The organism is Micromonospora sp. FIMYZ51, from assembly GCF_038246755.1.
GTDB lineage: Bacteria > Actinomycetota > Actinomycetes > Mycobacteriales > Micromonosporaceae > Micromonospora.
Genome location: NZ_CP134706.1, coordinates 6,563,392 through 6,794,077 on the forward strand (window position 1 = coordinate 6,563,392; position 230,686 = coordinate 6,794,077).

Below are 230,686 nucleotides of genomic sequence, written 5' to 3' on the forward strand. Positions count from 1 at the left end.
AGTCCCCGGATCCGACGGTCGGCGAAGAGTTGCCGGTTGACCCGCATCGTCTCGCGGACCGCTCCGGTCCGGGCCGGCCCGTCCGGCGCCGAGATCGAGTGCGACCGGGCGGGACGGCGGGCCAGGCCGACCCGCACCATCAGCGCGGACAGACCGCAGGTCGCTGCGGTGAGCCAGAGCGCACCGTACGGTCCGACCAGGCCGAGCATCAGGCCACCGAGAGCGAACCCGGCCACCTGGGTACCGCCGGCCGCCACGCTGAACAACGAACGTCCCAGCACGTACGCGTCGCCGCGCAGCAGTTCCGGCAGCAGCGCGTTCCGGGCGGCGCTGCTGACCGGGCCGAACAGTGCCACCACCGCGACCAGACCGAGCATCGCCGAGGGGGAAAGCAGCCCGGTGGCGAGTACCGCGACCATGGCCAGTCGCAGCAGGTCGTAGCCGACGATCAGTCCGCGCGCCGGCCACCGGTCGGCCAGCGCCAACAGGAACAGCCCGCCCAGTGCGTGCGGCAGGAACCCGGTCACGTACGCCAGGGCGGCCAGTAGGCCGGAACCGGTGCGTTCGTAGACGAGCACGGAGAGGGCGAGCATCTTCACCGTCTCGCCGATCATGAAGACGCCGAAGCTGGCGAAGACCACCCGGAACTCGGCGACGGCGAAGACGTCCCGGAAGGTGGCCGGCCGGTCCGGCGTCCTCGGGGCTGCCGTCGTACTGCTGCTGTTCACGCTGGCCAGCGTGCCGGTGCAGTCCGGACCGCACTATGCTTTCGCTGCTGAGCGAAAGGTCGAGTGATGCAGATCGAGGTCACCCCGGCCGACCTGGCGGCCAGCCGGTTCGCCATCTCGCCGCTGGGCGAGGCGGTCTGGGCGCTTCGGCTGCACACCGGGCAGCACGCCGTGCCCGGGCTGATGCCCTGGGTGGCGCGGACCCGACAAGCGTTCGACCGGTTGCGTCGGGAACTGCCGGCAGTGGGGGCGCTGATCGCGCTGCTACGCCGCGGCGGATACAACGCCGACTTCATCCAGCCACCGCCGGACGGCACCGGCCGGGATTTCGCCGACGAACTCGCGGTGGTCCGCGCCACTCCGCTTGCGCAGGCCCGCGACGAACTGGCCCGCAACCTCACGGGACTTCGAACCCCACCGGCGTACGCCCGCCAGATCTACGACGCCCCGGACGTGGTGGACCAGATCGCCGATGCCATCGAGGCGTCCTGGACACACCTGGTCGAACCGGACTGGCCCCGGTTGCGGGCGGTACTTGAGCGGGATCTGGTGCGCCGCGCCGGCCGGCTCCTCGCGTACGGCTGGGGGGCCGCCATCGCGGACCTGGACCCGCGACTGCGCTGGGTGTCCAGCGGCGGCCTCGGCGCGATCGAGGTGGCCGATCGGGATTCCCGCAGCTACTCGCTCGACGGCAGCGGCCTGCTGTTCATCCCCACCGTCTTCGGCATGATGATCAATTACGTCCAACCGCCCTGGCCGTACGCGATCGTCTACCCGGCCTCCGGGGTGGCCGAGCTGCTCGGCCCGCCGGATCCGGCCCGGCCCGACGACGCGCTGGACCGGCTGGTCGGGCGCTCCCGGGCGGCGGTGCTGCGGGCGCTCGCGCTGCCCGCCACCACCAGTCAGCTCGTCGCCCAACTCGGGCTGAGCCTGGGCGGTGTCGGCGACCACCTGTCGGTGCTGCGGGACGCGGGCCTGGTCAGCCGGGTCCGTTCCGGTCGGGCCGTGCACTACCGGCGTACCCCGCTGGGCGACGCCCTCGCCGCCGACTAGACGCCGCCGAAGTTAAAAGGGGGCCCTTCCTATACACCAGGCGTTAAGAAGGGGCCCTTCCTTCAACCAAGGCGGAGCGGAGGAGGGGGAGGACGCGGTAGGGGATCTGCTCGGCCAGGGCGATGATGGTGGAGGCGCGGCTGATTCCCTCGTACGCCACGATCTGGTCGATCACCCGTTGCAGGTCGGCGTTCGAGCGGGCCACGATCCGGCAGAGCAGGTCGCTGGAGCCGGTGATCGTGTGCGCCTCCAGCACCTCCGGGATTCCCGCCAGGTGACTGGTGACCGGATCGTGCCCATGCCGCTGGCTGATCTCCAGGGTGACGAAGCTGGTCACCGCGAAGCCGATCGCCCTCGGCGCGACCGTGGGCCCGAAACCGCCGATCACGCCCCGGTCGACCAGCTTGTCCAGCCGCGCCTGCACGGTGCCCCGGGCCACGCCGAGCCGGCGGGAACACTCCAGCACGCCGATCCGGGGTTCCTCGGTGAGCAGTTCGATCAGGGAGACGTCCAGCGCGTCTAGCTGTGCAGCTTGACCAGCGTTCATGGCACATGACCCTACTTCCTGCACAACCTGACCAGCTAGAAAGGTGACAGTTGCCTAGTGAACCGGCGCGCGGTGATAGTCCGGGGAAGAGCACAGCGTCGGCCCCCGAGGCCGGCCGGTACGCAAGGGAGACCACAATGACCCAGGCGATCGACCGACCCCAGTCGACCGAGGAGATCGACGTCGATGCCCTCGTCGGCGCCGTCGACCACGACATCGCCCGCGACCCGTTCCCGGTCAAGGGCCTCGACCACGTGCACTTCCTGGTAGGCAACGCCAAGCAGGCGGCGCACTACTACTCCACCGCGTTCGGCATGACCTGTGTGGCGTACCGGGGCCCGGAGCAGGGCTACCGCGACCACGCCCAGTACGTGCTGACAAGCGGCTCGGCCCGGTTCGTGCTGACCGGCGCGGTACGCCCCGACGCCGAGGGCACCGAGCACGTGGCGAAGCACAGCGACGGGGTCTCCGACATCGCGCTGGAGGTGCCGGACGTGGACGCCGCGTACGCGCACGCCACCGCGCAGGGTGCGACCGGCCTGGTGGAGCCGCACGACGTCAGCGACGAGCACGGCACCGTCCGGATGGCGGCCATCGCCGCGTACGGCGACACCCGGCACACCCTGGTCGACCGGTCCCGCTACACCGGCCCGTTCCTGCCCGGCTTCGTCGCGCGCGGGCCGATCGTGGACCGGCAGCCGATGATCGACGCCGGCATCCAGCCGAAGCGCTTCTTCCAGGCGGTCGACCACGTCGTCGGCAACGTGGAACTGGGCCGGATGGACGAGTGGGTCGAGTTCTACAAGCGGGTCATGGGCTTCACCAACATGGCGGAGTTCGTCGGCGACGACATCGCCACCGACTACTCGGCGCTGATGAGCAAGGTCGTCGCGAACGGCACCCGCAAGGTGAAGTTCCCGCTCAACGAGCCGGCGATCGCCCGCAAGAAGTCGCAGATCGACGAGTATCTGGAGTTCTACCAGGGCCCGGGCGCCCAGCACATCGCGGTCGCCACAAACGACATCCTGGCCAGCGTGGACGCGATGCGGGCCGCCGGTGTCGACTTCCTGGACACCCCGGACTCGTACTACGACGACCCGGAGCTGCGCGCCCGCATCGGCGAGGTACGCGTACCGATCGAGGAGCTGAAGGCCCGCAAGATCCTGGTCGACCGGGACGAGGACGGCTACCTGTTGCAGATCTTCACCAAGCCGGTGCAGGACCGCCCGACCGTCTTCTTCGAGCTGATCGAGCGGCACGGCTCGCTCGGTTTCGGCAAGGGCAACTTCAAGGCCCTCTTCGAGGCGATCGAGCGGGAGCAGGAGAAGCGCGGCAACCTGTAAAACTGTCCAGCGTGACCCATTCGCTGTCGTACCCGACGCCGCCGGTCGGTGGGCCGCCGCCCGCCACCGGCGGCGCCGGGTTGCGCATCGGTCCGCAGGCTGCGACAGCACCGTACGCCCTGGCTGCGGTGCCGCCAGGTCGAGTTCCCCGGAACGGTCGTCGTTAAGGTGTCGAGGTGAGCGAGCACAGCGAGGCACCGACGTGAGCGTGGCACCCGGTTGGTATGTCGATCCCGCCGACCCGCAGACCCGGAGGTACTGGGACGGCGAGGGTTGGATCGGCGCACCCATTCCGGTCGATGCCACCCCGCCCGCAGGCCCACCCGAGCCCGAACCCGAACCCGAACCGGAGCCGGCGACACCGGCGACCGAGCCCACCGGCCCGCCGGCCGAACGGCACCCCGGGGCGACTCCGTCGTCCGGTCCGCCCGCTGGCTGGCCGCAGGGCGTACCACCCGGTCAGCCGACCGGTGCCCCGGGAGCCCCGCCGAGCTGGGTGCACCCGCCGACCTGGCCCGGGCAACCGCCGGAGATCCGGCCGCACGGGCTGCCGCTGGCCTCGTTCGGTGCCCGGCTGACCGCCCGGCTGATCGACTTCGGCATCGTCTTCGCGCTCAACGCGCTGGTGAACGGCTGGTTCTTCTGGCGCTACCTCGCGGAGCTCTCCCCCGTCGTCGACGAGTTCTGGCGGCGGGTACAGGCCCAGGACCGGACGACCGAGCCGTTTCCGGCCGCAGGTGAGCAGGCCGGCTCGCTGCTCGTGGTGATCCTGCTGATCGCCACCTCGCTCTGGCTGGCGTACGAGGTGCCGGCGATGGCGGCCAACGGACAGACCTTCGGCAAGCGGGTGGCCGGCATCAAGGTGCTGCCCGTGGAGGCGGACGCGCCGCTCGGCTTCGGCCGGGCGCTGCGCCGGTGGAACACTCTCGGCCTGCCCACCCTGCTCTGGTACTGCTGTGGCCTCGGCCTGCTGCTCCAGCTGATCGACGCGCTCTCCCCCCTCTTCGACCACCCGCTGCGGCAGGCGCTGCACGACAAGCGTGCGCAGACCGTGGTGGTGAAGGTTCCCCGCACCCCCGCCGACCGCGCCAATCCCCCGGGAGACACCCCATGACCGACACCGGACGCCACCGGACAACCCCGCGGCTGACCCGCGCCGACCTGGATGCGCTGCCCAACTACGTACCCGGCCGCAGTCCCGCCGACCTGGCCCGCGAGCTGGGCCTGCCCGAGGCGATCAAGCTGGCCAGCAACGAGGTCCCGTACGGCCCACTGCCCGGCGTGGTCGAGGCGGTCGCCGAGGCCGTCGCCGGGGTGCATCGCTACCCGGACATGGGCGTGGTGGCGCTCCGCCAGGCGCTGGCCGAGCGGTACGAGGTGGACCCGGACCGGATCGCCACCGGCTGCGGCTCGGTGGCGTTGGCCGAGCACCTGGTCCGGGCGACCTGCCTGCCCGGCGACGAGTTGCTCTACTCGTGGCGCTCGTTCGAGGCGTACCCGATCATCGCGGCGACCAGCGGCGCGACCAGCGTGCGGGTGCCCAACGACGCCGGGCACGGGCACGACCTGGCGGCGATGGCGGCGGCCGTGACCGACCGGACCCGGATGATCCTGGTCTGCAACCCCAACAACCCGACCGGCACCGCGGTACGCCGGGCCGAGCTGGACCGCTTCCTCGACGCGGTACCGGACGACGTGCTCGTGGTCATCGACGAGGCGTACCGGGAGTTCGTCACCGACCCCGAGGTGCCCGACGGGCTCGGCTACGCCGACCGGCCCAACGTGGCGGTGCTGCGTACCCTCTCCAAGGCTTGGGGCCTGGCCGGCCTGCGGATCGGCTTCCTGGTCGCCCAGCCGGAGGTGGCCGCCGCGGTCCGCAAGGTCGTCACCCCCTTCTCCACCAGCCTGGCCGCGCAGGCGGGGGCGCTGGCCGCCCTCGACCAGGCCGACGAGGTGCGGCGGCGCTGCGACCTGGTGGTGGCCGAGCGGGACCGGATCACCGAGGCGCTGCGGAAGCTGGTGCCGGACGTGCCGACCAGCCAGGCCAACTTTGTCTGGCTGCCGCTCGGCGACCGGGCGGTGGAGTTCGGCAAGGCGTGCGAGTCGCGCGGGGTGATCGTCCGGCCGTTCGCTGGCGACGGGGTCCGGGTCACCATCGGCACCCCGGCCGAGAACGACACCTTCCTCGCGGCAGCCGAGTCGGCCCTGGCCTGACTGGGCGGTGACCCGTCCGTTCCGGCGGGCGGGCACCGGCCCACGTCCCGACCGGCGCGCGATCAGGTCGCGGCGATGATCAGTGGCTCGGAGGTGAAGTAGTAGCGCTGCTCGTCCCCGTCGGGGTCGACGGGACGACGCAGCCGCTCCACGACCACGTACCCGTCGGCCGCGTACGCCAGGCCCGGGGTCCATCCCGTGCCGTCGGAGCCGACGTTGAGCACGAACCGGGACAGCTGCCCGCCGGTCGACGGATCCACCGTGACCAGTTCGTTCTCCTCGGTCAGCAGGTGCACCCGCCCGGTCTGCACGGCGACCAGCCGGCCCAGCCCCACGGCGACCCGCCAGCGCTCGACGCCATCCGGGACCGCGCGGCCGACCAGCTCTCCGTCCGCCAAGGTCACCGCCATCCGGCCGACCAGTTCGGTACCGGTCGCGGCCAGTGCCGGCACCAGGACCGGGTCACCGGTGCCGAGCAGCCAACTTCGGGCGGTCGCGTCCCCCGGTCCGGCGGTCCGCAGCGCGGCACAGCCGGCACCGTCCGAGGTGCAGCCGAAGAGCGTGGCGGTGAGGTCGGCACCGGCGTCCGGCGGACGCCAGCGGCCGGTCACCTCACCGGTCGCCAGGTCGCGGAATTCCACCGTCGGCGGCCCGGCGCAGTCGTCGACGGTCAACAACTGGCCGCTGGTGCTGGGGCCGACCGGTTCCCGACAGCCCGCATCCACCTCGGCCCGCCACAGCGGCGTGCCACCGGCCAGGTCGACCGCCGCGACCTGGCCCGCCCCGGAACTCACCAGCACGTCGCGGCCGTCGCCGCTGCGGCCCAGCGAGAATCCGCGCGGCTGCCAGACGGTGGTCGTACCGGTGCGCCGGCCCGACCGCTCCTGGTCCGGTTCCGGCCCGTCGGCCCGCCACGCGACCTGCCCGGTACGCGCATCGAGCGCCACCAGCCGCCCGTCCGACCATCGACTCACCACGGTCGTCCCGCTGGCCACCACCGCGTCAAGCGTCGCCGGCCAACGCCGATACGACCAGTACGGGGTGCGTCGGTGCCGTTCGTCGGCCGGCTGGTCGGCGTAGACCTGTCGCTGTGCGGCGTACACCCGCAGCCGACCGTCGACGATCAGCGGCGTGACCGGCAGCCGGCCCACCACGCCGGCCTCGGGGGTGGGCAGCGTCGGGTAGGCGGCCCGGGCGGTGGTGACCACCTCGGCCGGGGCCAGCACGCGGTACGCGATGATCGCGGTCGCCGCGGCGACGCCCACCGCCACCACCGCCGCCACGATCCGACGCCCGCCCGTCGCCAACCTCATGCCGCACCTCCCCGCCCGGCACCCTACCCAGCGGCCGACACCGGCCGGGGACGAGCCTGCGCCCCGGGCCGACACCGGCCCGGGGGGCGGGACTGCGCAGGCGGGCCGATCAGGCGGGCTGCTCAGGCGGTCCGGAGCGGGACTGCTCAGGCGGGCTGCTCAGGCGGCTCGGTGGCGATCGGCGGCGGCGGCCAGGGCGGCGATGTCCTGCCGCAACACCTTCTCGGCGGCACCTGCGGCCAGGCCGCCGAGCAGCAACGCGACCGCCCGACCGGCCGGCGCGGCGGGCCGGGCCTGCACCGTCACGGTCACCGCCGCGTACCGGCGGCGACGGCGGCGTACGTCCCGCAGCGTCCAGGTGATCCGGTAGTCGACGCCGTCGCCGGGCGAGCCGAGCACCAGCCGCCTGGGTGGCTCGGCCGCCAACACGACGAACTCCTCGGCCAGCGGGCTGCCGTCCGGGCGGATTCGCGTCTCGCGCCAGGCGGTGCCCGGCCCGAACCGCCCGGGTGTCAGCACCTCGACCGGCACGTCGGGCGGGAAGCGCCGGGGCAGGTCGGTGAGCAGGCGCCACAGGTCGGCCGTGGGCGCCGGGACCAATCTGTTGACCGCAACCGTCGACATGCCACCTCCCGTGACGTCGACGGTACGCCCGGTCAATGCGGTCCGGGGTCCCCGGGACAGATATTCCACCCCCGGAGACCCCTGTCCCTCAGCGGGTGAAACGGCCCGTCCGGATCGCGTCGACGAACGCGCTCCAGCCGGGCGGGCTGACCGTCAGCACCGGGCCGCTCTGGTCCTTGGAGTCGCGGATGCCCACCACGCCGTGAGCTCGGGCCAGGTTGTCGGCCACCTCCACGCAGAGACCCTGGTCATTGGAGCGACTGCTGGTACGCCAGACCGCGCCCACGAAATCGTGCATCGTGTCATCTCCCTCGGCTTCGACATGTCGCCAGACCGGGACCGGGCCGACCGAGACGGGGGGCGCGGTCGGCCCGGCGCGGCGTGGCGACGGAATTCCGAGGCGATCAACGAGGTTGGTGACGGAGTGTCATCGCACAGCCGGTGCGATAGCGGCCACCTGTCGGAAAGGGGTCAGCGGGCCGGCTGTACCGTGCCCGTCACCTCGCCCAACGCGATGACGCTGCCGTCCGGCCCGGGGGCGGTGGCGGTGATCGTCACAGTGTCACCGTCGGCGAGGAAGGTGCGTTCCGCTCCGGCCACCGTGACCGGCTCGGCGCCACCCCAGGTGAGTTCCAGGAACGAGCCGACCTGGTCGCGCCGGGGGCCGGAAACCGTGCCGGAGGCGTACAGGTCGCCGGTGCGCAGCGAGGCACCGTTGACGGTCAGGTGGGCCAGTTGCTGGGCCGGCGTCCAGTACATCCCGGCGAACGGGGGCTCGCTGACCGGCTCGCCGTTCCAGCTCACCGTCAGCCGCAGGTCCAGCCCGAGGTGGGGTTCGTCGCGCAGGTACTCGGCCACCGGCGGGTCCTGCTCGGGCGCGGGCACGAAGGCGTGCCGGAGCGCGTCCAGCGGGGTCACCCAGGCGGCCACCGAGGTGGCGAACGACTTGCCCAGGAAGGGCCCGAGGGGTTGGTACTCCCAGGCCTGAATGTCCCGGGCCGACCAGTCGTTCACCAGCACCACGCCGAAGACGTGGTCGGTGAAGTCGGCAGCGGCGACCCGACGGCCGAGCGGGCTCGGTACGCCGACCACGAAGCCGACCTCGGCCTCGATGTCGAGCCGCGCCGAAGGACCGAAGGTCGGCCCCTCGCGGCCGGGTCGCTGCCCCTGCGGGCGGACCACCGGGGTGCCGGAGACCACCACCGTGCCGGCCCGGCCGTGGTAGCCGATCGGCAGGTGCTTCCAGTTGGGCAGCAGCGGCGGCTGGCCGGGCCGGAAGATCTGCCCCACGTTCGAGGCGTGCTGTTCCGAGGAGTAGAAGTCGACGTAGTCGGCGACCTCGAAGGGCAACTCCATCCGCACCTCGGTCAACGGCACCAGCAGCGGTTCCACCGCCGCCCGGTGGGCCGGGTCGGTGAGCAGCTCGGTGATCCGCTGTCGCACCGCCGTCCACTGCGGTCGTCCCAGTGCCAGGAACGCGTTGAGCGTCGGTCGGCCAAACGCTCCGCCCGCCAGCACCAGGTCGGCCGCCTCCGCACCGGCCAGGTCGAACACCAGATCCCCGATGCGTACGCCGATCCGTGGCTCGGCGGAGCCGGTGCGGAACACCCCGTACGGCAGGTGCTGCACGCCGTAACCCGAACCCTGCACACCCGTCACCCAGCTCATGCTCTGTCGCTCCCGTTCGTGAGGTGGTCGTCGTCGGAGTTCACCAGGCCCAGCCGGATCAGGTCGGCCAGGGGTTCCGCGATGCTGCACGAGCCGAAGCCCACCCAGAGCGGGCGTGCCGCGTGCCGACGACCATCGGTCCACTGGACCAACGGTCGTTCGTCGCGGACGGTGAGCAACTCGGCGATGGTGTCCACTCCGGCCCCCTCGGCGGCGGCCAACGTCGCGGCGAGCACGTTGCCGAAGCCGTGGTGGGTGAAGCCCGTCTCCGGGTCGACGTGCCGCACCGCGTGGTGCAGTCCGGCGGTCAGCTTGAACGGCACCTCCCGGTCCCGGCACGCCCTGATCACCGCGGCCAGCTCGGCCGGGCTGGGAAAGAGCTCGGCGGCCAGCCCACCGGTGCGGAACTTGGCGGCGATCGGCAGCCCTCGGCTCCGCGCCTCGGCGAGGGCGTCCAGCGCGCCCGTCAGCCCGAAGGTGAGCGGGATCTCCGCATACACCGGCACGGTCTCCAGCCGCTGGGTGAGCTTGACCAGCTCGGTCAGGCCCGGCTGGGGGTCCTCGCCCCGCTTGGCCACCGGTGCCTCGATCTGCCGGACGCTCACCCCGAGTGGAGGCAGGAAGGAGAGCGCGAAGGGCAGCTGGTCGAGACCCGTGTCGCCGATCAGCCCGATGGCGAGGCCCTCAGCGGGGTCGATCAGGCCGTCCAGTTCGCCTGCGGTGACCGCCGTGGCGGGCAGCAGCAGTGGGCCGACGAGGTCGGCGTACCAGGCCGCCCGGTGTTGCCGGTGGGCGATCACGGCGGCGGGCACCGAGGCGCTGCCCGGCGGGAAGACGGCGGCGTCGTCGACCAGACCGGCGACGAGTGCGGGCAGCTGCGTTGACACGAGACAAGAATGTACGGGACGCTGTGATAAGCGGACAACAGCGTCCGATAATCGGACGCCACAGGCTCGGTGACCGGAGGCGACATGCCGTACTACCGCAGCGTCGGCGAGGTGCCACGCAAGCGCCACACCCAGTTCCGGCAGCCCGACGGCAGCCTCTACACCGAGGAGTTGATGGGCCAGGAGGGCTTCTCCTCCGACTCGTCGCTGCTGTACCACCGGTACGCCCCGACGGCCATCGTCGCCGCCGAGGAGTTCACCCCGCCCGCCGTCACCCGGGTGCCCAACCTGCCGCTCAAGCCCCGACACCTGCGTACCCACAAGCTCGACGGCACCGGCGCCGACCCGATCCTCGGTCGGCGGTACCTGCTCGCCAACGACGACGTACGAATCGCGTACGTGCAGGCCGACCGGCCCTCCCCGCTGTTCCGGGACGCCACCGGCGACCAGTGTCTCTACGTCGAGGCCGGCACGCTGCGGGTCGAGTCGTCCTTCGGCGTGCTTGACGCGGTGGCCGGCGACTACGTGATCATTCCCACCTCGACGGTGCACCGCCTGGTGCCCACCGGCGACTCGCCGACCCGACTGCTCGCCATCGAGGCTTCCGGGCACATCGGCCCGCCCAAGCGCTACCTCTCGGTACGCGGCCAGTTCCTGGAGCACTCGCCGTACTGCGAGCGCGATGTCCGGGGACCGGACACCCCGCTGCTTGTCGACGGCACCGACGTCGAGGTGCTGGTCCGCCACCGACGAGGCTGGACCCGCCACGTCTACGCCAACCACCCGTTCGACGTGGTCGGCTGGGACGGCCACCTCTACCCCTGGGCCTTCTCCATCCACGACTTCGAGCCGATCACCGGCCGGATCCACCAGCCGCCACCGGTGCACCAGACGTTCCAGGGTCCGAACTTCGTGATCTGCTCGTTCGTGCCCCGCAAGGTCGACTACCACCCGGACGCCATCCCGGTGCCCTACCACCACCACAACGTCGACTCCGACGAGATGCTCTTCTACACCGGCGGCAACTACGAGGCCCGGCGAGGCTCCGGCATCGAGCAGGGTTCCATCTCGCTGCACCCGTCCGGTTTCACGCACGGCCCGCAGCCCGGCGCGGCGGAACGCTCCATCGGCGTGGACTTCTTCGACGAACTGGCGGTCATGGTCGACACCTTCCGCCCGCTCGACCTATGCGACGCCGCCCCCGACTGCGAGGACCCCGCCTACGCCTGGACCTGGGCCCGCCGGTGAAAGGAAGGGCCCCCTATTAACGCCTGCGGTAGAGGAAGGGCCCCCTTTTAACACCGCGCCGAGCACACACACCGCCCGAGCGCGCACACCGCCCGAGCACACACACCGCCCGAGCACACACGCAGCCGAGGGCGCAGGCGGCCCGAGCGGGCACGCCAGGGCGGGCACGCCAGGCAGGCGCCCGGGGCGGACTCGGTCGGGGCTCAGGCCACTGGACGGGAGATGATCGCGAGCTGAGCGGCGACGCCGACTCCGATTGCCAGGATCAGCGGCCACGGCGTGCCGAAGAGGGCGTAGAACAGGATCAGCGCGGGTGCCGCACAGGCGGCGTAGACGGCCAGGGCGAGCGTGCGGTCGGTACGCCGCAGCACCGGCAGGACCGTCCGGGTCAGGCCGGGCAGCCGCGACGCCTGCCGCCAGACCACGATCCCGCCGCCAAGGGCAGCCAGCAGGGCGATGAAGCGGGAGAACCCGGGTCCGGTGGCGGCCGTGCAGGCCACCAGGACCGCCGACACCACCGACCAGCCGGTACCCCAGACCACCAGCTGCCGCAGTGCGGCCGGTACGGCCCGATCCGTCACCGGCCCCATGCCGGGGTGCCCGGGCTCGAACGGCCCAGCACCGGTCCCACCGGCCCCATACGGCCCACCACCGGTCCCACCACCCGCCCCATACGGCCCACCACCGGTCCCACCCGTGCCGTACGGCCCAGCGCCGGTCCCACCCGCTCCGTACGGCCCAGCGCCGGTCCCGCCGACGCCGTACGGACCGGCCGCACTTGAAGAATCCCGATCCGCGCTCCGCTCGGGTCCGGTCCGACCCTCGTCGACCGGGCGGTCTCCGGCCGGCCAGGCCGGCGGCTCCGAACCAGCACCCCCCGGCCCGGACACACCGTCCCGGGGCACACCCGACCCCGACCCGTCATCCCGGGACACACTCGGCCCGGGTACGCCGCCTTGCGAGGAGCCGGGCCATGGCGAATCCGGTCGGGGTTCGTCGAGCGGGCGTCTGTCGTCCTCCGGTCGGCTCGGGTCCTCCGGGCGACCCGGTTCGTTCCGCGTCGTGTCGCGACTGCTCGGGTCGGCCGACGGCATGCTCGTCACCGCCGCTTCCGCCAGTTGCTCCAGCGTCGCGCTCCACCGGCGTTGCTCCAGTCGCAGCACCCCGACGTCGTCGGTCGCCTCGGCCAGGCGCGGATCCAACCGCAGCGCCTCCCGGTAGGCCCGTTCAGCCAGGTCGAACATCCGCATGTTGGCCGCGACCAGACCGAGCACCAGGTGCGCCTGCGGCTCTTCGGGGGCCAACTCCACCCCGTGCCAGGCCGCGTTCAGCGCCGGCTGCCCGTTGCGCGAGCCGGCCAGGATCGCCGCCGCGCTGCGCTGGGCGTACGCGTCCTGCGGCCCCAACGCCAGAATCTCGTCGGCGGTGCGGGCGGCCTCGGCGTACCGTTCCAGGTCGCCCAGGGCCAGGCCACGGACGACGAGCGGGGGTACCCGGCCCGGCCCGGCGGCGACGGCGGACTCGGCTACGGCCAGCGCTTCGGCGGGCCGGCCGGCGGCCAGGTGTACCCGGGCCAGCATGATCAGCGTGTCGACGGCGGCCGGGTCGAGGGCGAGGGCGAAGCCGAGTTCGGTTGCCGCCTCGTCGTAGCGACCCAGCTCGGCGAGGAGCGTGGCGCGCTGGAGGTAGCCGTCGGCGGCGGACGGGTCAGCGGGAACGTCGGCGGGCATCGCGCGAGCCTAGGCGCTCGGCTGCTCGTACACCAGCGCCACCGCGATCCCGGCGAGCCCCTCACCCCGACCGGTGAAGCCCAGGCCGTCGGTGGTGGCGGCGGATACGGTGACCGGCGCGCCGACCGCGGCGGAGAGCACCCGCTGGGCCTCCTCGCGTCGTGGGCCGATCTTGGGCCGTACGCCGACGACCTGCACCGACACGTTGCCGATGGCGAAACCGGCGGCGCGCACCCGGCGCGCGGACTCGGTCAGCAGCGCCTGACCGCTCGCCCCGGACCACTCGGGTTTGTCGACCCCGAAGTTGGCGCCGAGGTCACCGAGACCGGCGGCGGAGAGCAGCGCGTTGCAGGCGGCATGGGCGGCCACGTCGGCGTCGGAGTGCCCGGCCAGACCGTCCTGGCCCGGCCAGTGCAGCCCGGCCACCCAGCACGGCCGCCCGGTCTCGAAGGCGTGCACGTCGGTGCCGATGGCCACCCGAGGAACGATCATGAACCGAGGGTACGCGTCATCGGCCGGTCGCCAGCAAGTGCTCGGCCAGGGCCAGGTCGAAGGGCCGGGTGATCTTCAAGGCGTGGTCCGAGCCGGGTACGCAGAACACCGGTACGCCCTGCTTCTCCACCAACCCGGCGTCGTCGGTGAGCGCGGAGCCGGCGGCGGCGTGCGCAGCGGCGAGCACCGATCGGCGGAAGCCCTGCGGGGTCTGTACGGCTCGCAGGGCGGAGCGGTCGACCGTGCCGAGCACCGTCCCGCCCGCGTCGACTTCCTTGATCGTGTCCACCACCGGCAGGACGGGGATGACCGCGTCGTGACCCGCCCGGACCGCGGCGGCCACCGACTCCACGAGCTCCGGTGGGGTGAGCGCGCGGGCCGCGTCGTGCACCAGCACGATGTCGGGTCCCGCCGGCACGGTGGCGAGCGCCGCAGCGACCGAGTCCTGCCGGTCCGCCCCACCGGGCACCACGGTGACCGGGGCGATCGGGGCAAGCAGGTGATGCACGGCGGAAACCTCCCCGACCGGTGCGGCCACCACGATGGTGTGCACCGACTCGGCGGCGGCCAGCCGGCGGACCGCGTGCACCAGGAGCGGTTCTCCGGCCAGCAGACGGAGGGCCTTCGGCCGGCCCGGACCGAGGCGTACCCCGGCGCCGGCCGCAGGCACGAGGACCGCGACGTCACCGCGCGGATTGAGCTGCGCGGTCACGTCGCGGTCCTCGATGGTTTCTTCGCTACGAATTGGGTACGACGATGCTCTGCGAACTAGGCCTCGGTGAGCACCTTGTCGAGCAGCGTCTCCGCCTCGTCCTTGGTGCTCTTCTCCGCAAGCGCGACCTCGCCGACGAGAATGTCGCGGGCCTTGGCGAGCATGCGCTTCTCGCCCGCGGAAAGCCCCCGCTCCCGCTCCCGGCGCCACAGGTCGCGGACGACCTCGGCCACCTTCAGCGGGTTACCGGAGGCCAGCTTCTCCAGATTCGCCTTGTAACGCCGCGACCAGTTGGTCGGCTCCTCGGTGTGCGGAGCCCGGAGAACGTCGAAGACCTTGCCCAGGCCCTCTTCACCAACCACCTCGCGCACACCCACGATCTCGGCGTTCTCGGCTGGTACCCGGACCGTCAGGTCACCCTGCGCGACCCTCAGGACGAGGTACTGCTTGGGCTCGCCCTTAATGACCCGAGTCTCGATTGCCTCGATGAGTGCGGCCCCGTGGTGGGGGTAAACAACGGTCTCGCCGACACTGAAAACCATAGGTTCGAAACCCCTTTCGCTGTGTCTAGGGTAACACGCTCAGGCACCGATGTCTCATCACTGTCCTGACCGTTGGCGCAGCTCAGGGGCCCTGTGAGAGGTATTTCTTCGGCTTGACAGCCAGCCAAGTCGATGATTCGAACACTCTCCGTAACCTCGGGATGACCCGCTGGTGCGGTCCACGGAGAAGCCGAGATCAGCTGGGCGATCAGGGGCCACGCACCCACTCCATGGTATCTCGCCGTACCCGAGTGTGGGCAGCGGTAGCGGTACCGGGCGAGGTGCGGGACGCTGGAGGGTGCGGGGCTGTCCGCGCCCGCGAGGTTCCAGGGGGTCGTGATGGGCAAGGCTGACGCCGACGGTCCCGGGCTGCCGGACCTGCCTCCCGAGTGGGGCCGGGTGGTCGTACCGGACGACGCCTCCGCGCTGGCCGACGAGGCCGAGTTGATCCGTCGCGAGTTGCGCCGCGCCGCCGCCGGGCGATCCCGCCGCTGGCGACCGCCCGGCGTACCCGTGCTCGTGTTGCTGATCGCGGTGGTCACCACCGTCGCCGGTCTACTCACCGTCAGCTGGCCCCGGTCCAGCCGATCCCCGGGACCGGTCGTCGCCGACAGCCCGGAACCGACCCCCGCACAGTTGACCGGTCGTGCGCTACCCGCCCTCGACCTGGTCGACGCCGGGCAGTCCCCGGTGCCGCTACGCGGCCTGCTGCCGGCGGTGGTGCTGCTGGTGGAGGGCTGCCCCTGCCCGGACCTGGTCACCGAGACCGCGCTGGCCGCGCCCGAGGGGGTGAACGTGGTCACCGTCGGCGCCGGCAGCCCGCGCGCGGCACCCGCCGGGGTCCCGGTCCGCGCCCTGGCCGACCCGGCCGGCGGCCTACGCGACTTCCTGCACGCACCGGCCCACCCGGGCAGCGTCACCGCCCTGCTCGCCGATCGCACCGGCCGGGTCGTCCTGGTGGTACCCGAGGTCGGCTCGGTCTCCGACTACCACGCCGAGCTGATCCGGTTGGCCGGTTGAGGGCGCTCACCAGCGCGTCAGCCGGGCCACCAGCTCCACCGGGGCCGCCCCGGCGGGCGAAAAGGACACCCCGGCCGTCCCGCCGGTTCCGGTGATCTCCACCGTCGCCACCGCCCCGTCGCAGCCGATGGTCATCGGGTCCGCCGCCCGGGCACCGGCGGCCATCACCAGCAACTCGCCCGGCCCGGTGCAGCTGAAACGCAGCAGCCGTGACTCACCGCGCGCGAGCGGTGCCTGCCGGAGGAGCGCTTCCCCCGGGCGCAGCGTCGCACGCTCGACCCACACCACGTTCCTGTCGCTGGCGCCGCGCCCACCCGGATAGCCGTAGCCCGGGTCGACGGGTATGCGCCCGGTGTCCCGGTCCAACCGCAGCTCCGAACCCGCCCCTTCGGCCTGCCAGCCGGCGTCTCCCGACGGGTCCACCGCGACCACGGCACCCGTGGCCGGGTCCACCCGCCACACCCCGGTGAGCCGCGACGATCCGTCCGCCCCGATCGCGGTCACCGCCCACCGCCCCGGCGGCGGCTCGGTGGGCGACGCCGCCCGCCACCACCAGCCCGCGAGGAGCAGTACCGCCGCGCCGACGGCGGCGAGCAGAACGCCCCGCAACCGATCCGAGTCATCGACGTCCATAAAATTAAGCGTATAGCGGTCGGCCGGTCATGGCTGACGTTCCAGCAGCGCAGCGTAGAGGGTCAGCCCTGGTCCGAAGGCCAGCATCACCACCCGTCGGGCCGACGGCGCGGCCCGGATCAGCCGGTCGAGGATCAACAGCACCGTCGGAGATGAGCAGTTCCCGTGCTCGTCCAGGGTCTGCCTCGACGCGGCCAGCGCCGTCGGCGCCAGGTTCAACTCGCGTTCCACCACGTTGAGAATGCGCGGACCACCGGGATGCACGGCCCAGCCGTCCACCCCGGACACCTCGGAGCCGTGCCGGGCCAGCAGGTCGTGCACCAGCCCCTGAACGTGGGCCGACAACACCTGCGGCACCTTCGGCGACAGTCCCATCCGGAATCCGGTGTCGGTCACGTCCCAGGTCATGTGATCGGCGGTGGAGGTGTCGGTCACCGAGGTGACCTCCCGCAGCGCGTACCCCGGACCGCCCGGAACCACCACGGCGGCGACCGCGGCGTCCGAGAAGAGCGCGTGGGAGACGATCTGCTGGGTGTCCACCCGCGCCGAGGACGGCTGGAGATGCAGGCTGGTCAACTCCGCGCAGAGCAGCAACGCCGGGCGCCCCCGCGCCGTGACGAAGTCACCGACCGCGCCCAACCCCGGCAGGGCCGCGTAGCAGCCCATGTGGCCGACGAACATCCGCTGGGTCGACGGGGCCATGCCCAGGTCCCGGGCGAGCAGGATGTCCAGCCCGGGGGTGGCGTAACCGGTGCAGGAACAGACGACGAAGAGCCCGATGTCACCGGCGGCCAGACCGGCTGCGGTCAGCGCCCGACCCACGGCCTCCTTGCCCAACGGCAACGCCTCGACCTGGTAACGGCGCATCCGCCGTTCGGTCGGCCAGTCGGAGACATCTTCGAGCAACGGGTTGACCGCCGACTGTCGCCGACTCACCCCGGAGTGCGCGAAAATCCGCTGGGCGAGGCTCCGGGTGGCGCCGGAGTAGTGCCGGGAGAAGAACTTCTCCCACAGTTCCTGCTGGTCGGCGGCGGGCGGTAGCGCCGCGCCCACGCCCGCGATCACCGGTATGGACACGGTCCCACCTTCCTCTCGCTCGGACTCCTCACGCTCACCAACGAGGGGCTGATCCGTCGCGGTCCGGGTCGCCACCGAGCGCGGCGATCCCGAGCCAGTCGGCGCAGACGTCGGAGGTGGCCGGATGCAGCGATCCGCACCGGGCGTCCCGGTAGAGACGCTCCAGCGGGTGACCACGCCGAGTCGCGGAGGTGCCGGCCGCCTCCAGCATGGACGCGGCCACCTCCGCGGCGGTCGTGCCGGCCAGCAGCTTGGCCCGCCACACCCACCGGTTGGTCTCCGGGTCACCCGGGGCCTCGTCCACCCGGCGAGCCGCCTCGGCCACCGTCAACTGCGCCGCCGCCACCGCGGCGTCGGCCCGGCCGAGCCGGGCACGGACCGCCGGTAGCTCGGCGAGGTTGCGCGCGTTGAGGTGCTCCGCCGCCGCGTCGATCGAGGCTCGGGCCACCCCCACGTAGACCGCGGCGTAGCTGGCCACCAGCCAGTGCGGCATCAGCTGGGCCACCACCAGAGCCAGCCCCTCCACCCCACCGAGCAGCCGGTCGGCCGGCACCGTGACGTCCAGGTGCAGGTCGTGCGAGGCGGTGGCGCGCATGCCGAGCGAATCCCAGGTCGGCTCGACGGTGAGGCCGTCGCCCGCCGGGACCAGAAACTGCGAGACCACCGACGGGTCGTCCGCGCTACGGGCGGCCACCAGGTATCCGTCCGCGTGGCCGGCACCGGAGCAGAAGGTCTTGCTGCCCTTGATCCGCCAGCCGCCCTCGACCGGCTGGTACACCGTGGCGAGCTGAGAGAGCCGGGCGCCGGCACCGCGCTCACTCATCGCGACGGCGTACCAGGCCCCCTCGGCCGCCGCGCGCAGCAGCCGGTCGCGGGCGGCCAGCGCCTCATCCGGTACGCCGAGCGCCTCGGCCAGTTCCTCGGTGACCGCGCCGAGCGCGCCGGTGACCGAGGCGTGCATGTTGAACACCAGCGCGGTCGCGCCGTTGCCCCGGGCCAGCTCGGTGGCGACGGCCGCGTACTCGGCGAACGTGGCGCCGGCACCGCCCAACTCGGCGGGCACCATCAGCCCGAACAGTCCGGCGGCGCGCAGGTCGGCGAAATCGTCGACCGGGAACGAGCCGTCCCGGTCGTGCTCAGTGGCCCGGGCCGCCAGCCGGGGCGCCAATCTGCGGGCGGCCTCCGGCGTCGGCCGGTGCACGATCCGCTCGTCCTGCTCGCTCATCCGAACCCCCTCGTCGCCCTCTCCATACCCCCGCCGGGATCCGCTATCCGCCGCGTACCCCCCGGCCCTGGTAGAGCACGGCGGTCGACCAGGTGGGCACGATGCGCGGCGTCCCGCCACCGGGCGTCCGTGCGCCGCCGACCCGGCGGAGCAGCCAGCGCAGCAGCCCCGGTACGCCGGGTCGCACACCGCGCACCCGCAGGTCCACCCCGTGCCGGGCGCACTCGACCACCAACTCCCGGTCGTCCACGAAGAACCGTGGATCATGGATGCCCCGCGGCACGGTGGGTAGCCGCTCGGCGATCTCGACCGCGATCAGCCGGCTCAGTGCGGTGTCGTTGAGGGTGTCCACCACCAACAGTCCACCAGGGCGCAGCAACCGGCACGCCTCGGCCACTGCGGCACGCCAGTCCGGGACGTGTTCCAGCAGCTCACCGGCGGCCACCACGTCGGCGCAGGCGTCGGCAAGCGGCACCGCGGTAGCGTCGCCGTTGACCACCGTGACGCCGTGCTCGGCGGCCTGGGCCAGCGCCGACCTGGTCAGGTCCACGCCCACATGCCGGTAGCCCTTGCCGGCCAGGTGCGGGGCGAGCAGTCCGGCGCCACAACCGAGGTCGACCAGGAGCGCGTCGGGCCGCGTCGCCGGCGGCACCATCGCCGCCCGCGCCTCGGCCAACCAGTGCAGCATGGCGAAGGCACCGTCCGGCCGCCACCATTCGCCGGCCAGTTCGTCGTACTGGCGCGGATCGTTGCGAGACAGACGGAGACCGGCATCACGCATGGCTCCGAGCGTGGCACGACTCCCCGGTAACGACCAGACTTCCGTTATGTCGTCGACGGTGTTAGGGCTGGTCAGGGCAAGCCATCCGGAGCCGACCGCGGCCGTCACCGTGGTCGCCGCCCTGCTCGCGGCCGGAGTCGGGCACTCGAACGGCGGCCTCGCCGTGGTGGCGCTCACCGTGGCGGCCAGCCAGTTCGCGGTCGGCTGGACAAATGATCTGCTCGACGCCGACCGGGACGCCATGGTGGGGCGTACCGACAAGCCGGTGGCCGCCGGCGCGGTCGGCCGGCGCACCGTGGCGGTGGCGGCGGTACTTGCCGCCGCGGCCACCGTGACCCTGGCGCTGACCACGAATCCGGTCGCGGCGCTCTGGGCCGTTACCGGCCTGCTCTCGGCTCTGCTCTACGACTGGCCGCTCAAGTCGACACCGATCTCGGTGCTGCCGTACGCGATCTCCTTCGGTGCGCTGCCCGCCTTCGTGGTGTCGGCGCTGCCCGGCGCACCGCCGCCACCGGCGTGGCTGGTCGCCGCCGCCGCCCTGCTGGGCGCGGGCGCGCACTTCGCAAACGTCCTGCCCGATCTCGCCGACGACGCGCGGACCGGCGTGCACGGGCTGCCACATCGACTGGGCCCGACCGGCAGCCGGCTCGCCGCGACCGGGCTGCTGATCGCGGCGACGGTCACGCTGGTGCTCGGGCCACCGGGCCCGCCGTCAGGCGTCGGGCTCGCGGTGGCCGGGACCGCCGTCGTGATCTTGGCGCTGGCCTGGCGGTCCGGCCGGCGAGCCGACCGGGCCGGCAGCCGACCGGTGACCGCGTTCCGGGCGGCGATGCTGGTGGCCATGATCGATGTCGTCCTGCTGGTGGCGAGCGGTCGACTGGTCTGAGGCTAACCCCGTCAGGTAGCTGCGCAGGGTCGGCGTGCGGGCCACGATCAGCGCCAACTACCCTGGAGCCCGGTCTGCGCGGGTATGGCCAGCGGGTCCGGCGGCGTAGCCGGGCGTGATCGTGACGAGGAGGACCGACGTGACGCGCTCGATCAGGGGTTCCCGGCGGGCTGCCGTGCTGCTGCCCGGGATCGCGACGGCAGCCGCGCTGTTGCTGCTGTCCGGGTGCGGCGCCGGCCAGATCTCCGAGACGGCGAACAAGGTGCCGTCCGCCCAGGGCATCGACCTCCAGGCCGACGCGGGCGCGTACGGCGTGCGGGGTGTGCTGGTCTCCTACCCCGGCGTCGAGGGTTACCGGGCCGGCGACAACGCGGTGCTCAACGCCCTCTTCTACAACGACACCCAGAACCCGGTCACGGTCACCGTCAGCTCGACGGACGCCCGCGAGGTGGTGATCACCACGGTGAGCGCCGCGAACAGCCCGTCGCCCACCGCATCCCCGACGCCTACCGATTCGCCGTCGCCCGAGGGCACGCCCGGGGCGGGCGAGTCGCCCTCGCCCGAGGGCTCGCCGTCACCGACGGAGTCGCCCGAGACCACCCCGACCGAAGCCGCCGCCGAGCCGGCCCGGATCGAGATCCCGCCGCTGAGCTACGTGCAGCTGAACGCCGAGGGTGAGCGGGTGCTCCAGCTCGTCGGGCTGAACTCGGCCCTGCTGCCGGGGCAGAACGTCACGCTGGCCTTCGACTTCGGCGGTGGCGACACGATCACCACTCCGGCACCGATCGCCGTGCCGCTCTCCCCGGCCCCGCCACCGTCGCCGATCATCGAGCGACACACGGAGTACGAGGGTGAAGGCGGCCACTGAGCCAGCTCTCCCGCAGTCTTTCGGCGGCGCCGCCGGCGTGGTGAACCAGGCCGGCGGCGCCGTCGTCGTACCCGGGGGTTAGCGTCCCTCGGGTGAGCATCTCCCGATCGACCCCGGCCCGGGGCGCAGGCGCCGGACGTGGCCGGGCCGCCGCCCGCGAGCCCCGGCCCGCGTACGAGTGCGACGCCTGCGGCCACCAGCCCCCGAAGTGGGTGGGGCGCTGCCCCGAGTGCGGCGAGTGGGGCTCAGTGGTCGAATGCACCGTCACCGGCCCCACCGTCTCCGGCCGGGTGGTGAGTTCCCGGATGCCCGCCGAGCCGGCCCGGCCGATCGCCACCATCAGCGCGGCACCGGCCCGAGCCCGGCCCACCGGGGTCAGCGAGCTGGACCGGGTGCTCGGCGGCGGGCTGGTGCCCGGGGCGGTGGTCCTGCTCGCCGGTGAGCCCGGGGTCGGCAAGTCCACCCTGCTGCTCGACGTCGCCCAGCAGTGGGCCGCCGGGGCGGGCAGCCCTTCGCTCGTGGTCAGCGGCGAGGAATCGGTCAGCCAGGTGCGGCTGCGCGCCGAGCGCATGGGCACTCTGCACGAGCAGCTCTACCTGGCCGCCGAGAGCGACCTCGCGGCGGTCCTCGGCCACCTCGACGCGGTCAAGCCCGGCCTGTTGGTGCTCGACTCGGTGCAGACCATCTCCACCACCGGCACCGAAGGGGTGCCGGGCGGGGTGACCCAGGTCCGGGCGGTCACCGCCGCGCTCGTCGCGGTGGCCAAGGAGCGCGGAATCGCCACCGTGCTGGTCGGCCACGTCACCAAGGACGGCCAGGTGGCCGGCCCCCGGGTGCTTGAGCACCTGGTCGACGTGGTGCTGCACTTCGAGGGCGACAAGCATTCCTCGCTGCGGCTGGTACGCGGGGTCAAGAACCGGTTCGGCGCCGCCGACGAGGTGGGCTGCTTCGAGATGCACGAGGGTGGCATCAGCAGCCTCGCCGACCCGTCCGGCCTGTTCCTCACCCGCTACTCCGAGCCGGTGCCGGGCACCTGCGTGACAGTGGCGATGGAGGGGCGTCGGGCACTGGTGACCGAGGTGCAGGCGCTGATCGGTGCCACCGTGGCCGGCTCGCCCCGGCGTACCGTCTCCGGGCTGGACTCCGCCCGGCTGGCGATGGTGCTTGCGGTGCTGCAACGCCGGACCGAACGGCTCACCCTGCACGACCGGGAGGTCTTCGCGGCCACCGTCGGCGGCATCCGGGTGGTCGAGCCGGCTGCCGACCTCGCCGTCGCCCTCGCCGTCGCTTCCGGTGGCCTGAACCTGGCGATCGCGCCCCACCTGGTGGCGATCGGCGAGGTCGGCCTGACCGGCGAGGTACGCCGGGTGGGCGCGGTGCCCCGCCGGCTCTCCGAAGCGGCCCGGCTCGGCTTCCGGCTGGCCCTGGTGCCGCCCGGCTGCGGTCCGGCGAGCACCGGTGCCGGACCCGAGCAGCTTAGGGTGATCGAGGTCAACGACGTTCGTTCGGCATTGCAGGCCGTGGCCCGGGCGTCGGCGGAGTGAACGGGAAGGAAAGCCACGTCTCGGGTGATCCGCCCGACACCGGCCGAGGGGTGGGATCGTGACACATCACAGTAACCGCGACAGCACCCAACGCAGGGCAGTCCGTAGACTGTGCCCGTGCCAGTCGATCGCGATACCACCAAGCCTGCCGGCGCGACGCCCCACGCCCGCACCGCTGCCGTGGGCTCGCCCGCCCGTCCGATCAGCATCAGCGTGACCGGCGGCGGCAGCGTCGGCGACCCGCTGCGTGCCAATCTGGCGCTGATGGCACCCGGCACCGCACTGCGCGACGGTCTGGAGCGCATCCTGCGCGGCCGGACGGGTGCGCTTATCGTCCTCGGTTACGACAAGGTCGTCGAAGGGCTGTGCACCGGCGGTTTCCCGCTGGACGTCGAGTTCTCCTCCACCCGGATCCGCGAGCTGTGCAAGATGGACGGCGCAGTGGTGCTCTCCAGCGACGGCACTCGGATCGTCCGCGCGGCGGTGCACCTGATGCCCGATCCGACCATTCCGACCGAGGAGTCGGGCACCCGGCACCGCACCGCGGAGCGGGTCGCCCGGCAGACCGGCTACCCGGTGATCTCGGTAAGCCAGTCGATGCGGATCATCAGCCTCTACGTCAACGGCCAGCGGCACGTGCTGGACGACTCGGCGGCCATCCTGTCCCGGGCCAACCAGGCACTGGCCACCCTGGAGCGTTACAAGCTCCGGCTCGACGAGGTCTCCGGCACGCTCTCCGCACTGGAGATCGAGGATTTGGTCACCGTACGCGACGCGGTGGCAGTGGTGCAGCGGCTGGAGATGGTCCGCCGGATCGCCGACGAGATCGCCGGCTACGTGGTGGAGTTGGGCACCGACGGCCGGCTGCTCGCCCTGCAACTGGACGAGCTGATGGCCGGGGTGGACGCCGACCGCACCCTGGTCATCCGGGACTACCTGCCCACCGGGCGCAAGTCACGCACGCTTGACGAGGCCCTGGTCGAGCTGGATCTGCTCAGCGCCACCGAGCTGATCGACCTGGTCTCGGTGGCCAAGGCGATCGGCTACCCGGCCGCCTCGGACGCCCTGGACGCGGCGGTCAGCCCGCGCGGGTTCCGGCTGCTGGCCAAGGTGCCCCGGCTGCCGGTGTCCGTGGTGGACCGGCTGGTGATGCACTTCGGCAGCCTCCAGCGCCTGCTCGGCGCCACGGTCGAGGACCTACAGACGGTCGATGGGGTCGGCGACGCGCGGGCCCGGGGCGTACGCGAGGGCCTGTCCCGGCTCGCCGAGGCATCAATCCTCGAACGGTACGTCTGACCCCGCGCGCTCAGTCGGTGAGGACGAGCTTCACCGGCTGGCTCCGCTTGGTGCCCACCCGGGCGAATACCTCGTACGTCCCGGCCGGCGGGGTGGGCCCGTTCGCCACTCCGTCGACGCACCGACTGCTGTCCTTGCCGTTCCAATCCACCCGGTAGGAGCGTTCGAAGCCGGAGGTGAACGACTGCACGTCCGAGCCGGCGGCGGTGCCGCAGGTGTCCGACGACCAGATCACCTCGGCGCCGGACTTGATGTACAGCTCCTGCGCGGTCGCGCCGACATCCCGGCTGCACGTCCGCTCGGACCGGTTGCGGACCTTCAGGTGCAGGTCGACGGCGGCACCACGGACGACCTGTGCGGGCAGGGCCACGGCGGTCACCGAGAGTTCGGCGTCCGTGCAGGCACCGTCGTCGACCACCGGCCGTGCCGGTGCCTCGTTGCCGGCGTTCGGCTCGGTGGTGAGACCCGTCGACGGCGTGGCGCCCGAGCCGGTTGCGCCGTCGGGACCGGTCCCGCCGTCAGGACTGGTCCCGCCGTCGGGGCCGGCTCCGGCGTCACCCGACGGGGGCGTACCGGTCTGCGGGGTCAGCACCGACCCGGAGGGCTCCGGGGTGCCGGATGACACGCCCGGATCGGGCTGGCCGTTGCCGGTCGCGTCGTTGCCGCTGCGCGGCCCGTTGCACGAGTAGACCAGAACGACCAGGAAAAGCAGGACCGCACCGAGCACAACGGCGCGACGCCGCCAGTACACGGCGGGAGGCAGGGGGCCGACCGTCAGACGCATGATGCCCCCACGGTAGCGGCGGCGGGTGCGACGGACGGTAGCGACGCGCCGGAGCGTCCGGGAGCCATCGGAGTAGATCCTCCATTCTCGACAGTCCGCACCGACCGCACGCAGCGACGCCCGCTCGGACAGTTACCGACGGTGCCGGCACGACCGGCTCAGAGATAGACCTTGCGCTGGTAGATCGCGTGCGCACCGGCCACCCGGTCCAGGAAGAGCAGACCGGCGCAGTGGTCGATCTCGTGTTGCAGGGCACGGGCCTCGAAACCATCCGTCACCAGGCGCACGGGCTCGCCGCTGCCGGGCAACACGCCCTCGACCACAAGTCGACTGGCGCGCTTGACGTCACCGGTCAGGTCCGGCACCGACATGCACCCCTCTCGGCCCGTCTTCCACCGGGTCGCCTCGACCACGCGGGCATTGCAGAGCGCGAACGTGCCGTGCACGGTCACCGCCTTGGCGTGCCCGGTCACGTTTACCGCGAACACCTGCGCGCCGACGCCCACCTGCGGGGCGGCCAGGCCGACGCAACCCGGTGACACCCGCATCGTGGCGATCAGGTCGGCCGCCAGTTGCACCGTCTCGGCGGCGGTCGGGTCGACCTCGACACCGGCTCGGCTGAGTACGGCCTGCGGGGCGGAAACCACCGGAAGCACCCGACCGGCGCCCAACGTCTCCGGTGTCCAGTCGCCGAGGCCCGGGTACGTCTCCGGCTGTGGGTCCAGGTCAGACCCGTCCCGGTGCCCGGTCACAGCAGATCCGGTTCGGCCGGCCGGAGGGTCACCTCGACGCCCAACTCGGCAGCGGTGTCGGCCAGCCGGCCGGCGAGCGCGGTGGCCGCACCGGGCGGCAGATCGACCTCGGCGACCACCACGTAGAGCGAGCCGGCCAGCCGGGTGCTCAGGTCGGTGACGTTGCCACCGGCATCGGTAAGCACCCGCGTCATCGCCGCCACGATGCCCATCCGGTCCGCGCCGTGCACCGCCATCACGTACGGCTCGCCGGCCGGTGCCGTTTCGCCGTCGTGCGTCACGCCGCGTACCGTCGCCACCAGGTGGCTGTCGGCGGCGAGTGGCGCCAACGCGGCCTCGACCTCGGCGGCGGCCGGGCCGACGCAGATCAGGGTCATCGCGAAGTGCCCCCGCAGCCGGGTCATCGTGCTGTCGGTGAGGTTGGCCCCGAGCCGGGCGAGCACCTCGGCGACGTCGGCCACGATGCCGGGCCGATCCCGGCCGATGACGGTGATCGCAAGCTCGTTCATCCGGGCATTCTCCCTGATCCGCGTAGGCCGATGACGGCGGCCCGACCGTACCGTCCACGCAACGGGACCGCGGCGCGTGACATCATCGGCGGCGCGATGACAGAACCGACATTCGCCGGACGAGTGAGCCGGTGGTACGAGCAGAACGCCCGGGACCTGCCGTGGCGCCGGCCCGGCGTGACCGCGTGGGCGATCCTGGTCAGCGAGGTCATGCTCCAACAGACTCCGGTGGCCCGGGTGGTGCCCGCCTGGCATGCCTGGCTGGACCGCTGGCCGAAGCCGGCCGCGCTGGCCGCGGACAGTCCGGCCGAGGCGATCCGGATGTGGGGACGGCTCGGCTATCCGCGCCGGGCGGTACGGCTGCGGGAATGTGCGGTGGCCATTGTCGAGCGGCACGGCGGGACCGTGCCGGACCGGTTGGAGCAGTTGCTCGCCCTGCCGGGCGTCGGCACGTACACCGCGCGGGCGGTGGCGGCCTTCGCGTACGGCCAGCGGCACCCCGTGGTCGACACGAACGTACGCCGGGTGGTCTGTCGAGCGGTGGCCGGCGAACCGGACGCGGGTCCGGCGACCCGGCCCGCCGATCTGGTCGCGACCGAGGAACTCCTGCCCGTCGAGCCGGCCGCCGCCGCACTCGCCAGCGCCGCCATCATGGAACTCGGCGCGGTGATCTGCACCGCCCGTGCCCCGCGCTGCGGCGCGTGCCCGGTCGAGACGACCTGCGCCTGGCGGGCCTCGGGGCAGGTCGCCCCGGCCGGTCCCACCCGCCGGCCGCAGCGCTACGCGGGCACCGATCGGCAGGTACGCGGGTTGCTGCTCGGACTACTCCGGGAGGCGACCGGGCCCGTGCCGCAGCAGCGATTGGACCAGGTCTGGGCGGACGACGTGCAGCGGGCCCGGGCGCTGGCCGGGCTCGTCACCGACGGACTGGTCGAGCCGGTCGGCGAGGCGTCGTTCCGCCTGATCGGCGACGGACCGCCAGCTCCACTGGCCCGCTGACCCGCCGGCACCGCCGGCACTGCTGCCTCGCTGAGCTGCTGACTCAGTTGGTCTGCTCGGCGAGGGCTGCGTCGCCAGCGCAGACGACGGCGGCCCGGTGGCATCTGCCACCGGGCCGCCGAAGGGTGAATCAGCTTGCCTGTTCGTCCGCACCCGCGGCGGCCGTGCTGCCGCCGAGCTCGGCTGGGACCGCGTCCGGCACCTCGACCGGCCGGTCGGAGCCGTGGAAGACGAGCTTGGACTTGTCGATGTTGTTCGGGTCGCCCTCGCAGTCCACCACGACGATCTGACCCGGGGTCAGCTCGTTGAAGAGGATCCGCTCGGAGAGGTTGTCCTCGATGTCGCGCTGGATCGTGCGACGCAGCGGTCGCGCGCCCAGCACCGGGTCGAAGCCCTTGACCGCCAGGTACTTCTTGGCGCTGTCGGTCAGCTCCAGGCCCATGTCCTTGTTGCGCAGCTGGGTCTCGATGCGGGCGATCATGATGTCGACGATCGACAGGATCTCCTGCTGACGCAGCTGGTGGAAGACGATCGTGTCGTCGATCCGGTTCAGGAACTCGGGCCGGAAGTGCTGCTTCAGCTCGTCGTTGACCTTCTGCTTCATCCGGTCGTAGTTCGAGTCCGAGTCCTCCGACGCCTGGAAGCCGAGCGAGACCGCCTTGGCCACGTCCCGGGTACCGAGGTTGGTGGTCAGGATGATGACCGTGTTCTTGAAGTCCACGATCCGGCCCTGACCGTCGGTGAGCCGCCCGTCCTCCAGGATCTGGAGCAGGGTGTTGAACACGTCCGGGTGGGCCTTCTCGATCTCGTCGAAGAGGACCACCGAGAACGGCCGACGACGCACCTTCTCGGTCAGCTGTCCGCCCTCGTCGTAGCCGACGTAACCGGGCGGGGCACCGACCAGTCGGGACACCGTGTACCGGTCGTGGAACTCGGACATGTCCAGCTGGATGAGGGCGTCCTCGCTGCCGAACAGGAACTCGGCGAGCGCCTTGGACAGCTCGGTCTTACCCACACCGGACGGGCCGGCGAAGATGAACGAGCCGGATGGGCGCTTCGGGTCCTTCAGGCCGGCCCGGGTACGCCGGATCGCCTTCGAGACCGCCTTGACCGCGTCCTCCTGGCCGATGACGCGCTTGTGCAGCTCGTCCTCCATGCGCAGCAGGCGCGAGGTCTCCTCCTCGGTCAGCTTGTAGACCGGGATGCCCGTCCAGTTGCCCAGCACCTCGGCGATCTGCTCGTCGTCGACCTCGCTGACGACGTCCAGGTCACCGGCCTTCCACTCCTTCTCCCGCTGCGCCTTCTGCCCAAGGAGCTGCTTCTCCTTGTCCCGCAGCTGGGCGGCGCGCTCGAAGTCCTGCGCGTCGATCGCGGACTCCTTGTCGCGACGCACCTGGGCGATGCGCTCGTCGAAGTCGCGCAGGTCTGGCGGCGCGGTCATCCGGCGGATCCGCATCCGGGCACCGGCCTCGTCGATCAGGTCGATCGCCTTGTCCGGCAGGAACCGGTCGGAGATGTACCGGTCGGCCAGCGTCGCCGCCGCCACCAGCGCGGCGTCGGTGATGCTCACCCGGTGGTGCGCCTCGTAGCGGTCCCGCAGACCCTTGAGGATCTCGATGGTGTGGGCCAGCGACGGCTCACCCACCTGGATCGGCTGGAAGCGGCGCTCCAGCGCGGCGTCCTTCTCCAGGTGCTTGCGGTACTCGTCGAGGGTGGTCGCGCCGATGGTCTGTAGCTCGCCACGGGCCAGCATCGGCTTGAGGATGCTCGCCGCGTCGATCGCGCCCTCGGCGGCACCCGCACCCACAAGCGTGTGGATCTCGTCGATGAACAGGATGATGTCGCCCCGGGTGCGGATCTCCTTGAGCACCTTCTTCAGGCGCTCCTCGAAGTCACCGCGGTAGCGGGAACCGGCCACCAGCGCGCCCAGGTCGAGCGTGTAGAGCTGCTTGTCCTTGAGCGTCTCGGGCACCTCGCCCTTGATGATCTTCTGGGACAGCCCCTCCACCACGGCGGTCTTACCGACGCCGGGCTCACCGATCAGGACCGGGTTGTTCTTGGTACGGCGGGAGAGCACCTGCATCACCCGCTCGATCTCCTTCTCGCGCCCGATCACCGGGTCGAGCTTGCCCTCGCGGGCCGCCTGGGTCAGGTTCCGGCCGAACTGGTCCAGCACCAGGCTGGTCGACGGCGCGGCCTCACCCGGCGCGGTACCCGCCGCGGCAGGCTCCTTGCCCTGGTAGCCGGAGAGGAGCTGGATCACCTGCTGGCGGACCCGGTTGAGGTCGGCGCCGAGCTTGACCAGCACCTGGGCGGCGACGCCCTCACCCTCACGGATCAGGCCGAGCAGGATGTGCTCCGTGCCGATGTAGTTGTGGCCGAGCTGTAGCGCCTCGCGCAGCGACAGCTCCAGCACCTTCTTGGCCCGCGGCGTGAACGGGATGTGCCCGCTCGGCGCCTGCTGGCCCTGGCCGATGATCTCCTCCACCTGCTGGCGGACGCCCTCCAGCGAGATCCCGAGGCTCTCCAGGGCCTTGGCCGCGACGCCCTCACCCTCGTGGATCAGGCCCAACAGGATGTGTTCCGTACCGATGTAGTTGTGGTTGAGCATCCGGGCCTCTTCCTGGGCCAGGACGACAACCCGTCGCGCTCGGTCGGTGAACCGCTCGAACATGCCCTCGTGCTCCTCACGTGCCGTGCGCACTCGATCTTGGTGGTCAAGACTCTCGGCGGCGCCGGATACGCGAGCGCCCAGGACGGGCGTCCGCGCCTCATTACTCTATCGCCGCGAACCGACTCGGCTGACCTCGTGTGTCTGTGCCGGAGGCCCGGTACGCGTCGTTTTGCACAACCCTCCACGCTCAACGGCTGTTCCGGGCGTGGCGGCTGTACGCGCAGAGCGAAATTCGGTCGGCAGCCGCAGACCGCCGGAACGCCGCACGGAGGGCTCCCAGCGGACGGACGGCGTCCCCTTCGACGCCATCCACAGGCTGTGGACAAGGCATCCACCGGCTGTGGACAACGCCCGACCCACGGGAGATAGTCCCGGCCACGAACAAGGATGGGACAAACGGTACACCTGCCCCAAATACGACGAGGCCGGCCCGGGATGTCCCGGGCCGGCCTCGTTGCTGGCGCAACACCGAGTCAGTGACCGGCCTTGGCGTGGTACTCGTCGACGATTTCCTGCGGGATTCGACCCCGGTCGGAGATGTCCTTGCCCGCCTTGCGGGCCCAGGCCCGGATGGCCTTGTTCTGCTCCCGGTCGGCGGTCGCACCACCCCGACCGCGGGCGGCCCGGCCACCGACGACCACACCGCCCCGACCCACCTTGGTCCCATGGGCGATGTACTGGGCGAATACGTCACGCAATTTCTCGGCGTTCGAACTCGACAGGTCGATCTCGTACTGGACGCCGTCGAGCGCGAACTTGACGGTCTCGTCCGCGTCCCCGCCGTCCAGGTCATCGACCAGCTTGTGAATAATCTGCTTGGCCACGTCCCACATTCCTTTCGAGCAGGGCTACTACTGCCAACTGCAAGAGCAGAATAACCCGTACGATGCTTGCCACGTCAATAGGATGCGCTAACGAGCCGCTAAGTTTCCTACTGACTACTCAGGGCGCACCAACGGGAAGAGGATGGTTTCGCGAATTCCCAGGCCGGTCAGCGCCATCAGGAGTCGATCGATTCCCATTCCCATGCCACCGGCCGGTGGCATTCCGTACTCCATCGCCCGGAGAAAGTCCTCGTCCAGCTGCATCGCCTCGTCGTCGCCGCGGGCGGCCAACTGCGCCTGGGCGACCAGCCGCTCCCGCTGCACCACCGGGTCGACCAACTCCGAGTACGCGGTGGCCAACTCGAACCCGAGCACGTAAAGGTCCCACTTCTCGGCCAGGCCCGGCTCGTTCCGGTGCCCCCGGGTAAGTGGACTCGTCTCTTCCGGGTAGTCCCGCACGAAGGTCGGTGCCGCCAGGCCCGGCACGACCAACTCCTCGAACAACTCCTCGGCCAACTTGCCCGTCCCCCACTTGGGATCGACGGCCACGCCCGCCTTGTCCGCGTACTCGACCAGGCGGGCCCGGTCGGTGTGCACCGTGACCTCCTCGCCGAGCGCTTCGGAAAGCACGCCGAACAGGCTCACCGAGCGCCACTCACCGCCCAGATCGAACTCGCGACCGTCGGCGTGGGTCACCACCGTGGAGCCACTGACCGCGAGCGCCGCCTGCTGGACGAGATTCCGGGTCAACTCGGCCATGGTGTTGTAGTCGCCGTACGCCTGGTACGCCTCCAGCATCGCGAACTCCGGCGAGTGCGAAGAGTCGATGCCCTCATTACGGAAGTTGCGGTTGATCTCGAAGACCCGCTCGATCCCACCGACCACAGCGCGCTTGAGAAACAGTTCCGGCGCGATTCGGAGATACAGATCGGTGTCGAGTGCATTGCTGTGGGTCACGAAAGGCCGAGCCGCCGCACCACCATGCAGCAACTGGAGCATCGGGGTCTCCACCTCGATGAAACCCTGCCCGTGCAGGGAGTCACGCAGGCTGCGCACCGTCGCGGCCCGGGTACGGACCATCTGGCGCGCCTGTGGGCGCACGATCAGGTCGACGTAGCGCTGCCGAACCCGGGCCTCCTCGCTCAGCGGCTTGTGCGCCACCGGCAGCGGGCGCAGCGCCTTGGCGGTGACGGCCCACTGCTCGGCCAGCACCGACAACTCACCCCGACGGCTGGTGATCACCTCACCGGTGACCCCCACGAGGTCACCCAGGTCCACCAGGCGCTTCCAGTCCGCCAGCCGCTCGGCACCGACCCGGTCCAGTGAGAGCATCGCCTGGATCTCGGTGCCGTCACCGTCGCGCAGGGTGGCAAAACAGAGCTTGCCGGTGTTCCGGACGAAAATCACCCGGCCGGTGACCGCGACGTGGTCGCCGGTCGCGGTGTCGGTGGGCAGATCGGCGTAGCGCGACCGCACCTGCGCCAACGTGCTGGTACGCGGAAAGCTGACCGGGTACGGCTGCACACCGTCGGCGAGCATCCGCTCCCGCTTCTCCCGGCGGACCTTCATCTGCTCCGGAAGATCATCGGCGGGATCGACTGGCACGGGGCTCTGCTGGGTCACGGCACGCTTCCTCGACGGGAGAATTCGGGCGGGGTCAAGCCCAGAGCGTACTCAAGCGCCCGGCGAGCCGTTACCGGATAGTCCGCCGGCCATGACCGACCCCACTGGCACCCGCTCGGCGGCCCGGCAGCCCGCGCCGCGGCCACCAGCGTCAGATGTTCCGCTCGTAGACCATGCGCAACCCGATCAGGGTGATCATCGGCTCGTGGTGGGTGATCGTGCGGCACTCGTTGAGCACCAGCGAGGCCAGCCCGCCGGTGGCGATCACCGCCTTCAGCTCCCCCATCTCGGCGGCCATCCGCTCGACGATCCGATCCACCTGCCCGGCGAAACCGAAATAGAGCCCGGCCTGGAGGCACTCCACGGTGTTCTTGCCGATCACCGACCGGGGCCGGGTCGCCTCGACCTTGCGCAGCTGGGCGGCGCGGGCGGCGAGCGCGTCGAAGGAGATCTCGATGCCCGGCGCGAACGCGCCACCGAGGAACTCGCCCCGGGCGCTGATCACGTCGAAGTTGGTGGTGGTGCCGAAGTCGACAACGATCGACGGCCCGCCGTAGAGGGTGTACGCGGCAAGCGTGTTCACCACCCGGTCCGCACCGACCTCCTTCGGGTTGTCGATGGCCAGCTGCACCCCGGTGCGTACCCCGGGCTCCACGATGACGCTCGGCAACTCGCCGTAGTAGCGGGTCAGCATGGTCCGCAGCGAACGCAGCGCGGCCGGCACGGTCGAGCAGGCCGCGACGCCGGTGATCTCGACGGCGTCCCCGGCGAGCAGCCCACGGAACATCAGGCCGAGCTCGTCGGCGGTCGATCGGGCGTCGGTCTTGATCCGCCAGGAGTGCACCAGCTTGTCGCCGTCGAAGGTCGCCAGCACGGTGTTGGTGTTCCCGATGTCGATGCAGAGCAGCACGCACGCAGCCTAGACGCCCCGCCGCGCGGCACTCACTCCGTACGCAGGTCCAGCGCGATGTCCAGGATCGGCGAGGAGTGGGTCAACGCCCCGACGGAGAGGAAGTCGACGCCGGTGGCACCCACCGCCGCGGCGTCGGCCAGGGTCAGCCCGCCGGTCGCCTCCAGTTCGGCCCGATCGCCGACCGCGGCCACCACGTCGGTGAGCACCGCCGGGGGCATGTTGTCCAGCAGCAGGAACTTCGCGCCGGCCTCGACCGCCTCCACCGCCTCGGCGAGGGTGTCCACCTCCACCTGCACCGGCACGTCCGGGAACGCCTCCCGGACCCGTCGGTAGGCGGCGGCGACGCCGCCCGCGGCGAACTTGTGGTTGTCCTTGATCATGGCGACGTCGTGCAGGCCCATCCGCTTGTTCGTGCCGCCGCCCGCCCGGACCGCGTACTTCTCCAGGGCGCGCAGGCCCGGAGTGGTCTTGCGGGTGTCGAGGACCATCGCCTTGCTGCCGGCCAACGCGTCCGCCCAGGCCCGGGTGTGGGTGGCCACCCCGGACATCCGGCAGAGCAGATTGAGCGCGGTCCGCTCGGCGGTGAGCAGCACCCGGGTGGGGCCGGTCACCGTGGCCAGCACATCGCCCCGGGCCACCCGCGCGCCGTCGCGGGCCGACAACGACACCTCGACCGTACGATCCGTCCCGGTCACCTGGGCGGTCAGTTCGAACACGGCTGCGGCGACGGTCAACCCGGCCACCACACCGTCGGCCCGGGCCACCACGTCGGCGGTGTCGGTCTGTCCGGCCGGAATGGTCGCCACGCTTGTGACGTCGAGCAACTCCGGGCCGAGGTCCTCGGCCAAGGCGTTCTCGATGATCCGGCGTACCTGCTCCGGGTCCAGCCCGACCGCACGCAGCTCCCGCTGCCGCACCGCCGTCAGGCCGACACTCTCCTCGCTCATCAGGCGTCCTCCCACCATGTGCTCAACCGGCCCTGGGTCCCGATCGCGCCGACCAGGTGGCCGCGCCACCGTTCGTCGGCGGTGGGAAAGTCCTCCCGCCAGTGACAGCCCCGGGTCTCCCGCCGGACGTACCCGGCGGCGACCAGCGCCGTCGCCACCGTGAGCAGGTTGGTGGCCTCCCAGTCTGCGGTGCGGGGGGTGCCCCGCCCGGTGCCCAGTTCGACCAGTTCGGCCGCGCTCGCGTCGAGCGTCGCGGCGGAGCGGAGCACCCCGGCGCCCCGGGTCATCGCCCGCTGCAAGGTCGGCACGGCCGCGGCCGGCAGCACCCAGCCGGCGTTCCCGCGCCATGCCCCGGTCTCCGCCGGGCGGGCCTGCTCGGGCAGGCCCGACGCGATGTGGTCGGCGATCCGCCGGGAGAAGACCAGCCCTTCCAGCAGCGAGTTGCTGGCCAGCCGGTTCGCACCGTGGACCCCGGTGCAGGCGACCTCACCACAGGCGTACAGGCCGGGGATGGTCGTACGGCCGTGCAGGTCGGTGCGGACCCCACCGGAGGCGTAGTGCGCGGCCGGTGCCACCGGGATCAGGTCGATGCCCGGGTCGACCCCGATGGCCAGGCACGAGGCGACGATTGTGGGGAAGCGCTGGGCCAGGAAGTCGCCGCCGAGGTGGCGGGCGTCGAGGTAGACGTGGTCCGCGCCGGTGGCCAGCAGCACCCGGTGAATGCCCTTGGCCACCACGTCCCGTGGGGCCAGCTCGGCCAACTCGTGCTGGCCGACCATGAACCGCTTGCCGTCCGCGTCCACCAGGTGCGCACCCTCGCCCCGCAGCGCCTCCGACACCAACGGTTGCTGGGCGTGCCCGGCACCCGGCACCCGGGCGGGTTCCGGCACGATCAACGCGGTCGGGTGGAACTGCACGAACTCCACGTCGGTGACGGCCGCGCCGGCCCGCATGGCAAGTGCCACGCCGTCGCCGGTGGAGACCGCCGGATTGGTGGTCGCCGCGAAGATCTGGCCCATCCCGCCGGTGGCCAGCACCACCGCCCGGGCCAGCAGGGCACCGACCCCGTCCTCGCTGCCCTCACCGAGCACGTGCAGGGTGACACCGCAGGCCGGGCCGAGCCCGTCGGGGCCGTCGCCGGGGGCGCGGAGCAGATCCAGCACCAACGCGTGCTCGACCAGACGGATCCAGGGATCACGGCGGACCGCCTGGTGCAGGGCCCGCTGAATCTCCGCCCCGGTCGCGTCCCCACCGGCATGCACGATGCGATCGGCCCGGTGCCCACCCTCCCGGGTGAGCATCAACGAGCCGTCGGCGTTGCGGTCGAACTCCGCACCGAGTCGCATCAGCTCCCGTAGCCGGGTCGGGCCCTCCGCCACCAGGACACGTACCGCCGCCGGGTCACAGAGGCCGACCCCGGCGATCTCGGTGTCGGAGGCGTGCATCTCCGGGGTGTCCGCCGGGTCGAGCACCGCAGCGACGCCGCCCTGCGCCCAACGGGTCGAGCCGTCATCGATGTTGACCTTGGTGACCACGGTGACGTGCAGCCCGGCCTCACGCAGGTGCAGCGCGGCGGTCAGCCCGGCGACCCCCGAGCCGACCACGATCACGTCGGTGCTCTCCACCCAGCCGGGTGCCGGGGCGGCCAGCAGGTTCGGCACTGCCGGCAGTCCGCTGGTCGGTGAGTCCATACCCACAGTCAACCCGAAGCGATCTCGGCTCGGGCGGCCGGGGCGGGACGAGTGGTTCCGGCTACTTCGTCCGCACCGGCAGGCCGGCCGTACCGGCGTTCTTCAGCGATCCGGTCACGGCCCGGTCGTTGAGCCACAGATAGCAGCGCACCCCCCGGTCGCCGGCCCGCCACCGGCCGGCACTGGGCGGCCGGACCACCACGTCGCTGCGGAAGGCCAGGGCATTGTCGTCCGGTACGCCGGCATAGCGGGCGAGGACCGAACGGCAGCCGGCGTAGAACGGCGCCCAGTCGACGCCGCGCTTCGGGTAGGGCCGGTCGGGGGACCGCCACACCCCGGCGAACTCGGCGTCGTGCCGCTTGGCACAGTCCACCGGCACCAGTGCCTGCACCACCCGGTTCCGGTCGGTACGCGCCTGATGGCAGCCCAGCCGCAACGCCGAGGGTGGGCGGAGGGCGTCGCGCAGGGAGCCGGTCCGCACCACGACTTCGGCCCCCACGTCGGCGGTGGTGAGCTCCATCAGGTCGCAGCGGTACCACCTCGACCCAGCTGCCCAGCCCGGCCCGGACGGTACCGCCACCGCCAGGCGGAGCCGCCCGGCCTGCCAACTGTCGCCGACGTAGCCGCTGGCCCGCTTGTCGCAGTCGGCGAACGCCGTACGCATCTCGGCCGACGCGCTGGTGGGCGGCTCGCCCAACTGGCCGGCGAAGGAGCCGACGTGCACGGTCTCCACCCGGTGCGGTGCGGCACAGTCGACCGGTGCGTACGCCGGGACGGAGATCGTCGCGGCGAAGTCCGCCTCATGACACACCCCGGCGGCCGGGGTGAACGGGCCGGGCGGGGGCAGGGCCGCCCAGTCGTCGACCAGGTCGCCGTCGAGTCCACCGGAGCCGGCGCACCCGGCGAGCAGCGCTGCCACGGCGAGGGCCGCGAGCACGCTTCTCGTCGCACGCTGCATGACGCCGCCTCCCCCAGCCAGCGACCGCCTCCCGACGGCACCTTCAGGGTAACCAGAAATGACCTTCCGGTGACAGACCGGAATCGCGACGCTGGCGGGTGACAGGCGTTAAGAAGGGGCCCTTCCTATACACGAGGCGTTAAAAGGGGGCCCTTCCTTACACCGAAAGGGGGTTGGGGAGGGGGGTGCCGGCGGTGCCGGGGGCGGCGGTCGACGGGTCGGCGTCCAACTCGACGACCTTGTTGTCGGCGTCCACGTGCACCACCCGCGGGCGGTACGTGCGTGCCTCGGCGTCGTCCATCTGCCCGTAGGAGATCAGGATGACCAGGTCGCCGGGGTGCACCAGGTGCGCGGCGGCACCGTTGATGCCGATCACGCCGCTGCCCCGCCGCCCCGGGATGACGTACGTCTCCAGGCGCGCTCCGTTTGTGATGTCCACGATCGCCACCTGTTCCCCGGGCAGCAGGTCGGCGGCGTCGAGCAGGTCCTCGTCGACGGTCACCGAGCCCACGTAGTGCAGGTCCGCCTGGGTCACCGTGGCTCGATGGATCTTGGACTTGAGCATGGTGCGGTACATCGGGACGCCTTTCGCGGGTACGGGTAACTCGGAAGGGTCAGTGGGCCGGGTCGAGCCGGATCGGGGCGTTGTCGATCAGCCGGGTGCCGCCCACCCAGGCGGCGACGAGCAACCGGGCCGGGCCAGAGACCGGTCCCGGCGCCAGGTCGGGATCGGTGAGGACCAGGTAGTCGAGTCGGGCACCGGGTTCGCCGGCACCGAAGGAGGCATGTGCGGCGGTAAGCACCGCGCCGGCGTCCCGGCCCGCCTCGGCGGCGTCGGCACCGGCGCGCAGCGCCCGCGACAGGCTCAGCGCCGCCTCCCGCTCGTCCTCGGCGAGGTACCGGTTGCGGCTGGACCGGGCCAGCCCGTCCGGCTCCCGGACGGTGGGCACCCCGACCACCTCGACCGGCACGTCCAGGTCCCGGCACATCCGCCGGACCAGGGTCAGCTGCTGGTAGTCCTTCTCGCCGAAGAAGGTCAGGTCGGGCCGGGTGAGCTGGAGCAGCTTCAGCACCACGGTGAGTACGCCGTGGAAGAAGCCCGGCCGGCTCAGTCCCTCCAGGTCCGCGCCGAGCGGCCCGGGGTCGATCCGTACGGCCGGTTCGCCGTCGGGGTACATGTCCGCCACCGACGGGGCGAAGACCAGGTCCGCGCCGGCCCGCCGGCACACCTCAAGATCACCATCGAGGGTACGCGGATAGCGGTCGAAGTCCTCGTTCGGCCCGAACTGGAGCGGGTTCACGAAGATCGTGACGAGCACGTGGTCGGCGCGCTCGCGGGCGGCTCGCAACAGCTCCTCGTGCCCCTCGTGCAGGGCACCCATGGTCATCACCACGCCGACCGTCCCGGTGAGTTCGGCGCGGGCCCGGGCCAGCTCGGCTCGGGTGTGCACCAGCTGCGGCACCGCTGCCGTACGCGAGTCGAGGGCGTCTGGAGCGGTCATGCCGCCACCTCCGTGTGGTCGGAGTACAGGAGATCGAGCAGCGGCTCGGCGTCCATCGGGCGCAGCCGGCCGGCAGCCAGCGCCCGGTCGGCGGTGCGCCGGGCCAGGGCCAGGTAGGCCGCCACCGACTCGGGGGCGGTGGCGGCGAGGCGGGCCAGGTGCCGCTCGACGGTACCCGCGTCGCCCCGGGAAACCGGGCCGGTCAGTGCGTCATCACCGAGGTGCAGCGCGTTCTCCAGGGCGGCGCGCAGCAGCGGGGCGAGCACCTTCTCCGGCTGCCCCACCCCGGCCTCGCGCAGCCGGTCCGCCGCCTCGTTGACCAGGGTCACCAGGTGATTGGCGCCATGCGCCAACGCCGCGTGGTAGAGCGTGCGGTCGGCCTCGCCGATCCACTCCGGCACCCCGCCGAGATCCGCCACCAGCCGGGCCGCCAGCGGGCGCAGTTCCGCCGGTGCGGTCACGCCGTACGAGATGCCGGGCAGCCGGTCGAGGTCGTCGGGCGTACCGGTGAAGGTCATCGCGGGGTGCAGCGCCAGCGGACGCGCGCCGGCCGCCGCAGCCGGGGCCAGCACCGCCAAGCCGTGCGCGCCTGAGGTGTGCGCGACCACCTGGCCCGGGCGCAGCACGCCGTCGGCGGCCAGTCCGGTGACCACCCCGGCGAGCGCATCGTCCGGTACGGCGATCAGCACCAGGTCGGTGGCGGCCCGCGCCACCGACGCGGCCGGCCGGCGGGGGACGTCGGGCAGCAGCAACGCCAGCCGGGCCCGGGACGTCCCGGAGAGTCCGCTTGCGGCGACCACCCGATGACCGGCGGCGGTCAACGCGGCGCCCAGGGTGGCGCCGACCCGGCCGGCACCGATGACGCCGACGGTGAGTACGGAACGGGCGGCGACCGGGCCGGTCGGCACGGTCGCGGGCTGCCGATGGGCGGCCGAGTGGGTGCGCAGCGGTGCGCTCATGTCACGATCCAGTCCTCTAGATGGGTACCGGTCGAAGGCAAGTATGCGTCGCTGACAGGGATCCGAAACAAGGATGTGTGAAATCGTTCACCGGCTCCGAGGAGGTCCCCCGATGTCGATGCCCTGGCGGACCGCGATGCAGCGGGCGCTCTACGAACCTGAGGGGTTCTTCGTCTCCGGGAACGGGCCGGCGGCCCATTTCCGCACCAGCGTGCACGCGGCACCGGTCTTCGCCTCGGCGCTGCTCCGGATGATCCACCAGCTCGATGCCGTCCTCGGTTTTCCGGCGCGGTTCGACGTGGTCGATGTCGGGGCCGGGCGGGGGGAGTTGCTTCGCGCGCTGTCCGCGCGAATCACCGTGGGGGTCCCCGGGCTGAGGTCCGCCGAGACAGCACCCTCCGCGCCGGTTCCGCTTGCCGAGCGGGTACGGTTCACCGCCGTCGAACTCGCGCCCCGCCCCGACGACCTCCCCGAAGAGATCACCTGGACAGGCCAGATCCCAGTCAAGATCACCGGGCTGCTGCTCGCCACCGAATGGCTCGACAACGTCCCCCTGGACGTCGCCACGTACGTCGAGGACGGCTGGCGCTACCTGGACGTCGACCCCACCACCGGAGCCGAGGCGGTAGGCGACCCGGTGAGCCAGCAGGACGCTGACTGGCTGACCACCTGGTGGCCCCGCCCGATCGGCGACGCCCCGATTGCCCCGCCGCCCGAGCAGGAACCGTCGGGCTACCCGGAACCCCCCACTGCGCCGCCGACCGGAGAGCGGGCAGAGATCGGGCGGAGCAGGGACGAGGCGTGGGCCACCGCGGTGGGCCACGTCGACCGGGGACTGGCGTTGGCCGTGGACTACGGACACCTGCTCGCGGATCGGCCCTTCGGCGGGACGCTTGCCGGGTACCGGGGCGGACGGCAGGTGCCGCCGGTGCCGGACGGATCGTGCGACGTGACCGCCCACGTCGCCATGGACTCGGTCGCCGCTGCCGGTGAGCGGGTCGCCCGGTGTGCGTACGTGCTGGAAACGCAGCGGGCGGGGCTGCGGGCGCTCGGGGTCGACGGCGGACGACCACCGCTGACGCTGGCCGCCCGCGACCCGGCCGGGTACGTGCGGGCGCTCGCCGAGGCGTCCACGGCGGCCGAGCTGACCGACCCGGCCGGCCTCGGCGGACACTTGTGGCTCTGGCAGCCGGTCGATCTGCCGGTGGACCGGCTGCGGGCCGCCGCGTCCGCATGGGCGGCCGGAGTCCATGGCACGATGACGGCATGACCACGGGCGACCTGCGCGAGTTGACCGTCGGCACCGGCGCCGGACTGGTGGCGGGCACCGGTGGCGAGCAACTCGGCACGGACATGGTGCTCAACATCGGTCCGCAGCACCCCTCCACGCACGGCGTACTGCGACTCAAGCTCGTCCTGGACGGCGAACGGGTGATCGCCGCCGAACCGGTCGTCGGATACATGCACCGGGGCGCGGAGAAGTTGTTCGAGGTGCGCGACTACCGGCAGATCATCGTGCTGGCCAACCGGCACGACTGGCTCTCCGCGTTCGCGAACGAGTTGGGCGTCGTGCTCGCCGTGGAACGGCTGATGGGCATGGAGGTGCCGGAGCGGGCCACCTGGCTGCGGATGGCGCTGGCCGAGCTGAACCGGGTGCTCAACCACCTGATGTTCCTCGGCTCGTACCCGCTGGAGATCGGTGCGATCACACCGATGTTCTACGCCTTCCGGGAACGGGAGACGCTCCAGGCGGTGATGGAGGAGGTCTCCGGCGGGCGGATCCACTACATGTTCAACCGGGTCGGCGGGCTGAAGGAGGAGGTCCCGGCCGGGTGGACGGGCCGGGCCCGAGCCGCCATCGACGAGGTACGCCGCCGGATGCCCGACCTGGACAATCTGATCCGGCGCAACGAGATCTTCCTGGCCCGTACCGTCGGCGTCGGGGTGCTCTCCGCCGCCGATGCCGCCGCGTTCGGCGCCTCCGGTCCGGTCGCCCGGGCCTCCGGGCTGGATCTGGACCTGCGCCGCGACGAGCCGTACCTGGCCTACGACCAGCTCGACGTGCCGGTGGTCACCCGCACCACCGGCGACTGTCACGCCCGCTTCGAGGTGCTGCTCGACCAGGTGTACGCCTCACTCGACCTGGCCGGGCAGTGCCTGGACCGGGTCGACCGGCTCACCGGACCGATCAACACCCGGCTGCCGAAGGTGCTCAAGGCCCCCGAGGGACACACCTACGCCTGGACGGAGAATCCACTCGGCATCAACGGTTACTACCTGGTGTCCCGGGGCGAGAAGACCCCGTGGCGGCTCAAGCTGCGCACCGCGTCGTACGCGAACGTGCAGGCGCTGGCCACCCTGCTGCCCGGCTGCCTGGTACCGGACCTGATCGCCATTCTCGGTTCGATGTTCTTCGTGGTGGGCGACATCGACAAGTGACCCGCGATCGCGGGGTCGCCGCTGCCTCGGCGGCGCGGGTCAGCGCCAGCGGTTCGGGGCGCGCTCGTGGACCGGGTGGCCGTAGCCCGGCTCCTCGGCGGGCTGCCGGCGGTCGTACGGCTCGTGTCCCGGACGCGGTCCCCGCCCCGGCTCGGGCGGGTACCCGCCGGCCAGCGGCTCCGGCTGGTAGCCCCGTGCCGGCTCGGGCTGATATCCGTACGCCGGCTCCGGCTGGTAGCCCCGTGCCGGCTCCGGCTGGTGACCGTACGCCGGCTCCGGCTGGTAGCCCCGGGCCGGCTCGGACTGGTAGCCGGGTTGGCGGGGTGGCCGCCACTGTTGAGGCACCGGCACCCCACCGGCGGGCAGCGCCGGACGGTTCTCCGGCTCGCCCCAGCCCTCGCGCCACCCCTCGTCGCCATCGGCACCACGCCGCGGCTCGTCCTGGCGGACCTCGTCCCGGCGAGCATCGTCGCGGCGCGGTTCGTCCCGGCGCACGCTGGCCCAGCGATCCGCGACCCGGTACTCGGTGCCGGCGTTGTCGGCGTGCACCTCGGCGCGGCGTTCCCCCATGCGCAGCTCGCGCCCGCGGTCGTCGTCGCGTACCGCAGCCCACCGGTCACCGGCCCGTAGCTGCGACCAGTACTCGCCGGTGTCGTCCGGCCGCTGTCGCCGACCGGACGGTGCCGGCTCGACGGGGACGTCCCACTGCTGCCCGCCACCGTCCCATCCGGACTCGTCGCGTGGCGCTGCCCAGTCCCGGTCGGCCCGGTGTCCCGAAGGCTCGGCCCGGTGTCCTGCGGGTTCGGCCCGGTGACCCGGGCGATCGTCGCGGTAGCCGGAGTGCTCGTCTCGGGGCGTGGCCCAGTCCTCACGTGGGCCGGACCAGGACCGCTCGTTTGCGGCGTCCGGCCGGGAACGCTCCTCCTCGCGGGCCCCGCCAGACCAGGACCGGGCCTCGTCCCGACGAAACCGCTCCTCCGCCTCGGGCCTGGGACGGTCGTCGCGCTCGGCGCCATGACCACCCCGGGCCCGCTCCTCCGGGCCGGACCACGGTGCCGCGTACCCGCCGTACCGGGCGCCGGACTCACCCACCCCACCGTCCACGATGGTGTGCCGGGTGGTCACGTGCACGGTCTCGGTGTGCCGGACCATGCCCAGCGGACGCGCCACCGGGTCACCGGAGCGGTTGTCGTACTCCGGGCGGCTGGCCGCGCCGTAGACACCGGCGGACCCGCTGACCGGCCGGTCCGCGGCGGGACGGTCCGCAGCGTACGCGCTGCCCGGCTGCTCGTCTTCGTAGTCATCCGCCGGGCCGACACCATGCGCTGCGGCCTGAGCGGCGCCGTACACCCCGGCCTGTCCGGTGGGCCGCTCGGCGTAGCGCGCCGGCGTCTCCGGCTCCGGTGGCACCACCCGGGCCCGAGAGACCCCGGGCGCCTCCGCGCCGGCAACCGGGCCAGCGCCAACGGCGTCGACCCGACGGCGCAGCCCGGCCAGCGCCTCCTGAACCCGTTGCGCCTCGTCGAGTGCCTGGTTGCCGCGCTGGGCGGCGGCGACGATCTCACCGCGCAGTTCTCGCCGCAGCTCGTCGAGTTCCGCCCGCAACTCCTCGGCGTCGCCGGCATCCCCCTCGGTGCGCAGCGCGATGGAGAGCCCGATCAGCACCACGGCCATGATCGCCAGCACCGCGGCGAACCGCAGCGGGCCGTTGCCGTCGGCAACCAGCAGAATCAGCGCCGCCACCGGGGCCAGCGCCACACCGCCCCAGAAGAGCGCGGTGAGCAGTCGCTTGCTACGCGGGTCGATGGGCACCGGGGCAGGCATGGGTCCGCAGCCTACCGAGAGTTGCGTTTGCTGCAAACGCTCCTGCGGCAGGTGCTGAAAGTGAGTTTGGCGGCCTTCCGGAGCAGACGCTCCGACCTGCGACGATCGGGTGTCCGGTTCGGCGACTCCGGGCGCCCTCGGCCGAGTCGACCGAGGGCGCCCGGCGCCGGGGCGTGCTCAGCTCTGCGCGTACGCCGCGTCGGTGGAAAAGACCAGACCGACGCTGATCGTGCCGTTGCGCAGGCCGGTCTTGGTCAGCGGACCACCCTGGTCGAGCGAGGAGAACGAGCCGACCTGGAGCCCGTAGGTCTGCTCCAGACCCGGCTTGCAGAACGGGCGCTCCTGGCACTCCGGCGGCCCGCCCAGCACCGTGGCCGTGCCCGAGCACTTCTCCGCCAACTCGGAGAGCGTCCGCACGCCGTACTGCTCGGCGAACTCCTTGGTCACGGCGAAAGCGTTCTGGCTCTGCGCGGCGGCCGGCGCGCCGAAGGTCAGGCCCACCTTCTCGCCGAGGCCACGCAGGGCGGTGACGGTGGCGTCCACGTCCGGCGACGAGACCGGCTCGCCGCCGCTGTTCACCTTGCCGTTGAGGAATTCGGCCAGGGTGGCCGCGTACTCCGGGACGACCTGGATCTCGCCCTTCTCCAGCGCCGGCTCGTAGAGCTCCCGGTTGCCGATCTGCTGGACGGTGACCTGGTAACCGGCAGCGGCAAGTTGGATCTTGTAAAGCTCGGCGATGATCTCGCTTTCGGTGAAGTTCCCCGCCCCGACGGTGAGCCGCCCGCCCGGCCCCCGCTCGACCCCGTCGGCGAGCCCGTTGGCGGTGGCGAACTCCTGCGCCGCCGCCTGGGCGCTCTTCCGGTCCACGTCGACCGCCTTGTTGAGCAGTACGAGTTTCGGGGTGTCGAGCACGGCGGAGACCTTGTCGAGGGCCGCGATGAGCTGCGGCGTGGCCGCCTTGCTGTGCACTGCGGGGATGACGTTGTCGGCGTTCTGCAGCGCCTTGTCGTCCTCGAGTGCGATCAACTGCTGGCCGGCCACCGGGGCGCAACCCGCACCCGACGCGGCCTGCTGCGGCGCCTCCGTGCCGGAGGAGCCGGCCTCCCCGCACCCGGCCAGCACGCCGGCCGCGGCGACGGCCCCGACGACCGCGATGGACAGTCTTCTACCTGCGCGCATATGCCCGCCTCCCGTGTCCCGGCGCGCCCCGTCCGGGCCGGCCGCGTGTCCGACGGGCGATGTCACCTTTCGGCCGCCCGCGACCTTCACCCAACATCCTGTCCTCGGCCACCGACAAGTTCTGGCGACCTTCGTCACCCGACCGTCACCATCCGCCGCCGTGGCGGGGCCGTGGCGGGGCGGGGCCGTGGCGGGGCGGGGCCGGCAGCGGGGCGGGGCCGGCAGCGGGGCGGCTCAGGACCCGGTGACCGCGTCTGCGGCGCGGCGGCCGGCACCTCGTCTGGCCCGGCGTAGCGGCCCAGGGGTGACCAGCCGCTCGACGAACGCGAAGATCAACTCCACGCTCAGCGCGAGCCCGGCGACGAGCAGCCCACCGGCGAGGATCTGACCGCCACCGACGGCGATGCTCAGACCGAAGCCCAGCCGGATGATCTCGCCGAGACCGCCGCCGTTGACGAAGGTCGCCAGCGCTGCCGTGGCGACCACCTGGACTGCGGCGGTGCGGAAGCCGGCGGCCAGGTACGGCACCGCGAGCGGCAACTCGACCCGGCGCAACACCTGCATCCCGGTCATGCCCATGCCCCGGGCCGCCTCCCGGGTCTGCGGGTCGACCTGCCGCACCCCGGTGTACGCGTTGGCCAGCAGCGGCGGCACCGCGAACACCGCAAGCGCCACCACCACGGCCGGGCGGCCGAAGCCGAGGAAGGTCAACGGGAGGATGGTCAGCAGGGCCAGCGTCGGCACCGCCAGGGTGACGTTGGAGACGAGCACGACCAGCCCGCCGCCGCGCCCGGCGTGCCCCAGCCAGAGGCCGAGTGGCCAGGCCACCAGGCAGCCGAGCAGCACCGCAGCCGCCGAGATGCTCACGTGCTCGCCGAGCCGGTCCAGGATGCCGCCCGGGTTCGTCCAGTTCAGCGGATCGTTGAGCCAGCGCACCGCCTGCTCCACGGGATTCATCGTGGCCTCCGGTGGCTAGCGCCGCACTTACCGCCACCGGCGCCGACGCCGGCCCCGACGGCGCTACCCGCGCAGCCGCGCCGGCCGCTCATCCGACCCGTCCGCGCAGCCACGGGGTGAGCAGCCGGCCCACGCCGACCAGGAGCAGGTCGAGCAGCAGGGCCAGCAGGACGCAGAGCAGCGTTCCGGTCATGATCTGCGACTTGTAGAAGTTGTTCTGGAAGCCGGCAAAGATGATCTGCCCGAGACCACCGCGACCGATCACCACGCCGACGGTGACCAGCGCCACCGTCGAAACCGTGGCCAGCCGCAGGCCGGTGAGGATGCCCGGCAGAGCCAGCGGCAGTTCCACCCGCAACAGCCGGCCCCAGCGCCCGTACCCCATCCCCTCGGCCGCCTCGCGCACCTCCGAGGGCACCTGGTTGAGCCCGGCGACGGTGTTCCGGACGATCACCAGCAGCGCGTACAGCACCACCACGCTGAGCACGGTAGCCACGCCGATGCCCAGGTAGGGCGCGATGAACGCGAACAGGGCCAGGGACGGGACCGTGTAGAGCACCCCGGTGAGTGCGAGAATCGGCCCCGTGAGCGGCCGGAACCAGTACGCCACCACGGCCAGCGGGACGGCGATCAACGCGGCGATCAACACCGCCCGTAGGGTCAGCGTGGTGTGGTCACGCAGCGCGGCGACCACCGTGTCAGAGTTGTCCCGCAGGTACTGCCAGGAGAACCAGGGGTTACCCGGGTCGGCCCGGTAGCTCAGGCGGAAGGACATACGTGGACGGTACCCGGCTCGCCGACGACGGTCAGCGCGCGGCGTCGATCACCCTCGACGGCATCGGCAAGCGTTACCCGGACGGCACCGAGGCGGTGCGCGAACTCAGCCTGCACGTCGAGGCGGGCGAATTGGTCGTGCTGATCGGGCCGTCGGGCTGCGGCAAGTCGACGGTGCTGCGCATGGTGAACCGGCTGATCGAGCCGACCAGCGGCCGAATCCTGCTCGGGGACTCCGACGTCACCCGGGTCGATCCGGTCCGGCTACGCCGACAGATCGGGTACGTGATCCAGAACGTCGGGCTCTTCCCCCACCAGACGGTGGCCGCGAACGTCGCCACGGTGCCCCGGCTGCTCGGCTGGTCCCGGGACCGGACCCGGCAGCGCGTCGGGGAACTACTGGAACTGGTCGGCCTCGATCCGGCACAGTTCGGCCGCCGCTACCCGCACGAACTCTCCGGCGGTCAGCGACAGCGGGTGGGGGTGGCCCGGGCGCTCGCAGCCGACCCGCTGGTGCTGCTGATGGACGAGCCGTTCTCCGCCGTCGACCCGATCGTGCGGACCCGGCTTCAGGAGGAGTTCCTGCGGCTACAGGCCGAGGTGCGCAAGACGATCGTGCTGGTCACCCACGACCTGGACGAGGCCGTTCGGCTCGGCGACCGGATCGCGGTGCTCTCCGAGGGCGGCCATCTGGAGCAGTACGACCCGCCGGCGGTCCTGCTCGGTGCCCCCGCCACCCCGTTCGCCCGCGAGTTCGTCGGCGCCGACCGGGGCATCCGCCGGCTCGCGGTCACCCCGGTCACCCGGGAGGTGCTCGAACCGCTGCCCGCCGACGGCGGCGCGGAGTTGCCCGCGGTGGCGCTGGGCGGCTCGGCGTACGACGCGCTGGCCGTGCTGCTCACCTCGCCCGGTGGCCACGCCGTGGTCACCGAGGAAGGGCGGCCGGTCGGGTTGCTGCGCCGGGAGCGCATTCTGGCGCTGGCGGAGTCGACCGGCTGAGCGGCCGGGACGCTGGCCGGGCCCGCGATGACACGGGCCCGGCCGCGCGCCTGCCGAACGACTCCGGCGCGCCCGGCCGCGACGTCAGCGACGTCCCCGGTAGCCACCCAGGGTCGCGATGCCGATGATCCAGCCGACGAAGAGGCCGTACTCCGCACCGTCGCCGGCGGCCTGGAAGGCCCCGAGCAGCGACGGGTTGGTCCGGATCAGCGCGGTGAGCAGGGCCGCGAAGGCCCCCGCGAAGATGTACGCCGCCCAGCCGGCGAAGAACTGACTGAGCGTGCCCCGGGCGCGGGCGAGTTGGGAGCCCGGAAGGAGGTAGAGGAAGAGGAAGGTCAGGGCGACCACGAGGATCGCCTTCAGATCCGCGGCGAAGATCTCCTGGATCGAGTCGGAGGAGTCGAATCGCCAGGCCGGCCAGGCGAGCAGTCTCAGGAACCAGCCACCGGCGCTGTCCGGATCGGTGTTGTCCCTGGCCCAGTCGGCGTACCACGGGCTGCCGAAGACCAGGACCAGGAGAAGTGCCGCGAGCGTGCCGGCACCCGGTGCGGACTTGTAACGATTGGTGAGAGCCATGGCCCCGCTAGTTCCCAGCGGATCGACATGGGCAAACGCGGTGCGTGATTTATGGTGCTACGCCGGGCTCGACGAGGGTGCCGGGCGGCCGGTCAGGACAGCGCCGGATCAGTGCTTCATCAGGTAGTCGATGAAGGCGGCGCGCAGCAGCGGAGCGGACTCCTCGTAGCCGTGGCCGGTCATCTCCCGCCACAGCGCGACCGCCTCGTCGACCGTCGGTCCGACCGAGTTCGGCGCGCCGTCCAGCGCCGCGGCCTCGTCCGCGTTCGGCAGGTGCCGCAGCACCGACCAGAAGAACCCCACGTCACGGCGCTCCCGGGCCAACGCGAACGCCTGCTCGCGCAGTTCCTCGGTGGAGAGGACGTCCAGTTCCTCGAACGACCGGCCGCCGGAGATCGATGATGTGTCGGTCATGCGCCGAGCCTAACCGGCGAGATCACATCCGGCTCGCCGAGACGCACCAAGCCGCCACTCACCGTTCCTCGGTGTCCCAGGTCCGCGCGCCGGTCTCCCACCGGCGGGTGCTCCACGGGTCGGCCGTACCCCCGGTCGTCTGGGTAGGCAGGACCGGCGGCCAGTCGCCGACCGGCGCCGACCGTGGCAGGGCCCACCCACCGGAACTCGCCGGATCGCCGGCCGGTGGCGGCGCGGGCCACCCGGTCGGTCCCGGCACCGGCCGGCCGTACCGCTCGACCAGCCGGGTGACCACCAGCCCCGCCGCAAGTGCGACACCGCCGACCGCCCAGCGGCTCACCGTCCAACCACGCTGCTGCGCGTACGCGAAGAACAGGCCGAGCGCACCGGCCACCAGGAGCGTGCCGAACACGCCGCCCCGCAGCCCGAAGGCGCTGGTCCCGGCGAGCAGCGCCGCGCCCACCGCAAGCACCGTCCAGTCCAGCCCGGCGGTCGGCGTCATCGCCCCCTCGGACGCGGCGAAGAGTGCACCGGCGAGCATCGCCAGCACGGTGGAACAGACGTACCCGCCGGTGACGACGACCGCAGCCGCCACTCCGCGCCGCCGCGCCGGATCGGCGACCGGACGGAATCGACCGGTAAACCGGCGGATCGGGCTCATCGCCCCGAACAACCCCCCGATGACCGCGATCGCGGCCAACCCGACGAAGAGTCGACCGGCTATGCCGCGCGGATCGTAGTCGCCCTGCACCAGCACCGGCGCGGAACGCTGCTCGACGTAGACGATGACGCCGGCCGCACCGCCCAGACTGGCCGCCCAGCCCGGCACGTGCAGCAGCACGACGACCAGCCCCAGCACCAGCCCGCCGAGGGCGGCCACCGCAGCGGCGGTGCCAACGGCGACGGGCAGACCCCGATCGCCCTGCTCGGCGAAGTGCAGCCCGGCGGCGACCGCCACCGGGCCGACCGCGAGATTCACCGCGGCGGTACGCAGACTCAGCCCGGCGGCCATCGCCAACAGACCGAAGCCGACCACGTCAAGGATGAGGGCGCGCAGCCCACTGCCCCGCAGCGTCGCCGGATTCTCCCGCCAGAGCAGGTACACCAGGGCACTGAAGCCGAGCAGCAGGATGGTCTCCCAGACCATGTGGACACCGAACCGATCCCGGCCCGGTTCACCGCCCTGCGGGTCGTCGGCACCGCTCGGGTCCACCTCGTCGGCGGGGGTCGGCTCCAGCGGCCCGCTCCGGCCAGGTTCCTCGTACCCCATGATCCCTGCCTCCCAGCGGCCGCCCGGACGCACCGACACGCGGAGGGACCGGCGGCGGCCGTTGCCTTCCGGTCGCAGGCACCGTACCCGCGCTCCCAGCCGGGCGTAACCCCCGGCCGAGCAGGTGTCGGAGTGCCGGCAGCGCAGGCGGACGCCGGTCCGGCGGCGCGGAGAGCTGTTCGATACCCGACGATCCGTCGGGGCGCGAACGATCGACTGGTCTCGCTAACGTCGACCGGGGCGGGTTTCCCGGTCGTCGGGCTCGTGCTCGTCCTCCGGGCGCTCCGGGACCCGGCACGACCGCTCCAGCCAGAGCGCGGCGGCGACGAGCGCGACCGAGGCCAGCAGGCCGGCGACGGCGGCGGGAAGGTCCTCGCCGGCCGCCCGCGTGGTCTGCACCAACAACCAGCCGGTCAGCCCCGCGTAGAAGCCGGCGAAGATCGCCCCGACCAGGGCGGATGCCTTGGCGAGGACGACGAACCGGGCGACCATCAGCGGGTTCACCGGCTCCCGGCCGGGCCGGCGGTCGATCCGCCCCCGGGTGTTGATCGCGGCGTACGCCTCAAGCACCGCGAGGCCGGCCAGGGTGACCACCGGAAGCCAGGGCAGCGGGGGCAGCCGGGTGTAGTAGAAACTGCTGATCAGCAACCAGGCAGCCGCCGCGGCGGCCAGGGCGGTCACCACCAGGGTCGAGATGCGGGTCGGTCCCATCCGCGGCCCGTCGGGAGGTGGGGACTGCGTCATGCTTCCGACTCTAACGTCAGATCCGGTCGGGGGCGCAGTTCCGCGACCTCGGCCGCAGCCGGCCCGTAGGTCAACAGGTCGGTGAGCCGACCGTGCCCGGGCAGCTGACCGTAGGGCTGGATGTCGATCCACGGCCGCAGCACGAAGGCCCGCAGATGCGCCCGTGGATGCGGCAGGATCAACTCCGGGTCGTCGCTGAGCACCGGCTGGTCGTCGTCGCTCCACACCGCGACGACGTCGACGTCGAGGGTGCGCGGCCCGAACCGTCGCGCCGGATCCCGGACCCGACCCGCGGCCTGCTCCGCCGCCCGAGCCCGCGCCAACCAGTCGTACGGCCCGGCCATGGGGTCCACGGCCAGGAGCACCGCGTTCAGGTACGCCGGCTGCTCGGTGTCGCCCCATGGCGGGGTCTCGTACACCCCCGAGACCACCAGCACCCGCTCGCCAAGCGTGGCCAGGGCGGTGCGCAGGTGACCGAGCCGGTCGCCGAGATTGCTGCCGAGGGAGAGTACGGCGCGGGTCATCGGGTCCGGCGCATCGTGACCGCGACATCGGCGAAGGCGTACGGGACCGGCGCCTCGGGCTTGTGCACGGTGACCGTCGCGGCGCGGACCCGGGCATCGGCCAGGCAGACCTCGATCAGCCGGTCGGCCAAGGTCTCGATCAGGTTGACCGGCTCGCCGGTGACCACCGCCACCAGGCGGTCGGCCAACTCGCCGTAGTGCACGGTGTCGGCCACCTCGTCGGAGCGGGCGGCGGAGGTCAGATCCAACTCCAGCACGGCGTCCACGACGAACTCCTGCCCCCGGGCACGTTCGAAGTCGTAGACCCCGTGCCGACCGTACGCGCGTAGGCCGGTAAGCGTTATCCGGTCGGTCATCGGCGTACTCCCGGGTCGGCGTGCTGGTCGGCGGGCGGTGCGGTGCCGGGTGGCCAGGCCAGCTTCGGCCGGCCGGTGGCCTGCCAGACGGCGAGCGCGTCGACGGTCGCCCGCACGTCGTGCACGCGCACCCCCCAGGCGCCGGCCGCGACCGCGAGCAGGCTGGTGGCGACGGTGGCCATCTCACGGTCGGCGGTGGGCCGGGGCGCGCCGTCGGGCCCGGCCAACAGCAGACCGAGGTACGACTTGCGGCTGGCCCCGAAGAGCAGTGGGTAGCCCAACTCCAGCAACTCGGGCAGCCGGGCACTGAGCTGCCAGTTGTGTGCCGCGGTCTTGGCGAAACCGAGCCCCGGATCGATCACGATGCGGTCCGCGGCCACCCCGGCCGCGAGCGCCGCCGTCACCCGCTGGTCGAGTTCGGCGCGCACCTCGGCGACCACGTCGCGGTAGCTGGCCAGCTCGCTCATCCGCCGGGAGTGGCCCCGCCAGTGCATCAACACCCAGGGGCAGCCGGCGTCGCGGACCACCCGGGCCATGTCCGGATCGGCCAGGCCGCCGGAGACGTCGTTGACCACCACCGCGCCGGCCGCGAGTGCCGCCTCGGCGACTCGGGCACGGGTGGTGTCGATGCTCACCGGTACGCCGGCTCCGGTCAGCGCCCGGATGACCGGCAGTACCCGGGCGCTCTCCGCCTCGGCGTCCACCCGGTCGGCGCCGGGACGGGTCGACTCTCCACCCACATCGACCAACCCGGCCCCCTCGGCACGCAGCCGGACGCCGTGTGCGACGGCGGCATCGACGTCGGCGTAGCGTCCGCCGTCGGAGAACGAATCGGGCGTGACGTTCAGGACGCCCATCACCACCGGGGCCGGGGCCCGTACCAGCTCGGTCACGACTAGACGGTACCGGCCTCACCGGACATGTCGAACAGCCCGGGTTCCAAGGCCCTGACATGCGAATTGGAACAGGTGTACGATCGGTCGTCCGGGCCGAATCGGGCAGTCTCTTCGCGGCTTGTCGCAAAGGAGGGCGGCCCGTACGCTGTGGAATTGCCCGGCATCGAGACGGCGACGCGGTTAGGGAGGGCCCAAAGCGGGAGAATTCGCCCAAAAATCGCCACCTTCCGTGGCGAGAGACGCACGCACGGTCTCGACCGCTGCGCAGAGTGAGCATCGATCCCGTCAGGCTTGCCTACTGCACCACCGCGGCGTCGCCGGCCGCGACTTGGGGAGGTTCCAGTGATCGCCATCGAGCTGATGGAAACGGCGTCCACAAACGCCCTCCACCTGCTCTCCACCGTGGCGTCGTCGATCCCGCTCGCCGCCGAGGAGCCAAAGGGGATCAACACCGAGGGCGTCGTCACCTTCTTCGCCAGCAAGATCGCTCCGATCCTACTGGCCGTCCTGGGTGTCATCTTCATCGGCCGCGCCAGCCGGGGCGAGATTTCCAAGGTGTTGACCAGCTCCGCAATCGCGATCGTCGGGCTGGCCTTCATCGCCGGGGCCGCCACCCTCTTCTTCATCGGCGATTTCCTGATCAACCTGATCTTCCAGTAGGCGCGGTTCACGAGATGCGGCTGCGCACCGACGACGACATCTACCGGGCCCGCCTGGTCTACCTCGGGCCGCCCGGCTACACCCTTCCGGTCCACCTGCCGTACGCCCAGTACGGGCTCTTCATTCTGCTCGTTCCCCTCTACATGTTCATCCACTGGTTGTTCACGCTGCAGGTCGAGCTCTTCCCTGCGTGGGAGATCGCCCTCGCCATCGTGACCACCTCGTTCGTCTTCCGGTACGTCGACCCGGATCGGCCGGCGCGCATGGTGATCCGTACCGCGCTTACCGACTGGCGACGCACCCGGGAGCCGGCCGCCGAACAGCGCGACCCGCGCCTGGTCGGTAGCGGGATCAGGATCCGGGAGGAACTGGCATGACCGGCTGCACGCCGTACGGGCCGCTCGACGGGTTGCCGGGCAACCCCGGGAAGCACGGTCGCTCGACACCGCCCGCGGATCCGGGCAGGACGATCTCATGAGCCGCTCCTCCACGCCGGGATCCCCGGCCGGACGCCCGGCCGCAGCGCACGGTAACCGTGCGCGTTCGTTCGACTACCCACAAACCGGCGAGCTTGATGACGCTTCCCTCGATCCGGCCCTGGCCAACACGCCGGGCCACGGCAGTGTCGGCGTCTTCCAGGCACCCCGTCCGGCACCGCGCCGATCGGCAGCGGCCGAGCCCACGGCGTCCACTTCGGCCACTCGCGATGGCGCCGACATCGACTCGCCCTTCCTGGACCTGTTCGGTGGGGCGTACGCCCGACCAGGTTCCGCGCCCCGGCCCAACGGCGCCCCAGCACGGGCCCTGCCGCAGCAGGCGGCTCCCGTCCCGCCGGCCCCGTTGACCCGCCAGACCGCACCGCCTGCGGTGCCCGCGCAGCCCGGCCCCCGCCGACCGCAGCCACCGGCCGACCGGTCGACGACGCCACCGCGCTCGCCGGCCCGGGCAGCACAGCCTCCTCCCGTACGGCGGCCCCGTCCCCGGTGCCCGCGCCGGCCGGCGAACGGCGGCCGGCCGCGCGGCCCCCGCCGAGGATCCGGCCCGGGAACCGGCTGCCGCGGTCGGCCCCCGCCCCGGGCACCGGAGCAGGCCCCGCCCGCCACCCGTGCCGTCAGCCCACCCCGGCAGCGGTCGGTCGACCGCCGCGACCGACCGGTCAAGCCCGCCCGGGTCCGGCCCCCGAAGATCAAATTCGGCGATCGTGATCCGGCGGTGGAGCTGGCCATCACCGAGATCGCCGGCCACCTGACCTTCACCCCGAACACCGTCACCGCCTGGTACTGGCTGCCCGAGGTGCGCTGGGCCTTCCGACCGGACGCGGAACGCGAGGCGCTGCTCTCGGCGATCTCCGAGCAGTACGCCGGCCTGGCCGGGTTCCGGTTGCACCTGCGCCGCACCACCCGCCCCTTCCCGGCCGACGAGTGGGCCCGCACCATCGACGCGAACACCGCCGCGCCGCTACCGGACGTGCCGGGCACGACCGGCTGGGCCGACCACCTCGTGGCCGCGCAACGACACCTGCTCTCGGTCAACCACGCCGAGGGCCAGACCTACCTCGGCGTGACCTTCGCCCGTCGTTCCCTCGGCGACTCGCTCACCGAGCGATTGCTCCGCACCTTCGGCCGAGGCGTCGCCGAGGGTGAGCGACGAAAGCTCGGTCGCACCGTCGAGCAGTTCGACGAGGTGCTGGGGGCGTTCGGCATGCGCGGGCGGCGGGTCACCGCGCAGGAACTGGAGTGGCTGCTCTACCGGTCGGTGGCGCTCTGCATGGCGCCCCCCGGCGCGCTCTCGCCGATCACCAACGGGCGCTGGGAACGCGGTGATCTGCTCGCCCTCACCGAGCAGGTGGAGCGCTACCGCACCCCCTACGGTTCGACGGTCAAGCTGGTCAACCGGATGACCGGCGAGGAACGGCACGTGGCGGTGCTCGCCGTGGGCCGGATGGAGCCACTGGAGATACCCGAGCGCCACGAGCCCTGGCTGCACTTCCACGAGCGGCTGCCGTGGCCGATGGAGCTCTCCACCCGGGTCGACATCCTCGGCTCCGGTGACTCCTTCCGCAACCTCGAACACCGACTGCGGATGATCCGGTCGCAGCAACTCGACTACGCCGAACACGGCATCGACGCCCCACCGGAGCTGGAGCGGTTGGCCAAGCGGGCACTGGTCATCGGTGACGAGATGACCACCGGCCTGCCAGTGGACTCCGCCCGGGCGCACGGCTGGCATCGGCTCGCGGTGGGTGGGCGTACCCGGGAGGAGTGCCTGGAGCGGGCCCGCCGCCTGATCCAGCTGTACTCCCGCGAGCTGCGCATCTCACTGCAACACCCGAAGAACCAGGACTGGCTGGCCCGGGAGTTCATCCCCGGTGAGCCGATCGCCAACACCGGCTACGTCCGGCGGATGCCGGTTCACCTGTTGGCGGCGGCGCTGCCGCAGGCCGCCTCCACGGTCGGCGACCGGCGCGGCGACCTGATCGGACGCACCGCCGGCACCTGCCGCCGGCCGGTCTTCCTCGACCTGCACTTCCCGATGGAGGTCCGCGAACGCTCCGGCCTCGCGGTCTTCGTGGCCGAACCGGGTGGTGGCAAGTCGACCCTGCTCGGCGCACTCGGATACCTCGCCGCCCGGCGCGGCGTGCAGGTGACCCTGCTCGACCCGTCCGGTCCGCTGGCCCGACTCTGCGCGATGCCGGAGCTGCGGCCCTACTCCCGGGTGCTGAACCTGACCGGCTCCGAACACGGCACGCTGGCACCGTACTCGTTGATCCCGACGCCGCTGCGGAGCGAGTTCGTAACGGGCCCTGCCGGGGACCGCGAGTTCGAGATCGCGGTCTCCAACGCCCGCGCCGAACGCCGAATGCTGGTGCAGGACATCTGCATGATGCTGGTGCCGCCCCAGGTGGCCCGCGAGGCATCGACCGCCACCCTGTTCCGGCACGCGGTACGACAGGTGCCCGCCGAGGAAACCTCCACCCTGGACGACGTCGTCAGCTGCCTCGGGCAGCTCGACGACCACGCCGGCCGGGAGCTGGCCAACCTGCTGCTGGACACCGCCGAGATGCCGCTGGCCATGCTCTTCTTCGGCCGTCCGCCGGAGGGGCTGCTCGGCCCCGACGCGGCACTCACTGTGATCACCATGGCCGGTCTCCGGCTGCCCGATCTGAAGATCGAACGCGAGTACTGGTCGGCAGAGGAGTCGCTGGCCCTGCCGATGCTGCACACCGCGCACCGGCTGGCGGTACGTCGCTGCTACGGCGGCGCGATGTCCTCCCGCAAGCTGGTCGGACTGGACGAGGCGCACTTCATGGAGGGATGGCGCTCCGGCCGATCCTTCCTCGTCCGGCTCGCCCGCGACTCCCGGAAGTGGAACCTCGCCGCGCTTGTCGCCTCGCAGAACCCCCGCGACATCCTCGGTCTCGACGTACAGAACCTCGTCTCGACCGTCTTCGTCGGCCGGATCGCCGAGGACGCGGAGATCGCCTCCGAGGCGCTCCGGCTGCTGCGCGTACCGGTGGACGACGGGTACGAGGCGACCCTCGCCTCCCTCTCCACCGCCGACGCCACCTCCGCCCACCGGCTCGGCTTCCGCGAGTTCGTCATGCGCGACGTCGACGGCCGAGTGCAGAAGGTACGCGTCGATGTCTCCTATGTGGACGGCCTGCTCGACCACCTCGACACCACTCCCGCCGCCATCGCCGCCGCTGCCGGGGTGCTGCCGACCGTGCTGCCTGACATGGAGGCTTGACATGGCGAGGGCCCGGGTACGGATCACGGCGCTCCTCCTGGCACTCGGCGTACTCGCCGTGACCACGATCGGTTGGCCCGGGCTCACCAGCACACCGGCGTACGCTGCCCCGGTCGCGTACCAGGCCCCCACCGAGCTCTGCACGACACAGGAGTGGCAGGCCGACTTCCGCGCCTGCGTCGCCAAACTCCAGCAGGTGGCGGAGTCCGAGGCGACCTGCCTGAATCCTCCGACGCCAACCGCACCAGACTCCGGCATCGCCGGATGGTTCGCGTCCCGGCCGGAGGCTTCGAAGCTGCCCGGGCCGAAGGGTTACTACAGCGACTACGGATACGCCGGCTACAGCTACAGCACGTACAAGATCGAGACAGGGTGCGCGACCACCCTGCTGCATCCGGACTACAAGTTCACGAACACCATCGCCAACGGCGAGTTCATGATCGCTACGGCGATCATCGGTGCCTCGAACGCTCTGCGGGAGCGGGCCTGGGAACCCGGCACGATGTGGGGTTGGGCTGATCCGCTGGTGGACCAGGCCACCAAGGCGATCTACCAGAAGGTGTTCAGCGTCTTCGGCATCGTCACCCTCTGCGTCGTCGGCCTCTACCTACTCTGGCGCTCCCGCCAGTCCGACATGAGCACCGCGATGACCACAGCCGGCTGGGCGCTCGTGGTGATGGTCGCGGTCACCGCGCTGGCCGCCTGGCCGGTCAAGTCCGCAAATCTCGCTGACGGCGCCCTCGTCTCCACCCTCGGCGTCGTACACGACGCCGTCGGGCCGGCCACCAAGGACGTTCCGCCTGGCCGCTGCGCGATGCCCAATCCGGACGCGTGCAAGGACAAGCGCCCACCGGCGGTTCGCGCGAGTGACACCGCCACCGAGTCGATGCTCTACCGCAACTGGCTGCGCGGCGTACTCGGCTCCGCCGACAGCGAGACCGCCCGCAAGTACGGCGCGGCGCTCTACGATGCGAAGTCGCTCTCCTGGGAAGAGGCGGAGAAAGTTCGCGCCAATCCGCAGACCCGCGAAGCCACCCTCAACGCCAAGAAGCAACAGTGGATGACGGTTGCGGCGCAGATCGAGCGCGAGGACCCGGAAGCCTACGAGTACCTCCGGGGCGTCCGGGACATGGACCGGGTCGGCGCGGGCTTCATCGCGGTGCTCGCCGCGCTGCTCTTCGCGATGTTCGACCTGACCGCCTCGCTACTCGTGCTGCTGGGCTTCCTGATCTTCCGGTGGGCGGTGATCGCCGCACCGATCCTGGGCACCATCGGCCTGCTCCGGCCGGCCAGCGCCGGCCTGCGCCGGCTCGGCAACGCGGTGGTGGCCGCACTCTTCAACATCGCGATCTTCGGCACCGGGGCGGCCATCTATCTCTTCGCGGTGGACCTCATCATGAGCACCCCCACCCTGCCCGGCTGGCTGCAGGTCGTGCTGGTCTGGCTGTGCGGCGTGGTCGGCTGGCTGCTGCTACGCCCCTATCGGCGGATCACCCAGCTTGGCGGCAAGGACAGCAGCGCGGCAGTCAGTTCGGCCGGCTCCTGGCACCGGCGTTTCTTCCGCGACATGCGCACCGCGGCCCGGCTCGACGTCGCCGAACCCGGCGGCACCACCGAACCGGCAATGGGGCGGCGCCGGACGGTGGTCGTCGAGCAGCCGAAGGTGCGCCCAGAGGCCCGCCCGGACCCGGTGCCGAGCGGTGCACCCGCCACCGTGAAACGTCCGGACGGCCGGGAGGCCGGCGATGTTCCCGACAAACCGGAGGAGCGCCCCTCGGAGACCCGCCCCACCGTGCCCCGGCCGCGCCGCCGACAGCCCGCTGCCTGGACCGAACCGGACGTCCCGGAGGAGAATCCGTCCTTCGCCATCTACCGGCCGGGTTCGGCGGAACGAGCACCCGAGAAGCCGGCACCCCGGATCCGCTCCGAGGCCCGGTGACCGTGGTGCGGCGCGCGATCGAGTTCCTGCTTACCCGGGTGTTGCGGTCCCGGCTGGGGTTGGCCCTCGGCATCGCCGTCCTGGTGCTCGGCGTGGTCGGGGCGGCCCGGCTGGTTGCCGGACCCGGTGACCCCTCAGTGGGATTGAGCAACCGGCCAGCCGAACCGATCACCACGGTGGACCCGACCACCGGAGACGACGGCGCGATCTCCACAACCACCACACCGTCCCCGGTCACCAGCCCTGGCGAAGCGACGCCGGCCCAGGTGGCCGAGCGTTTCGTGGCGGCCTGGCTCGGTCGTCCCGGGCTGACCGCCGAAGGCTGGCACGAGGAGCTGCGACCTCTCTCGACCGCCGCCCTGGCCGACAAGCTCGCCGGCGCGGACCCGACCAGCGTGCCGGCCGGTGCAGTGACGGACGAGGTGACGGTGCGGCCACGGAGTGAGACCTTCGTGGAGGCGCTGATTCCCCTCGACACCGGACAGCTCCGGCTCGAACTCGTGGCGCCGGACGGGCGGTGGCTGGTTGACGCCGTGGACTGGGAGCAAGGATGACCGACCAGAGCGGCCCCCGCCGCAGGCCGATCCGGGTCGGCGCGCTCGCCGCCGCGCTCACGGCAGCGCTGGCGTTCCTGTGCTGCACCGGCGGCACCGGCGCCTTCTTCCTCACCGAGTTGGGCGGCAACGCGGCCGAGCAGCAGTTGACTCCGGCAAGCGTCGAGTGCACCGACGACTTCGAGGTCGACATAACCGGCACCATGCCCAGATTCGCGCGGTACGGCGAGCGGCAGCTCCGCAACGCCGCGAGGATCATCGTGGTCGGCCAGGAAATGAAGGTGCCGCCACGCGGTTGGGTGATCGCCGTGGCGACCGCCATGCAGGAGTCACGGCTGTTGAATCTCGCCAACCGCACGGTCGCCGAGTCCCAGAACATTCCGCATGAGGGCATCGGTGCCGACCACGACTCGGTCGGTCTGTTCCAGCAACGAGCGTCGTGGGGCACTGTCGCCCAGCGGATGAATCCCGAGTACGCCTCGCGCAAGTTCTACGAGAAGCTGGTCGATCTGCCCGGCTGGCAGAAGCTGCCGCTGACCGTGGCCGCGCAACGGGTGCAGATCAGTGCCTTTCCCGACGCCTATGCCAAACACGAGGAGTTGGCCGCCCGCATCGTCGACGCGCTGGCCGGCGGCGCGGCCCGGACGGCGCTGATCGGCGGTAAGGAGGTGTGCGACGCCGCCGCCTCGGGCGAGATCGCCGCCTCCGGCTGGACCGCGCCAATCCCCGGCGGCGTCGGATCCGGCTTCCGGACCGCCAGCCGGCCGGCACACAACGGGGTCGACATCGCCGCTCCCAAAGGCACGCTCATCCGGGTCGCGGCGACCGGCCGGGTGCTGGTCTCCCGCTGCGATCCCGACCGACGCGGCCGGCACAGCTGCGACGTAGACGGCTGGCCGGGCAAGGGCGGCTGCGGCTGGTTCGTCGACGTCCTGCATGCCCAGGGCATCGTCACCCGATACTGTCACATGGTGAGTCGTCCCAGAGTCGCCGTCGGGGACACCGTTGAGGCTGGTGAGGTGATCGGCGAGGTGGGCAGCAGCGGCAACTCCTCCGGGCCGCACCTGCATTTCGAGGTGCACACCGACGGCGACCGCAGCAGCCGGAGCGCTATCGATCCGGTGCCGTTCATGCGGTCGAAGGGCGCACCGCTGAAGGGTGCCGGGTGAGCCCAGCGCCGTCATGACCGAGCCGTTCCCGGACCCATTCGCCGATCAGCCGGACTGGGCCCCTCAACCGCCGCGCCCGATCGAGGTGCTCCCCGCCGCGAGGCGAGCAGAACTGCGCGGGCAACGGGTGCTGGTCGGGTTGCCCGGCCTCGGCTGGCGGGCCGACCTGCGGGCTGACGAGCGGGTGGTGCAGAACAGCCGCACGTACGTGCCGGTCATCCCGGAGCATGAGTGGTACCGCGCCGAGTCCGATCAAGTGGAGGTCTTCGCACCGCTGGTGCCGATCGAGCGGGTCTGGGTGGAGACGGTGGCGTCGCAGCCGCCCACGACCGCAGACGTGGGCGGGGTCCGACTGGTATCGCTCGACGCGCCGGCGCACCGGGCTCCGACGCCGGTCTTCGAGGCCGACTCGGTCGTCGGCCGACGAGTGGTGCACATGGTCGGCTCCGTGGAGCATCGCGATCTGCGCGCGGTAACCGAGACCTATTCGGGTGCGGAGGGCGACATCTGTGTACGGGTCGCGCCGGAGATGGAGTGGTATCGCTGGGCCTGGCGCGGCCAGTCACCGACCACCTTGGAGGTACCGGTTCATCTGCTGTGGGTGGAATGAGCGAACCTAGTTAGCCACCCTGGCTGCGGAACATACCCGCCAGTCCTCGTTTAACTGTGTAATAAACTGCCACGACTGTCGATCCGTCTGCCTCAGGCCATCGACCTGAGCCGATAACGTGAGATCAACTCGGACCTCCGCCTTATCACCATTCTGGTCGGCCTGAAGCGGCCCCCAAGTAACAGACATCGTAGTATCGAACTGCTCTTGGCGGGCAGCTAGGTCGTCCCTGAGAGCGTCGAGCTGTCCGAGATCCGTGTTGCTGCCACAGACGAATAGGTTTGCTCGGACATCGTTGCGATCCACGAGAAACGCCCGCAAGTAGTTGTCCACCACCACGTCGGGCGCGCTGCGGTCGGGGGTGGTTACTCGGTCGTAGACAAGGTAACCGGCCACTGCGCCGCCGAGGCACAACGCCGCCAGTGTCCCGGCCACCACGGCCAGCACGGTCCGGAGCCGTCGGCGGGGCCGCTGCGGTGCTGGTGCGACCGCGGGCGGCGCCAGTTCCTCCGGCGGGGTCCGTTGCGCCGGTACGCGGGACACCTGGGAACCGGCGGGGGGCGGCACTGATTCCACCCCCTGAGGCTATCGGCTGGACGCCATGGACCCAATGCCCCAGATTTGGCAGATCGTGACCGATCCCCGCCGATCGGTGAGATCCACGACAACATCGACGCATCGCCGCCGGGCGTCCCGGGGGTCGGGCCTCCGCTGGGATACCGTCGTCTCTGCCCGGCGAGTGGGTGCCGACCTCGGGCGGAGGAGGTGGACGCGGTGGGCGGTCCGAAGGCACGGACGCTGCGTGCCGCCGCGCTGCACCGCCGGGCCGCCGCGACGGTGACGGCAGCCGCCGCGGTTCTCGACGACATCCGCCCCGCACCGGCCGACCAGCGTCGCCAGTACGCGCTGGCCGAGCGGCTAGCTGCCGCGGCCACCGTCCTCGCGCCCGGCTGGGCCGGCACCGCCCTGGAGGCAGTCGAGCCTACGGCCCCCGCGGGGGAAGGTCCGCCGCCCTTCGTCCGGGTCGGCACCGCCGCGCCGCTGGACGAGGCCCGGTTCCCTGCCCTGGTGCCGCTGTTCGGCACCGGCCACCTGACGGTGGACACCGACGCGCACGATCCACGGGTGGTCGGACTGCTCCGGGGGGTGCTGCTGCGGCTGCTGGCGGCGACCCCGGCCGGAGCGCTGTTGGCCCGGGTGGTGGACGCGACCGGCGCGGCCCTGACGCCGTTCGCGGCGCTCGGCGACACCGGGGTGCTGTCCCCGCCGGCCACCGATCTGAGTGGACTGCGGACCGTGCTGACCGAGGCGGAGCGGTGGGTGGCGGCGGCTTCGCTGGGTCCCCGCCGGCGGGACCGGTTGTTGCTGCTTGTCGTCGCCGCGTTGCCGGACGGGACCGAGCCGGCCGACCTGGCACGGATCGAGACGCTCGCCGAGCAGGGACCAGCCGCCGGGCTGCATCTGGTCGTCGCGGGCTGGCCGCCGGCCGGCCGGGCTCCGCTGCCCAGGACCACGACGGTGGCGATGCGTACGGCGTACGCCCTGCTTGGCGATCCGCCTGGCGCTCCCTTCACCACCCCGGGCACCGGTGGCGGGTTGAACTCGCCGGTGTTTCCCGAGCCGGATCCACCGGCTGAACTGGTCGATGTTGTCTGTCGGCGAATCGCGGCGCAGGTCGAGGCCGGCAGCCGCTTGTCCCTGGCCGACCTGCTGCCGCCGGTCGGGGAGGAGCTGTGGCAGGCGGACGCCGGCGACGGCCTGAGCACCACGGTCGGCGACGCCGGTGGCCGGCCGGTGTCGCTGGGCTTCACCGAGCTGACCCCGCACTGGCTGGTGAACGGCCGGTCGCCGGCCTGCCGCGCCACCTTTCTGACCACGGCGTTGCTCGGTCTCGCCGCCCGGTACGGCCCGGACGAACTGTCGCTGTACCTGGTTGATCTCGGCGCGGGTGAGTCCTTCGCGGAGTTTCTTCAGACCGAGCGGGACCGGTCCTGGATCCCGCAGGTCCGGGCGGCGGCGATGGCCGCCGACCGGGAGTACGTGCTCGACCTGTTCGATCAGCTGGTGACCGAGGTCCGCCGGCGCACGGAGGCGTCCGTCCGTGCCGGGGGGCAACGCTTCGCGGAGCTGCGTGCGCACCGCCCGCTGCCCCGGATCGTCTGCGTGGTGGACAACCTGCCGCTGCTCTTCGCCGACCGGGATCGGCTCGCCGCTGACGCCGCCGCCCGGCTGGACGCACTGGCCCGTGCCGGCCGGGCGTACGGCGTGCATCTTGTGCTGGCTGGCGATGGTGACCTGGGTCTGGGTGTCCGCGCCGACGGCGGGCACCGGGACTCGCTGCTCGGCCAGTTCCCGGTACGGGTCGCGCTGCCGGGTGGCGGGGCGGTGTTGGAGCCGACCAACGACGCCGCCGCCGGTCTGCCGGTGGGCAGCGCGGTGGTGAACACCGCGGGCGGGCTCGGGGGTCCCCGGGGTGCGATCCGGGGACATGAGCGGATGGTCCGGTTTCCCGATCCGCAGGAGGCGCCGGAGACCGTCGAGCGGCTGCGGCACCGGCTCTGGGCCGCCCGGCCGGAGGAGTGCAAGCCGCCGGTGGTCTTCGCCGGCTATGCCCGTCCGCTGCTGGGCAACGATCCGGGGTATCGCGCGGCCTTGGCCGGACAGTCGTTGGCCCCGGCCGCGCTGCTCGGCCGGGCCGTGAACGTCGCGCGGAGCACGGCGGCCGTGCCGCTCGGGCCGGCCGCCGGGCGAAACCTCGCCGTCCTCGGTCCGCGACCGGAGGGGGCCCGGCTGTTGGCGATGGCCGCCCGGAGCACGGCGGCGCACCACCCGCCGGGCACGGCGCGGTTCATGGTCGCCGCGCCCGATGCCGAGGCGGGGTCGCTCGCTGACGACCTGGTGACGGAGCTGGCCGAGCGGCATCCGGTGCAGAAGGTCGACTTGGCCGCGATGTTCGCCGCGCTGGACTACGGTGAGCCGGCCTACCTGGTGGTGTTCGGGCTGGACGTGGCGTCGCCGGAGCAGTTGCCGCCGTCGCGGCTGCGGACGCTGTTGCGCGACGGGCCGCCGGCCGGGCAGCACCTGCTCGGCTGGTGGCGTACCGTGCCGTCGTTCGCTGCTCTGGTGGGGCCGGAGGAGACCGTCGACAAGCTGACCGCTGTGGCGGTGGCGGGCGTACCTGGTGCCCAGCTCACCCCGGTCTTCGGCCGGACGGTGGAGTGGCGGCCGCGCCCCGACCGGGTGGTGCTCTGGGACGGTCCGGAGGAGCGCGGCGTCGTGCTGGTGCCGTACCGCGTAGCGGCCGGCGAGGACGGAGAATCGGCGTGACGCGAGGCCAGCCGCGAACGTTGAGCATCGAGCCGGGCCGGCAGCGGACCGGCGAGGGGCCACCGGTGCCGGCCGAGAATCCGGTGGCGGCCGCGTGGTCCGAGTACCTGACGGCCGCACGTCAGCTCGACGGAATCCGCCGGGACGCGGCGACCGCCGCCAGCGAGCAGGCCCGTACGGTCCAGGCGGCTCGGGAGGAGTTGGCGACGGTACGCACCCGGTTGGCGGCCCAGGAGACGCGGCTGCGGGAGTTGGGCGTACCGCCGATCACGCTGGCACCGACGCCGCCGGAGCTGACCGAGGCGACCAGGTCGATGTCGGGTGGCCCGTCGGCGGCGCTGGCGGCGCTTGGCGATGCGCGGCGGTGGGCGCAGGGGGTCGACGACGGCCTCGCCGCACGCGGTCTGCCCCGGGTGGCCCACTGGTCGCCGCGGGCGCGCAACCTGCTGGTGTACGGGCCGTTGGGGCTGATCGTCCCGCTGCTTTTGCTGCTGGTGTACGCGTTCGCCGGCACCAGCCCGGTCATGGTCCTGGCGCTGGTGGTGGGGCTGCCGGCACCTGCGGTCGCGTTCGGCGCGGGTTGGCTCGCGGTCGGGCGGCTGTTTCCGGCCCCGCCCGAGGATCGGGTGGACCGGACGCCGCGGTTCGGCGCGCTGGTGTGCCTGATCCCGGCGCTTGTGGCCACCGCCGGGATCGTGCTGGCCCTGCTCGCTCCGTGAGCGCGGGTCAGCCGCGCACCGCTGACGGGCCTACCGGGGGATGATCAGAGCCATCGCCTCGGCGCGGGATTTGGCGTCCTGCTGGAGGGTGCCCCGGACCGCCGAGGTGATCGTCTTGGCGCCCGACTTCTGGATGCCGCGCATGGCCATGCACATGTGTTCGCACTCCAGGACGACCACCACGCCGCGCGGCGACAGCCGCTCCATCAGCAGGTCGGCGACCTGAGCGGTGAGTCGCTCCTGTACCTGCGGGCGTCGGGCGAAGACCTCGACCAGCCGGGCCAGCTTGGACAGGCCGGTGATCCGGCCGTCGGGGCCGGGGATGTAGCCGATGTGGGCGCTGCCCCGGAACGGGAGGAGATGGTGCTCGCAGAGGCTCATCACGTCGATGTCCCGGACGAGTACGAGTTCCTCGTGGTTTGCCTCGAAGGTGGTGGTGAGCACGGTACCCGGGTCGACCCGCAGGCCGGCGAAGAGTTCGGCGTACGCCCGGGCCACCCGGGCCGGGGTCTGCTGGAGACCGTCGCGGTCCGGGTCCTCCCCGACGGCGATCAGGATCTCGCGGACCGCCTTCTCGATCCGGCCGAGGTCCATGGTCTCCTCGACCGGTCGGCCGGTAAGCCGACCGTTGATCAGCCGGGCGGCGATGTAGTCGAGGCCGTCGTCGGGCTCGGTGGCTGAGGCGGCGGCCAGCCCCCGCTGCGGGGGACTGGCCGCCGGGTGGTCGGTGCTCAGTGTGGGCCGTCCGAGTTGTTCGAGCTCGCCCCGCCGACGGTGGCCTCGGCGCCGTCCGCCTCGGCCTGCACCTTGAGTGCCTCTTTTTCGGCCGGGGTGAGCACCGGCGGCTCGGTGGAGGGCTGGCGCTTACCGAAGCCGTTGTACGGGGCCATCGGCGGGCGCTTCACCACGCGGGCGCAGATCCGGGCCATGTCGGCGGTGGAGAGGGTCTCCTTCTCCATCAGCTCGAGCACGATGTTGTCCAGGACGTCCCGGTACTCGACCAGGATCTCCCATGCCTCGTCGTGGGCCAGCTCGATCAGCGCACGCATCTCGCTGTCGATCTCGGCGGCGACGGCGTCGGAGTAGTCCCGCTCGTGACCCATGTTGCGGCCGAGGAACGGCTCGTCACCGCTGGTGCCGTACTTGATCGCGCCGAGCTTGGAGCTCATCCCGTACTGCGTGATCATCGCACGGGCCAGCGCGGTGGCCTTCTCGATGTCGTTGCCGGCACCGGTGGTCGGCTCGTGGAAGACGAGTTCCTCGGCGGCCCGGCCACCAAGCGCGTACGCCAGGGTGTCCACCATCTCCGCGCGGGTCTGGGTGTACTTGTCCTCGGTGGGCAGCACCAGGGTGTGGCCCAGCGAACGTCCCCGCGACAGGATCGTCACCTTGTGCACCGGCGCGGCGTGCGGCAGCGCCCAGGCGACAAGCGCGTGTCCACCCTCGTGGTACGCGGTGATCTTCTTCTCCTGGTCGCTCATCACCCGGGTCCGGCGCTGCGGGCCAGCGATCACCCGGTCGATCGACTCCTCAAGCGAGTCGTTGCTGATGGCCCGCTGATCTTTACGGGCGGTCAGCAGGGCCGCCTCGTTGATCACGTTGGCCAGGTCGGCGCCGCTGAAGCCCGGCGTCCGCTTCGCCACCGAGTCGAGGTCGACGTCGGGGGTGAAGGGCTTGCCCTTGGCGTGCACCCGGAGGATGGCCTTGCGGCCCTCCATGTCGGGGGCGTCGACCGGGATCTGCCGGTCGAAGCGGCCCGGCCGCAGCAGCGCCGGGTCGAGGATGTCGGGCCGGTTGGTGGCGGCGATCAGGATGACGCCACCCTTGACGTCGAAGCCGTCCATCTCGACGAGCAGCTGGTTGAGGGTCTGCTCGCGCTCGTCGTGGCCGCCGCCCATGCCGGCGCCGCGGTGGCGGCCGACGGCGTCGATCTCGTCGACGAAGACGATGGCCGGCGCGTTCGCCTTGGCCTGCTCGAACAGGTCACGGACCCGGCTGGCACCGACACCGACGAACATCTCCACGAAGTCCGAGCCGGAGATCGAGTAGAACGGCACTCCGGCCTCACCGGCGACCGCCCGGGCGAGCAGGGTCTTACCGGTGCCGGGCGGGCCGAAGAGCAGCACGCCCTTCGGGATCTTGGCGCCGAGCGCCTGGTACTTCGCCGGGTTCTGCAGGAAGTCCTTGATCTCGTGCAGCTCCTCGACCGCCTCCTCGGAGCCGGCGACGTCCGCGAAGGTGGTCTTCGGGGTGTCCTTGGTGATCATCTTCGCCTTGGACTTGCCGAAGTTGAGCACCCGGGAGCCGCCACCCTGCATCTGCGACATGAAGAACAGCAGCAGCAGCACGAGCAGGACGATGGGGAGCAGGTTGACCAGCAGGCTGACCCAGATGCTGTCGGACGACACCTCGGTGTCGGCCGGCCCGGTCACCCGGTTGTTCGCCTTGGCGTCGAGGACCTGGTTCCAGACCTCGTTGCCGACCTCGTACGGGAACTGGGCCTCGATCAGCTTGGTGGTGGTCTTGTCGAACTCGGCCTCCTCGGCGAGTTCGAGCTGGATCGTCTGTTCCTTGTCCTGGAAGACGACCTTCTCGATGCCGCCCTTGTTGAGCTGGTCGAGCGCGACTGACGTGTCCACCCGGTGGTAACTGGGGCCACTGGTGAACAACTGGCTGAGCACGACTGCGCCGAGGATGACCAGGATGACCCAGAACACCGGTCGGCGGAAGAAACGCGTACGTTCCATGCTGTTGTCGAGCGCCGAGACGCCCGCATCCTCCTGATCGACGTCCTGACCGACTGTTGGGTGTCGCCGCCGGGGCGGCTGCCGGAGCCGCCGTGCGGGCCGGCCCTGACCCCGAGGCGCGAAGCTGCCGCACCACGGTCATTCGACGGTACACCGTATGGAACGGATGTGAGCTGGCGAGCCCAGCAGTTACGCGTACGGCGAACCGGGATTCGACCGGCGTGGCCGGAAGCGAACCTCCCCACCACCGGGGTACACGGTAGCCCCGCCAGCTGAGAGCTGGCTGAACGCCGGCCGGGCCGGTTGGTCGGCCACCGGCCAGGTCAGGAGCGGGCGTAGACCTCCGGCTTGAGCACGCCGACGTAGGGCAGCTCGCGGTAGCGCTCGCCGAAGTCGAGGCCGTAGCCGACGACGAACTCGGTCGGGATGTCGAAGCCGACGTACTTGACCGGCACGTGCACCTTCACCGCGTCCGGCTTGCGGAACAGGGCGACCACTTCGACACTCGCCGCCGACCGGGACTCCAGATAACGGAGCAGCCAGGAGAGGGTCAGCCCGGAGTCGACGATGTCCTCCACGACCACCACGTGCCGACCGGCGATGTCCCGGTCGAGGTCCTTGAGGATGCGTACCACGCCGGAGGAGGTGGTGCCCTGCCCGTACGAGGAGATCGCCATGAAGTCCAACTCGGCGGGCGGCCCCTGCCGACCGAGCGCCCGGGCGAAGTCGGCCATGAACATGACCGCCCCCTTGAGCACGCAGACGAGCAGCAGCCCGTCGGTGACGTGCGCGTAGTCCGCGGAGACCTGCTTGGCCAGCTCCGCGATCTTCTCGCGAATCTGCGCCTCGGAAATGATCACGTGGTCGATGTCGGCGTCGTACCAGGAGCCGTCAGCCATGTCCCCTAGCCTGCCGTACGCCCCGGGTGACCCGTCGGCGGGGCCGCCCCTTTTCGGAGGACCCCGGCCCGGATTGAGCCGAAAAGTGGCAGAGATGCCATCCATGGTGGAATTCCTGCCACCGCCACGGTTACCCTGATCACATGGTCCACTCGGTCGCCGTGCTCGTCCTGGACGGAGTCGCCCCGTTCGAGTTGGGCGTGCTCGCCGAGGTGTTCGGCACCGACCGCACGGCCGACGGGCTGCCCGGTTATCGCTTCGACGTGTGCAGCCCGCAGCGCGCCCCGGTGCGTACCTCCGCCGGTTTCCAACTGGTGCCGAGCGCCGACCTCGGACCGCTCGACGAGGCCGATCTGGTGGCCGTTCCCGCGCACGATCCCGCCACCACCGCGTCGCCGCAGGTGCACGACGCGCTGCGTCGGGCCGCCGACCGGGGGGCCTATCTGTTCAGCGTGTGCGCGGGCGCGTACCTGCTGGGCGAGGCGGGGTTGCTGGACGGCCGGGAGTGCACCACCCACTGGCGGCACGTCGACGAGCTGCAACGCCGGCACCCGAAGGCCAGGGTCCGCGGCAACTCGCTCTACGTGCAGGACGGTCGGCTGCTCACCAGCGCGGGCACCGCGGCCGGCATCGACGCCTGCCTGCACCTGGTACGCCAGGAGCACGGCTCGGCCACCGCCATCCGGCTGGCCCGGCGGATGGTGGTGCCGCCGCACCGCGACGGCGGGCAGTCCCAGTACGTCGAGGCACCGATGGCCAAGGCACCGGAGGCGCCCACCCTGGAGCCGGTCCTGGAGTGGCTGATGGGACGGCTGGAGCAGCAGATCACGGTCGACGAGTTGGCCAAGCGGGCCGGCATGGCGCCGCGCACCTTCGCCCGTCGCTTCCGCGCGGAGACCGGCACCACCCCGCACGACTGGCTGACAAACCAGCGGGTGCTGCTGGCCCGCCGGCTGCTCGAGGAGACCGGGTTGACCGTGGACGCGGTGGCCGACCGTGCGGGTTTCGGCGATGCCGCCGTCCTACGGCACCACTTCGCCCGCCGGGTCGGCGCCACCCCCCACGCCTATCGCCGGACGTTTCGCGACCGCGTCCCGACCGGTTGATCCGGCGCCGCCACCAGCAGCCGACCGGCGTTGCGGAGCACCCGTAGCCCGCCGGGCAGGTACGCCGCCCCCTGACCGCGCCAGGCGGTGACCAGCGCGTCGAGCGCGGTGACGTGCCGATGGGAGAGCGCGGCCGGCGCGGCGCCCAACTCGTGGGCCCAGGCCCGCAGCACCCGGGCGCGGATCGCGGGAGCCAGGTCGGCGAGGACCTTCACGGCCAGCCCACCCTCGGCATGCCGGGCCTCGGCCAACGCCGCCACGGCCAGGTCGTCAAGTACGCGGTTGTCCGCCGCGACCAGCCGGGCGGTGCGGGCGAGGTTGTCCAGCACAGCCGGTCCGAGCGCCCGGACCAGCGCGGGCAGCACGTCGGCCCGGACCCGGGACCGGGCGTACGCGGGGTCGCGGTTGTGCGGGTCCTCCCACGGCGTCAGCCCGAGCGCCCGGCACGCCGCCCGGGTCTGCGCGCGGTCGATGTCCAGCAGCGGTCGGATCAGCCGCACCCCGCCCAACTCCCGGCTGGCCGGCATGCCGGCCAGGCCGCGCGGGCCGGCACCCCGGGCCAACGCGAGCAGTACGGTCTCGGCCTGGTCGTCCCGGGTGTGCCCGGTGAGCAGCGCCGTCGCGCCGTGTCGTCCGGCCACCTCGACAAGCGCCTGGTAGCGAGCCGCGCGGGCCGCCGCCTCGGGGCCGCCCGGCCGACCGGCGACGTCGACCCGGACCACCTCCACTGGCGCGAGACCAGCCTGTTCCGCCCACCGCGCCACCGTCTCGGCCCGCTCGGCCGACCCGGCTTGCAGCCCGTGGTCGACGGTGACCAGTCCAGCGGCCCGACCCGCCCGGGGCGCCACGAACGCGGTGGCCGCAGCCAGGGCGAGCGAGTCGGCCCCGCCGGAGCAGGCGACCAGCACCGGCCCGTACGCCGGCAGCTCGGCCAGCGCCCGACGGACCACGAGCCGGATCGCGGCGACCGGCGGGGCGAGCGGGGCCATCGCCGTGCTCAGCCGCCGGCCGGCACCGGGCCGACCGGCCCGTGTACCCGCGCCACCCAGGCGTCCGGCTCGCTCAACTCGGAGAGCCGGGGCAGGGTCAACGGCGATTCGAAGACCCGGTTGAAACCGGCCATACCGACCCGGTCGACCACCGCGTGCACGAACTTGCGGCCCTCCGCGTACTGCCGCATCTTGACGTCGATGCCGATCAACCGCCGGACCGCCTTCTCCACCGGGTTGCCGGCCTCCCGGCGTCGGTTGAACCCGGCCCGGATCCGCTCCACGCTCGGGATCACCTGCGGGCCGACGCCGTCCATCACGAACTCGGCGTGCCCCTCAAGCAGCGTCATCAGCGCGGTCAGCCGGTCGAGCACCGCCCGCTGACCGGGCGTCTGCACGATGTCCAGGACGCTGGACCGGCTCTGCGGGTTGCGCACCACGTCGGCGAGGGTGCCCACACCCCGGCGCAGCCGGTCCAGCAGATGTTCGCTGCCCTGCGCGGCGTCCACGAACGCCTGCACCTCACCCAGGAAGTACGCCCGCATCCACGGCACGGCGGTGAACTGCGTCCGGTGGGTCACCTCGTGCAGGCAGACCCAGAGTCGGAAATCACGCGGATCGGCGCCCAGCTTGCGCTCCACCTCGACGATGTTCGGCGCGACGAGCAGCAACTGCCCCGGGTCGGCGGAGAAGACCTCGTACTGGCCGAGCACCCGTCCGGACAGGTACGCCAGCACGGTGCCCGCCTGTACCCCGGTCACCCGGGAGCCGACCGCCTCGGCCAACGCGCCGGGCTGCTTGTCGCTGGTGAGCCGGCCGACCAGTGGAGTGATCACCTCACGGAGGCCGGCAATGTTTGTCGCCGCCCAGTCCCGCCGGTCGACCACCCGCACCGGCGGGTGCGTCACCTGTGCGGTCAACCCGGTGTACTCGGCCACGTGCCCGGCTGCCTCGTCGGTCAGCCGGCGCAGCTCAGCGACCACGTCGGTGGCCTCCGAGTACGACACCCGGGGGCCCGACTTACCAAGTGCCCCCGCGGTTGCGACGGCCAGATCCCAGTCCACGAACTGCGCCATGCGACCCACGGTACCCGCGCCGCGACACCCCATCCGGGCTCGCCGGCCGGCCCGGTGACTTGTCGGGGCCGGTAGGGCGTCTTTCGCCGCTGGCTCAGTGGCAGCCGCAGGTGGCCAGGGCCGCCGCGATCCGGTCGAGCGCCGCCCGGGCGGGCTCCATTCCGTCCGGCGGAACCTGATCGGTGAGCACGGCGAAGGTGAGCAGTCGACCCTCGCTCGTGGTGACCACCCCGGCGATGGCGTGCACCCTGGTCAACGTGCCCGTCTTGGCGCGCACCACCCCGGCGCCGTCGGCGGTGCCCGGGGTCGAGCCGCCGTAGCGGTCGCGCAGCGTGCCGGACCAGCCGCCGACCGGGAGCCCGCTGAACACACCACCGAGTTCGGGCCGGTCCGGGCTGGCCGCCAGCGCCAGCAACTCGGTAAACAGCGTCGGACTGACCAGGTTCGTACGGGACAGGCCGCTGCCGTCGGCGAGCCTGGTGCCGTCGGTGGACAGGCCCAGCTCGGAGAGCACGTCGGTCATTGCCGCAGCCCCGCCGGCGAACGAGGCGGGCCGGTCCCGGGCCAGGGCGACCTGACGGGCCAGGGCCTCGGCGACGATGTTGTCGCTTTCGCTGATCATGATGTCGACCAGCCGGATCAGCGGTGGGGACTGCACCACACCCAGTTCCGCGCCGGGCTCGACGCTCCCCGCCGGCGACCCGGCCGGCGACCCGGCCGCCTCGGTGGGTGCCGCCGGAGCGGTCCCCCGCCGCACGGCGTTCTCCGGCACGCCGAGCAGGCGGGCGAAGGCCCGGCCGGCAGCGAGTTCCGGCTCGGATACCCGCTCGGCCCAACCCTGGTCGGCCTTGGGGTCCTTGCGTGCGCCGTCGAGCATCAGTGCGGTGATCGCGGCGCCGTACCCGCCGGTGGGAATGTCGTCGTCCCAGCCCGGCCCGTGCACCGGGCCCGGGTAGAGCGACGCATCGACGAGCACCCGGGTCGGTGCGGTGCCGCCCAGCGCCGTACGCACCTGCTCGGCGAGGTCTTGCAGGCTGGCGGCCCCCGGGTAGAAGCCCTTGGTGCCGGCGGTCAGGGTCGGGTCGCCGCCGCCGACGATGACCACCTCGCCCGGCTTCGAGCCGGCCACCGCCCGGGTCGGGATCCGGTAGCCGGGGCCACGGGCGGTGAGCGCGGTCACCGCGGTCACCAACTTGGTCACCGAGGCCGGCACGGTGCCCTCGCCGCCGCCCCGGTCGAAGAGGGGTTGCCCGGTCAGCGCGTCGGCCACCGCCAGGTGCACCCGATCGCCGAGGGCGGCGTCGCCGACCAGCGGTTCGAGCACGGCTCGCAGCCCGTCCGTGCTGGGCATCGGCGCACCGATGTCGGCGGTGGCCAGCACCGCGACCGGCGTGGGCTCCGGCGGCTCAGTGGCGGCGGTCCCGGCGGAGCCGTCGCCCAGCCACCGACCCACCGGCCCGGGACGCACCACGACCAGCCCGACCGTGACCAGGACGAGCACCAGCACGGCGGCGAGCACCAGCGGCAGCCGGCGGCGCGCGGCGGACCGGGCCGGCGGCGGGTCCGCATCGGCGGGTGGTTTCGGCCCGGAAGCGGGAGGCGTGGGCGTGTTCGCAGCCGGGGTCTCCCCCGGCGGGTCGGTAGGTGCAGCCGCCCCTACCGGGTAGGTCGCGCCCGTGGGCGGAAAGACGGACCGGCTGGGAGGTGGTGGGGTTGGCTGGGCCGGGGATTGCGGCCGGAGGGCCTGCGCGTCCGGCACCGGCACCCGTCCGGTTGCCGACTTCGCCGGTGGCTGGCCGGTGCCGCCCGCACCGGCACCGCCGGGACGGTAGTGTGAATCATCCCTCCCCACGACCCCCTCCTCCCCGTCTGGAACCGGCCTGGGTGACACTACTTCGGTCCGAAGACTATGCGGCGGCCGGTGTCGGCGGGTGAGCATTCGCCTGTCCGGGGGCTCGGCCGCCGGTTCGGCATCAAGCCAGCGTGGGCGAACGAGGGAGCGTGCAGATGGATTTCGACGTCACGGTTGAGATCCCGAAGGGTCACCGCAACAAGTACGAGGTGGACCACGTGACCGGCCGGATCCGGCTGGACCGCACGCTCTTCACCTCCACCCAGTACCCGGCGGACTACGGCTTCATCGAGGGCACGTTGGGTGAGGACGGCGACCCGCTTGACGCCCTGGTGCTGGTACCCGAGCCGACCTTCCCGGGCTGCCTGATCCGGTGCCGCACCATCGGTATGTTCCGGATGACCGACGAGAAGGGCGGCGACGACAAGGTCCTCTGCGTCCCCTACGAGGACCCGCGCCAGGAGCACCTGCGCGACATCCACCACCTCGGCGAGTTCGACCGGCTGGAGATCCAGCACTTCTTCGAGGTGTACAAGGACCTGGAGCCGGGCAAGTCGGTCGAGGGTGCGACCTGGGTCGGGCGTACCGAGGCCGAGGCCGAGATCCAGGCGTCGTACCGGCGGGCCCGGGAGGCCGCAGAACACGACGGCTCCAACCACTGACCTGACGTCTCGACCGGCCCGGGGACCGCTCAGCCGAGCAGCCCTCGGGCCCGTTCGTAGAGGCCGAGCACCGCGCAGGCGATCGGCACCACCGAGACCACCAGGGCGGTGTCGGTGAGGTCGGCGAACCGACCGAGGTACGGCGAGACCGGTCGGCGGGCGTACGTGCTGCCGCTGGTCACCACCACCAGGGCGACCAGCAGCCCGCCGACGGTGAGCACGAGTCGACCGGTCGGGCCGCTCTGCGCGGCGAGCACCGCCCCGAGGACCGCGTACCCGGCCGAGCCGGCGAGGACCAGAGGCACCCGGTGCCGTACCGCCGCGAAGAGTCGGGCCCGCAGCAGCAGCACCGCAGCGGAGACCGCGACCAGCAGCCGGCCGGCGGTGCCACCGGTGACCGCGAGCACCACCGCCGCGATCACGGCCAGCACCCCGGGTGCGATGAGCATCCCGGTCAGCATCTCCTCGGTGCGGGCCACCGCCGCGTACACCCGTCCCCGGTCCGGCAGGTCGCGGGCCCGGTCCGGGTCGTCCGGGGCGCCGGTGGGCAGGGTGATCGGCGGCAGCGGCACCTTGCCCAGCCGGATGGCCAGCAGCGGGATCGCCCCGATCGCGAACGGCAGCACGCAGAGCAGCACGGCCGCCGCGCCGGCCGAACCGAGCAACAGGGCGCCGAGGGCGGCCGGGACGCCGACCGCGCCCACCGTCACCCCGGCCACGAAGATCCGTAGTCGGGTCGCCACCCCGAGCAGCCCGAGCACCGAGACCAGCAGCAGCGCCGCCGAACCGGCAAGCAACTCGGCGGCACCGATCCAGCGCAGCGGGGCGAGCGGTCCGACCGGGTCGCCCGAGCTGACCGCGAGCGCACCGGCGGTGGCCGCGTACGGCAGGGCGTAACCACCGACCGTCGCCCCGGCCGGACCGTCGCCCTGGGCCCGGGACAGCACCGTGCCGGCCAGCACCAGCAGCACCGCCACGGCGGTCGCGGCCAGCCAGCCGGCGGTCCGGCCCGGCCCCTGCGCGAGCAGGGCGAGCAGGCCGACGGCGAGCGGGACGGCGGCACCGCCCAGGGCTGCGGCGCGGGTGGCCTCCGGCGACCAGGCGCCGCCGCGTCGCCGCGCGCCGTCGACGATGGCCTCCACCACGTCGTCGTACTCCAACTCGGGCCATTCGGCGTGGGCCGGCACCAGGTGCAGCACCTCGCCGTCGCGGACGCCCTGGGCGAGCAGGGTCTGCGCGGTCACCAGCACGCTGCCATCGGTGCGTCGCAGCACCCAGCCGCCGTGCCGCTCGCCGTCGTCGGCGAGCCCGACGCCGACGTGGCGCAGCACCTCGGGGAGCAGTTCGACGAGCGGAACCTGCTCCGGCAGGGCGACGTCCACCCGCCGCTGCGGGGCGTTGACCGTGACCCGAGCCAGCCCGATTGTCATCGATCGATCTCCATATCGAGCGGGGTGACGGCTACGCGAACGAGAGGACTTTACCTACGATGAGCCAGGTTCGGGTTACCGAGCGCGGTCAGGAGGTCGAGTGTCCACTGTCGTCATCCGACGGCCACCGAGGCGTCCCGCACCGCAGATTCCCGCAGGTGAGCTGCCGGTCGAGGCGCCGCCGGAGATCCCGGTCGGCACCGGCGGACGCTGGCACCAGATGTTGATGGTGCTGCCGATGCTCGGCGGCACGGTCGCGATGGCGATGATGTTCGGCCGGGGCGGCGGCGCCTACTCGTACGTTGTCGGGGGCATGTTCGGCCTCTCCTCGCTGGCCATGCTGGTGACCAGTTGGGGAAGCGCCTCGGGCAGCCCGAAGAAGTCCGAGATGATGGCCGCCCGCCGGGAGTACCTGCGGCACCTGACGACGCTGCGACGCCAGGTCCGGCAGACCGCGACCCGACAGCGTGCCGGCCTGTTCTACCGGCATCCCGACCCGGCGCTGCTCTGGTCGACCGTGGACAGCCACCGGGTCTGGGAGCGACGCCCCGCCGACCCGGACTTCGCGGTGGTCCGGGTCGCGGTCGGGCCGCAGACCCTGGCCACCCCGCTGGTCCCACCGGTCACCCGCCCGCTTGAGGAACTGGAACCGATGACGGCCGGCGCGCTGCGTCGCTTCCTCGACGCCTACTCCGTGGTCCCCGACCTGCCAGTGGCCGTCTCGCTGCGCAGCTTCGCGCGGATCTTCGTCCGAGGTACGGCGAACGCGCCGACCGGTTCGCCGGACGCACAGGCGCTGGTCCGGGCGATGCTCACCCAACTCGCGGTGTTCCACGCCCCGGACGAGTTGCTTGTCGCCGTCTGCGCCGGGCCGGAGCGGCGCGGTGCCTGGGAGTGGGTCAAGTGGTTGCCACACGCCCAGCATCCGAACCGCGTCGATGCTCTCGGCCCGGTACGGCTGGTGACCAGTTCGGCGGTGGAGCTGGAACGCCTGCTCGACGAGGTGCTCGCCACCCGGTCCCGGTTCAGCCCGGCCGGGCCCACCACCGACGGGCCGCACCTGGTGGTCGTCCTGGACGGCGGCGATCTGACCGGCGCCACCGAACTGGCCGGGGAGGGCGGAATCGACGCGGTCACCCTGATCGACCTGGGTACCCCGCCACCCCGACTGCTCGACCGCTTCGCGCTCCTGCTCGAACTGCGCGGCGGCCGGCTGCGTTCACACTCGGCGGAGGGACCCGCCGAGGTCGGCACCGCCGACGCGCTGGCGGTCACCGAGGCCGAGGCGGTGGCCCGGCGGCTGGCGCCGTTGCGCCTGGCCGCCGCCACCCGGCGGGCGGACGCGGTACCCGGCACCGAGCCGGGCCTGCCGGAGCTGCTCGGCATCGGCGACCCGGAGAACTTCACCACCGAGCAGGGCTGGATTCCCCGGCCGGCGCGCGAGCGGCTGCGGGTACCCATCGGCATCGGTGTGGACGGTGGCGCGGTCGAGCTGGATCTCAAGGAGTCGGCGCAGGACGGCATGGGACCGCACGGGCTGCTCATCGGTGCGACCGGCTCCGGCAAGTCGGAGCTGCTGCGTACGCTCGTGCTCGGGCTGGCCGCCAGCCACTCCTCCGAGCAGCTCAACTTCGTACTTGTCGACTTCAAGGGCGGGGCGACGTTCGCCTCGTTCGACCGGCTGCCGCACACGGCCGCGGTGATCACCAACCTGGCCGACGCGCTGCCGCTTGTCGACCGCATGGTCGACGCGATCAACGGCGAGCTGGTCCGCCGGCAGGAACTGCTGCGCCGGGCCGGCAACTTCGCCAGCCTGCGCGACTACGAGCGGGCCCGGGCGGCGGGCAGCCCGCTGGCTCCGCTGCCGTCACTGCTGCTGATCTGCGACGAGTTCTCCGAGCTGCTGTCGGCCAAGCCCGACTTCATCGACCTGTTCGTGCAGATCGGCCGGCTGGGCCGGTCACTCGGCGTACACCTGCTGCTGGCCTCGCAGCGGTTGGAGGAGGGGCGGCTGCGCGGGCTGGACACCCACCTGTCGTACCGGATCGGGTTGCGGACCTTCTCCGCGCTGGAGTCCCGCACGGTGCTCGGGGTGCCGGACGCGCATCAGTTGCCCCGCTCGCCCGGGCACGGCTACCTGCGCTTCGGCTCCGAGCCGCTGGTCCGGTTCAAGACCGCCTACGTCTCCGGGCCAGCGCGTCGGCGCGGCACGGGGGCCGGCGCGGCCGGACCCGGCCGCCCTCGGCTGCTCACCTTCTCCACCCACTTCACGCCCGTCCCGCAACCGCCCCCCGCGCCGGTCGCCGAGCCGGACGAGGAGATCGGCCGGGAGAGCCTGCTGGACCTGATGGTCGGCCGGCTGGCCGGGCAGGGACCACCGGCCCACCAGGTGTGGCTGCCGCCGCTGGACGGCGCACCCACCCTGGACGAGTTGGTCGGGCCGCTCGCGGTGGCTCCGGCCCGCGGGCTGACCTTCGGAAATCCGGAGCTGCACGGGGCGTTGCAGGTACCGGTGGCCATCGTCGACAAGCCGTACGAGCAGCGCCGCGACGTGCTCTGGCTGGCGCTGGACGGCGCGGCGGGCCATGTCGCGGTGGTCGGCGGCACGCAGAGCGGCAAGTCCACCGCGCTCCGCACGTTGATCTGCGCGTTGGCGCTCACCCACACCCCGACCGAGGTACAGGTCTACTGTCTCGACTTCGGTGGCGGCGGGCTGGCCGCGCTGCGCGACCTGCCCCAGGTCGGCGGGGTCACCGGACGGTCCGACCCCACCGGCGTACGCCGCACCGTGGGTGAGATGGCCACTCTGCTTGCCGAACGGGAGCGCGCCTTCGCCGAGGCCGGAGTGGAGTCGATCGCCGCCTGGCGACGCCGTCGGGCCGCGTCGGCCCGGGCCGGTGAGCCCGGCGACGACCTGTTCGGTGACGTGTTCCTCGTCGTCGACGGCTGGGCCACCCTGCGTGGCGAGTACGACGATCTCGAACCGCTGATCACCGACCTCGCCACCCGTGGCCTGTCGTACGGCCTGCACGTGGTGGCGAGCGCGGTGCGCTGGCTGGACTTCCGCCCGGCCATCCGGGACCTCTTCGGTTCCCGGCTGGAACTGCGCCTCGGTGACCCGTCCGACTCGCTGGTCGCCCGGCGGGCGGCGGTCGACGTACCCGAGCAGCGGCCGGGGCGCGGCATCACCGCCGAGAGCCTGCACTTCCTCACCGCGTTGCCGCGGGTCACCGAGACGGATCCGGCCGGCCTGGTGCGGCGGGTGAAAGAGTCCTGGTCCGGGCCGGTCGCCCCACGGGTACGGCGGCTCCCCGCGGTGCTGCCGTACGCCGACCTGGACCTTGCCGCCACCACCGGGCTGCGGATTCCGATCGGGATCGCCGAGGCGGACCTGCGCCCGGTCGTCCTCGACTTCGCCACCGAGCCGCACTTCGTGGTCTACGGCGACGCCGAGTGCGGCAAGTCATCCTTCCTGCGCGCCCTGGCCACCTCGATCGTCACCCGGTTCACCCCGGAGCAGGCTCGGGTGATCCTGGTGGACTACCGACGCAGCCTGCTCGGTGTCATCGAGACGCCGCACCTGATCGGGTACGGCACGGCCGCGGCGCACACCGCCGAACTGGTCGAGTCTGCCGCCGGCTACATGCAGGGCCGGATTCCCGGTCCGGAGGTCAGCCCGGCGCAGCTGCGCGACCGGTCATGGTGGTCCGGGCCGGAGCTGTTCGTCCTGGTCGACGACTACGACCTGGTCGCCAGCGGGCCGGCCAACCCGCTGCGGGCGCTGGAGGAACATCTGCCGCAGGCCCGCGACATCGGGTTGCACCTGGTGCTGGTGCGCCGTGCCGGCGGTGCCGGCCGGGCCCAGTACGAGCCGGTCGTGCAGCGGCTACGCGAACTGTCCACCTCGGGCCTGGTGATGTCCGGCAGTCCGGAGGAGGGCGCGCTGCTCGGCGCGGTGCGGCCCGGTCCACTGCCGCCCGGACGTGGCAGACTCCTCACCCGACGCGAGGGGGTACGTCTGGTCCAGCTGGCCTACCTGCCGCCACAGTGACGCGGAGTCCACGGAACGTCCCTGAAACCGGGACGGAACCGGTAATCTCCGATCGTCATGTGTCCTGCGACGAATGGCTGAGAATGTGACCAGGATGCGGCACAGCGGCCCGTCCGGGCCCCGACGGCTCGCGCACCGGGCGCTGCTCGCGGCGACGGCCACCGTGCTGTCGGCTGCCGTCGCGGTCGTGCCCGCCACCGCCGTGCCGATCACCTCGCCTGCCTTCAGCGTGCCGGTGGCGTACGCGCCCGGCGACGTGACCGAACGCGCCGACCAGATCCGTGACGAACAGTGGCAGCTCGACAAACTGGGTGCGGAGATCGCCTGGCGGACGTCGACCGGGCGCGGCGTGACGGTCGCCGTCATCGACTCCGGGGTGGACGGTCGCCACCCGGACCTGGCCGGCCGGGTGCTGCCCGGGCTCGACCTGGTCTCCCCCGGCGGGGCGGCCGATCCGGACCCGGTCGGCCACGGCACGACGGTGGCCGGCCTGATCGCCGGGCGCAACGACGACCGGCAGGGCGTGGTCGGGCTGGCGCCGGACGCCCGGATCCTGCCGGTACGGGTCCTCGACGAGGAGAACCGCTACGACGACGCCCTCATCGTGGCCAAGGGCGTACGGTGGGCGGTCGACAACGGTGCGCGGGTGATCAACCTGTCGCTGGGCGGCAGCGGTGACAGTCCCGCCCTGGCCGCCGCCATCGACTACGCCTTCGCCCGGGACGTGGTGGTGGTCGCCTGCACCGGCAACCTCGCCACCTCACCGGACGCGAAGGTGTGGTACCCGGCCCGGGAGCCGGGTGTGATCGCGGTCTCCGGTCTCGAACGCAGCAGCAACAACCTGTGGAGCGGCGCGATCACCGGACGGGCCACCGTCCTCACCGCGCCGGCCAGTGGGCTCGTCGGTGCCCGCCCCCCGTCCGGCTACTGGCGGGTGCAGGGCACCAGCTTCGCCGCGCCGCTGGTCGCCGCGACCGCGGCCCTGATCCGGTCCCGATATCCGCAGATGTCCGCCGGGGACGTGGTAAACCGGCTGCTGGCCACCGCCAAGGACATCGGTCCCACCGGCCGTGACGACCGGTTCGGCTACGGCCTGGTCGACCCGATCGCGGCGCTCACCGCCGAGGTGCCGCTGATCCACCACAACCCACTCGACGACAACGACTCGCCGGGGGTGAGCGGGTTCGGTTCGGCGCCTGGCCTGTCGCGGGTGAACGACCCGGACGCCGAGCTCGGCCTGACCGGGCCGCACCAGGAGACCCGCTGGCGGGCGCGGGCCGCCGGAGCGCCGGACGACGGCGGCACCGAGCGACTCTGGATCGGCTCGGCGATCTTAGTTGCGCTGCTCACCGGTGCCGCGCTGATGGTGCGTCGGTTCCGGCAGCCACACCGCTGACCCGTCGGCCTGACGAATTCGGGGATCCGGGGTGCCGGACGCCCGCTGCGGGGTACGACGGACGGCGTGGAGAGCACTGAGCGTGCTGGTGCCGGGCGTACTGGCCGATCCGGACACCTGCGGGGGGCGGCACCAGCGTCGGCGCGTCGGTCGCCGCGGCCCTGGTCGGCTCGTGCCGCCTTCGGGCTGCTGCCGTTCGCGCTGTTCACGCTGCTCACCGCCCTGGTGGTGCGCGACTGGCCGGCACTGCGCCGGCTGGACGTGGCGGTGGCGCAGCGGTTGCACGGCTTCGCCCAGGACCATCCGGTCTGGACCCGGGCGATGGGTTTCTGGACCGACGCCTTCGCGCCGATGCCGTTGCGGGTCGCGGCGCTGTTCCTGGTGATCGTGCTGGCCGTTCGGGGTGCCCGGCGGCTGGCCGGTTGGGTCACCGCGACGATGGTCGTCGGTGGTCTGCTCGGGCCGCTGCTCAAGCTGCTCGTCGGCCGCCCGCGACCGGCGCTGCCCGACCCGGTGGCGGAGGCATCCGGGCTCGCCTTCCCCTCGGGGCACGCGTTGAACGCGGCGCTCGCCGCAGGCGTACTCGTGCTGGTGTTCCTGTCCGGGGTCGGCGGGCGGCCCGCAGCGACCCGGCCGGTGACCCGCGTGGCGTGGTACGGCGGCGCACTGCTGATCGCCCTGGTCACCGGGTTCAGCCGGATCGCTCTCGGCGTGCACTGGACGAGTGACGTACTGGCCGGTTGGCTGCTCGGTACGGCGGTGGTCGGCACCGCCGCCCATTACCACCTCCAGCGGGAGCCTAGCGGGCCCGGTCCGGAGGGCTGAGGTCCGGCGCTCGCAGCGGCGCGCGTCAGGTGCAGTCGCCGGTGCCCACGCCCCGGGTCCGCTGCGCCCCTTCCAGCGCCACCGGGCGGGCCTCGGCGGCGGTCACCGCGAAGCCGGTGTTCGGGTCGTCGGCCGCCGCCGCGAAGATCACCCCGAGCACCAGGCCGTTCGAGGAGACCAACGGGCCGCCCGAGTTGCCGCTGCGCACCAGCGCCCGGATCGTGTAGATCTCCCGGGTGACGTTGCCCGAGGAGTAGATGTCCGGGCCGGTGATCCGGTCGACGTCCCGGATCCGGGCCGACTGCGCGTTGTACGGGCCGTCGAGCGGGAAGCCGAGCACGATGGCGTCCGCGCCGCTTGCCGCGTTGCCGGCGGCGAACCGCATCGACGGACCGGGTAGCCCGGGAACGTAGAGCACGGCCAGGTCCCGGTCCGGGTCGTAGACGACGACCTCACCCTCGTAGCGGTCGCCACGCAGTTCCACCGCCACCGACCGGGTGCCGGCGACCACGTGCGCGTTCGTCATCACCCGGTCGTCGGCGTACACGAAGCCGGAGCCCTCGATCCGCCGGGAGCAACTCGGCGCGGAGCCGAGCACCTTGACCACCGAACGCCGGCCGTTGGCCACCACCTCCGAGCCGGCGAGCGCCGGGTCGGGCGGCTCGACCTGCCGGGCCTGGGTACGCCGCAGGCCGTCGAAGACGTCCGGGAAGCCGTTTGTGTCGACGGTGTTCCGCAGTGCCCGGGACAACTGCTGGGCCTGGTCGGGCATGACGGCGTCCACCGTGCGCAGCAGCGCACTGTTCTTCACCGACGCCGCGAGCCAGGGCAACGAGGAGGAGCCGAGCGGTACCGCGACCAGCCAGGCGACCAGGAGAACCGCGAAGAGCGAGACGAAAGCGCCGCCGACGTCGTCGATCCGCCGGCCCACGTCGCTGGCGATGGTGCGGCGCAGATGGGAACCGAGCCAGCCGGCGAGCGCCTGACCCACCACGGCCAGGCCGAAGATGGCGACAAGTGAGATCAGCACCCGGGTGCCGCTGTCCACGAACTGCTGGGCGAACATCGGCCCGACCTGAAGGCCGATCAGGGCGCCCAGGAAAAATCCGGAGAAGGAGAGCACCCCGATGACGAACCCCTGCCGGTATCCGCTGATCGCGAAGACGAGCATGAGTAACAGCAGTACGAGATCCACGGCCGACACGGGTCAAGCGTACGGGCCGGTTGCTCGCGGGATGACGCCCGCTTGCGGAAGGTGACCGCTTGATCAGCGGACCGCGCTCTCGTCGGCCTCCTCAGTGCCGGCCGACGGGGCCGGCGACGCCGCGACCGGCGGCAGGTCGAGCACCCGTCGGTGCGGCCATGGCCGGCTCCAGCCGCCCATGTCCAGCAACGCTGCCAGCACCCCGGCGGTAAAACCCCAGACCAGCATTCCGCGTACGGAGAACGCGGGACCGATCCAGCCATTGGTGAGTCGTACCTGCATCCGGTTGGCCGGGTCGACGAGTTCGGCGATCGGCAGCCGAACCACGTGCGCCACCTCGGCCGGCTGGCGGGGGTGCACCGGATGCGGCGTGTGCCACCAGGCGAGCACGGGGGTCACCACGAAGTCACTGACCGGGATCCACAGCTTCGGCAGCTCGGTCAGCAGCGTGACGCTTGCCGGATCGAGGTCGACCTCCTCGTTGGCCTCGCGCAGCGCGGTCGCGGCGGCGTCGGTGTCCTCCGGGTCGGCGGCGCCGCCGGGGAAGGCCGGCTGGCCCGCGTGATTACGCAGCGTGGCGGCCCGCTGAAGGATCAGCACGTCCGGACCGGCGTCGGTCTGCTCGCCGAGCAGCACCAGCACGGCGCTCTCCCGGCCACCCTCATCGGGGGTACGCAGCTGGCTGAAGTCTTCGCGGCGGGCGGTGCCGAGCCGGGTCAGCAGCGGCGTCATCCAGGCTGGCGGCTGCCGTTGCCCGCCGTTCGCCGCCCGAGGGCGGTTCACGTCGACACCCCGTTCATGCCGGCACCGTGATGCCGAGGTGCTGCCGGACCAGTTCGGCGAGTCGGGCGTCGTCGAGCGCGCCCGAGGTGTCGATGTGCCGGATCCGTCGGTCGGCGTCCACGAACATGGTCAGCGGGAACGCGTTGCGCCGCAGCGCCCGCTGCAACGCCTCCCCCTGGTCGAACAGCGTCGGGAACCGTACGCCGAAGTCCTCGCCGATGGACTGCGCGGCCTCGCGGCTGTCCCGGGTGTTCACCCCGATGACCCGCAGTTGTCCCGCGCTGCGCTGGCTGAGCCGCTGGAGGGCGGGCAGTTCCTCGCGGCAGGGCGGACACCAGGAGGCCCAGATGTTGATCACAGCGGGACCGGCCACGTCCCGCAGGGCGACCGGAGCACCGCCGGTGAAGCACGGCAGGCTCAACTCGGGCAGCAGGTCACCGACCGGGGCGGCGTCACCGGTGGGGGCGGTCGGGCCGTCGGTGAGGGCGGTGCACTCCTCGAACGGCGACGGCCGGCTGGCTGCCGCGCCCGGTGCGGTGGGCGGGGTGGGCTCGGGCTTTGCGGTGCAGCCGGTCGCGACCAGCAGCACCAGCGACACGGAGAGCAGGGCGAGCCGACGGATCACGGCGCCTCCGCCCGGACCGCCTGCCCGGGTACCAGCTCGGGGTCGACTCCGGCGGCGGACGCGAGGTCACGGGCCCGGGGGCCCTTGAGCAGCTTCGCCGCAGCGGCCGGCTCGGTCGGCCCGGTGCCGTACGACGGGCAGAGCTTCGCCAGGGTGCACGCGCCGCAGGCGGGCTTGCGGGCGTGGCAGACCCGACGGCCGTGGAAGATGATCCGGTGCGACAGCATGGTCCAGTCGCGTTTGGGGAACATCGCCCCGATCGCGTGCTCGATCTTGACCGGGTCGGTCTCGGTGGTCAGCCGCCAGCGCTGCACCAGCCGCTGAAAGTGGGTGTCGACGGTGATGCCCGGCACGTCGAAGGCGTTGCCGAGGATGACGTTTGCGGTCTTGCGGCCGATCCCGGGCAGCGTCACCAGGTCGACCAGCCGACCGGGGACCTGACCGTCGTACCGCTCGACGAGGGCCTGACCGAGCTGGATCAGCGAGCTGGTCTTGTTGCGGTAGAAGCCGGTGGGCCGAATCAGCTCCTCCAGCTCGGCCCGGTCCGCGCCGGCGTAGTCGGCTGCGGTCGGATAGCGGGCGAAGAGCTTGGGCGTGACCTCGTTCACCTTCTTGTCGGTGCACTGCGCCGAAAGAATGGTGGCGACGGCCAACTCCAGCGGACTGGAGTGGTTCAGCTCACAGTGCGCGTCGGGGTGGGTCTCGGTGAGTACGCGGCCGATCCGCCGCGCCCGCCGGGTACGCCCGAGGTCGGTCTCGGTGGCACTTCTGGTCACGACGGCCAGCCTACGTCGTCGCCCCGACTCCCCCGCCGGCCCGCCAGCCCGGCCGGGCGCCAGTCGGCAGAGCCGGAGTCGGAGTCGGTCAACCTGGCCGGCGTCAGTCGGCAGAGCCGGAGTCGGCGCCCGTCCGCCCGGCCGGCGTCAGTCGGCGTCCGGCGGGCTGATCTTGCCGGAGTCGTCGAACTGCGCGCCGGAGTCCGGGAAGTCGAGCTTGGTCAACTCCCGGAGCAGCCCGAGGCCACGGTCGTCGGGATCCATCGTCGGCTTGCGGGCGTCGTTCATGTAGGTGGAGGCGAACGAGCCGCCCGCCCAACTGCCGTCCGGATTGAGCTTGACCTTGAGCACCCCGCCCCAGCCGAGCCGGCCGGTGTTGCTCAGCGAGTTGCCGCCACCGGCGAAGTTGCCCAGGCTGTACGCGATCAGCCGGCCCTTGTAGAACTCCATGCCGCGCAGCACGTGCGGGCCGTGGCCGACCACCAGGTCGGCCCCGGAGTCGATCATTGCCCGGGAGAACTTGATCGGGTCGCCCCGGTTCTCGCCGAGAAACATCTCGGTGCCTGGCCGGACCCGGGTCATCTCCGCCCCCTCGGCACCCATGTGCACCTGCACCACCACGATGTCGGCCATGGTGGCGGCCTTGGCGATCACCTTCTTCGCGGCCGGGATGTCGATCAGGCTGTTCGACCAGGCGTACGAGGAGAAGCCGGCGACCGCCACCTGGACGCCCTTGACGTCGACCACGGTGATCTGGTCAGGCGCACCGGTGTGCTCCAGACCGTGCTCCTCCAGGGCCTTCTGGGTGTTCTCGTACCCCTTGGGCCCGAAGTCGTTGCCGTGGTTGTTGGCCTGGTTGAGCAGGTCGAACCCGGCGTCGGCCAGATGCTTGGCGTACTCCGGCGGCGCCCGGAACTGGAAGCAGCGGGTCGAGTTGGCCCCGCACTTGCCGGTGCCGGTGTCCACCGTCAACGGCTCTTCGAGGTTGCCCATCACCAGGTCGGCGGCGAGCGCTTTCTTGACCGAGTCGAAGAAACCCTTGCCGTTGTTCGGCGGCATCCGGTTGGGCGCCATGGCCATCACGATGTCGCCGGTGGCGGAGAGCGAGATCGGCTTGGGTGCCGGTGGGCTCGACTCGACCGGTGCGGCGTTGCCACCACCACCCGCGCCGGGCTGCCAGATCGGCCCCTCGGCGGATTCGGCGCAGCCGGCCAGCAGGAGGGCGGCGAGCAGCGCGGCGACCGCGGCCACGGCGGGCCGGCGGGATCGAGGCGGGGCAGGGACGGCAGAGTACATCGGGGGCGACCCTACCGGGCAGGAAACGCCGCCACGAGGGCCGATCGGGTGGCGAGGTTCAGCCCGGCAGCCGATCCGACCATGGGACGGTGTCGGTCCCGACCGCCAGCACCGCGGCGTGCACCGCGCGGGCGAGCGGTGCCCCCCAGGTGGAGCGCGGACCGCCGTAGTCGCAGACCGGCCCGCCCGGCGGGCAGAGCACGGTGACCGCGTCGGTCGGGGTGCCGGTGCCGGGCAGGCCCAGCTCCGCGATCGCCTGGGTCTTCGCCTCGGTGGCCGTCGCCACCGCGTTGACAAGCGCCGCGTCGCCCAGCCGGGCCGGGACGTAGGCCACGACGTTTACCGTGCCGACCCGCTGCGGCACGACCTGGGCCGGTGCCGCCGCCGGAACCGGGATGCCCAACCCGACCGTGGCCCAGACCCGCACGCCGCTGTCCGCCCGCGCCACCACCTCGCCGACGTCCACCCCGGTCAACAGACCCACCCCCGGCCCGTCGAGGCCGAGCCGGCGGGCCATGCCGGCCAGGTGGTCGGCGGGGTCGTCCCGGTCGTACGACATGGGCACGGTCGCGTTGAGCACCCACCGCCGTACGCCTATCCCGCCGCCCAACGGCGCGGTGCTGACCGCCCGCAGCGCCCGCGCGGCACGCCACACCAGCACCGGAATGTCCCGCCCGTCCTCGTGGCGCCCGGTCAGCAGGGGATCGCTCAGCACGCGGTCACCCTATGGCCGCCGACGGGGTGCACCGGCGGCACCCTGGCCCGGCGGCTGAGGGCGGCGGCCCGCCCGAGCGCCCCGGGGTGCGGCAGCGGCCCGAGGCGCGAGAGGGTCGGGGCCGGATCGGGGCGGCGCGGGATGTTACCGGGTGATCTCGACGGGCACGTTACGTCCAACGATCAAGATTCCCGGGGTGCACCTCCGATTCCTGCTCACGTGCGCCTAGACTGGTCGGCGCGCGACGGATCAGCGGACGGCAGACCCCGCCGACGGACGGCACGCGTAACCGGAGGTGCGCGATGGACGAGGTACTGGCCCGCAGCGGGATCTTCCAGGGAGTCGACCCGGAGGCAGCCGAGGCGCTCGCCAAGGAGATGGAGACGATCGAGGTCCGCAAGGGCGAGGTCGTCTTCAACGAGGGCGAGCCCGGCGACAGCCTCTACATCCTGCTGTCCGGCAAGATCAAAGTAGGCCGCCGGGCGGCGGACGGCCGGCAGAACCTGATTGCGGTGATGGGCCCGTCTGACATGGTCGGCGAGTTGTCGCTCTTCGACCCGGGCCCCCGTACGGCGACCGCCACCGCAGTGACCGACAGCCGGCTGGCCCGACTGCGCAAGCAGGCCCTGCGGCCGTGGCTGAACAACCGGCCCGAGATCGCCGAGCAGCTGCTCCGGGTGCTCGCCCGCCGGCTGCGCCGGACCAATGACGCACTGGCCGACCTGATCTTCACCGACGTGCCCGGTCGAGTAGCGAAGAACCTGCTCCAGATGGCCGGCCGCTTCGGCACCCGGGACGGCGGCGTGCTGCGGGTGACGCACGACCTGACCCAGGAAGAGATCGCCCAGCTCGTCGGCGCCTCCCGGGAGACGGTCAACAAGGCGCTCGCCGACTTCGCCTCGCGCGGCTGGCTCCGGCTGGACGGCAAGAGCATCATCATCCTCGACCCGGAGCGCCTGGCCCGCCGCGCCCGCGTCTGACCGTCACCCTCGCCCGTCCCCGCGCCACCGCCGGCTCTCGGTCATTCCTGCCCGGATAACGGCGGTGCTGGTCACGCCTTGGCCGGATGCCGTGCTAGAAAAAGTCAGGCTTGACTGTTTGTTTCGCGGACGGCAAGCTGTGCCCGTGCCGACCACATCGACCCGCGTCCCTCAACAGGAACGCAGCCGAGCCACCCAGGCCCGGCTGCTGGAAGCGACCGTCGAGTGTCTGGTGGAGCATGGCTGGTCCGGCACCACCACGACGCTCGTGGCGGCCCGGGCCGGCGTGTCCCGGGGTGCCCAGCTGCACCACTACCCCACCAAGAACGCCCTGGTCACCGCCGCCGTTGCGCACCTCACCGAGCGCCGGGCAGCGGAGCTGCGCAGCGAGGCCCAGGCCCTGCCGACCGGCCCCGGCCGACTGGACCGGGTGGTGGACCTGCTCGCCGCCGCCTTCACCGGGCCGCTCTTCGTCGCCGCCCTCGAACTCTGGGTGGCTGCCCGCACCGACGCCGAGCTGCGTACCGCCCTGCTGCCCCTCGAAACCCGGATCGGCCGCGAGATGTACCGGCTGACCATCGACCTGCTCGGCGTGGACGAGCGGCGGCCTGGCGTACGCGAGGCGGTGCAGGCCACCCTGGACCTGCTGCGTGGACTGGGCGTGGCCAACCTGCTCAGCGACGACTCGGCCCGCCGGTCCGCCCTGCTGCACACCTGGAAACAGCAGCTCACCGCCCTGCGTACGGCCGCCGACGGCGGCGGCCGGGCTCCGGAAGCCGGGGCGCCAGCATGACCGGGCCGAGCCGGAACACCGAGATCGGCGAGCGGCTGCGGGTGGGCAACGCCTCCGGCTTCTACGGCGACCGCTTCTCCGCCTGGCGGGAGATGCTCGACGGCGGCGTGTTGGACGTGCTGACCGGGGACTACCTGGCCGAGTTGACCATGCTCATCCTGGGCCGGGACCGGATGCGCGACCCCGACCTCGGGTACGCGAAGACCTTCCTCCGGCAACTGGAGGGCACCCTCGGCACCGCGCTGGACCGGGGCGTACGGATCGTCACGAACGCCGGTGGCCTCAACCCCGCCGGCCTGGCCGCCGCCATCCGGTCGCTCGCCGACCGGCTCGGACTCGACGTGCAGGTCGGGTACGTCGAAGGCGACGCGCTGGCCAGGCCCGACGCGCTCACCGCCAACGCCTATCTCGGCGCGTTCGGCATCGCCAGCTGCCTCGCCAGTGGCTCCGACGTCGTGGTGACCGGTCGGGTCACCGACGCCTCGCTTGTCGTCGGCCCGGCCATCGCGCACTTCGGCTGGGGACGCGCCGACCTGGACGCACTGGCCGGGGCGACCGTCGCCGGGCATCTGATCGAGTGCGGCGCGCAGGTGACCGGCGGCAACTTCAGCTTCTTCACCGAGTTGCCCGACGGCGGGCAGCGGCCGGGCTTCCCGATCGCCGAGCTGTACCCGGACGGCTCGGCGGTGCTCACCAAGCACCCGGGCACCGGCGGTGCGGTCACCGTCGAGACGGTCACCGCCCAACTGCTGTACGAGGTGGGCGGGCCTGCCTACCTCGGGCCGGACGTGGTGACCCGGTTGGACACGGTGACGCTCGACCAGGACGGGCCGGACCGGGTCCGGGTCTGCGGCGTCCGGGGTACGCCCCCACCGGAGACGCTGAAGGTCGGCATCAACAACCTCGGCGGTTTCCGCAACTCGATGACGTTCGTGCTCTGCGGGCTGGACATCCCGGCCAAGGCCGCGCTGGTCCGGGCACAGCTGACCGAGTCGATCGGCCCGGACGGGCTGGAGTTCACCCTGGCCCGTACCGACCATCCGGATGCCGTCGACACCGAGACGGCAAGCGCGCTGCTGCACGTACACCTGCGCGACGGTGACCGGGCGCGGGCCGGGCGGGCCTTCTCGGCGGCGGCGGTGGAGCTGGCGTTGGCCTCCTATCCGGGCTGCACGCTGACCACGCCGCCCGGCGACGCCACGCCGTACGGCGTCTTCACCACCGACACCGTGCCGCAGGGCGACGTCGCCCACGTCGCCGTGTTGCCGGACGGCTCCCGGGTGCCGATCGCCCCGCCGCCGGTGACGTGTTTGCAGGGGGCCCCTATACAACACCAGGCGTTAACAGGGGGCCCTTCCTTGCACGTGACGCGGCGGGGGGCGCTGGGCGAGGTGGTGGGGGCACGCTCGGGCGACAAGGGCGGCGACGCGAACCTCGGCGTCTGGGCGCGTACCGACGCGACCTGGGCCTGGCTGCGCGAATGGCTGACCGTTGACCGGCTGGCCGAACTGTTGCCGGAGACCGCCCCGTTGACCGTGCAACGGTACGAGTTGCCGAACCTGCGGGCGGTCAACTTCGTCATCGAAGGGCTGCTCGGGCCGGGGGTGGCCGCCTCCACCCGGTTCGACCCGCAGGCCAAGGCGCTCGGCGAACTGCTACGCGCCCGGATCGTCGACCTACCTGCGGAGGAGGGTGTGCCGCGGTGACCGCACTGGAGAGCACGGTGGATACCGCCTCGCCGGCCTACCGGGCGAACCGGGAGGCGCTGCTGGAACGCCTCACCGAGTTGGCGGCGGCCCTCGACCAGGCGCGGGCCGGTGGTGGTGCGAAGTACGTGGCCCGCCACCACAAGCGCGGCAAGCTGCTCCCCCGGGAACGCATCGAGTTGCTGCTCGACCCGGACAGCCCGTTCCTGGAGCTGTCGCCGGTGGCCGCGTACGGCACGGACTTTCCGGTCGGGGCCAGCGTGGTGACCGGGATCGGCGTGGTCGAGGGCGTCGAGTGCCTGGTGGTCGCCAACGACCCGACGGTACGCGGCGGCGCGGTGAACCCGTGGTCGCTGGCGAAGACCCGGCGGGCCGGCGAGATCGCCCTGGCCAACCGGCTGCCGATGGTGAACCTGGTCGAGTCGGCCGGCGCGGATCTGCCCACCCAGGCGGAGATCTTCATCCCGGGTGGCCGGGTGTTCCGTGACCTGACCCGGCTCTCGGCCGAGAAGATCCCCACGGTCAGCGTGGTCTTCGGCAACGCCACCGCCGGCGGTGCCTACGTACCCGGCATGTCGGACTTCACCATCATGATCCGGGAACGCTCGCAGGTGTACCTGGCCGGGCCGCCACTTGTGAAGATGGCCACCGGCGAGGACGCCGACGACGAGTCGCTCGGCGGCGCGGCCATGCACGCCACCACAAGTGGCCTGGCCGACTTCCTCGCCGCCGACGAACGCGACGGCATCCGGCTGGCCCGGCAGTGCGTACGCCGGCTGAACTGGCGCAAGCACGGCCCACCGCCGCGCACGGCGCTTGCGGTGCCGCCGAGGTACGACCCGGAGGAGTTGCTCGGCATCGTCAGCGACGACCTCAAGGTGCCGTTCGACCCGCGCGAGGTGCTCGCCCGGCTGCTCGACGGCAGCGAGTTCGACGAGTTCAAGCCGGCCTACGGCAGCGCGCTGGTCACCGGCTGGGGTGAGCTGCACGGCTACCCGGTAGGCGTGCTCGCCAACGCCCGGGGCGTGCTGTTCAGCGAGGAGGCGCAGAAGGCGACCCAGTTCATCCAGCTCGCCAACGCCGCCGACACTCCGCTGATCTTCCTCCAGAACACCACCGGCTACATGGTCGGCACCTCCTACGAACAGCGCGGCATCATCAAGCACGGGGCATTGATGATCAACGCGGTGTCGAACTCGAAGGTGCCGCACCTGACGGTCAACCTGGGCGCCTCGTACGGCGCGGGCAACTACGGCATGTGCGGCCGGGCGTACGAGCCGAGGTTCCTGTTCACCTGGCCGAACGCCAAGTCTGCGGTGATGGGTCCGGCGCAGCTGGCCGGGGTGCTCTCGATCGTGGCCCGGCAGGCCGCCGCGGCGCGGGGCCAGGAGTTCGACGCCGACTCCGACGCCGCCATGCGGATGATGGTCGAGCAGCAGATCGAGTCCCAGTCCGGCGCGCTCTTCCTCTCCGGACGGCTCTACGACGACGGGGTGATCGACCCCCGGGACACCCGTACCGTCCTCGGTCTCTGCCTGTCGGCCGTCCACAACGCTCCGGTGCGAGGCGCCGACGGCTTCGGCGTCTTCCGGATGTGAGGCCCCGGTGAGCGCGAGGAACGCAGCGAAGCGGAGTCCCGCAGTCGCGAACGAAAAGCAGGCCCCGGTGAGCGCGAGGAACGCAGCGAAGCGGAGTCCCGCAGTCGCGAACGAAAGGCAGGCCCGGCCCTCATGATCACAAGACTGCTGGTGGCCAACCGGGGAGAGATCGCCCGCCGCGTCTTCGCCACCTGCCGGGCGGTGGGCGTGCAGACGGTCGCCGTGCACTCCGACGCGGACGCCGGTGCGCCCTTCGTCGCCGAGGCCGACCACGCCGTCCGGCTGCCCGGGGCCAGCCCTGCCGAGACGTACCTGCGGATCGACCTGCTCCTGGCCGCGGCGCGTCGGGCCGGCGCGGACGCCGTGCACCCCGGCTACGGCTTCCTCGCCGAGAACGCTGAGTTCGCCACCGCGGTCATCGACGCCGGGCTGACCTGGGTCGGGCCACCGCCGAAGGTGATCGCCGCGATGGGCGACAAGCTGGCGGCCAAGGCGCTGCTCGCCGAGGCCGGCGTACCGATGCTGCCGACCTGGACCGACCCCGACCAGGTCACCGACTTTCCGGCGCTGGTCAAGGCCGCCGCCGGTGGTGGCGGGCGGGGGATGCGCGTGGTCCGCGACGCCGACGGGCTCGCCGAGGCCGTGGCCGGCGCACGCCGCGAGGCGGCGTCGGCGTTCGGCGACGGCACGATCTTCATCGAGCGGTACGTCGAACGGGGTCGCCACGTCGAGGTGCAGATCCTCGGCGACACCCACGGTACGGTGCTCGCCCTCGGCGTCCGGGACTGCTCGATCCAGCGCCGGCACCAGAAGGTCGTCGAGGAGGCGCCCGGCGTCCTGCCGGAGGGGGTGCGGCAGCGACTGCACGAGGCGGCGGTGGCCGCCGGCCGGGCGGTCGACTATGTCGGCGCGGGCACTGTGGAGTTCCTGCTCGCTCCGGCGGGAGATCTCTACTTCCTGGAGATGAACACTCGGCTCCAGGTCGAGCATCCGGTCACCGAGGCGACCACCGGCCTGGACCTGGTCGGGCTGCAACTGCTCGTCGCCGAGGGCGAGCCCCTGCCGCTGGCGGCGACCCCGCCGGCCGAGGGCCACGCGATCGAGGTACGCCTCTGCGCCGAGGACCCGACCCAGGGGTACCGGCCGGCCACCGGCACCCTGCACCGGTTCGCGTTTCCCGGCGTGGCCGGTGAGTTCGCGCCGACCAGGGGCCTGCGGCTCGATTCCGGCGTGCTCGCCGGATCGGTGGTGGGCGTCCACTACGACTCGATGCTCGCGAAGGTGATCGCCTGGGCACCGACCCGCGCCTCGGCCGCCCGGGCGCTTGCCGGTGCGCTGGCCCGGGCCGAGTTGCACGGCGTGACCACCAATCGTGACCTGCTGGTCCGGATCCTGCGCAGCCCGGAGTTCACCGCCGGGGAGGTGGACACCGGCTTCCTGGACCGGCACCCCGAGCTCTTCGCCCCGCTGTTGCCGGCCGGGCAGCTTCCGCTCGTCGCCCTGGCGGCGGCGCTCGGCTGCGCCGCTGCCCGCCGGGCTGCCGCGCCGGTGCTGGCCGGGCTGCCCTCCGGCTGGCGCAACGTTCCGGCGTTTCCGCAGGTCACCCGCTTCGCCTGGGGCGAGGGCGAGGAGATCGAGGTGCGCTACCGGCTGGACCGCGCCGGCCGGCTCGCCGAGTGGTCCACCTCGCCCGGCACCGGGTCACCGCCGCAGGTAAGCCTGATCGAGGCCACTCCCGCCCGGGTCGTGCTGGACATCGACGGGGTTCGGCGGACGTTCCGCGTACAGCGGAGCGGGGCGGAGATCTTCGTGGACGGCCCGGACGGGGCGGCGAGCCTGACCGAGCTGCCCCGTCTCCCGCTGCCCACCGCGGAGCTGGCCGCCGGGTCGCTGCTCGCTCCGCTGCCCGGCGCGGTGAGCCGGGTGCACGTCGAGGTCGGCCAGCGGGTCGCCGCCGGTGATCTGCTGCTGACCCTGGAAGCGATGAAGCTCGAACACCCCGTGCTCGCGCCCACCGACGGTGTGGTCACCGAGTTGCCCGTGCCTGACGGTGGGCAGGTCGACACGGGTGCGGTGCTGGCCGTGGTCAACCCTTCCCAGGAGGTACCGGCATGAACTTCGACCTCACCCCCGAGCAGGACCAGCTGCGGGAAGCAGTGCGGGCGCTGGGCCGGCGCTACGGCCACCGCTACTTCGTCGAGAAGGCCAGGGCCGGCGAGCCCACCACCGAGCTGTGGCACGAGGCTGGCCGGCTCGGCTACCTGGGCGTCAACATTCCCACCGAGTACGGCGGAGGTGGCGGCGGCATCACCGAGCTGGCCCTGGTCTGCGAGGAGCTGGCGGCGGCCGGCTGCCCGCTGCTGCTGCTCGTGGTCTCCCCCGCCATCGCGGCCACCGTCATCAACCGGCACGGCACCGAGGAACAGCGCAAACGCCACCTGCCGGGCCTGGCCGACGGGTCCCAGAAGATCGTCTTCGCGATCACCGAACCGGAGGCCGGGTCAAACTTCCACCGGCTCGGCACGGTGGCCCGCCGCGACGGCGACGACTGGCTGCTCTCCGGCCGCAAGTGCTACATCTCCGGGGTGGACGAGGCTCAGCACGTGCTCGTGGTGGCCCGCACCGAGGACGCGGCGAGCGGCAAACTCAAGCCGACCCTCTTTCTCGTGCCGACCGACGCCGCCGGGCTTACCTGGTCCAAGCTGGACATGGAGATCGTCTCCCCGGAGCACCAGTTCCTGCTCTACCTCGACGACGTACGCCTGCCCGCCGACGCGCTGATCGGCGAGTCGCTGGAGGCCGGCCTGCCGGCCCTCTTCGCCGGGCTGAACCCGGAGCGGATCACCGTCGCCGCGATGGGTGCCGGCACCGGCCGGTACGCCATCGAGCGGGCCGCGGAGTACACGGCGACCCGGAAGGTGTGGGGTGGCCGCACGATCGGCTCCCATCAGGGTGTCTCGCACCCCCTTGCGCACGCCTCCGTGCAGGTCGAACTGGCTCGGCTGATGATCCAGAAGGCCGCCGCGCTCTACGACGCCGGCCGCGACCTGGAGGCCGGCGTCGCCGGCAACATGGCCAAGTACGCCGCCGGTGAGGCGGCGGCTCTGGCGGTGGACACGGCCGTCCAGGCGCTCGGCGGTGCCGGTATGACCACCGAGTACGGCGTGGCCACCCTGCTCGGCGCGGTACGCGCGGGCCGGATCGCCCCGGTCAGCCGCGAGATGATTCTCAACTTCATCGCCCAACACGTACTCGGCCAGGACAAGTCGTACTGAGTCGACGGCACATCCCTGATTCCGGCGTAGCGCACTCCAGCGTAATCGCCTCGTCACTCTCCGCCTCGATGTTGTCACCTGTTGCGGCGGTAGCCGGCGACCCTGGTTGACAGATCGGCGATCGCCGACATTCTGGACGAGTGAGACGGTTTCCCGGACTCAGCGCACGGGTGGTGGCGATCGTCGCGTTCGTGGCGGCGAGCTGGCTACTGGCGTCGCTGATCGCCGGACGCCGTCAGGATCTCCTGGGAGTGGCCATGGCGCTGCTCTGCGTCCTGTGCGGCACGGTCGCCGTGGTGGCGGTGGCCGCCGCCCGGCAGCGGGACGCCGAAACCCCACCGGACCCGGATCAGGCCGCCGGAGCCGGCAACGCCGAGCCGCCCGGCATCGACGCGGACACGCTGGAGACGCTCGGCGACCGCGAGGCGGTACGCGCGCTACGGGACCGCCACCGCGACGATCACGGCCGATGACGTCGTCGGCCCGGGTCAGCCGCCGGTGAGGGTCGGCGAGGCAAGTCCGTCCAGACCTCGTCCGGCCAGGCAGCGGTAGGTGGGATCGACCTCGCCGTCGGCGGGCGGCAACACCTCCAGGTTCCACCCGGATGCCTGCTTGACCCCGCTGACCAGCCGGAAGGTCTCCTCGTTGCAGACCTGCCGCACGGTCGGATCGGCGACGATCTCGTCGTGGTCGGCGTCGAACAGCGCGGCGGGCAACTCGCCCTGGGCGTAGCTCTCCCAGGTGTGCCGTGCGTCGCACGACACCCGGCTGGCCTCGGCCCGCTGGCCGCGCACCTGCACCGGACCGAAGCACTCCAACTCCGTCGCGCACCCGGCACCGGGGGGCAGTTCCTCGGGCAGGCTGGCGCAGCCCGGGCGGAGCGCGCCGCTGGCCGCCGGGCGAACCGGGAGGGTGGACTGCGTCGGCGGGGACCGCCCGCAGCCCAGGCGCCGACGCCCGCCGAGGCGGCCAGCGCGACCACCCCGGCCGCGCCGAGGAACCAGCGCCGTCGGCGGCGGCGATCGGTCGAGCCGCCGGATTCGCCACGGGCGGGCACCTGGGCGGTCCCGGACCGGCCGGCGGAGGTAGCGGTGCCGGCGGGGCCGACCGGACCGTTCGCCGGCTCCCCCAACGACAGGCCGGCGAGCGTGTCGCGCAGTTCTGCGGCGGACGGCCGCTCCGCCGGATCGTTGGCCATGCCGACCCGAAGTACGTCGATCAGCTCATCCGGCACGCCGGGCAGGCTGGGTATCGGCTGATGGAACATTTCGAGCACGGTGACCAGGCTCGGATTGCGTTCGGCCTGCCAGCGGGGCGGGCGGCCGTGCATCACCGCGTAGAGCGTGGCGCAGAGCGCGTACACGTCGACGGCGGGCGAGGGCGGGCTGTGGCTGAACATCTCGGGCGGCGCGTACGCCGGAGTGAGCACCTCCAGGGCGACCGAGGCGTCCCGCATCTCGGCGACCACGGCCAGCCCGAAGTCGGCAAGCACCGCCGAGTTGAAGTGCGAGTAGAGGATGTTTGCCGGTTTCACGTCGCGGTGCAGCACCCCGGCGCCGTGCGAGTGGGCGATCGCATCCGCGATCTTCACGCCGAGGTCGCGCGCCTCGACGGCGTCCAGCGGGGAGTTCCGCATCCGTTCGGCGTACGAGCCGTCGCACAGCTCCATGATCAGGTAGGGGTGCTGGTCGATGGTGACTCCGACGTCGAAGAGGTCGACCACGTGCGGGTGGGAGGACATCCGGCCGGCGGCCCGCGCCTCGCGCAGGAAGCGCGCCTGATCCCGCTCGCTGACCAGGGTGCGGTTCTCCACCTTGACCGCCACCTCCCGGCCCACCGAGATCTGGGTGGCCGAGTAGACGGTCGCGTACCCTCCACGGGCAAAGACCTGCAAATCAGTCAGACCGGGCACAATGGGCGTCGGCAGGGCGCCGGGCGGAGTGTCGGTCACGGTATCGAAAATACCCAACCGCGCCGGCCGCTCAGCGAACCGCATCGGCGGCCGGCCCCACACCCGGCGTCCCGGTCCCGCGCCGATCGCCCGGCACCGGCGCCTCCGCTGCCCCGGTCACACCTGCCGGCCCCGCCCGGCGGGCGTCCCACCAGAGCCCGGCCGCGGTGGCCAGCGCCCCCAGGCCCTCCCAGAGCGCCACCCCGAAGAACCGGCCGGGCGCCACGTCGGCCACCACCGCGAGGCTGAAGACGGTGAACGTGACCAGCCGGAAGACCACGGTGAAGCGGTAGAAGGCCCGCCACTCGGTGGCGGTGGCGAGCAGGTAGTAGACGCCCATGTTGAACGAGGCCATCGACGACGCCGTGACGAAGGTACCGGTGTAGTCGCCCGGCGCGCGGGTCTCCGGAATCTCGAAACCGAGCATCCCGAGCAACGCCTCGGGCCAGAGCAGCCCTACCGCGCCCATCAGCAACGCCAACCCGCCGAACACCGCGATCGTCCAGCCGGCGACCGAACGCGGCAGCCTCATCTGAGCCCTCCCCCTTGACGGCACGACCATCGAAACTGACCGCCGTGTGCAAAGTGCACGGTAACGGCGATCTCCGATCGGGCACATCACCGAAACCGACAGAACTACGTCTGCCGGGCCACCGCGAGAGCCCGCCGTTTGCCTGACCCGGGTCACCGGGCAGCGCGCCGTCGGATCAGCGTCGGATCAGCGTCGGATCAGCCCAGCAGGCGGGCCCGCAACGCCTCGGCGGCGGCGCGCTCGCTGCGCTGCTCGGTGGCGTACGCCAGCCGGACCGCCTCGTCCGCGCAGGTCACCGCCTCCGCCGACCGACCACCGGCGGCGAGCGCCTCGGCGAGCACGCTTGTCGCGATCACCCGGCTGCGGACGTCCTCAGCCGGCAGGTGCACCGCCCGACGGGCCCAGTCCAGCGCCTGCTCAAGTTGCCCGTGGGCGAGCAGGGCCGAGGCGTAGCGCGCCATCGACTGCCGGCGGGAGAAGAGCAACGAGGGCGTGGTCGCCGCAGCGGTGGCGACCGGGGCGAGCAGGCCGACCGCGGTACCGGAGTCGCCGACCGCAAGTCGGGCCGTGGCCAGGAGTACCCGGGGGGCCACCTGCGCCGGCGCCTGCGGGTTGTGCGGCTCCACACTGGTCAGCACCGCCCGGGCATCCCGCTCGGCGGCGTCGATGTCACCCATGTCCAGCGCCACGAACCCGCGCAGCGTGCCGGCCATCCCGGTGAGCAGCGGATGGGCGGTCCGGCGGGCGTACGACAGCGCATCGGTGAGCAGGTCGGCGGCGTGCTCCGGCTCGCCCAGCCCACGGGCCACCACCCCCCGGACCACAAGCGCGAGGCCCTGCCCCCAGTCGTCCGAGGCGGCGGCGAACTCCCGGTACGCCCGGCGCGCCTCCCGGTCGGCGTCGGCCAGGTCGCCCAGCTCGGCGTTGGCGTACGCGTCGACCGCCCGCAGGGTGCCCACCGCCCAGGCCTCACCGACCCGCTCGCCGAAGGGCAGGAAGATCCGGGCCAGCCGGCGCGCCTCCCGCAGGCGACCGGCGAGCAGCCGGGCGAACGCGGTGGTGCCCCGCAGCCAGGCCCGCCCGTAGGGGTCCTTCAACTCGGCGAAGAGTCGGGCGGCCCGGCCGAGCACCGCGTCCGTGCCGGCGAAGTCGCCCCGGGTGGTGGTCACCCAGGCCAGGTTCTGCAACGACCACGCCTGCCCCCGGCGGTCCTGCGCCGTCAGGCTGACCTGGTACGCGGCGGCCAGCCGGCTGCTCGCCTGCCCGAGCCGCCCGGCCAGGAAGTCCGCCATGCCCAGCCGGCGCATCGCCGAGGCCCGCAGGGTGGGCAGGTCGGCGTCGGTGGCCACCTGCAACGCCTCCCGCCAGGACGATTCCGCCCGCCGCAGGTCGCCCATCGCCTGCTGGGCCTGCCCGGCCAGCAGCAGGGCGCTGGCCCGGGTGGCCGCCTGGTCGCCCGCGTTCGCGGCGATCTTCTCGGCGTAGGAGAGCGCGTCGGCGGCCCGTCCGACCTGGAGCAGCGCCCTGGCGTGCAGCACCCGGTCCGCAGCCGGTACGCCGCCTACGCCAGCCAGCTCGGCGGCGCGTTCGGCGTGTTCGACGGCAAGCGCCGGCTCGCCCGCCTGTAGCGCCCGACGGGTCGCCCGACCGAGCGCGGCGACGCCCAGCGGCGCCACCGCCCGGGCCGGTGCGTCCGGGCGCAGCGTGACCGCATCGGCCAGCGCGCTGGCCCGGGCGACGTGCTCGGCCACGAAGTCGTCCCGGGTCGCCTCGGTGAACCCGCCCGCGCCGGTCGGCACCCCACCCGACCCGGCCACCGCGCCGGTCAGGGTGCTCACCGGGCTACCGGCGGGGTCGCTGCGGTCCTGCGCGGGTGCCGCCCAGCGGGCCAGCGCGGCGTGCCGCTCGGCCAGCTCCGCCTTGCTGATCCCGGCGTACACGGCCTCCCGCATCAGTGGCGTCGCGAAGGCGTACCCGGTGCGGGTGCGGTGCAGCATGCGGCGTTGCAGGAGTTCCTCGACCGCCCGCTCCAGCTCGACCGCGGCCACCGCGGCCGGCCGGCCGTCCCGCCCGGCGCGCTGTTCCCGCAGCGCCTCCAGCGCGCCGTCGGGCACGGTGTCGCCGACCACCGCCGCGTCCCGCAGCACCGCACGCGCCTCGGCGGGCAGAGCGTCGATCCGGGCGGCGAGCACCGCCGCAAGGTCCCGGGAGAGCAGTCGGCTGCCCAGCGAGCCGGGGGCCAGCCGCCAGCCGTTGCCCGTCCCGGCGGTCAGCGCGCCGCGCTCCATCAGGAGGGTGACCAGCTCGGCCAGGTAGAACGGGTTGCCCTGGGCGGTGGCCAGCAGCCGGTCGGTGTCGGCCTGGGGTAGCCGTCCGCCGCCCAGATAGCTGGTCAGCAGCCGAGCCGCGTCGGCACCCCGCAGCGGCGGCAACGGCTGCACCTCGGCGTCCGCGACCCGGGTCAGGGTGCCGGCGGTCCGGACCAACTCCGGGCGGCCGAGCAGCAGCACCAGCACCGGGCCGCTGAGTCGGGACAGCGTCACCTCCAGCGCCCGGATGGTCTCGGCGGTGGCGTCGTGCAGGTCGTCCACCACCATCACCAGCGGCGCCTCCTCGGCGAGCGCGCTGAGCAGGTCGGCCACCGCATTCGGCACGGCGTCGACGTCGGTCGCCGGCTGGGCGCTGCTCCACTCGCCCTGGTCGGCCGAACCGCCGGCGGGCAGTTCGGCGTACCCGAGCAGGGCCAACAGCTGATCGACGGCGATCGGGGCGGGTTCGCCACGGCCACGGCTGAGCCGCTGGCCGAGCCGGCGCAACCGTTCCTCGACGGCCGGGCGGGTGACCGCGGTGGCCGCGTCGTTGGGCAGGCCCGTGGCGGCGCGCACCAGGTCGGCGAGGGGGGCCAGCCGGCGGCGCTCGCCGAAGGCGGCGCAGCGTACCGACAGCACCCGGGCACCGGTGTGCGCCGCGTACCGGCCGGCACCCACGTCATAACCGGCGGCGAGCCGCTCCACCTCGGCGGCGAACCGGGACTTGCCGATGCCCGCCTCGGCGGTCATCAGCAGCACCCGGGGCTCGTTGCGGTCGATCACCTCGGCCAGCCGGCCGGCGACCCGGCCGATCTCGGTTTCCCGGCCGACGAAGGGTGCCTCGTCACCGAGACCCGAGCGGGTGCCCGGCGCGTCCAGCAGGCCCAGCAGTTCGTACGCCTCGACCGGCTCGCGCTTGCCCTTGAGCCGCAGCGGGCGCAGTGCGCGCCAGCTCGACACGTGCCGGGTGGCCGCGGCGGTGCGGGCCCCGGCGTAGACCGCGCCGACGGCTGCGGCGTCGGCCAGCCGGGCGGCGGTGTTCACGGTGTCGCCGATGACCGTGTACTCGATGGCGGCCTGGATGCCGGCGATCACGTCCCCGGTGTTCAGCCCGACCCGCAGGCCCAGCGGCGCGCCACCGCCGCGCTCGTCGTCGAGCACCCGGCGGACGGCCCGCTGCATGGACAGCGCCGCCCGCACCGCGCGCTCGGCGTCGTCCTCGTGCGCCACCGGCGCGCCGAAGACCGCCATGATCCCGTCACCGGTCAGCTTGTCGACGTGCCCGCCGAAGGTCTTGACCGCACCGGCGAGGGCGGCCAGCACCCGGTCGGTGACCGCGCCGACCCGCTCCGGGTCGAGATCCTCCGACCAGGAGGTGAAATCGGACAGGTCGCCGAAGAGAACGGTCACCACCCGCCGCTCGGTGGCGGGCAGGGTCGCGGCGGCGGGCAGCGCCGCGCCGCAGTTGTGGCAGAACCGGGCGCCGGGTACCGCGACGGTTCCGCACACCGGGCAGGTCACGGCTGGTCCAACCCCGCGTCGTCACCGCCGGATTCCCGGCCCAGGTATTCCAGCTGGGCGCGTACGGACCATTCCGCCGCCCACCACAGCGAGCGGTCCACGTCGGCGTAGACCGTCGCGACCACCTCGGCCGCGGTCCGGGCACCGGCGTCGAGCGCCGCCCGGACCTGGTCGAGCCGGGCTCGGCGGTGGGTGAGGTAGAAGTCGGCGGCGGCACCGCAGTCGGCCAGCGCCGGGCCGTGCCCCGGCAGCGCCGGAATCCCCCGGTACGCCGAGAGCAGTTCCAGGCTGGCCAGATAGTCGCCGAGGTGGCCGTCCGGGTGGGCGACCACGGTGGTGCCACGGCCCAGGATGGTGTCGCCGGTCAGCACCACCTGCCGGTCGTCGTGCTCGACGAGGAAGCAGACCGAGTCGGCGGTGTGCCCGGGGGTGGGCACGACCCGGATCCGCAGCCCGTACCCGTCGATCCCGGCAGCTGCCAGCGGCGGGCCACCGATGCTGTGCGCGGGGTCGGCGGCCCGGACGGGCACCCCGCCGAGCAGCTCACGCAGGCGCGCAGCGGATTCGGTGTGGTCCAGGTGCCCGTGCGTGATCAGCACCAGGCCGACCGGCCCCTGCGCGGTGATCGCCGCGAGGTGCCCCTCGTCCGCCGGCCCCGGGTCGACCACCAGGGCCGGTTCGCCGGGTGCGGCCCGCAGCAGCCAGGTGTTCGTGCCGTCAAGCGTCATCGGCCCCGGGTTGGGCGCCCGCAGCAAGGTCACCCACTCCGGCAGCTCGCTGGCGAGGGCGGTCACCGCCCCCGTCACATGCCCTCCCATGGCTGCGATCGTACGACCCCACGGACCAGGTCCCGCGATCTTGCAGTTTCGCTCCCCGATTCGCCCTGCTAAGAGGTGTTCGTCCGGACGGAAACTGCAAGATCGCGGAGGGTCAGGAGACCTCGACGATGACCTCGACCTCGACGGGGGCGTCGAGCGGGAGTTCGGCGACGCCAACCGCGCTGCGGGCATGGCGGCCGGCTTCGCCGAACACGGCACCGAACAGATCCGAGGCGCCGTTGATGATGGCGGGCTGGCCGACGAAGCCGGGCGCGCTGGCGACGAAGCCGGTCAGCTTCACGATCTTGACGACGTTCTCCAGACCGACAAGCGAGTCGATCGCGGCGAGCGCGTTGAGGGCACACCGCTGGGCGAGCTGCTTGGCCTGCTCGGCGGAGACCCCGGCACCGACCTTGCCGGTGGCGAGCAGCTTGCCCTCGGCCATCGGCAACTGCCCCGAGACGTACACGTGCTGTCCGGACTGCACCGCCGGCACATAGCTCGCCACCGGTGGCACCACCTCCGGCAGCGTCAGCCCGAGTTCCGCCAACTTGGCGTGCGGTCCGTTGCTCATGCCGGCACTCCGTCCGATGCTCCGGCCCACTCGCTCATGACTTCGGCCGCTTCAGGTAGGCGACGAGCTGCTCCGGATTCGGACCCGGTACGACGGAGACGAGTTCCCAGCCGTCCTCTCCCCAGTTGTCCAGGATCTGCTTGGTCGCGTGGACCAGCAGCGGAACGGTGGCGTATTCCCACTTCTGCATCGGGCTCCCTCGTGGCGTGGACACTTCGGGCACAGCCTACGGTCCGCCGCCCGGCCTGGGCGCCGGACGCTGCTCCGGTGCGGTCGGCAGCTCACCGCACGGACCCCGGTGGTCGTACGGCTGGGGACACCGGGTGCGGTCGGGCAGCAGCAGATCGCAGAAGACCCGGTGCCTGTTGTTCTGGTCGTCGGCGGTCGACACCTCGGTCTCCCCGGCGTCCAACTCGGGCAGGAAGTTCAGGGAGGTGGCCACCCGGCCGGCCAGGGCGGTGGCGGCGGTCAGGTCGGTCACCCGGATCGGCAGGTGGATGACGTACCCGGGGCTCTCGTCGTCCCGCCCGACGGTCGGCTCGGCCGAGGCGATCGGCGGCACCGGCCGCCGGTACGAACGCTCGTTCACGGGTGGCCGACCGAAGGAGCGTTCACCGGCCGTCCGGCCGCCCCCTCCGGTTCCCGGCGGAAACTGCGTTCGGGGAGTGTTGTTCGTGTCGCGCATGCACTGCCTCCGGGCGTCGTACCTGGTCACGGCGCCGCCCGACGGTCCAGACCCGCTGCTCGCGGGGATGTCGGGGCGTGCCGGAGCGACGGTAGGACCGGCGCATCGATCCATCAACGCCGACGCGCACGCCCAATAGCCTTCGGTCGCATTTGCGACACCGGACCAGCGGGAATCCGATGGCGCCGCCCGTCCGCGAGACACCGACCCCTCGGCACCGGGCCGCCGGACCGCTACCCTTCCGGTCGGACGGGCGCTGGCCCGACCAACCCGATCCCACGCTCACCACCACTGCGGGGTGACGCCGTACCCGGGGGACGCCATGACCCAGCCACCCGCCGGCAGCCCGACCGGCCCCACCGGCCCGCCGACCCAACCCGGTGCGTCCGCCGGCCCGGGCGACCAGAGCCCGTCCGCGCCCGGCTATCCGCCGTACCAGTCGAATTCGGTTCCGGCCCGACGGCGTGGCCCCCTGACGGCCTCCCTCGCCCTGGCTGTGGTGCTGCTGCTCTGCGCCGGTGGTGGCGTGGCCGCCTTCCTGACCCTGCGCAACGCCGAGTCCGGCGAGGGCGCGGCGGATCCGTCGGTGGCGGTCGACAACTTCCTCACCGCCGTGTACCAGGAGCGGGACGTGGCCAAGGCCGCCCGGATGGTGTGCAGCGCCGCCCGCGACCAGGCTCAGATCCGCACCAAGGTCACCGAGATCGAGACGTACGTGTCGACCCACCAGAACCCCCGGTTCCGTTGGGACACCCCGACCGTGGACAACGAGACGGGTGACCGGGCCACGGTGACCACCACGGTGACGGTGACCACCGCCGACGAGAAGATCGCGGACCAGAATTTGCGCTTCACGGTGATCCGCCGGTCGGGCTGGTGGGTCTGCGAGGTCTCCTGAACCCGGCGGATGGATACCCTCGACGGGTGGGAGCAGCGCAGCACCCGGCCGATCGGGCCGGCACCGATTGGCCCGCCCGCCTGCACGTGGTGACCGGCAAGGGGGGCACGGGCAAGACCAGCGTGGCGGCGGCCCTGGCCCTGGGTCTGGCCGCCGGTGGCCGGCGCACCTTGTTGGTCGAGGTGGAGGGGCGTCAGGGCATCGCCCAACTGTTCGGCACCGAGCCGCTGCCGTACGCCGAACGGCACCTGGCCGACGCACCCGCCGGCGGTGAGGTGTGCGCGCTGGCGGTGGACGCCGAGGAGGCGTTGCTGGAGTACCTGGACATGTTCTACAAGCTCGGGGCGGCCGGCCGGGCGTTGCGCAAGCTCGGCGCGATCGATTTCGCCACCACCATCGCCCCGGGCCTGCGTGACGTGCTGCTCACCGGCAAGGTCAAGGAGGCCACCACCCGCACCGCGGACCAGCGGCGGGTCTACGACGCGGTGGTGCTGGACGCGCCACCGACCGGTCGCATCGGCCGGTTCCTGAACGTGACCGCGGAGACCGCCCGGCTGGCCAAGGTCGGCCCGATCAAGACCCAGAGCGAGGGCGTCTCCGCCCTGCTGCGCTCGCCGATGACCGCGGTGCACGTGGTGACCCTGCTCGAAGAGATGCCGGTGCAGGAGACGATCGACGCGATCGCCGAGTTGACCTCGCTGGGCTTCGGAACGGGAAAAGTGATAATCAACGGCAGCCGGCCACCGTTGCCCTCGGGGCGGCTGGTCACCGCGGCGGAGTTGGCCCGCGGACTACGCGCCGCCGGCCTCCCGGCCGACCAGCGGATCGTCTCCGGCCTGCACGGCGAGGCCCGCGACCAGGCCATCCGCCGGGAGTTGGAGGATTCGCTCCGCGCCGACCTGGTGGAGCTGGGCGTGCCCCTGGTCGAGCTGCCGTTGCTGCCCGACGGGGTGGACCGCGCCGGCCTGGACGTCCTCGCCAGGGCCCTCGTCGGCGGCGATTGACTCACACCTGGCGGCAGCCGCACGCGCGGCACCGGTCGGCCCGATACGCTCGATTGGTGCCTTCCGACAACGCCGCGCCGCCGCTGGACGTCGACCAGATCCTGGCCGATCCGGGCGTCCGGATCGTGGTCTGCTGCGGGGCGGGCGGGGTGGGCAAGACGACCACCGCCGCCGCGCTCGCGCTGCGCGCGGCGGAGCAGCACGGACGCCGTACGGTGGTGCTCACCATCGACCCGGCCCGGCGGTTGGCCCAGTCACTCGGGCTGACCGAGCTGGACAACACGCCCCGGCAGGTCAAGGGCATCGACGTCGAGTCCAGCGGCGGCGAGTTGCACGCCATGATGCTCGACATGAAGCGCACCTTCGACGACGTGGTGCTCGCGCACACCGACCCGGCGAAGGCGGCGGAGATTTTCGCGAACCCCTTCTACCAGGCGATGAGTTCCACCTTCTCCGGCACGCAGGAGTACATGGCCATGGAGAAGCTCGGCCAGCTGCACGCGCGGGGCGAGTGGGACCTCATCGTGGTGGACACTCCGCCGTCGCGCTCCGCGCTGGACTTCCTCGACGCGCCGGCCCGACTGTCGCGTTTCCTCGACGGCCGGATGCTGCGCATGCTGCTGGCCCCGGCTCGGACCGGTGGCCGCAGCATGTTCAGCCTGGTCACCGCCTCCTTCGGGATGTTCTCCCGGGTGGTGCAGAAGGTGATCGGTACCCAACTGCTCACCGACCTGTCCGGCTTCGTGGCCGCGCTCGACTCGATGTTCGGCGGGTTCCGGCAGCGCGCGGAGCAGACGTACCGCATCCTCCAGGCGCGCGAGACGGCGTTCCTGCTGGTCGCGGCGCCCGAGCCGGACGCGGTCCGGGAGGCCGCCTACTTCGCCGGCCGGTTGCGTGCGGAGCGGATGCCGCTCGCCGGCCTGGTGCTCAACCGGGTGCACCGCCCGGCGGTACCGGAGTTGACCGCGTCGGAGAGCCGGGCCGCCGCCGACCGGCTGGCCACGGCGGGTGGTCACGAGGGCACCGTCGAGGTGCTGCGGGCCCACGCCACCCTGGCCGAGCAGGCGGTACGCGAACAGCAGGTGGCGGCGCGGTTCACCGAGACATTCCCCCAGGTGCCGACGGTCTCGGTGACGGCGCAGCCCGCCGACGTGCACGACGTCGACGGGCTACGGACGATCGGCGCGGCGATCAGCCGCTCCTGACCGCATCAGCGTCAGGAACTGGTGGTGGCCGCCAGGATCCGGTCCTTACCGGACTTGTCCTTGGCGTTCTTCTTCATCGCTGCCTCGAACATCTTCCGCCAGCTGGTGACCTGCGGGTGACGGCGGAGCAACGCCCGTCGTTCGCGTTCGGTCATGCCACCCCACACGCCGAACTCGATCCGGTTGTCCAGCGCGTCGGCCAGGCACTCGTATCGAACTGGGCAGCTCCGGCAGATCCGTTTCGCCACGTTCTGTTCGGCGCCCTGTACGAACAACGCGTCCGGGTCCCCGTTCTGACACGCCGCCAGTGACGGCCAGTCAGTGATCATGCCCATCTGTACACGTCCCCCCTTGCTTTGCCACCGACGCCGTCGCGGGCCAGCCGGCTGTTTCTCCCCCCGACGTCCGCGCGCCTTACCCCAAGGCAGCACGGACGACATGTGGCGCTGTCGCCGCCCCCATCATGCTCTGTAGTCGCCCGATTACGCAACGTTGTCGGCCAAATCCATCATTTCGGACACTCCCGGCCTCTCGGGCCGGGGACCGCCGCTTACCCCACCGGAGTCCCGGAAAACGCTGCGGGCCGGGCCTCCCGGGGAGGAAACTCGGCCCGGGTTCACGCAACCGGACACCGGTGCCATGCGTCTAGCACAACGAGGACGGCGCGCGCAGGAAATGGGGAAAAGACGCCGCAGCGCCCCTCGTTACCTGTTCGCGTACCCTGACGAGGTGACCTGGATGCGGAAACGTGACCACAACGTCCTGACCAACGCCGCATCGCTACTCATCTGTGGGCTGTTGGCTGGCGTGGTGGTCGCCGCTGCGGCCTTTCCCGCAGTGGCGATGTCGGGCCTGGCCGCGAAGGCCGGCGCGGATACCTTCGGTGCGCTGCCGAAGGAACTGACGATGGCCCGCGCCCCCCAGATCAGTTATCTGCTGGCGAAGGATGCCAAGACACCACTGGCCACGATGTACGACGAGAACCGGCGCGAGGTGAAGCTCGCGGACATCGCGTCGCACATGCAGAAGGCCATCATCGCCGCCGAGGACCACCAGTTCTACGAGCACAACGGGGTCGACCTCAACGGCGTGGCCCGTGCCTTCGTCAACAACAGCTCGGCGACCAACGACCGGCAGGGCGCCTCGACGCTGACCATGCAGTTCGTCCGGATGAGCATCGCGTACTCGGCCACCCACCCGGCCGACGTGATCGCGGCGACCGAGGACACCAGCGCCCGCAAGTTGCGCGAGATGCGGTACGCGCTCCAGGTGGACAAGGAGATGTCCAAGGACGAGATCCTGGAGGCATACCTCAACCTCGCCGCCTTCGGCAACGGCGCGTACGGCGTCTACGCCGCAAGCCAGGTCTACTTCAACAAGAAGCCGAAGGACCTGACGATCGACGAGGCCGCCATGCTGGCCGGCCTGGTCAAGGCACCGAGCTCGTTCGACCCGACCACCGAGAGCGGCTACCCGCAGGCGGTCGCCCGGCGTGACTACGTCATCGACAACATGGTCAAGATCGGCGCGATCACCAAGGAGGAGGGCGAGGCGGCCAAGGCCGTGAAGCTGAAGGTCCGGGACAAGCGGACGCCGAACGGCTGCGTGGCCACCAACAAGAACTCCTGGGGCTTCTTCTGCGACTACTTCTACCGCTGGTGGATGTCGCAGGAGACGTTCGGCTCGACCTCCTACGACCGGGAGCGGCGGCTCAAGAGCGGCGGCTACACGATCGTCACCACGCTCGACAAGCAGGCGCAGGAGGGCGCCGACAAGGCGGTCCGCAAGGCCAAGTCGGTGAACTCCAAGGAAGCCGTGATGGTCGCGGTGGTGGAGCCCGGCACCGGTCGGGTGCGCGCGTTGTCGGTCAACCGGAACTTCAAGCTCGACAACCCGAAGAATCCGAAGAACAAGCCGCACAGCGACCCGAAGCAGCGGAGCAAGGGCAAGCTCGGCAACTACCCGAACACGGTGAACCCCCTGCTCACCGGGGGTGACGGGATCACCGGCTACCAGGCCGGCTCGGTTTTCAAGATCTACACAATCGTGGCCGCGCTGGAGAAGGGCCTCCCGCTCAGCTACCCCATCAACGCGCCGCAGCAGTTCAAGTCCGAGTACATCATCAGCCCCAGCAGCGACGCCGCCTGCCCGGGCACGCACTTCTACTGCCCCACCAACTCGGACAAGAAGCCGGGCGGTGTGAAGGACATGCGCAGCGCCTTCTCCTCCTCGACAAACACCTACTTCGTCCCGCTCCAGCAGCAGGTCGGCGCGGAGAACGTGGTCGACGTGGCCAAGCGCCTGGGCATCCAGTTCCGGGAGAGCGAGGACGCGAACATCGCCAACGACAAGGCGTCCGCGCACCAGTGGGGCGCGTTCACCCTTGGCGTGTCGCAGACCACCCCGCTGGAGCTGGCCAACTCCTACGCGACCCTGGCCGCCGACGGCAAGTACTGCGAGCCGATCCCGGTGCAGGAGATCCGCGACCTGGACGGCAACAAGCTGGACGTGGCCAACCCGCGCTGCGAGAAGCGGTTCAGCACGGACGTGGCCCGGGCGGCCGTCGACGCGGCCCGCTGCCCGGTCGGCGACAACCCCTCCGGCGGCAGCTGCGGCAGCAGCCGTACGGCCGCCGAGGGCCGGGGCATCGTGGGCAAGCCGATCGCCGGCAAGTCCGGCACCACCGACGGCGAGAAGACCGCCTCCCTGGTCGCGATGACCAAGCAGTACGCGGTGGCCGGCATCCTGGCCGACCCGGACTGGCCGCAGACCAACGTCAGGATGAAGCACAAGCCCACGGACGGCATCAACCCGCCGGTCTTCGAGACGCTGCGCGACGCCATGAAGGGCAAGAAGGGGGAGAACTTCGACCCACCCGGGAAGAAGATCTCCGAGGGTGATCAACGCAGCATCCCAGGCGTCCGATGCATAAGCGTCGAACAGGCCAAGCAACGCCTCTCCGGTGCCGGTTTCCAACCGATCGTCTCCGGCAGTCAGATCGCCTCGGAGTGCCCGGCCGGCACCGCCGCCGGCACCAGCCCGAGCGGTCGCACCATCAAGGGTGGCATCGTGACCATCCAGGTCAGCTCCGGCGGTGGTGGCAGCAACAACGGCGGCAACGGAAACGACCGACCCGGCAACGGTCCGCCCAACCCGCCCGGTAGACCCGGCAACGACCGGAACGGCTGAGCCGACAAGCAACTCCGCGAACGGGCGGGCACCCTCGGTGGGTGCCCGCCCGTTCGTTGTCGACAGGTCAGAACCGGTTCACGTCAGAGGCCGAGCTGTCGGCGTACCTCCGAGGCGACCCGGCCCCCCTCGGCCCGGCCGGCCACCGCGGCCTGGGCCGCCTTCATCGCCGGGCCCATCTGCGTCTTGCCGGTGAACCCGCCCTCGGCGAGCGCCCCCGCGACCAGCTCGGTCAGCTCGGCGTCGGAGAGCTGCTTCGGTAGGTAGCGCTCCAGCACCTCACCCTCGGCGGTCTCCTTGGCGGCCTGCTCGGCACGGCCCGCGTCGGCGAAGGCGGTCGCCGCCTCCCGGCGCTTCTTGGCCTCCTTGGTCAGCACGACCAACACCTCGTCGTCGCTGAGCGCCCGCTTGGCCTTGCCGGACACCTCCGCGTTCCCCACGGCGGCCAGGGCCATCCGCAGCGTGGAGGTGGTCAGCTCGTCGCGGGCCTTCAGGGCGGCGCGCATGTCGGCGGTGAGACGGTCCTTCAGCGTGCTCATGGACGGTCAAACTACCCTGATCGGCATGGGAAAGCGCACACTATTCCGGCTCGCGACCGCGACCGTCGCGACGGGCGCCGCCGCGCTGGCGTACGCGGCACTCGTCGAGCGCAACATGTTCACCCTCCGGCGCTTCGATGTCCCGGTGCTGCCCACCGGCACCGAGCCGCTGCGCGTGCTCCACCTCTCCGACCTGCACATGACCCCCAATCAGGTACGCAAGCAGCAGTGGGTGGCGTCGCTGGCTGCCCTCGACCCCGACCTGGTCGTGGTGACCGGGGACAACATGGCCCACCCGGGGGCGGTGCCGGGCGTGCTCCGCGCGCTGCAACCCCTGCTCGACTACCCGGGCGCCTTCGTCTTCGGCTCGAACGACTACACCGGGCCGGTCTGGAAGAACCCGTTCACCTACTTCCTGCCCGACCGCGAGTACCACGAGGGCGTCGAGCTGCCCTACGAGGACCTGCGCGACGTGCTCACCGGGGCCGGCTGGACGGACCTGAACAACCGGCGCAGCCTGGTGAAGGCGGGCGGCCGGACAATCGACATGGCCGGGGTCGACGACCCGCACGTCGAACGGGACGACTACCCCTCGGTGGCCGGCCCGGTCGACACCACGGCGGACCTCTCCATCGCCCTGACCCACTCGCCCGAGCCGGCGCTGCTCGACGAGATGTCCGCCGACGGCTTCGGGTTGCTGCTCGCCGGCCACACCCACGGCGGCCAGGTCTGCGTACCCGGGTTCGGCGCGCTGGTGACCAACTGCGGCCTGCCCAGGTCGATGGCGAAGGGTCTGCACCGCTGGCCCGGCTCGGACTCCTGGCTGCACGTCTCCGCCGGCCTCGGCACCCACCCGACCGCCCCTATCCGCTTCGCCTGCCCCCCGGAGGCCAGCCTGCTCACCCTGATCCCCCGCTGAACCGGCTCGCCTGGCGTCGGGGGTACCGAGTTTGACCATCGGGACGGGTGGGCTACTATTTGTCGGCACGCCTCGGGGTGTGGCGCAGCTTGGTAGCGCGCTTCGTTCGGGACGAAGAGGTCGTCGGTTCGAATCCGGCCACCCCGACCAGGTAAGAGGGCACACCCTATCCGGGTGTGCCCTCTAGTGCTTCCTCAGCACCGGCCGTTACCGCAGGCTCTTCGCCAGGCGCCTGAGCGCGTCGCGGGTGGCGTCCGAGGACGCCTGCGAGTAGATCTCCATCGCGACCGGCACCTCCGAGGAGGTCGACGCGGGCGGGACGGTGCTCGGCACGGTCGACCGTCCTTGCCCTGGGCGCAGCACTGGCAGGTGCGGGCCACCTCGTTGATCCAGGTCTGCACGTCGCGTACCTGGAGCCGGTCGAGCCGCTTCCCGCCGAGGCCGGGGATCACGTACAACCGGAGGAGCGTCTCGTAGGTGGCGCAGGTCAACGGTGCGAGGCTGGGCCGCACGATCTCACGATGCCAATAGGCCAGTTGAAATGCCGCGCGCTATTGCTTCTTATTTGGCTGCCGAGGCAGCGTAAGACGCAATACTTTCTGCTTGAACCCCTGACAGCCACACAGACGATCAAGCGCGTCAGGCTGTTACCGGTGCGAAGACGTGTACCGTCCGAAGTGGCAGCCTGCCGGGGTGGTCGGCGGGGATCTCATTTGACCTGGGAGTGCCGCTGATGCCTCGTCGGCCTATACCTGCTGATCCGTCGATTGGTGATCGTATTCGTGCTCGTCGGGAATTGCGCGGTTGGAGTGTGCGGTACGTGGCGAGTCGGGCGGGAATCTCCCATACTTCGTGGTCGCGGATCGAGCGTGGTCAGCAGCGCACCGACCGGTACATGGTGGTGGATCTGGCGGCGGCTCTTGAGTGTTCGGTGGCGGATCTGACCGGGCAGGCGTATACGCCGGCTGATCGGCAGCTTGATGCGGCTCGCGTCGATGCGGAGCGGGTGTGGCGGGTCATGATGGACACGCCGATGACGAAGCGGTCCGATGCGGCGGCGACCGCGGAGCAGGTGCGCCGTGAGGCGGCGCTCGTGCGTGACCTTTATGGGCGGTGCGATTACGCGGGTGCTCTGCGGCGGCTCACCGATCTGGTGCCAGCGATGCACAGTCTGGCTGATCGGCGGGTGGCGCTGACGGAGATGGTGCCGGTGTATGGCGTGGCGATGGGGTCGCTGCTGAATGTGAGCTTTCCGGCGCACGCATGGCTGGCAGCGGAGCGGTGTGCCGAGGCGGCCGGGTTGCTGGATGATCCGGTGGCGGTCGGGGTCGCGGCTGCGGGATCGGGCGCGGGTGGCGGCCTATTCGGGGGCGTACGGTCCGGCGCGGGCGCTGTGTGACGTCGCGGCTGCTGATCTTGCGGGTAGCGGGGCGGATGGGGCGTTGGACGTGCTCGGGTTCCTGCACCTGGCGCGGGCGCTTCACCTCGGCGGGCTGCGTGACGAGGCCGCTGCGGAGGAGCATCTTGCCGAGGCTGGGCGGATTGCGGCGCACACCGGGGAGACCGAGAGTTGGGATCTCGCCTGGGGGCCACGGAACGTGGCGCTGTGGCTGATGGCGTTCCTGCTCGACACGGGCCGTCCGGAGGCGGCCATAAGAGCGGCAGCAGGTATCGAGTTGGCGGGGCTGCCGGCGGTGCGGCAGGTGTACTTCTGGCTCGACATGGGCCGGGCCGCCGAGGCGGTCGGCCGGGACCGTGATGCCGTACGGATGCTGCTTACTGCGGAGCGGGTCGGCCCGCAGCATGCCCGCTCGTCGGTGTCGGCGCGGGAGGCGGCCCGGTCGTTGCTGCGTAAGGGGACGGCGTCGCCGGAGTTGCGAGGGCTGTGCGAGCGGATGAGCCTGACCGCGCAGTAGTGGTGCGTAAGCGCTCCAACTAGCCTATGCGCTTTCCGTAGCGTCCCGACTACAGCACGCCCGCATATTCATCCCTCTCGGGATCTTTGCAGGCGCGCGGCGGTGCAGCTTGGGCAGGTGTTGCGGGGTTCGGCGCGGGTGCGGTCGGTGTTGCTGGCTGCCGCGTACCGGATCGGTCCTTCGGGTTGTGATGCTGCTGTGGTGGGGGCGGTGTCGTTGTGTGGGGCGTTGGTGGTGCAGGCGGGGTTGGTGGCGGCGCGGTGTGGTGAGGAGCGTGCCAGCGGCGAGTTGTTGGACGAGGCGGCTGAGATGGCGGTGCGGGTGGGGGACGGGTTCGACCTGCATCGGACGGGGTTCGGGCCGACGGCTGTGGAGCTGGCTCGGGTCACCGCTGCGGTCGAGTTGGGTGACGGGTCGGTGGCGGTTGCCCGGCACCGGCAGGCGATCCGCCGGGGCGGGTGGGGGGTGCTGCCGGTCGAGCATCGGGCCGCGTACCTAATCGATGCCGCTCGTGCGTTTCTTCAGGCCGGGGATCCGGCGAACGCGGCGCGGATGCTGCTCAATGCGGAGCGGCTGGCACCGTACGAGATTCGTCGCCGGCCGGTGGGCCGGGAGGTGTTGGCGGAGGTTGCCCGGGATCCGAAGGCTCCGGCGATGATCGCGGAGCTGGCGCTGAGCCTCGGGCTGGTGTGAGCGGTGACCGAGACGGCCCGGTCGCCGGAGTGCTCGCCGACCGCTCGGCCCTGAATGCGTTCTGGGCTGCCCATCGACGGCTCCGCACGGTGCGCGGTGGCCCGATGCCCGGTAGCCTGGGGCGGGTGCGGATCATCGCGGTTCTGGCCGTCTTCATCGTCGTGCTGGCCGCCGTCCTGCTGGTCTCCATGGTCCTGGCGGCCGGCGCCCGACGCCGCCGCCATGCCCTTCAGACGGCCGCCCGCTGGGCGGTACGCCACTACGCCATACCGGGGCGCGGGCACACCGTCGTCGCGGTCGCCCTGACCGACGCGGACGGCCGGATACACAACGAGCACGTGGTCGCGCGCATCCCGGACGGCGCTCAGGACTGGCAGCGCGACTTCATCGCGGCCCGCCAGGAGGCCGAGGAGCGCGCCTTCCACCTCAACAGCGACCGCCCGCCGATCGAGGGCTGAAACCGGGCGCTCACCACCAGCTGGGCCGGTGCGGTCACCAACTGCTGGGCCAGTGCGGTCACCAGCAGCTGCTGGGCCGCTGCGGTCACCACCAGCTGGGGTAGTGCCGCAGCACCCGTTCTGCCGGCTCCGGTGGCTTCGACCGCCGCTCGCGCCACGCGCTGACGATGCCTGGGCCGTACAGCAGGAAGCCGGCACCGATCATGACTGCTGACACCGTCTTGTCCGGCCAGCCGGACCAGAGGCCGATGCCGGCCACGAGCCAGACGAGGACCCCCAGGCCGATCAGCACTGTCCTGAGCCGTGGTCGTCGCATGGCGCCAGCCTAGGGCGGACGCGAAAGGCGGGCCCCCTCGTTAAGAGGGGGCCCTTCCTATGCAAAATCCGTTAACAAGGGCCCCTTCCTTGCACCCTCCTTACACCGTCAGCAGGTGGTGTAGCCCTTGCCCTTCTTCTTCCAGGAGCACTTGTCGATCAGCTTGCCGCTGGCGTTGCGCAGGTAGGCGGTGTCGCCGGTGTTGTTCCAGATGTAGTTGCCCGAGCCCCAGTAGCGGGTGCGGGTGGTGTTGGTCCCCTTGCCGGTACGGATGACCACGCTCTTGCCCTTGGCGAGCTTGAAGTTCCCGGTGAACGTGTAGACGTGGTTGGCCTTGTCGCGCAGCGTCCAGTTCTTCAGATTGATGGTGCGTGCACGCCGGTTGGTCAGCTTCACGTACTCGGCGTTGAGGCTGGCCTTCGAGCGGTTGTCCGCGCCCGGCGAGTCGTAGTAGACCTTCGTGATCTCGATGGCCGGGGTGGCGGCCTGCGCCGGAGCGGCCACCGCCAGCGAACCGCCCACCGCCAGGGTGAACGCAGCCACGATCCCGATGAGTCTTCTCGTCATGCCTGTTACCCCCACTGAAGGCGCCGTGATTCCGGCGCGTCCCCGTCACGCCGACGCGTGACGGAGCGAGGTTAACGACATGGATCGGAAACGTGAACACGTACGCGGTGCACGCCGCCGATTACGGCCACCCGGCCGGAGAACAGCGTCCGGCCGGCCCCGATCCAGCGACCGGTCCGGATGCCTCGGATCGACCCTGGTCCGGGTCGACTGGCCGAAGGTCGCTCCTCGATCACGCCTTCGCCCACCATTGTGACCGAGCGGGTCGGGTCAGAAGCCGCACGTCGGGCCTGCGGTGTGGCTCACCTGAACGGTGTGCGTGACGCAGCCGTTTCCGGTCACCCGGTGCAGCAACAGCGCGGTCGGCTCGGCGAGGAAGTCGACCTGCTCGTCGTTCATGGTCAGGGCGACCTGCCGCCAGGTGCTCGGTGCCACGGTCAGGACCGTACCGGCGAAGGCGGCCGTCACCGGCCGGTGCAGGTGCCCGGCGGCCACGCGTACCACGTGGGGATGCCGGCGGATCACCTCGGCGAGCGCGTCACCGTCGGCGAGCCGGATCGCGTCCATGCCCGGTATGCCTACCTCGACCGGCGGGTGGTGCAGGCAGACCAGCGCCGGCACCTCGGGCCGGGTGGCGAGTACCCGATCGAGCCAGTCGAGTTGCTCGTCGCCGAGCCGCCCGGCGTCCGTGCCGGGCACCAGCGAGTCGAGCACCACAACCGTCGCCCCGGCGTACCCGACCTGGTAGTACGCGGAGAAGCCGGCACCGAGCCACGGTGTGCCGCCGAAGGCGTCAAGCAGTGACTCCCGGTCGTCATGGTTGCCGGTGACCAGGTGCACCGGCAGCGGGAAGCGGCCGAGCACCTCGCGCAGCACGGCGTACTCGTCGGGTCGGCCGTGGTCGGCCAGGTCCCCGGTGATCACCACGCAGTCCGGCCGGGGGTTGAGCGCGAGCACCCGGCCGAGCGCGTGGTGCAGCCCGGCGGCCGGCTCGGCACCGAGCACGCCGGTGGTCAGGTGCGGATCGCTGAGGTGGGCGATGAGCATCGGGCCTCCACTCGACCAGGGATCTCCACGCTAGACCGGCAACCGGCCGGGCGGCATCCACAAGCTGTGGATAGCACATGTGTACGAAGGTCGCCGAACCTGCCGCTGAGTACGCTTGATCAGCGACCCCGGCACCGGCCGGGACCACCCCCGACCTGGAACGACGTGCGAGTGGATCATCAGCGAGTCATCCGTGACAGCACGGCCCGCCTGCCCCTGGCGGCGACCGTCGCCGAGGCGTGCCAGACGACGGTCGACGCCCTCGCCCAGTTCACCCCCGCCACCATCGCCGTCCTGCTGCACGTAAACGATCGGCTCCGGTGTGTCGCCGCCACCGGGTCCTGGCAGGTCTTCGCCACGGTGGCGCCGGACGCCGGGATCGTCGGCCGGGTGCACACCGGGGGCAAGTCGGCCGTCGTGGCGGACGTCACCGCCGACCCCGACCACATCCCGGTACGCCCCGACGTCATCGCCGAGGTGTGCGTACCGGTGCTGGACCCGGCGGGCCGCCCGGTCGGCGTACTCGACCTGCAATGGATCACCCCCGCCGACCTTGCGTGGTGGCGGGCGGTGGCCGAGCGGGTCGCCGCCCGGCTCGGCGCCCGGATCGTGGCCCTCGGCGGCCCGACCGAGAGCCGCAGCGAGAAGCTGCTGCGGCACGCGACGGCGATGACCGCCGCCAGCACCGAACGGGAGCTGCTCTCCGCCGCGATCCGGGCGGCCCGGGACGTGTCCACCCTCGCCGCAGCCGTCCTGGTGCTCTGCGGTCGCAGCGGTCCGCGGCTGGCCACCCCGCCGGTGGCACCCGGCGAGTTGGAGGCCCGGATCCGCGCCGAGCTGACCGAGGCGGGGCCGTCGGCGCTGCGCCGCATCGTCGAGCGGGTCCATCGGTACGGTGCCGGCTACACCCTCGGTGAGGTCGGTCACCCGCCCACCGTCGAACACGAGCCGCTGGTCCGGGCCGGCGTACGCACGCTGGTGGCGGTCCCGGTCGGTCCGGCCGACGGTGGCGCGGTGCTGCTGGTCGCCGACGAACAGCTGCGGCGGCCGGATCCGGCCACGGTCAACCTGATGGAGTTGCTCGCCGGTCAGGCGTGGAGTTGCCTGGACCGGCTGCGCACCCTGGACCGGCTGCGCGAACAGGCCAGCTCCGATCCGCTCACCGGGTTGCGGCACACCGGCCCGTTCGGGCAACGGATCGCCCATGCGACCCCCGGCCGCACCGCGCTGCTGGCGATCGACGTGGACGGCTTCAAGAGCGTCAACGACACGTACGGCCACCAGGCGGGTGACCTGGTGCTTATCGGTCTGGCCCGGGCCCTGGAGGGCGCGCTGCGCCAGGGTGACGAGTTGTACCGGATCGGCGGCGACGAGTTCGTCGCGGTGATCGAGGTGAGCCGGCCCGAGGAGGCCGTCCGGGTCGCCGAGCGGCTCACCGAGGCGGCCCGCCGGATCGGCCGGACGATAAGCGTCGGCGTCGCCCTCCCCCGCCCCGGAGAGTCTCCCGAGCTGACCCTACGCCGCGCCGACCAGGCCCTTTACGCGGTCAAGCGCCAGGGTCGCGACGGCGTCCACCTCTCCGCCGCCTAGCTGAGGTCCTTGGCGAGCAGTTCGGCGATCTGGGCGGCGTTGAGGGCTGCGCCCTTGCGCAGGTTGTCGCCGGTGACGAAGAAGTCAAGCGCACGCGGGTCGTCGAGGGCGCGGCGAATCCGGCCGACCCAGGAGGGATCCGTGCCGACCGCGTCGATGGGCATCGGGAACTCCCCGGCCGCCGGATCGTCGACCACGATCACCCCGGGAGCGTTGCGGAGCACCTCGCGGGCTCCGTCGACGTCGATCTCGGTGGCGAAGACCGCGTGCACCGCGACCGAGTGGCCGGTCAACACCGGCACCCGTACGCAGGTGGCGGAGACCTTGAGGTCGGGCATCCCGAGGATCTTGCGCGACTCGTCGCGCAGCTTCATCTCCTCCGACGACCAGCCGCCGTCGGTCAGCGCGCCGGCCCACGGCACCACGTTGAGCGCCAGCGGGGCGGGGAACGGGCCGAGGTCGTCACCGACCGCCTGCCGCACGTCGCCGGTACGCGAACCGAGCATCCGGTCGCCGGCCACCTTTGTCAGCTGGTTGTGCAGGGTGTCCGCGCCGGCCTGCCCCGCGCCGGAAACCGCCTGGTACGAGGCGAGTACCAGCTCACGCAGGCCGTACTCGTAGTGCAGCGGAGCAACCGCAATGATCATCGCGAGGGTGGTGCAGTTCGCGCTGGCGACGATGCCCCGTGGCCGGTCACCCACCTGCTCGGGATTGATCTCCGGCACCACCAGCGGCACGTCCCGGTCCATCCGGAAGGCGCCGGAGTTGTCCACCACGACCGCGCCCCGGCGTACCGCGACCGGCGCCCAACGCGCGGCGACCTCGTCCGGTACGTCGAACATCGCGACGTCCACCCCGTCGAGCGCCTCCTCGGTAAGCGCCTGGACGGTCAACTCCTCGCCCCGGCACCGCACCTTCCGCCCGACCGACCGCTCGGAGGCCAGCAGGCGAATCTCGCCCCAGACGTTGCGGCGCCCGGTGAGCAGCTCGCACATCACCGCCCCGACGGCTCCCGTCGCCCCGACCACGGCCAGGGTGGGCAGCCTGGCCACGGACGCTACCGCCCCGTTCCCGCGTACACCACGGCTTCGGTGTCACCGCCAAGGTCGAACGCCTCGTGGATGGCGCGGACCGCCGCGTCGAGGTCGGAGTCCCGGCAGACCACGGAGACCCGGATCTCCGAGGTGGAGATCATTTCGATGTTCACCCCGGCCTGGCCCAGCGCCGCGAAGAAACCAGCGGCCACTCCCGGATGCGACCGCATCCCGGCACCGATCAGCGAGACCTTACCGACGTGGTCGTCGTAGAGCAGGCCCTTGAAGTTGACCACTTCCTGGATCTTGCTGAGCGCACTCATCGCGGTGGGGCCGTCGGTCTTCGGCAGGGTGAAGGAGATGTCCGTGCGTCCGGTGCCCTCGGTGGAGACGTTCTGCACGATCATGTCGATGTTGATCTCGGCGTCCGCGACGGTGTCGAAGATCCGTGCCGCAGCGCCCGGCTCGTCGGGCACCCCGACGATCGTGATCTTGGCCTCGCTGCGGTCGTGGGCCACTCCGGTGATCAGTGCCTGCTCCACAGGAAGCTCCTCCATCGATCCGGTGACCATGGTGCCGGTGTTTGTCGAGTATGACGAACGGACGTGGATCGGCAGCCCTGCCCGGCGCGCGTATTCCACGCTGCGCAGGTGCAGCACCTTCGCGCCGCAGGCGGCCAGTTCCAGCATCTCCTCGTAGGTGATCTTCTTGATGTGCCGGGCGTTTGGCACGATGCGCGGGTCGGCGGTGAAAACGCCGTCCACGTCGGTGTAGATCTCGCAGACGTCCGCCTGGAGCGCGGCGGCCAACGCCACGGCGGTGGTGTCAGATCCGCCCCGGCCGAGCGTGGTGACGTCCTTGGTGTCCTGCGAGACACCCTGGAACCCGGCCACGATCACCACGGCACCCTCATCCAGCGCCCCCTTGAGCCGCCCCGGGGTGACGTCGATGATCCGCGCCCTGCCGTGCACCGAGGTGGTGATCACACCCGCCTGCGAGCCGGTGAAGGACCGGGCCTCGTAGCCCAGGTTGTGAATCGCCATGGCGAGCAGTGCCATGGAGATCCGCTCCCCGGCGGTGAGCAGCATGTCCAGTTCCCGGCCGGGCGGCAGCGGACTCACCTGATTGGCCAGGTCGAGCAGCTCATCAGTGGTGTCGCCCATCGCGGAAACCACGACGACCACGTCGTCGCCGGCTTTGCGGGCCGCGACGATCCGTTCGGCCACCCGCTTGATCCGCTCCGCGTTGGCGACGGAGGATCCGCCGTACTTCTGCACCACGAGTGCCACGACGGCGCACTCCCTCCCGGTTGCCCTGAGCGTGCCGACACCGTCGGCACTCAGGCTTGAGCGTGCCGACGCCGCCGGCACCGGGGCCGGCGGCGCGGGTCGGACGACCTCAGGGTATCGGGCCGGTCTGACCGCCGGGTCAGGTGATCCCACGATCCGGCCCGCCCGGCGGCCGAAGGTGGCCCGCGACACGCCGGAAACGTCGGCGTCCGGCGAGGGGTGTCCGGAAGCGGTCCGCAACGCCGAGAATGACCGGGTGTCCGACCACCGTCCCGCCCGGCACTGCCCCGCCCCGCTCGCCCTCGCCGGCGAGGTGCCCACCCGGGTCCCGCACGACCGGGTGCTGCCCACTCGGCTCGCGCACGCCCTGTCCGTAGCGTTCGTGCTCGCGCTGCCCGTGTTCTTCGCCGGCTGCTCCGCCGACCCGCCCGCCGACCCGGCGCCGCCACCGAGCACCGCGCCCCGGCCGGCGGGGCTGGAGGCGGCCCGCGACGAGTTGGCCGCGCTCGCCGCCGCCGCCCAGGATCGGCACCTGGTCGCCCGCTACACCTGGCAGGTCGACCAGGCCACCGCCCGCCTGATCACGGTGACCAGCGCCAACGATGACAGTTGGCGGGTGGACATACCGGGCGGCGCACTCGGCGGCACGGCGGACATCTCGCTCGCCGCGACGGCCGACGGACTGTTCCAGTGTGCGTTGCCCTCGGTGGACCGGCCGCAGCCGGCGAGTTGCGTACGCCTCGGCGACCGGGACGACACCCTGCCGCGCCGGCTCGATCCCCGGGTGCAGCATCCGTTCACCGACTGGTTGGACGTGCTGACCGACCGCCGCGCCCCGCTCTCCGTCTCGCCGGCCATGGCACCGCCCGGGGCGACCGGCTCCTGCTACTCGGTGGAGACCACTGCGGCCTCCATCAACCCGCCGCTGGACGTCGGGATCTACTGCTTCGACGCCGACGGGACCCCGACTGCGGTACGCGCCGCCTTCGGCACGCTGACGTTGGCCGCACCGCCCGAAGCCGCCCCGGCCACGGTGCAGTTGGCCGGGCCGGTGACCGACGGGGAACCGCTCGGCATGACGGCACCGCCGGTGGACCCGTGGGACTCGGGCGCCCCCGCCGACCCGGGAGCTCCCGGCGACGCACGGGCACCGACGGACGGCCAGCCCGGCGGCCCGGAGCCGAGCACCGGAACGCCCTGACCACGTGTTGCGTTACGGGTGTCGTTGCCCACACCCGGCCACCCCGCCGGGCCGGTCAAATCGCCCATACGGGACTGTTTACCCATGACGGACCTCACCCCGCTGCTTGCCTTCCGCTGGAGCCCGCGGTCCTTCGACCCGGGCGCCGAGTTGAGCCGGACCGAAGCGGCGACGCTGCTGGAGGCCGCCCGGTGGGCGCCCTCGATCGACAACCGGCAGCCCTGGCGGTTCGCCCTCGGGCATCGCGACGACGACACCTTCAAACGGATCCTGGTCAACCTGCTCCCCGCCGACCAACGCTGGGCCGGCCGCGCCAGCATGCTGCTGCTCGCCGCGTACGCCCGGACCGGCCACCCGTTCGCGGCGTACGACCTGGGCCAGGCGGTGGCTCACCTGACCGTGCAGGCCACCGCACTCGGACTGCACGTACGCCAACTGACCGACATCGACCACGCCGGCCTGACCGCCGACCTCGACCTGCCCCCCGAGTTGCGACCGTACGTGGTGGTCGCGGTCGGGCAACTGGGCGATCCACTGAGCCTTCCGGCCGACCTGGTGGCCGACGAGACCGCGTTACGCCACCGACGCCCCCTTGCCGAACTCATGCTGAGCTGCGCGGACGCGGGGCAGTGACCGAAGGGCGCGAATTCCGTCTCAAAGTCCGGACCCGGCTTCCCAGAACCCGTCCCATCACGTAGTGTCACTCTGTCATGTGGCAGGCGTACCTTCTCCTTGGTCGCCGCGACGGGGCCTGACGGCCGGCACCTCGTCGCGGAGTTGAACCGCGCCGCCAGCACAGTCCCGGATCCTTCCGCTCGGCATCCGCTGCCGACATCCACTGCTGACGTCACATGACCCAGGAGAACTCCGCCATGGCCCACCCAGCCGGCACCACCGACGTTGCGTCCGATTCCATCGCCCGGCAGCGTCCCAGCCGGATGCCCTTCCGCCGGTACCAGCCGTACCAGCAGCAGTTCCGGATCGACCTGCCGGACCGCACCTGGCCCACCCGCCACGTGACGGCTGCGCCGCGCTGGTGCGCGGTCGACCTGCGCGACGGCAACCAGGCGCTGATCGACCCGATGTCGCCGGAGCGCAAGCGGCGGATGTTCCAGCTCCTGGTCCAGATGGGCTACAAGGAGATCGAGGTCGGTTTCCCGTCGGCCAGCCAGACCGACTTCGACTTCGTCCGGCAGCTGATCGAGCAGGATCTGATCCCCGAGGACGTCACCATCCAGGTGCTGACCCAGTGTCGGGAACATTTGATCGACCGGACCTTCTCCGCGCTGCGCGGGGCGCGTCGGGCGATCGTGCACTTCTACAACTCCACCTCGACGCTACAGCGCCGGGTGGTGTTCGGGCTGGACCGCGACGGCATCACCGACATCGCCACCAGCGGGGCCCGGCTCTGCCAGAAGTACGCCGAGATCCACACCCCGGACACCGAGATCCTTTACGAGTACTCGCCCGAGTCCTACACCGGCACGGAGCTGGAGTACGCGCTTGAGGTCTGCACGAAGGTCATCGAGGTGATCGACCCGACACCGGACCGCAAGCTGATCATCAACCTGCCGGCCACCGTCGAGATGGCCATGCCGAACGTGTACGCCGACTCGATCGAGTGGATGCACCGGCACCTGCCCCGCCGGGACAGCCTGGTGCTCAGCCTGCACCCGCACAACGACCGGGGCACCGGGGTGGCCGCCGCCGAGCTGGGGCTGCTGGCCGGCGCCGACCGGATCGAGGGCTGCCTGTTCGGCAACGGCGAACGCACCGGCAACGTCGACCTGGTCACGCTGGGCCTGAACCTCTTCTCCCAGGGCATCGACCCGATGATCGACTTCTCCGACATCGACGAGATCAAGCGGGCCGTGGAGTACTGCAACCAGCTGCCCGTGCACGAGCGTCACCCGTACGCCGGTGACCTGGTCTACACCGCCTTCTCCGGCTCCCACCAGGACGCCATCAACAAGGGCTTCACCGCGCTCGCCGCCGACGCGGCGGCGGCCGGCGTACCTGTCGACGAGTTCACCTGGGCCGTGCCCTACCTGCCGATCGACCCGAAGGACCTGGGCCGCAGCTACGAGGCGGTGATCCGGGTCAACTCGCAGTCGGGCAAGGGCGGCGTCGCGTACATCATGAAGACCGAGCACCAGCTCGACCTGCCGCGCCGGCTCCAGATCGAGTTCTCCGGGGTGGTGCAGCAGGTCACCGACCACGACGGCGGCGAGGTCGACCCGGCCGCCATGTGGCAGATCTTCGCCCGCCACTACCTGCTCGACCACCAGAGCGACCCGAGGGTCACCCTGGCCGACTACACGATCGGCACCGCCGACGGCAAGGTGGAGATCACCGCACGGGTCGGCGTCTCCGGTCAGCAGCACACCGTCACCGCCATCGGCAACGGTCCCATCGACGCCTACGTCAACGCGCTGGCCGCGACCGGGGTGGCCGTACGCGTGCTCGACTACCACGAGCACGCGCTCTCCTCCGGCGGCGACGCCCAGGCCGCCGCGTACGTCGAGTGCCAGGTCGGTGACCGTACCGTCTGGGGCGTCGGCATGGACGCCAACATCGTCACCGCCTCCATCAAGGCGGTAACCAGCGCCGTGAACCGCGCCGCGGGTTAAGGAAGGGCCCCTTCTTAACGCCTCGTGTATAGCAGGGGCCCCCTTTTAACAGTCCGACTGTTGAACGGGGGCCCCGCTACGTTTTTGTGGTGACCGACGGGCGGGACGGTGCACGAGCAAGGCAGCGGTCGCCGCCCCCACCAGCAGCAGCCCGGCGCACCAGAGCAGGGCACCCCGGTACGCGGTGGTCAGTTCCGCGCGTTGCTCGTACCCGGTGCCGGAGAGCCCGACCAACAGCGGCAGCGCGGCCACCGCCAGCAGGCCACCGACCCGGGAGGCGGCGTTGTTGAAACCGCTCGCCACCCCGGCGAAGCGGTCGGCGACGGCGGCCAGCACGGAGGCGGTCAGCGGCGCCACCACCATGGTCAGCCCGGCTCCGAAGATCGCCACGCCGGGCAACACCGACCAGTACGACGCGCCCGGCCCGACCCCGCGCAGCATCAGCAGACCGGCGGCGGCCAGTACCGGCCCGACGGTCAGCAGCAGCCGTGGCCCGATCTTCGCCGAGAGTGCACCGGCACCGGGCGAGCCGACCAGCAGCAGCACGGTCATCGGCAGCAGGGCCAGCCCGGTGCGGAAGGCCGACCAGCCGACCACGTTCTGGAGATAGACGGCGAAGAAGAAGGTGAACCCGCTGAGTGCGGCGTAGACCAACACGGTGAAGACGTTCAGCACCGAGAACAACCGGCTACCGAAGAGCCCGGTGGGCAGCATCGCGGTCTCGCCACGGCGCCGTTCCACGAACACGAACACCACTGCGGCGAGCACCGCGACCACGGCCGCCAGCACCACCGGCAGCGAGTGCAGGCCCCGGCCGGGGGCGTCGACCAGGGCGTACGTGACACCGGCCAGGGCGAGCGCACCCAGCAACGCACCGGCCACGTCGAAGCGGCGCGCTCCTCGGCCCGCTTCCCGGGTACGGGAGACGGTCTCGTCCCGGCTCTCCGGCACCCAGCGGACGGTGGCCAGCAGCACCAGCCCGGCCAACGGGACGTTCAGGAAGAAGATCCAGCGCCAGGAGAGCGCGTCGATCAGCCAGCCGCCGATGAACGGGCCGAGCGCGGTGGAAACGCCGGAGAGGCCCGACCAGGCGCCGATCGCCTTCGCCCGGTCATCGGGATGGAAGGTGGATTGCAGCAGCGACAGCGAGCCCGGGGTGAGCAGGGCCCCGCCGGCACCCTGGAGGAAGCGTGCCGCCACCAACCAGTCGGTACGCAGGGCCAGCCCGCAGAGCACCGAGGCGACCGTGAACCAGACCACTCCGATCAGGAAGATCCGCCGCCGACCGAACCGGTCGCCGAGCGCCCCGCCGAGCAGCACGAACGCCGCGAGCGTGAGCAGGTAGCCGTTGACCGTCCACTGTAGGCCCGCCACGGACGCGCCGAGGTCGGCACCGAGCCGGGGCAGCGCCACGTTGACCACGGTGGTATCCAGGAACACCATGCCGGATGCGAGTACGGCGGCAGCGAGGGTGCCCCGACCGGCGGCCGTTCCCAGCCGGACCGCGGAGGCTCGTTCGGACATGCCTTCCAATCTGCCGTGCGGCATGTGCCAGACACCGCGAAACGCCGAAACCGCGCCCGGGTACTGTGCGGGATCGCCGTAAGCCCGCAAGCTGGAGAGGTGTCGTCTGTGCGTACCAGATTAGGACCTCGCGCCCTGGGGGCGCTCGCGCTCGTCGCGGCGCTCACCCTCGGCGCGGCCGGGTGTGTGCCGTTGGAGGAGCCGGAGGAACTGCCGAGCAGCAGCGACGGCGGCTCCATCACCCAGATGCTCTCCGAGCTCACCGTGGCCGAAGCCGGCGCCATGCGCGGCTACAGCCGCAGCCGATTCCCGCACTGGCGCAAGACCGGCCAGAACTGCGATGTGCGGGACACCGTGCTGGAGCGCGACGGCAAGGACATCAAGCACTCCGGCTGCAACGTGGTGGGCGGGCGGTGGGAGAGCGTCTACGACGGACGCAGCTTCACCGATCCGTCCAGTGTGGATATCGATCACATGGTGCCGCTCGCCAACGCCTGGCGCTCCGGCGCTGACGAATGGGACGACTCGAAGCGCGGCGATTTCGCCAACGACCTGGACCGGCCGCAGCTCTTCGCGGTTTCCGCCTCCTCCAATCGGGCAAAGGGTGACCAGGATCCGTCCCAGTGGAAACCACCAAACCGGTCATACTGGTGCCAGTATGCCGGCGACTGGGTGGCCGTGAAGCATCACTGGCAGCTGACGGTGACCAGTGCCGAAAAGGCCACGCTTACCGACATGTTGGAGGGCTGCACATGGGAGAGCAAGCCGTAACCGGCTCCGGCGACGCTCCGGCGTCCGAGGGAACGCCGGCGGCTGGCGCAAGCGACGCCGCACCGGCCGCCGGCAGCCCACCAGTCGGGCCGGCCACGGCCGGCATGACCGCGGACGGTGCCCCCGCCGGCGAGGTGGAGGTGCCGGGCGCCGGGATGACTGCCGACGCCGGGGGCGCCACCGGGCCGCAGAGCCGGACCACCGACATCGTGCCGGGGCCGGGCGGGGTGATGACCGACGAGGTCGGGGTGGTGACCGGCGAACTGACGCTGCGCACCGAGTTCGCCGACGGCCAGGTCACCCTCCGCGTGCAGTACAAGGACGCCGACGAGTGGTACGCGGTCACCGGCGGCACCGCGCCGCTGGATGACGCCGCCGGGTTGGACGCGGTGCACAGCATCGCCGTCGGCCTGCTGAACCGTCCCGAGGGCTGAGCGTTCCTGCGCCGCAGATGCGCAGGGCGCTCAGCCCTGTACCGTCCTGCACGTGTTAAAAGGGGGCCCTTCCTCTACCGCAGGCGTTAAGAGGGGGCCCTTCCTTACACGAAGGAGCCGGGTTCGCTGGGGGCGGAGACGACGTCGGGCTCCTCGCCCTCACCCGCCGGGCGGACGATTTCCACCTGCACCTTGTGCGGGCGCAACTCGCCGCTGGCGATCTGCTCGGCGAAGTGGCAGGCGACCCGGCTCTCGCCGATCTCGCGCAGCGCCGGGCGCTCGTCGGCGCAGCGCGTCGGCTGCGCCCACGGACACCGGGTGTGGAAGCGGCAACCGGCCGGCGGGTTGGCCGGCGAGGGCAGATCCCCGGCGAGCAGGATGCGCTCCCGACGGTCCTCCACGTCCGGGTCCGGCACCGGCACCGCCGACATCAGCGCCCGGGTGTACGGGTGCAGCGGCTCGGTGTAGAGCCGGTCGCTCGGCGCCTCCTCGACCAGGCCGCCCAGGTACATCACGCCGACGGTGTCGGAGATGTGCCGGACCACCGCCAGGTCGTGCGCGATCACCAGGTAGGTCAGGCCGAGATTCTGCTGGAGCTCGTCGAGCAGATTGATCACCTGGGCCTGGATCGACACGTCCAGGGCGGAGACCGGTTCGTCGGCGACGATCAGCTCCGGCCCGAGCACCAGCGCACGGGCGATGCCGATGCGCTGTCGCTGGCCGCCGGAGAACTCGTGCGGATAGCGGGAGAGCGCCCAGCGGGGCAGGCCGACCTTGTCCAGCGTCTCGGCGATGATCTTCCGGCGTTCGTCCCGGTTGCCGCCGATGCCGTGCGTGTGCAGGCCCTCGGTGAGGATCGACTCGACGTTCTGCCGCGGGTCGAGGCTGGACATCGGATCCTGGAAGATCATCTGCATCCGCCTGCGCATCGCGCGCAGCTTGCCGGCCGGCAGCGTGGTCAGCTCGACTCCGTCGAAGCTCACCGCACCCGTGGTGGGCGGGGTGAGTTGGAGCAGCGCCCGTCCGAACGTGGACTTGCCGCAGCCCGACTCGCCCACCAGGCCGTACGTCTTGCCGCGGGGAATCTTCAGGTCCACGCCGTCGACCGCCTTGACGTGGCCGACCGTACGGTCGAACAACACGCCCCGCTTGATCGGGAAGTGCACCTTCAGATCGCGTACCTCGACGAGGACGTCGTTCTCGGTCACGGCGTCTCCTCCTCGCTGGGGGCGGGGGCCAGGCCCGGCACGGCCGGCGGATCGTCGGGAACCGCCTGCGCGGGCACGGTGCCCGGCTCGGCCCGTCCCGCCACGGTCTCCCGGATCTCCTCGCCGGGCCGCAGGCCGGGTATGGGAGCCGGGTTGACGCAGCGGTAGCTGCGACCGTCGTGGGCGAGCACCAGTTGCGGCGGCTCGCCCACGCAGGCGTCCACCCGGCGGGTGCAACGCGGCGCGAAGGCACAGCCGTCCGGCCAGGGCAGCAGGTCCCGCACCGAGCCGGGGATGGGGGTGAGCGGCTCACCGCGCCCGGTGTCCAGGCGCGGCACCGAGCCGAGCAACCCGACGGTGTACGGGTGCCTCGGCTCGCGGAACAGCGGGCGCCGCCGTGCCGTCTCGACCACCCGGCCGCCGTAGAGCACGTTGATCGAGTCGCACATCCCGGCCACCACGCCCAGGTCGTGCGTGATCATCACGAGCGCGGTGCCGGAGTCCCGGACCAGGTCCTTCAACAGTTCCAGGATCTGCGCCTGGATGGTGACGTCCAACGCCGTGGTCGGTTCGTCGGCGATCAGCAGTCGGGGCTGGCAGGCCACCGCCATGGCGATCAGGGCGCGCTGGCGCATCCCACCGGAGAGCTGGTGCGGGTACTCCTTGAGCCGGCGCTTCGGGTCGGGAATACCGACCCGGTCGAGCAGTCGGGCCGCCTCCTTCGCCGCCGCGTCGCCCTTCATGCCCCGGTGCCGGGTCAGCACCTCGGTCACCTGGAGGCCGATCGGGACCACCGGGTTGAGCGACGACAACGGGTCCTGGAAGATCATCGCGACGTCCCGGCCCCGGATGTCCCGCCGCGCCCGGTCGTCGAGTTGGAGCAGGTCGGTGCCGTCGAACAGCGCCTTGCCGGCCACCCGCAGGCCGGGCTGCTTCGGCAGCAGCCCCATGATGGCCAGCGAGGTCACCGACTTGCCGCAGCCGGACTCGCCGACCAGGCCGACCACCTCACCGGCGTCCACCGAGAACGACACCCCGTCGACCGCGCGCACGGTGCGCTGACCGCGCCGGGCGAAGGTGACGGAGAGGTCGTCCACTTCGAGCAGTGCCATTACCGACCCTCCGTTCGCGACTGCCGGGCTCGCAGGCGTACTCCTTGCGCTTCACACATGTTGGCGCCTACTTCCGCAGCTTCGGGTCGAGAGCTTCCCGCATCGCCTCGCCGAGCAGCGTGAAGCCCAGTGCGGTGATGATGATCGCGACCGCGGGGTAGATGGCCAGCGCGGGTCGGATGCCGAGCCACGGTTGCGCGTCGGCCAACATCACCCCCCACTCCGGTACGGCCGAGTCGGGGTTACCCAGACCGAGGTACGACAGCGCGGCGGCCTCGATGATCGCGGTGGCCAGCGTCAGCGTGGCCTGCACGATGACCGGGGCGAGCGAGTTCGGCAGCACGTGCGCCAGCGCGATCTTCGACTTGCGTACGCCGAGCGAGGTGGCCGCCAGCACGTAGTCGCTGTTGGACTGGGCGATCATCGAGCCGCGCAGCAGCCGGGCGAAGACCGGCACCGAGACCATACCGACGGCGATCATCACGGTGATCAGGCTTGGCCCGAGCAACGCGGCGATGCTTACCGCGAGCAGCAGGCTCGGCATCGCCAGCAGCATGTCGATGAAGCGCATCAGGGTGCTGTCCACCCAGCGGCCCCACCGGCCGCCGAGACCGGCGGCGGCACCGGCCAAGCCACCGATCAACGCGCCGATCGCCAAACCGATCATGGTGGCCACCACGCCGACCAGCAGGGTCTGCCGGGCTCCGACGATCATCCGGCTGAAGACGTCCCGGCCCTGGTGGTCGTAACCGAGCCAGTGTTCGGCGGAGTGGCCCGGGATCAGACCCTGGCCTACCTTGACGACGCCCTCGCGGATGCCCATGGTGTCCGTCGGTCCGTACGGCACGAGGAACGGTCCGACGATGGCGACCAGTACGAAGATGGACAGGATCACCGCGCCGACGATGGCCGCCGGGTTGCGCCGGAGCCGGCGGAAGGCGTCCTGCCAGAGGCTGACGCCGCGCTCCTCGTCGCGGGCGGCGAGTTCGGCGAGACGGTCGATCTTCTCGCGCTTCTTCCCGCTGATGATCGTCATCGGACCCTCACCCTCGGGTCGATCAGGCTGTAGGAGAGGTCCACGATCAGGTTCACCAGCACGTAGACCACCGCGATGATCATGATGAAGCCCATCAGGACCGGATAGTCGCGCTGACTGATGGAGTCGGCGAGGAAGGCGCCGATGCCGCTGAACGCGAAGACGGTTTCGGTGAGCACCGCGCCGGAGAGCAGACCGCCGGTGAGCAGACCGATCGAGGTCGCCACCGGGAGCATCGCGTTACGCAGCACGTGCCGGCGACGGACCACGTTCTCGGTCAGGCCCTTGGCCTCGGCGGTCCGGACGAAGTCCTCGTTGAGCACCTCCAGCACGCTGGCCCGGGTGATCCGCACGATGATCGCCAACGGGATGCTGGCCAGCGCCAGACCGGGTAGGACGAGATGCCAGAGGGCATCGGCGGCGGCGTCCCACTCCCGGGTCATCAGTCCGTCCAGGACGAAGAAGTTGGTGATCCGGGTGGCGCCGATTGTCGGATCCTGCCGGCCGCTGGACGGGAACCAGCCCAGGTTCTCCGAGAAGATCGCCTTGAGGATGTACGCCAGGAAGAAGACCGGGATGCAGATGCCGATAAGCGAACCGCCGACCGAGAGGTGATCCAGCAGCCGGCCGCGACGGCGGGCGGCGAGGTAACCCAGCGGGATGCCGATGCCGATCGCGATCACCATCGCGGTGATCGTCAGCTCTACGGTGCCGGGGAAGCGCTGGAGGAACTCGGTGGTCACCTCGCGCTTGGTCGAGATCGAGGTGCCCAGGTCGAGCCGGATCATCCGCCGGACGAACCGGCCGTACTGGATCAGAATCGGCTCGTCGAGGCCGAGATTCTGGCGGATCTCGGCCCGCATCTCGGGCGTACCCCGCTCACCGAGGATCGCGGTCTCGGGGCCGCCGGGCAGCCGGCGGAGCCAGATGAACAACAGGATGGAGAGCCCGAACAGCGTGGGTATCAGCTGGAGCAGGCGTCTGACGATGAACCGGATCACGGCGGCCTCGAGGGTGTGCAGGGGATCGCGGGCGGGCGCTGTGGGTAACAGCGCCCGCCCGCGGTCGGTGCGTCAGATCAGGACTTGAACTCGGCGGTGGAGAACCGCTCGTCGGTGAGCGGGCTCGCCTTGACCCCGGTCACGTCCTTGCCGAACACGATTGCCGGCGGCGAGTGCGAGATCGGCACACCGGGCAGGAAGTTCATGATGTCGGCGTTGAGCTCCTTGTAGAGCGCCACCCGGGCCGCCGGGTCCGCAGTGGAGTCCGCCTGCTTGAACTTCTCGAACAGGGCGGCGTTGTTGAAGCCCCACTCGTCCTTCTGCCGGTCGAAGAACGTACCGATGAAGTTGTAGCCGTCGCCGTAGTCGCCGGTCCACCCGAGGAAGTGCAGGTCGTGCTTGTTTCCGGAGGTGGTGGCGTTGAGGTAGTCCGGGCTCCACTTCAGCGGGATCGCCTCGATCTTGATGCCGACCGCCTGGAGGTCCGCCGAGACCAGCTCGAACAGGTCCTTCGGGTTCGGCATGTACGGCCGGGTGACCTCGGTCGGGTAGTGGAACCGCAGGGTCAGGTTCGCCGCACCCGCCTCGGCCAGCAGCGCCTTGGCCTTGTTGACGTCGTACTCGTACTTGGTGACGTCGCCGTTCCAGCCCTCGACGGTGTCCGGGAAGAAGTTCACCGCGACCTGGGCACCCGGGGGCAGCTTCGAGTCGACCAGGGCCTGCCGGTTGATCGCGTGGGCCAGCGCCTGCCGGACCTTCAGGTCGGCCAGCTTCGGGTTCCCCTTCTGGTTGATCGCCAGGTAGAGGATGTTGAAGGCCGGGCGGGTCAGGACGTTGAAGCCCTCGCTCTTGAGCGGCTCGACGTCGGCCGGGCCGACCAGGTCGTAGCCCTGGATGCCGCCGGACCGCAGCTCCTGCTTACGGGCGTTCTCGTCCGAGATGGTCTTGAAGATCAGGGTCTTCAGCTTGGCCTTGTCGCCCCAGTAGTCCTCGTTGCGCTCCAGGGTCAGCGACTTGTTGGGCACGTCCCAGGACTTGAACTTGAACGGACCGGTACCGGTCGGGTGCTCGGTCGCGTACGCGGGGTACTTGATGTCGTCCGCACTACCGCTGACGTTGCTGGCGTCGTACTCCTGGAGCGCCTTGGGGCTGTGGATGGAGAACGACGGCAGCATCAGCGCGGCCGGGATCTTGCTGGATACCCGGGTGAAGGTCAGCGCGACGGTGGTCGGGTCGGTTGCGGTGCAGGACTTGAAGAGGCTCTCCGGCAGGGTGTCGCTCTCGTTGGCAGCGAAGCCACCCATGACGTCCTGCCAGTACGCGGTCACGTCCGGGCTCTGCATCAGGCCCTTGGCGTTGTACCAGCGGTCGAAGTTGGTGCAGACGGCCTCGGCGTTGAAGTCGGTGCCGTCGTGGAACTTCACGCCGGAACGCAGCTTGAACGTCCAGGTCGTACCGGCGGCGTCCGGCTCCCAGGACTCGGCGAGACCGGGGCTGACCTTGGTGCCACCCTCCTCGGGGCGGACCAGCGTCTCGAACACCTGACGGGCCACGCGCAGCGACTCACCGTCGCTGGCGAAACTGGGATCGAGCACCTTCGGGTCTCCGGCGACGCCGAAGACGAGGGTGTCGTTGCTACTACCGCCGGAACCTTCGCGGTCGCTCTCGGCACAGCCTGCTACCGCGAGGGCCGCGGCCGCCACGGCCGCGATAGCGACCTTCGGCCTGGATGCACGCATGGGTGCTTCACCTCGTCCTTGGGGGTACGGACAACGTGGTGACAGGGTCACCGATGGCGGTGACCTTAGCTCCCGTTAGGACCAGCCGGAAACGGTACACAAACCTCTTGGTACCGGATCGTGTCCTTCGCGGCCGGGTCACGTAACACGAGCGGCCAGACCCCTGGACAAAAGGGACCAATAACCCCTACCAATCGATATCATTCTGTTACGTGTATCGACGGGCCCGCGGCACCTCTGTCACACCCAGCGGTCCGCGGGGAGCGGTCGACAGCCACGCCACCGCCCACTTCCGCTACACGGCGCGGCGGCCCTCGAAGGCCCTGCCCAGGGTGATCTCGTCGGCGTACTCCAGGTCGCCGCCGACCGGCAGCCCACTGGCCAACCGGGTCACGGCGATGCCCATCGGCTTGACCATCAACGCGAGGTAGGTGGCGGTCGCCTCGCCCTCGGTGTTCGGATCGGTGGCCAGGATCAGCTCGCGTACCGCGCCACCACCGAGGCGGACCAGCAGCTCCCGGATCCGCAGATTGTCCGGCCCGATGCCCTCCAGCGGATTGATCGCCCCTCCGAGCACGTGGTAGCGCCCGCGGAACTCACCCGTGCGCTCGATCGCGATCACGTCCTTCGGCTCCTCGACCACGCAGAGCACCTCGTCGGTGCGGCGCGGGTCGCGGCAGATCCGGCACTGCTCGGACTCGGCGACGTTGTAACAGCTGGTGCAGAACCGCACCAGCTCCTTGACCTTGCGCAGCGCACCGGCCAACCGGTTCACGTCGGCCGGGTCGGCGGAGAGCACGTGGAAGGCGATCCGCTGGGCGCTCTTCGGACCCACCCCCGGCAGCCGACCCAGCTCGTCGATCAGGTCCTGGATGGCACCCTCGTACATCTGTGGACTCAGAACCCGGGCAGGCCGAGGCTGCCCATCCCGCCCGCGACCGGGCCCATCTTCTGCTCGGTCAGCTCGCGGGCCGCCTCGGTGGCGTTGTGCAGGGCCGCGATGACCAGGTCCTCAAGCGTCTCCACGTCGTCCGGGTCGACGGCCTTCGGGTCGATCTTGATGCTCTTCACGTCGCCGGAACCGGAGACGGTCACGGTGACCAGGCCGCCACCAGCGGTGCCGGTCACCTCGGCCTCGGCCAACTCGGCCTGCGCCTTGGCGATCTGCTGCTGCATCTTCTGCGCCTGCTTCAGCATCTGCTGCATGTTCGGCTGTCCACCAGGCCGCACGCTGACTCCCTCGCTCCGGCTACATAAACCACCGCCCACCCTAACGGCCCTCACCACCCCCACCCCGGCACCCCGCGCCCCGGTTCCCGCACCACGCCTCGCACCCTGCCGATCTCGCACCTTCGGTCGCCGATTCGCCCCAGCTGAGGCATTTACCCCGGCACAAAATGCAAGATCGGCGCGCGGTGAGCCGGTCAGGGTTCGCTGATCTTCTCGGTGGTGGCGAAGGCCGCGCGGAGCAGGCGTACCGCCTGCTCCTCACTCGACTCGCGGGCGGTCTTCTCGTCGATGATCTCGTCCAGCGGCTCGTCGCCGGGATCGAAGCCCTCGTAGGTCGGCGTGGCCGCCGGTGCCGCACCGCCGGGGCGGCCAGCACCGCCGCGCACCGGGCCGTCGAAATCCGGATCGTACGGCGGCTCGCCGGCGAATTCGGAGTCCGCCGTCCGGCGGGCGCCCTGGCCGGTACGCGCACCCCGGCCGGCCGCCGCCGCCCGGGCCGCCGCGATCGCGCTGCTCACCGGCGCGCCCGCGCTGCGACCGTGACCACCTGCGGTGCTCCCGTTGCCGCCGTTGCTGCCTGCACCGCCAGGATGGCCGCCGGCAGCGCCGTTGCTGGCCGCGCCGGACCGTGGCGGAGCGGACGTCGCCGACCCGCCGAGCGGCGGGCCGCCTGCCGGGGCCCCGGTAAGCGGCCCAGTTCGCACCCGCTGGCCGCCCGCCCCGGCGGGTGCGGCAGCCGACGCCGGTGCGGTGCCGGACGATGTCGCGGTGCCGGACGATGTTGCGGTGCCGGACGATGTCGCGGTGCCGGAGGAGGCCGGGGAGTTGCCCGGGTGAGACGTCGCCGACGAACCGCCACCCGTGTCACCGGCCGTGCTGGAACCACCGGGCCGGGCCGGCTCCGGCCAGTCCCCGCTCTCCTCGGCCGAACCCGCACCGCCGGGCCGCGCCGCTTCCGGCCAGTCCGCACCGTCCTGCGCCGTAGCCGAACCACCGGGCCGGGCCGGTTCCGGCCAGCCCTCGTCGTCGTCCGCCGACGCCGAACCACCGGACGCCGCCGCGGCAGCTCCCCCCGCCTGCCGGTCCGCTCCGGACGGGCCGTCGGGCTGCCGGGGCGCGCCGGACCGGTCACCATTCGACGCGGTCGACGCCGGACGGACCGGCACCGGACCAGACCCTGCCCCGGCACGGGAAGCGCCGGACGGCGACCCACCGCGCTCGCCGGCCACCTCGCACCGGATCTGCCAACGTTCGCCCAACTCCTCGTAGAGCGACTCGATCAGCAGGTCGGGTTCGTTCGAGAGGGCCTGCGCGTGGAACGGGTAGCGGAAGGTCAACACCAGTGTCTGGCCGTCGACCTCGCGCACCACGGCCTCGCGGGCCCAGGCGGCCACCTTTTTGCTCTTCCGACCGACCTTGCCGACCACCTCGGGCCAGATCCGGCGTACCGCAGCGGCGTCGAGCGCACCGGGTTTCGCCGCGCCCGGCCGGGGCGGCTCCGGAGTGGCCGGATCGGGCATGACCGCCGACGGCGGCACCGGACGACGCGGCGCCTGCGCCCCGCCCGGGGCACCTGCCGACGCACCGGCCGGGCCAGCAGTCGGCACGCCGCCCGGGGCACCTGCCGACCCACCGACCACGCCCTGACCGCCACCGTTCGCAGCCGCCCCGGACTGGGCGGCGGGTCCGGTCGCAGTCACTCCTCGGGTCGTCGCGGGGCTGGTCGCAGTCACCCTCGGGCAGCGGCACTCGCAGCAGCGGCACGCGCGGCAGCCGCCCCGGACCGGGCACCGGGAGCCGCCGGCTCGCCGGCGGTCGCGGCCGGACTCGCGGCGGCAGCCGCGGGCGGGGCGGCAGGCTGGGTGCGTACGGCCGGGGCGGTGGTGGGCGGCGCGGAGTCGGCGGCGGCCGGCGGCGCGTCGGTGCCGGCGAGGGTGAGCCGGCGTTCCATCCGTTCGAGACGCTGAAGCAGGCCACCGGTGGAGTCGTCGACACCGGGCAGCAGCATCCGGGCACAGATCAGCTCAAGCAGCAGCCGGGGCGCGGTGGTGCCGCGCATCTCCACCAGGCCGTCGTGCACGATGTCGGCGCAACGGGACAGGGTGCCCGGGCCGAGCCGCTCGGCCTGAGCGGTCATCCGCTCGATCTGATCGGCCGGCCCGTCGATCAGGCCCTTGGTCACGGCGTCCGGCACCTGCTGGAGCACGATCAGGTCGCGCAGGCGTTCCAGCAGGTCGGAGGCGAACCGGCGGGGGTCGTGCCCGGCCTCGGCCACCCGATCGACGGTGACGTACGCGGCGGCACCGTCCCCGGCGGCCAGCGCATCGCACATCTCGTCGATAAGCGCCGCGTCGGTGACGCCGAGCAGCGCGGCGGCCCGGGCGTAGCTGACGCCGTCCGGGCCGGCACCGGCGATGAGCTGGTCGAGTACCGAGAGACTGTCCCGGGCGCTGCCACCACCGGCGCGCACGACGAGCGGAAACACCGCCGGCTCGACCTGCACCCCCTCGGCCTGGCAGAGCTGCTCCAGATAGGGCCGCAGCACCTTCGGCGGGATCAGCCGGAACGGATAGTGGTGGGTCCGCGACTTGATGGTGCCGAGGACCTTCTCCGGCTCGGTGGTGGCGAAGATGAACTTGACGTACTCCGGCGGCTCCTCGACCAGCTTGAGCAGGGCGTTGAAGCCGGCCGACGAGACCATGTGCGCCTCGTCGATGACGTAGATCTTGAAGCGGCTGTTGGCCGGCGCGAAGAACGCCTTCTCGCGCAGCTCACGGGCGTCGTCCACGCCACCGTGGCTGGCCGCGTCGATCTCGATGACGTCGATCGAGCCAGCCCCGTCGCCGCTCAGTGAACGACACGAGTCGCAGGTGCCGCAGGGCTCCGGGGTGGGCCCGTGCTCGCAGTTGAGCGAGCGGGCCAGGATGCGGGCGCTTGAGGTCTTGCCGCAGCCACGCGGCCCGGAGAAGAGGTACGCGTGGTTGAGCCGCCCGCTGCGCAGCGCCTGCGACAGCGGCTCGGTGACGTGCTCCTGCCCGATGACCTCGGCGAAGGTACGCGGCCGGTACTTGCGGTAGAGCGCCAGTGCCACGGCGTCCCGCCTCCTCTCAACCGCGCCATTCTCGCCCGGTCAGGCTCCACCTGACCACCCACCCCGCTGGGGGGATGTAAGGAAGGGCACCTTATTAACGCCTGGTGTAGAGGAAGGGCCCCCTATTAACACCCGCAGCCGGCAGCAGCCATCCGCTGCTCGATCCACTCGGGTCGCGGCATGTCGTGCCACCAACCCTGCCGCCCGGAAGCTCCGACCCGCCGCAACTGGAGCACCGAGGGTGGGCCGGTGACCGCCGGAGACAGAAAGGCCCCCCGTGCACCCGGCAGAGCTCGCTTATCCTTGCTGCCTTCCGGCCCTGGGGAGGTTCACGAGATACCGCCGCACGGGAGGTGCCCCCAGCCTACCCGACCCCTCGTGGATCTTCAGGGGGTGGTGGGGTGGGCGTGGCGGCGGCAACCTGTATCCTGGCTCGCGGAGGATTCGCCTAGAGGCCTAGGGCGCACGCTTGGAAAGCGTGTTGGGTTCACACCCTCACGAGTTCGAATCTCGTATCCTCCGCTCGCTTGAGAGCTGGAACACGACAGGGCCGGCCCCATGGGGGACCGGCCCTGACTCGTTCTCTGCGGCTGGACGGTACGCAGACACCCGCTGAGTCTCCTCAGCCAGGCAACTCGTCCCAGGGATCCACGACCGGGATGCCGGTGTTGGTGAAATCCTTCAGGTTGCGGGTCGCAAGGGTGGCCGCCTGGGACCGACAGATGGCGGCGATCTGCGCGTCGAAGCCGTCGATCGGATGACCGGCGTCATCGCGCGCGGCGACGATGTCGGCATAGGCGTTGGCCGCGGCGATGTCGAAGGGGAGCACCTGACGCGGGAAGGCAGCGAAGATCTCGTTGGCCGCTTGGTGCAACGACTCCCGGCGTCGTCCTTCGGGCAGGCGGGCGATGCCATAGCGGATCTCCGCGACAGTGACGGCCGTGGTGTAGAGGCCGTTATCCGAGTTCGCCCGCAGCCATTTGAGCACTGCGTGAGCTGGCTCAGCGCGCATGAGCTCGGAGACGACGTTCGTGTCGAGGACGATCATTCGGCCAGATCCGCCGCTCGCGGCGGGGTGTTCCGCTCTGGTACATCCAGATCTACACCGCCGAGTTGCTGGAACCGCTCGGTGAGCGCACTGAAGAGATCTGCTCGCGGCGCGTCCTCGGCCACGGCGGTGGTCAGGATGGCCCTGATCTCAGCCTCCATCGAGCGACCGTGCCGAGCCGCGCGGAGGCGGAGCTTGTCTTTCACCGAGTCGTCCAGATCCCGGATGCTGAGGGCAGCCATCGCCTCGCCTCCTTCAGCTTGACGCCAATCTGATAGCAATGCTAGCGCAAGCGGTGACCAACAGTCCGCCCGCGCCACTCCGAAGCGCTCACGATCTGGTTTCCGCACCCGTCGCTCCCGTCAGCAGCATCCGGCAGAGCGGCACGATCAAGCATGATCGGTTGACGGTATATAACGGTCACCGTACTATAGGTTCCCATGCAGGAGCCCACCTTTCTGATCCTCACCGCGCTGGCCGCGCAGCCTCTGCACGGCTACGGGGTCATCCGAGCGGTCGACGAACTCTCCGGAGGCGAGGTCAAGCTGCGGCCGGGGACCCTCTACGGGGCCCTTGACCGGCTAACCGAGCAGGGCCTGGTCACCGTCGACCGGGAGGAGGCCGTCGAGGGCCGGCTGCGCCGCTACTACCGGCTCAGCGATCCCGGCGCCGCCGCACTGAAGGCGCAGATCGAGCGGCTGCGCCGGCACGCCACCGCCGCCGAGATCCAACTGGGCAAGCGCCTCGGCGACGCCCTCAGCTTCGGCTCGGCGACCCTCCTGAGCCGGGCGAACACCCCGAGCCGGGCGAACACCCCGAGCCGGGCGAACACCCCGAGCCGGGCGAACACCCCGAGCCGGGCGAACACCCCGAGCCGGGCGAACACCCCGAGCCGGGCGAACACCCCGAGCCGGGCGAACACCCTGAGCCGGGCGAACACCCTGAGCCCCGGCCTGGTGACCGGATGACCGCCGCCTGGTCGGCGGCCTCGGCGGCCGACGGCAGCAGCGCCGACTGGCCGACCGCCGATGGCCGGCTGGAGCGCGGCTACCGGCGGCTGCTGTTCGCCTATCCACGCCGACACCGGCACCGGCACGGCACCGAGTTGGTGACCACGCTGCTGGAGATGGCGGCACCGGGGCAGCGCCACCCCCGCATCGGCGACGCCCTGCACCTGGTCGCCAGCGGCCTGCGGCTGCGATTCCGGCTGCCCGCCGGCCGACCGATGCTGGCCCTCGCCGCGCTGCTCACCGCGCTGACCATGGGCGGCTTCGGTGCCGCCGCCGGCTCCTGGCTGGGCGCCCAGACCTTCGCCGACCTGCCCGACGACGCCGCCATGGCCCGGATCATGCAGCAGGCCGGCGATGAGCGCGGCGGCACGCCACCGCATCGCAGTGCCTCCCCGTGGCATGCGGACAGCATCCATTCGACCGCTTATGGCGTCGGCGGTTGGGACGCCGAGCAGACTCGGCAGCGGTTCGCCGCCGATGGCTGGTCGGTTTCCGGGTTCACACCAGTCTCCGGCAAGAGCGTCACCGGCCACGAGGACGGGACCACCACCGAGACCACGTTGAGTGGAGCGCAGTTCACAGTCGAGTCGGAGGGCCTGCTCGTCAACGTCCGGGGCTACTCCGAGGGCTTCGTCTCGGTCTTCGGCGGGCCGACGCGTACCGCCGCGTTCCTGCCCCTGGTCGTCGTCGGCACGGCCGTCGGGCTGGTGGTCGGCTGGCTGATCGCGGCGGCCGTCGCGTACCGGCTGGTGGCGGCACCGCCCGGACGGCGGGTGACCGCCGCCGGGCTCTGGGGGCTCGCACTGCTGGCGCTGGCGCTGCCGGCGGTCGCGCTCTACGGCAACGTCATGCGGGTGTTCCGCGACGGTAGCGCCGACGACGCGCCCGCGCTTACCGTGCACAGCGCCTTCAACCCGGGCGAGTACTACCCCTTCGGCCCGTCCTGGCTGGTCCTCGGGCTGAGTATCGCCGGGCTCGTGGTCGCCGCCGCCACGGTGCTCGCCGCCCGCCCGGGCGAGCAACCACCGCAACCAGCGGCCGTCGCAGGCTGAGAGCTTCATCGAACGACAACGGGGACGGGGGCCGCCGGCTACGCCGAGCGGCCCCCGGTCGTGCCACCACCCAGGGCACTCTCCGCGAGCCGGTCCGGCACCCTCGACAGTACGCGGGCAGCCTCCTCATCCCCGGACACGCGCCCAGGACACGAAGCGGTCGTACAGCCCCTCCGGCGACGGGCCGTCACCGAGTTGCGCGGCGGCCTCTGCGTACAACGCCGCGAGGTGGAGCAGCAGGGCGGTCCGGTCCTCCCGGTACGGCCCGAGCAGTCGCAGCTTGGCGGCGCTGCACGGCCACGCGGCCCCGCAGTTCCGGCAGCGCCACGTCGGGCGGGACGGCGGATGCTCCTGGCGACGGCGGTTCGTCCGCCCGGAATACGACCGCTGGTTCGACACCAGGTTCACCCCGATCCGTACGCGCGGCGAGCGGGCTGTGCGGTCAGCTCGACAGTCCTCGGTAGTGGATGGGGGCCGCCGTGAGTACTCGCCCGACGGCGGCCCCCGACGTATGACCGCCGGGTCAAAGGAGGATAAACCTCCACCGCTGCTCACCGCCGTCCTGGACGAGTCGGTGCTCCGCCGCCCGGTCGACGGCCCGGCCGTCATGCGCGAACAACTGCGCGCCCTCGCCGATGCCTGCTCCGAGCCGCTCGTTCGGGTACAGGTGGTGCCGTCCACAGTGGGCGCATACGCTGGGCTGAACGGCCCGTTCGTGCTCGCCACCGGCAGCGACAACCGGATCGCGGGCTACCTGGACAACCAACTCCAGGGGCAGGTGGTTAGTGAACCGGCCGAGATCGCGGCGATACTTGCCGCAGGGGAGAACGTGCGCGGCGAGACGCTGTCGCACTGGCAGTCGGTGGACCTGATCAGGGAAGTGGCGGAGTCATGGAGCTGAACGAGATCCAGGAACTGAACGACGCCCAATGGCGCAAGAGCAGCCGCAGCAGCGGCAACGGTGGCAACTGCGTCGAGGTCGCCGGCAACCTGCCCGACGTGGTCGGCGTACGCGATTCGAAGGACCCGACCGGGCCGGTGCTGGCGTTTGCCCCGGCGGCCTGGCGGGCGTTCGTCGCCGGGATCAACAACAGCTGACCACCGTCGTACACATGTTCTATCCACAGGCTGTGGACGCGGAGTGAGTTACCAGCTCAGCGCGATCGTCGCGGACGCCGAGTTGCTCCGCGAGGAGACCCGCGAGCTGGATCATGCCGTCCTCGGCGAGCTGCGGCAGGATTTCGCCCTGCTGCCGGTGACGCCGCAGCTGGTGACGGAGCTGACCGGCAGTCCGCCCGACTACGCGCTCGACGAGCCCGGCCCGGAGCAGCCCTTCACGCTCACCCTCTCCCCCGCCCTCACCGACGTGCTGGCGCGCTGGTCGCAGCGCGGGCCGGTGGCGTACGTCGAGGCGGAGTTCGCCGGTGGTGCCGGACGTCAGGCAGCGGTGGTCTGGCTGGGCGGGGCGCTGGCCTGGGGACCGCGCTTCGACGCGGCACTCGACGGGCCGCGTGCCGACTGGCCGATAAACGCCGCCCTGGTCGAGCTGGGCGCGGAGCCGGGCCGGTGGATCGATCCCTTCGCCGAGCTGGGCCTGCACGTCGAGCGGAGCACCGACGGGTGGCTCGCGCACGGGCGGCGCGGGCTCAGCGCCGACTACTGGGACGAGTTGGCCGACGAATGGGAGGCCCGGCAATAACCTCTTCGCCCCCGTCACGTTGGGGACTGGGGGATTAGATGAAATTGCGACAATTCGGCTTCATCGCCGTACTGCTACTGGCTGCCTCGGCATCGGGCAGCGGACCCATGACACCGGACCGCATCGCCGTCCACGAGCCCGTCGCGTCGGTCACCGTGGTCGGCCTGGACGGTGTCGCCGACGTGGACTTCGGTGACACCGAGAGCGAGCTGACCCGGCGCGGCATCCTGCGTACGGACGTCGACGCCTGCGGTCCCACCCTGGCCGGACACGACATGATCAGCCCGATCTTCATCGAGGGTCGGCTGGTGCTGCTCTGGGCTGGCGACCCGGTCCAGACCCCGGAGGGCGTCACCGCCGGCACACCGGTCGCCGAAGTCCGGGGCAGATATCCGAGGATGCGTAACCTGCGCGCTCCCCACGGGACGTACCGGTTCGACGGCCTGCTCGCCCGCGACGGTGACCGCGCCTACCTCTTCCTGCACGACGGCCACACGGTCCGCAAGATCATCGCTGGTTACGCCAGCTGGGCCCGCCGCCTCTTCCTCGACGGCCACGCCCCCTGCTGACCGGGTAGGCGCGCCCGCAGGGTGCCAGCGGCTGGCCGCGATGGGAAAGCAGGCGCGGGTGGGCATAGGCGAACGACACCAGGAACAGCAGCGATACCATCCCGAGTAGTATGGGACGACTCGCGAGACCGACGACCCCGCAATCTTTGTCCCGGCAGGAAAATAAGGTACGACAGCACGCCAGGCACGGACCCGACCGTGCCATACCGCGCGAGGACCCGGGCATGGATACCGACTGGAAGTCAAGCGTGCTAGTTGTGCAAAGCGTCAAGAGGTTAGCGAGATGATCAGACTTTACCCCCCAGCGAACGACAAGCATCTCGCCCAGATGACACCTGCCGAACTAGCAGAGGTGTACGCCTACCCCATCACCGAATCCGCACCTTATGTGAGAACGAACCTGGTCACCAGCATAAACGGCATAACAACTGTTGATGGATTGTCCGGCGGGCTCAGCTCACCAGACGACCTTACCTTGTTCAAACTGCTACGCGGTCTTGCCGACGTGATACTTGTCGGCGCAGCGACTGCGCGGATGGAAGACTACCGCGGGGCTCGAATACCGAAGGCCGTTCAGAAGGTCCGGCGCGAGCGCGGCCAGCAGCCGGTGCCACCCATCGCCGTCGTGACCGCCCGGGCCGACATAGATCCGGAGTCCCGACTGCTCAAGGACACCTCGGTCCCGCCACTGATTTTTACCACGGACGCCGCGCCGCCGGAACACCTCGACAGGCTTGCGGCAGCAGGCGCCAAAATCACAATTTCTGGCCGGGAGAGCGCCGACCCGCGAAGGGTGCTCCAAGCGCTTGCCGACTCCGATCTGAATCGGGTCCTGTGCGAGGGCGGACCGAATATGCTCGGTCAACTGATCGCCGAGGATGCGATCGACGAATACTGCATCACCGTCTCAACGCGGCTGGTGGGTGGAAGCACAGGTCTTACAGCGGGCCCGGAGACTCCGCCACATAAAATGAATCTCGACTCCATCATCCGTGGTGACGAGGGGCTGTTCTTCAAGTACTCACGGCACTGAGCAGCCATCGGGAGCGCAGAACGTGGTCCCGAGCGGAGCGACGCACGGTGGCCAACTGATTCCTGCTCTGGCCAAGGTCTGCCGCCGTGGCCCACCCTTGCGCTGGCTGGGCCACGGATGGGATTATCGGCGAGCAGCCCACCACAACAGGAATACTGCTACATAGCCGGTCAATCAGCCATATGCGGCAAGTTGGAGGCTTTTGTGGACGACCCCCGTCGACCTTCGCCCGACCATTTGACGCAGCAATGGCTGAGCCAGCTGATGCTCAGCCATTGCGCCGAGCAGGCAATCTACCTGATTTCGCGGCTACGCATTCCTGACCTTGTCGAATCGGGCGTCGACACCATCGAGGCCATGGCTGCCGAGACAAATATTCCCAGCCGTCCACTGCGGACGCTGCTCGACGCTCTGGAGGGTATCGGCATCTTCGCCAGACATACGGACGGTCGCTACATCAACACGCCAGCCTCCGCACTACTAAGCTCCGACTCGCTTTCCGCTGAGGCGGCGCGTGCCCGGTACTACGGTAGTAGCCAGGTCTGGAACGCCTGGACGAGGTTTGACGAGAGCATCCGTTCCGGAAAGCCTGCCTTTGAGTTGGCGAATGGCCGCCCGTTCTACGAGTCGCTACGCGAGGACGACGAACTCCGCGCAGCTTTCAGCACCTACATCGCACGGGTCTCGCAAAAATCCGATGCCGCTGGGGCTCGGAGCCTGGAGCTGGCCGATGCCCGAACCGTCGTGGACGTGGGCGGAGGATACGGCTCGTTTCTCGTACAGCTGCTCCGGGCGAACCCACAGGTCCACGGCGTTCTGTACGATCTCCCCGAGGTGACCGAGGATGCCAAACGGCTCCTCCCGGCCGACCTGGTGGACCGCATCACCGTCGTCGGTGGAGACATGCGGCATTCGGTACCGGCCGGAGCAGACGTCTACGTACTCAAGTCGGTCCTCTGCGACTGGCCCGACGCCGAAGCTGGGAAAGTTCTGCACTCCTGCGCTGCCGCGATGACCGGAGATGCCCGCCTGATCACGATTGAGCGCATTGCCAGCTCGGTGAATGACACCGGTTACGAGCGGCTGATGAATCTACAGATGCTGCTGCTCTTTGGCGGCGGAGGACTGCGCCCCCTCAGCGAGATGCGGGACCTACTGGAGTCGGCGCACCTGAGCCTGACCTCAGCAACCGAGATCACGGGTAACCAGTCGGTCCTGATCTCGCAGCTGGCCCCGCCTCCACCGTCGGGCGCGACGTCTCGCTAGGCGGCCCGCCGCGCCCGACGTCGTAGCACTATGGACCTGAGGAATGTGGCGGTCAACCAAAGCATCAGAATCAGTTCTGCGGCTGCCACCAGTAGCAGCAGAGCCCCGAGGCTGCCTTGTGGAATATCTGCGAGGAACAGGCCCAAGGCGGGCACTGCCGGAAACACGAACGAAGTAAGGAACACCGCGACTTCGCCGACCTGACGCCTGGCAGCCGAGAGGAAGCCCTTTTCGGACTCTTCCCATTCGAGCTGAGCCTCGCCTCGGTTCATGGCCGACCTGAGGTGCGCCCCTATTGCGGAAACCTTGTCGTCATTGATCAGGTACGCCCAGCCGAGAATAAACGTGACCCATGGCAGCAGTAACCATCTCTGCCCTGGTCCTTGCACCTGCACCGCCAGGGTGCTGATGATACCGATAGCGATTATGTTGAGGTTCAGGAACGAGTCACGTTGCTTGATCCTCTCGAGCTGTTCCGCCTTCAGGGCTCCGTACTCGTCAAACTGAGGCGCCATGCTTGGTTTCTCCTCTTCAGCCGGACGACCGACCGGCATGCGGGGTCCAACACCTGTTTCGGGGCGCCCTAGTCAGGGGAACCGCCCGAACCGATCGCCTCCAGCAGACCTGCTATCTCGGAATGCGGAGAACCCCTGAAGCCAGCGTCGAACCCGACCGCAAAAGCTACCCGATCACGAGTCGTTGACGGTTCCCCAAGCTCCTCGGTCAGGTCACGACGCTCGTGGTCTGTGAGGATCTGGTGAACTACCCCGCGAGCACGCCCGGCCGCATGGATCTGCCCGGTCTGAAGTAGCAGAGCCGTGACGTCGTTGAGGTTCTTGGCGGCCGATCGGTGGCGTCCCAAGCGTACGTAAACTGCTGCACTTCGTAAGTAGCGAGCGATGCCTTCCGAGGTCATGCCCAACCGCGTCGCGTTTCGGGCAAGCACCCGATCGATCTCGGCGGGCGCATGGGCATCCTTGAGTAGATCCGCCAGAGCTGCCGCCTCCGAGGCGGTCGAAAGGACCAGGTGCTGATCATTGAGGTCGACTCCGACGTCCATGAGACGTCGAAGAATGCGCCCGAGGCTCCACGAGTCTCCGGTGTTCCGGAACAGGTCGAGTCCGTCCATGTAGAGATCGAGAGCCGAATCGAAGTCTCCCTCGGCGTGACTGACGCCGCCCAGACCTGACTTGCAGATGGCGAGATTCCAGCGATCGTCGGTGGCCGCAGCGATTTGTTGGCCGCGGGTGTAGTGGCTCCGAGCCTCCGCGCGATTGCCTTGAAAGAGGGCAACCAGGCCGAGGTTGCTTGCGGCGTTTGCTGCCAGGTGGGGTTTGCCCGCCGAAGCCGCGATGCCTTCGGCAGCCTGAAGCATGTCGTCCGCAGCTCGTGATCGACCCCGCAACCACGCCAGCAACGCCCTGGTGATCAGCCAGTCGGCTAGCGTCGGGGCATCGATCTGCGGGGCGTCCGGATCCAGTTCGTTGGCCAGCGATTCGCCGGTACGCACGTGATTGCGCACGAACCACAGTCTGCTCAAACCCGAGACCACGCGCATGGCCGCCGCGAGTTTTCCGTTTTCGACAGCCCACTTGTGGGCGGCTACGTGATTCCATACGTCAGCCTCTGCCTCGTCCAGCAGGATATGCTGCTGCGAACCGTAGAGCGGGTCGCGCAACGAGGCGGCAGTTTCCAGGAAGAATTCCGCATGCGCGGAGCGGACCCGGGCGCTGTAAGGTCGGGTTGCCAGCTTCGACAACACGTACTGACGCAGTGGTGCGAGGAGATAGTAGCGAGTCGTCGTGCCGGATGTGTCGGCCCTGACCAGGCTGCGGTCCATCAACACGCGAACGCCCTCGGTGATGCCGACTGCACCTTCTGCATGGGGCACGACCCCGGCAAGAGCGTCCAGCGTCGCGCCGCCAGAAAAGTGGCTTATCTCCTCCAACATACGCAGCTGCGAGGGATCGAGGAGTCGGCAGCTGGATTCGAATGTGCTTTCCAGGGCACCTCGCTGAGTCGCAGCATTCGGGCGGCTCTTCTCGCTGAGGAAGTGTGCCGCAGCGCTCGGATCGCGCAGCAGGTTGAGTATGTCGTGGACGGTGAAGTTGTCGATGTGCGAAGCCACGATCTCGATCGCCAGCGGAATGCAGTCGACAAGTGAGCAGATCTCGGATACCGCAAGTAGCTCGTCTTTGTTCCACTCGCGTCCGGGTGCTATTCGTTTGGCACCGGCCAGGAACAGCATCACCGCCGGCGAACTGGTGCTACTTGCCCGGTGCGCCAACGGCGGTAGCTGCATCACCTGCTCTCCGGGCAGATTGAGGCGCTCGCGGGAGGTGATCAGAAATTTCAGCCGTGGGCATTCCATTAATAGTATGGAAATGAGGTGCGCGCGGCTGGCGACCGACTCGAAGTTGTCCAGCACAACGAGGTCGCGGCGACTGGAGAGAATCTTGACAAGATCTGCGGAGTCCCGCACAGTCGAGCCCTCGATGCCAGAGGCGCGACTGATCTCACCGACCACGTCCTCGACGGTGAAGGTCGAACCGAGATCGACCCACACGACGTTGTCAAAAGCCTTTGGCGGCACCTGGTTGACGTACTCTTTGGCAAGTCTGGTCTTGCCGATGCCGCCCTCCCCCGTGACCGTGACGATCCGCACCTCGCTTCCTGGGGCGAGGGCGTCGACGAGACGAGCCAGCTCGTTCTCTCTCCCCACCAGCGCCGCGCCGCCAAGCATCGGTCTACCGGGATCGGAATCCTGCCTTCGGGCAGCCGGCCTATCTCCCAGCGGACCTTTTATCAGTGCGAGAAGATAGCTCGTCGCGTTGCGCATTGCTGCTTGCCGGTAACGTCCCCCGGACTGCACATCCAGCGTCGACTTGGCCGGGTCGGCCCGATCGGAGATTCCTCGGATCACCAGGGCTCTCGTGGTGGCACCGGTTTCTTCGACAGCTGCCAGGATTCCCGCGCTCTCCATCTCGACGGCGAGGTACTTGCGATTCCGTCGCACGAGTGACGCGGTGAAGGTCAAGGATGCCACGACCACCGGCGCCGACGCGATCGGGCCGTCATGCACCGTTGGCGGCCGGGTGCCGTTCGGAAGCGTAGAGGCTGCGTGCTCCGCCCACTTCGAAACGAGTCCAGGATGGGTGTATGAGAGGTTCCTGGCTGCGTTTATCAAGAGCCGGTTGCACCGGTACACTTCCCCTGCGAAGTGCAGGTCCACGCTGCCCGCGACATCCCCGGCCTTGGCACTTTCGATGTAGTGGTCCACCGTTGTCGCCACCACCACGTCGCCAAGCTCCAGGTCGCTGGCGAGCGCACCGGCAATGCCGATGGAGACAATTATCCGCGGCCTGAAGAGCGCCAGCAGTTTACCCGTCTGGAGGGCCGAGTGGGTCGGACCCATATCGCCCGTTACGACCGCCACACAGGCAGCCAGGCCACCCGCCGACGGCACTTCGAAGCGGTAGTAGATGTCGCCGGTTTCTGAATCGGTGGAGGGACGGAGGTCGACGCCCAACTCGGCCGCAAAGTAGGTCATTTCCTCGCGAAGGGCGATCACGATGCCTACGTCCACCTCGGTCGCAACCACAAGCACCATCCTTTGCCCCGGCGTCGCCTTCGGCAAGATGCTACAGAGGCGGAAAGATTGACGCCCCGCCGCTTCTCTGCGTGCTCGGGAAGGAACCCTGCGAGAACCTGATTCCGGCAACCTCCCCCAAGCGTGGCAGAAAGGTCGAGAGCGGCCTTTCGCCAGAACTGGCGCGGAATGGAAGAAGACCCGGCCGGTCCTTACGGACCAGCCGGGCCTTCTCGCCCTACGAGCGGTGGCGGAGGGATTTGAACCCTCGGAGGGCGTAAACCCTCACACGCTTTCGAGGCGTGCTCCTTAGGCCGCTCGGACACGCCACCGCCGACGAGGGTACAGGACCACCCGTTCGGACGCCGAACCGGTCCCGGCCGGGTCGGCCTGGCAGGATCTCTGCCATGAGTACGCACATCGGCGCGAAGCCGGGCGAGATCGCCGAGCGGGTCCTGATGCCGGGTGACCCCCTGCGGGCCAAGTGGATCGCGGAGACCTACCTCGAGGGCGCGAACTGCTACTCGACGGTCCGGGGGATGCTGGGCTTCACCGGCCGTTGGAACGGGGTCGAGGTCTCCGTGCAGGGCTCCGGGATGGGCATGCCCTCCGCCTCGATCTACGCGCACGAGCTGGTAAACGAGTACGGCGTGACGTCGCTGATCCGGGTCGGCTCGTGCGGGGCGCTGACCGAGGACCTGCAACTGCGGGACGTGATCGCGGCGAGTGGATCGTCCACCGACTCGAACATGAACCGGGTGCGCTTCGACGGGCTGATCGACTATGCCCCGGTCGCCGATTTCGGGCTGCTGCGTACCTCGGTGGAGGTGGCCGAGCGGCGCGGCATCGCGATGCGGGTGGGGCCGATCCTGGCCGCGGACGCCTTCTACACCGACCGGCCGGACCTTTACGACCGGCTGGCCGACTACGGGGTGTTGGCGGTGGAGATGGAGTCGGCCGCGCTCTACACCATCGCTGCCCGGTTCAAGGCCCGCGCGCTGACCCTGTTGACGGTCAGCGACCACATCAAGACCGGCGCGAAGACGACCTCCCAGGAGCGGGAGCAGACCTTCAGCCAGATGGTGGAGATCGCCCTGGACACGATCGTCGCCTGAGGAGTGCCACCTTGGCGTCCCGCCACCGGCCATCGGTGGCGGGACGCCTCACGTTCGACACCCTCGTGACCAGCATCACCCAAACAATAAGAACGAACGGTCGGTCTTTTTTAGTAGGGTCGCGGCATGACCAGCGACGGCCGACTCGCCCGCGGTGCGCGCACCCGCACCGCCGTACTGGATGCCGCCGTGAGTCTGGCCTCCAGCGAGGGTCTCGACGGGCTCTCCCTCGGGCACCTCGCCGACTCCCTCGGCGTGAGCAAGTCCGGCCTCTTCGCGCACTGGCGCTCCAAGGAGGCGCTCCAGCTCGCCACCATCGACCGGGCCGTGGCGCAGTGGCAGGAACGGATCATCGACCCGGCGCTGCGCGCACCCCGAGGGGTACGCCGGATCCGGGCGCTGCACGAGGCCCGGATCGACTTCTACGCCACCCAGGTCCTCCCCGGTGGCTGCTTCTTCGCCACCACCGAGTTCGAGTTCAACGCCCGACCGGGCGCGGTCCGGGATCGCCTGGTCGAGGTCTTCGCCGGCTGGGCCGGTTTCCTGGAACGGCTCGTCGAGCAGGCGATCGAGATCGGTGAGCTGCCCGCCCACACCGACCCGGCGCTGCTCGCGTACGAGATCGACTCATTCGGGATCGCTGCCGCGATGCGCTCCCGGATGTTGGACCCGGACAGCACCTACCGGCTCGCCCGGCACGGCGTGCTGCACCGGCTGCGGGCACTCTGCCCGGATCCGAACCTGCTACCGGAAGGCCCGTCATGAGTCACGCCCTCGCCGAACCCGCCGCCGTCGAGTACGGCCACGTCGAGCACGCCATGGTCCACTTCGACGATCTCGACGCCATGGGGCTCCTGCACAACGCCCGGTACGCGGTGCTGCTGGAGCGGGCGCTCACCGCGTACTGGTCGGAGCGGGGGGTGGCCTACCGCAACGGAGCCGCCACCACGCCCGACGTCTTCCACGCGGTCCGCGAGTTCACCATCACCTACCGGGCACCGATCACCGGCACCGGGCCGGTCGCCGTGCACTTCTGGCTGGAGCACCTGGGCACCAGCAGCGCCGGGTACGCCTTCCGGTTCCACTCGCTCGACGGCACCACCGCGTACGCCGAGGGCCGACGGGCCGTGGTGCGGCTCGATCCGGCCACCCTGCGGCCGGCCCCGTGGACCGCGACGGCACGGGCCGTGGCCAGCACGTTGCTCCGCTCCGCCTGACCGGCTCAGCGGAAGAAGGCGCGCAGGATGGCGGCGGCCTCGGTCTCCAGGACGCCGCCGTACACCTCCGGGCGATGGTTGAGCCGGCGGTCCCGCAGCACGTCCCAGAGCGAGCCGGCCGCGCCCGTCTTCGGCTCCCAGGCGCCGAAGACCACTGTCGAGACCCGGGCCAGCACCAGCGCGCCGGCGCACATGGTGCACGGCTCCAGGGTCACCACCAGGGTGCAGCCGTCCAACCGCCAGCGGCCCGTCCGGTGTGCCGCCCGCCGCAGCGCCAGCACCTCGGCGTGCGCGGTCGGGTCGCCGGTCAGCTCGCGTTCGTTGCGGCCGATCGCCAACTCCGTGCCGTCCGGGCCGTAGAGCACCGCGCCAACCGGCACGTCGTCTGCGTCGCCGTCCCTGCCGGGCACCACATCCGGCAGGTCCGGGCCGGTGACGGCGACCGCCAGGGCCCGGCGCATCCAGAGTTCGTGCCGCTGCCGCCGGCCGGTTCCGCTCGGGTCGGCCAGGCCCTCGTCGGCACCCGGCCCCACCCGGCCGACCGCGCCGGGGGTGGGCTGTCCGGGCCGTACGGTCTCCAGCGCCGGATCGGTCACGTCGGCCGGCTCACCACCGGGCAATGGCGCGGACTCAGACCTCACGCAGTTCCTCGACGTCGTCGACGCAGCCCAACACCTGGCACAGGTCGGCGGTGACGTCGGCCGGCATCATTCCCTCGTGGGTGCAGAGGGCGAGCAGCCGCTGCGCGGGGATGCCCAGATCGGCAAGCAGGTCCGCCTCGCCGACCGGGTCCGCCTCCGGGTCGATGGCGGGCTGTTCGGTGTCGTCGTCACCGGCGGCGACGACCGGACGCGCCTCCTCGGTGTCGTCGAGCCCGGTGACCGAGGTCTTGAGGTCGCCGATCAGCAGGTTGCCCAGCCGGGATTCCTCGGCGAAGGCCGAGTCCGAGCCGAACACCCGCAGGTCCTCCCCCTCGTCGAGGCGCAGGATGACCAGGTAGGTGTCGTCCGCTTCGACGAAGAGCAGGGAGATGTCGGCGTCGGGTGCCACGTCGCGCAGGCGCTCGGCCACCTCGTCGACGTCGGCGGCACCCCGCAGGTTCAGTTCGGCGGCCGTCCAGCCGCCCTTCTCGCGTACGACGGCCGCAGCGAAGTACGACACGGGTCCCCCCAAGTTGCCTTGAGACCAGCTCACACCGGCCCGTTACGCGTGCACGTTAGCCGGTCGGGTCGGCAGTCGACCGGTCAACGCCCCGAAGGGCCGGTCATTGGTGGGGAAAGTATTTGGTGCCGTCAGCCCGCGAGGCGGCGGCGGGTGGCGATCAGCTGGCGCAACCGCTCGGTCCGGGCCCGCTGCGGTCGCTCCCGTTCGCGTACCGCGCGGGCGTCCGCCAGCTGCGCCAGGAGCTGGAGGCGGCGTCGGCTGCGATCGGGGTCGAGCCGCGGAGTGGTCCAGGCCATACCGGGAGAGTGCCGAGTCGCGGCGATCGAGTCAAGATGGGTTTCGGTGCCCACCCGACGACGCAGTGAAGTCACCGCCGGTCGGGTCACCAGAGGGGCCAGTCACCGCTTGTCGCCCAGCGGGTGGCCACCGCGGCGGCGGCGATGCTCCAGCCTCCGGCGGTGACGATCGCGATGCCGGCGGCCACTCCCCGGTCACCGAAGCGGACCAGCACCACGGCCGCCAACCAGGCCAGGCCCCCGGCGAGCAGGGTCCACCAGGCGTAACCGGCGAGACTGCGGCCGAGCAGGCCGAAGAGCACCAGCCAGGCGATGGTGGCGGCTGCCCCGGCGGCGACGCCGGCACCACTGACCTGATGCGGTTCGCGGTAGGTGGGGCGCGGGGGTCGCCCGGAGGGAAAGAGGCCCGACGGGCTGTACGGCTTCATCCCGGTCCGCTCCTCACTCCCCTGGACGGTACTGCTCACCGTAGTACCGACTCTGTCAGGATGGCCGGGTGGTCCCGCTGATGATCGGACGCCGCCCCGCCTATGCGGTGCTGCTGCTCGTACCGCTGCTCGCTGCCGCCGGCTGTGCCGCCGGCAGCGAATCGACCTGGGCCGAGCCGACCCCCGCCGCCAGCCCGACCGTCCCCAGCACGACAAGTGCCGCCCCGGCCGCCACCGGCACCGGCCCGACCAGCCCGGGGCCGGACGCCGCCGACCAGCCGACACCGTCCGCCACCGCGACCCGCACCGGGCTGCCGCACGTCTTTCCGGTACGCGCGAAGAAGGTGGCCTATCACCCGACCCACTCCGCGTACCCGGGGACGGACATTTTCGCCGACTGCGGTGAGCCGTTCGTCGCGGTCACCGACGGCACGATCGGCGAGGTCAGCCGCCGTGACCGGTACGACAAGCAGGGTCCGCAGGGCCCGTACAACGGCGGCCTGTCGGTGTCGGTCCTCGGTGACGACGGCGTGCGTTACTACGGCTCGCACCTGACCGAGGTCGCCGACGGCATCGAACCCGGGACGCGGGTGCGGGCCGGTCAACAGCTCGGCACCGTGGGCCGGACCGGCAACGCCAACAACGTCTGTCACCTGCACTTCGGCATTTCCCCGCCCTGCCTGGGCGAGGACGGCTGGTGGATCCGCCGGGGCGTGGTCTGGCCGGCGCCGTACCTCGACTCCTGGCGCAAGGGCGGCAACCGCGAGCCGGCCGCCAAGGTGGCCGCCTGGCACCGCAAGCACGGCTGTCCGCAGCGGCCTCCGGCGCGCTGACCCCGCCCGCTCGACGTCCCGCGTCATCCGGATTTCATCGCTGGGACACATTGACGACGGTCTGGCCGGTGAACTACCGTCGCGTAACACCTGAGAGAGCGCTCTCTCACCGACTAACCTCACAATCTTGACGAAACGCGCCCCGCCCACCCCGGCCGGACCGGCGCGCACTGGAGGAAAGATGAGACCTCCCGTCCCACACCGCACCCACCACCGACTCCTGGCCGCCACCGCCACCGCGGCCCTCGTCCTCGGCGGCGGGCTCGCCGTCACCATCACCTCGGCGGCGCAGGCCGCGCCGGTCGGTGCCGGCAGCTACACCACCACCCCGGTCGGCCCACTCCCCGGTGGCTGCGGAAACATCGCCACCAACCCCCGGCAGTTCGCCACGGCCGCCGCCCCGCCGGGCCCGGTGCCCACCAACGACTGGTGGTCCTCGCTGCTCTGGAAGCGCCTCAACTGCTCCTTCAGCGAGCCGCTGCACGCGCACCCGGTCGCCTACCAGCCGGTGACCGACGGGCTCGGCTTCTCCGCCACCTCCACCGCCACCATCACCGGCACCGCTACCGGCGTAGGCGAGTTCAAGTACCCCTACGTGGAGGACATCCGGGTCGGGGTGGCCGGTCTCGCTGCCCCGAACGTGCTGGTGGACGACTGGACGGACTGGACCGTCACGCCGTACTGGAGCGACGGGTCACGGAGCCTGCGCGCGACGATCGGCCACGGCCTGCCCTTCACCTACTTCCGCACCACCGGCGGCGACGCGCTGATCAACGTGACCGGCGGCAGCCCCACGGTCTGGTCAAACAGCGGCACCACAGTCGGCTTCACCGTCCGTGGCCACGACTACGTCGCGTACGCCCCGACCGGCGCGACCTGGACCGTCAACGGCGGCCGGATCAGCTCCACCCTCGCCGGGCGGGGCTACTTCTCGGTCGCCCTGCTGCCGGCCACCGCCGACGCCAGCGCCCGCAGCCAACTCGCCAACACCTACCGCACGTACGCGCACGCCCACGTCACCGGCACCCGGGTCGCGTACAGCTACAACCAGTCGACAAGTCGGGTGGAGACCCGCTACGCCTTCACCACCACGCCACGGGAGGGCACCGAGACGCGGACCGTGGTCAGCCTCTACCCGCACCAGTGGAAGTCGCTTACCGGGGCCACCCCGATCGCCCAGACCTACCCGTCGGCGCGGGGCCGGATGAAGGTGCTCACCGGGGTCGCCGAGTTCCGGACCTCGATGCGGTTCCACGGCGTACTGCCCGAGGTGCCGGCGGTCGCCACCGGTGCCGGTGCCGACCTGACCACGCTGCGGCAACACCTCGCGGCAGCGCGGAGCAACCCGATGGACCAACGCGGCAACGACACCTACTGGACCGGCAAGGGGCTCGGCCGGGCGGCGCGGATCGCCGAGATCGCCGACCAGGTCGGCGACACCGAGACCCGGACCGCGGCGCTGAACGCCATCCGGTCCACGCTCACCGACTGGCTCACCGCAGCACCCGGCGAGACCGAGCGGCTGTTCTACTACGACCAGCGGTGGGGCACGCTGATCGGCTACCCCGCCTCGTACGGCTCCGACCAGGAACTCAACGACCACCACTTCCACTACGGCTACTACATCGCCGCCGCCGCGACGCTTGCCAAGTTCGACCCGGCCTGGGCCCGCCAGGACCAGTACGGCGGCATGATCGACCTGCTCATCCGGGACGCGAACAACTACGACCGCAACGACGGCCGCTTCCCGTACCTGCGTGACTTCGACATCTACGCCGGACACGACTGGGCCTCCGGGCACGGCGCCTTCGCCAGCGGCAACAACCAGGAGTCCTCGTCCGAGGGGATGAACTTCGCCAACGCCCTGATCCAGTGGGGCCAGGCCACCGGGAACACGGCCGTGCGGGACGCCGGCATCTTCATCTACACCACCCAGGCGGCGGCGATCCACGAGTACTGGTTCGACGTCAACGACGAGAACTTCCCCGCCGCCTTCGGGCACAACAACGTGGGCATGGTCTGGGGCGACGGCGGAGCGTACGCCACCTGGTTCAGCGCCGAACCGGAGATGATCCAGGGCATCAACCTGCTGCCGATCACCGGCGGTCACCTCTACCTGGGCTACCACCCGAACTACAACTCGCTCAAGTACGCCGAACTGGTGCGCAACAACGGCGGCGAACCGACGGTGTGGCAGGACATGCACTGGCAGTTCCTGGCCCTCGGCGACGCCGACGCCGCACTGGCCAAGCTGCGCGCCAACCCCGGCTACACCCCGGAGGAGGGTGAGAGCCGGGCACACACCTTCCACTGGATCCGCAACCTGGCCGCGCTGGGCCGGGTGGACACCGGGGTCACCGCCGACCACCCGATGGCCGCCGTGTTCAACCGCAACGGCTCCCGGACGTACGTGGCCAGCAACATCTCCGCCACTCCGCTGACCGTACGCTTCTCCGACGGAACGCAGCTCTCGGTAGCGCCGGGGCGTACCACGACCAGCGGTGCGCACAGTTGGAGCGGGGGCAGCGGCGGCGGGGGCGTCTCGCCGAGCCCGACGCCCACCGTCACGCCCACGCCCACGCCGACGGCCACGCCCACCCCCACCCCGACGCCGACCGGTCCGCCGTCCGGATCGCCGGTGCGTTACCTGCTGTCGGGCGGCGGCCTGGGTGCCGCCGGCACCGCCGGCACCGCCACCGTCACCAGTGCCGGGGGCGCCAACTACGACGGCACGCCGCGTAACCCGGTGGTCTTCACCGCGACCGGGCTGAACCTGAACCACACCGGCGGGCAGACCGCATTCGACCTGTTCCTGGACGCCGGCACGGCGGTCGGCAACGGCGTACAGGCCCGCATCTCGTACGACCTGACCGGCGACGGGTCCTGGGAACGGGTGGAGACGTACCGCTACTTCGCCACCGATCCGGTTGCCGGCTGGGAGAACTACACCCAGGCGGCCGGGCTGCACTCAAGCACCGGAGCCCTCGGCAACCTGCGCGGCGGCACCGTCCGGGTGGAGGTCTGGTCCGCCATCGGCAACAACCCCAGCACCATCGGCGTCGGCAACCGCTCGGTCGTCCGGCTGCCGTACAGCTGATCCGTACCCCGGTGGGCGGCCCGTCGCCCGCCTGTTCCACCCATCCCGCGCCGCCGGTCGTCTGCCGACCGGCGGCGCGGGCGCGTAGGTTGCAGGACATGAGCCGCGACCCCATCGCCGACCTGCGCCGGATCGCCTTCCTGCTCGAACGGGCGAACGAGGCCACCTACCGGGTCCGGGCCTTCCGGTCGGCGGCGAACGCGCTGGCCGCGCTGCCGGCGAAGGAGGTGGCGGAACGGGCCCGCGCCGGCAGCCTGACCGAACTGGCCGGGGTCGGCGACGTCACCGCCCGCTGCGTGGCCGAGTCGCTGGCCGGTGAGGAACCGGTCTACCTGCGCCGGCTGCTCGCCACCGAGGGCAGCGATCTGGACGCCGAGGCCACCAAGCTGCGTACCGCCCTGCGGGGCGACTGCCACACCCACTCGGACTGGTCCGACGGCGGTTCACCGATCGAGGAGATGGCGCTGGCCGCCGTCGAGCTGGGCCACGAATACCTGGTGCTCACCGACCACTCGCCCCGGCTCAAAGTGGCCCGAGGGCTCACCGCCGACCGGCTCCGCCGGCAACTCGACCACGTGGCCCGGCTGAACGAGGCGCTGCCGGAGGGGTTCCGGATCCTCACCGGCATCGAGGTGGACATCCTCGCCGACGGTTCGCTCGACCAGGAGGAGGAGCTGCTGGCCCGGCTGGACGTGGTGGTCGGATCGGTGCACAGCGGCCTGGGCGACGACCGGGCGAAGATGACCCGCCGGATGCTGACCGCGATCGCCAACCCGCACCTGGACATCCTCGGCCACTGCACCGGCCGGATGGTGTCGTCCCGGCCGGCCGGGGTGACCGGGCCGGGCGACCGGGGGCACCGCGCGCGGACCCGGGCCGAGAGCGACTTCGACGCCGACGCGGTCTTCGCCGCCTGCGTCGAGCACGACACCGCCGTGGAGATCAACTCACGCCCGGAGCGGCAGGATCCGCCGAAGCGGCTGATCCGGCGGGCGTTGGAGGCCGGCTGCCGCTTCGCCATCAACACCGACGCGCACGCCCCCGGGCAGCTCGACTGGCAGCGCTTCGGCTGCGAACGCGCGGCCCTGTGCGGCGTACCCGCCGACCGGGTGGTGAACACCTGGACCGCCGACGACCTGCTCGCCTGGACTCACCGCCGCTGATCCACTCCGTCCCGCCGAAGTGGCGGCGTCCGGCCGGGGCGGTTACCGCGATTCCGCCGAAACGGCGAGCAGCTCAGCGGGTGCCGGGGCGGGCTGTCGGCGGCGGCCGATCAGACCCTGCGAGACGGCCACGCCGAGCAGCACGATCAGCGCGCCGACCGGTTGGTGCCAGGTGAGCCGCTCGCCGAGCACGAGGGCGCCGATCAGCATCGCGAAGACCGGGATCAGGTAGGTCACCGTGGCCGCGGTGCTCGCGCCCACGATCCGGATGTTGCGCAGGTGGATGACGAAGGCCAGCCCGGTGCCGAGCGCACCCAGCGCCAGCACGGCGGAGAGCACCCGAGGTGACAGGTCGGTCGGCACCGGCGGCGCACCGGCCGCCAGCGGCGCCACGATGGCGAGTTGGACCGTCGCGACCACCAGCTGCGCGGCCGACAGCGACAGCCCGGACAGCTCGCTGCCCGCGATGAACTTCTTCTGGTACGGGATGGCGAGGCCGTAGCAGGCCGCCGCGCCGAAGCACATCAGCTGACCGACGAAGTGGCTGCCGCCGACGCCCTGCCAGACGCCGAGCACCACAAGCACACCGGTGAAGCCGAGCAGCAGCCCGACGGCGCTGCGTACGGTCAGTCGCTCGGTGCGGAAGACCAGCACCGCCAGCGGCAGGACCACCAACGGGGTGGTGGCGTTCCAGATGCCGGCGAGCATCGACTCGACCCGCTGCTCGCCGTAGCCGAACAGGGTGAACGGCAGGGCCACCCCGAAGGCGGCGATCACGGTGAGGTGGCCCCACACGCGCGGCTCCCGGGGCAGCCGGTCCCGCAGCGCGACGAGCACCACCAGCAGGGTCAGCGCGCCGGCGCCGACCCGGTAGCCGGTGAGGTGCAGCGGGTGCAGCTCGGCCAACCCGACCTTGATGAACAGAAAGCTGGAGCCCCAGATCGCGGCCAACGCGACAAAGCCGGGCAACCAGCTGCGCAGCGCCGGCCGGTCAGGGGTGAAGGGGGCGGTCACCCCTGACACTCTTCCCCCGAGGTACGACATTGTCGTGCGGTTTTCGGCCACCGTGTCGCGCACCACAGAAACCACCTACATTTGTAGGGCGTTGACCGGCCGAGGAGGTGTACACCATGGCGATGCCGATGCGCTTCGACCCGCTCGTCGATCTCGACGGCATGTGGACGACCCAGCTCGCCGACCGCTACCTCCCGTTACCCGAGGCACCAGATGCGCGCTACGAGTGCATCGACGGGAGGTTGGTCATGACGCCCGCCGAGGTCGGCACGAACAGCTACGGCGAGATCGAGCTCGCCCATCTTCTGAAGCCCGCCGCCAGGGCACACGGCTGCTACGTGTTCGGTCAGGTGAATCTGACCTTCTCCCCGCAGCGCTGGATCCAGCCGGACGTCACCGTCCTGCACACCCTGCCGAAGACCGACGAGGAGGACCGCTGGATCCCGGCGCACCTCTGCACCATGGCGATCGAGTTCGTCTCGCCCGGCAGCCGGCGGCAGGACTTCGTCGACAAGCCGATGCGCTGCGCCGAGGGGCGGGTGCCGTACTTCATGCGGGTGGAGATCTCCCGTCGCCTGCGGCACGCCGCAGTGGAGCTGTTCACCCTCGGCAAGTTCGGCGGCTACGACACGCTCGCCCAGGCGGTGAGTGGGCATCGGCTGCGCGCCGACGAGCCGTTCCCGATCGACTTCGACCCGGCCGACCTGTTGCCCTGACCCGGAATGGCGGCAGCGTCGGCCCAGCGGCCTCGCGTAGGGTTCGCGGCGTGGGACGAATCGACGACATCGCGAACCGCTACGTGGCCGACTGGGCGGCGCTGAGCCCCACCGGCGCCACGTACGTCGGCATCTCCGGCTACGACGACCAGCTGGACGACCTGTCGCCCGAGGGGTACGCGGCACAGGCCGAGCTGACCCGCCGCGCGCTTGCCGATCTCGACGCCACGGAGCCGGAGACGGCGGCCGAGCACACCGCCCGGGACGCGATGCAGGAGCGACTCGGCCTGGAACTCGCCCGCTACGAGGCCGGCGAGACGACAAGCGAGGTAAGCGTCATCACCAGCGGGCTGCACTCGATCCGGATGGTCTTCGACCTGATGCCGACCGAGGGCGAGCAGGCGCAGGCCAACATCGCCACCCGGCTGGGCCTCATCCCCGCCGCGCTGGAGGGCTACAAGACGACGCTGCGCGAGGCGGCAGCCGCCGGGTCGGTGAGCGCGCGGGCGCAGCTGATCGAGGTCGCCAAGCAGTGCGACGCCTGGGTCGACCCGGACGGCGACAACGTGTTCCACGGGCTGGCCGAGCGGCTGGGCGCCGATGGCGCCCTCGGTGCCCAGCTGCGCCAGGGCGCGGCGGCGGCGACCGCGGCGACCGCCGAGTTCGGGCAGTTCCTGCGCACCGAACTGGCCCCGCGTGGCCGGGACAAGCAGGCCGCCGGTCGGGAACGCTACGAGCTGGCCTCACAGTATTTCCTCGGCGCCCGCATCGACCTCGACGAGACGTACGCCTGGGCCTTCGCCGAGCTGGCCCGGCTGGAGGCCGACATGCGGACGGTGTCGGCGGAGATCGCCGGCCCCGGCGCCACAATCGACGAGGCGGTCGCGGCGCTGGACGCCGATCCGGCCCGCACCATCCAGGGCAAGGAGGCCTTCCGCGACTGGATGCAGGCGCTTGCCGATCAGGCGATAAGCGACCTGCACGGCACCCACTTCGACATTCCGGAGCAGGTCCGCCGGATCGAGTGCATGCTCGCGCCGACAAGCGACGGCGGCATCTACTACACCGGTCCCAGCGAGGACTTCGCCCGGCCGGGCCGGATGTGGTGGGCGGTGCCGCAGGGGCTCACCGACTTCTCCACCTGGCGGGAGGTGACCACCGTCTACCACGAGGGGGTCCCCGGGCATCACCTCCAGATCGGGCAGACGGCGGTCCGGGCCGAGTTGCTCAACCGGTGGCGGCGGCTGCTCTGCTGGGTCTCCGGACACGGCGAGGGCTGGGCGCTCTACGCCGAGCGACTGATGGACGAGTTGGGCTACCTGGAGGATCCGGGAGACAAACTCGGCATGCTCGACGGCCAGGCGTTGCGGGCCGCCCGCGTGATCGTCGACATCGGCATGCACCTGGAGCTGGAGATCCCCAAGGACAACCCGTTCGACTTCCACCCCGGTGAGCGCTGGACCCCGGAGTTGGGTTGGGAGTTCCTCCGGGCGCACTGCCGAGTGCCGGACGAGGTGCTGCGCTTCGAACTGAACCGCTACCTGGGCTGGCCGGGCCAGGCACCGTCGTACAAGGTGGGCGAGCGGATCTGGTTGCAGGCCCGGGAGGACGCCAAGGCCCGCAAGGGCGCGGATTTCGACCTGCGGGAGTTCCATCGGCAGGCGCTCGACCTGGGTGCGCTCGGCCTCGACCCGCTCCGCCGGGCGCTGGCCCGCCTCTGAACGATCGGGGGTGTCGGCGGGCGGTGCGCTGCCCTACTGTTTGCCGGTGAGCTTGAACGACGTGCGCCGCGACTGGACCACCCTGGGTGCCGAGGACCCGCTCTGGGCCGTGCTGATCCGGCCCGGCAAGCGTGGCGGCCGGTGGGACGTGGACGAGTTCCTGGCCACGGGCCGGGCCGACGTCGCGGAGACCGTCGGCTGGCTCGACCGGCTCGGCCTGCCCACCCGGTGGGATCGGGTGCTCGACTTCGGCTGCGGAGCCGGGCGACTCTCCCAGGCGCTCACCGCCCACGCCGGGCAGGTCGTCGCGGTGGACATCGCCCCGTCCATGCTCGAGGCCGCGCGCCGACTCGATCGCACCGACGGCCAGATCGAATTCGTCCTGAACGACGCACCCGACCTGAGCCGATTCCCCGACGGGCACTTCGACCTGGTCTACAGCGCCCTGGTGCTCCAGCACCTGCCCCGACCGGCAGTCGACCGCTACCTGGCCGAGTTCCTCCGCGTCCTGCGCCCGGGCGGGGTGGCCGTGGTGGGCCTACCCACCGAGGTGGCCCCCACCGTCAAGGGCCTGATCTGGCGATTCGCGCCGTTCCGGCTGATCAGCTGGGCTCAGCGCCGGATCCTCAACTACCCGGCGGCGATGCGGATGACCCCGGTACCGCACGCCGACATGGAGCGGCTGGTCGCCACGCACGGCGGGGAGATCGTCGACCGGCAGGCGGACCTGCCGTACACGCCGGACTGGCGATGCAGCCGGTACGCCCTACGCCGCCGCTAGCTGCTGCTCCCACCCGACGACGACAACGACAAGGACCGAGGGGCGGGCCCCTCGGTCCTTGTCGTCAGTTCAGGCGGTGACTACTTCTCGGCCTCGTCGCGCGCGTGCCGGGGACCCGGCACCGTCGGCTCCGACTTCCAGTTGGTCGAGGCGGGCGGAATCTCGTCGGACAGCGGCCCGCCCGGCCGCTCGTCGTCCCGCACCGCCGGCTGGTCGACCCGGGTCACCGCCGGGTCGGCGGCCGGCGTCGCAGCGGCCGGCGTCTTGGCGGCGGGCGTCGCAGCGGCCGGCGTCGCAGCGGCGGGCGTCGCCGTGCGGTTGCGGGAGACCAGCAGTGCCACGACGATAAGCGCCAGGCCGAGCACGGCGAGCCCGATCGGCGCGTACACACCGAGCAGGGTGAGCTGGGAACGGCTCTCCTTGGCCCGATCCACCGAGGACGCCACCGTGTCGTCGTTGTAGATGAAGTCCGCGTCGAGCAACGTCACCGGGGTGCCCGCGTTCGGCACCAGCACCTTCTTCTGCTGCTCGCGTACCTTGACGTAGGCACCGGTGACCGGGTCGACCCAGACCGTACGGGTGTTGCTGTAGACGACCTCACCCGAGGTCGCACCCGGAGCGAGCACACCGAGCAGGAGGCCGACCCGATCGGCCGGCAGACCCAGTTTCTCGTCGGTGATGACCTGCTCGTACCGGTACGCCTCAAGGCCGTTGATGTCCTCGGCGCCCTGGTACTCGGCCGGCCGCGTCTGCCGCAGATCCCGGTCGAAGACCTCGTAGTTGTCCTGCGCCGAGTTGAACGGGAACTTGTAGACCTGGCCCGCGAAGGAGATCTTCTCCCGGTTGCCGCCGCTCTCGTCGAGGTACTGCTCGTTCCAGTCGACCGCCGCGCCGGAGACCCGGTCCAGCGCCAGTTCCGCGCCGTACGCCGAGATCAGCGCCTTGGTGTCCGTCCGCTCGACGGTCTGACCAACCTGCCAGACCACCGCATCGCCGGCGAGGTCACCGCTGAGCGCAGCGGTCTTGGCGCGTTCCGGCGTGACCTGGATCGTCGACTTCAGGTCGGCCTGGTGGATCCCGACGCCGGTGTCGGCGATCTGGAGGAACGTCGCCCCCTTCGCCTCGGCGACCGACGTCGACGGCGCAAGGTCGTAGGGCAGCTTGGTCATTGCCGGTTTGACGACGAACACCAGCCCAGCGGCCAACGCCAGGAGCAGGACGCCACCGCCGAACAGCACGGCACCCACGGCGCGGTGCTTCATGTTTCCTCCCTGAGGAGCTAATTTTCGCCGGTATCAATCAGTGAGATGGCCGCGAGGTTACTACCTAGTCACATAGCACCGCGACCCCCGGTCAGCTCTGATTTCTTCGCCGCGCCGGGTTGTCGTCGTCCGGTACGGCGCAGTACCAGCACGAAGTTCCAGGACGCCACCTCCCGGACACCGGGCACCCGGATCACCCACCGCGCCCACCAGGGGTGGTAACGCGGCAGCATGTCCACCATCTCGACGTCGCCGTTGCCCCGCGCCCAGCGCAACGTGTCGGCGATCGAGACCGGGAAGAGCGTCTCGCCGAAGCGGTTCTTGGGCGGGCGTCCGTTGCGCCGCTCGAAGCGGCGGCGGGCCCGGTTGCCGCCGAGGTAGTGCCAGGGCGCCGTCTCGTGCCCACCCCACGGCGACAGCCACGGGGTGTACGACACGAAGAGCAACCCGCCCGGCCGGGTCACCCGGACCATCTCGTCGAGCATCCGGGGCGGCTCGGCGACGTGCTCCACGACGTTCGACGAGAAGGTCACGTCCACACTGGCGGTCCGCACCGGCAACGCGGTGCCGCTGCCGCGCAGCATGCCCGCCACCGACTCGCCGGCCGCGGAGAAGTCACCGACGTCCGGGTCGAGCCCGACGTAGCGGGCACCGGCCGCCCGGAAGGCCGTGGCGAAGTATCCCGGCCCGCCGCCGACGTCGAGCACGGTCCGGCCGGCCAGGTCGGTGTAGCCGGAGACTTGGCGGACCGAGTCGGTCGCCAACAGTCCGTAGAAGTGATCCGGGTCGGTCTGCTCGACCAGGAACGCCCGGAACAGGTCGACCGAGCGGCGTAGCGTGGCGAAACGACGTCGCGCCGCCCGCTGCCTCCGGTCCTCCGCTGCTGTCACCGTGCCACCGTCCCGTCGTCGTCCTCAGCCCGGTCTTGAGCCACCTCCGCCGCCTCGCCTGGTGTGCTCGGCGTCACATCATCCGGGATGGCCGGGTCGGGCCGTGCACCGGGGACGGGCACCACCGCGGCGACGACCGCACCGATCGCGATCAACATGGCCGCCTGCGTCCAGGAGACGTACGCCCACTCCTGCCCATGGCCCCGCAGGCGTCCGGCCACCGCGACCGCCGTGGCCACCGTCAGCCCAGCCAGCACCACCACCGGAAGCGCCCGCACGGCCAACTGCCGCAGCAGCATCGCGGCCAGCACGATCGCCACCGGCAGGACGCCACCCAACGCGGCGAGCAGGACCACCAACAGGGCACCGATGGCCCACGCCGACGCCTCCGCCGGGATCGCTCCTGCCCCGCTGGCGTCCACCGGCACCCGGCGGCGCGCCGGCCAGGCGGCCAGCACCAGCACTCCGAGCGCGGTCAACGCGCCTGCCGCCAGCCCACCCCGGTACGACCGGTCGGGCTCGAAGACCAGCCGAACCTCGCCGCCGGCACCGGCCGGCAGCACCCACGCCTGCTGCCAGCCGTCCACCCGGGCGGCGGTCAGCGGTGCACCGTCCAGGGTGGCCGCCCAGCCGGCGTTCGCGTTCTCCGGCACCACAAGCAACGCCTGCTCGCCATCGGCGACCCGAACCGTCCGCTCGGTGGGCGCCCAGTCCAGCACGGTGACCTCGCGGTGCCGGGGTGCGGCGGAACCGTGGTCGTCGGCCGGTCGCAGGGCCGCGTCCCGCACCAGGAAGCCCGCCGACGGGGTGGTCGCCAACCGGTGGCCGCCGGCCGGCAGTTCCAGCACCGCGCCGTCCTCGCCGCAGACCCGCAGCGGCACCGGCCGCCCGGCCAGCACGTCGCCCAGGGTGGCGTCGACCGAGGTGTCGTAGCGGAATCCGCCAAGTTCGACCACCGGCCCGTCGCCACACCGTTCGACCACCCGGGTCGCGGCGTCGATCGGGTTCGACAGCTCGGCAAGCGCGGGAATCTCCACCTCGGCGATGCCCGCGGTGGCGGGCCAGCCATTACCCCGCAGGTCGGCCAGCCGGTGCCGGGTCTCCAGCACGACGATCTCGATTCGGTCGGTACGCACCGGGGGGAACGTGACCGTCCCGTCGCTGTCCACCGGCACGGTCACCGCGCGCCCCGGCGTACGGATCTCGACCCGCTCGGGCAGGGAGCCGACCGGTAGTTCGGCGGCTCGCAGTCGTACCCGGTCGAGGCGCTGCCGGCCCGACCAGCTCAACCCCAGGGTGGGACGCAGGTCTCCGGTGCCGGCCAACCACGCCGTGTCCGGGTCACCGTCGACCGCCGCGTACGCGGCCACCGCCGGATCCCCGGCCAGGTGTGACGAGGCGGTCGCCGTCACGTCCGGGCCGGACAGCGTCAGCCCGCCGCCGGGTCGGGCCACCGCGCGAAGCTCCATCCGGTACGTGCCGGCGGCCGGATTGTGGAACAGCCGGTCCAACCCCAGCGGCTCCTCGCCGACCCGGGCCAGGAACCGGTCGCAGCGAATCGCCGAGTCGTCGACTCCGGTGTCGGCTGCCGTGTCCCGGGCGGCGCCGGAGGCCGAGGCCGGATAGCACGCCGGCCGGTCGGTGGGCCCTCGGCTGAACACCCAACTGACCGGCCCGGACAGCTCTCGCGGCAGGTCGGTCGGGGCCCGCAGGGTACGTCGCGGCTCGGTTTCCGGGATGGCCAGTTCCCGGATGCCGACACCTCCGTTGAGCTGGCCGTCGGCCACCGCCAGCACGGTCACCCGGATCCGGCTGGTCGGCCCGGGCAGGGTGTAGTACGAGTGGCCGCCGAGCGTCTGGGCCACCTCGTGCTCGACCGAACCCCGATCGGTGGTGATCCGGAACCGGGTCACCGGCCAGCCCACCGCCAGGTCGCTGACGAAGGCGATGTCCACGCTCTCCACCTGGCGCGGAGTGTCCAGGTCGACCTGGAGCCACTGCCCGACCGGCCCGCTCAACGGCGCCGAGTGCCAGGCGGTGGCGTAGTCCCCGTCGATGGCCGCGAACGGCAGGTGCGACGGGTCCGCCGGGCCGAGATGGTCCACGAAGCTCGTCGCCGAGGACGCGCTCACATCGCGTACGCCCTGGTAGACCGCGGTGGTCTGGTGCTGGTCGCCGGCGAACGGCAGCAGGTCGAGGGCGACCCGCCCCTGCCGCCCCGCCTCGTTTGCGGTAAACGTCTGGGAGAGGTTGTCCCGGGCCCGGCCGATGTCCCGCTCCTGGCGACGCAGGCCGTCGGTGACGATCCACGAGTCGCCGGTCAGGTCCGGGGCGTCGGCCCGGTCACCGGCGAGCACCACCGGCCGGTCCCGCTCCACCACTCCCTGTTCCAGCAGCGGCAGCAGCGATTCCGGTCCGCCGCTGACCGTGGGCACGTCGGCGCTGAGCACCGCCGACATCACCGGCACCGGGCGTTGCACCTCGTACACCTCGATGGCCGGCAGGACGCTGGCACCGCCGTCCACCGGGCTGCCGAGCGTCCGGGACAGCGCGTCGGTGGTGCCGAAGCTGGCCACCCGGACGATGCCCGGCGAGTCGGCCAACGCCCGGCGCAGCACCGCCACCGGCGGCGCGTCGACCTGGTTGCGGTCGAGGTCGTTGCGGAGCAGCAGATGTCGGAAGCCCGAGCGGGCGAGCAGATCGGCCAGGCCGGCGGAGCCCTGGCCGCCGGCCAGCACCTGCTCGACGGTGTCCATCATCCGGGTGTTGCCGTTCGAGCCGAGCGGGATCTGGTTGCGCACCGCCCACGGCGCGCCAGCCAGCGGCTGCAACGGTTCGTCGAGGGTGCGCCCCCAGACGTACTGGCCGAAGCCGGAGCCGGGCACCATGAGCGTGCGGGCCAGCGCGTCGCGGTCGGCGAGCCAGGTCGCCGCGGCCCGCCAGTGCGGTGGCAGGTCGGACCAGCCCGGCCCGGCGCGCAGTTGCCCGAGCCAGGCCGGTGCGGCGGCACCCAGGACGAGCAGCAGCACCGGCGCGAAGATCAGCGGACGCAGCCAGCTCGCCGGCCGCCGCCGGGACAGCGCGTTGTGCAGCCGGGTGGCGACCGCGTCGACGCCGTGTGCGAAGCCGAGCAGCAGCGGCAGCCGCAGCACCGGGTCGAGCTTGTGCACGTTGCGGAACGGCGCGAGCGGGCCGTCCAGCAGGTCGCGGACCACCTCGGACAGCGGGCTGTCCACCGCGCCGACGTAGCCGATGGTCAGCAGGGTCAGCCCGGTGAGGAAGCCGGTCACCAGGAACCGTCGCTCGGGCAGCAGGTTGCCGGCCAGCCCGGCCAGCCCGATCAGCGCCACCAGCGCGGTGAGCACCATCAGCACGGGGTGGTCGATCAGCAGCCAGCCGGCCGGCCACCAGGGATCGCCCTGCACGATGTACGCCACCCACTGGTTGGTGCCGCGTACCGCCTGGAACAGCGAGGCCACCGCCGTCGTGGTGGTGGAGGACTCGATGAAGTCGAGGAAGGGGAGACTGTACTGGCCGAGCAGCAGCAACGGCACGATCCACCACAGGCAGACCCCGAGCACGCAGACGCACCACCAGGCGACCAGCCGCCGGTGCTGCGCGTCCCAGCGCCGGGTGAGCAGCCAGACACCGGGCAGCAACAGGGCGAGCAGCACGATCGCCGCGTTGATCCCGCCCATGCCCAGCACGGCCAGCGCGGAGAGCGCGGCGGCCCGGCGCGGAGACCCGATCCGGCGTACGGTCACCAGCGGCAACAGCACCCAGGGCAGCATCGCGGCGGAGATCGTCTCCGCCGACAGTACGCCGATCTCGGTGACGACCCGGGGCGCCAGCGCGTAGCCGATCGCCGCCGCGTACCGGGTCGGTTCGGTGCCGATGTTCAGCGCCCGAGCCAGCCGCAGCAGCCCGTAGAACGCGGCGGCGAGCAGCAGTGCCGTCCACAGCCGCTGGGTGATCCACGGCGGTACGCCCAGCAACTGGCCGAGGGCGAAGAACGGCCCCATCGGGAAGAGGTAGCCGTACGCCTGGTTCTGCAACTCCCCGGAGGTGGCTTCCGGATTCCACAGGTGCAGCGCCCGGGCCAGGAACTGCATCGGGTCGACGGCCAGGTCGAGTTTGGTGTCGAAGGTGACCTGACCGGGTCGCTGGCCGAAGGCGATCACGGTGAGCAGCAGCAGCGACAGCGCCGTACCGGGCGAGCGGCGCAGCAGCGAGAGTGCGGTACCGGGCGAGCGGCGCAGTCGCCCCAGTACCGGGCTCACCGGCGGCACTCCGGCGGTTGGCAGCTTAGGTCGGCCAGGGCCGAGAAGAAGATGCGCCGCATGCCCCTGGGCTGCGCGGTGACGAAGACCCGCCCGCCGGTGACCTTCGTGATCGCGTCCAGTTCGTCGGGGTCGACGTCGGCGCCGAGGCCGATGAAGATGATCGGCAGCGGCCGGCGGGGCTCCTGCAACCGGCCGAGTTCGGCGAGGAACTCGGCGCGGCTGATGCTGTCGTCGTCCTCGTTACGCCCGTCGGTCATCACCAGCACCAGGTTGATCCGGCCCGGCGTCCAGTTGCGCCGCGCGTCGCGGTACGCGGCCAGCGTGCTGTCGTACAGCCCGGTCCCGCCCCCGGGCTTGACCCGTACGCCGGCCAGCGCCTCGGCGAGCTTCTTGCGCTGGCTGCCCAGGGGGCGCACCGGCAGGATCTCGCGGTAGTCCCGATCCCCGTCGAGCTTGGTGGCGAAGACCCAGACCCCGATCTCGCTGTTGTCCAGCAGCAACGCCGCGCCCTCCTGGGCCGCCCGGACGGTGGCGTCGAGCCGGTCACCGCCGCCCGGCACCTGCGCGGCCATCGAGCCGGAGACGTCCAACAGGGTCAGGATCCGGGCGCTGCGCTGCACACCGCTCCACGCGGTCAGCAGGTCGGTGACCGCCTCCTCGGCCGGCAGCGGGACCGGTCGACGTTCCTCCGCCCGCAGCCGGCCGTCGGCCGGGATGGCAGGTGGGAAGCCCGACGCGGTCCGGAAGCCGTAACCGCTGAACGTCTCCCGCGCCGCGCCGGTGAGCAGGGTGGCGAGAAAGTTCCCGGCGGCGTCTCGGACCCGGCCCTGCGCACCGGGCAGCACCACGTACGGCAGGTCGAGCGAGGGGACGGCCACCTCCGGGTACGCCGCCACCAGCTTGCCGGAGCCGGCGAGTGCGTTGTGTTCGAGCACGGCCTGCTCGCTTGCGGCGACCACGTCGACCCGGCCGGGCAGGGCGCGGCCCGGGGTCAGCAGGTCGGCACCGTCCGCCGGGCTGAACGTCCGCTCGGCGAGCCGCCGCAGCGTCGCCGCCACGGTCGCGGGCGAGGTCCGGGTGTCGTCGGCCAGCACCCGGACGCCGAGCAGCGCGGCCACCCCGGTCGGATCGGCCGCCGGGTCGGGGATGCCGACCTGGGCCGCCCGCGACCCGGTGCCGACAAGCGACTTCCACGCCAGCGGCTGCGCCGGCCAGCCGGATCGACGGGCGACCCGCTCGGTCACCGCCAGCACCACCGGCGTGCTCGCCACCGACGTACCCCGTTCCGGAACCTCGAACGCGCCCGCGGCCCGGGCCCGCCGCAGCCAGAACGTCGACTCCGGTACCCAGGCGTGCCCGACCTCGCCGCCGTCGGCGAGTTCCCGGGCCACGGCGGCCGACTGTCGGGACTCCACGGCCACCGACACGCAGGGCTGACCGCCGACGTTCGCCCGCACCACGCGATCGAGCGCCGGGGCGATCACCGGGGCGGCCACCACCCTGAGTTGGACCTGCTCGACACAGGTAGGCGTGCCCCGGTCCGCACGGACGTACGCGACCGCGCCCCAGCCGGCCAGCAGCAGCACCAGCGCGGCGCTGAGCAGTACCACCGGGGAGCGGTGGGACAGGGCGCGCGACGGCGCGGGACGGTCGGCCTCCACCGCCGCCTCACCTCCTCGTCACCCCTGCGGACGCCTTCCACCGCAGGTCACACAGCGGCTCGCGGCGGGTTCGGGGCACCGGTGCCCGGCCAACGCACGCGGTTGCGCCTGCACACCCTGCCAAGGTTTTCGCCTGCCGGCAAACCCCGGACGGACAAGTTACCGCCAAGTAGTCACTGCCGCAGCTACCCATTGCGCACCCGGGCCGAGCCGCCCTAGGGTGGCGCGATCGTGCTCACTTACTCACCAGTAGGAGCAGCGTGGACACCTACGGCACCCCCTCTCGCCATGTCCTGTTCCTGAACTGGCGCGACACGCTCAATCCCGAAGGCGGCGGTTCGGAGGTCTACATCGAGCGGATCGCCGCCGAGCTGGTCACCGCAGGTCACCAGGTGACTCTCTTCTGTGCCGCCCACCGCAACGCCGGCCGGAGCACCGTCACCGATTCCGGCGTCCGCGTGCTGCGCCGTGGCTCGCGGATGACCGTCTACCTGCGCGCGGCACTGATCTGCCTCGCCGGCCGCTTCGGGTTCGGCCCGCTGAGCCGACGCGGGCTCGGCCGGCCGGACCTGATCGTGGACGTCTGCAACGGGGTGCCGTTCTTCGCCCCGCTCTACGCCGGCCGCCCGGTCATCGCGCTGGTGCACCACGTGCACCGAGAGCAGTGGCCGGTGGTCTTCGGCCCGTGGCTGGCCCGCATCGGCTGGTGGATCGAATCGCGGCTGGCCGTACGGCTGTACCGCCGCTGCCGTTACGTCACCGTCTCCGAGGCGAGCCGGGCCGAGTTGGCCACGCTGGGCGTGGACGCGGAACGGATCGACGTGGTGCCCAACGGCACGCCGCCGGTGACCGGCCCGGCGCTGCCCCGCACCCTCCACCCGTCACTGCTGGTGCTCGGTCGCCTGGTGCCGCACAAGCGGGTCGAGATCGCCCTGCGTACGGTCGCCGAACTCGCCGACGAACTGCCGGAACTGGAACTTGTGGTGGCCGGCCAGGGCTGGTGGGAAGAGCCGCTACGCGAACTAGCCGGCACGCTCGGCATCACCGACCGGGTGCGGTTCGCCGGCTTCGTCACCGAGGAGGAGAAGCACGCGCTGCTCTGCTCGTCCTGGCTTGCGCTCACCCCCTCACTGAAGGAGGGCTGGGGCCTGACCATCGTGGAGGCTGCCGCCCGTAGCACCCCCACCCTGGCCTTCCGCTATGCCGGCGGGGTCGCCGAGGCGATGGTCGACACCGAGACCGGCGTGCTCGTCGACGACGAGCAGGAGTTCACCACGGTCGTCCGGGACCTGCTCGCCGATGACGTACGGCGCAAGGACATGGGCGAAGCCGCGCTGGCCCACGCGGCCCGGTTCACCTGGGCCGCCACCGGCGCACGCTTCGCGCAACTGGTCGCCCGCGCCACCGCCCGGACCGGCTGACCGCGCTGCCCGGCGCGCCGAAGGCGACCGGTCACGGCTGGGTCGACCAGCCGCGCCCGGGCCCGGCGAACGGGTTTCCGGACATGGCGAGAGGGCGTCCGCGGATCGCGGACGCCCGTTCGCCGTCGAGGTCAGCGCGTGCCGTACAACGGGGTCTCGGTCTGCTCACTCACGTTGGAAGTGGCAGCCTCCTTGGCGGACGGGCTGAGCACGTTCGCCAGACCGACGCTGCCGAGCATGCCGAGCACGACCCCGAGTACCCCGACGGCGACGAACGCGGGCAGGTTCCTCATCCACCTTCTCCTTCCGCGGGACTCGCGTGCCGGGACGTTACCACGCGGTAGCCCCGCCGCGCAGCGGCCGAAAGCCCGATCACCAGGACCACCGTTGCGGCCAACAGGTGGGCCAGGCCGACCGGCCCGGGACGAACCGGCCGCAGCGGCGGGTTCCACTCCGGATTCTCGTACAGGGTCAGTTCCGTGCCGGCGTAGGCCAGGCGCAGGCCGGCAAGCGTCGGCGGCTGTGGCACCGGACCGGCCGCACGTTGCACCAACACCCAGCGGGGCCCGGCCGCCGCCACCGGCTCGCCGGCGGCGAGCAGCTCGCGCACCTGGGTCGCGCGCGGGTCCTCGCCGGCCACGGCGGTGTCGCCCACCCGCAACGTGTCGTCGATCAGCACCGGCACGCCCAGGTAGCGCGGCGCCGGATCGATCACCACCTGACCGCCGTTCCACGCATAGCTCTGGTACTCCTGGAACGGCAGCGAAACCACCTCACCGGGGCGCTGCTCGACCATCCGGGCCACCGTCGCCCAGTCGGCCGGCCAGGCCACCGGGCGCAGCCGTCCCGCTGAGCCGAACGCCAGGTCGGGCAGGACCGCCACCGGCAACAGTGCCGCGCCGACCAGCAGCACCCGGCCCGTCGCCGCGTCGAAGCGGGCGGTGAGCAACCCGGCGAGCCGCTCCGCCCCCAGCGCCACGGTGAGCGCCACCGCCAGGGCGTACGGCACCAGCAGCTTCTGGCCGTCGCGCAGCAGCCCGGCACCGGGCACCTCGGCCACCAGCCAACCGAGCAGGGCCGCCCCGCCGGGCAGTACGCCGAGCGCCGCCGCCAGCCACGACCCGACCGCCAGCAGCGCGAAGCGACCGAACACCGGACCGGGCCAGCGACGCCGCAACAGCGGTACGCCAAGGCCGGCGACCAGCAGCACCAGCACGGTTGCCAACGGCACCAGCCAGCCACTTCGGGAGGCCGGGGTGGCCTGCCCGTTCCAGATGCCACCGGTGCCGGCGAGGGCCACCAGGGGACCGGCCCAGTTCTCGGCACGCGCGGCGAAGGCCGCCACCCCGGCCGGATCGGACCGGCCGTCGCCGGCACCACCGAACCCGGCCACCAACCAGGGTGCGTTGAGCAGTGCCGTCACCACCAGCGCGGTGGACGCCGTGCGGATCGCGCCCGGGTACCGACCGACCAGCAGCACCGCCACCACCACCAGGGCCAGCAGTCCGCCGGTGGGCGTTATCGCCGCGCCGGCCGCCGCCAGCAACAGCCAGCGCAGGGCACCCCGCTCGCCCGCCCGGACCCGCAGCGCCGCGCGCACCAGCCAGGGCAGCATGGCGTACGCGACCAGCAGCCCCCACTGCCCGATCAGCAGCCGTTCGGCCAGGTACGGAGTCCAGGCGTAACCGAGTGCGGCCACCAGGCGTACGGCCAGCCGGTCGGTCGGCACCAGCCGGGCGGCGCCGAGCGCGGCGAGGTAGAGGATCGCCACCAGGACCAGCCGTTGCAGCAGCCACCCGGGCACCAACTGGTTGGCCAGCGCCACCACCGCATCCTGCGGTACGGCCCGGGGCAGCGCCGTCGCCGGAGCGATGACCTCCCAGCTCAGGGCCTGCCGGGGCACGAAGACCATGTCGTAGCGGAGCACGTACCCGGGCGCGGCGAGCGGCGCCAGGACGATCGCCGTCACGGCCGCGGCCACCGCGTGCGGCACCACCCGTTCCCGCATCCGTCGACCTCACCACCGCCGGGCGCGGCCACCGGCCGCACTGGTGGCGGCCACTGTACGCGACACCTCGCCGAGCTGTTCCCGCCCCGGGCGAACCATCCATTGGCCTGATGGGGAGCCGCCTGCCGGGTGTGGCAATCTTCCCGCCATGGCATCGACGGGCGCGGCGGCATCTGCAACACCTGGTCGGATCGGCGCCCGGCTCAACGCGGAGCAGATCCGGCTGGTCGGCCTGGCGATGATCGTCATCAGCGTGGTGTGGCGCATGCAGGTGGCCCTGCGCGGCTCGCTGGCCGCCGACGACTACGTACTGATCAGCCAGGCGGCGGAATCGAAGCTGACCATCACCCACCTCCTCGCCCCCTACCAGGATCACCTCATGCCGGCCGGGCGACTGATCACCTGGCTGGTCACCGCGCAGTTCGGGCCGGTCTACTGGCCGTACGTCCTGCTCATGGCCGCCGGCCAGGCGATCCTCGGGATAGCGTTCCTCCGCCTGCTGCGGCGTCTGCTGCGGCGCTCGTGGCTGCTGCTGCTACCCCTCGGCGTCCTGCTGTTCAGTCCGTTGACCCTGGAGGCGACGTCGTGGTGGGCCGTCGGCGGCACCGTCCTGCCGATGCTGATCGCCATGGTGCTCGCGGTGACCGCCCAGGTCGACTACGTGCAGACCGGACGACGGCGGCACCTGGTGAGGCTGGCCCTCGCCGTCGGGGTCGGGGTGCTCTTCTTCGACCGGGCGATTCTGGCCGTGGCACTGGTCTTCCTGCTCACCGCCGCGCGCTACCCCGACGGGGGCCCGCTGCGCAGCATCGCCACCACCCTGCGCCGCTGGTGGCCGTCGTGGCTGCTGCTGGCCGTGCTGACGGCTGGTTCCGTCGCGGCCCACGTGGCAACTGTGGGGTCCTCGTTGCGCCGGCCGCAGTCGGCCGGTGAGGTCTTCTCGTTCCTCACCCAGTTGCTCGGCTCCACGCTGCTGCCGGGCCTGGTCGGCGGGCCGTGGCAGTGGCTGAGGGCGGGCGACGGGGCACCGGTCACGGCACCCCCGCAGTTCGCCGGCTGGATCAGCGCGGCCATCGTCGCCGTCCTGGTCGTGGCGACCGTACGCCACCGGCGCGGTGCCGGCCGCGCCTGGTTGCTCCTCGGCGGGTACCTGGTCATCGCGATGGGCGTGCTGGCCGCGACCCGACTCGGTTCGGCCTTCAGCGAGGTCGCCGGCAGCGTCCCCCGGTATGTAAGCGATGTCGTCGTGGTCGGCGCGATCTGCCTCGGTCTCGCGGTGGTCGGGGCCGCTCCGGCGACGGCCGAGACGCCGGAGCACGGCGACCCACCGGAGCCGGCCGCGCCGCAGCGATCCCGGGAGGCACTGCCCGCGCTGCTCGCCGTGGTGCTGGTGGCCGGCTGCCTCAGCACCGCGTGGAGCACCGCCGGGTTCAGCGACAGCTGGGCCGAGAAGGCCGGCCGGTCGTACCTCGACACCGTCCGGATCGAGCTGGCCAGCGCTCCACCCGACACGGTCTTCTTCGACGGTCCGGTCCCCGAGTCGGTCGTACCGGCCCTTTCCTGGCCCTACAACCAGCAGTCCCGTTTCTTCCGCGCCTTCGACACCCGGCCCACCTTCGTCGACGAGGCCGACCACGTGTCGGTGCTCGACGGGCTCGGCCGCATCCGGCTGGCCACGGTCGTCGGCAGCGCCACCCTGCCGGGTCCGGCGGAAGGCTGCGGTTACCTGGTTTCCGCAGGTCAGACCGTGCGGATGACGTTGGACCAGCCGCGCGACGAGTGGCACTGGGTGGTACGGATCGGTTACCGCAGCGCGGCGGAGGGGACCGCGACCGTGCGGTTCGGCACCGCAAGCGCCGAGTTCCCCGTCCGGCAGGGTCTCCACCAGCGCTTCTTGCGCATCGTCGGCGGCGGGCCGACGGTGGAGTTGACGGTTGCCGGCGACGACATGTCGCTCTGCGTCAGTGAGATCGCGATCGGCGATCCGGCGCCCGAGTCGGAATAGGAGCGGGTGTGGCATGACGCAGACGACGGGTAGAGACACGGCGGCGACGCGCCTCGGCCGGGCCGGTGCCGCCGTCACGGTCGCCACCCTGGTCACCAACGCCCTCGCGTACGTGGTTCCGGTGCTGGGCGCACGCCGACTCACCGCCGCCGACCTCGGCGCACTGGCTACGGTGCTCGCGCTCGGCGCGATCGCCGCGGTGCCCGGCTTCGGCCTACAGATCGCGGTGGCCGCGCATCGGGCCCGTTGGGGCGGCGGTGGCACAGCCCGGCTGGGGCTGCGCACCGCGACGCTCACCGCGGCGGTCACCCTCGCCGCCGCGCCCGTCCTGACGGTGGCCCTGCGCCTGCCGATCGCGCTGACGCTGCTGCTGGCGGCCACCACCTTCGCCACCGTGTTGTCCGGCCGCTGGCTCGGGGAGGTTCAGGGCGACCAGCGTTTCCTGCGGCTGGCCGCAGCGATGACCGTGCTTGCCGCCGGCCGCTACGGCGGCCTGGTCATCGGCCTCCTGCTCGGTCAGGGGCCGGTGCTCTGCCTGCTGCTGGCCACCCTCACCGGCCTGCTCGCGCTCCCGGTCCTGGCCCGCCTCGCCGCCCCGCCCGCCAACGCCCGCACCCCGGCCGCAGCCCTCACCCCGATCGCAGCCCCCGGCCCGGTCGCAGCCGCCACCCCGATCGCAGCCGCCGGCCCGGTCGCAGCCGCCACCCCGATCGCAGCTTCCGGCCCGGTCGCAGCCGCCGGCCCGGTCGCAGCCGCCACCGGGCCGGGAGAGGACCGGGCGGACACTCAGCCGACGCCTGTCGCGTCGGGCAGCGGGGCGCTGCCCCGGTTGACCGCCCGACAGGTGATGACCGCGTGCGGCGCGACGCTGGCGATGCTCACCATCTCGTACGCCGATCTGATCCTCGCCCGTCAGCTGCTCCCGGCCGCCGGCTCGGGCGCCTACGCGGTCGGCGCGGTGCTCACCAAGGGTGCACTGTGGGCACCTCAGGTGGTCACCCTGTTGGTGCTGCCCCGGCTGGCCCGCAACGACCACCGGGCCCGGCTGGTGGCACTGACCCTGATCCTGACCTGCGGGGCGGTGCTGGTGGCCGCGGCGGCCGTCGGCGGTGAGCTGGCGTTCCGGCTCGCCGGCGGCACCGACTACCTGCACCTGGCCAGCTCGGCTCCGCTCTTCGCCGCCACCGGCGCCCTCTACGCGGTGCTCTTCATGCTGGTGAACGACCGGGTGGCGACCGCCGCCCGGTGGCCGGCCGCCCCGCTGTGGTTGGCCGCCGTCGGCCTGGCCGGCGCCACCACGCTCATCGCGCCGCGTACCGTCACGGGGGTGCTGTCCTGCGCGCTGGCCACCGCTGCGGTGACCACGGTGGTGATGGCCTGGCTCGTCTTCCGACCGTCCCGTCGCTGACCGCACCGAACCCTCCGCCGTCACCCAGCGTCGTCGCCAGGTCGTCGGGACGCGCCAACCGGACGGCTGCGACGCGATCCGCGCACACTCGGGCTCCCCGCCGGGCCCGGCGTTGGCTACCGTAGTTGTCTTCCGGGGTACGGGTCCCGGCTCAACCCGCGGCTTTCCCAAAGAGGTAGTTGTGACGCTGTACGGCGAAAAACGTCCGCCCGCTGACGACGACCGGCCCACCGTGCAGGTGGCGGCGGTCAGCTGGCCCGTGGAGGAACCGGTCCGAGAAGCACCGGAGGCTCCGCAGGGCGAACGGAAGCGGTCCAGCCGGTTCCGCATCCTGCTCGCCACCGGCGTGACCACCGCCGTACTCGCCTCGGTCGGTGCGGTGGCCGTCTGGGCGTACGCCGGTGACGTTCCGCGCGGCACCACCGTGCTCGGTACCGAACTCGGTGGGCGCAGCAAGTCTGATGCGGCGCGGGAGCTACGCGCGCAGCTCGACCGCCGCGCGGCCGAGCTCTCCACCCCCATCCAGGTACGGGTCGGTGAGCAGACCGCCGAGATCAACCCGGCCGACGTCGGGCTCACCGTCGACGTGGACGCGACGGTGGCCGCCGCCGTGGCAGCCGACGCCCACGCGATGGACCGCCTGGTCGGCTCGCGCGAGGTCGAACCGGTGGTCTCGGTCGACGTACCGAAGCTGGCGGCCGAGTTGGAGAAGCTCGTCGGCAAGCAGGGCAAGAAGATGACGATGCCGGCCATCACCTTCTCCGGCACCAAGCCGAAGGTGCGCTATCCCAAGCCGAGCCTCGACGTCGACCCCGAGCACTCCGCGCAGGTGGTCAAGGAGGGCTGGCTGAGCGGGCAGCCGGTGACCGTGCCGCTTGTGGAGAACCACCCGGCCACCTCGGCCGAGGAGGTCGACCGGATGGTCGCCGAGCTGGCCGAGCCGGCCGTGGCGGCGCCGGTCAAGCTGTCCACCGACCGGGGCTCGGTGGACATTCCGCCGCAGGCGATCGCCAAGGGCCTGCGGTTCAAGGCCGACAAGGCCGGCAAGCTCACCCCCAGCGTGGACGTCAAGCGACTGCGAGCCGCCCTCGGCGACCGCCTCGACGCGGTGGAGGTGGCGCCCAAGGACGCCAAGATGGCCATCTCCGGCGGCAAGCCGAAGGTGACGGACGGGCGCGAAGGGCAGCAGGTGGACACCAGCAAGCTCGGTGACGACCTGCTGGCGGTCCTGCCCCGCAGCACGGACCGGACGGTTTCCGCCGAGCTCAAGCCGGTCCAGCCGAAGCTCACCGCGGAGAAGATCGGCACCCTTGGCATCAAGGAGAAGGTGGCCTCCTTCACCACCAACTTCACCGGTGGTCTCGGTTCGCCGCGCAGCCAGAACATCGTGACCATCGCCAAGGACGTGGATGGCACCGTGGTGCTGCCCGGCGAGACGTTCTCGCTCAACGGGCACACCGGCGAACGCGGCTACGCGCAGGGCTACCGGGACGCGCCGGTCATCATGGACGGCAAGCTGGTGCCCGGGGTCGGCGGGGGCACCTCCCAGTTCACCACCACGCTCTTCAACGCGATCTACTACGCGGGCCTGGAGGACGTCGAGCACAAGCCGCACTCGTACTACTTCAGCCGGTACCCGGCGGTCATCGAGTCGACGATCTTCTGGCCCAACCTCGACTTCAAGTTCCGCAACAACACCGAGTACGGCGTCCTGATCGACACCTCGTACACCGGCAACTCCATCACCGTCGCCATCTGGAGCACGAAGATCTGGGACAGCGTCAAGACCGAGTACAGCCCTCGGCGGAACATCACCTCGCCCAAGACGGTCTACCTCGACCCGGGTCCGAGCTGCATTCCCGCCAGCGGCAGCCAGGGCTTCACCCAGGACGCCTTCCGGGTCATCAAGAAGGACGGCAAGGTCGTCAAGCGGGAGAAGTTCACCTGGACCTACGCTGCCGAACCGCGCTTCATCTGCGCCAAGCAGCCTTCCTGACACGCTCCCACGCAGGTCGCAACGGCCCCGCCGGCCAGTCGCCGGCGGGGCCGTTCCGTATCAAAGCCGCCCGTCGGCCCTCGGCGCCCATGCCTGGCCGGCTTCACCACGTTCACGCAGGTCATCGGGGGACGGCATCGGAACCATGCGTTCCTCCTGCACCCGGATCTCTGCGCGAGACCGATGGGCAGCCGGATGCCAGATCTCCTCGAACGGGCCCATGACCTCGCCACCGATACCGCGACGACGGACCCGAACTCCCATCCCAGGCGAGTCCGCCCAGGACCGCAGCCAGGCCGGCGGCGAGCACGAGGAACACCAGGACACCGTGCACGGGCCAAGTTTAGGACCGGGTCGGGGCGTTCGTCGTGACCGGCTCATCCGCTCTCGGCGCACTGAGGGGCGCATGCCAAAGGAGCCCAAACGCGATTCAGGGCCACCCCGTGTGGGGTGGCCCTGAATTCGAAGATGTCCGGCGGTGTCCTACTCTCCCACACCCTCCCGAGTGCAGTACCATCGGCGCTGGAAGGCTTAGCTTCCGGGTTCGGAATGTAACCGGGCGTTTCCCCTCCGCCATAACCGCCGTAACCCTATCAACATATCAAACAACACCAACACGTTGGTGGGGCTGTTTGTTTGTCGTGAGTTACACAGTGGACGCGAGCAGAATCTTCGTGAGCAAGTCCTCGGCCTATTAGTACCGGTCAACTGAACCAGTTACCTGGCTTACATTTCCGGCCTATCAACCCAGTCGTCTAGCTGGGGGCCTTACCCACCCCAAAGGAGTGATGGGATACCTCATCTTGAAGCGAGCTTCCCGCTTAGATGCTTTCAGCGGTTATCCCTTCCGAACGTAGCTAACCAGCCGTGCCCCTGGCGGGACAACTGGCACACCAGAGGTTCGTCCGTCCCGGTCCTCTCGTACTAGGGACAGCCCTTCTCAAGTATCCTACGCGCACGGCGGATAGGGACCGAACTGTCTCACGACGTTCTAAACCCAGCTCGCGTACCGCTTTAATGGGCGAACAGCCCAACCCTTGGGACCTGCTACAGCCCCAGGATGCGACGAGCCGACATCGAGGTGCCAAACCATCCCGTCGATATGGACTCTTGGGGAAGATCAGCCTGTTATCCCCGGGGTACCTTTTATCCGTTGAGCGACACCGCTTCCACACGCAAGTGCCGGATCACTAGTCCCGACTTTCGTCCCTGCTCGACCCGTCAGTCTCACAGTCAAGCTCCCTTGTGCACTTACACTCAACACCTGATTGCCAACCAGGCTGAGGGAACCTTTGGGCGCCTCCGTTACCCTTTAGGAGGCAACCGCCCCAGTTAAACTACCCACCAGACACTGTCCCTGAACCGGATCACGGCCCGAAGTTAGATACCCAAATCAACCAGAGTGGTATTTCAAGATTGCCTCCACACATACTGGCGTATGCACTTCACCGGCTCCCACCTATCCTACACAAGCTAATTCGGATACCAATGTCAAGCTATAGTAAAGGTCCCGGGGTCTTTCCGTCCTGCCGCGCGTAACGAGCATCTTTACTCGTACTGCAATTTCGCCGGGCCTGTGGTTGAGACAGTGGGGAAGTCGTTACGCCATTCGTGCAGGTCGGAACTTACCCGACAAGGAATTTCGCTACCTTAGGATGGTTATAGTTACCACCGCCGTTTACTGGCGCTTAAGTTCTCCGCTTCGCCCCGAAGAGCTAACAGGTCCCCTTAACGTTCCAGCACCGGGCAGGCGTCAGTCCATATACATCGAATTACTTCTTCGCATGGACCTGTGTTTTTAGTAAACAGTCGCTTCCCCCTGCTCTCTGCGGCCATACAACGCTCCACCCGCACGGGGCTTCACGTCTCCGGCCCCCCTTCTCCCTAAGTTACGGGGGCAATTTGCCGAGTTCCTTAACCACAGTTCACCCGATCGCCTCGGTATTCTCTACCTGACCACCTGTGTCGGTTTGGGGTACGGGCCGCTCGGAACTCGCTAGAGGCTTTTCTCGACAGCATAGGATCACTGACTTCACCTGAATCGGCTCGGCATCACGTCTCAGCCTACATGTACTGCGGATTTGCCTACAGCACGGCCTACACGCTTACCCCGGCACAACCACCGGCCGGGCTCAGCTACCTTCCTGTGTCACCCCATCGCTTGACTACTACCCGCCAGGTTCCCACGCTCCCCCAGATTGGTCCGAAAACCGCACCGAGTTCGGATGGTTAGCACAACGAGGTTCATCAGGGACGCTCCTTCGCGGGTACGGGAATATCAACCCGTTATCCATCGACTACGCCTCTCGGCCTCGCCTTAGGCCCCGACTCACCCAGGGCGGAATAACCTGGCCCTGGAACCCTTGGTCATCCGGCGGAAGGGTTTCTCACCCTTCTTTCGCTACTCATGCCTGCATTCTCACTCGTGCCGCGTCCACAACTGGGTCACCCCGCTGCTTCACCCCCGGCACGACGCTCCCTACCCACCCACACACCTGCACACCACCCCGAAGAGACGATGCGAAGTACACGTGTGAGTGCCACAGCTTCGGCGGTGTGCTTGAGCCCCGCTACATTGTCGGCGCGGAACCACTTGACCAGTGAGCTATTACGCACTCTTTAAAGGATGGCTGCTTCTAAGCCAACCTCCTGGTTGTCTATGCGACCCCACATCCTTTTCCACTTAGCACACGCTTAGGGGCCTTAGCTGGTGATCTGGGCTGTTTCCCTCTCGACTACGAAGCTTATCCCCCGCAGTCTCACTGCCGCGCTCTCACTTACCGGCATTCGGAGTTTGGCTGATTTCGGTAAGCTTGTAGGCCCCTAGACCATCCAGTGCTCTACCTCCGGCAAGAAACACACGACGCTGCACCTAAATGCATTTCGGGGAGAACCAGCTATCACGGAGTTTGATTGGCCTTTCACCCCTAACCACAGGTCATCCCCCAACTTTTCAACGTTGGTGGGTTCGGCCCTCCACGCGGTCTTACCCACGCTTCAGCCTGCCCATGGCTAGATCACTCCGCTTCGGGTCTAGAACATGCGACTCAAACGCCCTCTTCAGACTCGCTTTCGCTACGGCTCCCCCACACAGGTTAACCTCGCCACATGCCACTAACTCGCAGGCTCATTCTTCAAAAGGCACGCCGTCACCCCTCAAGGCTCCGACGGATTGTAGGCGAACGGTTTCAGGTACTATTTCACTCCCCTCCCGGGGTACTTTTCACCATTCCCTCACGGTACTCGTCCGCTATCGGTCACCAGGAAGTATTTAGGCTTACCAGGTGGTCCTGGCAGATTCACGGCAGATTTCAGGAGTCCGCCGCTACTCGGGAACACCCACAGAAGACCAGCTGCTTTCACCTACCGGACTATCACCGTCTACGGTCAGCCTTTCCAGACCATTCAGCTAACAACTGGCTTTATAACTCCTTTGGTGGTTGTCAGCCCACCACATGAGGTCCCACAACCCCGACCACGCAACCCCTGACAGGTATCACACGCAACCGGTTTAGCCTCAATCCGCTTTCGCTCGCCACTACTCACGGAATCACATGTTGTTTTCTCTTCCTACGGGTACTGAGATGTTTCACTTCCCCGCGTTCCCTCCACACACCCTATGAATTCAGGTGCAGGTGACATCACATGACTGATGCCGGGTTACCCCATTCGGACACCCTGGGATCACAGCTCGGTTGACAGCTCCCCCAGGCCTATCGCGGCCTCCCACGTCCTTCATCGGCTCCTGGTGCCAAGGCATCCACCGTTCGCCCTTGACAACTTGACCACAAAGATGCTCGCGTCCACTGTGCAATTCTCAACAAACAACCAACCCACAACCCACCACCCCACACCAGCAACACCACCCCACAAGGCAGCATCCGGTATGCGAGGCCAAGCTGTGCCTGGCAGCCGGCGAACCAACGTCCGCACCAGCCTCTGAAAGACAACCACACGGTTGTTCCTTCAGGACCCAACAGGGTGCCATCCATCCCCACCAGCCGCACCAACCAACCCCGTTCCCCACCACCCCCGAAGAGATGGCCGTACTAGAAGAAAGTCGGCCGTTGCCGATGAAAACTCACCAGTGTCTCCGCCATCGAGCACCCCGACCCGACATCCGCGGGCCGCGGGCCCCATACCAGCCTTCGCTGGATGGTGCTCCTTAGAAAGGAGGTGATCCAGCCGCACCTTCCGGTACGGCTACCTTGTTACGACTTCGTCCCAATCGCCAGCCCCACCTTCGACGGCTCCCTCCACAAGGGTTGGGCCACCGGCTTCGGGTGTTGCCGACTTTCGTGACGTGACGGGCGGTGTGTACAAGGCCCGGGAACGTATTCACCGCAGCGTTGCTGATCTGCGATTACTAGCGACTCCGACTTCACGGGGTCGAGTTGCAGACCCCGATCCGAACTGAGACCGGCTTTTTGGGATTCGCTCCACCTCACGGTATCGCAGCCCATTGTACCGGCCATTGTAGCATGCGTGAAGCCCTGGACATAAGGGGCATGATGACTTGACGTCATCCCCACCTTCCTCCGAGTTGACCCCGGCAGTCTTCGATGAGTCCCCGCCATAACGCGCTGGCAACATCGAACAAGGGTTGCGCTCGTTGCGGGACTTAACCCAACATCTCACGACACGAGCTGACGACAGCCATGCACCACCTGTCACCGGCCCCGAAGGACCCCACATCTCTGCAGGATTTCCGGCGATGTCAAACCCAGGTAAGGTTCTTCGCGTTGCATCGAATTAATCCGCATGCTCCGCCGCTTGTGCGGGCCCCCGTCAATTCCTTTGAGTTTTAGCCTTGCGGCCGTACTCCCCAGGCGGGGCGCTTAATGCGTTAGCTGCGGCACAGAGAACCGGAGAGGCCCCCCACACCTAGCGCCCAACGTTTACAGCGTGGACTACCAGGGTATCTAATCCTGTTCGCTCCCCACGCTTTCGCTCCTCAGCGTCAGTATCGGCCCAGAGACCCGCCTTCGCCACCGGTGTTCCTCCTGATATCTGCGCATTTCACCGCTACACCAGGAATTCCAGTCTCCCCTACCGAACTCTAGCCTGCCCGTATCGACTGCAGGCCCGCAGTTGAGCCACGGGTTTTCACAGTCGACGCGACAAGCCGCCTACGAGCTCTTTACGCCCAATAAATCCGGACAACGCTCGCGCCCTACGTCTTACCGCGGCTGCTGGCACGTAGTTGGCCGGCGCTTCTTCTGCAGGTACCGTCACTTGCGCTTCGTCCCTGCTGAAAGAGGTTTACAACCCGAAGGCCGTCATCCCTCACGCGGCGTCGCTGCATCAGGCTTCCGCCCATTGTGCAATATTCCCCACTGCTGCCTCCCGTAGGAGTCTGGGCCGTGTCTCAGTCCCAGTGTGGCCGGTCGCCCTCTCAGGCCGGCTACCCGTCGTCGCCTTGGTAGGCCATCACCCCACCAACAAGCTGATAGGCCGCGAGCCCATCCCAAGCCGAAAAACTTTCCACCCACCATCATGCGACAGCAGGTCATATCCGGTATTAGCCCCGGTTTCCCGGGGTTATCCCAAAGCCTAGGGCAGGTTGCTCACGTGTTACTCACCCGTTCGCCGCTCGAGTACCCCGAAGGGCCTTTCCGCTCGACTTGCATGTGTTAAGCACGCCGCCAGCGTTCGTCCTGAGCCAGGATCAAACTCTCCAACAAAAACTTGGAAAATCCATCCCGACAACATAAATGTTGCCAAAGGAATCCCAAAACCAGCCAAACCCCAAAAGGTCCGACCAGCACGGGGAATCAAACAAATTGGCACTGGCTTATCAAGCACCCTGTTGAGTTCTCAAAGAACAACCACACACCATCAGAACACCCACCAACCAGCAGGCACCCATCCGGGGCTTCATGTCCCACACCCACCGCTCTCGCGCCGGGCACTTTTACTACGTTACCTCACCTTCTGGTGCGTGTCAAACCGTGTGTCCCGGTCCGTCACGCTTCAGGCGGTTCGGCACCCGTGATTCAGCGCAGCGGAAGATCCGCTTCGCTAGATCATCGGATTTGGCAGGCCGGCCGCTGCGGTTTCCCGCAAGCTCGCCCGGTGCCCTGCCGGTCGTGAACCTTACCCGGTCGGTTTCGCTCCGCCAAATCCGCCCCTCGGCGGTTGGGTAGGAGCCCCACCCGGACCCGGTTGATCGGGGAACGAATCCCTGGTCACCGGTGCCGGCGGTGCAGGATCACCAGGACTTTCGCCCTGTTTGCCCCGTTCCCGCTGGCAGAGAGAAAGTTACGCGCCCACCGGATTGATCGTCAAATCCGTCGGGAGCGTTCCCCGTCACACCTGCCCCACCAGGAGGACCACGGCTACCGCTGCGTACCGCGCCGGGAAGCCCGCCAGGCGCGCAGGCCGAGCAGGCCGACGGTCGTGCCGATGGCCAGCGACGCCGCGATGAGCAGCGCGTGCACCCAGAGGAAGCTGGTCGCCGGCCAGTCCCCGACCGTGCCGGTGGACCAGGACCTCGGGTCCTGCCAGATGGCCACGCCGAACCGGGGCCAGATCACCCAGGTCCAGACCCCGACCCCGGTGAGGAAGACCGCCCAGCCACGCGACAACACCATGGTCGGCGAGTATGCCAGCGGCCCGACCGGTACGTCCCGGACGCGCCTCGCCGACGGCCGCTTCTCGTTAGGATGCACCGGCAACGGTCGAGGCGGAGGTGGGTAGGTATGGTCCACGACCGTCCGTTGGCGGCACTTGCCCTGCTCGCAGCGGTGGCAACCGGCGCACTTGTGGTGCCCGCGCCGCCGGCCGCCCATGCCGCACCTGCGGTCTGCCCGAATCCCAGCGATCCGGGCGAGGTGAACAAACAAACGCCCTGGCAGCAACGGTGGCTCGCGCCGCAGCGGGTGTGGCCGTTCAGCACCGGTGCCGGCGTACGGGTCGCCGTCATCGACTCCGGCACCGACAGCAGCCACCCGCAACTGGCCGGACGGGTCACCACCGGCTTCGACGCGCTGCGCGGCACGTCCGGCGGTGATGTCGACTGCGTGTCCCACGGCACCGCCGTGGCCAGCATCATCGCCGCCGGTCAGCGGGAGGGCGTCGGCTTCTACGGGCTGGCGCCGGACGCCACAATCGTGCCGATCCGGGTCAGCGAGCGCAGCGCCACCGAGGACGACGGCGGAGAGACCGTCACCGCCGCGGTCTTCGCGCAGGCGATCCGGTGGGCGGTCGACGACGGAGCCGACGTGATCAACATGTCGGTGACCCTGTACCGCAAGTACCCGGAGGTGGAGGCCGCCGTCCAGTACGCCGTGGACCAGGATGTCGTGCTGGTGGCCGCCGCCGGCAACCTCCACCAGGACGGCGACGGCCCCGATCCGGTGCCCTATCCCGCCGCGTACGACGGGGTGATCGGGGTGGGCGCCATCGACGAGACCGGCGCTCGGATCGCCAAGTCGCAGATCGGACCGTACGTGGACCTCGTCGCGCCGGGAGGCGCGGTGGTGGCGGCGACCCGGGAACGCGGTCACGCCGTGTACGAGGGCACGAGTTTCGCCACGCCGGTGGTGAGCGCCGCTGCGGCGCTGATCCGCTCAGCGGAACCCCGACTGCCGGCGCAGGAGGTCACCCGACGCCTGTTGGCCACCGCCGACCCGGCCCGGGGAAGCGCCGCGCAGGGCTACGGCCGGGGCGTGGTCAACCCGTACCGGGCGGTCACCGAACGACTGACCAGCGCGGCACCGGTGGCCCAGCCGCCGCTGCCCGAGGTGCCACACGACGCGGTGGCGCAGGCTCGCGCCGATCGCTGGGCGCTCGTCGGCCAGCTGGCGCTCTGGATCGGGCTGGCCCTGGCCGTTCTGGCGGTCGGCGTGGCGACACTTGCGGCGCTGATGCCGCGCGGCCGGCGCGCGCGCTGGCGGCCCGCCCGGCCGTCCGCAGCGCCACCCGCCCGGCCCGAGATCGACGAGCCGGAGGAGATCTTCTTCCGGGTACCCACCTCGATGGCCCGGGACTGACACCGGACGACACTGATGGCCCGGGACTGACACCGGACGACACTGATGGCCCGGGACTGACACCGGACGACACTGATGGCCCGGCGCGTACGCCGGGCCATCGTCGTTAAGTGCGGAGCGTCAGCCGCCGAACTTGGCGCGGTTGGCGGCCTCGCGGGCCTGCATGGTGGCGGCCGACTCGCGCAGTGCCCGCTCGATCCGGCCAAGCAGGTCACGCAGGTCGTTGGCAGCCGACTCCCATTCGGTCTGCCGGCGGAAGTATGCCTCGCGGGCGTCACCGTCCCAGGTGGCCAGCATCGGGGCGATGCCGGACTTGAGGCCCTCCAGCTCGCTGGTCATGTTCCGGACCGCGCCGCCGCAGTTGTCTGCCGCAGCGTTCAGGGCGGCGAAGTTGTACTTCAGTTCCATTGCGATCTCTCCCCCGTCAGAGCTTCAGCGCAGCGGTGATCTGGCCGGCGCTGGCACCCGCGCTCTGCATCTCGGACCTGATCTCCTCGTCGCTGACGTCGTAGTCCTTACCCGCCGAGCCGACGGCCTCGGCGATCGCGCGCAGCGCGACGTTCAGCCGGGCCATGTCCCCGTCGAACCGCTCACGGACCTGCTGGAAGGAGCCGGCACCGGCACCCTTCCACTGGTCGTAGAGCGGCGCGAGCTGATCCATCAGCCGGTTCAGGTTGCCGGTGAGCCGGTCGGCGACGGCATCGACGTCGCCCTCGGTCTTCAGCATCAAGCCGGTATCGGTACGCATCGACATGGCGGAAGTCACCCCCGTCTTCGTTCGTTCGCCCCGCGTCACCGGGGGCGGCCTGTCAATCGGCGCGCCCACATCGGTCTGTGATCACGCCGCGCATTCGTACGCACGGTATCGGGTCCCGCCCAACCCGCGCTAGCCCGCAGGCCCTCCGGCAAATCCAAAGTGGCTGGTCGGCCGGGTACGGTTCGGCGACGGCGGGGCGGTCACTCCGGGTCCAACGCCAACTTGGCGGTCGTCGGGTCGAGGGCCGGGCCGGCGGGCAACCGGACCACCAGGCTGGCGGGCAGGCGGACCGGCTGCACGCCCGCGTAGCCCAGCATCCCGGACACCTCCGCCGAGGCCAGCGGGTAGCGGTAGCCGAGATCGGTCACCAGGTTGACGGTGCCGCTCTCCTGTTCGGGCGCGGAGACGGCGGTGACCAGAACGCCGTGGCCCGGCTCGATGACCACCCGGTCGGCCAGCGGTACCCCGTCGCGGGTCTGCTCCCGGGTGCGCACCGGCTCGCGTACCGGTTGGACCTGCGCGTCGAGCAGCACCGTCGGTTCGTTCTGGCCCGGCTGGTACGCGGCGCAGATCGCCGGCTGGTCGCCGGTCAGCCGGGCGATCTCGGGCCGCTGCTCCGGCGCGCGGTGTCGACCCTGGCCCGGCGCCGCCGCCTTGCGGGCACCGGCCGCGGCACCGGCGGCGAGTTCGATCGGGGCCGGTTTCTCGCCATCCGGATACGCCGCCTCGGTCGCGTCGTCGGCCAGCAGCACGTCCGCCTGCACCGGGGTGATCGGGACGAGTCGCTCCCGCTCCGCCAGGTAGTACTGGCGGCTGCCGTTCTGGCTCTCCACCACGAACACCTGGCCGACCCGGGCATCCGGCAGCGCCGACGAGAGCGAGCCCCGGTCGGCCACCTGGCGGGTGGCGATGGGTTCTCCGGCCGGCAGCGCGTTCAACCATGCACCGCCGACCTCGACCACCGGCTCGGCGCTCATGGTGAGCCCCTCCAGCACGATCTTCTCGTTGCGGATCTCGTACCGGTGATCCCGCCAGATCAGGTGCATCCGCTTGGTCTTGCGTTCGCGGACCAGCAGCGCGGCGTCGCCCGGTTCCCGCCCGCCGACCGGGGCCCGGCCGACGGTGAGCACCGTGGTGACGACGGTGCCGCCGGCCGCGTCGCGGGCCGGTTGGGTGCAGAGCGTCCAGGGCCCGGCCAGGATCCGGCCGCGCGCCGGCAGCGCGTCCGGCGCGTCCGGGATGCCGATCCGGGGACCGCGCGGCGTGCCGACAAGCGAGTTGCGGGAGACGGCGACCGTCGGCGCGGCCGAACCGAGGGCCAGCAGGGCGGAGGCGTAGTTGACCACCGGATGCAGCCGCCCCTCCCGGTAGAGGTACCGGGTGCCGGTCTCCTTCTCCAGGATGACCGCGGGGTTGTCCTTCCACTTCGTGGCCCCGCCGGGGCGGAGCAGGCCGTACACCCCGACGGCCGCCAGGCAGAGCACGGCCACCATGACGCTGGCGAAGCCCGCGCCGCCGAGCCGGCGGAACGGCGCCGATTCCGGGTCGGGCTCGCGTGCCACAAGCGCGGAGGTCATCCGCTGGAGGAAGAATTGGTACGACTGGACCTGGTCGCGCCGCGACGGCATGGCAGCCTCCCCGTCAGCCGTTGATCGCGCGCATGAACGCGTACAGACCCAGCACGCCGCAGGCCAGCGGCACCACGGCTAGCTGGAGCAGGATGTCGCACACATCGCCGAGCCGGGCCAGCCGGGGCGACGGGGCGCGGCGACTGTAGGCGAGCCCGGCGGCGGCGGCGATCCCGGCCCCGACCAGCGCCACCGGCAGCACCGCCAGCACCCGCGCGGCGGTCGACGCGTCGGCCGCGCCGACCAGCGGCAGCAGGCCCAGCCCCAGCAGGCCGGCGGCGAGCATCGGCACCCGGTGCCGGACGGTCGGCACCAGCCGGGCCCGCAGCAGGTAACCCAGCGAGATCACCGCGGCGAGCAGCAGCGCGGCGAGCGTGCCGGTCGCGGTGAGTACGAGCAGGCAACCGATCGTGATCAGGAACGCCCCGAAGATCATGCCGGTGAGCACCTCGTCGGCGCGGGCGGTGGCCTGGTAGACCACCTCGCGCCGGGGCTGCGGGTCGTCGCGTACCAGATCCTCGGCGGTACGCGGCAGCGCCGGCATCGGCATCTTCCCGAGCCGGACGGAGAGCAGCGGCATGGCCGGCAGCAGCAGGGCCACCGCACTTACCACGATGGCGCTGCCCTGCGCGGCGTCCATCGAGCCGAGGGCGATCAATCCGCCCACCATGCCCCAGAAGCCGACGAAGACGGCGGTCACGAAGACCCGGGTCGCGTCGCCCACGCCGAGCAGGCCGAGCAGTCCGGAGAGGAGCAGCACCGCCGAGCCGAGCAGCACGTGCGGCGCGCCCAGGGTCCACACCGACTCTCCGGTGCCGAGCACCAGCACGCCGCCGACGAAGGCGTACGGCAGGCCGGCGGCGGCGACCACCGCGCCGGCCAGGGAGTCGGCCATCGCCCGGGCGAGCACGACACCGCTTACCAGCAGCAGACCGGCGGTGCCGAGGGAGATCGCGCCGCCGAGCCAGCCGGGCTGGTCGGAGGTGACGATCACGACGAGGCCGAGCAGCAGCAGCACGCCGGCCACGATCAGGCCGGTGAGCCGGGTCGCGAACGGGGTCCAGGCCACGCCGCGCCGGCGGGCACCGTCGGCGACGGCCTCCATCAGGTCGTCGTACGCCAACTCGGGCCACTCGGTGCGTCGGGGCACCAGGTGCAGCGTCTCGCCGTCGCGGACGTTCTGCGCGGCGAGCGTACGGGTCAGGTCGACCGGGCTGCCGTCACCTCGGCGCAGCATCCACCCGCCGTGCGCGGTGCCGTCCGAGGGATCCTCGTCGGCCTGGCGCAGTACGGCCGGAAGCAGCCCGACGATCGGCAAGTGCTCGGGCAGAGCGAGATCCAATCGCCGGTTGGGTGCGATGACGGCAATACGCGCGAGTCCGGTTCCGGCCTGGGTGACCACAGAAGACCCCTCGGTACGAGGAGCGGGCCGACGGCCCGCGGCTGTCCTGACCGGCACAGGCTACCTACCATGTGCCGGTGACGCGGGTGCCGGTTGCACGCGGAGACCGGGCGTACGGGGGTGCCGGGCGTGCGCTGCACGTCCAGGAGAGGCAACGGAGGTCTGTCACGTGAGCACGGTGGTCGTCAAGCGACCTGCCCGCCAGCCGGAACCGGAGTACCCCGCTGGCGAGGTGTTGTTGGATGCGCCGCCCGAGGTGCCTGCGCCGACCGGCAAGGCGTGGGGGCAGATGCTGATGCTGCTGCCGATGCTCGCCGGCTCCTTCGCGATGGCGTTGATGTTCGCCGGCCGGGGCGGGTCGACAATCGGCTACGTCACTGGCGGCCTGTTCGGACTCTCCGCCCTCGGCATGCTCGGCTCCCAGCTGACCAACAACTCCGGTCCGGGCAAGCAGGAGATGCTCCAGCGACGCCGGGAGTACATGACGCACCTGTCCCGGCAGCGGCGGCGGGTGCTCAAGACGATTCGCCGGCAGCGGGAGGCGGCCTTCTACCGGCACCCGGATCCGGACACCCTCTGGTCGCTGCCGCTCGGCCCCCGGCTCTGGGAACGCCGCCGGGGCGATGTGGACTTCGGTACCGTCCGGATCGGACTCGGGCCGCAGGAGCTGGCCACGCCACTGGTACCGCCGCCGGCCACCACGCTGGAGAAGCTGGAACCGATGTGCGCGCTGGCCCTGCGCCGGTTCCTCACCACCTACGGCGAGGTGCCGGACCTGCCGGTGACGATGGCGCTCAACGGCTTCGCCCGGGTGCACCTACGCGGCGACGCGGACGCCGCCCGGGGCATGGTGCGGGCGATCCTCGCCCAGGCCACCGCCTTCCACGCCCCCGACGACATGCTGGTCGCGGTCTGCGTCTCGGCGGATCGGCGGGCGCACTGGGAGTGGACCAAGTGGCTGCCGCACGCCCTGCACCCGTCGCGTACCGACGCGCTGGGTCAGCTGCGGCTGGTCGCCGGCTCGGTGAGCGGCCTGGAGGCGATGCTCGACGACGTGTTGGCCAGCCGGCCCCGGTTCAACGCCAGCGGCGGGGGCCTCCAGGTCGGCGGGCCACACGTGCTTGTGGTGATCGACGGCGGCGACACCGCCGGCTCGGACCACCTGATGACCGAGGGCGGCGTGGAAGGCGTGACGCTGCTCGACCTCTCCACCCCGCCACCGCGCCTGCTCGACCGGGCGCGGCTGGTCCTGGACCTGACGGCGGACCACCAGCTGCACAGCACCACTGTCGACGGGGTGGCGGAGATCGGCCGGGCCGACGACTGCCGGGTGGCGGAGATCGAGGCGTTGGCCATGCAGCTGGCCCCGCTGCGCCTCTCGGCCGCCTCCCGGGGCAGCGGCGGCGACACCCCGCTCGCCACCGAGATGGGCCTGGTCGAGCTGCTCGACATCGGTGACCCGTACGAGTTCGACGTGGACCGTGCCTGGCAGCCGCGACCGAACCGGGACAAGCTGCGGGTGCCGATCGGATTGGGTGCTGACGGCGCACCGGTGGAGCTGGACCTGAAGGAGTCGGCGCAGGACGGCATGGGACCGCACGGGCTGCTCATCGGTGCCACCGGTTCCGGCAAGTCGGAGCTGCTGCGCACCCTGGTGCTGGCGCTTGCCGCGACGCACTCCTCGGAGAGCCTCAACTTCGTCCTGGTCGACTTCAAGGGTGGCGCGACCTTCACCCGGCTGGACGGGTTGCCGCACACCAGCGCCGTGATCACCAACCTGGCCGACGAGCTGCCGCTGGTGGACCGGATGACCGACGCCATCAACGGCGAGCTGGTCCGCCGGCAGGAGTTGCTCCGCTCGGCGGGCAACTACGCCTCGCAGCGTGACTACGAGAAGGCCCGCGCGGCGGGTGCCCCGCTCGCCCCGCTGCCGAGCCTGCTCATCATCTGCGACGAGTTCTCCGAACTGCTCACCGCCAAGCCGGACTTCATCGACATGTTCGTGCAGATCGGTCGGGTCGGCCGGTCGCTCGGCGTACACCTGCTGCTGGCCTCGCAGCGGTTGGAGGAGGGACGGCTGCGCGGGCTGGACACCCACCTGTCGTACCGGATCGGGCTGCGGACCTTCTCCGCGATGGAGTCCCGGGTGGTGCTGGGCGCCGCCGACGCGTACGAGTTGCCCCGCTCGCCGGGCCACGGCTACCTGCGCTTCGGCACCGAGCCGCTGGTCCGGTTCAAGGCCGCGTACGTCTCCGGCGCCTACCGCAGCAAGACCGCCGCGGCGGTCGCGGCCGGCGGCGGCGAGGACCAGGTACGCGAGTACAACACCAGCTACGTCGCCCCGCCGGTGACCCGTACGCCGAAGGAGGAGGAGCCACCGGAGCCGGCCGACGGGGTGGGCGAGAGCGTGCTGGACATCCTGGTCGGGCGGCTCGTCGGTCGGGGCAAGCCGGCGCACCAGGTGTGGCTGCCGCCGCTGGCCGAGCCGCCGACGCTTGACCAGTTGCTGCCGCCGCTGAGCGCCGACCCGGCCCGGGGCATCACCGTGGCGCACGCCGGCCTGCTCGGCGAATTGCAGGTGGCGGTCGGCATCGTCGACAAGCCGTACGAGCAGCGCCGGGACGTGCTCTGGTTCGACCTGGCCGGCGCGGCCGGACACGCGGTGATCGTGGGCGGCCCGCAGAGCGGCAAGTCCACCCTGCTGCGGACGATCGTCACCGCGCTGGCGCTGACCCACACCCCGCGTGAGGCGCAGGTGTACTGCCTCGACCTGGGCAGCAGCGCGCTGTCGTCGCTGCGCGACCTGCCGCACGTCGGCTCGGTGGCGACCCGCCTCGACGCCGGCCTGGTCCGCCGCACCATCGCCGAGTTGCAACTGCTGATGGGTGAGCGGGAGCGGCGGTTCGCCGAGCGCGGCGTCGACTCGATGGCCGCGTACCGGCGGGCCCGCCGGCACGGCCAGCACGACGACGATCCGTTCGGCGACGTCTTCCTGGTCATCGACGGTTGGGCGACGTTGCGGGCGGAGTTCGAGGACCTCGAACCCACAATCAACGACATCGCCAACCGGGGACTCTCCTTCGGCATCCATTTGATCGTCACGGCCGGCCGCTGGATGGACCTGCGTCCCGCCGTCCGGGACGTCTTCGGCACCCGGCTGGAGCTGTGGCTGGCCGACGCGAGCGACTCCAACCTGGACCGCAAGGCGGCGATGAACGTGCCGGAGAAGTCGCCAGGTCGGGGCATCACCCCGGACGGGCAGCAGTTCCTGGCGGCGCTGCCCCGGGCCGACGGTGCGCAGGAGACCGACAGCCTGCCCGAGGGAGCCCGCAAGCTGGTCACCGAACTGGCCGCCGCCTGGCAGGGGCCGGGTGCGCCGCCGATCCGCCTGCTGCCGCCGGTGGTGCCGTACGGCAGCCTGCCGAGCACCGGCCGGCCGGGCATTCCGATCGGCATCGCCGAGGTGGACCTTCAGCCGGTGCACCTGGACTTCGCCGCCGACCCGCACTTCATCCTCTTCGGCGACGGTGAGTCGGGTAAGAGCACCTTCCTACGGTCGGTGGCCCAGACGATCGTCGACCGGCACGAGCTGACCGAGGCCCGGCTGGTCCTCGTCGACTACCGGCGCAGCCTGCTCGGTGACATCACCACGCCGCACCTGATCGGGTACGGCTCGACCGCGCAGGTCACCGAGAGCATCATCGCCGAGGTGGCCGCGGTGATGCGGGACCGGCTGCCTCCGCCCGACATCGACGCGGAGCGGCTGCGGGCCCGGGACTGGTGGAAGGGCCCCGACCTCTACGTGCTTGTCGACGACTACGACCTGGTGTCGGGCACGGGCAGCAATCCGCTGACCCCGCTGCTGGAGTTCCTGCCCCAGGCCCGGGACATCGGCCTGCACCTGGTGATCGCCCGCCGTACCGGCGGTGCCAGCCGGGCGCTGTACGAGCCGGTGCTGATGCGGCTGCGCGAGATCAGCACGCCGGGCATCGTGATGTCCGGCAACCGGGACGAGGGTGTCCTGCTCGGCACCGTCCGGCCCGGTCCGCTGCCACCTGGGCGCGGCTGGCTGGTGGCCCGGCGCGGCGGCACCCGGCTGGTGCAGTTGGTGCACCTGCCGCCACGGTCGTGAGCTGCCGTACGGGGTTGCCTGATCAGTTGGCTTTCGGCCAGAGTGGATCGACAACGGGGAGGAACCATGGGCGATGACTGGCTCGTCAACGAAGAAATCAACGTCGACATCCAGCAACTGAAGGATTTCGCGGAGGCCGTCCGGCGGGAACTGGAGGGCAACTTCCAGCCCAACTACGAGAACGGTCTGCGCCCGATGCTGAGTACGCAGGCGCCGTTCGGCAGCGGCGGAATGCAGGAGGCCACCTTCTTCCGGGGCCGGCACGACGACAGCCGACTCGCCGTGAAGCTCCTGATGGACGACGTGATCCGCGGTCTCGTCTCGCTCAGCACGGCCGCTGAGTCGATCTCGGCCGAGTACCTCGACGGTGACGCGATGGCGCGGGCCACAAACGACGACGTGCACAACGCGTTCCGCGGGGTGGACGGGCAGGAGATCCTCACCGGAGAATGGCAGCAGGATGGCGGGGGCCCGGCCGGTGGCGGCACGGGAGCTGAGGGACGGGCATGAGCAAGGACTACTACGGCTGGCAGCCGACCCCCTACCCGCACTACGCCGGCATCTCGGACGACTACGCAGCCGATCGGGCCGCCCGGTCCAGGCCGTACCAGCCGACCGCGTGGGACGGGGTCGACATCGAGCAGATGCACGAGTACGTCACCAAGGAGGACGACGGACGTACCGCGACGCTCGCCGAGACGTGGTCGCGCGCGGCTGACCTGCTGCGCGTCACCCGGGAAAACCTCAAGCGCCACGCCGACGCGCTGGACGCCAAGTGGGACTCACCGGCCGGGCGCGTCTTCATGTCGAAGATCGGTGCCACGTTGCACTCGCTCGACGAGTGGCAGCGGGTCGCCGCAAACAACGCCAGTGGCCTGTCGCAGCTGGCCGACAAGATCTCGACCGCCCAGCGCGACATGCGGGAGCTCTACCGCCAGTACGAGGCCGAGCAGCGCAAGCAGCGGCAGGCATACGAAGACGACAAGGCGAAGATCACCTTCAGTGACCTCTTCGGCGACAAGCACAAGACGCCCGAGGAGGTTCGGCAGGAGTTCCACCAGCGCGCCAAGAACATCGCCAAGCCGCTTGCCGACTTCTACATCGACGTCTACATCTCGAAGATCTCCCGAGGCGGGAAGTTCAAGGGCCCCACGGAAGCCGATCCCTTGAAGGGGGGATCCGGCGACCGGCCGGGCGGCTCGGGTGGTGGACCTGGTGCCCGGTCGGGCTCGTCCGTCGTCGGTGGACCTTCGGGCGGGGTGGAGCGCCCCGACCTGCCGCCGCGTCCGGAGCTGCCGGGCCGGCCGGACCTGATCGTCAGGCCGACCGAACCGACCCCCGTCACGCCGGGCGTGCCGGAGGGTCCCGGGCTCGCCGGTGGCACCGTCACGCCCGTACCGACGCCGACGCCCCCGCCGGTCACCACGCCGAACCCGCCGGTGACGCCCGGCCCGGCACCGCCGCCCCCGGTGGTGACGCCCGGCCCTCGACCCATGCCTCCGGGCCCCCGGCCCATCCCTCCCGGCCCGCCGAACACCGGCCCCCGACCCATGCCTCCCGGCCCGCCGAACACCGGCCCGCGACCCACCCTGCCCGGATCAGGCGGCGGCTCGACCACCACCCCCGGCAGTCGCCCTCCGCTACCGAACCGGCCCACCCTTCCCGGCGCCGGTGGTTCCGGCAACCCGGGAATGGTGCCGGGCGGCGGCCAGCGGGGTCCGGTCCCGAACCGGGCGACCCTGCCGGGCAACACCGGCGCTCCCGGTCCGCGTAGCAGCGCGCCCGTGCGGCCCACCACCCCGCCGCCCAGCCTCGGTGGCCCCCGTGGCGCCGCACCGGGCACCCCGCGTCCAGCGACGCCGCCGCTTGCCGGCCGGTCCCAACCGCCACCGGCCGCCCGGCCCCCGCCGCCGGGGTGCGTCCCGACCTGAGCGGTCGTACCGGCGCCGCCCGTCCGGCGCCGGCCACCGGCCCGGCGCCGTCGCTCGGTGGCCGGCGTGCCGCCCCGATCGCGAAGACTCCCGGCAAGGGTGCCGGCCGCGCCGGAAACCAGGAGACCTGGGAGTACGGCGACGGCGACGACGAGTTGTGGGTCACCGAGTCCCCCGGCGCGGGCGTCATCGAGGCACCGGTCGAGCGCCGTCCGCGCGAGCAGGGCCGGGCCCTCGGCGGCAGTTGACACCGGACGGGCCGGGCATCCGACGCCGGGTGCCCGGCGTGTCCACCCTGACCCTCGGCACCGCACCCTGGGTGTCCGGCCCGTACCATGCGGTGACCGCCCATTCCGGCCGTGCCGGTGGAACCACAGAGGAAGGTAGACGGGCATGCGTGTCCTCACCCGACCGGCGGCTGCCCTGGCGCTCGTCACCGCGAGCGCCCTGGCGACCCTGAGCCTCCCCGCCCCGCCCGCCTCGGCTGACCCGACCCGGGACGACTCCTGGCACGTCAAGGAGCTGGAACTGGCCGAGCTGCACAGGATCACCCAGGGTGAGGGGGTGGTGGTGGCGGTGGTCGACACCGGAGTGGACGCGAGCCACCGCGACCTGAAGGACAATGTGCTGCCCGGCGTCGACCTCTACGACCGCGACGGCAAGGGCGACGTCGACCGGCGCAACCACGGCACGGGCATGGCCTCGCTGATCGCCGGGCACGGGCACGGTCCCGGCAACGGGAACGGGGTGCTCGGGGTCGCGCCGAAGGCCAAGATCCTGCCGGTGACGGTGCAGAACGAGCAGGCCCGGGCGATCTCCCCGGAGGCGATCGCCACCGGGATCAACTGGGCCGTGGACCATGGTGCGGACATCATCAACGTGTCACTGGGCGGCAGCTTCAGCGACGAACTGAATCGCGCCGTGGAGCGGGCGTACCAGCAGGACATCATCGTGGTGGCGGCGATCGGCAACGACGACAACTACGTCGCCGGCTTCCCGGCTCAGCACGAACTGGCCGTGGCAGTCAATGGCACCGACCGCAAGGGCGTGATCAGCAAGGGCGCCGCGCTGGCCGCCGACGAGGTGGACATCGCGGCACCGGGAGAACAGATCGTCCTGGCCGTGCCCGGCGACAAGTACGAAACCTCCACCGGCAGCAGCAGCAGCGCCGCGCTGGTCTCGGGCAGCCTCGCCCTGATCAAGGCGAGGTACCCGGACCTGAACGCGCAGCAGTTGGTCCAGCGTCTGCTGGAGACCACCCGGGACGCGGGCGATCCCGGCCACGACCGGCAGTACGGCTGGGGCGTACTCGACCTGCGGCAGGCCCTGATTGGCGAGCCGGACGGCCGCACCGCCCCCAGCGCGAGCGCCAGCGCCGCTCCGCCGACCGCCAACCTCGAAGCGTGGCAGACCGACCCGGGTGAGCGCGAGAACGGCATCCTGATCGCGGTGTGGGCCGCGATCATCGTGGTGTTCCTGCTCCTCGTCGGGGGCATCGTGGCCCTGCTCCTGCGCCGCCGAGCCCGTCAGCGCCAAACCCGGCCCGCCGACGACACCCCCTCCCTGGCCGCCGCCGCTGGGAGCGGCCCCGGCCAACCCGCCGACACGCCCGACGACACGGTGTGGCGCCGACCCGCCACCTAGACACCTGACCAGAAGTGCCGCCGCTAACCCTCGCCGCTCGGGGAAGGTGCAGCGGCGCAACTTCGGCGGAACGGCGGTGTCAGCCGGCCCGGGAGGCAGCAACTTCGCCGAAACGGCGCGGAGCAACCCGGCCGGGTCAGGCCAGCGGATGCCGATCGGCCTTCAAGGCGTGCAAGAAGGCCGTCCAGGTACCGGCACCGAAGGCAAGGGCCGGGCCGCTGCGGTCCTTCGAATCGCGTACGCCCACCGCACCGCCAGCAAACCGCACCTCGACGCAGTTGGCATTGCTGGAGCTGCGGGAGGACTTGAACCAGTCCCGGTCGGCGGCGGGCGACTGCGTGGTCACGTCATCTCCTTGGCGATCCGGCGGATCAGATCCAGTGACTCCGCCGAGCCTAGCGCCAGCTCCCGGGTCTCGGCGAAGGTGACCACGTAGTCGGTGACCCGCACCGACTGGTCGATGATGTCGATGGAGGTGAGGATCTCCTGCCAGACCAGGTCCGGCAGCCGGGGCGACGGGAACGACAGAATCTCGAACGGGCCGCCGAAGGCGGGGTGCGCCCCAACGGTGAACGGCAACACCCGGATCTCGAACTGCTCGGGCCGGTCGGTGGCGAGAGCGACGAGATGGTCGAGTTGGGCGCGCATCACTGCCGGGCCGCCGACCTGCTGGCGTAGGGCACCCTCGCTCAGTACGGCGCTGACCCGCAGGGGATGCGGGCCGTCGAGCCGGGCCTGCCGCGCCATCCGGACCGCCACCCGCCGGTCCACTTCGGTGAGTCGGATCGTGGTGGTGCCGCCACGAATCACCGCGCGGGCATATTCCTCGGTCTGCAACAGGCCGTGGATCGCCTCCGGGTGAAAGCTGCGGATCTGCTCGGCACCGGCCTCGTAGCCGAGGAAGCGGAGGAACTCGGCCGGAAAGAGCTGCGCGTACTCGTGCCACCAGGCACGGCGGGCCGCACCAGCCCGGAGCGCCTCCAACTCGGCCGCCTCCTCCGGCTCCAGCTCGTACGCCGTCACGATCTGGGCCAGCCGCCGGGCCGGCAGCTTGACCCGACCGGCCTCGACGCCCGAGACGTACGCCTGGATGATGCCGATCGCCCGACCGGCCGCCGCTGCCGTGAGACCCACCTCCTCACGGCGCTGACGCAGCCGAAGCCCCAGCTCCCACGCCTGCACCACGGGCGACGACTCCAGTTGAGCGAGCGCCTTCGAGCCGCTTGGCGCACCTTTGGCTGAGGTCATGTCTCCTCCTTGGACGAAGCTTCTACACAATCAGTATTCTCATCGGCACTCTTGATATCAACCTCCATGCCGTGCATTCTTCGAGTGGACGCAGATGCCGGTGTCGCGAGGAGGCAGTCGTGAATGACAGGGGTCGGTGGGTGTACCAGGAGGAGCAGGTGCCGTATGCGTTCTCGCTGTCCCGCGTGCTCGACGCCGGCACCTCCGAGCAGTCGTACGACCTGCTCGGAGTTGTCCGGGTCAGCGTGGACCGTCGACAGCCGGAGAAGCTGTCCAGCGCCCTACGGCCCTGGGCACTGGCGACGCTGGCCAACGGCGGGTACGGCTTCGGTCGCTTCTACGTTTCGTACTCCACGCTGGACGAGGACGGAGAGCCGTACCAGAACGTCGTCGACGAGTACATCGACTGGTCCGGCAGCGAGGTCCTGACCCCGGACCCGGAGGGCAGCAAGTCGGCGCGCACCGGCCGGTCGGTGACCTGACACGGGATGCGGCATGTCGCGTCCTCCGGGTGCGCTAAGGACACAAGTTGCGGCATCTCGTGCACCTGGTGCACGCCGGCCAGGGCAAGCGAGCGGTCGAAGCCGCTTTACGCAAGCCGCTTGGGCAGTGCGGGGCGCACATCGGTCGGGTCGCCTGGGATATCGTCGGTCCAGCCCTCTTCGCCGCGCAAAGCCGGAGCAACGACGCGCACCCCTCCCTGTCTTCGCGGAGCAGCCCGACATGGGTTCGTCCGACGGGACACCTGCGGGTTGCCCACTGTTGCCGGCCGACGCGACGAGCGGGTGCTGACGATGCCGGGTCGGTCGGGGAGGGGCGTGCGGTGACGCAGCCGGGTGCGGCACGGCCGGGCGAGTCGGGTTGGCAGCATCCGGGCGCGACGGCACCGCCGCAGCAACGAGTGCCGCAGCAGCAGACCGGCATGCCGGTGCCACAGCAGGCCGGCGCGCCGCCGCAGCAGGCGAACCCGGCGCAGCAGACCGGAGCGCTGGCGCAGCAGCAGGGCGAAGCTGGGGCACCGATGCTCGGTGGGGCCGGGCCGGGACACAGTTGGGCCGCGCAGCGGGGGCAGGGGCGGGCCAGCGTCGGCGGCACCTATGCCAGCCAGGCCAGCGGCGGCACCATGCCCAGCGGTCAGGCAAACACCGGGTACGCCGGCCAGGCCGCCAGCACGCACACCGGCGGGACCACGCACACCAGCCAGGCCGCCAGCGGCAGCGCATACGGCGGTCAGGTGGGTGGCGGGAATGCGTACGCCAGTCGGGTGGCGGCAGGAGGCACGAGCGTGCCGGGCGCGCGGGCGGCGGCCGGGGCGGGCACGATGCCGGCCCGGCCTGCGGCGGGCGAGCCGGCGGCGGGACCGGCCCAGCCGTCGGCGGGAGCGACACAACCGGCAGCGGGGGCGGCGGAGTCCTCGGCGGACGGTGCCCCCGCCCCGGTGGTACGCCCGCATCGGCGGCAGCTCAGGGTCGGCGGCATCCATGTTGCGCAGCTCGTGGCGTGGCAGGCCGGTGTGGCGGCGGTGCTGGCCGCGACGCCGCGTGGCGTGCCGCTGACCGTGGCGGTGGCCGTCGCCGTGTTGCTGCTGCTCGCCCCGACGATGGTGCGCCGCCGAGGGCGGTGGCTCTACGAGTGGTTGGCGGTCTGGTGGGGCTACCGGGGGCGGCGCCGGCACCTGGACGCGACCGGGCCGGCGGGTGCGGTCGGCGTCGATCATGTCAACGCGGCATGGCAGTTGTTGACCCATCTGGAAGGTAGCGTCGAGCTGGACCAGGTCGAGATCGACGACCAGCCGGCGGTGCTGCTCACCCATCGCGGCGGGCTGAGTGCGGTGCTGGAGGTCGACCCGACCGAGGGCGCGCTGCTGATGGGTGCGCCGCAGGCTCTGCCGTCGCCGATGTCGCTGCTGCCGGCGGCCGATCCGAACACCCCGCCGGTGGCGGTGCAGGTGCTGATCCAGGTCACCCCGGCACCCCGGGTGGGTGCGGCGGCGGTGGACCGGGCGTACCGCGAGCTGACCGGCGGCGAGGTGCCGGCCAGCCGGCAGGCGTGGGTGGTGCTCCAGGCACCGCGTACCCCCGATTTTCATGCCGACCGGGACCTGCGGCCGGCGCTGACGGCGGCGATCCGGCGGACCCGGCGTCAGCTGCGCCACGATCGGGTGTCGGCCCGGCTGCTCAACCGCGACGAGGTGCTGGCCTCCGTCGCCACCCTGACCCACCTCACCGGTGCGCCGGCCGGCGGGGATCGACCGCTGGTCCGGGAGGGCTGGCGGAGTTGGTCGGCGCAGGGCACCCCGCAGAGCTGCCACCGGCTGCTCGCCTGGCCGGACCGGGCGTGGGAGGTGGATGCGCTGCTGCGCGGCCTGCCCGCCGCGGCCAGCGTGGTGTCGATCTCGGTGGCCCGCCAGTCCGGCCGGCCCGGCGACGACGAGGCCGTGCTGGAGGTGGCGTTCCGGCTGATCGGGGCGGACGCCACCGCGCTGGACGCCGCCGACCGGGCACTGACCGAGGCGATCCGCAGTCAGGGCGGTCGGCTGCAACGACTCGACGGCGAGCACGCCTACGGGGTGGCCGCCACCCTTCCGCTCGGAGGCTTCCTGCGGTGAACAGCGTCGCCTTTCCCGGCAGCCGGATCGGGCTGCACGTCGCCGAAGCCGCCACCGTCGCCGGGCTGCGCCTGGCCGCCGGTGGCGGCGGGCTGGTGGTCGGCCGGAACCGCCAGCAGGAGCCGGTCGGCCTGCGGATCTTCCGCGCCGAGCCGACCCGGCTGATGCTTACCGGCGGGGTACGCGCGGCAGAACTGCTCGCCTTCCGGGCCCTGGCGCTCGGTGCCCGGCTGTTCATCCAGACCGCCCGGGAGCAGGAGTGGGACGCCTTCCTGCGGCGTTGCGTCATCGGCCGGGAGATCGCCTCGTTCCTGCCGCCCGGGGTGGCGCCCCCGGTGCCGGCCACCCCGACCGAGCCGCAGCTCGTGGTGGTCGACACCGGCCCGGTGACCGGGCCGGACACCAATCTGGCCGCGCCCTGGCGGGCCACCCTGGTGGTCCGGGACGACCTGGCCGGCTGGGACGTCGAGGTGCTGGTCCGCAGCGACATCGTGGTGCTCCAGCGGCTCACCGAAGCCGAGGCCGGCACGGCGGCGAACGCGCTCGGGTTGGTGAGCGTGCAGAGCTGGTTCACCCAACTGCACCCGGAGATGGTCGGCCTGATCACCAAGGGCAAGGTGCAGTGGGTGATGCTCAGCATGACCGGCACCGAGCGGCAGCTGATCGGACCGGTGGCCCGGGGCGGCTGAGGGACAGCGAGGCGGATGCCGGATTTGCCCTTTGCTGATCGGACGTCCCTTCTAGTAGCTACTATCCGGATAGCCCGCTTCGACAGCTGGAGGCTTCCGGATGAACGACATCCCCGCGACCGTCTACCGGATCCGAGCCGACCGGGTGGTCTGGCGTACCGCTGGTGACGAGGCCGTGCTGCTGGACACCGCGCAGTCCGTCTACTTCGCGCTCGGCCCCTCGGCCGCACTGCTCTGGCCGCACCTGGTGGACGGTGCCACCGCCGACGAACTGACCCGGGAGCTTGTCGCGCGGGCACCGGTGGACCGAGAGCGGGCCGCCGCCGACGTGCGGCAGTTTCTCACCGACCTGGAGAGCGCGGAGTTGGTCGGCCGCAGCTGACCCTGCGGTCAGGACAACCATGCCTCGGGTACCGGGTGGCGCAGCAACTCCAGCATCCCTTCCTGCTCGGCGTCGGTGTCCCCGTCGAGCCAGGCGTGCGCGTGGAAGCCGCCGCTCGGCGCGGTCACCCCGATCACGATGGTGCGGCTGGTCCGGCAGGCGGCGTACCAGCGCTGGCGGACCAGCGCGGCCTCCAGGCAGCTGGCACCGTCGCGGCGGAGCACGCGATTCATGACGTCCGGGTCGGCGCCAGGGGGCGGTCCCGGCAGCCGCACGGCGGGGATTCCGCCTTGGACAAGCTGGCGCCGGACCCGGCGTCGGGCGCGGACGGTCCAGAGCGCCAGCCGCACGCCGGCCAGACCGTCGCCACGCACCAGCCGGATCAGACCGGGCAGAAGTCGCAGGGCCGGCTTGGTGCGCCGGACGAGTCGGAGGAGCGCCGACCCGCCATTGCTCACCATGGACTCCCCCTTCATCCTCGCCAAAACGGATACTATGCTAATACAGGGAGCTAACAGACTAGGAGCATGAGGGGCTAGCATAATGAGTGAAACTCGCAAAAAGGATCAGCCGGTTGACAAGGGATACGAGCCGCCTCGGCTCCGCCGGCTGGGCACCCTGGCCGAGCTGACCAAGGGTGGCGTCGAGGGACCCGACGACGGCCTTGGTGGCGGCGGCTTCTCGTGATCGACCAGGTCACCGCAGCGGCAGCGGGTTGATCGAGGTACGGCAGGCGACGCGCCGGTTCGGCAAACAGCCGATCTTCGCCGACCTGGACCTCGACGTGCAGCCGGGCGCCCGGCTGCTGCTGGCCGGTGGTAACGGATCGGGCAAGACCACGCTGCTGCGATGCCTGGCCGGCACGCTGGCCCTCACCACCGGGCGGATCTCGGTGGCCGGCGAACCAGCGGGTTCGCCGGCCTCTCGCCGGCTGGTGGGCCTCTGCCTCGCCCCCGAGCAGGGCCTCTACGGCCGGCTGTCGGCCCGCGACAACCTGCGGCTGGTCGCGCGGCTGCGGTTGCCCCGCCGAACCGTAGAGCCGGCGACAACCGCGGTCATCGAGGAACTCGGCATTGAGGCGTACGCCGATCGGCCGGCGGAAAAGTACTCGGCGGGCATGCGGGCCCGGGTGAGCATCGCCCGCGCCCTGCTCGGCGACCCGGCGGTGCTGCTCCTCGACGAGCCGGCCCGCTCCCTCGACGAATCGGGCCGGGCGCTGCTGTGGGCGGCGCTGGACCGGCGTCGCGACCTGGCCTGTGTCATCGCCTCCCATCACCGAGAGGACCGCGCCCGGTGCGATTCGATACTCGCCCTTCCGGTGGGGCGTTGACGGCCGTCGAGGGCCGAATCCGCCGCGCCGCAGCGGCGGCCGGACCTTCCCCGACAGGCAGCCTGACCAGCGCACTTGCCGCCTTGGTCCGCCGGGATCTGCGGGCCGAACCGCTACTGCGGATCCCGGTTCTGCTGGACCTCGCCTTCGCCACCGTCAACCTGGCGGTGTTTCTGCTGATCTCCCGTTTCCTCGGCACACCGGGTCGGGGTGCCGTGGGGCCGTCCCACGACTACTTTGCCTACGTCGCGGTGGGCATCACCTTCATGCTCGTCATCCAGGCGGCCACCATCCAACTCACCAAGCGCGTCACGGCCGAGCAGCGCTCCGGCACGCTGGAGATGCTGGCAGCCCAGCCGATATCACCGGGCGGGCTGGCCGTCGGCCTGGCCGGGTACCCGTTCCTGATGGCCGCCCTCCGCGCCACGATCTACCTCGCCGTCCTCGGTCCCCTGCTCGGCCTCCGGGTGCGGCACACCGACTGGCTGGGCGTGGTGGTGCTGCTGGTCGCCGGATGCGCGGCCATCGCCGGTATCGGCATCATCCTGATGGCGCTTTCCATCGCCGTCGGGCACGGCGACGCCACCGCCCGGGTGACGGTCGTCGCCCTCACCTTTCTCTCCGGCACGTACTTCCCCGTCGACGTCCTTCCCCCGGTACTCCAGCCGCTGGCCGAGCCGCTGCCCAGCCGGTTGGCCCTCGACGGGCTGCGGGCCGCGGTGTCCGGGGCGGACTGGACCGGCGACGCACTCGCCCTGCTCGGTATCGCCCTGGTGTTGCTGCCGCCCTCGATCTGGGTCTTCGGCCGAGCGCTGCGGTTGGCCGCGAAACGAGGGATCCTGACCCGTGATTAGGCTGCCTACACCGCCCGTACCGCGCCTCACCAGGCTGGACATCGCCCGGGGCATGGTGCTGGGACCCAGCGCTGCGCCGCCGCTGCCAGCCACCGACCGTCGGGCCGCCCGCGCCGTACCGCCGGCCATGGCGCCCCCCGGCTGCCCGATCGCGAGCACCCCGCTTGCCGCGCTGGAACAGGCGGTGCTGCCCGCGCTGGCCCGGCCGCCGTGCGTCGTGAGTTTTTCCGGCGGTCTCGACTCGTCGCTCGTGCTCGCGGTCGCGGTACGGGTCGCCCGCCGCGAAGGGCTGCCACCGCCGGTCCCGGTGACCTGGCGATTCACCGACGCGCCGCAGGCGGAGGAGTCCGACTGGCAGGACGACGTGATCCGCGCGCTCGGGCTCACCGGCCCGTGGCATCAGCTCCAGGCCGGCGACGATCTCGATTTCGTCGGGCCGGTGGCCGCACGGCTGCTGCACCGGCACGGCGTCCTGCATCCCGCCAACCTTCACCTGCACCTGCCGATCATCGAGTTGGCCGAGGGCGGCTCGCTACTCACCGGCGCCGGCGGGGACCAGATGCTTGCCGGTTGGCGGCGCCCGGCCCGTACCATCCGGTCCCGGCTGCGGCTGGCGTTGTGCCCGGCCGTGCGGGCGGTGCTGCCACCGGGCCGCCGCCGGGCCATCGCGGCCTATCCCTGGTTGCGGCCGGACGTGGCGGTCGACTGCTACCGGGCGTACGCGGCGCAGCGGCGTGCCGAACCGGCCCGGCTGGAGCGCCGGATCCGCTGGCACCTGAACCGACGGCACCTGGTCATGACCTGCGCGAGCCTGGCCGGGGTGGCGGCCGAACACGACGTGTCGGTGGTCAACCCGCTGCTGGACGCCGGTTTCCTGATGGCACTGGCCACCGAGCCCGGCGGGCTGCGGCTACCCGGACGGGACGAGTTGCTCGCCCGGATCGCTGGCGACACGCTGCCCGCCGTGATCACCGCGCCGCGCCGCAAGGCGACCTTCCTCCAGGTCTTCCTGCGCCGGCACAGCCGGGACTTCGTCGCCAGCTGGGACGGTTCCGGCGTGGACACCGACCTGGTCGACCCGGTCGCGCTACGCCGGGAGTGGTCCCGCTGGCCGATCCCACCCGGCACCGTCAGTCTGCTGCAACAGCTGCGGCTGGCGGCCCACCCGGATCCGGCCGGGCAGCCGCCAGCGGCGAACTCCGAGGTTACGGACGACCCGGCCGCAACCGTGCCGGCACCGCGCTGACATCCGCTGGCGGGCCTGACCGGTCACCGCCGGGAGGCCCGCCGCGCGGCATGCAGTTCCCGTGCCGCGTACGGCAGGGCGGACACGTGTCTGACCAGCCGCCAGACGTACGCGAACAGCAGTCCCAGCCGACCGCGCCGCGCCATCGGGCTGGTGTTCCGCATCATCGCGGCCGATGGCAGCAGCCGTCGGCGGACGTGTCGCAGCCGGACCGATGCGGACGGCAGTTCGGCCAGTCGAGCCAGCGAGAGGGCGGTCACCGAGGCACGGTGCGCGGTCAGCCAGCGGCTCGGCGGGCAGTGCCGCGGCATCCCCAACTCTTCCGCCACCCGGGCACCTTGATCGGTGAGCCGCAGCCCCAGCGCGTACGCCTCCTCAGCCCCGCAACGCCAGGCGATCGACGCGGCGGCCCGCCAGGTGTCGACGGGAAACACGGCCAGGGCCCGTTCCAGGTCGGCAAGCGGGTGTGCGGACGACGCGGGCGTTGCCGCGTGCAGCGCCACCAGCAGCGCCGCATGCTCCCGGTCCGGTACCGCGATCCGCTCGGCGGCCAGCGGCATCTCCTCGGCCGACCGCCACAGGCTGCACCAGAATTCCTCGTCTCTCGTGACGCCCGCGAAGCCCTGGTGCAGGTCGACCACGCCGGGCACCGCGCCGGGCAGCCGCCAGGACCGCTCGTAGTGCAGCGGCAGGTCGTCGGGACGCACGCCGTCGTTGACCGGGCGACCGCCCAACTCGGCAAGGGCCCGCTGCGCGGCGTCGAAGGCCGATGGTGCCACCAGGAGGTCGATGTCGCCGTAGCGGCGCTCGGTGCCCAGCCGGTGCGCCAGCCCGGCACCCTTGAGCAGCACCGAGTCGATGCCGCGATCCCGCAGTGCCGCGCTCGTCGCCACGGCCGCGGCATCCAGCGCCAGGCAGCGTACGGCGACGGCGAGCGCGGTCACGACACCACCACCGTGGATACGGCGAGCATGGTCACGACGCCACTGCCGTGGGTGTGGCAAGCGCGAGGTCGAGCTGCCGACGGGTCTCGTCGTACGCCGCCCAGCCCGGGGGCCGGGCCAGGTCCCAGGCCGGCAGGGCGGCCAGGGCCAACAGCGCGGCCGGGTCGGACGGTAGCGCCGGCCAGGTGCGCAGCGCGGCGAGCCGGCCCAGCAGGTCGGTCGCGGCGACCGGATCCGCCGCTGGCACGTCGCCCCAGCGCAGGAAGAACCAACCGCCCAGCGGCAGCCGGTCGGGAACGGCCGGCAGCGTCACGCGCAGCCGGGTCGCGTACCGGGCCGGCGTCATGGGCAGGGCGGCCCCGGGCACCGGCTCCCGCAGATCGAGGCAGCGCGGCCCGGCGAAGGCGTACCGTCCGTCGGTGACCAGCACGTCGTCGGCGAGCACCGGCACGCCGTCGGCGGCGAGCAGCGCGAGCAGGCTGCTCTTGCCGGCGGTACGCGGACCGAGCACCGCCCAGGCACGCCCGCCGCGGACGAAGGCACCCGAGTGGAAGGTCTCCCGGCCGCTCCACCGGTTGACGACGGTGGCCACGGCAGCGAGATAGGGGTGGGCGAGCAGGTCCGGCGCGGGTGCCGGCCCGTGCAGGGTCGCCGTCGCCCGGTGCCGGTCCACGCTCATCCACCGGCCATCGGCGAGCATTCGCGCGCACCGGCGCTCGTCCGGGCCAACCTGCTGGGGCGGCGGCCCGCCTGGGTCGGAGCGGATGGTCACGGCTGGCCGCCCGTCTGGCGGTCCAGCCGACGCCAGCTCGACGACGTGGTCGAGGCCGCACACGCGCAGCCCGTAGGCGTACCGGTCGGTGTCGCTGTTCGGCATCGGTTGCTCCCGGTGGCGCGCCTCGCGGGCGGCACCGGCTGGGTGCCGCCCGCGAGGGTTGGTGGTGTCGTCAGTGGCTCGCTAGCCGCTGACGGGTCGGCGAACTGCGATCGGTCCTGGTCGTGCCGGATGCCTTGGCCTTATCCGTCTTGGCCTTGCCGGCCTTGGCCTTGCCGGCCTTGGCCTTGTCCGCCTTGGCCTCGCCGGAGCTGGGCCGTACCAGGTGACGCGGCACCACGCCAGCGTCACCGTTGGCCTTGGCGCGGGCGGCCCGCTTGGTCGCGATGGACGGAGTTTCCGACGGGTCGATGCCCAGCGCGAGGACGTCCCAGACGCCCCAGAACGAGCCGGCCGACTCCACGCTCAAGGTCAGTGCGATCCTGAACGTCGCGCCCGCTGGCAAGCCACCGAGCGGCAGCGGCAAGGTCAACTCGGTGTAGAAACCGCCACCCGGCGGATCCTCGGCGGGAGCGTCCATCCGCAGGTTGTTGACCGTGACGGTCCGACCGTCGCTGAGCGTGATCGAGCTGGTCAGCGTAGCCGGGTTGCGCAGCCGCAGGTCGGCGTAGGGGAGCGCCGGGGACGAGCCGGCCGGGGGCGGCGGCCCGTTCACCTGGCTGAGGCTGGCGATCCGCAGCCTGACCTCGGTGGCCGCCGTGCTGGCCCGGTTGGTCAGCGTCCGCCGGACGATCAGCTGCCCCCGCCGGATCGGAGTGGGCGCGACGTACTCCCGGTTGGGTGACGCGCTTGCGGGCACGCCCGGATCCAACAACGTGGTCTGGATCAGGGAGTTCACCGGCCGGGGGCCGATCGAGTTGCGGGGTGCCGGCGTACCGAGCGCCGACGGGATTCCGCCCTGAATGCCGCCGACGGTGGTGATGAAGCGGAAGTCGTTCCGGGTGTCGCCGGTGTCCAACGGCCTGCCGGACTGCCGTAGCCGGCCGAAGAGGTTACGGACCACCGGCGGGTGGGCGAAGGCCGGCAGCGGGCTGCCCCGGTAGAAGCCGGGAGTGGAGCCGGCGGCGTCACTTATGGTGCCGGTGCCCGGCGTGCCGCTGTCCGGGAATCGGAGCCGCAGACCGCCGACCGCCCCCAGCGAACAGACCGGGCCGGCGACGACGGTGCAGCTGCCGGCTGCGGGATCCGCAGCCAGCGTCAGGTCCGGCTCGACGTCCTCCACCGGAGCCGAATACTCTCCCCCCGCGATCAGGAAGGTCTGGAGGGGCTGGAGCGGCAGCCGGGTGGGTGGAATGGTGACCACGTTGCCGTCCGCCGCCTCGATCCGGATCCCGGTCATCGGCATCGGGATATCCGTGAGGTTCTCGATCGAGAGGTACTGGTCCAACGGCCCGGCGATGCCGGACTGGCGGAACTGGGTGATCAGGGCCTGCCCGGCCACCCCGGTCGCCTGCACATGCACGAAGTTGGAGTCGACCACCGCGTTCGTGACCGAGGATACGTAGCGCACCTGGAACCGGTTGGTACCGAACTGCGGCACCCGGGCGGTGAAGGTGGCCCGGTTGAACGCGACCGGGAAAGTGCCGATCATCGTGGTGAGTCCACCGGTGTTGCTGTTGAAGAGGGAGACGGTGCCCTGCGCCTCGCCGGGGCCGATGTCGACGGTGAAGGTGACCTCGTCGGCGAAGTTGACCGACGAGTCGTCGACCCTCAGGTTGACGACGCTGGCCGCCTGGACCACGATCCGGATCTGGCGGACGTCGCTCGCCCCGAACGCATCGGTCACCCGGACGTCGAGGCCATACGTGCCGGCGATGGTCGGGATGCCGGAGAGGAACCCGTTGACCGGGTCGAGGGTGATGCCGGGTGGCAACGTGCCGGAGGCCACCGACCAGGTGAACGGTGCGGTCCCGCCGAGTACGGTGAGCCGCTGCGAGTACGACGCGCCGACCTCGCCGAGCGCCAGGTCCGGCATCACGATCTGCGGCCGGGCGTTGATGGTGAGGACGGTCAGCAGGGTCCCTTCCCGGCCTTCGTCGTCCACCACCCGGAAAATCACCGGGTACTGGCCAGCGGTGGTGGGAACGCCGGTGACGACGCCGTTCACCGGGTTCAGCGACAGGCCGGGCGGCAGGCCGCCGGTGATCGGGCTCGGCGCAATGGACCAGGTGAAGGGCGGTGCACCCTGGTCCACGACGACGTTACCCACGTACGTGGAGTTGATTGTGCCCTCGGGGCCGACGAACACCAGGCTCGGCGAGATGTCCACGGTGATCGGCACCGACGGGGCCGATGCGGGGCCGATGCCGAGCGCGGTGCGGGCCGCGACCCGGAAGGTGTAGGTGGTCGACGGCGTCAGACCGGTCACCGTCGCGTTGGTCACCGGTGGCACCACCTGGGACGACTGCGGCGTCCCGTTGAGGTACGGGGTGATCACGAACTGGATGATCGGGGAACCGCCGTCGTCGGCGGGCCGGATCCAGCTCAGCCGTGCCGTGGTGGTGTCCGCGGTGACCGCGATGATGGTCGGCGCGGTCGGCAGCGCCATCGGCACGGCAGCGTTGGAGTGCGGGCTGGCCGGCCCGGTGCCGACGTCGTTGACGGCCGCCACGGTGAACGTCCACTTCCCGCTGGTCGGGGCGATCTTCACCGCGCGGCTGGTAGCCGAGGTATCGAACTTCCTCGGCTTCTGCGCCTTGCCGTTGCGGTACGGCGTCACCACGTACCCGGTGATCCTGCTGCCGTTCTCGGCGGGCTTGCGCCAGGTGACGGCGGCGAGGTCGCCGCGCTTTCCGGCCGTCGGCCGCTTCGGCGCGGCCGGCTTCTTGGCGGCCTTGGGTCGGACCGGATCGGCGGCGTTCGCCGAGCCGGGAGTCACCGGTTTGACGGTGGGCGGGCGAGCCGCCTGTTGCGCGTCCCCGGGAGAATGCGCGGACGCGGGGGTGTAGACCATCGCCGACGCGATCAGCGTTATGACAAGCGCTGATCCCGCCAGCGTCCGAAAACGACGCGACGTTGACATACGACTCCTACCTCTGATGCAGAAAGCGCCCACTTCACAAGGAGGGTCGATCGCCGCTCTTGACCGCGTTGTCGCTGGTGGTGACGCCCCCCCGGACTCAACCACTTCCACTTGCGAGGGAAATGACGAGCCCCAGTCGCATTTAAGAAATTAATTCTTCTGGCATCCCTCTATAGCACGCCGCGAGCCGACCGGACAGTCGCTCGAATCGACCTCGGCAACCGCCAACAAGAGCCGGATTCACGAGCCCGTTGCCGGCTCGCAGAAAACGATCCGCGCTGGAAATGGTTACTGTCGAGAGGCCGACGTTCCATTCTGGCCACCGGCCGGCGAGCGGCCTCAGCAAGCCGGCCAGACGCCGCCGCGACGGATGACCGGGCAGGCCAGCGGGGTGAGGTAGCCCACGACCGTTCGCCGCTTTGGTACATCTGGTGGCTGCCGCCAGGACACCGGGGCCGCTTATCCTCCGACGGTCTACCCTTCGGAGGCCGCGCAGATGCAGCGAAGAAGAAGTATCCGACTACTCGCAGTACCGGGCGTACTGGTCACCGCCACCGCGCTGACCCTGTCCGGTGGCACCGCGGCGTTCGCCGACCCGGTGCCGGCGACACCGTTCATCAGTGAGATCCACTATGACAACGCCGGAACCGACGTCGGCGAGGCGATCGAGATCGAGGCACCGGTCGGCTTCGACCTGACCGGTTGGCGAATCGTCCTCTACAACGGCGGCAACGGTGCGGCGTACGGCACCCGGACGCTTACCGGCACGGTGCCGGACGCCGGTGTGGTGGTCGAGGACTACCCGGTCAACGGCATCCAGAACGGTGACCCGGACGGCGTCGCGCTGGTCTCCCCGACCGACTCGGTGACCGAGTTCATCACCTACGGGGGCACCTTCACCGCCGTGGGTGGCCCGGCCAACGGGATCACCGGCACCGACATCGGGGTCAAGCAGTCCAGCAGCACCCCGATCGGGCACTCGCTCCAGAAGCTCGGCGGCAGCTGGCGTCCGCCGGCCCCGAACAGCTTCGGCGTACGCAACACCGCGCCCGACCCGGATCCGGATCCGGAGTTGGGCTGCACGGTCGCCGTCGACCACAGCATCGCCCAGGTCCAGGGCACCGGGGCCGCAACCCCGGTGGCGGGCACCCGGGTGACCGTCGAGGGCATCGTCACCGCCGACCACCGCACCGGTGGCTACAACGGCGTGTACGTGCAGACGGCGGGCAGCGGCGGAGACCGCCCGGTCGCCGCCGGCACCGCCTCGGACGGCATTTTCGTCTACCTGACCACCAACACCGCAAACCACCCGACCGTCGCGATCGGCGACCGGGTCCGGGTCAGCGGCACGGCGAACGAGTTCAACGGGCTCACCCAGCTCAGCATCGCGGCAAAGAGCGACGTGCAGGTCTGCGAGCAGGGCGCGCCGCTGCCCGCCCCGGTCCCGGTGGAGTTCCCGCTCACCGAGCAGGCCCGCGAGTCGGTCGAGTCGATGCTTGTCGCGCCGGTCGGCGCGTACACCGTCGCCGAGGTCTACAACACCAACCGCTACGGCGAGGTGGCGCTCGCCGCCGGTGACAAGCCGGCGCTCACCCCCACCGACCTGGCCCGCCCCGGCAGCGCCGAGGCGCAGCAGATCGCCGCCGCGAACAAGCTCGGCCGGGTCCTGCTTGACGACGGCAAGACCACAAACCTGGCCACCGCCGGGCTGCTGCCGCCGTACGTCTCGGCGGCCAGCCCGCTACGGGTCGGCGACGCGGTGGAGGCGTTCGGGTCGTCGGTGCTGTCCTACGGCTTCAACGAGTGGCGGCTCCAGCCCACCCGGCCGGTCGACGCGGACACCCCGCCCGCCGGGCGGACCACCTTCAAGTCGACAAACCCGCGTACCACCGCCCCGGTCAACGTCGGCGGTGACCTGCGGGTGGCCAGCTTCAACGTGCTCAACTACTTCGTCCACTTCGGTGGCGACGCGCGCGGTGCGGCCAACGAGGCCGCCCTGGTCAAGCAGGAAGCGAAGATCGTCTCGGCGATCAGCGCGCTCGACGCCGACGTGGTCGCCCTTCAGGAGATCGAGAACTCGGTCCGGTTCAACCCGGCCGACCCGCACCAGGCACTCAAGCGCCTGGTCGCCGCCCTGAACGACAAGGACGGCGCGGGCACCTGGGACTACGTGCGCAACCCGGCCGAGCTGCCCGCTCCGGCCCAGCAGGACGTCATCACCGGGGCGATCATCTTCAAGCCGGCCAAGGCGCAGCCGGAGGGCGCGTCGCGGTCGGTGAACGACGAGAGCGTCTGGTTCAACGCCCGCGAGCCGATCGCGCAGACCTTCACCGCCGGCCCGCTCGACTTCGTGGTGGTGACCAACCACTTCAAGTCCAAGAGCGGGGCGGGCAGCGGCGACAACGCCGACTCCGGTGACGGTCAGGGCGGCTGGAACGGCGACCGGGTCCGGCAGGCCACCGCGCTGGCCGCCTTCGTCGACCAGGTGAAGGCCGACAGCGGCACCTCCGACGTGATCCTGCTGGGTGACTTCAACTCGTACACCCAGGAGGACCCGATGCAGGTCCTCTACGGCAAGGACTACCGCAACCTCAACGACACCGGGAAGACCAGCTACGTCTTCAACGGCGAGTCCGGCTCGCTCGACCACGCGCTCGCCTCGCCGTCGCTGGCGTCGCGGGTGACCGGCGTCGACGTGTGGGAGATCAACGCGGTCGAGTCGTACGCCTTCCAGTACGACGGGCTGGCCGCCTTCTACGCGCCGGACCCGTACCGGGCCAGCGACCACAACCCGCTTGTGGTCGGGATCAACACCGGGTCCAGCCCGGTCGACCTGCAACTGCTGAGCATCAACGACTTCCACGGCCGGCTGGAGTCCCCGGCCACCGTGGGCGGTCAGCCGGTCGGTGGTGCCGCCCAGCTCGCCGGCCTGGTCGATCAGCTGCGCGGGCAGAACCCGAACACCGCGTTCGTCTCCGCCGGTGACAACATCGGCGCCTCCACCTTCATCTCGGCGATCGACGACGACAACCCGACGATCGACGCGCTCAACGAGATGGGCCTGCTCGCCTCGGCCGTGGGCAACCACGAGTTCGACAAGGGCATGGCGGACCTGATCGACCGGGTGATCCCCCGGGCCGACTTCCCGCACCTGGGCGCCAACGTGTACCGGGGTGACGAGCGGGCGTTGCCGGCGTACTCGGTGCACAACGTCGGTGGCGTCCAGGTCGGCTTCGTCGGCGTGGTCACCGAGCAGACCGGTTCGCTGGTCAGCCCGGACGGCATCGCCGGCATCACCTTCCGGGAGCCGGTCGCCGAGGCCAACGCCGTCGCCGGTCAGCTCAAGGACGGCGACCCGGCAAACGGTGAGGCCGACGTGGTGGTGCTGCTCACCCACGAGGGCGCCGCCACCGAGAACATCGACTCCGCCGAGGCCCTGGCGAACGACCCGGTCTTCGGCAAGTTCACCCGGGCCGACGCCACAATCGACGCCATCTTCAGCGGACACACCCACCAGCCGTACGCCTTCGAGGTGCCGGTCCCCGGCACCGACAAGCTGCGGCCGATCGTGCAGGCCGAGGACTACGGCAAGCGGCTCGGCAAGGTCACCCTGAGCTACGACCCGGAGTCCGGCTCGGTCACCGACGCCGACGCGTCCCTGGTCGACGTGGTAGGCGCGCCGCAGGACCCGGCGGTCGCCGAGATCGTCGCCGCCGCCAAGGTGAAGGCGGAGGAACTGGGCAAGCAGCCGCTCGGTGAGATCACCGGCGACATTCGGCGGGCCTACACCGACGGCAACGAGGACCGGGGCAAGGAGTCGGCGCTCGGCAACTTCATCGCCGACGTACAGCTCGCCGGCACCGCCGAGCCGGGCCGGGGCGGGGCGCAGATCGCGTTCATGAACCCGGGCGGCCTGCGGGCCGACCTGCTGTACCGGACCGACGGCACGGTGACCTACGCCGACGCCTTCGCCGTCCAGCCGTTCGCCAACGACGTGGTCACCAAGACCTACACCGGTGCCCAGCTCAAGCAGGTGCTGGAACAGCAGTGGCAGCCGGCGGGCGCGTCCCGGCCGGTGCTCTGGCTGGGTGTGTCGAAGGGCTTCAGCTACACGTACGACCCGACGGCCGCCCAGGGCTCGCGGATCACCTCGATGAAGCTGAACGGCACGCCGATCGACCCGGCGGGCAGCTACCGGGTCACGGTGAACTCGTTCCTCGCCTCCGGTGGGGACAACTTCACCACCCTCGGCCAGGGCACCAACCCGGCCACCACCGGCGACAACGACCTGACCATGCTGGTCAGCTACTTCGCCGCGAACTCGCCGATCACCCCGGACACCACGCCCCGCTCGGCGATCGGCGACGGCGAGCCGGAGGTGCCGGCGTGGGACGTCGAGGTGCAGGCCAGCACGCGCTGCATCGGCCCCAACGCGTTCCTCACGGTGACCGCCCGCAACGCCGACGAGCTGGCGTTGACCATCGAGCTGGTCACCCCGTACGGCTCGCGTACGGTCGCCGACGTCGCGCCCGGCAAGTCCGCGTACCAGCAGTTCACCACGCGGGCCCGGTCGGTGCCGGCCGGCACGACGACGGTGAAGATCACCGGCACCGCCGACGGCGCGCCGGTGACCACGCAGGTCGAGGCGGCGTACGCCGCGATCAACTGCGGCTGACCCGCTTCGCGGTGGCGGCGCTCCGGCCGGAGCGCCGCCACCGCACCACTTCCGATCACACCCCTTCGAGTCAGCGGCATCTTTCGATTCAGCAACGGAGCATGGATATGAGCACAGCCAGGCGTAGTCGTTTGTTCGCGGTGGTGGCCGCGGGCGTGATGACTGTTGGTTCGGTGGCGCTGGGTACGCCGGTGTCGGCGGAGCCGGGGCAGGACGCGGATGTCGAGGTGACCGTCGACATCGAGGAGGTCAGGGAGCCGGGGGTGCTGGCCATGTCGGTGGCGGCCGACTCGGTGGCGTTGTCCGAGGACGGGTCGACGTTGCTGGTGCGTCAGTTCGTCGGCACGTTGCCGACGGTGACGGTGACCGACACGCGGACCGCTGACGAGGTGCCGGCGGGTTCGGCGTGGGCGGTGCTGGGCAGCGCCACGGATTTTGTTGCCGCTGGTGGTCAGGCGCCGATCGGTGCCGGGCATCTGGGTTGGCGGCCGAAGCTGCTCGACGGTGGGGACACCGGTCTGGTGGCCGAGGGCGAGGAGGTCGTGACGGTGGTCGACGAGCCGACCCAGCCGGGCAACAACGTGGGTCTGGTGGATCAGGAGTTGCTGGTCTCGACGTTCGACTCGGGTGCCGTGGCGGGCGGGGAGTTCACGGTGAACGCGGAGTTGTTCCTGCGTACGCCGGCTGATGTGGCGGCGGGTGAGTACGCCTCGACGTTGACGCTGTCGCTGTTCGAGTGAGATCCCGGGTGGGGGACGCCGACCGGCGGCCCCCACCACACCGTCCTGAGGAGGCCGTCATGACCCGAACCTCGTCGCGGGCGTTGCCGCGCCTGCTCGCTGCCGTGGTCGCGGTGTTCGTCGCCGCACCGATCGCGCCGGCCGCCGCCACACCGGCCGTGCCCGCCGCCGCACCGCCGAGGGCGCTCGCCGCCGCCGCGCCGGCCCCCACGCCGACGGCGTCCGCCGCCGCAGATCCGGCCAAGCCGTCGGTGACCTGGTCGGTGCAGCCGGCCGACCAGAACGGCCCCGACGGTCGCCGGTGGATCGAGCGCACCCTCGATCCCGGTCAGGTCGTGACCGAACACCTCGCCGTACGCAACTTCAGCGACTCCGCCGTGGTCTTCTCGTTGAAGGCGGCGGACGGCTACCTGACCGACAAGGGGCGCTTCAACATGCTTCCCTCGAACGAGAAGTCGGTGGACGGCGGCACCTGGATCAAGGTGCAGGAGAAGGTCTCCGTCGGGGCCAAGCAGACCAAGGTGGTGCCGTTCACGATCACGGTTCCCGCCGATGCCAGCCCCGGCGACCACCCGGCCGGCATCGCGGCGACGGTCACCAGCTCCGGCGGCACGGTCGCCGTGGAGAGCCGGGTCGGCTTCCGGGTGATGCTGCGCGCCAGCGGGACGATCACCGCCAGCATGACGATCGACGACCTGACGGCCAAGTACACCCCCTCCTGGAACCCGTTCGCCGGTGGCACCGTGCAGATCGGCTGGAGCACGACCAACAGCGGCAACGTCTCGGTGACCGGCAGCGGCCGGACCACGGTCGCCGAACTCTTCGGCCTGGTCGAGCGGGACACCCCGACCGAGGTCGAGGAGGTGCTGCGGGGCGGCAACCGGACGGTCGAGACCCGGGTGGACGGGGTCTGGGGGCTGGGCCGGGTACGCACCACCGTCGAGGTGACGCCCGCCGTACTCGGCGGCGACGCCACCGGCGCCGAGATCCGTACCGCCTCGGCGACCGTCACCACCTGGGCCCTCCCCTGGGCGCAACTGATCCTCGTCCTGCTCCTCGGCGCGCTTGCCTTCGCCGTGCGTACCGTCATCCGCCGCCGCCGGCAGCGCCTCGCGCAACTGCTCGACAAGGCCCGCGAGGAAGGCCGCTCCCAAGCCCGCGAAACCCCCCTCACCACCACCCCCAAGTCCCCCTAGCCCCCACCCCCACCCCTCACCCCCGCCCCGCCCCTCGCCCCCACCCCCGCCCCCGCCCCCGCCCCCGCCCCCGCCCCCGCGATCTTGCAGTTTGTGTCGCCTTTTGCGGCTTTCAACCCTAATGCGGGGACGAAAAGTGCAAGATCGGCGCGGCGGGGGTCGGCGCGGCGGGGGTGGGGGTCGGCGCGGCGGGGGTCGGCGCGGCGGGGGTCGGCGCGGCGGGGGTCGGCGCGGTGGGGGTGGGGGTGCGGGGGTGGGGTTGTCGGGGGATACCCTGGGGGGTATGGTTTGGGCAGGAGGTGTGGGATGAAGCTGCGGCCGGAGATGACGGGTGACGCCCTGACCCGACTCAAGCGCGCCCGGGGGCAACTGAACGCCGTGATCGAGATGATGGAGGACGGCCAGGACTGCCGTGACGTGCTGACCCAGCTCGCCGCGGTGTCCAAGGCGATCGACCGGGCCGGCTTCAAGATCATTGCCTCCGGCATGCGGCACTGCTCCACGGCGCGGGAAGGCGGCGAGCAGCCGGAGATGACCGAAGAGGAACTGGAGAAGCTGTTCCTCGCCCTGGCGTGATCTGCCGGGACCGGTGCCCGGCCACGGACGCCCTCGCCCCTGATCGGCACTGTTCCGCCGGAATGGCGGCATCAGCCCTGAGTTGATCCCGCCATTCCGGCGGGTCGGCGTGGAGATCTCGCCTGCCCTTGGGCGACCCGGGGCATTTTCGGCCTGAGGGCGGGTAAAACCTGAGGGCGGGCAAAAGACGTGATCAATTTTTCGTGAGAGAAGTCTGCTCGGCGCATACCCCCCGGGGTATGCGGCGGGAGGAAAGAGAGGAGTTGGCCATGACGATGCAGGTGTCGATCATCGCGACCTCGTCCCTGGGCGACCGCAGCTACCTGGCCACGGACGGCCGGGTGGGCATCGTGGTTGATCCGCAGCGGGACATCGACCGGGTGCTGTACCTGGCGGGTGCGGCCGGCGTACGGATCACGCATGTGCTCGAAACGCACGTCCACAACGACTACGTCTCCGGTGGGCTGGAACTGGCCCGGCTGACCGGTGCGCGGTACCTGGTGGCCGCCGCCGACGAGGTCGGATTCGACCGGGTACCGGTCACCGACGGCGACATGGTCGCCATCTCGGAGGAGTTGCGGGTCCGCGTCCTCGCCACCCCGGGACACACGTTCCACCACGTGTCGTACGTGCTCGACGAGGCCGGCCCGGCCGGGTGGACCCCGGTCGGGGTGTTCACCGGCGGATCGTTGCTCTTCGGCACCACCGGCCGCACCGACCTGCTCGGTAAGCAGCACGCCCACGAACTGGCACATCACCAGCACGCCTCGGCCAAGCGGCTTGCCGAATTGCTTCCCGACGGGGCGCAGGTCTGGCCCACCCACGGGTTCGGCAGCTTCTGCTCGGCGAGTCAGGCCGACGCGCCGGAGTCGACGATCGGCCGGGAGAAGCAGGCCAATCCGGTGTTCCGGCTGGCCGCCGCCGACTTCGTCACCGAGACCCTGGCCGGGCTGGACGCCTATCCGGCGTACTACGCGCACATGGGGGTGGCAAACGCCGCCGGTCCCGCGCCGGTCGACCTCACCCCGGTCGGCCGGGCCGACGCCGGGCAACTGCGGGATCGGATGGCCGCCGGGGAGTGGGTGGTCGACCTGCGACACCGCAAGGCGTACGCCATGTCCCACCTCGCCGGCACGATCAGCCTCGGCCTGGACGGTCCGATGTCGACCTGGCTCGGCTGGCTGATCGAGTGGGGTACCCCGATCACCCTGCTTGCCGAGACGCCCGAACAGGTCGCCGATGCCCAGCGCGAACTGGTCCGGATCGGCATCGACAGGCCCGCCGCGCAGGCAACCGGTGGACCGAACGAGTGGGCCGTCGACCCGGACGACCTGGGTGAGCTGATGGTCGCCGACTTCCCGGCGCTGGCCGCCGCGCAGGCCGGGAACATCCCGGTCGGGCTGCCCGCCCCGCAGGTCGTGCTCGACGTACGGCTGACCAACGAATGGCGCGCCGGCCACCTCGCGGGTGCCGTGCACATCCCGCTGCCGGAACTGCCCGGACGGCTGGCGGACGTGCCGGCCGGCCCGGTCTGGGTGCACTGCGGATCCGGCTACCGCGCCTCCGTCGCCGCATCCCTGCTGGCCAACGCGGGCCGCGAGGTCGTCCTGATCGACGACTCCTTCGGCCGGGCCGAAGCGGCAGGTGTACGGCTGGCCGCCACCACCTGACCACCTCAAGCAACCCGATACGAACCACCCCACGCAAGGAGACGAGTGTGCCGCACAACCCCTCGACCATCGACCCGGCCACGCTGCGCGACCTGCTCGCCGACGGGCGTACGCCCCGGCTGCTCGACGTGCGCACTCCCGGCGAGTTCGCCACCGCGCACATCCCCGGGGCGTACAACGTGCCGCTGGACCTGCTCCGCGAGCACCGCGATGAGCTGCGCCGCCACCTCGACGAGGAGGTGGTGCTGATCTGCCGGTCGGGCGGTCGCGCGACCCAGGCCGAGCGGTCCCTGGCCGCCGCCGGGCTGCCCAACCTCAGGGTGCTCGACGGCGGCATGCTCGCCTGGCAGGCGGCGAACGCGCCCGTCAACCGGGGCCGGCCCCGCTGGGACCTGGAACGGCAGGTACGGCTGGTCGCCGGCTCGATCGTGCTGGCCAGCATCCTGGCTTCGGTCTTCGTGCCGGGCCTGAAGTGGGTCGCCGCCTTCATCGGCGCCGGCCTGACCTTCGCCGCGCTCACCAACACCTGTGCCATGGGCATGCTGCTGAGCAGGCTGCCCTACAACCGTGGCACCAGCTGCGACCTGGACAGCGTGGTCGGTCAACTGCGGCAGGAGGACCAGCCTCGGCAGGCGGACCAGGTGCGGCAGGACGGTCCGGCCCGGACCCGGCCGTGACCACCCTGCTCCTCACCCTGGCCGGTGCGGTACTGATCGGAGTCAGCCTCGGCCTGCTCGGCGGAGGCGGCTCCATCCTTGCCGTGCCGCTGCTGGTCTACGTCGCCGATCTGCCCGCGCGGGAGGCGATCGCCACATCGCTGCTGGTCGTCGGGGTGACCAGCGCGGTGGGCGTACTGCCGCACGCCCGGGCCCACCGCGTACGGTGGCGCACCGGGTTCGTCTTCGGCCTGGCCGGCATGGTGGGCGCGTACGCCGGCGGTCGACTCGCCGCGTACGTGCCGACCACGGTCCTGCTCACCGGCTTCGCGGTGATGATGCTCGCCACCGCGGTCGCGATGCTCCGTGGACGCCGGCCCCTGCCCGGAAGCAGGCAGGAACCTCGGCGCGACGCCGAGAGTGGGCCTGCCACACACCAACCGCGAGCGCTGCGGATCGTCCTCGACGGCCTGCTTGTCGGCCTGGCCACCGGCCTGGTCGGTGCCGGCGGCGGATTCCTGGTGGTGCCCGCCCTGGCCCTGCTCGGCGGTCTGCCGATGCCGGTCGCGGTCGGCACCTCGCTTGTCGTCATCGCAATGAAGTCCCTCGCCGGCCTGGCCGGCTACCTCTCCACAGTCAGCCTCGACTGGCGTCTCGCCACCGCCGTCACCGCCGCCGCGGTCGTCGGCAGCCTGCTCGGTGGCCGGCTGGCCGGCCGGATCCCGGCCGCGCGACTGCGCACGGCGTTCGGCTGGTTCGTGGTGGTGATGGGAGTCTTCGTGCTCGCCCAGCAGCACGCCATCGGATAGCCGACAGCCCGGCCGCCAACCTCGCCGACCCGCTCGGGGGTCCCTATCCCCGAGATCGACTGAGGGAGTGGAGCGGGATGGCGGACGTGGAGGTGTCGGTGCTCGGCCCGATGCGGTTGCGGGTCGAGGGAGCGCAGGTCAAGGTCGGGCCACGCCCGCGTGCCGTGCTGGCCCTGCTGGTGGCGGCCGGCGGGCGGGCGGTGCCGGCGAGCACGCTCATCGAACAGGTCTGGCCGGACAGCCCGCCCCCGGCGGTGCACAACACCCTCCAGGGGTACGTCGCACTGCTGCGCCGGACGCTCGAACCCGGTCGGGTGGCCCGCGCCGCCGCTCGTACCGTGGTCTGGGACGGCTCCGGCTACGCGCTGCGGCTGGCACCGACAAGTGTGGACGCCGCCCGGTTCGAGCAGGCGGCCACCGAGGCGCACGCGGCGCTTGTGGCGAACCGTCCGGCGGCGGCGGTCACCGCGCTGGACGCGGTGCTGCCCACCTGGCGTGGCCGGCCGTACGAGGACGTGGCCGAGGCCGAGCCGCTGCTCGCGCACGCCGCCCGGCTGGAACGGGTCCGGGCCACGGCGGTGGCCGACCGGCACGCCGCCGGCATCGCCCTGGGTGAACACAGCGCCGCCATCGCCCCACTCGCCACGCTTGTCGAGGAGCATCCGCTCGACGAACGGCTCTGGGAGCTGCTGGCACTGGCGCAGTACCGGGCCGGTCGGCAGGGCGACGCGCTGGCGACCCTGCGGACCGCCCGACGACGGCTGGCCGAGGAACTCGGCGTCGACCCGGGCGACCGGCTGCGCCGGCTGGAGTCGGACGTGCTGGCCCAGGCTCCCGCGCTGGACCCGATCGCCGGTTCCGGGTCGATCCGGGTCACCGGTGGCCCGCCGCCCGGCCGGCTCCCGATGCCGGTGGACGGGCTGGTCGGTCGGCGCGCCGAGCTGACCGAGCTGGCGGCGCTGCTGGCCCGGCACCGGCTGGTCACCCTGGTCGGGCCGGGCGGCGTGGGCAAGACCCGGCTCGCCCTGGAACTCGCCCGGTCCGCGCCGCCGGGCTCGACCGGCCCATGGCTGGTCGAACTGGCCCCGGTACGCGACCCGGCGCTGGTGGCCGCGACGGTGGCCCGCGCGGTCGGCCTGGTCGGCGTGGAGAGCCTCGACACGCTTGCCGCAGTGCTGCACGGTTGGGAGACGCTGCTGGTGCTCGACAACTGCGAGCACCTGACGGAGGAGATCGGCCGGGTGGTCACCACCCTGCTCGGCGGCTGTCCCGGGGTGCGCGTGCTGGTGACCGGCCAGCAGCCGTTGCGGCTGACCGGCGAGGTGCTCGCCGAGGTGGGCCCGCTGCCGCTGCCCGAGGCGGTGGAACTCTTCGTCACCCGGGCGCGGGCCGCCCGGCCCGGCTGGCAGGTCGACGAGGCCGACGGGCGGCTGATCCGGCGGATCTGCGCGGCGGTCGACGGGCTGCCGCTCGCGGTGGAGATCGCGGCGGCGCGGTCCCGCGTACTGCCGCTGGACGTGCTCGCCCGGAGCCTGACCGACCGGTCCCCGCTGCTGGCCGACGAGCGCCCCGGCCCGGCCCGGCACCGCTCCGTCGCCACCGCCATCGCCTGGGGCTACGACCTGCTCGAACCGGCCGAGCAGCGGCTGCTCCGCACGGCCAGTGTCTTCTCCGGCGGGTTCACCCTCGACGCCGTCGCCGACCTGGCCGGACGGCTCGACGCCGGGTCGGGCCTGGCCGGACGGCTGGACGCCGGGTCGGATGATCTGCATCCGCCCGACGCCCGGCCCGCCGCCGACCCGGCCGGCACGGTCCTGCGGATCGGCAACCTGACCGACCGGTCCCTTGTGGTACGCGGGCCCGACGACCGGTACCGGATGCTGGAGCCGATCCGGGCCTTCGCCGAGCGGGCCCAGGACCCGGCGGAGCGGGCCGGTGCCCGGCAGGCACACCTGTGCTGGATGCGGGACCTGGCGGAAACCGCCGAGGCGGGGATGGTCGACGGCCGGGCCGCGTGGTGGACCGCCCGGATGGGCCCGGAACGGGACAACGTCCGGACCGCCTTCGCCACTGCCCGCAAGGCCGGGGACACCGTGACGGGCCTGCGGTTGGTCGGCGCGCTGATCTGGTTCTGGTACCGCTGGGGGGCGATCGACGAGGGCGGCGCGCTGCTTGGCGAGTTGCTTGACGAGGCCGAGCGTCGGGGCGATGTCGACCCCCGGCTCACCGCCCGGGCCCTGCTCGCCCGGGCCGGGCTGCGTTACCTCGCCGGTGACATTCCCTCGGCGTACGCGCTGATGAGCGCCGCCGTCGCGCACGCCGAACGGGCCGGCGACCAGGTCACCCGGGCCCGCTGCGCCGGCTACGCGGCGCACTTCGCGGTGCTCGTCGGCGAGGACCCGCAGTCGGCGCTGGATCGGGCGACGGCAGCGATGCGGCTGGCCGAGAAGACCGGGCTGGACTGGGTGGGCGCGGAGGTGGGCACCTCGCTCGGGCTGGTGGTGCTGCTCACCCGGGGCGCGGAGGCCGCCGCCGGGCCGCTCGCCGACGCATGGCGTACCGCAGTGGCCTGCGGCCATGACTTCGCCACGAGCAACGCGGCCTGGTCGTTGATGCTTGCCGAGCTGGCCCGGGACCGGGCCGGCACGGCGGCCGGACTCGGGGCCGCCGCGTTGGTGCAGCGGCAGGACGCCGGCGACGTCACCTCCTGGATGATGGTCGCCCACACCACCGCCGGCGCGTTGGCCCGGCTCGCCGGCACCGACGCGGCTCCCGGCGGACGGGATCCGGCCATCGACGGTGCCACCGTGCTGGGTGCGCTCGACGCGATGTCGGCGACGCTCGGCTTCACCCCGGAACGCACCGACCCGGTACACGCGCCACAGGTACGGGCCGCGCTGGCGGCGGCGGCCGGCCCCGAACGGTTCGCCGCCGCGCTGCGCGCCGGCCGCGAGCTGGACCCGGGCCAGGTGACCGACCTGCTGGCGGCCTACCTGCGGTGACCTGCGCCGGGGACCGGCTCGTCCCTCGCCACCCGCCGGGACCGGGGTCGACATGCAGGCCCGCCGGGACCCGGGTCGACATGCAGGCCCGCCGGGACCCGGGTCGACATGCAGGCCCGCCGGGACCGGGGTCGACATGCAGGCCCGCCGGGACCGGGGTCGACATGCAGGCCCGCCGGGACCGGGGTCGACATGCAGGCCCGGCGGGCGGCCGGGGAGGCCGGCGGCCGACCTCCAGTCGTTCCACAGTGCTGCTGCCCAGACTGTCCGCGCCGGTCGCCGGGGGGTGGCCGGCGAAGGAGGAAACGTGACAACCACACTTCGTCGGCGCAGAGCCGGCGACATCCGCAACCGGCGTCCAGGGCTCATCGCCGGGCTGATCTCGGTCGTGTTGTGCCTGACCCTGGCACCGGCCGTGCCGGCCAGCGCCAACGGGACGGTCGACTGGGACGCGCAGCAGGCGCGGGACCGGCTGTTCTCCGCGTACATGCGGATCCACGCCACCGGCACGCAGGGTCTGCGGGACATGGTGCTGTCGGTGGCGACGATGGACTGGCGTCGGGCGAACCCCAACGCCAGCACCGCCGACATCAGCCGGCACATGGCGCTCGTCAACGCCGAGTTGGACAAGCGGGCCACCGCCGACGTCTACGGGGCGGGGGCGTACTCGACGCTCGTCACCCTGATCGACGCGGCGTCCGGGGTGCCGGGGGTCAGCATCGCCACCCCGGCGCTGCGGGCACTGCTGGAGAGCACCGTCGGCGAGCAGTTGGCGCAGACCGCGGCGATCGAGAACCAGGTCACCGGGGCGTACCAGACCAACATGTACCTGACCGCGCTCTACGGGGTGCAGGACCACGCCTGGGGTGAGGTCACCCGGTTCGGGCAGACCGACGCGGCGTTCACCGCCGCCTGGAACGGCATGATCGGTGGCCGGGCCGGGGTCATCCTGGACGCGAGCATCGACCAGTTGCAGGCCGACCCGCTGTTGGCCACGTACGTCGACGTCGAGGCGTTGCTGCTGCACCAGAACAACATGAACGACTACCTCGCCGAGATCCGTCGCCAGGTGCAGGCGGGTCTGGCCTCGCTGAACGCGCAGAACGAGCAGATCCGCGACCAGTTGGAGGCGCTCTCGCTGAAGTATCCGGTGGGGCCGGGACCCAAGCCGACCCCGCAGGACTACACCCGGGCGCTCGGCGAGGCGGCCGACCGCCAGGTGGTGCTCGACGCGGCCGGCTCCGGCCTGTTCATCCTCGCCACCCTGGCCGGCTTCGCCGACGAGAACCTCGGCAAGCACATCTCCACCGTCGGCAAGGCCGGGCTGGCCATCGCCACCGCGATCAACAACTACCTGCCGACGGTGGCCGGGCTGGGCGTGGCCCAGGCGCTCGGTTCGCTGAGCACGCTGGCGCTTACCGGAAACATCCTCGGCGCGGTGATGAGCGTGCTGCCAATGTTCGCCAGTGGGCCCACGCCGGAGCAGATGATCCTCGACCAGCTCGCCGCGCTGCGCGAGGACGTGAACAACCTGCGTACCGAGATGCACGGCCGGTTCGACGCCATCGAGCGGGCGCTCAGCGTGGTCTACGTCGACATGATGGGCCAGTTCGACCGGCTGTTCCAGGAGAACGAGCAGGTACGCCGACAGCTCACCGACATCCAGGCCCGGCTGCTGCAACTGGACACCAAGCTGGACTCGCTGGCGCTGTTCACCGCGCGGGCGTTGCAGACCACCACGCTCATCCCGATGCGGACCACAATCAACGGCTTCGTGAACTACGAAGCGCGCACCGGCGGGCCGATGACCTACGACAAGTACAGCGACGACGTCGAGCCCCCGATCCACTACGGCACCACCGACCTGTCCCGCAAGGAGCCGATGGCCTCGACCTCGGCCTCCTTCGGCGACGACCCGATCACCATCCTCAACCGGTACGGCCCCGGGGGCTCGCTGTCGTACCTGATCTGGCTGGCCAACGCGCGGTACGGTGCCAGCCTGCCGGAGCCGGGAAACACGGCACCGTCCTCCGGGGTGTTCCAGCTCGGCGGCCGGGCATACGCCGCGCTCCAGTTGCAAAACCCGGAGCACGCCCGGCGGATCGCCAAGTACCGGGCCGACGAGGTGCGTCAGATCGGCACCGACCACCTGAACGCTGCCCGGGTGCTCAGCTCGTCCACGGACGGCAGCCCGAACCGGATCTTCACCCAGTTGATCAGCGAGTACCGGCAGGACGTGGCGAACGTCAACGCGGAGCTGGTCAAGGTGCGCGACCGGCTCACCGACAAGGCGTACAACCCGTTCGGCGCGGCGGACGCCAACCCGAGCGCCCGGGTCGCCGGGCCGGGCACGCTGCCGATCTGCTCCGGCTACGGCCTGTCCCGGGCCACCCCGACCAACGCCTTCCAGGGCATGCCCAACGTCTTCCACAACGCGGCGATCGTGCTGCCCGCCAGCCGCAAGCCGACCTTCTCCGGCTGCTGGAGCGCGCAGTGGACGGACATGGAGGGTGACCCGACCGAAACCTGGGCGGCAAACCTGGAGGTGACCATCCGGGTCCGGGCGCAGTGGCCGGGCCAGCCGGTGCAGGAGATCCGGACCCTGCGCGCCAAGCGGTGGTACGGCAACGTCTGCGTCTACAACCGCAAGACCGAGACGCAGACCTGCAAGTTCGCCGACACGGTGGCGCAGGACAACTGGAGCACCTACAAGACGCTGCTGGAACAGTCGGCGACCAGCACGACCGTCGCGGCCCAGGTCACCGAGGCGACCAGGCAGGTCGAGGCCGGCTTCCACGGCAAGATCCGGCAGTACTACGAGACGGTGAACGAGGAGCTGCGTACCGCCACGCCGCTGGAGCAGAAGAAGCGCCGGTTGGCGGAGACCATCGCGCTGCTGCGGGCGTACACCGAGGTGGCCTTCCCCAAGGCGCTGGCCGGCAACGCCACGCTCAGCTCGCTGCTCTTCGGCGCGCTGCGGATCCCGGGCGACTACTCGGCGCTGCCGGGTGCCGCCGCGCCGGACCGTACCTCGATGTCCGACGCGTACGCCCGGGCCATGCTGAACTACGCCGGGTGCGAGCAGGCCGGCGCCGGGGCACCGTGCCAGCTCGGCTTCAGCCCCAACGTACGCACCCACCAGGTGGCACCGTACGACTCGACGTGCACGGCCGTGGCCGGCTCGACCGGTGACCACGTGAGCAACTGCCTCACCGCCCTCTCCGCGTCGCGGGCGGACCAGCTCGCCGCGCAGTACGTCCGGCACTTCCGCGAGGTCAAGGACGGGGTCTACGTCGAGGGCTCGCCCGAGGTGGAGGCACTGGTCGCCGAGTTGGCGGCGGTGGACCGGGTGAACCGGGCCGGCTGAGCCGGTCCTGGTCAGCTGAGCCGTCTCCGGACGGCTGGGCCGTCCTCGCTCGATTGAACTGTTCCTGGTCGGCTGGCCGGCCCGGTCAGCTCGCGGAGAACCGGCCGGTGGTGCTCAACGCGGAGCGCCACCGGCCGATTTTCCCCCGTCAGCCGATCCGCTCGCCGTACACGCGGTCGACCGTCATCGTCATGAGCACCCGACGGTCGGCGACCATCACCGACCGGTACTCGGCCCAGTCCGGATGCTCACCGGCGGCCCGGCGGTAGTAATCGACCAGCGCCGCCACCTCGGGGCCGTCCGGGTCGGTGCCCGGACCGGTCAGGGTCGCCGTGCCCTCGGCGGTCGCCCACGCCCGGCCGTCGGCGCTGGTCACCTCCAGCGTGGCGCGCGGGTCCCGGCGCAGATTCGCCGTCTTCGCCCGCCCTTCGGTCATCGACACGTAGAGCAGACCGGCCGCCCGGTCGTAGTAGGGCTGGACCGGCGAGAGCTGCGGTCGACCGTCCGACTTGATCGTGGCCAGCACCCCGAGTCGACTCTGCGCGAGCAGCGCACGCGGATAGTACGGCTCAGCCGTCTGCTCCGGCTCGGCTCCCGGGCCCGGCTCCGGTTCGGCGTCCGGCTTCCGGTCCGGGTCCGGGTCCGGGTCCGGGTCCGGGTCCGGGTCCGGGTCCGGGTCCGGGTCCGGGTCCGGGTCCGGGTCCAAGGCTGACACCGGGTCCAACGCTGGCACCGGGCCCGGCTCTGGCACCGGGTCCGGCTCTGGGTCCGGGTCCAGCGCTGACCTCGGGTCCTTGGCTGCGGCCGGCGGGCGGAACTGCTCGACCATCGCCGCGTAGCTGCTGCCACCGTGTCCGTCGGCCACCGCCCGTTCGGCAAGCGTCCGGGCCAGCCGGGACGGTTCGACGGCGACGCCGAGCGCCTCACCCTCCGCGATCACGTGCGCCATCGCGGCGAGGTGCGTGTCGACTGTCGAATCGTCGGCCGGATAGACGCCCTCGTCGATCTGCTTCGCGTAGCCGGACAGCCAGCCGGTCACCGTCACGATTCCCCGGCTCGCGATCGGGGCGAACGCCGCCGCCGGCACCCCCGCCGCGCCGAGTACGGCGGCCCCCTGCACGAAGCCGTTCAGGATGCCCCACATCAGGCCCAGCACGGCCACGTCGTACAGCGACGACAATCCGTGGTCGTCGCCGACATGGATCGCCGGGCCGAGACTGCCAAGCGTCGAGGCGTACCGGTCGAAGACCGGACGCGGACCACCGTAGAGGAGAGCGGCCCGGTCGCTGCCGATCTCCGCCGGGCCGGCCATGATCGCGCCATCCAGGTAGCTGCCGCCCCGATCGGCCACCCACTGGGCGGTCTTCCGTGCCGCCGCCGAGTCGCCCGAGGTCAGGTTCACCAGGACCCGGCCCTCCAGCGCCGCGCCAAGCGGTTCGAGGATCTCCCGTACCGCGTCGTAGCCGGAGACGCAGACGATCACGAGCGGGCTGGCCGTGAGCGCGGCGTCAGCCGAGACCGCTATTCGGGCACCCAGGGCGGCGAG

Annotated in this window: 190 protein-coding genes, 3 tRNA genes, 3 rRNA genes, 1 other RNA gene and 10 pseudogenes (2 of these 207 running past the window's edge); 95 read left to right on the top strand and 112 right to left on the bottom strand. The window is 71.3% G+C overall.

Features of this window, described 5'->3' with window-relative positions; all coding sequences use genetic code 11:
* On the bottom strand, positions 1 to 728 hold the 5' portion of the coding sequence (locus QQG74_RS29530; RefSeq protein ID WP_341717909.1) for an MFS transporter. Its footprint begins 529 nt before the window's first position; 728 of the gene's 1,257 nt are visible here — the first part of the coding sequence; its start codon is at positions 726 to 728; its stop codon lies off the left edge, out of view.
* A 66-nt stretch (positions 729 to 794) separates the two neighbouring features.
* Between QQG74_RS29530 and QQG74_RS29535 the strand changes: the two genes are divergently transcribed.
* Complete coding sequence (locus QQG74_RS29535; RefSeq protein WP_341717910.1) at positions 795 to 1,781, top strand: winged helix-turn-helix domain-containing protein; 987 nt, start codon at positions 795 to 797, stop codon at positions 1,779 to 1,781.
* A 43-nt stretch (positions 1,782 to 1,824) separates the two neighbouring features.
* On the opposite strand, the gene QQG74_RS29540 is transcribed toward QQG74_RS29535, so the two are convergent.
* A complete protein-coding gene (locus QQG74_RS29540) occupies positions 1,825 to 2,328 on the bottom strand; it encodes an Lrp/AsnC family transcriptional regulator (RefSeq protein WP_341717911.1) in 504 nt (167 codons plus the stop codon).
* Positions 2,329 to 2,465: 137 nt separating this feature from the next.
* Between QQG74_RS29540 and hppD the strand changes: the two genes are divergently transcribed.
* The 3 genes from hppD to hisC all read left to right on the top strand — a co-directional run bounded on the left by hppD (position 2,466) and on the right by hisC (position 5,885).
* A complete protein-coding gene (gene hppD, locus QQG74_RS29545) occupies positions 2,466 to 3,671 on the top strand; it encodes a 4-hydroxyphenylpyruvate dioxygenase (RefSeq protein WP_341717912.1) in 1,206 nt (401 codons plus the stop codon).
* A gap of 202 nt (positions 3,672 to 3,873) precedes the next feature.
* Positions 3,874 to 4,785, top strand: coding sequence for an RDD family protein (locus tag QQG74_RS29550; RefSeq protein WP_341717913.1), 912 nt, complete (start codon positions 3,874 to 3,876; stop codon positions 4,783 to 4,785).
* Positions 4,782 to 5,885, top strand: coding sequence for a histidinol-phosphate transaminase (gene hisC, locus QQG74_RS29555; RefSeq protein WP_341717914.1), 1,104 nt, complete (start codon positions 4,782 to 4,784; stop codon positions 5,883 to 5,885). The genes QQG74_RS29550 and hisC overlap by 4 nt, the downstream gene beginning before the upstream one ends.
* Positions 5,886 to 5,947: 62 nt before the next feature.
* Here hisC and QQG74_RS29560 read toward each other — a convergent pair whose 3' ends face one another.
* From QQG74_RS29560 to QQG74_RS29580, 5 genes are all read right to left on the bottom strand, one after another.
* Positions 5,948 to 7,198, bottom strand: a complete 1,251-nt coding sequence (locus tag QQG74_RS29560) for a PQQ-binding-like beta-propeller repeat protein (protein ID WP_341717915.1) — start codon at positions 7,196 to 7,198, stop codon at positions 5,948 to 5,950.
* 159 nt (positions 7,199 to 7,357) lie between these two features.
* Positions 7,358 to 7,822, bottom strand: coding sequence for an SRPBCC domain-containing protein (locus QQG74_RS29565; RefSeq protein WP_341717916.1), 465 nt, complete (start codon positions 7,820 to 7,822; stop codon positions 7,358 to 7,360).
* An 88-nt stretch (positions 7,823 to 7,910) separates the two neighbouring features.
* Entirely contained in the window at positions 7,911 to 8,120 is a 210-nt protein-coding gene (locus QQG74_RS29570) for a DUF397 domain-containing protein (RefSeq protein WP_341717917.1), read from the bottom strand.
* Between the two features lie 173 nt (positions 8,121 to 8,293).
* On the bottom strand, positions 8,294 to 9,490 hold the full coding sequence (fahA, locus tag QQG74_RS29575) for a fumarylacetoacetase (RefSeq protein WP_341717918.1): 1,197 nt from the start codon (positions 9,488 to 9,490) through the stop codon (positions 8,294 to 8,296).
* Positions 9,487 to 10,377, bottom strand: coding sequence for a hypothetical protein (locus QQG74_RS29580; RefSeq protein ID WP_341717919.1), 891 nt, complete (start codon positions 10,375 to 10,377; stop codon positions 9,487 to 9,489). Before QQG74_RS29580 ends, fahA begins: the two co-directional genes overlap by 4 nt.
* 84 nt (positions 10,378 to 10,461) lie before the next feature.
* On the opposite strand from QQG74_RS29580, the gene QQG74_RS29585 reads away from it, so the two are divergent.
* Positions 10,462 to 11,625 (top strand): cupin domain-containing protein, encoded by a 1,164-nt coding sequence (locus QQG74_RS29585; protein WP_341717920.1) that lies wholly within the window; start codon positions 10,462 to 10,464, stop codon positions 11,623 to 11,625.
* A 1,103-nt stretch (positions 11,626 to 12,728) separates the two neighbouring features.
* Here QQG74_RS29585 and QQG74_RS29590 read toward each other — a convergent pair.
* From QQG74_RS29590 to QQG74_RS29605, 4 genes and pseudogenes are all read right to left on the bottom strand, one after another.
* Positions 12,729 to 13,355: pseudogene (locus QQG74_RS29590) on the bottom strand (tetratricopeptide repeat protein); the annotation flags it as partial.
* A 9-nt stretch (positions 13,356 to 13,364) separates the two neighbouring features.
* Entirely contained in the window at positions 13,365 to 13,847 is a 483-nt protein-coding gene (gene ispF, locus QQG74_RS29595) for a 2-C-methyl-D-erythritol 2,4-cyclodiphosphate synthase (protein WP_341717921.1), read from the bottom strand.
* 16 nt (positions 13,848 to 13,863) lie between these two features.
* Positions 13,864 to 14,559 carry a 2-C-methyl-D-erythritol 4-phosphate cytidylyltransferase gene (gene ispD, locus QQG74_RS29600; RefSeq protein ID WP_341717922.1) on the bottom strand — a complete coding sequence of 232 codons (696 nt, stop codon included), beginning with the start codon at positions 14,557 to 14,559 and terminating at the stop codon, positions 13,864 to 13,866.
* A gap of 56 nt (positions 14,560 to 14,615) precedes the next feature.
* Positions 14,616 to 15,101, bottom strand: a complete 486-nt coding sequence (locus QQG74_RS29605; protein WP_007073334.1) for a CarD family transcriptional regulator — start codon at positions 15,099 to 15,101, stop codon at positions 14,616 to 14,618.
* Between the two features lie 339 nt (positions 15,102 to 15,440).
* Here QQG74_RS29605 and QQG74_RS29610 point away from each other — a divergent pair, with 339 nt between their 5' ends.
* The gene (locus tag QQG74_RS29610) at positions 15,441 to 16,121 is read left to right on the top strand and encodes a hypothetical protein (protein ID WP_341717923.1); all 681 of its coding nucleotides are present in this window, start codon (positions 15,441 to 15,443) and stop codon (positions 16,119 to 16,121) included.
* Between the two features lie 6 nt (positions 16,122 to 16,127).
* Here the strand turns inward: QQG74_RS29610 and QQG74_RS29615 are convergent, their stop codons facing one another.
* Genes QQG74_RS29615 through QQG74_RS29630 form a run of 4 tightly spaced genes read right to left on the bottom strand, consistent with a single transcriptional unit; the run spans position 16,128 to position 19,837 of the window.
* Positions 16,128 to 16,754 carry a hypothetical protein gene (locus tag QQG74_RS29615; protein ID WP_341717924.1) on the bottom strand — a complete coding sequence of 209 codons (627 nt, stop codon included), beginning with the start codon at positions 16,752 to 16,754 and terminating at the stop codon, positions 16,128 to 16,130.
* Between the two features lie 27 nt (positions 16,755 to 16,781).
* Positions 16,782 to 17,831, bottom strand: a complete 1,050-nt coding sequence (locus tag QQG74_RS29620) for a 3-oxoacyl-[acyl-carrier-protein] synthase III C-terminal domain-containing protein (protein WP_341717925.1) — start codon at positions 17,829 to 17,831, stop codon at positions 16,782 to 16,784.
* Between the two features lie 34 nt (positions 17,832 to 17,865).
* Positions 17,866 to 19,056 (bottom strand): acyl-CoA dehydrogenase family protein, encoded by a 1,191-nt coding sequence (locus QQG74_RS29625; RefSeq protein ID WP_341717926.1) that lies wholly within the window; start codon positions 19,054 to 19,056, stop codon positions 17,866 to 17,868.
* A gap of 43 nt (positions 19,057 to 19,099) precedes the next feature.
* Complete coding sequence (locus QQG74_RS29630; protein WP_341717927.1) at positions 19,100 to 19,837, bottom strand: methyltransferase domain-containing protein; 738 nt, start codon at positions 19,835 to 19,837, stop codon at positions 19,100 to 19,102.
* 46 nt (positions 19,838 to 19,883) lie between these two features.
* Between QQG74_RS29630 and QQG74_RS29635 the strand changes: the two genes are divergently transcribed.
* From QQG74_RS29635 to disA, 4 genes are all read left to right on the top strand, one after another.
* The gene (locus QQG74_RS29635; protein WP_341717928.1) at positions 19,884 to 20,723 is read left to right on the top strand and encodes a UbiA family prenyltransferase; all 840 of its coding nucleotides are present in this window, start codon (positions 19,884 to 19,886) and stop codon (positions 20,721 to 20,723) included.
* 139 nt (positions 20,724 to 20,862) lie between these two features.
* A complete protein-coding gene (locus QQG74_RS29640; RefSeq protein ID WP_341717929.1) occupies positions 20,863 to 21,591 on the top strand; it encodes a hypothetical protein in 729 nt (242 codons plus the stop codon).
* A 92-nt stretch (positions 21,592 to 21,683) separates the two neighbouring features.
* Complete coding sequence (gene radA, locus QQG74_RS29645; RefSeq protein ID WP_341717930.1) at positions 21,684 to 23,135, top strand: DNA repair protein RadA; 1,452 nt, start codon at positions 21,684 to 21,686, stop codon at positions 23,133 to 23,135.
* A gap of 117 nt (positions 23,136 to 23,252) precedes the next feature.
* Entirely contained in the window at positions 23,253 to 24,431 is a 1,179-nt protein-coding gene (gene disA, locus QQG74_RS29650; RefSeq protein WP_341717931.1) for a DNA integrity scanning diadenylate cyclase DisA, read from the top strand.
* Positions 24,432 to 24,441: 10 nt separating this feature from the next.
* Here disA and QQG74_RS29655 read toward each other — a convergent pair whose 3' ends face one another.
* From QQG74_RS29655 to QQG74_RS29665, 3 genes are all read right to left on the bottom strand, one after another.
* Positions 24,442 to 25,215, bottom strand: coding sequence for a hypothetical protein (locus tag QQG74_RS29655; protein WP_341717932.1), 774 nt, complete (start codon positions 25,213 to 25,215; stop codon positions 24,442 to 24,444).
* 158 nt (positions 25,216 to 25,373) lie between these two features.
* Complete coding sequence (locus QQG74_RS29660; RefSeq protein WP_341717933.1) at positions 25,374 to 25,967, bottom strand: peptide deformylase; 594 nt, start codon at positions 25,965 to 25,967, stop codon at positions 25,374 to 25,376.
* Positions 25,964 to 26,476, bottom strand: a complete 513-nt coding sequence (locus tag QQG74_RS29665) for an ACT domain-containing protein (protein ID WP_341717934.1) — start codon at positions 26,474 to 26,476, stop codon at positions 25,964 to 25,966. The genes QQG74_RS29660 and QQG74_RS29665 overlap by 4 nt, the downstream gene beginning before the upstream one ends.
* Before the next feature lie 96 nt (positions 26,477 to 26,572).
* On the opposite strand from QQG74_RS29665, the gene QQG74_RS29670 reads away from it, so the two are divergent.
* Positions 26,573 to 27,475, top strand: a complete 903-nt coding sequence (locus tag QQG74_RS29670; RefSeq protein WP_341717935.1) for an A/G-specific adenine glycosylase — start codon at positions 26,573 to 26,575, stop codon at positions 27,473 to 27,475.
* A gap of 130 nt (positions 27,476 to 27,605) precedes the next feature.
* Here the strand turns inward: QQG74_RS29670 and QQG74_RS29675 are convergent, their stop codons facing one another.
* From QQG74_RS29675 to QQG74_RS29720, 10 genes are all read right to left on the bottom strand, one after another.
* Positions 27,606 to 30,149 carry an ATP-dependent Clp protease ATP-binding subunit gene (locus QQG74_RS29675; protein WP_341721437.1) on the bottom strand — a complete coding sequence of 848 codons (2,544 nt, stop codon included), beginning with the start codon at positions 30,147 to 30,149 and terminating at the stop codon, positions 27,606 to 27,608.
* Between the two features lie 473 nt (positions 30,150 to 30,622).
* Positions 30,623 to 30,973 carry an Lsr2 family protein gene (locus tag QQG74_RS29680; RefSeq protein ID WP_111242545.1) on the bottom strand — a complete coding sequence of 117 codons (351 nt, stop codon included), beginning with the start codon at positions 30,971 to 30,973 and terminating at the stop codon, positions 30,623 to 30,625.
* A gap of 114 nt (positions 30,974 to 31,087) precedes the next feature.
* Positions 31,088 to 32,596 carry a lysine--tRNA ligase gene (gene lysS, locus QQG74_RS29685; RefSeq protein WP_341717936.1) on the bottom strand — a complete coding sequence of 503 codons (1,509 nt, stop codon included), beginning with the start codon at positions 32,594 to 32,596 and terminating at the stop codon, positions 31,088 to 31,090.
* 151 nt (positions 32,597 to 32,747) lie between these two features.
* Positions 32,748 to 33,506: a type III pantothenate kinase gene (locus QQG74_RS29690; RefSeq protein ID WP_341717937.1), complete on the bottom strand. Its 759-nt coding sequence runs from the start codon at positions 33,504 to 33,506 to the stop codon at positions 32,748 to 32,750.
* A 32-nt stretch (positions 33,507 to 33,538) separates the two neighbouring features.
* Positions 33,539 to 34,456, bottom strand: coding sequence for a carboxylating nicotinate-nucleotide diphosphorylase (nadC, locus tag QQG74_RS29695; RefSeq protein ID WP_341717938.1), 918 nt, complete (start codon positions 34,454 to 34,456; stop codon positions 33,539 to 33,541).
* Positions 34,456 to 36,147 (bottom strand): L-aspartate oxidase, encoded by a 1,692-nt coding sequence (locus tag QQG74_RS29700; RefSeq protein ID WP_341717939.1) that lies wholly within the window; start codon positions 36,145 to 36,147, stop codon positions 34,456 to 34,458. Before QQG74_RS29700 ends, nadC begins: the two co-directional genes overlap by 1 nt.
* Positions 36,148 to 36,208: 61 nt before the next feature.
* Positions 36,209 to 37,105, bottom strand: coding sequence for a septum formation family protein (locus QQG74_RS29705; RefSeq protein WP_341717940.1), 897 nt, complete (start codon positions 37,103 to 37,105; stop codon positions 36,209 to 36,211).
* Between the two features lie 157 nt (positions 37,106 to 37,262).
* Positions 37,263 to 37,682 (bottom strand): aspartate 1-decarboxylase, encoded by a 420-nt coding sequence (gene panD, locus QQG74_RS29710; RefSeq protein ID WP_341717941.1) that lies wholly within the window; start codon positions 37,680 to 37,682, stop codon positions 37,263 to 37,265.
* 37 nt (positions 37,683 to 37,719) lie between these two features.
* A complete protein-coding gene (panC, locus tag QQG74_RS29715) occupies positions 37,720 to 38,568 on the bottom strand; it encodes a pantoate--beta-alanine ligase (RefSeq protein WP_341721438.1) in 849 nt (282 codons plus the stop codon).
* A gap of 35 nt (positions 38,569 to 38,603) precedes the next feature.
* Positions 38,604 to 39,566: a Rossmann-like and DUF2520 domain-containing protein gene (locus QQG74_RS29720; RefSeq protein ID WP_341717942.1), complete on the bottom strand. Its 963-nt coding sequence runs from the start codon at positions 39,564 to 39,566 to the stop codon at positions 38,604 to 38,606.
* A 112-nt stretch (positions 39,567 to 39,678) separates the two neighbouring features.
* On the opposite strand from QQG74_RS29720, the gene QQG74_RS29725 reads away from it, so the two are divergent.
* Both QQG74_RS29725 and QQG74_RS29730 read left to right on the top strand, forming a co-directional pair.
* A complete protein-coding gene (locus QQG74_RS29725) occupies positions 39,679 to 40,836 on the top strand; it encodes an SAM-dependent methyltransferase (protein ID WP_341717943.1) in 1,158 nt (385 codons plus the stop codon).
* A complete protein-coding gene (locus tag QQG74_RS29730; protein ID WP_341717944.1) occupies positions 40,833 to 42,005 on the top strand; it encodes an NADH-quinone oxidoreductase subunit D in 1,173 nt (390 codons plus the stop codon). The genes QQG74_RS29725 and QQG74_RS29730 overlap by 4 nt, the downstream gene beginning before the upstream one ends.
* Positions 42,006 to 42,044: 39 nt before the next feature.
* Here the strand turns inward: QQG74_RS29730 and QQG74_RS29735 are convergent, their stop codons facing one another.
* From QQG74_RS29735 to QQG74_RS29750, 4 genes and pseudogenes are all read right to left on the bottom strand, one after another.
* On the bottom strand, positions 42,045 to 43,829 hold the full coding sequence (locus QQG74_RS29735) for a hypothetical protein (protein ID WP_341717945.1): 1,785 nt from the start codon (positions 43,827 to 43,829) through the stop codon (positions 42,045 to 42,047).
* Positions 43,830 to 44,006: 177 nt separating this feature from the next.
* Positions 44,007 to 45,233, bottom strand: a pseudogene (locus QQG74_RS29740) (glycine betaine ABC transporter substrate-binding protein).
* A gap of 9 nt (positions 45,234 to 45,242) precedes the next feature.
* The gene (locus QQG74_RS29745) at positions 45,243 to 45,965 is read right to left on the bottom strand and encodes an ABC transporter permease (RefSeq protein WP_341717946.1); all 723 of its coding nucleotides are present in this window, start codon (positions 45,963 to 45,965) and stop codon (positions 45,243 to 45,245) included.
* A gap of 88 nt (positions 45,966 to 46,053) precedes the next feature.
* A complete protein-coding gene (locus tag QQG74_RS29750) occupies positions 46,054 to 46,740 on the bottom strand; it encodes an ABC transporter permease (protein ID WP_341717947.1) in 687 nt (228 codons plus the stop codon).
* Positions 46,741 to 46,742: 2 nt separating this feature from the next.
* On the opposite strand from QQG74_RS29750, the gene QQG74_RS29755 reads away from it, so the two are divergent.
* A complete protein-coding gene (locus tag QQG74_RS29755; protein WP_341717948.1) occupies positions 46,743 to 47,738 on the top strand; it encodes an ABC transporter ATP-binding protein in 996 nt (331 codons plus the stop codon).
* An 84-nt stretch (positions 47,739 to 47,822) separates the two neighbouring features.
* Here the strand turns inward: QQG74_RS29755 and QQG74_RS29760 are convergent, their stop codons facing one another.
* The 7 genes from QQG74_RS29760 to folP all read right to left on the bottom strand — a co-directional run bounded on the left by QQG74_RS29760 (position 47,823) and on the right by folP (position 52,515).
* Positions 47,823 to 48,314, bottom strand: coding sequence for a hypothetical protein (locus tag QQG74_RS29760; protein ID WP_341717949.1), 492 nt, complete (start codon positions 48,312 to 48,314; stop codon positions 47,823 to 47,825).
* Between the two features lie 108 nt (positions 48,315 to 48,422).
* Positions 48,423 to 48,728, bottom strand: coding sequence for a hypothetical protein (locus tag QQG74_RS29765; RefSeq protein WP_341717950.1), 306 nt, complete (start codon positions 48,726 to 48,728; stop codon positions 48,423 to 48,425).
* 58 nt (positions 48,729 to 48,786) lie between these two features.
* Positions 48,787 to 49,998, bottom strand: a complete 1,212-nt coding sequence (locus tag QQG74_RS29770; RefSeq protein WP_341717951.1) for an ABC transporter permease — start codon at positions 49,996 to 49,998, stop codon at positions 48,787 to 48,789.
* Between the two features lie 225 nt (positions 49,999 to 50,223).
* Positions 50,224 to 50,742, bottom strand: coding sequence for a DUF3180 domain-containing protein (locus tag QQG74_RS29775; protein ID WP_341717952.1), 519 nt, complete (start codon positions 50,740 to 50,742; stop codon positions 50,224 to 50,226).
* Positions 50,739 to 51,266, bottom strand: coding sequence for a 2-amino-4-hydroxy-6-hydroxymethyldihydropteridine diphosphokinase (gene folK, locus QQG74_RS29780; protein ID WP_341717953.1), 528 nt, complete (start codon positions 51,264 to 51,266; stop codon positions 50,739 to 50,741). Before folK ends, QQG74_RS29775 begins: the two co-directional genes overlap by 4 nt.
* Positions 51,263 to 51,622 (bottom strand): dihydroneopterin aldolase, encoded by a 360-nt coding sequence (gene folB / locus QQG74_RS29785; protein ID WP_341717954.1) that lies wholly within the window; start codon positions 51,620 to 51,622, stop codon positions 51,263 to 51,265. The genes folK and folB overlap by 4 nt, the downstream gene beginning before the upstream one ends.
* Complete coding sequence (folP, locus tag QQG74_RS29790; protein WP_341717955.1) at positions 51,619 to 52,515, bottom strand: dihydropteroate synthase; 897 nt, start codon at positions 52,513 to 52,515, stop codon at positions 51,619 to 51,621. The genes folB and folP overlap by 4 nt, the downstream gene beginning before the upstream one ends.
* Positions 52,516 to 52,860: 345 nt before the next feature.
* Here folP and QQG74_RS29795 point away from each other — a divergent pair, with 345 nt between their 5' ends.
* From QQG74_RS29795 to QQG74_RS29825, 7 genes are all read left to right on the top strand, one after another.
* Complete coding sequence (locus QQG74_RS29795; protein ID WP_111241848.1) at positions 52,861 to 53,178, top strand: hypothetical protein; 318 nt, start codon at positions 52,861 to 52,863, stop codon at positions 53,176 to 53,178.
* 14 nt (positions 53,179 to 53,192) lie between these two features.
* A complete protein-coding gene (locus QQG74_RS29800) occupies positions 53,193 to 53,555 on the top strand; it encodes a hypothetical protein (protein ID WP_131301716.1) in 363 nt (120 codons plus the stop codon).
* Positions 53,556 to 53,652: 97 nt separating this feature from the next.
* The gene (locus QQG74_RS29805; RefSeq protein WP_341717956.1) at positions 53,653 to 56,925 is read left to right on the top strand and encodes an ATP-binding protein; all 3,273 of its coding nucleotides are present in this window, start codon (positions 53,653 to 53,655) and stop codon (positions 56,923 to 56,925) included.
* 1 nt (position 56,926) lies between these two features.
* Positions 56,927 to 58,864, top strand: a complete 1,938-nt coding sequence (locus QQG74_RS29810; protein WP_341717957.1) for an MFS transporter — start codon at positions 56,927 to 56,929, stop codon at positions 58,862 to 58,864.
* On the top strand, positions 58,861 to 59,418 hold the full coding sequence (locus tag QQG74_RS29815; protein ID WP_341717958.1) for a hypothetical protein: 558 nt from the start codon (positions 58,861 to 58,863) through the stop codon (positions 59,416 to 59,418). The genes QQG74_RS29810 and QQG74_RS29815 overlap by 4 nt, the downstream gene beginning before the upstream one ends.
* On the top strand, positions 59,415 to 60,587 hold the full coding sequence (locus QQG74_RS29820) for a M23 family metallopeptidase (RefSeq protein WP_341717959.1): 1,173 nt from the start codon (positions 59,415 to 59,417) through the stop codon (positions 60,585 to 60,587). Before QQG74_RS29815 ends, QQG74_RS29820 begins: the two co-directional genes overlap by 4 nt.
* Positions 60,588 to 60,600: 13 nt before the next feature.
* Complete coding sequence (locus QQG74_RS29825; protein WP_341717960.1) at positions 60,601 to 61,197, top strand: hypothetical protein; 597 nt, start codon at positions 60,601 to 60,603, stop codon at positions 61,195 to 61,197.
* A 6-nt stretch (positions 61,198 to 61,203) separates the two neighbouring features.
* Here QQG74_RS29825 and QQG74_RS29830 read toward each other — a convergent pair whose 3' ends face one another.
* On the bottom strand, positions 61,204 to 61,764 hold the full coding sequence (locus tag QQG74_RS29830; RefSeq protein WP_341721439.1) for a hypothetical protein: 561 nt from the start codon (positions 61,762 to 61,764) through the stop codon (positions 61,204 to 61,206).
* A 198-nt stretch (positions 61,765 to 61,962) separates the two neighbouring features.
* Between QQG74_RS29830 and QQG74_RS29835 the strand changes: the two genes are divergently transcribed.
* Together QQG74_RS29835 and QQG74_RS29840 are read left to right on the top strand one after the other, a co-directional pair.
* Entirely contained in the window at positions 61,963 to 64,524 is a 2,562-nt protein-coding gene (locus tag QQG74_RS29835; RefSeq protein ID WP_341717961.1) for an FtsK/SpoIIIE domain-containing protein, read from the top strand.
* Positions 64,521 to 65,243 carry a hypothetical protein gene (locus QQG74_RS29840; RefSeq protein ID WP_341717962.1) on the top strand — a complete coding sequence of 241 codons (723 nt, stop codon included), beginning with the start codon at positions 64,521 to 64,523 and terminating at the stop codon, positions 65,241 to 65,243. The genes QQG74_RS29835 and QQG74_RS29840 overlap by 4 nt, the downstream gene beginning before the upstream one ends.
* Before the next feature lie 30 nt (positions 65,244 to 65,273).
* On the opposite strand, the gene folE is transcribed toward QQG74_RS29840, so the two are convergent.
* From folE to hpt, 3 genes are all read right to left on the bottom strand, one after another.
* On the bottom strand, positions 65,274 to 65,891 hold the full coding sequence (gene folE / locus QQG74_RS29845) for a GTP cyclohydrolase I FolE (protein WP_341721440.1): 618 nt from the start codon (positions 65,889 to 65,891) through the stop codon (positions 65,274 to 65,276).
* A gap of 83 nt (positions 65,892 to 65,974) precedes the next feature.
* Complete coding sequence (ftsH, locus tag QQG74_RS29850) at positions 65,975 to 67,990, bottom strand: ATP-dependent zinc metalloprotease FtsH (RefSeq protein ID WP_341717963.1); 2,016 nt, start codon at positions 67,988 to 67,990, stop codon at positions 65,975 to 65,977.
* A 323-nt stretch (positions 67,991 to 68,313) separates the two neighbouring features.
* Positions 68,314 to 68,889, bottom strand: coding sequence for a hypoxanthine phosphoribosyltransferase (gene hpt, locus QQG74_RS29855; RefSeq protein WP_341717964.1), 576 nt, complete (start codon positions 68,887 to 68,889; stop codon positions 68,314 to 68,316).
* 143 nt (positions 68,890 to 69,032) lie between these two features.
* Here hpt and QQG74_RS29860 point away from each other — a divergent pair, with 143 nt between their 5' ends.
* Positions 69,033 to 69,995, top strand: a complete 963-nt coding sequence (locus tag QQG74_RS29860) for a helix-turn-helix domain-containing protein (protein ID WP_341717965.1) — start codon at positions 69,033 to 69,035, stop codon at positions 69,993 to 69,995.
* Here QQG74_RS29860 and tilS read toward each other — a convergent pair.
* The 3 genes from tilS to dacB all read right to left on the bottom strand — a co-directional run bounded on the left by tilS (position 69,956) and on the right by dacB (position 73,588).
* Complete coding sequence (gene tilS, locus QQG74_RS29865; protein ID WP_341717966.1) at positions 69,956 to 70,984, bottom strand: tRNA lysidine(34) synthetase TilS; 1,029 nt, start codon at positions 70,982 to 70,984, stop codon at positions 69,956 to 69,958. The genes QQG74_RS29860 and tilS overlap by 40 nt on opposite strands.
* Positions 70,985 to 70,992: 8 nt before the next feature.
* Entirely contained in the window at positions 70,993 to 72,060 is a 1,068-nt protein-coding gene (locus tag QQG74_RS29870; protein ID WP_341717967.1) for a zinc-dependent metalloprotease, read from the bottom strand.
* Between the two features lie 94 nt (positions 72,061 to 72,154).
* Entirely contained in the window at positions 72,155 to 73,588 is a 1,434-nt protein-coding gene (gene dacB, locus QQG74_RS29875) for a D-alanyl-D-alanine carboxypeptidase/D-alanyl-D-alanine-endopeptidase (RefSeq protein WP_341721441.1), read from the bottom strand.
* 479 nt (positions 73,589 to 74,067) lie between these two features.
* On the opposite strand from dacB, the gene QQG74_RS29880 reads away from it, so the two are divergent.
* Positions 74,068 to 74,574, top strand: coding sequence for an inorganic diphosphatase (locus QQG74_RS29880; RefSeq protein ID WP_341717968.1), 507 nt, complete (start codon positions 74,068 to 74,070; stop codon positions 74,572 to 74,574).
* A 29-nt stretch (positions 74,575 to 74,603) separates the two neighbouring features.
* Here the strand turns inward: QQG74_RS29880 and eccD (QQG74_RS29885) are convergent, their stop codons facing one another.
* Positions 74,604 to 76,004: a type VII secretion integral membrane protein EccD gene (gene eccD / locus QQG74_RS29885; RefSeq protein WP_341717969.1), complete on the bottom strand. Its 1,401-nt coding sequence runs from the start codon at positions 76,002 to 76,004 to the stop codon at positions 74,604 to 74,606.
* 100 nt (positions 76,005 to 76,104) lie between these two features.
* Here eccD (QQG74_RS29885) and eccCa (QQG74_RS29890) point away from each other — a divergent pair, with 100 nt between their 5' ends.
* From eccCa (QQG74_RS29890) to QQG74_RS29900, 3 genes are all read left to right on the top strand, one after another.
* Positions 76,105 to 80,055: a type VII secretion protein EccCa gene (gene eccCa, locus QQG74_RS29890; RefSeq protein ID WP_341717970.1), complete on the top strand. Its 3,951-nt coding sequence runs from the start codon at positions 76,105 to 76,107 to the stop codon at positions 80,053 to 80,055.
* A gap of 73 nt (positions 80,056 to 80,128) precedes the next feature.
* Positions 80,129 to 81,451 (top strand): type VII secretion-associated serine protease mycosin, encoded by a 1,323-nt coding sequence (gene mycP / locus QQG74_RS29895; protein ID WP_341717971.1) that lies wholly within the window; start codon positions 80,129 to 80,131, stop codon positions 81,449 to 81,451.
* A 186-nt stretch (positions 81,452 to 81,637) separates the two neighbouring features.
* Positions 81,638 to 82,276 (top strand): phosphatase PAP2 family protein, encoded by a 639-nt coding sequence (locus QQG74_RS29900; RefSeq protein ID WP_341721442.1) that lies wholly within the window; start codon positions 81,638 to 81,640, stop codon positions 82,274 to 82,276.
* A gap of 25 nt (positions 82,277 to 82,301) precedes the next feature.
* Here the strand turns inward: QQG74_RS29900 and QQG74_RS29905 are convergent, their stop codons facing one another.
* From QQG74_RS29905 to QQG74_RS29930, 6 genes are all read right to left on the bottom strand, one after another.
* Positions 82,302 to 83,480, bottom strand: coding sequence for a MarP family serine protease (locus QQG74_RS29905; protein WP_341717972.1), 1,179 nt, complete (start codon positions 83,478 to 83,480; stop codon positions 82,302 to 82,304).
* Positions 83,481 to 83,543: 63 nt separating this feature from the next.
* Positions 83,544 to 84,212 carry a CoA pyrophosphatase gene (locus QQG74_RS29910; protein WP_341721443.1) on the bottom strand — a complete coding sequence of 223 codons (669 nt, stop codon included), beginning with the start codon at positions 84,210 to 84,212 and terminating at the stop codon, positions 83,544 to 83,546.
* Between the two features lie 64 nt (positions 84,213 to 84,276).
* Positions 84,277 to 84,888 (bottom strand): TlpA disulfide reductase family protein, encoded by a 612-nt coding sequence (locus tag QQG74_RS29915; protein WP_341717973.1) that lies wholly within the window; start codon positions 84,886 to 84,888, stop codon positions 84,277 to 84,279.
* Positions 84,885 to 85,664, bottom strand: a complete 780-nt coding sequence (gene nth / locus QQG74_RS29920) for an endonuclease III (RefSeq protein ID WP_341717974.1) — start codon at positions 85,662 to 85,664, stop codon at positions 84,885 to 84,887. The genes QQG74_RS29915 and nth overlap by 4 nt, the downstream gene beginning before the upstream one ends.
* A gap of 147 nt (positions 85,665 to 85,811) precedes the next feature.
* The gene (locus QQG74_RS29925) at positions 85,812 to 86,960 is read right to left on the bottom strand and encodes a CapA family protein (protein WP_341717975.1); all 1,149 of its coding nucleotides are present in this window, start codon (positions 86,958 to 86,960) and stop codon (positions 85,812 to 85,814) included.
* A gap of 58 nt (positions 86,961 to 87,018) precedes the next feature.
* The gene (locus QQG74_RS29930; RefSeq protein ID WP_341717976.1) at positions 87,019 to 87,675 is read right to left on the bottom strand and encodes an adenosylcobinamide amidohydrolase; all 657 of its coding nucleotides are present in this window, start codon (positions 87,673 to 87,675) and stop codon (positions 87,019 to 87,021) included.
* A gap of 302 nt (positions 87,676 to 87,977) precedes the next feature.
* Between QQG74_RS29930 and QQG74_RS29935 the strand changes: the two genes are divergently transcribed.
* The 7 genes from QQG74_RS29935 to QQG74_RS29965 all read left to right on the top strand — a co-directional run bounded on the left by QQG74_RS29935 (position 87,978) and on the right by QQG74_RS29965 (position 96,500).
* Positions 87,978 to 88,655, top strand: coding sequence for a Crp/Fnr family transcriptional regulator (locus QQG74_RS29935; protein ID WP_013736306.1), 678 nt, complete (start codon positions 87,978 to 87,980; stop codon positions 88,653 to 88,655).
* Between the two features lie 145 nt (positions 88,656 to 88,800).
* Complete coding sequence (locus QQG74_RS29940) at positions 88,801 to 89,448, top strand: TetR/AcrR family transcriptional regulator (protein ID WP_341717977.1); 648 nt, start codon at positions 88,801 to 88,803, stop codon at positions 89,446 to 89,448.
* Between the two features lie 23 nt (positions 89,449 to 89,471).
* Positions 89,472 to 91,154, top strand: a complete 1,683-nt coding sequence (locus QQG74_RS29945; protein ID WP_341721444.1) for an acyclic terpene utilization AtuA family protein — start codon at positions 89,472 to 89,474, stop codon at positions 91,152 to 91,154.
* Positions 91,151 to 92,752: a carboxyl transferase domain-containing protein gene (locus tag QQG74_RS29950; RefSeq protein ID WP_341717978.1), complete on the top strand. Its 1,602-nt coding sequence runs from the start codon at positions 91,151 to 91,153 to the stop codon at positions 92,750 to 92,752. Before QQG74_RS29945 ends, QQG74_RS29950 begins: the two co-directional genes overlap by 4 nt.
* A 132-nt stretch (positions 92,753 to 92,884) precedes the next feature.
* The gene (locus tag QQG74_RS29955; protein WP_341717979.1) at positions 92,885 to 94,867 is read left to right on the top strand and encodes a biotin carboxylase N-terminal domain-containing protein; all 1,983 of its coding nucleotides are present in this window, start codon (positions 92,885 to 92,887) and stop codon (positions 94,865 to 94,867) included.
* Positions 94,864 to 96,027 (top strand): acyl-CoA dehydrogenase, encoded by a 1,164-nt coding sequence (locus QQG74_RS29960; protein ID WP_341717980.1) that lies wholly within the window; start codon positions 94,864 to 94,866, stop codon positions 96,025 to 96,027. The genes QQG74_RS29955 and QQG74_RS29960 overlap by 4 nt, the downstream gene beginning before the upstream one ends.
* A gap of 140 nt (positions 96,028 to 96,167) precedes the next feature.
* Positions 96,168 to 96,500 carry a hypothetical protein gene (locus QQG74_RS29965; RefSeq protein ID WP_341717981.1) on the top strand — a complete coding sequence of 111 codons (333 nt, stop codon included), beginning with the start codon at positions 96,168 to 96,170 and terminating at the stop codon, positions 96,498 to 96,500.
* Between the two features lie 458 nt (positions 96,501 to 96,958).
* On the opposite strand, the pseudogene QQG74_RS29970 reads toward QQG74_RS29965, so the two are convergent.
* From QQG74_RS29970 to QQG74_RS30000, 7 genes and pseudogenes are all read right to left on the bottom strand, one after another.
* Positions 96,959 to 97,978: pseudogene (locus QQG74_RS29970) on the bottom strand (serine/threonine-protein kinase); the annotation flags it as partial.
* Between the two features lie 31 nt (positions 97,979 to 98,009).
* Complete coding sequence (locus tag QQG74_RS29975; protein ID WP_341717982.1) at positions 98,010 to 98,510, bottom strand: hypothetical protein; 501 nt, start codon at positions 98,508 to 98,510, stop codon at positions 98,010 to 98,012.
* A 197-nt stretch (positions 98,511 to 98,707) separates the two neighbouring features.
* The gene (locus QQG74_RS29980; protein ID WP_341717983.1) at positions 98,708 to 102,340 is read right to left on the bottom strand and encodes an adenylate/guanylate cyclase domain-containing protein; all 3,633 of its coding nucleotides are present in this window, start codon (positions 102,338 to 102,340) and stop codon (positions 98,708 to 98,710) included.
* Positions 102,337 to 103,158, bottom strand: coding sequence for an MBL fold metallo-hydrolase (locus tag QQG74_RS29985; protein WP_341717984.1), 822 nt, complete (start codon positions 103,156 to 103,158; stop codon positions 102,337 to 102,339). Before QQG74_RS29985 ends, QQG74_RS29980 begins: the two co-directional genes overlap by 4 nt.
* A gap of 112 nt (positions 103,159 to 103,270) precedes the next feature.
* A complete protein-coding gene (locus tag QQG74_RS29990) occupies positions 103,271 to 103,732 on the bottom strand; it encodes a RidA family protein (RefSeq protein WP_341717985.1) in 462 nt (153 codons plus the stop codon).
* A 34-nt stretch (positions 103,733 to 103,766) separates the two neighbouring features.
* Positions 103,767 to 103,922 (bottom strand): DUF4177 domain-containing protein, encoded by a 156-nt coding sequence (locus QQG74_RS29995; protein WP_091080361.1) that lies wholly within the window; start codon positions 103,920 to 103,922, stop codon positions 103,767 to 103,769.
* A gap of 36 nt (positions 103,923 to 103,958) precedes the next feature.
* Positions 103,959 to 104,417, bottom strand: coding sequence for a hypothetical protein (locus QQG74_RS30000; RefSeq protein ID WP_341717986.1), 459 nt, complete (start codon positions 104,415 to 104,417; stop codon positions 103,959 to 103,961).
* A gap of 322 nt (positions 104,418 to 104,739) precedes the next feature.
* Here QQG74_RS30000 and QQG74_RS30005 point away from each other — a divergent pair, with 322 nt between their 5' ends.
* From QQG74_RS30005 to QQG74_RS30015, 3 genes are read left to right on the top strand one after another with little or no spacing between them, the layout of a single operon-like run.
* Complete coding sequence (locus QQG74_RS30005) at positions 104,740 to 105,315, top strand: hypothetical protein (RefSeq protein WP_341717987.1); 576 nt, start codon at positions 104,740 to 104,742, stop codon at positions 105,313 to 105,315.
* Between the two features lie 26 nt (positions 105,316 to 105,341).
* Positions 105,342 to 106,319 carry an ArsA-related P-loop ATPase gene (locus QQG74_RS30010; RefSeq protein WP_341717988.1) on the top strand — a complete coding sequence of 326 codons (978 nt, stop codon included), beginning with the start codon at positions 105,342 to 105,344 and terminating at the stop codon, positions 106,317 to 106,319.
* A gap of 53 nt (positions 106,320 to 106,372) precedes the next feature.
* Entirely contained in the window at positions 106,373 to 107,524 is a 1,152-nt protein-coding gene (locus QQG74_RS30015; protein ID WP_341717989.1) for an ArsA-related P-loop ATPase, read from the top strand.
* Between the two features lie 11 nt (positions 107,525 to 107,535).
* Here the strand turns inward: QQG74_RS30015 and QQG74_RS30020 are convergent, their stop codons facing one another.
* Positions 107,536 to 107,859, bottom strand: coding sequence for a WhiB family transcriptional regulator (locus QQG74_RS30020; RefSeq protein WP_341717990.1), 324 nt, complete (start codon positions 107,857 to 107,859; stop codon positions 107,536 to 107,538).
* Between the two features lie 403 nt (positions 107,860 to 108,262).
* Between QQG74_RS30020 and QQG74_RS30025 the strand changes: the two genes are divergently transcribed.
* Positions 108,263 to 110,713: a transglycosylase domain-containing protein gene (locus QQG74_RS30025; RefSeq protein ID WP_341717991.1), complete on the top strand. Its 2,451-nt coding sequence runs from the start codon at positions 108,263 to 108,265 to the stop codon at positions 110,711 to 110,713.
* Positions 110,714 to 110,796: 83 nt separating this feature from the next.
* Here the strand turns inward: QQG74_RS30025 and QQG74_RS30030 are convergent, their stop codons facing one another.
* A complete protein-coding gene (locus tag QQG74_RS30030; protein WP_341717992.1) occupies positions 110,797 to 111,252 on the bottom strand; it encodes a GatB/YqeY domain-containing protein in 456 nt (151 codons plus the stop codon).
* A gap of 25 nt (positions 111,253 to 111,277) precedes the next feature.
* On the opposite strand from QQG74_RS30030, the gene QQG74_RS30035 reads away from it, so the two are divergent.
* Both QQG74_RS30035 and QQG74_RS30040 read left to right on the top strand, forming a co-directional pair.
* Complete coding sequence (locus QQG74_RS30035; protein WP_341717993.1) at positions 111,278 to 112,171, top strand: metallophosphoesterase; 894 nt, start codon at positions 111,278 to 111,280, stop codon at positions 112,169 to 112,171.
* 73 nt (positions 112,172 to 112,244) lie between these two features.
* A tRNA-Pro gene (locus QQG74_RS30040) sits at positions 112,245 to 112,321 on the top strand.
* A 57-nt stretch (positions 112,322 to 112,378) separates the two neighbouring features.
* On the opposite strand, the gene QQG74_RS30045 is transcribed toward QQG74_RS30040, so the two are convergent.
* A complete protein-coding gene (locus QQG74_RS30045) occupies positions 112,379 to 112,504 on the bottom strand; it encodes a hypothetical protein (protein WP_341717994.1) in 126 nt (41 codons plus the stop codon).
* An 8-nt stretch (positions 112,505 to 112,512) separates the two neighbouring features.
* A pseudogene (locus QQG74_RS30050) lies at positions 112,513 to 112,707 on the bottom strand (site-specific integrase); the annotation flags it as partial.
* Between the two features lie 230 nt (positions 112,708 to 112,937).
* Between QQG74_RS30050 and QQG74_RS30055 the strand changes: the two are divergent.
* The 3 genes and pseudogenes from QQG74_RS30055 to QQG74_RS30065 all read left to right on the top strand — a co-directional run bounded on the left by QQG74_RS30055 (position 112,938) and on the right by QQG74_RS30065 (position 115,238).
* Positions 112,938 to 114,087: pseudogene (locus QQG74_RS30055) on the top strand (helix-turn-helix transcriptional regulator).
* Positions 114,088 to 114,204: 117 nt separating this feature from the next.
* Positions 114,205 to 114,780, top strand: coding sequence for a hypothetical protein (locus QQG74_RS30060; RefSeq protein ID WP_341717995.1), 576 nt, complete (start codon positions 114,205 to 114,207; stop codon positions 114,778 to 114,780).
* Positions 114,777 to 115,238, top strand: coding sequence for a hypothetical protein (locus tag QQG74_RS30065; RefSeq protein ID WP_341717996.1), 462 nt, complete (start codon positions 114,777 to 114,779; stop codon positions 115,236 to 115,238). The genes QQG74_RS30060 and QQG74_RS30065 overlap by 4 nt, the downstream gene beginning before the upstream one ends.
* An 85-nt stretch (positions 115,239 to 115,323) precedes the next feature.
* Here QQG74_RS30065 and QQG74_RS30070 read toward each other — a convergent pair whose 3' ends face one another.
* From QQG74_RS30070 to QQG74_RS30080, 3 genes are all read right to left on the bottom strand, one after another.
* On the bottom strand, positions 115,324 to 115,554 hold the full coding sequence (locus QQG74_RS30070; protein WP_341717997.1) for a hypothetical protein: 231 nt from the start codon (positions 115,552 to 115,554) through the stop codon (positions 115,324 to 115,326).
* Between the two features lie 108 nt (positions 115,555 to 115,662).
* Positions 115,663 to 116,121 carry a lamin tail domain-containing protein gene (locus tag QQG74_RS30075; RefSeq protein WP_341717998.1) on the bottom strand — a complete coding sequence of 153 codons (459 nt, stop codon included), beginning with the start codon at positions 116,119 to 116,121 and terminating at the stop codon, positions 115,663 to 115,665.
* 270 nt (positions 116,122 to 116,391) lie between these two features.
* Positions 116,392 to 117,168, bottom strand: coding sequence for a phosphodiesterase (locus tag QQG74_RS30080; protein WP_341717999.1), 777 nt, complete (start codon positions 117,166 to 117,168; stop codon positions 116,392 to 116,394).
* Positions 117,169 to 117,339: 171 nt separating this feature from the next.
* On the opposite strand from QQG74_RS30080, the gene QQG74_RS30085 reads away from it, so the two are divergent.
* Positions 117,340 to 118,758 carry a sensor domain-containing diguanylate cyclase gene (locus QQG74_RS30085; protein ID WP_341718000.1) on the top strand — a complete coding sequence of 473 codons (1,419 nt, stop codon included), beginning with the start codon at positions 117,340 to 117,342 and terminating at the stop codon, positions 118,756 to 118,758.
* Here QQG74_RS30085 and QQG74_RS30090 read toward each other — a convergent pair.
* Both QQG74_RS30090 and QQG74_RS30095 read right to left on the bottom strand, forming a co-directional pair.
* Positions 118,755 to 119,810, bottom strand: coding sequence for an aspartate-semialdehyde dehydrogenase (locus QQG74_RS30090; RefSeq protein ID WP_341718001.1), 1,056 nt, complete (start codon positions 119,808 to 119,810; stop codon positions 118,755 to 118,757). The two genes, QQG74_RS30085 and QQG74_RS30090, sit on opposite strands and share 4 nt — an antisense overlap.
* Positions 119,811 to 119,815: 5 nt before the next feature.
* Positions 119,816 to 121,081, bottom strand: coding sequence for an aspartate kinase (locus QQG74_RS30095; RefSeq protein WP_341718002.1), 1,266 nt, complete (start codon positions 121,079 to 121,081; stop codon positions 119,816 to 119,818).
* A 256-nt stretch (positions 121,082 to 121,337) separates the two neighbouring features.
* Here QQG74_RS30095 and QQG74_RS30100 point away from each other — a divergent pair, with 256 nt between their 5' ends.
* The 3 genes from QQG74_RS30100 to leuA all read left to right on the top strand — a co-directional run bounded on the left by QQG74_RS30100 (position 121,338) and on the right by leuA (position 124,912).
* The gene (locus QQG74_RS30100) at positions 121,338 to 122,282 is read left to right on the top strand and encodes a hypothetical protein (RefSeq protein WP_341718003.1); all 945 of its coding nucleotides are present in this window, start codon (positions 121,338 to 121,340) and stop codon (positions 122,280 to 122,282) included.
* A gap of 84 nt (positions 122,283 to 122,366) precedes the next feature.
* Positions 122,367 to 122,915 (top strand): nitroreductase family protein, encoded by a 549-nt coding sequence (locus tag QQG74_RS30105; RefSeq protein ID WP_341718004.1) that lies wholly within the window; start codon positions 122,367 to 122,369, stop codon positions 122,913 to 122,915.
* Between the two features lie 218 nt (positions 122,916 to 123,133).
* Complete coding sequence (leuA, locus tag QQG74_RS30110; RefSeq protein ID WP_341718005.1) at positions 123,134 to 124,912, top strand: 2-isopropylmalate synthase; 1,779 nt, start codon at positions 123,134 to 123,136, stop codon at positions 124,910 to 124,912.
* Positions 124,913 to 124,957: 45 nt separating this feature from the next.
* Here the strand turns inward: leuA and QQG74_RS30115 are convergent, their stop codons facing one another.
* The gene (locus tag QQG74_RS30115) at positions 124,958 to 126,436 is read right to left on the bottom strand and encodes an MFS transporter (protein WP_341718006.1); all 1,479 of its coding nucleotides are present in this window, start codon (positions 126,434 to 126,436) and stop codon (positions 124,958 to 124,960) included.
* A gap of 108 nt (positions 126,437 to 126,544) precedes the next feature.
* Between QQG74_RS30115 and QQG74_RS30120 the strand changes: the two genes are divergently transcribed.
* A complete protein-coding gene (locus tag QQG74_RS30120) occupies positions 126,545 to 127,207 on the top strand; it encodes an HNH endonuclease family protein (RefSeq protein ID WP_341718007.1) in 663 nt (220 codons plus the stop codon).
* Positions 127,189 to 127,641: a hypothetical protein gene (locus QQG74_RS30125; RefSeq protein ID WP_341718008.1), complete on the top strand. Its 453-nt coding sequence runs from the start codon at positions 127,189 to 127,191 to the stop codon at positions 127,639 to 127,641. The genes QQG74_RS30120 and QQG74_RS30125 overlap by 19 nt, the downstream gene beginning before the upstream one ends.
* A 104-nt stretch (positions 127,642 to 127,745) precedes the next feature.
* Here QQG74_RS30125 and QQG74_RS30130 read toward each other — a convergent pair whose 3' ends face one another.
* From QQG74_RS30130 to ffs, 9 genes and pseudogenes are all read right to left on the bottom strand, one after another.
* Positions 127,746 to 128,849: an oligopeptide/dipeptide ABC transporter ATP-binding protein gene (locus QQG74_RS30130; protein WP_341718009.1), complete on the bottom strand. Its 1,104-nt coding sequence runs from the start codon at positions 128,847 to 128,849 to the stop codon at positions 127,746 to 127,748.
* Complete coding sequence (locus tag QQG74_RS30135) at positions 128,846 to 129,961, bottom strand: ABC transporter ATP-binding protein (RefSeq protein WP_341718010.1); 1,116 nt, start codon at positions 129,959 to 129,961, stop codon at positions 128,846 to 128,848. The genes QQG74_RS30130 and QQG74_RS30135 overlap by 4 nt, the downstream gene beginning before the upstream one ends.
* 67 nt (positions 129,962 to 130,028) lie before the next feature.
* The gene (locus QQG74_RS30140) at positions 130,029 to 130,997 is read right to left on the bottom strand and encodes an ABC transporter permease (protein ID WP_341718011.1); all 969 of its coding nucleotides are present in this window, start codon (positions 130,995 to 130,997) and stop codon (positions 130,029 to 130,031) included.
* Positions 130,994 to 131,998 (bottom strand): ABC transporter permease, encoded by a 1,005-nt coding sequence (locus tag QQG74_RS30145; RefSeq protein ID WP_341718012.1) that lies wholly within the window; start codon positions 131,996 to 131,998, stop codon positions 130,994 to 130,996. The genes QQG74_RS30140 and QQG74_RS30145 overlap by 4 nt, the downstream gene beginning before the upstream one ends.
* A 77-nt stretch (positions 131,999 to 132,075) precedes the next feature.
* A complete protein-coding gene (locus tag QQG74_RS30150) occupies positions 132,076 to 133,737 on the bottom strand; it encodes an ABC transporter substrate-binding protein (RefSeq protein ID WP_341718013.1) in 1,662 nt (553 codons plus the stop codon).
* A gap of 295 nt (positions 133,738 to 134,032) precedes the next feature.
* Positions 134,033 to 134,626, bottom strand: a complete 594-nt coding sequence (gene recR / locus QQG74_RS30155) for a recombination mediator RecR (protein ID WP_341718014.1) — start codon at positions 134,624 to 134,626, stop codon at positions 134,033 to 134,035.
* Between the two features lie 8 nt (positions 134,627 to 134,634).
* Positions 134,635 to 134,943 (bottom strand): YbaB/EbfC family nucleoid-associated protein, encoded by a 309-nt coding sequence (locus QQG74_RS30160; protein WP_341718015.1) that lies wholly within the window; start codon positions 134,941 to 134,943, stop codon positions 134,635 to 134,637.
* Positions 134,944 to 135,161: 218 nt separating this feature from the next.
* Positions 135,162 to 138,058: pseudogene (locus QQG74_RS30165) on the bottom strand (DNA polymerase III subunit gamma and tau).
* A 266-nt stretch (positions 138,059 to 138,324) separates the two neighbouring features.
* An RNA gene (gene ffs, locus QQG74_RS30170) (signal recognition particle sRNA small type) lies at positions 138,325 to 138,414 on the bottom strand.
* Between the two features lie 81 nt (positions 138,415 to 138,495).
* Here ffs and QQG74_RS30175 point away from each other — a divergent pair.
* A tRNA-Ser gene (locus QQG74_RS30175) sits at positions 138,496 to 138,580 on the top strand.
* Between the two features lie 100 nt (positions 138,581 to 138,680).
* Here QQG74_RS30175 and QQG74_RS30180 read toward each other — a convergent pair.
* Positions 138,681 to 139,106 (bottom strand): type II toxin-antitoxin system VapC family toxin, encoded by a 426-nt coding sequence (locus QQG74_RS30180; protein WP_341718016.1) that lies wholly within the window; start codon positions 139,104 to 139,106, stop codon positions 138,681 to 138,683.
* The gene (locus QQG74_RS30185; RefSeq protein ID WP_341718017.1) at positions 139,103 to 139,348 is read right to left on the bottom strand and encodes an Arc family DNA-binding protein; all 246 of its coding nucleotides are present in this window, start codon (positions 139,346 to 139,348) and stop codon (positions 139,103 to 139,105) included. Before QQG74_RS30185 ends, QQG74_RS30180 begins: the two co-directional genes overlap by 4 nt.
* Positions 139,349 to 139,546: 198 nt before the next feature.
* Here QQG74_RS30185 and QQG74_RS30190 point away from each other — a divergent pair.
* Both QQG74_RS30190 and QQG74_RS30195 read left to right on the top strand, forming a co-directional pair.
* Positions 139,547 to 139,840, top strand: a pseudogene (locus QQG74_RS30190) (helix-turn-helix transcriptional regulator); the annotation flags it as partial.
* A gap of 230 nt (positions 139,841 to 140,070) precedes the next feature.
* The gene (locus tag QQG74_RS30195) at positions 140,071 to 141,168 is read left to right on the top strand and encodes a hypothetical protein (RefSeq protein ID WP_341718018.1); all 1,098 of its coding nucleotides are present in this window, start codon (positions 140,071 to 140,073) and stop codon (positions 141,166 to 141,168) included.
* 126 nt (positions 141,169 to 141,294) lie between these two features.
* On the opposite strand, the gene QQG74_RS30200 is transcribed toward QQG74_RS30195, so the two are convergent.
* Positions 141,295 to 141,567: a flavin reductase gene (locus tag QQG74_RS30200; RefSeq protein WP_341718019.1), complete on the bottom strand. Its 273-nt coding sequence runs from the start codon at positions 141,565 to 141,567 to the stop codon at positions 141,295 to 141,297.
* 124 nt (positions 141,568 to 141,691) lie between these two features.
* On the opposite strand from QQG74_RS30200, the pseudogene QQG74_RS30205 reads away from it, so the two are divergent.
* The 6 genes and pseudogenes from QQG74_RS30205 to QQG74_RS30230 form a co-directional block, all read left to right on the top strand.
* A pseudogene (locus QQG74_RS30205) lies at positions 141,692 to 142,069 on the top strand (DUF5753 domain-containing protein); the annotation flags it as partial.
* Positions 142,060 to 142,266 carry a DUF397 domain-containing protein gene (locus tag QQG74_RS30210; RefSeq protein ID WP_341718020.1) on the top strand — a complete coding sequence of 69 codons (207 nt, stop codon included), beginning with the start codon at positions 142,060 to 142,062 and terminating at the stop codon, positions 142,264 to 142,266. The pseudogene QQG74_RS30205 and the gene QQG74_RS30210, both read left to right, overlap by 10 nt.
* Positions 142,267 to 142,309: 43 nt before the next feature.
* Positions 142,310 to 142,867, top strand: a complete 558-nt coding sequence (locus tag QQG74_RS30215; protein WP_341718021.1) for a hypothetical protein — start codon at positions 142,310 to 142,312, stop codon at positions 142,865 to 142,867.
* A gap of 38 nt (positions 142,868 to 142,905) precedes the next feature.
* Entirely contained in the window at positions 142,906 to 143,436 is a 531-nt protein-coding gene (locus QQG74_RS30220) for a hypothetical protein (RefSeq protein ID WP_341718022.1), read from the top strand.
* Positions 143,437 to 143,719: 283 nt separating this feature from the next.
* Complete coding sequence (locus QQG74_RS30225) at positions 143,720 to 144,469, top strand: pyrimidine reductase family protein (RefSeq protein WP_341718023.1); 750 nt, start codon at positions 143,720 to 143,722, stop codon at positions 144,467 to 144,469.
* Positions 144,470 to 144,673: 204 nt separating this feature from the next.
* Positions 144,674 to 145,735 (top strand): methyltransferase, encoded by a 1,062-nt coding sequence (locus QQG74_RS30230; RefSeq protein ID WP_341718024.1) that lies wholly within the window; start codon positions 144,674 to 144,676, stop codon positions 145,733 to 145,735.
* Here QQG74_RS30230 and QQG74_RS30235 read toward each other — a convergent pair.
* The 3 genes from QQG74_RS30235 to QQG74_RS30245 form a co-directional block, all read right to left on the bottom strand.
* A complete protein-coding gene (locus QQG74_RS30235; RefSeq protein WP_341718025.1) occupies positions 145,732 to 146,250 on the bottom strand; it encodes a hypothetical protein in 519 nt (172 codons plus the stop codon). The two genes, QQG74_RS30230 and QQG74_RS30235, sit on opposite strands and share 4 nt — an antisense overlap.
* Positions 146,251 to 146,318: 68 nt before the next feature.
* Complete coding sequence (locus QQG74_RS30240) at positions 146,319 to 149,336, bottom strand: NB-ARC domain-containing protein (protein ID WP_341718026.1); 3,018 nt, start codon at positions 149,334 to 149,336, stop codon at positions 146,319 to 146,321.
* A 233-nt stretch (positions 149,337 to 149,569) separates the two neighbouring features.
* Positions 149,570 to 149,656, bottom strand: a tRNA-Ser gene (locus QQG74_RS30245).
* Positions 149,657 to 149,731: 75 nt separating this feature from the next.
* Between QQG74_RS30245 and deoD the strand changes: the two genes are divergently transcribed.
* From deoD to QQG74_RS30260, 3 genes are all read left to right on the top strand, one after another.
* On the top strand, positions 149,732 to 150,439 hold the full coding sequence (gene deoD, locus QQG74_RS30250) for a purine-nucleoside phosphorylase (RefSeq protein ID WP_341718027.1): 708 nt from the start codon (positions 149,732 to 149,734) through the stop codon (positions 150,437 to 150,439).
* A gap of 126 nt (positions 150,440 to 150,565) precedes the next feature.
* Positions 150,566 to 151,204 carry a TetR/AcrR family transcriptional regulator gene (locus QQG74_RS30255; protein ID WP_341718028.1) on the top strand — a complete coding sequence of 213 codons (639 nt, stop codon included), beginning with the start codon at positions 150,566 to 150,568 and terminating at the stop codon, positions 151,202 to 151,204.
* Complete coding sequence (locus tag QQG74_RS30260; RefSeq protein WP_341718029.1) at positions 151,201 to 151,656, top strand: hotdog domain-containing protein; 456 nt, start codon at positions 151,201 to 151,203, stop codon at positions 151,654 to 151,656. Before QQG74_RS30255 ends, QQG74_RS30260 begins: the two co-directional genes overlap by 4 nt.
* Positions 151,657 to 151,661: 5 nt before the next feature.
* On the opposite strand, the gene QQG74_RS30265 is transcribed toward QQG74_RS30260, so the two are convergent.
* From QQG74_RS30265 to QQG74_RS30280, 4 genes are all read right to left on the bottom strand, one after another.
* Positions 151,662 to 152,117 (bottom strand): nucleoside deaminase, encoded by a 456-nt coding sequence (locus QQG74_RS30265; RefSeq protein ID WP_341721445.1) that lies wholly within the window; start codon positions 152,115 to 152,117, stop codon positions 151,662 to 151,664.
* A 169-nt stretch (positions 152,118 to 152,286) separates the two neighbouring features.
* Positions 152,287 to 152,817, bottom strand: coding sequence for a tRNA adenosine deaminase-associated protein (locus QQG74_RS30270; RefSeq protein ID WP_341718030.1), 531 nt, complete (start codon positions 152,815 to 152,817; stop codon positions 152,287 to 152,289).
* Positions 152,818 to 152,948: 131 nt separating this feature from the next.
* Positions 152,949 to 153,116: a hypothetical protein gene (locus QQG74_RS30275; protein WP_171023025.1), complete on the bottom strand. Its 168-nt coding sequence runs from the start codon at positions 153,114 to 153,116 to the stop codon at positions 152,949 to 152,951.
* 86 nt (positions 153,117 to 153,202) lie between these two features.
* Complete coding sequence (locus QQG74_RS30280; RefSeq protein WP_341721446.1) at positions 153,203 to 153,544, bottom strand: hypothetical protein; 342 nt, start codon at positions 153,542 to 153,544, stop codon at positions 153,203 to 153,205.
* An 80-nt stretch (positions 153,545 to 153,624) separates the two neighbouring features.
* Between QQG74_RS30280 and QQG74_RS30285 the strand changes: the two genes are divergently transcribed.
* The 3 genes from QQG74_RS30285 to QQG74_RS30295 all read left to right on the top strand — a co-directional run bounded on the left by QQG74_RS30285 (position 153,625) and on the right by QQG74_RS30295 (position 158,637).
* Entirely contained in the window at positions 153,625 to 154,377 is a 753-nt protein-coding gene (locus QQG74_RS30285; RefSeq protein WP_341721447.1) for a peptidoglycan DD-metalloendopeptidase family protein, read from the top strand.
* A gap of 181 nt (positions 154,378 to 154,558) precedes the next feature.
* Complete coding sequence (locus QQG74_RS30290; RefSeq protein ID WP_341718031.1) at positions 154,559 to 157,474, top strand: glycosyl hydrolase; 2,916 nt, start codon at positions 154,559 to 154,561, stop codon at positions 157,472 to 157,474.
* Between the two features lie 98 nt (positions 157,475 to 157,572).
* The gene (locus QQG74_RS30295; protein WP_341718032.1) at positions 157,573 to 158,637 is read left to right on the top strand and encodes a PHP domain-containing protein; all 1,065 of its coding nucleotides are present in this window, start codon (positions 157,573 to 157,575) and stop codon (positions 158,635 to 158,637) included.
* Between the two features lie 42 nt (positions 158,638 to 158,679).
* Here the strand turns inward: QQG74_RS30295 and QQG74_RS30300 are convergent, their stop codons facing one another.
* Complete coding sequence (locus QQG74_RS30300) at positions 158,680 to 159,681, bottom strand: DMT family transporter (protein WP_341721448.1); 1,002 nt, start codon at positions 159,679 to 159,681, stop codon at positions 158,680 to 158,682.
* 86 nt (positions 159,682 to 159,767) lie between these two features.
* Here QQG74_RS30300 and QQG74_RS30305 point away from each other — a divergent pair, with 86 nt between their 5' ends.
* From QQG74_RS30305 to QQG74_RS30315, 3 genes are read left to right on the top strand one after another with little or no spacing between them, the layout of a single operon-like run.
* Positions 159,768 to 160,367 (top strand): Uma2 family endonuclease, encoded by a 600-nt coding sequence (locus QQG74_RS30305; RefSeq protein ID WP_341718033.1) that lies wholly within the window; start codon positions 159,768 to 159,770, stop codon positions 160,365 to 160,367.
* Between the two features lie 50 nt (positions 160,368 to 160,417).
* Entirely contained in the window at positions 160,418 to 162,088 is a 1,671-nt protein-coding gene (locus QQG74_RS30310; RefSeq protein ID WP_341718034.1) for a DUF885 domain-containing protein, read from the top strand.
* Positions 162,089 to 162,134: 46 nt separating this feature from the next.
* Complete coding sequence (locus QQG74_RS30315; protein ID WP_341718035.1) at positions 162,135 to 162,869, top strand: class I SAM-dependent methyltransferase; 735 nt, start codon at positions 162,135 to 162,137, stop codon at positions 162,867 to 162,869.
* An 80-nt stretch (positions 162,870 to 162,949) separates the two neighbouring features.
* Here the strand turns inward: QQG74_RS30315 and QQG74_RS30320 are convergent, their stop codons facing one another.
* From QQG74_RS30320 to QQG74_RS30335, 4 genes are all read right to left on the bottom strand, one after another.
* Complete coding sequence (locus tag QQG74_RS30320) at positions 162,950 to 164,131, bottom strand: DUF3068 domain-containing protein (RefSeq protein ID WP_341718036.1); 1,182 nt, start codon at positions 164,129 to 164,131, stop codon at positions 162,950 to 162,952.
* A gap of 68 nt (positions 164,132 to 164,199) precedes the next feature.
* The gene (locus QQG74_RS30325; RefSeq protein WP_341718037.1) at positions 164,200 to 165,021 is read right to left on the bottom strand and encodes a class I SAM-dependent methyltransferase; all 822 of its coding nucleotides are present in this window, start codon (positions 165,019 to 165,021) and stop codon (positions 164,200 to 164,202) included.
* Positions 165,018 to 169,301, bottom strand: coding sequence for an alpha-(1->3)-arabinofuranosyltransferase (locus QQG74_RS30330; RefSeq protein ID WP_341718038.1), 4,284 nt, complete (start codon positions 169,299 to 169,301; stop codon positions 165,018 to 165,020). Before QQG74_RS30330 ends, QQG74_RS30325 begins: the two co-directional genes overlap by 4 nt.
* Entirely contained in the window at positions 169,298 to 170,965 is a 1,668-nt protein-coding gene (locus tag QQG74_RS30335; RefSeq protein WP_341718039.1) for a substrate-binding and VWA domain-containing protein, read from the bottom strand. The genes QQG74_RS30330 and QQG74_RS30335 overlap by 4 nt, the downstream gene beginning before the upstream one ends.
* 260 nt (positions 170,966 to 171,225) lie before the next feature.
* Between QQG74_RS30335 and QQG74_RS30340 the strand changes: the two genes are divergently transcribed.
* Complete coding sequence (locus QQG74_RS30340; RefSeq protein WP_341718040.1) at positions 171,226 to 172,386, top strand: glycosyltransferase family 4 protein; 1,161 nt, start codon at positions 171,226 to 171,228, stop codon at positions 172,384 to 172,386.
* A gap of 131 nt (positions 172,387 to 172,517) precedes the next feature.
* On the opposite strand, the gene QQG74_RS30345 is transcribed toward QQG74_RS30340, so the two are convergent.
* On the bottom strand, positions 172,518 to 172,679 hold the full coding sequence (locus tag QQG74_RS30345; protein ID WP_341718041.1) for a hypothetical protein: 162 nt from the start codon (positions 172,677 to 172,679) through the stop codon (positions 172,518 to 172,520).
* Positions 172,676 to 174,394, bottom strand: coding sequence for a hypothetical protein (locus tag QQG74_RS30350; RefSeq protein ID WP_341718042.1), 1,719 nt, complete (start codon positions 174,392 to 174,394; stop codon positions 172,676 to 172,678). The genes QQG74_RS30345 and QQG74_RS30350 overlap by 4 nt, the downstream gene beginning before the upstream one ends.
* Before the next feature lie 148 nt (positions 174,395 to 174,542).
* Here QQG74_RS30350 and QQG74_RS30355 point away from each other — a divergent pair, with 148 nt between their 5' ends.
* The 3 genes from QQG74_RS30355 to QQG74_RS30365 all read left to right on the top strand — a co-directional run bounded on the left by QQG74_RS30355 (position 174,543) and on the right by QQG74_RS30365 (position 179,803).
* Positions 174,543 to 176,399: a hypothetical protein gene (locus tag QQG74_RS30355; RefSeq protein WP_341718043.1), complete on the top strand. Its 1,857-nt coding sequence runs from the start codon at positions 174,543 to 174,545 to the stop codon at positions 176,397 to 176,399.
* Between the two features lie 13 nt (positions 176,400 to 176,412).
* Positions 176,413 to 177,807: a polysaccharide biosynthesis protein gene (locus tag QQG74_RS30360; RefSeq protein WP_341718044.1), complete on the top strand. Its 1,395-nt coding sequence runs from the start codon at positions 176,413 to 176,415 to the stop codon at positions 177,805 to 177,807.
* A 181-nt stretch (positions 177,808 to 177,988) separates the two neighbouring features.
* Positions 177,989 to 179,803 carry a VanW family protein gene (locus tag QQG74_RS30365; RefSeq protein ID WP_341718045.1) on the top strand — a complete coding sequence of 605 codons (1,815 nt, stop codon included), beginning with the start codon at positions 177,989 to 177,991 and terminating at the stop codon, positions 179,801 to 179,803.
* 470 nt (positions 179,804 to 180,273) lie between these two features.
* Here QQG74_RS30365 and rrf read toward each other — a convergent pair.
* The 4 genes from rrf to QQG74_RS30385 all read right to left on the bottom strand — a co-directional run bounded on the left by rrf (position 180,274) and on the right by QQG74_RS30385 (position 186,396).
* Positions 180,274 to 180,390: ribosomal RNA gene (gene rrf, locus QQG74_RS30370) — 5S ribosomal RNA — on the bottom strand.
* An 87-nt stretch (positions 180,391 to 180,477) separates the two neighbouring features.
* A 23S ribosomal RNA gene (locus QQG74_RS30375) occupies positions 180,478 to 183,590 on the bottom strand.
* 382 nt (positions 183,591 to 183,972) lie between these two features.
* Positions 183,973 to 185,487: ribosomal RNA gene (locus tag QQG74_RS30380) — 16S ribosomal RNA — on the bottom strand.
* The 16S, 23S and 5S rRNA genes sit together here, the layout of an rRNA operon.
* Before the next feature lie 654 nt (positions 185,488 to 186,141).
* Positions 186,142 to 186,396 carry a hypothetical protein gene (locus tag QQG74_RS30385; RefSeq protein WP_341718046.1) on the bottom strand — a complete coding sequence of 85 codons (255 nt, stop codon included), beginning with the start codon at positions 186,394 to 186,396 and terminating at the stop codon, positions 186,142 to 186,144.
* A 108-nt stretch (positions 186,397 to 186,504) separates the two neighbouring features.
* On the opposite strand from QQG74_RS30385, the gene mycP (QQG74_RS30390) reads away from it, so the two are divergent.
* Positions 186,505 to 187,797, top strand: a complete 1,293-nt coding sequence (gene mycP, locus QQG74_RS30390; RefSeq protein ID WP_341718047.1) for a type VII secretion-associated serine protease mycosin — start codon at positions 186,505 to 186,507, stop codon at positions 187,795 to 187,797.
* Between the two features lie 120 nt (positions 187,798 to 187,917).
* On the opposite strand, the gene QQG74_RS30395 is transcribed toward mycP (QQG74_RS30390), so the two are convergent.
* From QQG74_RS30395 to eccD (QQG74_RS30410), 4 genes are all read right to left on the bottom strand, one after another.
* Positions 187,918 to 188,205 carry a WXG100 family type VII secretion target gene (locus QQG74_RS30395; protein ID WP_341718048.1) on the bottom strand — a complete coding sequence of 96 codons (288 nt, stop codon included), beginning with the start codon at positions 188,203 to 188,205 and terminating at the stop codon, positions 187,918 to 187,920.
* Between the two features lie 16 nt (positions 188,206 to 188,221).
* Complete coding sequence (locus QQG74_RS30400) at positions 188,222 to 188,551, bottom strand: WXG100 family type VII secretion target (protein ID WP_341721449.1); 330 nt, start codon at positions 188,549 to 188,551, stop codon at positions 188,222 to 188,224.
* 203 nt (positions 188,552 to 188,754) lie between these two features.
* Positions 188,755 to 190,182, bottom strand: a complete 1,428-nt coding sequence (gene eccB, locus QQG74_RS30405; protein ID WP_341718049.1) for a type VII secretion protein EccB — start codon at positions 190,180 to 190,182, stop codon at positions 188,755 to 188,757.
* Between the two features lie 13 nt (positions 190,183 to 190,195).
* Positions 190,196 to 191,584 (bottom strand): type VII secretion integral membrane protein EccD, encoded by a 1,389-nt coding sequence (eccD, locus tag QQG74_RS30410; protein ID WP_341718050.1) that lies wholly within the window; start codon positions 191,582 to 191,584, stop codon positions 190,196 to 190,198.
* A gap of 169 nt (positions 191,585 to 191,753) precedes the next feature.
* Here eccD (QQG74_RS30410) and eccCa (QQG74_RS30415) point away from each other — a divergent pair, with 169 nt between their 5' ends.
* The 5 genes from eccCa (QQG74_RS30415) (at position 191,754) to mycP (QQG74_RS30435) (ending at position 199,291) form a co-directional block, all read left to right on the top strand.
* Positions 191,754 to 195,716 carry a type VII secretion protein EccCa gene (eccCa, locus tag QQG74_RS30415; RefSeq protein ID WP_341718051.1) on the top strand — a complete coding sequence of 1,321 codons (3,963 nt, stop codon included), beginning with the start codon at positions 191,754 to 191,756 and terminating at the stop codon, positions 195,714 to 195,716.
* Between the two features lie 66 nt (positions 195,717 to 195,782).
* On the top strand, positions 195,783 to 196,226 hold the full coding sequence (locus tag QQG74_RS30420; RefSeq protein ID WP_341718052.1) for a hypothetical protein: 444 nt from the start codon (positions 195,783 to 195,785) through the stop codon (positions 196,224 to 196,226).
* Positions 196,223 to 197,647 carry a hypothetical protein gene (locus QQG74_RS30425; RefSeq protein WP_341718053.1) on the top strand — a complete coding sequence of 475 codons (1,425 nt, stop codon included), beginning with the start codon at positions 196,223 to 196,225 and terminating at the stop codon, positions 197,645 to 197,647. The genes QQG74_RS30420 and QQG74_RS30425 overlap by 4 nt, the downstream gene beginning before the upstream one ends.
* Positions 197,632 to 197,895 (top strand): hypothetical protein, encoded by a 264-nt coding sequence (locus QQG74_RS30430; protein ID WP_341718054.1) that lies wholly within the window; start codon positions 197,632 to 197,634, stop codon positions 197,893 to 197,895. The genes QQG74_RS30425 and QQG74_RS30430 overlap by 16 nt, the downstream gene beginning before the upstream one ends.
* A 145-nt stretch (positions 197,896 to 198,040) precedes the next feature.
* Positions 198,041 to 199,291: a type VII secretion-associated serine protease mycosin gene (gene mycP / locus QQG74_RS30435; RefSeq protein ID WP_341718055.1), complete on the top strand. Its 1,251-nt coding sequence runs from the start codon at positions 198,041 to 198,043 to the stop codon at positions 199,289 to 199,291.
* A gap of 136 nt (positions 199,292 to 199,427) precedes the next feature.
* Here the strand turns inward: mycP (QQG74_RS30435) and QQG74_RS30440 are convergent, their stop codons facing one another.
* Complete coding sequence (locus QQG74_RS30440) at positions 199,428 to 199,637, bottom strand: DUF397 domain-containing protein (RefSeq protein ID WP_341718056.1); 210 nt, start codon at positions 199,635 to 199,637, stop codon at positions 199,428 to 199,430.
* Positions 199,634 to 200,539 carry a DUF5753 domain-containing protein gene (locus QQG74_RS30445; protein ID WP_341718057.1) on the bottom strand — a complete coding sequence of 302 codons (906 nt, stop codon included), beginning with the start codon at positions 200,537 to 200,539 and terminating at the stop codon, positions 199,634 to 199,636. Before QQG74_RS30445 ends, QQG74_RS30440 begins: the two co-directional genes overlap by 4 nt.
* A 119-nt stretch (positions 200,540 to 200,658) precedes the next feature.
* Between QQG74_RS30445 and QQG74_RS30450 the strand changes: the two genes are divergently transcribed.
* From QQG74_RS30450 to QQG74_RS30465, 4 genes are all read left to right on the top strand, one after another.
* Positions 200,659 to 201,021, top strand: a complete 363-nt coding sequence (locus QQG74_RS30450) for a hypothetical protein (RefSeq protein ID WP_341718058.1) — start codon at positions 200,659 to 200,661, stop codon at positions 201,019 to 201,021.
* Positions 201,022 to 201,362: 341 nt separating this feature from the next.
* A complete protein-coding gene (eccE, locus tag QQG74_RS30455) occupies positions 201,363 to 203,147 on the top strand; it encodes a type VII secretion protein EccE (protein ID WP_341718059.1) in 1,785 nt (594 codons plus the stop codon).
* The gene (locus QQG74_RS30460; RefSeq protein ID WP_341718060.1) at positions 203,144 to 203,836 is read left to right on the top strand and encodes a hypothetical protein; all 693 of its coding nucleotides are present in this window, start codon (positions 203,144 to 203,146) and stop codon (positions 203,834 to 203,836) included. Before eccE ends, QQG74_RS30460 begins: the two co-directional genes overlap by 4 nt.
* Before the next feature lie 100 nt (positions 203,837 to 203,936).
* On the top strand, positions 203,937 to 204,218 hold the full coding sequence (locus tag QQG74_RS30465; protein WP_341718061.1) for a PqqD family protein: 282 nt from the start codon (positions 203,937 to 203,939) through the stop codon (positions 204,216 to 204,218).
* Positions 204,219 to 204,226: 8 nt separating this feature from the next.
* Here QQG74_RS30465 and QQG74_RS30470 read toward each other — a convergent pair whose 3' ends face one another.
* Positions 204,227 to 204,679 (bottom strand): lasso peptide biosynthesis protein, encoded by a 453-nt coding sequence (locus tag QQG74_RS30470; RefSeq protein ID WP_341718062.1) that lies wholly within the window; start codon positions 204,677 to 204,679, stop codon positions 204,227 to 204,229.
* Between the two features lie 82 nt (positions 204,680 to 204,761).
* Between QQG74_RS30470 and QQG74_RS30475 the strand changes: the two genes are divergently transcribed.
* From QQG74_RS30475 to QQG74_RS30490, 4 genes are read left to right on the top strand one after another with little or no spacing between them, the layout of a single operon-like run.
* Entirely contained in the window at positions 204,762 to 204,905 is a 144-nt protein-coding gene (locus QQG74_RS30475; RefSeq protein ID WP_341718063.1) for a lasso RiPP family leader peptide-containing protein, read from the top strand.
* Positions 204,886 to 205,548, top strand: a complete 663-nt coding sequence (locus QQG74_RS30480; protein ID WP_341718064.1) for an ABC transporter ATP-binding protein — start codon at positions 204,886 to 204,888, stop codon at positions 205,546 to 205,548. The genes QQG74_RS30475 and QQG74_RS30480 overlap by 20 nt, the downstream gene beginning before the upstream one ends.
* Entirely contained in the window at positions 205,545 to 206,402 is an 858-nt protein-coding gene (locus QQG74_RS30485; protein ID WP_341718065.1) for an ABC transporter permease, read from the top strand. The genes QQG74_RS30480 and QQG74_RS30485 overlap by 4 nt, the downstream gene beginning before the upstream one ends.
* On the top strand, positions 206,395 to 207,648 hold the full coding sequence (locus QQG74_RS30490; RefSeq protein ID WP_341718066.1) for an asparagine synthase-related protein: 1,254 nt from the start codon (positions 206,395 to 206,397) through the stop codon (positions 207,646 to 207,648). The genes QQG74_RS30485 and QQG74_RS30490 overlap by 8 nt, the downstream gene beginning before the upstream one ends.
* A gap of 23 nt (positions 207,649 to 207,671) precedes the next feature.
* Here QQG74_RS30490 and QQG74_RS30495 read toward each other — a convergent pair whose 3' ends face one another.
* The 3 genes from QQG74_RS30495 to QQG74_RS30505 all read right to left on the bottom strand — a co-directional run bounded on the left by QQG74_RS30495 (position 207,672) and on the right by QQG74_RS30505 (position 212,305).
* Positions 207,672 to 208,592, bottom strand: coding sequence for a nucleotidyltransferase family protein (locus QQG74_RS30495; protein WP_341718067.1), 921 nt, complete (start codon positions 208,590 to 208,592; stop codon positions 207,672 to 207,674).
* 31 nt (positions 208,593 to 208,623) lie between these two features.
* Positions 208,624 to 209,469, bottom strand: coding sequence for a hypothetical protein (locus QQG74_RS30500; protein ID WP_341718068.1), 846 nt, complete (start codon positions 209,467 to 209,469; stop codon positions 208,624 to 208,626).
* Between the two features lie 70 nt (positions 209,470 to 209,539).
* On the bottom strand, positions 209,540 to 212,305 hold the full coding sequence (locus tag QQG74_RS30505) for a fibronectin type III domain-containing protein (protein ID WP_341718069.1): 2,766 nt from the start codon (positions 212,303 to 212,305) through the stop codon (positions 209,540 to 209,542).
* Positions 212,306 to 212,945: 640 nt separating this feature from the next.
* On the opposite strand from QQG74_RS30505, the gene QQG74_RS30510 reads away from it, so the two are divergent.
* The 9 genes and pseudogenes from QQG74_RS30510 to QQG74_RS30550 all read left to right on the top strand — a co-directional run bounded on the left by QQG74_RS30510 (position 212,946) and on the right by QQG74_RS30550 (position 229,140).
* Positions 212,946 to 217,124: an ExeM/NucH family extracellular endonuclease gene (locus tag QQG74_RS30510; protein ID WP_341718070.1), complete on the top strand. Its 4,179-nt coding sequence runs from the start codon at positions 212,946 to 212,948 to the stop codon at positions 217,122 to 217,124.
* A 158-nt stretch (positions 217,125 to 217,282) separates the two neighbouring features.
* On the top strand, positions 217,283 to 217,864 hold the full coding sequence (locus QQG74_RS30515) for a hypothetical protein (RefSeq protein WP_341718071.1): 582 nt from the start codon (positions 217,283 to 217,285) through the stop codon (positions 217,862 to 217,864).
* A gap of 59 nt (positions 217,865 to 217,923) precedes the next feature.
* Positions 217,924 to 219,060 carry a DUF916 domain-containing protein gene (locus tag QQG74_RS30520; RefSeq protein WP_341718072.1) on the top strand — a complete coding sequence of 379 codons (1,137 nt, stop codon included), beginning with the start codon at positions 217,924 to 217,926 and terminating at the stop codon, positions 219,058 to 219,060.
* A 306-nt stretch (positions 219,061 to 219,366) separates the two neighbouring features.
* Positions 219,367 to 219,636, top strand: coding sequence for a metal-sensitive transcriptional regulator (locus tag QQG74_RS30525; protein WP_341718073.1), 270 nt, complete (start codon positions 219,367 to 219,369; stop codon positions 219,634 to 219,636).
* A gap of 269 nt (positions 219,637 to 219,905) precedes the next feature.
* Positions 219,906 to 221,306, top strand: a complete 1,401-nt coding sequence (locus QQG74_RS30530; protein WP_341718074.1) for an MBL fold metallo-hydrolase — start codon at positions 219,906 to 219,908, stop codon at positions 221,304 to 221,306.
* 68 nt (positions 221,307 to 221,374) lie between these two features.
* Positions 221,375 to 221,983 (top strand): rhodanese-like domain-containing protein, encoded by a 609-nt coding sequence (locus tag QQG74_RS30535; protein ID WP_341721450.1) that lies wholly within the window; start codon positions 221,375 to 221,377, stop codon positions 221,981 to 221,983.
* Positions 221,980 to 222,756: pseudogene (locus tag QQG74_RS30540) on the top strand (sulfite exporter TauE/SafE family protein); the annotation flags it as partial. The gene QQG74_RS30535 and the pseudogene QQG74_RS30540, both read left to right, overlap by 4 nt.
* A 92-nt stretch (positions 222,757 to 222,848) precedes the next feature.
* Positions 222,849 to 225,773, top strand: coding sequence for a BTAD domain-containing putative transcriptional regulator (locus tag QQG74_RS30545; RefSeq protein ID WP_341718075.1), 2,925 nt, complete (start codon positions 222,849 to 222,851; stop codon positions 225,771 to 225,773).
* Between the two features lie 307 nt (positions 225,774 to 226,080).
* Positions 226,081 to 229,140 carry a hypothetical protein gene (locus QQG74_RS30550; RefSeq protein ID WP_341718076.1) on the top strand — a complete coding sequence of 1,020 codons (3,060 nt, stop codon included), beginning with the start codon at positions 226,081 to 226,083 and terminating at the stop codon, positions 229,138 to 229,140.
* 148 nt (positions 229,141 to 229,288) lie between these two features.
* Here the strand turns inward: QQG74_RS30550 and QQG74_RS30555 are convergent, their stop codons facing one another.
* Positions 229,289 to 229,690, bottom strand: coding sequence for a PPOX class F420-dependent oxidoreductase (locus QQG74_RS30555; RefSeq protein ID WP_341721451.1), 402 nt, complete (start codon positions 229,688 to 229,690; stop codon positions 229,289 to 229,291).
* A 273-nt stretch (positions 229,691 to 229,963) separates the two neighbouring features.
* Positions 229,964 to 230,686, bottom strand: a pseudogene (locus QQG74_RS30560) (NAD(P)-binding domain-containing protein) (its annotated part continues 141 nt past the right edge of the window); the annotation flags it as partial.

Coding starts and splice junctions, on each gene's coding strand:
- hpt (WP_341717964.1), bottom strand. CDS start 68,889: ATGGCTGACGGCTCCTGGTACGACGCCGACATCGACCACGTGATCATT.
- QQG74_RS29675 (WP_341721437.1), bottom strand. CDS start 30,149: ATGTTCGAGCGGTTCACCGACCGAGCGCGACGGGTTGTCGTCCTGGCC.
- folK (WP_341717953.1), bottom strand. CDS start 51,266: ATGACCCGCGCCGTACTCTCCCTCGGCAGCAATCTCGGCGACCGGCTC.
- QQG74_RS30025 (WP_341717991.1), top strand. CDS start 108,263: ATGCGGAAACGTGACCACAACGTCCTGACCAACGCCGCATCGCTACTC.
- panD (WP_341717941.1), bottom strand. CDS start 37,682: ATGTACCGCACCATGCTCAAGTCCAAGATCCATCGAGCCACGGTGACC.
- QQG74_RS30125 (WP_341718008.1), top strand. CDS start 127,189: ATGGGAGAGCAAGCCGTAACCGGCTCCGGCGACGCTCCGGCGTCCGAG.
- QQG74_RS30500 (WP_341718068.1), bottom strand. CDS start 209,469: ATGCCGAACAGCGACACCGACCGGTACGCCTACGGGCTGCGCGTGTGC.
- mycP (WP_341717971.1), top strand. CDS start 80,129: ATGGCTGAGAATGTGACCAGGATGCGGCACAGCGGCCCGTCCGGGCCC.
- QQG74_RS29910 (WP_341721443.1), bottom strand. CDS start 84,212: ATGACGCCGCTGCTGACCCGGCTCGGCACCGCCCGCCGCGAAGACTTC.
- QQG74_RS29560 (WP_341717915.1), bottom strand. CDS start 7,198: ATGAGGTTGGCGACGGGCGGGCGTCGGATCGTGGCGGCGGTGGTGGCG.
- QQG74_RS30280 (WP_341721446.1), bottom strand. CDS start 153,544: ATGAAGCCGTACAGCCCGTCGGGCCTCTTTCCCTCCGGGCGACCCCCG.
- QQG74_RS30210 (WP_341718020.1), top strand. CDS start 142,060: ATGGAGCTGAACGAGATCCAGGAACTGAACGACGCCCAATGGCGCAAG.
- QQG74_RS29745 (WP_341717946.1), bottom strand. CDS start 45,965: ATGAATCCCGTGGAGCAGGCGGTGCGCTGGCTCAACGATCCGCTGAAC.
- deoD (WP_341718027.1), top strand. CDS start 149,732: ATGAGTACGCACATCGGCGCGAAGCCGGGCGAGATCGCCGAGCGGGTC.
- QQG74_RS29670 (WP_341717935.1), top strand. CDS start 26,573: ATGACAGAACCGACATTCGCCGGACGAGTGAGCCGGTGGTACGAGCAG.
- QQG74_RS29655 (WP_341717932.1), bottom strand. CDS start 25,215: ATGCGTCTGACGGTCGGCCCCCTGCCTCCCGCCGTGTACTGGCGGCGT.
- QQG74_RS30360 (WP_341718044.1), top strand. CDS start 176,413: ATGACGCAGACGACGGGTAGAGACACGGCGGCGACGCGCCTCGGCCGG.
- ispF (WP_341717921.1), bottom strand. CDS start 13,847: ATGATCGTTCCTCGGGTGGCCATCGGCACCGACGTGCACGCCTTCGAG.
- QQG74_RS30105 (WP_341718004.1), top strand. CDS start 122,367: ATGACGGACCTCACCCCGCTGCTTGCCTTCCGCTGGAGCCCGCGGTCC.
- QQG74_RS30220 (WP_341718022.1), top strand. CDS start 142,906: ATGAAATTGCGACAATTCGGCTTCATCGCCGTACTGCTACTGGCTGCC.
- QQG74_RS30355 (WP_341718043.1), top strand. CDS start 174,543: ATGGCATCGACGGGCGCGGCGGCATCTGCAACACCTGGTCGGATCGGC.
- QQG74_RS30020 (WP_341717990.1), bottom strand. CDS start 107,859: ATGGGCATGATCACTGACTGGCCGTCACTGGCGGCGTGTCAGAACGGG.
- QQG74_RS30160 (WP_341718015.1), bottom strand. CDS start 134,943: ATGCAGCAGATGCTGAAGCAGGCGCAGAAGATGCAGCAGCAGATCGCC.
- QQG74_RS29760 (WP_341717949.1), bottom strand. CDS start 48,314: ATGGCTCTCACCAATCGTTACAAGTCCGCACCGGGTGCCGGCACGCTC.
- QQG74_RS30475 (WP_341718063.1), top strand. CDS start 204,762: ATGAGTGAAACTCGCAAAAAGGATCAGCCGGTTGACAAGGGATACGAG.
- QQG74_RS29870 (WP_341717967.1), bottom strand. CDS start 72,060: ATGGCGCAGTTCGTGGACTGGGATCTGGCCGTCGCAACCGCGGGGGCA.
- QQG74_RS29810 (WP_341717957.1), top strand. CDS start 56,927: ATGGCGAGGGCCCGGGTACGGATCACGGCGCTCCTCCTGGCACTCGGC.
- QQG74_RS29825 (WP_341717960.1), top strand. CDS start 60,601: ATGACCGAGCCGTTCCCGGACCCATTCGCCGATCAGCCGGACTGGGCC.
- QQG74_RS30005 (WP_341717987.1), top strand. CDS start 104,740: ATGACCCAGCCACCCGCCGGCAGCCCGACCGGCCCCACCGGCCCGCCG.
- QQG74_RS29625 (WP_341717926.1), bottom strand. CDS start 19,056: ATGAGCGAGCAGGACGAGCGGATCGTGCACCGGCCGACGCCGGAGGCC.
- hppD (WP_341717912.1), top strand. CDS start 2,466: ATGACCCAGGCGATCGACCGACCCCAGTCGACCGAGGAGATCGACGTC.
- fahA (WP_341717918.1), bottom strand. CDS start 9,490: ATGAGCTGGGTGACGGGTGTGCAGGGTTCGGGTTACGGCGTGCAGCAC.
- QQG74_RS30260 (WP_341718029.1), top strand. CDS start 151,201: ATGAGTCACGCCCTCGCCGAACCCGCCGCCGTCGAGTACGGCCACGTC.
- QQG74_RS30520 (WP_341718072.1), top strand. CDS start 217,924: ATGACCCGAACCTCGTCGCGGGCGTTGCCGCGCCTGCTCGCTGCCGTG.
- QQG74_RS29615 (WP_341717924.1), bottom strand. CDS start 16,754: ATGGACGTCGATGACTCGGATCGGTTGCGGGGCGTTCTGCTCGCCGCC.
- QQG74_RS30140 (WP_341718011.1), bottom strand. CDS start 130,997: ATGACGATCATCAGCGGGAAGAAGCGCGAGAAGATCGACCGTCTCGCC.
- QQG74_RS30115 (WP_341718006.1), bottom strand. CDS start 126,436: ATGTCCGAACGAGCCTCCGCGGTCCGGCTGGGAACGGCCGCCGGTCGG.
- QQG74_RS29565 (WP_341717916.1), bottom strand. CDS start 7,822: ATGTCGACGGTTGCGGTCAACAGATTGGTCCCGGCGCCCACGGCCGAC.
- QQG74_RS30070 (WP_341717997.1), bottom strand. CDS start 115,554: ATGCGACGACCACGGCTCAGGACAGTGCTGATCGGCCTGGGGGTCCTC.
- QQG74_RS29860 (WP_341717965.1), top strand. CDS start 69,033: ATGGTCCACTCGGTCGCCGTGCTCGTCCTGGACGGAGTCGCCCCGTTC.
- ftsH (WP_341717963.1), bottom strand. CDS start 67,990: ATGGAACGTACGCGTTTCTTCCGCCGACCGGTGTTCTGGGTCATCCTG.
- QQG74_RS30150 (WP_341718013.1), bottom strand. CDS start 133,737: ATGCGTGCATCCAGGCCGAAGGTCGCTATCGCGGCCGTGGCGGCCGCG.
- leuA (WP_341718005.1), top strand. CDS start 123,134: ATGACCCAGGAGAACTCCGCCATGGCCCACCCAGCCGGCACCACCGAC.
- QQG74_RS30185 (WP_341718017.1), bottom strand. CDS start 139,348: ATGGCTGCCCTCAGCATCCGGGATCTGGACGACTCGGTGAAAGACAAG.
- QQG74_RS29605 (WP_007073334.1), bottom strand. CDS start 15,101: ATGGTTTTCAGTGTCGGCGAGACCGTTGTTTACCCCCACCACGGGGCC.
- QQG74_RS30030 (WP_341717992.1), bottom strand. CDS start 111,252: ATGAGCACGCTGAAGGACCGTCTCACCGCCGACATGCGCGCCGCCCTG.
- QQG74_RS30235 (WP_341718025.1), bottom strand. CDS start 146,250: ATGGCGCCTCAGTTTGACGAGTACGGAGCCCTGAAGGCGGAACAGCTC.
- QQG74_RS30285 (WP_341721447.1), top strand. CDS start 153,625: ATGATCGGACGCCGCCCCGCCTATGCGGTGCTGCTGCTCGTACCGCTG.
- QQG74_RS29725 (WP_341717943.1), top strand. CDS start 39,679: ATGTCGATGCCCTGGCGGACCGCGATGCAGCGGGCGCTCTACGAACCT.
- hisC (WP_341717914.1), top strand. CDS start 4,782: ATGACCGACACCGGACGCCACCGGACAACCCCGCGGCTGACCCGCGCC.
- QQG74_RS29735 (WP_341717945.1), bottom strand. CDS start 43,829: ATGCCTGCCCCGGTGCCCATCGACCCGCGTAGCAAGCGACTGCTCACC.
- QQG74_RS30525 (WP_341718073.1), top strand. CDS start 219,367: ATGAAGCTGCGGCCGGAGATGACGGGTGACGCCCTGACCCGACTCAAG.
- eccB (WP_341718049.1), bottom strand. CDS start 190,182: ATGCCGTCGCGGCGCGACCAGGTCCAGTCGTACCAATTCTTCCTCCAG.
- QQG74_RS29880 (WP_341717968.1), top strand. CDS start 74,068: ATGGATTTCGACGTCACGGTTGAGATCCCGAAGGGTCACCGCAACAAG.
- eccD (WP_341717969.1), bottom strand. CDS start 76,004: ATGACAATCGGGCTGGCTCGGGTCACGGTCAACGCCCCGCAGCGGCGG.
- QQG74_RS29585 (WP_341717920.1), top strand. CDS start 10,462: ATGCCGTACTACCGCAGCGTCGGCGAGGTGCCACGCAAGCGCCACACC.
- QQG74_RS29955 (WP_341717979.1), top strand. CDS start 92,885: ATGATCACAAGACTGCTGGTGGCCAACCGGGGAGAGATCGCCCGCCGC.
- QQG74_RS29770 (WP_341717951.1), bottom strand. CDS start 49,998: ATGGGGTACGAGGAACCTGGCCGGAGCGGGCCGCTGGAGCCGACCCCC.
- QQG74_RS30075 (WP_341717998.1), bottom strand. CDS start 116,121: ATGACGAGAAGACTCATCGGGATCGTGGCTGCGTTCACCCTGGCGGTG.
- QQG74_RS29995 (WP_091080361.1), bottom strand. CDS start 103,922: ATGCAGAAGTGGGAATACGCCACCGTTCCGCTGCTGGTCCACGCGACC.
- QQG74_RS29985 (WP_341717984.1), bottom strand. CDS start 103,158: ATGGGAGGGCATGTGACGGGGGCGGTGACCGCCCTCGCCAGCGAGCTG.
- QQG74_RS30135 (WP_341718010.1), bottom strand. CDS start 129,961: ATGGCACTGCTCGAAGTGGACGACCTCTCCGTCACCTTCGCCCGGCGC.
- QQG74_RS30000 (WP_341717986.1), bottom strand. CDS start 104,417: ATGCGCGACACGAACAACACTCCCCGAACGCAGTTTCCGCCGGGAACC.
- QQG74_RS30305 (WP_341718033.1), top strand. CDS start 159,768: ATGGCGATGCCGATGCGCTTCGACCCGCTCGTCGATCTCGACGGCATG.
- nadC (WP_341717938.1), bottom strand. CDS start 34,456: ATGAGCGAGGAGAGTGTCGGCCTGACGGCGGTGCGGCAGCGGGAGCTG.
- QQG74_RS30350 (WP_341718042.1), bottom strand. CDS start 174,394: ATGCGGGAACGGGTGGTGCCGCACGCGGTGGCCGCGGCCGTGACGGCG.
- QQG74_RS29705 (WP_341717940.1), bottom strand. CDS start 37,105: ATGCAGCGTGCGACGAGAAGCGTGCTCGCGGCCCTCGCCGTGGCAGCG.
- QQG74_RS30510 (WP_341718070.1), top strand. CDS start 212,946: ATGCAGCGAAGAAGAAGTATCCGACTACTCGCAGTACCGGGCGTACTG.
- QQG74_RS29630 (WP_341717927.1), bottom strand. CDS start 19,837: ATGCGTGATGCCGGTCTCCGTCTGTCTCGCAACGATCCGCGCCAGTAC.
- QQG74_RS29720 (WP_341717942.1), bottom strand. CDS start 39,566: ATGAGCGCACCGCTGCGCACCCACTCGGCCGCCCATCGGCAGCCCGCG.
- QQG74_RS29925 (WP_341717975.1), bottom strand. CDS start 86,960: ATGTACTCTGCCGTCCCTGCCCCGCCTCGATCCCGCCGGCCCGCCGTG.
- QQG74_RS30425 (WP_341718053.1), top strand. CDS start 196,223: ATGAGCAAGGACTACTACGGCTGGCAGCCGACCCCCTACCCGCACTAC.
- tilS (WP_341717966.1), bottom strand. CDS start 70,984: ATGGCCCCGCTCGCCCCGCCGGTCGCCGCGATCCGGCTCGTGGTCCGT.
- mycP (WP_341718055.1), top strand. CDS start 198,041: ATGCGTGTCCTCACCCGACCGGCGGCTGCCCTGGCGCTCGTCACCGCG.
- QQG74_RS30295 (WP_341718032.1), top strand. CDS start 157,573: ATGAGCCGCGACCCCATCGCCGACCTGCGCCGGATCGCCTTCCTGCTC.
- QQG74_RS29820 (WP_341717959.1), top strand. CDS start 59,415: ATGACCGACCAGAGCGGCCCCCGCCGCAGGCCGATCCGGGTCGGCGCG.
- QQG74_RS30195 (WP_341718018.1), top strand. CDS start 140,071: ATGACCGCCGCCTGGTCGGCGGCCTCGGCGGCCGACGGCAGCAGCGCC.
- QQG74_RS29805 (WP_341717956.1), top strand. CDS start 53,653: ATGAGCCGCTCCTCCACGCCGGGATCCCCGGCCGGACGCCCGGCCGCA.
- QQG74_RS30345 (WP_341718041.1), bottom strand. CDS start 172,679: ATGAGGAACCTGCCCGCGTTCGTCGCCGTCGGGGTACTCGGGGTCGTG.
- QQG74_RS30530 (WP_341718074.1), top strand. CDS start 219,906: ATGACGATGCAGGTGTCGATCATCGCGACCTCGTCCCTGGGCGACCGC.
- QQG74_RS30035 (WP_341717993.1), top strand. CDS start 111,278: ATGGGAAAGCGCACACTATTCCGGCTCGCGACCGCGACCGTCGCGACG.
- QQG74_RS29935 (WP_013736306.1), top strand. CDS start 87,978: ATGGACGAGGTACTGGCCCGCAGCGGGATCTTCCAGGGAGTCGACCCG.
- QQG74_RS29730 (WP_341717944.1), top strand. CDS start 40,833: ATGACCACGGGCGACCTGCGCGAGTTGACCGTCGGCACCGGCGCCGGA.
- QQG74_RS30300 (WP_341721448.1), bottom strand. CDS start 159,681: ATGTCGTACCTCGGGGGAAGAGTGTCAGGGGTGACCGCCCCCTTCACC.
- QQG74_RS30445 (WP_341718057.1), bottom strand. CDS start 200,539: ATGACCTCAGCCAAAGGTGCGCCAAGCGGCTCGAAGGCGCTCGCTCAA.
- QQG74_RS30400 (WP_341721449.1), bottom strand. CDS start 188,551: ATGTCGATGCGTACCGATACCGGCTTGATGCTGAAGACCGAGGGCGAC.
- QQG74_RS30385 (WP_341718046.1), bottom strand. CDS start 186,396: ATGGTGTTGTCGCGTGGCTGGGCGGTCTTCCTCACCGGGGTCGGGGTC.
- QQG74_RS30265 (WP_341721445.1), bottom strand. CDS start 152,117: ATGCGCCGGGCCCTGGCGGTCGCCGTCACCGGCCCGGACCTGCCGGAT.
- QQG74_RS30225 (WP_341718023.1), top strand. CDS start 143,720: ATGATCAGACTTTACCCCCCAGCGAACGACAAGCATCTCGCCCAGATG.
- QQG74_RS30275 (WP_171023025.1), bottom strand. CDS start 153,116: ATGGCCTGGACCACTCCGCGGCTCGACCCCGATCGCAGCCGACGCCGC.
- QQG74_RS30255 (WP_341718028.1), top strand. CDS start 150,566: ATGACCAGCGACGGCCGACTCGCCCGCGGTGCGCGCACCCGCACCGCC.
- QQG74_RS29570 (WP_341717917.1), bottom strand. CDS start 8,120: ATGCACGATTTCGTGGGCGCGGTCTGGCGTACCAGCAGTCGCTCCAAT.
- QQG74_RS29540 (WP_341717911.1), bottom strand. CDS start 2,328: ATGAACGCTGGTCAAGCTGCACAGCTAGACGCGCTGGACGTCTCCCTG.
- QQG74_RS30515 (WP_341718071.1), top strand. CDS start 217,283: ATGACTGTTGGTTCGGTGGCGCTGGGTACGCCGGTGTCGGCGGAGCCG.
- QQG74_RS29535 (WP_341717910.1), top strand. CDS start 795: ATGCAGATCGAGGTCACCCCGGCCGACCTGGCGGCCAGCCGGTTCGCC.
- folB (WP_341717954.1), bottom strand. CDS start 51,622: ATGACCGACCGGATAACGCTTACCGGCCTACGCGCGTACGGTCGGCAC.
- QQG74_RS29800 (WP_131301716.1), top strand. CDS start 53,193: ATGCGGCTGCGCACCGACGACGACATCTACCGGGCCCGCCTGGTCTAC.
- QQG74_RS29635 (WP_341717928.1), top strand. CDS start 19,884: ATGTCGTCGACGGTGTTAGGGCTGGTCAGGGCAAGCCATCCGGAGCCG.
- QQG74_RS29610 (WP_341717923.1), top strand. CDS start 15,441: ATGGGCAAGGCTGACGCCGACGGTCCCGGGCTGCCGGACCTGCCTCCC.
- QQG74_RS30420 (WP_341718052.1), top strand. CDS start 195,783: ATGGGCGATGACTGGCTCGTCAACGAAGAAATCAACGTCGACATCCAG.
- QQG74_RS29960 (WP_341717980.1), top strand. CDS start 94,864: ATGAACTTCGACCTCACCCCCGAGCAGGACCAGCTGCGGGAAGCAGTG.
- QQG74_RS29975 (WP_341717982.1), bottom strand. CDS start 98,510: ATGAGGCTGCCGCGTTCGGTCGCCGGCTGGACGATCGCGGTGTTCGGC.
- QQG74_RS29765 (WP_341717950.1), bottom strand. CDS start 48,728: ATGACCGACACATCATCGATCTCCGGCGGCCGGTCGTTCGAGGAACTG.
- QQG74_RS29750 (WP_341717947.1), bottom strand. CDS start 46,740: ATGTCCTTCCGCCTGAGCTACCGGGCCGACCCGGGTAACCCCTGGTTC.
- QQG74_RS30320 (WP_341718036.1), bottom strand. CDS start 164,131: ATGAAGCACCGCGCCGTGGGTGCCGTGCTGTTCGGCGGTGGCGTCCTG.
- QQG74_RS29665 (WP_341717934.1), bottom strand. CDS start 26,476: ATGAACGAGCTTGCGATCACCGTCATCGGCCGGGATCGGCCCGGCATC.
- QQG74_RS29775 (WP_341717952.1), bottom strand. CDS start 50,742: ATGACGCAGTCCCCACCTCCCGACGGGCCGCGGATGGGACCGACCCGC.
- QQG74_RS30180 (WP_341718016.1), bottom strand. CDS start 139,106: ATGATCGTCCTCGACACGAACGTCGTCTCCGAGCTCATGCGCGCTGAG.
- QQG74_RS29700 (WP_341717939.1), bottom strand. CDS start 36,147: ATGGACTCACCGACCAGCGGACTGCCGGCAGTGCCGAACCTGCTGGCC.
- QQG74_RS30290 (WP_341718031.1), top strand. CDS start 154,559: ATGAGACCTCCCGTCCCACACCGCACCCACCACCGACTCCTGGCCGCC.
- QQG74_RS30470 (WP_341718062.1), bottom strand. CDS start 204,679: ATGGTGAGCAATGGCGGGTCGGCGCTCCTCCGACTCGTCCGGCGCACC.
- QQG74_RS30080 (WP_341717999.1), bottom strand. CDS start 117,168: ATGCTCATCGCCCACCTCAGCGATCCGCACCTGACCACCGGCGTGCTC.
- QQG74_RS30395 (WP_341718048.1), bottom strand. CDS start 188,205: ATGGAACTGAAGTACAACTTCGCCGCCCTGAACGCTGCGGCAGACAAC.
- QQG74_RS29990 (WP_341717985.1), bottom strand. CDS start 103,732: ATGAGCAACGGACCGCACGCCAAGTTGGCGGAACTCGGGCTGACGCTG.
- QQG74_RS30545 (WP_341718075.1), top strand. CDS start 222,849: ATGGCGGACGTGGAGGTGTCGGTGCTCGGCCCGATGCGGTTGCGGGTC.
- mycP (WP_341718047.1), top strand. CDS start 186,505: ATGGTCCACGACCGTCCGTTGGCGGCACTTGCCCTGCTCGCAGCGGTG.
- recR (WP_341718014.1), bottom strand. CDS start 134,626: ATGTACGAGGGTGCCATCCAGGACCTGATCGACGAGCTGGGTCGGCTG.
- QQG74_RS30465 (WP_341718061.1), top strand. CDS start 203,937: ATGAACGACATCCCCGCGACCGTCTACCGGATCCGAGCCGACCGGGTG.